Here is a 230,686-nt window from a genome sequence, read left to right as displayed (position 1 = left end):
ATGTTTTAAATCATTCTGAAGCAGCATATTGTTTTGTTTCAGACGAAGAAGTATTTCAAAAAGTTAAAAACATTAAGGCAAATGTACCTTCATTAAAAGAAGTATATTCTTATAATGATATTTCAGGTTGTAAAAATTGGGATGAAGTTCTTGAATTAGGTAAAGACGATAGCAATCAATCAGAAGTAGAGGAAATCATGGCTTCTGTAAAAGAAGATGATCTTGCAACTTTAATATATACTTCAGGAACAACAGGAAGGCCTAAAGGTGTGATGTTAAGTCATAAAAATGTAGTAAGCAATTCGATAAATAGTTCTTCCAGATTCCCTATTGTAGATGGAGAAACAAAAGCCTTAAGTTTTCTTCCCGTATGCCACATTTATGAAAGAATGTTAATGTATTTATATCAATACCGTGGTGTGAGCATATATTTTGCAGAATCTTTAGAAACTATTAGTGATAACCTAAAGGAAATTAGACCCGAGGTTATGACTGCAGTACCAAGGTTACTAGAAAAAGTATATGACAAAATTATTGCCAAAGGAGCTGATCTTACAGGGATTAAAAAGAAATTATTCTTTTGGGCAGTAGATCTGGGATTAAAATACGAACCTTATGGAGCAAATGGCTGGTGGTATGAGAAAAAATTAGGTCTCGCCCGAAAACTTATTTTCAGTAAATGGCAGGAAGCTCTGGGAGGTAATTTAAAATTAATTGCTTCTGGTAGTGCTGCACTACAGCCAAGACTTGCACGAATATTTAATGCGGCAGGGATGGGAGTTATGGAAGGATATGGTCTTACAGAAACGTCTCCTGTAATCTCTGTAAATGAAACAGGAAACAGAGGAATGAAAATAGGCTCTGTAGGAAGAATGATCCCTGAAACTGAAGTGAAAATAGCAGAAGATGGTGAAATTTTGGTAAAAGGTCCTCAAGTAATGTTAGGCTATTATAAAGATGAAGAAAAAACTAAAGAGGTATTAAAAGACGGGTATTTCCATACCGGAGATATTGGTGAAATCGATAATGATGGGTTTTTGCGTATTACCGATCGTAAAAAAGAAATGTTTAAAACTTCTGGTGGTAAATATGTCGCTCCGCAATTAATAGAAAATGCCATGAAACAATCCCGTTTTATTGAGCAAATAATGGTAATCGGAGAAGGAGAAAAAATGCCGGCAGCATTTATACAACCCAATTTCGAGTTTCTAAAAGAATGGGCAGAGCGTAAAGGCATACAAATGGGTGACTCTATGCAAGAAGCTCTTAAAAATCAATCAATTATTGATCGTTACCAGGAAGAAGTCGACGAGCATAATAAAAAGTTCGGAAAATGGGAACGTGTGAAACGATTCGAACTTACATCAGATGAATGGAGTATTGATGCGGGTCACCTCACTCCTACTATGAAATTAAAAAGGAAAATAATAAAAGAAAAATACAAAGATCTTTATTCTAAAATTTATGGCTAATTCAATTAACTGATTGCAACGCAAAATGCATGTAAGCTTTAACTGTTAATCAGTAAACTCCTCATTTTATGGGGAGTTTTTTTATTAATTCAGCAAAAAAGTGTACATTACATCAACTTTTCTCAATTTTTTACTTTATTTATTATGCACGCATAATAAATTTCCTTACCTTTACATTCATAACAATTTTTTTGAATGAGAGAAAAGACAATCGATTATGCACTTAGAGCCACCTGGATGGCGGTTGCTAAGATGTATAATGAAGAAGCCAGCAAAAAAGGAAGTACGATGGCTACTGGATTTGCATTACTAAGCATAGACCCAGAAAGCGGTACACCTTCTACTTCACTAGGTCCCAAAATGGGAATGGAAGCTACAAGTTTATCACGCACTTTGAAAACCATGGAAGAAAAAGGATTGATTTTCAGAAAGAAAAATCCTCAGGATGGACGTGGTGTATTGATCTACCTTACTCCATTTGGCGTAGAAATGAGAAATTTCTCGAAAGAAGTCGTTTTTACTTTTGATACCATGGTAAGAAAACATGTCCCACAAGAAAAGTTAGACATTTTCTTAGAGGTGTTTCAAACCATAAATGATCTGATATCATCTAAAAAAATTTACTCAAAACAAGAATCTGTAAAACCTTAACAACTCGAAGTTAAAAAATGAAAAGAATCATTAAAAAAGTTGCAGTTATCGGCTCAGGAATCATGGGATCCGGTATTGCATGTCATTTCGCTAATATTGGTGTCGAAGTACTATTATTAGATATAGTCCCTCGAGAACTTAACGATAAAGAAAAAGCGAAAGGCCTTACTCTTGAAAACAAAGTGGTCCGTAATCGATTAGTAAATGATTCACTTACCGCTGCTCTTAAATCTAAACCTTCTCCTATATACCATCAAAAATTTGCAAATCGTATCACTACAGGAAACCTGGAAGATGATATCGCAAAAGTTGCAGATGTAGATTGGATTATAGAAGTTGTTGTAGAAAGATTAGATATTAAAAAAATAGTTTTTGAAAATCTTGAAAAACACAGAACACCAGGTACATTAATTACTTCTAATACTTCTGGTATTCCTATTCATTTTATGAATGAAGGAAGAAGTGAAGATTTTCAGAAGCATTTCTGTGGAACACATTTCTTTAACCCTGCCCGTTATCTTAAATTATTCGAAATTATTCCTGGCCCAAATACATCTCAGGAAGTTTTGGATTTCCTTAACGGATATGGAGAACAATATTTAGGAAAAACTTCTGTAATAGCAAAAGACACCCCCGCATTTATTGGTAATAGAATCGGGATCTTTAGTATCATGAGTTTATTCCACATGGTAAAAGAAATGGGATTAACCATAGAAGAAGTAGATAAACTTACTGGTCCTGTAATTGGCCGTCCAAAATCTGCAACTTTTCGTACAGTCGATGTCGTTGGTTTAGATACTTTGGTTCATGTAGCTAATGGTATTGCCGACAATTGTCAGGATGACGAACGTCACGAATTATTTAAACTTCCGGATTTCATCGGTACTATGATGGATAACAAATGGTTGGGAAGTAAAACCGGACAAGGATTCTATAAAAAGAATGTTGGTGCAGATGGAAAAAGAGAAATCCTGTCTTTAGATTTAGAAACTTTAGAATACAGAGCTAAGAAAAGAGCCTCTTTTGCCACTCTTGAAATGACAAAAACTATAGATAAAGTAGTTGATCGTTTTAAAGTATTAGTATCTGGAAAAGATAAAGCAGGAGAATTTTATCGTAAAAATTTATCCGCGTTATTCGCATATGTTTCCAATCGTATTCCTGAAATTACAGACGATTTATATAAAATCGATGATGCAATGAAAGCCGGTTTTGGATGGGAACATGGTCCTTTTCAGATCTGGGATGCTATTGGAGTAGAAAAAGGAATCGAAATGATGCGTGCAGAAGGGTATGAACCTGCTGATTGGATAAATGATATGATCGCCTCAGGAAGTACTTCTTTTTATACTGTAAATAACGGAGCTACATTTTTTTACGATATTCCTAAAAAAGAACAAGTAAAAGTACCAGGACAAGATGCATTTATCATTCTGGATAATATCCGTAAATCTTCAGAAGTATTTAAAAATAGCGGAGTCGTAGTAGAAGATCTTGGTGATGGAATTCTAAATGTAGAGTTCCAGAGTAAGATGAACACCATTGGTGGTGATGTTCTAGCCGGATTAAACAAAGCTATCGATATTGCTGAAAAAGATTTTCAGGGATTGGTTGTTGGTAATCAAGCAGCAAACTTCTCTGTAGGTGCAAATATCGGAATGATATTTATGATGGCTGTTGAGCAAGAATATGACGAGCTTAATATGGCAATTAAATATTTCCAGGATTCTATGATGCGTATGCGTTATTCTGCAATCCCAACAATTGCTGCTCCTCATGGTATGGCACTTGGTGGTGGATGTGAACTTTCTATGCATGCCGATAAAGTAATTGCTGCTGCAGAAACATATATAGGACTTGTAGAATTTGGTGTTGGTGTTATCCCCGGTGGTGGTGGATCCAAAGAAATGGCACTAAGAGCTTCTGATACTTTTAAGAAAAATGATGTAGAACTTAATGTGCTACAAGAACATTTCCTAACTATAGGTATGGCCAAAGTATCAACTTCTGCTTATGAAGCGTATGATACTAATATACTTCAAAAAGGAAAAGATATCGTTGTTGTAAATAAAGATCGCCAAATCGCTACAGCAAAAGCACATGCTAAATTGATGGCAGAACAAGGATACACACAACCACCTCTTCGAAAAGATATTAAGGTACTAGGTAAACAAGCATTAGGTATGTTCTTGGTTGGAACCGACTCTATGGAAGCTAGTAAATATATTTCTGAGCATGATCATAAAATAGCTAATAAGCTAGGATATGTAATGGCTGGTGGAGATTTATCTGAACCAACATTGGTTACAGAACAATACTTATTGGATCTGGAACGTGAAGCTTTCTTGTCACTTTGTACAGAACGTAAAACTCTTGAACGTATCGAGCATATGCTTAAGAAAGGAAAACCTCTAAGAAACTAGAAAAAGAAAATAATGAAAACAGCATATATAGTAAAAGCATATAGAACAGCCGTAGGAAAAGCTCCTCGCGGGGTGTTCAGGTTTAAAAGAACAGATGAATTGGCAGCCGAAACCATAGCACATATGATGAAAGAGCTTCCTAACCTTGACAAAGCACGTATCGACGACGTAATTGTTGGTAATGCCATGCCCGAAGGGTCTCAAGGATTAAATATGGCACGTTTAATCTCATTAATGGGGTTAAATTCTGTTGATGTTCCCGGAGTAACAGTAAATAGATTTTGTTCATCAGGAATAGAAACCATTGGTATTGCAACAGCCAAAATACAATCTGGAATGGCAGATTGTATTATTGCCGGTGGAGCAGAAAGCATGAGTTCAGTTCCCATGACAGGTTATAAAACAGAACTTAATTATGATTTAGCCAAATCAGGGCATGAAGATTATTATTGGGGAATGGGAAATACTGCAGAGGCAGTTGCTCACCAATTCAAAGTATCTCGAGAAGATCAAGATGAATTTGCCTACAACTCTCATGTGAAAGCCTTAAAAGCGCAAGCAGAAAAGCGTTTTCAGGATCAAATTGTTCCTATTAATGTCGAACAAATTTATGTTGATGAAAATGGAAAAAAGGCCACAAAATCATATACTGTATCTAAGGATGAAGGGCCTCGTGCCGGAACCAGTAAAGAAGTACTAGGTAAACTTAGACCGGTATTCGAAGCTGGAGGAAGTGTAACTGCTGGTAATTCTTCGCAAATGAGTGATGGCGCCGCTTTTGTGATGGTAATGAGCGAAGAGATGGTTAAAGAACTAAATCTTGAGCCTATTGCAAGACTTGTTAATTATGCTGCTGCAGGTGTAGAACCAAGAATCATGGGTATTGGCCCAGTAAAAGCTATTCCAAAAGCTTTAAAACAAGCGGGATTAAAACAAGACGATATAGAACTTATAGAACTTAATGAAGCTTTTGCTTCTCAATCTCTTGCAGTAATGAGAGAATTAGGTCTCAATCAGGATATCGTAAATGTTAATGGAGGAGCAATTGCATTAGGACATCCACTAGGATGTACAGGAGCAAAACTTTCGGTTCAATTATTCGACGAAATGCGTAAACGTGATATGAAAGGTAAATACGGAATGGTAACTATGTGTGTAGGTACAGGACAAGGTGCTGCTGGTATTTATGAATTTTTAAACTAAAATTAGAATTGAGATCTAAGTGTTAAAAATTACATTTTAATCAGCCTCAATACTAACGACTAAAACCTTACTAAAAAAATGAGTGATAAAACTATAAATAAAGATATTCTTAGAGGAGGACAATTCCTTGTTAAAGAAACTAAATGTGAAGATGTATTTACTCCAGAAGATTTTTCTGAGGAGCAAAGAATGATGCGTGATAGCGCTAGAGAATTTGTAGATCGTGAGCTATGGGCTCATTGGGAGCGATTCGAAAGTAAAGACTATGCATATACAGAAGAGTGTATGCGTAAAGCTGGTGAACTTGGACTTTTAGGAGTTTCTGTACCAGAAGCATATGATGGTTTAGGAATGGGATTCGTATCTACAATGTTAGTTTGTGATTATATCTCTGGAGCTACTGGATCATTTAGTACTGCTTTTGGAGCTCATACTGGTATTGGCACCATGCCAATCACCTTGTATGGTAATGAAGAGCAAAAGAAAAAATATGTCCCTAAGCTTGCTACTGGTGAGTGGTTTGGAGCATACTGCTTAACAGAACCAGGTGCAGGGTCAGATGCCAATTCTGGTAAAACAAAAGCCGTACTTTCTGAAGATGGAACACATTACTCGATTTCTGGTCAGAAAATGTGGATATCTAATGCCGGTTTCTGTAGTTTATTTATTGTTTTTGCCCGTATTGAAGATGATAAAAATATTACAGGATTTATTGTAGAAAACGATCCATCCAATGGGATTTCTCTAGGTGATGAAGAAAAGAAGTTAGGTATTCATTCATCTTCTACTCGCCAGGTATTCTTTAGCGATACCAAAGTACCGGTAGAAAACATGTTATCAGAAAGAGGTAATGGGTTTAAAATTGCAATGAATGCATTAAATGTAGGGCGTATTAAACTTGCTGCTGCCTGTCTTGATGCACAACGTCGTGTGATTGGTGAAGCTACTAAATATGCTAATGAACGTATCCAGTTCAAAACACCTATTATGAACTTTGGTGCTATTAAAGCTAAAATTGCAGAAATGGCTACCAATACATATGCCGATGAATCTGCTAGTTACAGAGCTGCAAAAAATATCGAAGATAGAATTGCTATCCGTCAAGCGGAAGGGAACACACATCAGGAAGCAGAACTTAAGGGTGTTGAAGAATACGCAATTGAGTGCTCTATTCTTAAAGTTGCCGTTTCTGAGGATGTACAAAGTTGTACAGATGAAGGTGTGCAGATTTTTGGAGGTATGGGATTCTCTGCAGATACACCAATGGAATCTGCATGGAGAGATGCTCGTATTTCTAGAATCTACGAAGGTACCAATGAGATTAATCGAATGCTTGCCGTAGGAATGTTAGTAAAGAAAGCAATGAAAGGTCATGTAGATCTTCTTGGCCCTGCAATGAAAGTTGCAGATGAACTTACAGGTATTCCATCTTTTGATACTCCGGATTATTCAATATTGTTTTCTGAAGAAAAAGAAATCATTGCTAAGCTTAAGAAAGTATTTTTGATGGTTGCAGGAGCTGCAGTGCAAAAATTTGGCCCACAACTTGAGGATCATCAACAATTATTACTAGCTGCTTCAGATATTTTAATTGAAATTTACATGGCAGAATCTGCAATCTTACGTACCGAGAAAAATGCAAAACGTTTTGGTGAAGATGCTCAGGAAACTCAAATAGCAATGTCTCAATTATATTTATACAATGCCGTAGATATTATTATTAGAAAAGGAAAAGAAGGAATAGTTTCTTTTGCAGAAGGAGATGAACAACGAATGATGTTAATGGGACTTAAGCGTTTTACTAAATATGCTAATCAGCCTAATGTAGTTGCTTTAAGAACCAAAATTGCTGATAAAATCGCCAAAGAAAACGGGTATTTTATTGGTTAATCAATAGAATAAAAGAACACAAAACATTGTGATGTGTTTAATTTATCATAAGAAACCGCCTTTTAAATAATTAGAAGGCGGTTTTTATATTTCCAAATTCAACCTTGTTTTCAATTCTAATTTTCCTTTCCCTGTTACCAAAACCTCTCTTGAATCTTTCTTCCTTCGTATCCAATCATTTTGTAACATCATAGTAAGAAAAGAAGCACCAAGTGCACCTGCCAAATGATGTCTACGCTCACTCCAATCCAAACACGGGTGAGCAAAAGATCGTTTCTGCAGCATTATATCATCGATATCAATACCAACATTTTGAAACCAACTCTCTCCTGCAGACGTAACTTTATAAGTTCGTTCTACAATTTCTACCATGCCTTTATCAAGCAAGGCATCTGTGATTTTTACACCAATTTTCCCTGCTAAATGATCATAACAAGTTCTGGCATATGTTATACCATTAAGTTCTGGTTGTTTAATCCTAGTATATTCATCGGTAATGGATACTAATCCTGCCATAGATTCAATAACTTGAGCGACTTCAGAGGTAGCATACCTATAATACCGATGTCTTCCTTGTTTTTCTACCAGTAATATATTAGCCTGAATTAATTTTTTTAAATGATTACTTGCTGATTGCGCAGAAATATTTGCACATATCGACAGCTCAAGAGCTGTATATGCTCTACCATCTAACAAACACCATAGCATTACAGATCGAGATTTATCTCCTAATAAAGAGGCGATCTGAGCAAATTTATTTTCAAACTCTTCCATTAACTATTATCACAATATTATCCGATTTCAATACACAAAACTAATGTAATACCATTTGCGCCATGAATTTACTATAATATAACCGATATGATCATTTTCAATCCCATATTTTAGGTCTTTTTACTTCAAGTGTTCTTAAATAATCGAGCATTTGTCCCATATGTACTGCTTCATGAAACACAATTCTATTTAGATAATCACCAAGTTTTTTGCTCTGTCCTACTTCTGTTCTTTCTATCCTTATGTTTTCAAGATCTGTCTCTGTTAACCCCTCTATCATATCAAGAAAATTCTTTCTATAGCTCATTGCTATCTCAAGTTCAAACTCCAGGTCCACATACTTCATTCCTTGCCATGGTGAATGGTAATCTCCCAGGTTTCCTCTATTGTCAATTATCTTATGAAATAAATGCTCGGTTTCTAATACATGTCTAATCATTTCGATAATTGAGAACGCATTTTTATCTGGTTTCCAATCAAAATATTCTTCTGGTATTCCTTTCCAAAGTTTAATACTTCGTCTCCTTGTCTCTGTACAGTTTAATAAAATAATTTCTATCGAATTCATCATGCATCTTTTTAATATATTCCTCTACTCCAATTCTCTGAAATAACTTTGCCTTTTTCATAATCATCTACAACTAATATTAACTGATTATCATGATCACTATATTGTGTTATTATGTTTATATTATTTTTTTCCATTAAACGGCAAATTTTACCTAACTGTCCGGGTACTTCCTGATTTAATTTTTGAATAAGTACTTTATTGATCGCAAACACTTCAACCCCATAAGATTCTAATGCTTTCTTTCCTTTTTCGGCATCGGCTACCAAAAAATTAGCCATTCCAATATTGTTATGTACAAAAACACCTCCTCCTTCAAGGCTTACTCCTACGTTTCCCAAAATTTCTCCCATTTCTGCTAAAGCTCCTGGTTTATTATCTAATCTAATTGTCAAATTTCTCATACTTGATTTTATATTATTTTAATTTGAATATTTGCTATAATAGAGTTCGCGATAAAGCAATTAGAATGTGCTAGATTATGCATCTGCTCTATATTTTTTATTGAAGGCTGGTTTCCTTTAAAAATTACCTTAGGGCATAATGCAATCGTAGTAATTGCTTTTTTTCCTTTTATTTCGTTTAGTTCCCCTACAGGATGATCCTCATAACTCTCTACAACATATTTTTTCTTTGAAGCGATAGAAAGAAAAAACAACATATGACAACTCGAAACAGATGTCAAAAATGCTTCTTCAGGATCCACCGCAGATGCATCAGACATTGGAGTGGGAACCACCTCTGGAGAAGAAGAAGCCAAAATCTCTGCTCCCCCATCAAAATACCAGGTATGTGCCCTGCTATATTTTCCATCCATAAATGCTTCATGTTGATTTTTCTTCCAAAATACCCTCGCCGAATGTTTCATTTTACCTGTTCCTTTTTGTATTTCACAAAAGTAAAACAGCTTTATTTTTTTTATTTCATTCTAGAATGAAGTATGAAATTCTAACATGTTACTCAAAAGACATGTATATCGTCTGTTTTAAAAGAAAATATTTTCTTATTGTATCTTTAGCAAAGCATACTACTAATATGATTAAAACATGAAAACAACAACACGGATTACAACGATCATCTTTTACATAGTATTAGTTGCTTGTACAGATAATAACAACACTGCAGAAGACCCCATCATTGAAACTGAAAATGAAGGAGTTACAATAACATCAAATTGGTATGATGTAGACTATTTAAAAAATAAAACTTATATCATTAAAGAGCCTAAAAGTTCTCAGGCCAATGTGAGTTATTTATTAATCGGAGACAATAAAGCTATAATGTATGATACTGGTTCTGGTGAAAATGAACCTGAAAATGGATCTAAAATTAAGCATATCACAGATCAGTTAACCAATTTGCCGGTTTCTCTTTTACTCTCTCATTTTCATTTTGACCACAATCAAAATATATCAGAATTTGAAAACATTGTCTTTCCGGATTTGCCATTTTTAAAAGAACGTATCACAGGGGATAATATATTTTCTTTTACTACCGGAGATCTGTTTATAGGAGAACATCCATCTCAAATACAAATAAACGAATGGCTCCCTGTTAATAAAGATATAGACCTAGGTAACAGAATTATACAATTAGTTAATATTCCTGGCCATACTATAGAATCTACAGCAATTATTGACAAGACCAATAAAATTGCCTTTTTAGGAGATTATTTATATAATGGTGCTTTATTTTTATTTAACAACAATGACCTTGGTGTATATAGAGAAAGTATTGATCATCTCATTTCTATTTTAGATTCTGATTACACTCTTTATGGTGCTCATGGTGCTCCTAAAATTACTTTTAACAAACTACAAACTCTTAAGGACTTCTTAATATGTATCGAAAGTAACAATTGTCAATCTTCGGCTACCACTTTATGGGGATATAATGCAATACGTTATAATTATAGTGGGATGGAAATAATTATTTTTCAGTTATAGTAAGCTTTACATAGACAAAAAAATCTATGGTTATTCATACAGGATATTCCAAATTTTTTCTTCCAAAACATTAATAACCAAGAGTTCCTTTTATTATTAGTATCAAAACTCAATTTAATACACTTTTTAATATCATGTGAACATAAAATATCTATTTCCGGTTATCCAGTAATCTACTGTTAGAAATACAATTGATTATTACTTATTTATATGCTACAACTAATTTTTAAATTTTGTTCACTACATTTATCATGATTATGTCACTAAATGTCATTATGAAAAGAATACTTTTATTATTCATTTTATTATTTATACTAAGCTGTAAAAAAAACCTTCCCAACTCGACTAAAGATGAATTGGCAATCGTAGATCAAAAAGATTTACTAAAACAGAAAGTTAAAGTTGATCATCAAATCAGAAAAGTAAAAAAAGCAGTAATTGTTCCTAAGCTAGATGGCAAGATGAATGATCCTATTTGGAAAGAAGCTATTTGGTATGGTTTTGATCAAAGGTGGCTGGGAGCACCTTATACCTTTAATGATTTTTTTGGAAGGTATAAAGTGGTTTGGACCCCAGAAGCTCTATATGTATTAGTCGAAATCAAAGATGATGTTTTATATGATCAAAATAAAGACCCTCTAAGTTTATGGTGGGATGATGACTGTGTGGAGATTTTTATTGATGCGGATAACTCTGGTGGTGATCATCAATATTCTAATAATGCATTCGCATATCATGTAGCATTAGACGGAAATGTTGTTGATCTGGATGAACAAAAAAAACCATTACTATACAATAGTCATGTTAGCTCTAAACGAATTACTAATGGCGATGTATCGGTATGGGAGTTTGAGATCATTGTATATGACAATACTTATACAGAAGGAAAAGTTAATGACCCAATGATTTTAAAAAAGGATCAGAAATTAGGTTTTGCTATTGCTTATAATGATAATGATGGTAGTAAGGAAAGAGAAAATTTTATTGGTTCTGTTTTTATCCCAGGAGAAGAAAAAAATCTGGGGTGGATTAATGCCGATATTTTTGGCACAATCATTTTAGAAGAATAATGTATTGAAATCAAAATTCTACATACTCCCGGTGATTATCATTTCGCAGTTTTTTTGTACTTCGTTATGGTTTGCTGGCAATGCTGTTATTGATGATCTCGCCTCTCAGTTTAATGCTGATTTTAATATTTTAGGCTATCTTTTATCTTTTGTGCAATTTGGGTTTATTGTAGGAACACTAACATTTGCTCTATTAACATTAGCCGATCGGTTTTCTCCATCTCGAATATTTATGATTTGTGCTTTTTTGGGAGGGCTTAGTAATTTGTCATTGCTTATTCCTGATATCACGGTATTTAATTTACTTACGGCAAGATTTGGCACTGGATTTTTCCTTGCTGGTATATATCCTATTGGCATGAAAATAGCCTCTGATTATTATAAAGACGGACTCGGTAAGGCACTTGGGTATCTTGTAGGTGCTTTGGTACTAGGAACAGCTTTTCCTCACCTAATTAATCAGTTTTCCTGGAGTAGCGATTATAAAGCTGTAATTATTAGCACATCTATCTTAGCATTTGTTGGAGGATCAGCAATGTGGTTTTTGGTTCCTGATGGTCCATACAGAAAACTAGTTTCTAAGCTTCAACTTGGGATCGTTACACAACTTTTTAGTATCCCTAGTTTTAGAAAAGCAGCTTTTGGATATTTTGGACATATGTGGGAACTATATGCGTTTTGGGGATTTGTTCCTATTATTCTTAAAACCTATTCTCGCTTACAATCGATACAACTTCAGGTGTCTTTTTGGTCTTTTATCATCATAGGTGTTGGTTTTATTTCCTGCATTCTGGGTGGTTTGATTTCGCTAAAAACCGGAAGTAGAAAAGTAGCATATAATTCACTATTAATTTCTGGAATATTTTGTCTTGCTTCTCCCCTGCTTTTCCTATTACCGCCAGAATTATTTTTAATTGCTTTAAGTATTTGGGGAATGTTGGTAATTTCAGATTCTCCTCAATTTTCTACAATGGTAGCTGCTGCTGTACCCCCAGAACTAAGAGGTACTGCTCTTACAATTATTAATTGTATTGGATTTGCTATTACTATAATTAGTATTCAGTTATTATCTTTTTTAACAGGAAAATTAGATAATACTATGTTATACGTGTTTTTAAGTATAGGGCCTATTTTAGGGATATATACATTAAGGAAATAAGTAATTAAATAGTTTGAAATATCATTTTTGAAAAGAAATATTCTATTAAACAGTCTCTAGAGCTTCTTTAATTCTTGACATAGCCTTTGACATTTGTGCTTCAACAGTTTTTATAGAAATATCAAGTTGTTCTGCCACTTCTTTATATTTAAATCCCTGAATTTTATTTAATATAAATACCTCTTTACATTTTGGAGGAAGTTTTTCAATTTCTGCCTGAACAAGGTGTATTTTTCTTTTGATAAAATCGTTATCTTCTTCTACAAAAACATTAAGAGTATTTTTTTGTATTTGTTCTATATAACTTAACTCTTTTTTATTTTTATTATAGGTATCTATTAATTCATAATAACATGCTTTATATAGGTAACTTTTGATAGAAGTAGTAATATTTAATTTTTTTTTATTCTTCCAAATTTTAAGCATTACGTTCTGAACGATGTCTTCTGCCTGCTGTTTATCCCTCGATAAACTATAGATATAGGCGCATAATTCGTTATAGTACATCTCATATAAATGCCTGTATACAAATTCATTACCTCTCTTAAGTTCCTCTATTTGGGTCTCGTTCTTTATAGCACTCTTTTTTTAACTCATTTTTAAACCCTATCCTAAAACAATTAACAAAAACTTTACATAAATAATAAAAAAAATAGTTTCAGAAGTAAGGGTTTTTTATTTTTTTCAAGTCTTAACTATAAATAAGCCAATAATTCGCATGAAAAAAAACAAAGATTTGGATATAAATCAAATACTAAAATACCTAAATAATGAGATGTCCGAACGAGAACTCACCGAGTTCAAAAAACTATTGAATGATGAAGAAAATTTAAATGAATTTAAAAAATACATTATCACTGATCATTACATCCAATTAGGTAAAAACGATTTTGATAATCAAAAAGCATCATCATTATTCCAAAAACAAATACAAAGTACAAAATCTCGTACTAAAACCCGCAAAAATAGAATCAATAATTATTTAAAATATGCTGCAGTTTTTGTAGGGCTTATAATTAGTGCTACTTTATACTACAACAACACTTTTTTTGGCACCGGTTCTACTTCAAATGAAGTAACATTACAACTAAGCGATGGCAGTCTTGAAACTATACAGGAGAATGAGTTATTTAAAGAAATTAAAAATAACGATGGTACTGTAGTAGGAGTTCAGGAAAAAGGTAAAATAGTATACCAAAACGAAAAAAACAACATTGCTGAGGTAAAACCAAGTATCAACACATTAAAAGTACCTTATGGAAGAAAATTTCAATTAGAACTATCTGATGGTACAATAGTTCATGTTAATGCAGGTTCTACATTAAAATTTCCCGTGCGTTTTATTGCCGGACAAGTTCGTGAAGTAGAATTATCTGGTGAAGCCTATTTTGAAGTTGCCCGAAATGAAGAAGCTCCATTCATTGTATCTACCAATGGTATTAAAACTGAAGTTTTAGGGACAAAGTTTAATGTCTCTTCTTACACTGATGATCCATTTTCTGAGGTTGTTCTGGTAGAAGGTAGTGTAGGTGTATTTAAAAATAAAGACCGATTTAATAAAGATATCGATCAAATACTTAAGCCTAATCAGAAAGCTAGTCTTTTAAAATCAGGTCAGAATTTAAATATTTCTACAGTAAAAACAGAAAATTATACTGCTTGGGTTGATGGAATATTACTGTTTAAAAATGAAAGTTTTGAGAATATCATTAAGAAACTGGAGAGATCTTATGACAAGAAAATAACAATAAATTACCCAAAAATAAAGAAAGAAAAATTCACAGGTCAGTTTGATGTAGAAAATATAGAAGATGTATTAAAAACCTTTAAAAGCAATACCTTCTTTAATTTTACCATCAAAGAAAATGAAATAATTATTAACCCCTAAAACAAAAAAAGTATGTTTCCAAAATGACTAATAAACAAAAAAAATCGAGAAATGCTGCAACATCTCCCGATTTAGAGTAAGCGTAATTTAACAATGGTTCAATCATTAAATCATATTAAAAATATGAAAATAATTAGACAAAACCACACAAATGGTGTGGCAAAATTAATATTTAATTTGAAAATGAGGCTAACAATACTATTAATTATATTGTCTCTATTTAGAATAAACGCAAATACTTATTCTCAAAACACGAAGATTTCACTTGATGTGAAAAACTTTACAATTGAGAGAGTATTTGATTTAATACAACAAAAAACAGAATTTAAAGTGTTTTTTAAGGATGCCGAGGTGAATACCAAAAGAAAGGTATCTTTTAAAGTTTCTAACAAAAGAGTAGAATATATTTTAGATAGAATATTTAAGAACACCAATGTCTCTTATAAAATAGTAGATAAGCAAATTGTATTGGTAAAAAAAGCGGTTAGTTCTAATATTCCAACAATCAAAAAACGACAATCTGCACTGGTAAAACCACAGAAAGGTTTTGAAATCAGCGGACAGGTTGTTGACAAAAATGGCCTTCCCATTCCCGGGTCTACTGTATCTATACAAGGAACTACCCAAGGGGTAGTTACAGACTTTGATGGAAATTTTACAATGCGAGTTTCGGTATCAGACGTAATTAAGATCGAAAACTTAGGTTACGAAACTCAAACTATTACGATCACAGATAAGAATAAAACAAAATTTCAATTTGTATTAAAAGAATCTGTAGAGTCACTAGACGAAGTCATAATAACAGATGGTTATAAAAAAGTAGATCGCCGTCTTTTTGCCGGTGTTGCTACAAAGCTTAATCTGGAAGATATTAAAATTGATGGAGTTTCTGATGCATCAAGACTTCTAGAAGGTAGAGATGCTGGGGTAGTTGTAGATAATGTTTCTGGTTCATTTGGTGCATCACCAAGAATTAGAATTAGAGGTAATACTTCTCTTACAGGTAATAATAACCCAATTTGGGTGGTTGATGGAGTAATTTTAGAAGATAACGTAGAATTAGCTCAACAGGATTTAGCTTCTGGTGATATCAATTCATTAATTGGTTCCTCTATCGCTGGATTAAACCCAGATGATATTAAAAGTTTTTCTATTCTAAAAGATGCGTCTGCAACAGCTTTATATGGTGCACGTGCAAAGAATGGAGTAATTGTAATAACAACCAAAAAAGGTAAAAGAGGAGCTTTAAGAGTAAACTATAGTAACAATTTTTCTTACCGTTTACGACCTCGATATACAAACTTTAATGTATTGAATTCTCAACAAGAATTATCTGTTTATGCAGAATTGGTAGACAAAGGATTAGTTGATTTAACAACTGCTCAGTATGCTGAATCTTATGGAGTTTTAGGACAGTATTTTAACGAAAGAAGAACAAATAACGTAGAAATAGGAGCTAATGGACAATTGGCTGATAGCTATTTTAACCGTTATCAAGTAGCTAATACAGATTGGTTTGAAACCCTTTTTAATGATTTATCATTACAACAAAATCATTCTTTAAGTGTTTCGGGAGGAAGTGATGATGCTATCTACTATTTCTCTTTAAGTTACCTTAATGATCAGGGACAAACAATAGGAGATGAAGCTCAGCGTTATACAGCAAGATTAAACACAAAATTTAACCTTTCCGAAAAATTCTCGATAAACACCTCATTAACAGGAAGTTTTAGAGATCAGATTGCTCCAGGTACAAATGATAGAAGATTAGATCCTTTAACAGGTGATTTTGAACGTGAATTCGAAATTAACCCTTACAGCTATTCTTTAACCAATAGTAGAAGTGTTACACCATACGATGAAAATGGTAATTTAGAATTTTTCAGAAAAAACTATGCACCATTTAATATCATCCATGAATTGAGTAATAACTATATTAACATTGATGTTACTGATATTGCTTTTCAAACAGATCTAAATTATAAATTAGGTAATAATTTAACTGCAAATTCTACATTCAACTATCGTAAAGCAATTACGCAACGAGAACATGTTATTGGTGATAAATCTAACCAGGCTGAAGCTTTTAGAGCAGATGAAGGCGTTTTGGCAAATGTAAATCCTTTCTTATATCAGGATAGAGATAACTTAACCAGACCTCGTTATTCAATATTACCAGAAGGTGGTATTAATATCTTTAATGAAGATGTTTTGGATTATTTATATTGGAGAAATTCTATTTCCTGGAACCCAAGCATTAATGATAATAACCAATTTGCTTTTCTTTTAGGACAAGAAATAAAATCAACAAATAGAACCAGTAGAGAGTTCAATGGTATTGGTATTTCTTATGAGAACGGATATTTAGTCAATACAAACCCCGATGCTATTGATCAATTAATCGATAACGGAGATCAATATTTTGAGATTTCAAATTTTAGAGATCGTTTTACTGGTTTTTTCTTTAATGCAGGGTACACTTTAAAAAACAAGTACACTATTAACGGTACTTTAAGATATGATGGGTCCAACCTACAAGGGTCAAGTCCTAAAGCAAGATATCTTACAAATTATAATATTAGTGGAGCGTGGAACATTGATAGAGAAGATTTCTTTAAAGCTGATTGGGTAAATCTTTTAAAATTAAAAGCTACTTATGGATTGTCTGGAGGAAGAGGTCCTCTTACAAGTGCTACATTGGATCTAAGAGGTCGTGTACCATTACGTCCACAAGATGTAGAAAGTACAATTCAAATCAATTCTTTAGAAAATACTAATTTAACTTTTGAAAAACTTAAAGAATTTAGTGCTGGATTAGAATTCTCTATGTTTAACAACCGAGTTGCAGGTGAACTGGGTTACTATAAACGTAATTCATTTGATCTTATCGGAACCATTAAAACAAGTGGTGTAGGTGGTGAAGCTTTTAAAACAGGTAATTATGCAGATTTAAAAGTTGATGGATATGAATTTGCTTTATCTACTGTTAATGTAAAGACAAGAAATTTTGAATGGTCAACTAATATTAATGTAGGTTACAATACAGAAGAAGTAGAAGAGCTTCAATTTGATCCTAGATTAGTAGATTTAATATCTCCGTCGGGAGCACCATACACTGGTCGTGAAATCTCTGCATTATACTCAGTTCGTTTTGCTGGACTAAATGAATTTGGTATCCCAACGTTCTTTGATGCTGATAATAATAGAGTAACAAATATAGATCTTCAAAGCAGAGATGATATTGAAAAAATATTGAAGTATGAAGGTCCAACTCAACCTAGAGGAGCTGGTGGACTTAGTAACACCTTTACTTATGAAGGCTTTACTTTATCTACTAATATCTCATTCAAATTTGATTACAAAATACGTTTGAATAGTAATTTTGATGCCTCTTATACTGATTTTAATTCACTACCAGGTGAATTGACTAACAGATGGGCACTTCCTGGAGATGAAAATATAACTAACATTCCTGCTATTGTAGAAAATAGAACTTTAATCTCTGAACTTAATGCCTTTGTAAATGCAAATGGTATTGTAGCAGGAGGTGATAACGCTTATGAACTATATAATAATAGTGATTTAAGAGTAGTCGATGGTACATATGCTCGTATGAGATCAATTGCACTAGGATATACTGTACCTTCTGCATACGCAGAAAAGATAGGTTTTACTTCTGCAAGAATTCGTATACAAGGAGAGAATTTATTCTTACTATACTCTGACAAAGCGTTAAATGGTCAGGATCCTGAATTCTTTAATTCTGGAGGAGCTGCATTACCAGTACCAAAAACTGTATCGCTATCACTTAATGTTGGATTCTAAAAAGATTAATTATGAAGAATTATAAATTAACATCATATATACTACTCCTCCTTCTTGTAATGTTAAATTCAAGTTGTGAGAAATATTTGGACGAATCTCCAGATAATAGATTAGAACTAGATACTGTTGAAAAAGCAGCCAAAGTTGTTGCAGATGCTTATACCCAAGCTAGTTATGTATTTACAGATATGTATACAGACTTAGCTGGCCCTGTAGGTAATCTTGATCCTAATGGTATTGCACAAACTGCAGGAGGAAACTCTATTGATTTGCAGGACACGCAAACCTATACTTGGGCTGATGTAACAGCAATATTTCAGGATTCACCAACTTTTTATTGGGATCGTAGTTATGCGGCAATCGCACAAACTAATGAAGTACTAGCTGTAATTGACGGTATGGAAGGTGATCAGAAGCTAAAAAATGCAGTAAAAGGAGAGGCTCTTCTCTCCAGAGCATACCATCACTTTATGCTGGTTAACTTATTTGGTTTACATTACGATGAGAATGCATCTTCTAACTTAGGGGTTCCATATGTACTACAACCAGAAATAGAGTTCTTACCAAGCTACAAACGTAATACGGTCGCAGAAGTTTATAGTCTTGTGGAAAAAGATTTATTAGAGGGCTTAGCTCTTATTAATGATGACTTTTTCATAGGAACCAAAAAGTATCATTTTACTAAAAAAGCTGCTCAAGCCTTTGCTTCAAGATTTTACTTATGGAAAAAAGACTATGCAAATTGTAAAAAATATAGTGATCTGTTTCTAGATGGTTCTCCAGATTTTTTTCTGAAAGATTTTACCACACTAACTAGTGGTGGTTACAATGGAACTGCAGAAAATTATAGTGATCCATCAGACCCTAGTAACGTATTGGTAATATCTCAATTTTCTTTCTATGCAAGAAGAAATACCGGATTTAGATTAAATGCTGGTGATGTTAATAATGTATATCGTAATCTATTCTCTGCTGCTGATAACAGAACTATTATAGGCGGATGGCGTGTAGGAACCGATGCCAGATATCAAGCACGATTAAGAGAATATTTTTTTAGAGAAAACTTATCTTCTAATTCTGGTCAAGCGTATTACATCGCTCAAGTATTTAAAGGCGAAGAAGTATTGCTAAACAGAGCTGAAGCTAATCTTTTTCTTGGAGATCAAGCTGCTGCACTTGCAGATGTTAACGTTCTGGCAAACAAGAGATATAACGGTAATCAATTTAACAACACTACCGATATCATAAATTTTTATAGTCCTATTGATCCGCAAACTAATCAACCAATTTTGCTTAGTGAAAGTGATGCAGTTAAGGAACTAATACTACACGAAAGAAAAAAAGAGTTTTGGGATCATGGTTTAAGATGGTTTGATATTAAGAGACATAATATCTCTATAACCCATATATTACCTGTAAGTGAAGGAGGTCAAACTTTTACGCTAACAGAAAATGATTTGAGAAAAGCCATACAAATTCCTAATGATGCACTTTCATTCGGATTAACTCCTAACCCTAGATAAAATGTTGATTATGAAAACACAAAAAATATTAATAAATAAAATATTGTTTATCATCCTAGGTTTAGTAGTAATATCTGGATGTGATAGAGAAGAAACATTACAACCGCAATCTATTTTTGAACAAAACGAAGTAGAATCAACTAATGAGCTTGATGTTTATTTAAAAAATGAATTTAGAGACCCGTATGGCTGTAATGTTATATACAAATTTGTTGATCGATATATAGATCCTTCTAAATCAGCCGTACCACCTCGTTTAGATGTAGTACAACCTATTGCTGAATTAATCAAGCAAGCCTGGATAGAACCATATAATAAAGCTTCGGATCAAGGAGAAGAGTTTTTAAGAACATATTTCCCTGCAGAAATCGTTTTATTAGGTTCTCCTCTATATAATGGTGACGGTACTATTACTTTGGGAATTGCAGATGCTGGGGTTAGAGTAACTCTAACCCAAGCAAATGATTATGCTCCTGATAATAAAGCCTGGATTGTTCAAACATTCAGAACCTTACATCATGAGTTCGCTCATATTGTAGATCAAAATTTTAATTTTGATGTAGAAGCTTTCTACGATATATCGAATGAAGATTACACAACACCAGGAACGTGGACACAAGAAACTCAAAATAGTGCTATTGCAAGAGGGATGGTTACTCCTTATGCTACTTCTGCCGTTGGAGAAGATTTTGCAGAAACCATATCCTATATCGTTACAACCGATCCAGCTGTATTTCAAGCTACTTACCTTACTGCAGAAGATTGCACAGGTCAAGGTCAGGATTGTATAGATAGAAATGCAGGTAGAGTACGTATTCAACAAAAGTATGATGCTGTTGTAAAGTATATGAAAGAAGATGTTGGAATTGATCTTTTAGTATTAAGAGATGAGTTTTTAAACAGTATTAACTAATCAAATTTAGAACAACATGTTAAAAAATATAAAAATATATGCATTACTTATTATCACTTTAGGTTTTATGGCCTGTAGCAATGATAATGAAGTAGAACCATTGTTTGATCAAGATATTGATACTCGTGTTAATGCACAATTAGAAAGTTATAAGAAAATATTAATAGCACCTGAATTTGGATGGAAAGCAGATTATTTTCCTGGAGAAAGTGAAGCTTTATTTAGAGTTCATTTAAAATTCAATGCTGATAATACAGTTGAAACAACTTCTGATTATAAAAACGGTACGAATGATTTACCATCTACTTATCGTGTAGGAGTGAATCAGTTACCAGAATTGGTATTAGAGAACTATTCGACACTACATAGTTTGTTTGAGACTCAACAATTTGCATTAGGAGCAGAATTCGAATTTATTTTTGAAGAGATTACTAATGAAAAAATAGTACTTAAAAGTAAAACAGATCAGGGAGATAAATCAATTATTACTTTAACACCCGCAACAGCACTAGATAAAGATCAGATCATAGTGCTTCAAGGTTTAGAAGAACGTATAAAAGATGGACATCTTACAACTGATTTCTTTAGAGAATTAACTATTACTAATACTGCTGCACAAGAAGTGTTTTCTTCTAATTTCAGTTTTAATGACAATACAAGAAGAGCAACGTTTAGTGGATCAGACAATAGTAATAATATCCTATCTTTTGATTTACCATTAAAAATTACAGAAACAGGATTTGATTTTATAACTCCTTTTTCTTTTAATGGAACCGATTTTCAATCATTCACATACGAGGTAGCAACTAATACATTTAAATCAACTGTAGGAGATCTTACTGCTGTAATTAGTGCTTCGATTGAACCTGGATATATTAGTGATGATATTTTAAAGATACAGGATGGTACACGTTCAATATTTGGATATCGACCTACTTATGGTGATGCACAATTTATGTCTCAAGAGTTTCTTGATATTTTCACTACTATAAATACTAACCTTGCCCCTAATGGGTTAACGATGAGTATTTACTTTTTTATATTGGATTTCTCGACCCCTACGCCTACAGCAACTATGACATTTAGAGCATCAGATGGAACCACTGACTTTGCCGGGAATTATAATTTCAATGTATCTGTAGTAGATAAAAAAATGTTTTTAACTCTAGTAGGTGCAACAGATGCTAATGGTGGTTTCTTTCAACCTCGTATTCAACCATTATTAGATTACTGGACATCTCCTAGCGGTTTATTATATACCGAAAGAGGAAATTTTAGAACATTTAGCAATGCATTTACTAACCAATCAGGAAGTTTCTTTAGTATAGACAACCCGATTAGTTCTTATGTGATTTGGTTTCAATAATTAGCCCACAAAATTTTAGATTCTCCGTGTATGGAATCTAATCTTATCAACAATATACACAATTGACTATTGTTCCCTCAATAGCCTTTCTAACTCAACTTTCGAAAACCCGGAGCTTTATGCTCTGGGTTTTTTGATTAAACCCATTTCTCTTTTTTTCTAAAAACCAAGGATAGACATCATTTCTACATTAACATTTACTTAAGAATAACGTCAATATTTCAATGTATTTTAGAAAATAAAAACAATGAAGTACATAATTGTTCTTTTAGTAGTACTCACTACAATACCTACCTTCTCACAAACCGATACTGAAGTATATCTTTTTGATATCATCAAAAAAGAAAAAACAATCATACTTAACAATCAAAGAAATATATCTAACAACAAAGGATATGATAACCAACCTTCCATTTTTAATGATACCATGGTTTTGTTTTCTTCTACCCGTAATAAACAAACAGATATAGTCGTATATAATAGTAAAAATGCTAAAATAGATTGGGTTACAGAAACCAAAAACGGAAGTGAATATTCCCCTACCAAAATCCCTAACAAAAATCAAGTTTCTTCTATTCGCCTGGATCAAGATGGAAAACAACTCCTTTATCGTTATGATTACAAAACCGGGGAGTCTAAAGTTTTATTAGAAGGACTTAAAGTTGGATATCATACCTGGTTTAATGAAGACATGCTCGTTTCATCTGTACTTGAAGATAATGCATTGTCATTGGTAGTATCTAATATAAAAAAAGGAACTAATCATACGTTTCAAAAAAAAATAGGAAGATCGTTGCATAAAATACCTAATACAAATCTGATTAGCTATATCAGTAAAGAAAATAAAGATTGGGAAATTAAATCAATTGATCCTATAACAGGAATCACCGAAAAAATCATACATACAGTACCTGGGTCTGAAGATATCTGCTGGCTACCAGATGGTACTATCTTGATGGGGAAAGGAAATACGGTTTTTAAGTTTAATCCAAAAACAGATTCTGGCTGGAACACCTTTTATACTTTTATGGATAAAGAAATCGGTCATATTTCCAGAATAGCAACAAATACTTCAGGAAGCATGCTTGCTGTGGTATCAGATATTTCTCCCGAGCATATTGTTCAAAAACAATTAGACGCCTACAATGCCAAAGATATCGATGCCTTTTTAGCTACATATAATGACAATGTGTTAATTTATGATTATCCAGATACAGTACGTTACAAAGGCAAAGAAACCATGCGTCCTTATTATGATAAAAAATTTAAAACTGAACCCAATTTATTTTGTGAAATCAAACATCGTATTGTACTTGGTAATAAAGTAATTGATGAAGAATATGTTACATATAGTGATCGAATTGTAAAAGTGATCTCTGTATACGAAGTAGAAAATGGAAAGATTGCTAAGGTAACTTTTATCAGACCTCAACCTGACAATGATATTGAAAAGAATTCTGAAAATATCATTAATAAACAACTCAATGCCTATAATGCTAGAGATATCGATGCTTTTGTTGCCACTTATACCAAAGATATAAAAGTGTATAATTTCCCTTACAAATTTTTATACGAAGGTCATGAGAAAATTAAAGAAGGATATACCAATTTCTTTAAAACCACACCTGATCTCAATTGTAAAATAAAAAATAGAATTCTAATGGGTAATGTAGTTATTGATGAAGAGTTTCTAACCATCAATAATCAACATTATAGTGCTGTAGCGATTTATGAGGTAAATAATGAGAAAATAACCAAGGTTGTTTTTATTCAGTGATACATACCATCATCTTATAAATTTGTTAAGAAACAATCATTACTTGACTCTTTTATTTAAATTAGGCGATCAAATTCACACAAATGAAAACATTTTTTACCTCTGCCCTACTTCTATTATCTACCATTTTAATTGCACAAACAGATCAACGTATTTATGATATCATTAATGCAGTCTCTGCAGATAGAATTGAAACCGATGTCAAAAAATTAGCAAACTTCGGAACTCGTAATACATTTAGTGACACTGTTTCTCAGACACGAGGTATTGGAGCAGCCCGAAGGTGGATCAAAACAGAGTTTGAAAAAATCTCTACAGATTGTAAGAACTGTTTAGATGTATTTTATCAAAAAGATTTTGTAACCAAAGATATGGGATCCAGAGTTCCTCATGATGCCTGGGTGGTAAATGTAGTAGCCATACAAAAAGGAACAAAATACCCTAATCGTTATATTATCATGAGCGGTGATATAGATTCTCGAGCTAGTGATACTATGGATTTTACTACCGATGCTCCTGGTGCAAATGATAATGCTAGCGGAATGGCAGGAACCATTGAAGCCGCAAGAGTATTATCAAAACATACTTTTGAGAATAGTATTATTTATGTTGGATTATCTGGAGAAGAACAAGGCCTCTTTGGCGGTGGTGGACTAGCAAAATATGCTAAAGACAAAGGCTGGGATATTATCGGAATCCTTAATAATGATATGATTGGAAACATTAAAGGAGTAGATGGAGTTATCGATAATAGAGCATTTAGAATATTTTCTGAACCTACCAATCTTACTGATAACGAAAAGACTGTAAGGCGTAGACGTTTTTATGGTGGAGAAGTCGACGGGATTTCGCGTCAATTGGCTCGATATGTACATAAAAATGTAAAAACATATATGCCAGAGATGAACCCTATGATGATTTATCGATTAGATCGTTTTGGTCGAGGTGGTCATCACAGACCTTTTAATGATTTAGGCTATGCCGGAATTCGAATTATGGAAGCGCATGAAAACTATACTCAACAACATCAAAATATTCGTGAAGAAAATGGGATCAAATACGGAGATGTTGTAGAACATGTTAATTTTAATTATGCCGCAAAACTTACTGCCGTAAATGCTATAAATCTAGCAAGTATTGCATGGGCTCCTCCTGCCCCATCTGAAGTAAAAATAGGTGGAATTGTAGAGCCCTCAGTAAAATTTAAATGGCAAAAAGCCAATGACCCAAATATTAAAGGTTATAAAATATACTGGCGAGACACCACTTCTCCTACCTGGGATCATAGTCGTTTTGTAGGAAATGTAGACAACTTCATTCTAGATGGCATTGTTATTGACAATTTCTTCTTCGGAATAGCCACTGTTGGAAAAAATGGTCATGAGAGCCCTGTTGTGTTTCCATCAGAAACTTTTAGATAACTTACAGAAAAGAATCTGTCAATAATTTCGAAACTAACACAAAATTGATTACTATATGAATTCTACCAACCTAACAGGTAGATATAAAGTATAACGATCGAGAAATAAACATACCATAGATGAACACATTCTATACAATAGTATTTAGCATTTTAAGTTTTACCTTATTATCTGCACAAGAATCACAATTTACCAGGCAAGATTCATTGCGAGGATCAATAACTCCAGAAAGAGCATGGTGGGATTTAACCTATTACCATCTTGATATTGCTGTAGACCCTGATCAAAAAACTATTTCAGGAAAAAATACAATTCATTACAAAGTATTGAAAGAGCATAACGTAATGCAAATCGACCTGCAACCTCCTTTAAAAATAGAAAAAGTACTTCAGGATAATAAGCAACTAAAAGTAACATCCGAAGGTAATGCTCATTTTATAACACTATCAACAGCACAAAAAGAAAATAGTAAAAATGCAATAGAAGTGTATTATAGTGGTAAACCTCGTGAAGCTGTTCGTGCTCCATGGGATGGTGGTATTTCCTGGAAAAAAGATCAAAATGGAAAGCATTTTGTAGCTTCTTCATGCCAAGGGTTAGGAGCTAGTGTTTGGTGGCCTAATAAAGATCATATGTATGATGAAGTAGATAGTTTACTAATTAGTGTTAATGTACCATCTACTCTTATGAATGTATCTAATGGTCGATTGCGTAAAACAGAAAAACATGACAATGGCACCAAAACATTTCATTGGTTTGTAAGCAACCCAATCAATAATTATGGAGTAAATATCAATATCGGGGATTATGTTCACTTTGGAGAACAATACGATGGTGAGAAAGGAAAACTGGATATGGATTATTATGTATTAAAAGATAATCTGGAAAAAGCGAAAAAACAATTTAAAGACGCCCCTAAGATGATGAAGGCTTTTGAGCATTGGTTTGGTCCTTATCCGTTTTATGAAGATAGTTTTAAACTGGTAGAAGTGCCTTATCTTGGGATGGAACATCAAAGCTCTGTTACCTATGGTAATAAATATTTAAATGGATATCTAGGTAACGATCTTTCCGGATCGGGATGGGGAACAAAATTTGATTTTATTATTATCCATGAGTCTGGTCACGAATGGTTTGCCAATAACATTACATATAAAGATATTGCAGACATGTGGATACATGAAAGTTTTACAGCCTATTCTGAAAACCTATTTGTCGATTATCATTATGGCAAAAAAGCAGCTTCAGAATATGTAATAGGTACCAAAAGAAATATCCAAAACGATAGACCAATTATAGGTCACTATAATGTAAATAAAGAAGGATCTGGTGATATGTATTATAAAGGAGCAAATATGTTACATACACTTCGCCAACTCCTCGAAGATGATGAAAAATGGAGGTCAATACTAAGAGGACTTAACTCAAATTTCTATCATCAAACTGTTACTACCCAACAAATAGAAGACTATATTAGTACAGCTACAAAAATTGATCTTACTCAGTTTTTTGATCAATATCTTAGAGATACAAGAATCCCAACTCTTGAATATTCATTCGAAGAAGGAAAGTTAAAGTATCGTTATAGCAACATTGTAGATAAATTTGATATGCCTGTACGTCTTTTTATAGATGGTACCCCAGAATGGGTACAACCTAATGCCAAGTGGCAGACCAAAGATTTTAAAGGAAATAAACTTACAGTAGATCCTAATTTTTATGTAAATATAAAAGAACTATAGTGTTATAAAATGACATCTTACTTTATTCCATTTACTGCTGCTTTTATATTAGGAGTGTCCAAATCAGGGCTCAAAGGAATGGGAATTGTAGTCGTAACCCTAATGGCACTGGCGCATGGTGCAAAAGCATCTACAGGAATACTATTACCACTTTTAATTTTTGCTGATGTTTTGGCTGTGCTGTATTATAACCGACATGCTCGTTGGAAATATCTCATTCAATTCCTCCCATGGATGATAGGTGGGGTTCTATTAGCCGTTTTTGTCGGAAAAGATCTTCCCGAATATATATTTAAGAAAGGAATGGCCGTGATTATCATTATTAGTGTGGTTATCATGTTTTTTTGGGAACGGTACGATAAAAAAAACATCCCTAATAAGCTTTGGTTTATTAGCACTACCGGGTTTGCTGCTGGTTTCACCACAATGATTGGGAACCTTGCAGGAGCATTTACCAATATTTTTTTCATGGCAACCCGAATACCAAAAAATGAGTTTATCGGTACTGCTGCTTGGTTATTTTTTATAATTAACTTGTTTAAACTTCCATTTCATATTTTTAGCTGGGATACTATAAATATGAAGACATTAATTGTGGATTTATATTTGATTCCGGGAGTTATACTGGGGTTCGTCATTGGACTCAAGGTAGTAAAACGGTTTAAAGATCATCAATACCGAAAATTCATTTTAATTATGACAGCGATTGGAGGATTGGTTATTTTATTTAAGTAATCATAGTGCTATTAAATAATTATAGAGCATGCTTATTTAATGGATTAATAACTCATAGTTAAACTTTTAGTTAATTAATGCGATAAAAAAACAATAATGCTACTAATTTGATACATTTAAATATTAATCAAATTATATATATCATGAAAAAAAAGCAATTAAAAAAACTCAAACTCAACAAAAACACTATTTCTAAGTTTAGTGCTCAAAAAATTAAAGGAGGTACTGGTACAGGAGATTGTGATTCTAGTATTGCTCCAAATTGCAACTTTGCTTGTGCAACAGGAACGTGTGTGTCACATAGAAATGATTGTTAAGTAGATAGGTTATCTAAAAATTATAAAACTGCCAAAGGTTTAAATCTTTGGCAGTTTTTATATAGTATATAATTAAATAATTTCTAGTAATTTCAAATGTATATGAGAGTATAATTCTTTTTGAATACATTAGGCCCAAAAAAGAATCATAAATAATGAAGATTACCTCTTTACCAAAATTACAAACCGAAAGATTACTTCTAAGACAACTAAAAGAAAATGACAATCAGGTAATTCTCTTCTTACGATCTGATGAAGCTGTTAATGCATTTGTGAAAAGGCCAAAAACAAATACAATAGAAGAAGCTAACAATTTTATCGACAAAATCAATAAAGGAATTGATGAGAAAAACTGGTTATTTTGGGGAATTACAATAAAAGAGAATCCAGAACTCATTGGTACTATTTGCTTATGGAATTTCTCTGAAGATAAAAAAACAGCAGAAGTAGGCTATGATTTACATCCAAAGTTTCATAAACAAGGGATTATGAACGAAGCACTGGTAAATATCCTAACGTATGGATTTAAAGTTTTAAACCTAGATACTATAGAAGCTTTTACACATAAAAATAATGAACCTTCAAAAAAATTATTGATTAAAAATAACTTTAATCATATTGAACATAGAAAGGATAGTGATAATCTAGACAATTTTATCTTTTCTATTTCCAGAAATAAATGACCTAAAAATCATCTCTTCAGGAAAGATTGTTTTTATTATCAATCAGAGCCTGTCAATTTCATATCATATTTGGTGATCAAATAATTTTGACAAGCTCTGATTAATAAATTTAGTTAACATCTGTCCTTTAAACAGATAGAGTTATTCTTTATAAAATATTTTAGAGATACTTCCTTCTTCAGATTGAGAATGTAATTTAATAATATAAGCTCCCTTAGATAAATTAGATACATCTATACTGTTCCCGTTTCGATTTTTATATGCACCTACTTTTTTACCATATATATCGAATATCGTTATTATATATTCCTGATCAGAAACAGAGTTACTTATCTGTAATTGATCTTTTGCGGGGCTAGGGAATATTTTTAAACCCTGTAATTCTTTATTATTTTCATTAGGTAACAATGAAAATTTTACTCCATTCTGGCAATACGTTGCATTTTGATATGGTGTAATCGCAACAGTCTTATATACAAGAGCATTGCTATAATATTCACTTATTTTTTTAGCTAACCACTGGTCATCATCTCCATTAGTACCTATAGAACCTATTCCTGTAGTAGATCCTCCACCCCATAGAATAGAGAAAACATTCATATTTGCAAGTCTTTGCAGATTAGACGTTCCCCAATCATAACCATTATCATTAGCCAAATGTCCACCTATAGTATTAGCTTCATAATGTGGAAGTGCTAATGCAATATTTTTCAGCTCAGGGTGAATCTTACTAAGATCTGTCCCTATTCTATTATCTCCAAGAAAATAAGGAGCAGATGCAGAAGAGTGATTAGTAATATCAAAATTGACAATATTTTCATTTGTGGTAGGCATATGCCCTCCAGGGATTTGCCATAACATGATAGGTACATTACCTATTCGTTCTGCAATTTCTTTACAAAAGATCAGGTACATATCCCAGTGTTTAGCTGTCCATGCATAGTTTTGTATCGCAGCTGGTCCAAAACAGTCTCTTTCGTATCGGTCAAAAGCTATAAAATCAGGTTTCCACTCTCCTGTATATAACTCAAGACTATTCATAAAATCGGCTACTTCTATAGCTTCGCTCACAGGGTCATTAAACTCTCCTGCTTTTTCAAAAACCCAACGTGCAGAACCAGCGGCCCATACATTTTGCTGATACCCAAATGGAATTTTACATTCTCCCACATGATGTATTAAAAAATTAACCGACTGCAAATAACCTTTCAGATTATCAGAAAAAGAAGGAAGTCCTGTGATACTTAAATTCTCATCTTCAAAAGCTCTTTTGATATCTTGATTAACCTCGACTCGCATGGTTCTGATATTATGATCATTTCCAAAAACGACATCTTGTTGAATAGCACCTATCAGATCGGGGCTAATTACAAAAGCTCCGGGATTAAGGTGATCAGTATCTTCATAACTTAAAATAACTTTAATTTCCTGAATCAAATTTCTATAATGAAAATATAAATTTTGATTTTCACTCAGATCTTTAATAGCTTCTAGTGATCCACCACCACTAGCATTAGCAGTATAATGCACCATTACAGGAAGTATTTTTCTTCCGCCTTGGCTAGCTTCTAATCTTCGTGCCTGCTCGATAGTGTTTTTTGTAGGAGTCATATCAGGAATCTTACCTCTATCCCCTGCTCCGTCTAATCCAGAATATTTAAAAAGAGCGTTCAAAGGTGAGTTCTTGAAATTATCATCAAAAGAAGCAGCAGCATTCGTTATGGTTCCATGAGATAAATATTTAGGAAAACCTTTGACTGTAAATTCATGAACAGAAGAAGCCGCAAAAGAAACAGCTAGAGTGTTGCTATTTCCTGTCGCTACTATAAGATTAGCAGTGTATTGAGGAGTATAAATAAGGTTATTAGCATTATCGGTATAGGCAGATATTGTAACAGCATAATTCCCTTCGAGAACCTGTGATATGCTATTACTGCCATTAGTAATCTGTGTATTTTTATCTGAACCGTTTATATCATTGTTCTTAAGAGCAATTGGTGTAGAAACTCCACTGGGAAGTCCGGTTACATTAATAGTTACATTTTCTGTACGAATAGTAGATTTAGTATATCCTATAGCAATATTAGTATTTGTTTCAGAAGGTATGAATGATAAAGGCGATGATTCTTCATATGCACTTGTATATTGAGTAGTACCTACGACAAAACTATTTGCCCATATCTGGTATGGCTGGTCAATTCTTAGCGAAGAGATGGCAGATGTTGTAATTGTCTCTGTAGATAGAGTATTAGAACTCGTGTTTTTATAGTTAACAATTACAGCATTAGTATCATTTCCAGTTACTGTGGTCGTCACATCTGTAAATAATGAAGGTGCTCCATTTTCTGTATAAAATCGTACAGAATCTGCGAGATCACTATATGATGATGTTACCGTTCTAAGATCAACTCTAAGTTTAAAACTTTCATTAGGAGATAAAATATGATCAACCCAGGATGCTTCGGGAAGTCCAATATTTAAAGTATTAATAAATCGATCCCCATCTTGCAGATGAGTCATCGTTACGGTTGGATATGAAATACTTCCATTAGGTGTAAAATTAACAAGGCTTGGAGTAGCATCAGATAAAAATTGAAGTTTAGCATTTCTAGCATTAATATCAATGTTTCCTGTATTTTTCACTTCTATATCGAGATAAACATCTCCCCAGGATTGAGGTGAAAAATCCATTTTTAATTGATAAGTTGCTGTGGGATTACTATAATCCCGAATAAAGGTTTGGGAATAGATACAAAAATTAAATAGTAAGCATACGACGAATAAGAGTTTGTGTTTCATTCTTTACGTTTTAAATAAGTTGGGTTAATATATTGAGATTCTCTAAAAGATATAAATAAGAGAAACGTATAAAAAACAAATTAGCTGAATGGCTCTAATTTGTAGATTTTCCGAGTGTTTTTTCAAGTAAGAAGCAAATTATGCACTCAAAAAGAAAATAATTTTTAGTACATTAGATAGTACAAGGTGTGGTTAACAATGCATATAAAATCAAGAAAGATGATCGTTATGATAATAGGTAGTATGGTAGTAATTAGTATCATTACTCTTGTCTTCCTTTTGAGTAAAGTTAAGCCAAGTCCTAATTGTATTCTTTATGAAAACTATATTTTAATAAAAGAATCCCCTTATTCTGATGAGTTGAGTGATTATGAAATTATAAGAGAAGAACAAGGACTTAGGTTTAAAACCAGAAAAGGCTACTCCTTATTTATCATAAAGGTAGGTTCTAAAGAAAATCAGGAAGTAAAATTAATGGGACTTGCCAGTTATGGTGCAAGAAACCATGAATTTAATAAGTACATATGTAATTTGGTGCATCGAATAAATAACAAAAAAAATATCGATTAAGCATACATCTCATATCCATACCTTCTATATATAATTCTCATAATTCACTTCTATAAGCTACTAGATTTTAATAGAATCATCTCTACACTATCAATTCTTACTATTTTATCCCTAAATAAAAGTACACATACGGTATATGTACCTTTCACCCCCTACTATTCTTCATTTCCCAGATGATAGCATATACATTTGTCTTGTGAAAAAATTCATTAATTAAAATTGAAGAACTATATGAAGCTTTTAAAAATCTCGTTATTAACACTTTTCTTGACTGTTAATTTTGCATCCCTGAATGCGCAATCAAAAACAAAATCATACACTCTAAAAAAAGGGCATGTATTTGATATCATATTTCTGAATACCAAACCTGATACTAAACAAAAACTACAGCATTACTTTAAAACTGCATTTCCTGTAGCCGAAAAAATGGGATATCATAGATTACCAGGGATAGCTATAAAAGGAAGTCCAACTCAAGGTAATTATCATCCCGAAAGTATGATCTTAGGATATTGGGATACACTTAATGGAAGAGAAAAATTCTTACACGATATTCAAAAAACAATGCCTGATTTTCATGAAGAAAGAAGAAATATCTGGTCTACTTTTAACCTTACCTATTATGAATTAAAACAAGATCTTTCTTTTAGCATTAACCCAGAAAAATTTTCTATTGTTACCGCATATTGGTATAAAAACAAGTCTTCTTTTCAAAAGTTCAAAAAAGAATGGGTACAAAAAATGAAAAAAGCAGGTGGTCAAATACAAGTGGATTTTGTAGAAGGCGCATCTCCTTTTGGATATAACTATAATCCAGACTATTTCGTTATTACTTCCTGGAAAAACAAAGCTGCTTTTGAACAATTTTATAAAGAAAATCTAAAAATGGATCATAGTTCGGTGAAACATGTGAACCAGTTTCATATTAAGTAACTATTTTAGACCAACAAAAGCAGGTTATTTAATAACCTGCTTAATACACTCTTATGCAAACACTTTTAAATCAACTTGTATATTTTGGTTATTTCCAGAGTCTATTTTTACTCTGTATTTACCTTTTTTCACCAAAAAACAGAAAAAACATTAATGGATATGTTGCTTTTTTAGTACTGGTCCTTATGATTGGTTTATCAGGTCGAGTACTTTATATATCAGATATTTTTGGTAAAAACTTTCGGTTGATTGCATTTTCTGAGTTTGCAACACTCCTATTTGGATCCACTATTTACTTGTTTACCAAATCTTCATTATTAAACAAACGTTTTTCATATCAGGATCTGTTACACTACCTCCCTGGAATTTTCTATATTATTTTTGTAGTTTTTATGTTTATGCTTCCTACAGACGAAGTCATTGGAGCAAGAATTAAAAGTGGAGAATTATTTCGTACCATAACTATTTTTATTGGTATTGGTCTACTATTCAACATTACGTATTGGGTAATGAGTCTTCAGTTATTTCTTTCTTTTAGGAAAGGGTTACGCGATGAATTAAGTTATACTGTAAAGACACAGTTTTTTCTTAATTTCCTTATTGCAATTGGTATTTGCTTACTATGCTGGATTATTGTGTATTTCATTAGTATTTTTGGATTTGAAACCATAGAAAGAACAGCAAGAGAAATAATTTGGCTAAGTATCGCTTTAATCATTCTTTTTATCGCTTATTATGGTATGATTTCTCCTGATCTATTTAAAATTATCCCTGGTGGAGTTCAAAAAAAATATACGCAATCCAAACTATCTAAATCAGATCTAGATCATTTACAAACCAAATTAGATCAGTTAATGGTAGAGAAAAAGCCGTATCTCAATAGAAAATTATTAAAAGCAGAACTTGCTGATATGCTGGGAGTAAGTAGTCCAGAGATAGCTCGGTTATTGAACGAAAATATCGGTATGAATTTCTTTGAATACATTAATTATCATCGGATTAAAGAATTTGTAGAATTAGCAAAAACAGATAAGGCTAAAAACTTCACCTTTTTCGGACTCGCCCAGGAAGCAGGTTTTAATTCTAAAACTACATTTAATAAATCTTTCAAAAAGCTGATGGGAACGTCACCAAAAGAATATTTCACTTCTCAGTAATAAAAAATAACTTTTATTGCTCGTTAACATTTAAGAAAACTTTCAAACTTAATTATTAGATATCTTCTATTTTAGAAACAAAAATAAAAGGTCGTCATCATGAATTATATGTTTAAAATTGTTTTAGTATGTTGTATCAGTTTACTCGCCTACCAAACAAATGCACAATCCAAACAAGATTCTCTGGATATTAAACAAGTAGCTCTTGATTACCTCGAAGCGCAACACAATGTAAACCCTAAGCAATTTGAACGAGCTGCTCATCCTAGAATGGTAAAAAGGACTTTTTGGAAAAATAAAGCTACAAACAAAGAATACCTTCGAGAAACGTTTACTGATTTTATGGTAATTCTCTCAGAGTTTTATAATAGTAACGGAGATAAGTTTCCCGAAAATCCAAAAAAAGAGGTTATTATATTAGATGTTTTTGACAAGACAGCTTCTGTAAAACTTATTGCCGATGAGTGGATTGATTATATGCATATTGTAAAAATAAATGGTACATGGAAAATTGTAAATGTCCTTTGGCAATTTAACGATTCATCCAAACATTAATCCTTCTACTTATAGGAATCTATTCAATAACTATACTTACTGTACGTTATCAACCAACTATTGACTAAGTTCTAACAGGTCTTTTTTATTTCTTTTTATTTTTTTTATCCCACGTGTAACAATTCACAACTTTCTGCATCAAAGGGGAAAATCAAAATAGAAATACAATAAAAATAAAGACATGAAAACATTTAGAATTACCTTATTAGCACTAATTATTATAAACTTAGGATTTAGTCAAACATCAGCTATTAAAACTGAAATAGTTGGACAAGGAAGTCCTGTATTATTTTTACCAGGTTTTACCACTCCCGGATCAATATGGAACGATACCGTTGAACATTTAACTGCAAAAAGTGAAGCTCACCTTATTTCCTACGCTGGTTTTAATGGCAACCCTCCTATTGCAATGCCATGGTATGATACCATTAAAGAAGAACTAATTGTATATATCAAAGATAAAAACCTAACCAATGTAACAATTATAGGGCACAGTATGGGTGGAAATCTAGCTATTGATCTTGCTGCAGCACTACCCGATACAATTACCAGATTAGTTATTGTAGATTCTATTCCTTGTATGAGAGAATTAATGATGCCTGGCGTACCAGAAAGTCAAATACAATACGATAGTCCATATAACAAGCAAATGCTACAAACAGAAGATACCCAGTTTAAGCAAACAGCCACTATGATGGCTCAAAACATGACCAACAATAAAGATAAAGTAGATGTTTTGATCAATTGGATTATGGAGGCTGATCGCGAAACGTATGTATATGGATATACCGATTTATTAAAACTGGATTTAAGGAAAATTCTAGACAAAGTGACTGCAAAAACTTTAATTCTGGGAGCATCATTTCCTTCTGTAGAGGTCGCAAAGTCTAATTATGAAAAACAATATACTACTTTAGCAAACAAATCTATCAAGATGGCTTCAAACAGTAAACACTTTATAATGTTTGATCAACCCGAATGGTTTTATACAACAGTAAACGCTTTCCTGGCAAATGAGTAAAAAGAATCAACAACTTTTTGAGACCGTATATCGGCAGTGTTACCCTATGGTTCAGCAAATGTGCCTCGGTTTTATGAAAGGAGATATAGATATGGCTAATGATCTTTCGCAAGAAGTATTCATTAATATCTGGAATGCTCTCGAAAACTTTAAAGGGCAATCCACTCATAAAACCTGGGTGTATAGAATCACGGTAAATACGTGCCTGCAATACATAAGAAAAGAAAAAAAGAAAAAGAGATTATCCTTTGATAAAATAGAACACGTACTGGTTGATGAGTCACAAAACCAAGATGCAGAACAAGAACAAGGATTGTATATAGCCATAGGCCAATTAGAAGAACTGGATAGGTTAATCATTATGATGGTGTTAGAAGGACAGGACTATGATACTATATCACATGTTTTAGGTATTAAACCCACTAATGTTAGGGTAAAAATTCACAGAATAAAGAAACGACTTAAAAAAATATTAGATCATGAATAATAAATTTGACGAATTGCAACGTAAGTGGCAAAAAGGAAAAAAAGATATCGAGAGCAATTCTGGAATACTAGAAGAGACACTATCTTCTATTACGTCTAAGAATAATTTAAATGTTCGTTTTCACTACGGAAACATCATAATACTATCAATCACATTAATAGGAATATCTGCTTTTTTCTACTACCTCGCTCCAGTAAAAGAAATACTAAGTAGAATTGGAGTAGCATTAATGATAGGAGGATTACTACTAAGAATAATAATCGAATGTATTAGTGTCTTAAAATCAAAAAAGATCGAGGTAATAGATGATGTGCTAAAAACAACCAATGATACAATAGCATTTTATAAGTTCAGAAAACGTATTCATGGACCAGTCACGATAACCATCATAGCATTGTACACTATTGGTTTTTATATGATCACTCCAGAATTTAGCTTATACTTTACCACATGGCAAATGGTAATGATTGACGCTTCCTATGTTATCGGTGCTATTATCTTTATTAAGTTTGTTAGAAATAGTATTCAAAAAGAGATACGAACCCTTTTAGAAATTATCGAGCTAAAAAATAAAATTATTGAAGAAAACGAAGCATAAAAATCTTCTCTTTGCCCATTTAATACTCTTTGAAGAATACTATTTATTAGTATTTTAGCTTAAAATCAGATTATCAAAAATATCATTTTTGTCATACCACCCAAAGTTCATTTATTAGACATTAATGGTCCAGCACATATCTTTTATGAAGCCAAAGAATATGGGGCTGATATCGATCTTCATTTTGTTTCTATAAACAATGAAGAGGAAATAGAGAGCAGTGCTGGGCTGTATTTTGCAAAGCTTTCTAACTTTGATAAATTTGAATTAACAGAGGGTGATTTTATTTTTATCCCGGGGACAGAATTTCAATTACTTTCTGATTCTGAATTTATACAAAAAAGTAAAGCATTTTTTGATTGGTTAAATATTCAATATTCTAACGGAGTCAATATCTGTTCTGTATGTACCGGAAGTTTTTTACTTGCAGAATCAGGATTATTAGATGGGCATAAATGTACAACGCATTGGAAATATTTTAAAGAATTCACTAATAAGTTTCGCAAAGTTGATCTAGTTAACAACAGATTATTTGTTGTAGATAATCGTCTGTACTCTAGTGCAGGAGTCAGTTCTGGTATTGATCTTTCTTTATTTATTCTCGAGCAATTATATGGCCCTAAGTTTGCTACAGATATAGCCAAAGAAGTAGTTATATATTTTCGTCGTAGCGAATCTGATCCTCAACTGAGTGTTTTCTTGCAATATCGAAATCATCTGGACACTCGGATTCATGATGCTCAAGATTATATGACAAAACACCTCCACACTTCATTCACACTAGAAAATATGGCTGAGTATGTACATATGAGTAGTCGTAATCTTACACGGCTCTTTAAAAAAACAACAGGAATTACCATTGGTGCCTATCTCGAAAAACTTAGAATAGATAAAGCCATACATCTTTTGGCCGATGGTAATAAAGTTAGCTATGTTGCCAACCAATGTGGATTAAAAAGCACAAATCAATTAAGAGCCTTACTTAAAAAACATAAAGATGTATTGCCTGTTAACTTCACTTATATATAATATATCTGTCCTAATACTGCGCACACTTGTCCTTTTAAGATTAACAAAAGACATTTAATTTTGAAGAATTAATCATTACTCAAAAACAATGCAAAAGTTATTAGTATTACTATTACTGATCAATATATCGGCTATATCACAACCTTCGGCAACTTCTAATGAAATTTATGTATGTCCTCCTTGTAACAGTAGTTGTGACGATTTAAAATTTGATAAACCTGGAATCTGCCACCATTGTAATATGGAACTTACTACAAAAAAGGAACTTCAAAAACTAGCCAACAAAAAAATGACAATTGCCTTCTATTTACAACCTGGCATAGAAGTATTAGATTTTGCTGGTCCTATGGAAGTATTTGCATATGCAAATTTTGAAGTTTTTACGGTTTCTAAAACCAAAGAACCTATTATCTCCCAGGGAATTCTGAAAATACTCCCGGATTATAGTATAGCTAATAGCCCTAATGCAGATATACTTGCCTTTTTTGGAGGAAACTCTTCCAGTGCTTTTAATGATCCGAAAGTAATTAAATGGATAAAAACACAACAAAACATCGAATACCATTTCTCGGTATGTACAGGAGTATTTGCATTAGCAAAAGCCGGAGTTCTTGATGGTAAATCAGCAACCACTTTTCATAACGCGTTGAATGGATTAGAAACTAATTACCCAAACATAACAGTGATAAAAGACGCCCGATTTGTTGATAATGGGCAAGTAATCACCACAGCCGGTATTTCTGCCGGAATTGATGGTGCCTTACATTTGGTAGCAAAACTTCAAGGGTTCAATGAAGCACGAAAAATAGCATACCATATGGAATATGATAAGTGGATACCAGGAGAAGGGGTAATTTTATCAGAAGATAATCCTTATAAAAATTATAGTGACAGAACAATTCTGGAAGCATACACCGGAACTTATGAATATTTGGATGGAGCTAAAGTAAAATTAAAAATCAACCCAAGAGAAAAAGCCCTTTATGCCATAGTAGATGATAGAAACTACCCGATTTTTCATGTACAAAATAATACTTTTATGAACCTGGCTAATCATAAGATCACATTTATAAAGGATAAAAACAAAAAAGTTACCGGATATACATCTTCACAACATCCAAAAACAATATTTCATAAACTAAGTGATTAATATCTATATAACTGCACAGTTTAAAACCTCCCTTATTTAACTTTTATTTCAATTTATAACTGCAAAACTGTAACAATCTTTAAACAATAGTATCTTTAAAAAGGATGATGCTCTTTAGCCTCATCTTTTTTAAGGAATATAGCTATTTATTCACATTTTAAATCAATCACTATGGGTTTGCGCTTTAATTCTCTTACAGATACCATTCATCATCAATCCAACGAACATCGAAATATTTCAAAAAGAGTAGTGTATATAGCACTACTCTTTTTTGTGTTTTTCAATACTGCATATAGTAATTCGATTGACATAAAAACAAAATCAGAAAATTTAATAGAGATGTCTAATGGTGCTATTGCCTATGCATACCCTGTATCTTCTATAACTATTGATGGGAATCCTCAAGATTGGCCAAAAGACTTTACTCGCTATCCTATCAATAAACTACCATATGGTGGTGGGCCTAAGGACAAAAATGATTTTGATGCTTATTTTCAAGTGGGATATAGCCTCTCTGAAAAAGCTCTTTACATTGTTGTTGTAATAACCGACGACTCTCATATTGTAGATACTACCGATGCATCAGAGTGGAATACACAAGATACCTTTAATTTCTATATCGACGAGCAACACTCTCCCGATGGTTCTGGTGTAGATTTATATCAGTATAGCGAAAATTATAAAGACACCAATAATCAATCTATAAGCTGGGATCCCACAAAGAAAAACACAAATTGGGATGCTATAGAAATTAAATCCAAACGTAATAAAAACACCACTATTTATGAATGTAAAGTAAAACTGAATAGTACCATAACTACAGGTAAATCTATTGGAATCGATCATGTATTTATCGATAAAGATGCTGATGATGATCAAAACTCTAATTCTTTTATTGCCTGGGGAAATAGTGGCGGTAAAAGTAGTGCTCCAGGAAGACTTGGTGATGTGATATTTATGAAAGAAAAAGAAAAAACAGGTGCAATCAGCGGAAAACTAAGTTGGAAAAATAGCGCTATGAAAGGCTATCCAAACCGAATTCGATTTACATCTACTCATAACCCTGCCCTTTGGACACAAACCGTAGTAGATTCAACGGGAAATTACACCTTAGACCTTCCCTCTGGTGAGTATATCATTTCACCAGCATCAGGTTTATTTTATCAAGATGAAAGTCGATTTAGAGACGAAGAGCTTTTTAGAATAAATACAAAAGATGCCAATATCAAGGTCACAGCGGTGGCAAATAAAAACATCACTGCACCAACATTTGAATTATCTACTATTTCTGATCCAGATATAATCCCAAACAAAGGAGTTTTACACGATTTTGAGATCAAAGAAGCTTCTATAGTGGATACGTTTATCAAAACATATCAGGAACATTATCAAATCCCCGGAGTATCCCTTGCATTGATTAAAAATGGTAAAGTCGTCTATCATCAAACTTATGGAGTAAAGAACACACTCACAAAAAAGAAAGTAGATCACAATACCTTATTTGAAGCAGCTTCGATTACCAAACCTGTTTTTGGTTTTGCTGTAATGCGATTGGTAGAACGTGGTATTATTGATCTTGATAAACCATTATATGAATATTTGCCATTTGAAGCCATTGCACATGATGATCGCTATAAACTTATAACTGCCCGACATGTAATGTCTCACAAAACAGGATTTCCAAACTGGGCTTGGATGAACGAAGATGGAAAGATTGACATTAAATTTACACCGGGTACCAAATATCAATATTCTGGCGAAGGTTTTGAATACTTAAAAAGAGTAGTTACCAAAGTAACAGCTAAGGATATCAATACTATACTAAAAGAAGAAGTACTTACACCATTAGATATAGAAAACACCTATTTCTCTAAAAATGAATACCTGGCCAAAGTAGTATCTAATGGTCATTTTGATAATCTGCCATCACAGGCTTCATTACCAGAAAATCCGGGTATGGCCTGGAGTATGCATACAGAGGCTAAAACATTTACCAATTTCTTATTAGGATTACAGAACAAAAAAGGGCTAAAACCAGAAACCTATAAAGAAATGTTCAAAATACAAACCAGAATTCCTAAAGATAAAGAAGATCCTAGCCCAGAAGGATGGGAAAACTATTTTGGATTAAGTATCCATATGCAAAAAACACCATTTGGTCCTAGTTTCGGGCATGGAGGTAATAATGGTGATTTTAGATGCGAAGCGATACTGTATAGTGATCTCAATATGGGATATGTTGTATTTACCAATAGTAATACAGGAGATAGTCTTAATACCGCTTTATTAGAGTTTTTAATTACTGGTAAGCAAAAAAAAGAATAATAGTTGCCTCTCCTATATACTACTAATGTCAAAAAAAACAATCAAGATTGTGAGGTTTTTTTTGAGCTTTCCCCTGTTTATAATCCTTATAATCATACCCTCTTCTCTATTTAGAAATTATAATTACCTTGGTACTTAATTTAACTGTTGTGCTTAATACGCAAAAAATGGAAATAAATAATATAACTAAACCAATTCAAGCATATTCAAACGCTTTAAGAAAAATTTATCCTGATTTAAACTCCGATGAAATACACTTTATAAGCAGTAAAGTTACAGTTACCAAGTTAAAGGCTAAAAAACTATATTTAATAGCTGGAGAAATTCAAGAAAGTTTAGCTTTTGCCTTTAAAGGTTTATTACGAAGTTTCCATATCAATGATAAGGGAGAAGAAATAACAATTGCTTTTATAAAAGAGAATAATTATGCAACAGACTATGGTGCTTTTATCAGTCAAACTCCCTCTAAGTATTACATTCAAACTTTAGAATCGTGTTTATTAGTAAACGTTCCATTTACTTTAATACAAGAATGTTATTCCAAATATAAAAATTTCGAAAAATACGGTAGATTGATTGCTGAAAAACATTTAAATAGAAGACAAAATAGGATTGAAAGTTTTTTATTTGAGAATGCTGAGCAAAGATATATTAACTTTATTTCACAAAATAAAGACATTTTAAATCGTATTTCACTCACACACCTTTCTTCTTTTTTAGGCATTAAGCGACAAACATTAACTCGAATTAGAAAAAGAGTGATTCAATTTAATATTGACACAAATGTGTCATGTAATAAATTCTAAAATAATAGAATTTTGTAAGGTTACCAATAACCTATCAAATGAATTTAAAAAAAACACTTAACATCTTACAAAAGATATCTCCAAGACTAACTGCACAAATAGCATTTAATTTTATTTCAAAACCTAAAAACAGGAAAATAAGAGCATTTGAAAAATCGATATTAGAAATTGCTATCGAGACCATAATTCGATTTAAAAAATTTAATATTAAGACCTATACATGGGGAAACGGAAATAAGAAAGCATTACTCATACATGGATGGGGAGGAAGAGCTTCTAATTTTGGAGCAATCATTCCTGAATTAACAAAAAATGGATACAAAGTTATAAGTTTTGATGGCCCTTGCCATGGAGCCAGTACAAAGAAGAAAACAAGTTTTTTTGAAATGTCTGATTTAGTAAAGTTGTTTTTAGAAAAAGATAAATACGATTTAATAATTACGCATTCAATGGGCTCTGTACTTGCCTTTACAGCTATGAGTTCGTTAAAATATAAAATAAACCAAATGATTATATTAACGACTCCTAGCAGATTTTTAGAATTTATTGGACTTGCTGTTGTTCAATTTGGTTTAACAACTGAGACAACTAAATTATTGATTAATAAAATAAAAAAAACGACAACAAAGTACGATCCAGTAACATTTAAAGTCAGTACTGTTATTAAAGATATAGAAATGAAAGATGTAACGTTCATTCATGATAAGTATGATAAAATAATCCCAGTAGAAAAAACTAAATCAGTAAGTTCATTATTTAAGAACTCTAAATTTATTGAAATAGAAGGGACTGGGCATTTCAAAATGCTTTGGTCTAAAAAAGTAATTAAAATTATTGAACAACAAATTCTAAGTTACAATACACAAAAAATGTAATTAGTTAATGATGTCGACAAAAGTACTAAGCATAACAATGCCAGGGTTAATATGTTTTTAAAAGTAGACTTGAAATCTATTTTTTAACCTATTCATCGCAAAAAACAATACATGAGAAAAATTGGAATATTCGGTTTAGGGGCGATAGGTTCTGTAATTTCACGGATATTAGTAGTACATCCTGAAAACGAAGTATTCTATTATACCAGAACTCCTAAATCTAAAATCAAAATACAATTTCAAGATAAAAAAATAGAAATACCTATTGAGATTGAAAAAGAAAGATCAGAGGAACTTGATTGGTTACTTATATGCTTAAAAGAATATCATTTTGACGCAGCCAATGATAAATTGGAAAAATTAATCGGGGCGAATACTAAAGTAGTTGTTATAAGAAACGGTATAGAATTAAAAGAACCCATTACGCCTTTTACTACAAAGGAAAATATTTTGGAATGTATGATTGATTGCCCTACTCAACCTATTGAAGATAATTATTACTTACAATTTAGAAAACCGATACTTAAAGTCGAACAAAGCGAGTTAGCAACACGATTTATGCAGCTTTTCGCCAAAAACGATGCACAGATAATAGAAGTACTGGATTACAAAACCGAAAATTGGAAAAAACTAATAGAAAGTTCTGCCCTTGGATCGATACTATGCTTAACCGGAAGAACATGTTCTGTTTTTGAAAATTCAGAAGTAATAGATTTGTATAAAGATCTGCTAAGAGAAGGAATTGAAGTAGCAAAATCAGACGGAGTAATAATTGAAAATAGTTTTGAATCTGAAATGATGGAAAAAATAGCTACATACTCAAAAACAAAAGGAAGCTCAATGTTATCTGATCGGTTAACTGGAAATATCATAGAAGTTAACGCAAAAAATGGAGCGATCGAAAAGATAGCAATACAAAATAAAATTGCAACGCCAATTAACGATACTATTTGTAAATTACTCAGGCAAATAAACCAGAATTAATACCTAAAAATAAATGAGTAAAATTGTCATACAAGGAATACAATTTGATAAAAAATCCTCTTTTCAGCAAGGTCCGGAACTAGCTCCTCCATTAATTAGAGAAACATTACACTGCGGTTCGCTTAATCTTTTCACAGAAAACGGAATCACAATCGAGGATTCTCGAATAACCGATAAAGGAGATTTTGATATTTCAGATTATTTTGAGATTGAAACCATAACTTCGAATCATTTAGAAGCTGAAACAAAAGTTTTTACTTTGGGAGGGGATCACTCTATTACATTTCCAATTATTAAGGCTCATCATAAAAAATATCCAAAATTAGACATTTTACATATCGATGCGCATTCTGATTTATATGATAACTTTGAAGGTGACAAATACTCTCACGCCTGTCCTTTTGCAAGAATTATGGAAAACGGATTTGCTGCCAGGTTAGTTCAGGTGGGGATTAGAACACTAAACACGCATCAGGCAGAGCAGGCAGAAAAATTTAATGTCGAAATTCATCAAATGAAGAATCTGGATGTAACCAAAATATCTCAATTTGATAATCCTGTATATATCTCATTGGATATGGATGGTTTTGACCCAGCATATGCACCCGGAGTTTCGCATCATGAACCTGGAGGTCTATCGTCTAGACAAGTAATCGATTTAATCCAAAATATAAAAGGTGAAGTCATTGGGGCAGATATTGTAGAATATAATCCTAATAGGGATTTTCAGAATATGACAGCTTTTTTGGCAGCCAAAATGATGAAAGAAATTTTAGGAAAGATGTTATAATATAAAAGGTATTATTAGCAATGTATAAACCAATTAAAAGTTTTCAAGTACAAAAATAAGCTTACAAACACATCAAAAAACTATTTCACTGAAAACAAGGCACTATAAATTACCTATGATGTCTATCTTTGATTCAAAGATGTTTGTAGTAATCAAGAAGTATATCAATTATTAATGTGAGAGCACATGAAAAAAATAGTTTTAATTCTTTTAGTATCCTTGTCATTATTTTCTTTTTCACAAAACAATCTGGATCAAACTCTGGTAGGTAATCACTATCTATCTGTTCAGTGGATTTCATGGGATTACTTTGGAACTGCCAAAATCGAAAAATCGAAAAAAACCAATACATATACTATCGAAGGCCACCAAAATAGTAAAGAAAATAGTGATTTCTTAAAAATCAAAGGTACCATTACTCCTGCCTCTGCAAAGCATTTGATATTTAACGGAACTATTGAAACCCAGGTAGATTTTATAAACAACGGACAGCCTTGTATAAGAGAAGGAGAATTCAATTTTAAAGTAAAAGGAAATAGAAAATACTGGAGACTCCAGGAGATGAATAATCCTTGTAGTGAAGTTACTGATTATATAGATATTTATTTTATTCAAAAAAAATGATATCCTCCAAAATTTTACTTATCAAAGTAAATATTCAAGACCTATAATTCTAATTTGTATACACTTAATTGTTTTTTTTCTATCTTTGTATATATAGAAATATAGTAACAGTATGTTACACTCTTGTTTTTTAGCTTAAGGAAGAACATCGGAAAGACAAGTGAATTTCTTACGGAAAACCTCCGTATACCTTAATCAACAAAAGTTGGTTTGGTGTACGGAGGTTTTTTTTATTGCATCTGGTATTAATTAACACATTACTATTATGAAAAGAGTTATCATCGCATTTGTAGCAATTATCATTGTTTCTGTTGCTACCTTGTATTTCTTTTCCGAAATTCTATATACCTCTTCTTTTGGGCAAAAAATATTGATGAAAATGGAAGGCGATCAAGTAGCAGAATTCTATTTTAAAGAAAATCAAACTACAAAAGACACACTATACATGAATGGTGTTATTTATTCTAATACACTACATGATATTAAAGAAATTTTGTTCGAAAACCCAAAAGTGACTACATTGGTAATGGAAGAAGTCCCAGGGTCTATAGACGATGAAATAAATCTTCTTGCTTCACGCGAAATTAGGAAACATCATATAAATACTTATATCCCGGAAAACGGAATGGTAGCTTCTGGCGGAACAGATATGTTTTTGGCAGGAGAAAAACGAAATATTCACGCTACAGCTAAGCTTGGAGTGCATTCCTGGTCAGGAGAAGATAGTGTAGCACTGGATTTCCCTAAAGATCATGAAGAGCACAAAAAATACGTAAACTATTATACCGAAATGAATATTCCCACAGAATTTTATTGGTATACATTAGAAGCGGCTTCTGCAGATAGCATTCATTGGATGACAGCAAACGAAATAAAAAAATATGATGTAGTAACTGATTCAGGAATAGAAACATCTGAATTACTTGAGATTCAAAAACAAATAGCTTCAGATGAGTACCTGGGAAGAGGCACAGGAAACAATCAAAAAGCACAAGATTTTATCCGGTCATATTTCAAAAATATTGGTTTAGAAAAATTTGATACCGATTACGATTCTCCCTTTACTTTTAAAGGTAGGAAAACCAAAAAAGAAAGGACAGGGACCAATTTTATAGGTTATATAAAAGGGAAGACACATCCCAAAAAATATATTGTTATTGGTGCGCATTATGATCACCTTGGTATTATAAATGACACTATATACAACGGTGCAGACGATAATGCTTCTGGTACTTCTGCCCTATTAACCTTAGCAAAATATTTCTCTAAAAACCAACCTCAGCATTCTATCCTCTTCGCAGCTTTTGATGCCGAAGAATTAGGTTTATTTGGTTCTAAATATTTTGTAGACAACCCACCGGTTTTGTTATCAGATATCAAACTCAATATTAATATGGATATGATTAGTCGTAACCCAAAAAACGAAATATATGTTGTTGGCACCTATCCCTATCCTCAATTTAAACCCATAATCGAAAGTATTGCAAAAGATAGTCCATTAACCGTTTCTTATGGTCATGATGATCCAGATGATAAAACCAAAGACTATTGGATGTTTTCTTCTGATAATGGTCCTTTTTTCAGGAAAGGAATCCCTAATATCACTTTTAGTGAAGAAGATCACCCAGGGTATCACCAGGCAACCGACGATATCGAAGATACAAATCCGGAATACTATAAAAATGTAGCTAAATTAATCCAGAAATCTATTGAAGCGATAGATCAAAATTTTCCAAATTCAAAACAATGATACATGCTACAGATATAATAGATGCATACAAAATTAGCAAGTCTGATTTGCATAGAACTCCTATGGCGCATTCTCCAGAGTTAAGTAAAATATCCGGGGCGAATGTCTTTCTAAAAATGGAATTTTTGCAATACACGGGGTCGTTTAAAACACGAGGGGTTCTTACTAAAATACACAGTTTAGACAAAAGTGTTTTTGACAGAACTTTTGTAGCAGCATCTACGGGGAATCATGCCGCAGCATTTGGATATGCTTCAGAAAAATTTGGTTTTAAAGGTGTATTATTTCTTCCAAAAAAAACAAGTGACACAAAAATAAAAGCTCTTGAGCAATACTCGATCAGAGTTATTTTTTATGGTGAAAACAGCTTAGAAACAGAAGAAAAAGCAAGAGCATATGCAAAAGAAACGAACGGTGTTCTAATTCATCCCTATAATGATCCCGAAATTATTAAAGGGCAAGGTACTATTGCTATTGAAATAGAAGAACAAGTACCCGAAGTAGATACTATTTTAACTCCTGTTGGCGGTGGTGGATTAGCATCTGGTATAAGCACTTATTTTAGTGCTAATAATAGTGTTTCTGTCATTGGCTGTCAACCCAAAAATGCATCAGAAATGTATTTGTCGATACAACATAATAGTATCGTTTCTCCAAGTACTTTATCAACAATAGCCGATGCATCGGCAGGCGGAATTGAAGATAATGCCATTACCTATGATATTTGTAAAAAACACTTGTCTGGTTTTGAGATCATCGAAGAAGAGGATATAAAAAAAGCTGTGGCTTTTATGATGAAATATCATAAAGTAGAAATCGAACCTACAGCAGCACTACCGATTGCAGCATTATTACAAAGTAAAGCGTATCAAGGCAAAAATGTGGTTCTGGTAGTAACCGGAAAAAAGATAGACAATCAATTATTAACCCAAATAATGGTAAAATATGGCGACTATTATTAATCTGAAAGAGATTAAAGAAAGTATAAAATCATTAGATCTCGTTGAGGCTATGAAAGAAGGTTTTATACACTATAGTAATAAAAAAACGGTAGTTCCGCCTGTAGGTGAGTTACTATTTGAAGATCCTCCTGGGGATGTACATATTAAATATGGATATATAAAGAATGATGATTTTTATGTAATCAAAATTGCCTCTGGTTTTTATAATAATTCAAAATTAGGGATAGCTTCCAGCCAGGGAATGATGCTCATATTTAGTCAAAAAACAGGGCAGCTAGCAGCTATTTTATTAGATGAAGGATATCTTACTGATATTCGTACTGCAGCAGCAGGTGCTCTGGCAGCCTTATATTTTGCTCCAAAAAAAATAAGTGCTATTGGTATTATAGGTACCGGGATCCAGGCTAAACTACAGTTGCAATTCCTGCAGAAAAACAATCCTTGTAAAACCGTATGGATATGGGGAAGAACATCCGAAAAAACAGAGAAGTTTAAAGCAGAAATGAGTACTGATTTTGATATTCATATTGCCAAAACTCCTGCCGAAGTAGCAAAAAACAGCACTTTAATTGTTACTACTACTCCATCTGAAGTCGCACTGCTTGACGCAAAAGATATCTTACCAGGTACCCATATCACAGCAGTAGGCTCTGATACTTCAGATAAACAAGAACTTGGTAGTGAGATACTTCAAAAAGCAGATATCGTTATTGCAGATAGTATTCCGCAAAGTAAAAGTAGAGGCGAAATATATCGGGCTGTTAAAGACGGTTCAATTTCCGAAGAAAAAATCGTAGAACTCGGTAATGCAATTCAGAATCCTGCCTTACAACGTACCAATGATGATCAAATAACAATAGTAGACCTTACTGGAGTTGCAGTACAAGATATAATGATTGCAAAAGCTGTTTATAAAACATACATGAATACCAAAATATAAATAGAATGAATATTCCAATTTTTGAGCTCGAAAGAGTACAATCCTTATTTGAGAACACAGTAGATTATAATCTAACAGAAAGTGGTTTTCATCCCTATACTCTTAATGAACTATTAGAGAAAGACCAGATAGATACACTTACCAATACTGTTTTAGGATATGGACAAACTAATGGTTCTATCCCTTTGCGTAAAAGAATTAGTGCAATGTATAATGGTGCTAATGAGGAAAATGTATTGGTAACCAATGGTTCTTCTGAAGCGAATTTTATTGCTTGTCATACCTTGTTAGAAAAAGGGGATGAAGTGGTTATGATGGTACCCAACTATATGCAGATCTGGGGTATTGCCGAAGAGATGGGATGTATCCCCAAGGCATTTCATTTACGTGAAGAAAACAAATGGAGACCAGATATCGAAGAATTAAAATCTCTGGTCACTTCAAAAACAAAAATGATCGCGCTATGTAATCCTAATAACCCAACAGGATACACACTTTCTTCTGAAGAAATGCAAGAAATTGTAACTATCGCAAAGCGTGTAGATGCCTGGGTATATTGTGACGAAGTATATCGTGGAGCCGAATTAGACGGAGAAATTATCGAAAGCTTTATTGGGATGTATGACAAAGTTATGGTTAACGGTGGACTGTCTAAAGCCTATGCCCTACCCGGATTACGTTTAGGGTGGTTAATAGGCCCCGAAACACTAATTGCAGATACATGGGCATATCATGATTATACTTCTATTACTGCGGGTATAATGAGTCATTATATTGGTGAGATCGCATTAAGGCCCGAAAAACGTAAAGAAATACTAACTCGAAACAGAACCATGCTTAATGAAAACCTAAAAGTGGTAAAGCAATGGCTGGATCAATACGGGGACTTATTTGAATATGTACCCCCAAAGAGTGGTGGAATGTTATTTATAAAATACAATTTAGATATTAATTCTACCGAACTGGCCGAATGGTTACGTACAGAAAAAAGTGTATTTATTTTGGCAGGAGATTGTTATGGGATGGACCATCATTTCAGAATAGGGATTGGAGAACGCAAAGAATATATCCTGGCGGGTTTAGAACGCGTTAAACAAGCTCTTAAAGAACGGTTTAATTTATCATAGCAATCTGCCTGTCATAATTTTTAGTATAATGATTTGACTCTAGTTTTAAATAGTGTTGATTTTTCATGTAATATTCCAACTCCATCCCAGAGGAAAGGGGGCAAAAGCCTTTCCTTTTGGTAGGGGTTTAGGATGGGATGAGAATTGAAAATCATATATAACCCAATTATGAACTAGAGTCAATGATTAGCTTAACAATTTATTCTGGAATACCATCGCTTTCAAGAAAAAAGGTTTCAGTTGCTGTTTTAGTAGTGCAACCTGGTTTAGAGACACTTAGAGTAACAGTGTAACGCCCATAACCTAGTCTAATTCTGCTCCCGGTACCATAAAAGATTCTTTGACTAGGACTAACAGCTTTCCAGCTATATGTATACTTCGGATTGTGTTTTCTAGCCATAACAGTATAGGCATAACTAAGCATATTTACATGTTCATTACCAGGGCATGGAACTGGAGTATCTGGATAAATGAAAGCATCAAAACTACGTGTAGAATAGCGGCCATCACTAGTAAAAAAAGTAAGATAGCCTTTATTTTTATTGATTCTTTTAACTCGTACTTTTCTTTTGTTTTTGGTATTATCAATAATTTTAAAACCTCCAGAGGCAACCCATAGTCCGTCACAAGTTGCTTCAGCAGTCATAATGGTATTTACATAAGGATATTCTTTTTGGTTTCTAACGTCTATCCACACAGGGCCTTCATAGGTTATAATGTTCCAATTATGGCAAGTATTACCTGCTTTTTTAGTAGACTTATCTGTTGTAGAGGCCTCTACAGATACATCTTTTGATTCTCCTTCGATACCATCAAGAGTACCATCATCGGTTTCGCAACTACTAATAAAGATTGCCAAAGTTAAAATAGTGATTACTTTAAAAATTGTTTTTTTCATGATTTGTTGTTTTAAGAATTAAATGTGTGATTGTCAATAATTGAATGTACAATACAGAGCATAGTAAGCCCTAGTCACTATAGCATGTATCTATTTGCTAATCAGTTATTTAATCCAAAAGTAGAAGCCATACACTGTTTACACTACCCTGTTTTCAGTGAAACAGTATTTATTTTATGTAGTTACCAGTTTTTTTGGATCAGTATCAAGTTGTTTTTTCTCTTAAAACCTGAGTTCGACGTAAGTTATAATGTTTAAAAAAGCGTCAATTCGAGTGGTTTTTCAGAATGAAATGGAGGAAAACTGTATCGAGAATAGCTTTTTTGAAGGAAGATCACTATTCTCGATACAATCCTCCAGCCTGTACTGAGTTATATCGAAGTATCGGATCACTCGAATTGACGTAAATTTCTTACATCGAATTCAGGTTTAAAAAGGAGTACTATTATTTATAAATTATGAATATAAATTTTCGATATACTTATATACAGAGCCTGTATTAAGAAGCACTACTGATTCATTATCTTTTATCCAATGGGTTTGCTTTAATTTTTTATATGCTGCCCATACTGCAGAGCCCTCTGGAGAAATAAATAACCCTTCTGTTTTTGCAAATTCCTGCATCCCTTCTTTTATTTCCTGATCAGAAATAGAAATGGCTGTTCCGTTACTTTCATATAATGTTTTCATGATCAATCGATCTCCAAACGGCTTTGGCACTCTTAATCCATTGGCTATCGTTGGAGCGGGATTATCATGCTTTGGCACATGGTCCATTTCATTATGAAAAGAGGTAATAACAGGATTACATCCATCGCCTTGAACAGCTACCATTCGGGTAGGAATATGATCTATCCATTGTAAGGCTTTCATTTCAAGAAAAGCTTTCCATATTCCTATTAATCCAGTGCCGCCTCCTGTAGGATATAGAATTACATCTGGTAGTTCCCACTGTAACTGCTCTGCAATTTCATATCCCATTGTCTTTTTTCCTTCTAGTCTAAACGGTTCTTGCAATGTAGATACATCAAACCAGGATCCATCATTTTTTGATCTCATCATACCGGCAGCATCTGCAATATTTCCTTTTACCTTAGTAACATTAGCTCCCATAATTTCACAATCTAACTGAAACGTTTTTGGAGTTTCTTCTGGCATAAAAATATGAGCTTTAATTCCTGCTTTAGCACAATATGCACTAAGGGCACTTCCTGCATTTCCCGCAGTAGGGATGCACATTGCCTTAATCCCGTGTTCTTTTGCTTTACTGACTGCCATACTAATTCCCCGGGCTTTAAAAGAACCTGTAGGATTGCCAGACTCATCCTTAAGTAATAACTGGGATTGGTTATAGGTTGATTCTAGCTTTGATAAGGTGAGAAGTGGTGTAAACCCTTCTCCCAGGCTCACTTGATTTTCTTCTTTTTCGATTGGTAGTAACTCATGATATCGCCACATTGTTGCCGGCCTGCCTTTTAAATTGTCTTTAGAAAGTGGGCTATCCAAATTATAGTATGCAACCAGAGGCTGATTATCTTTTGGACAATAGCTATGGATTTCGTTCTTATCATAAATTTCTCCGCAGTGATCACATCGAAGATAGGAGTATTCGTTAGTAGACATAATGTATTAATTTTTACTATATAAAAATATACTGCGATCAGGATATCTCAAAAAGGATTAATCTCCAAAAAGTGATATTTTCCATTTTATACATTGAATAACTAAAAAATAGCCATCGAATCAATCGCCGATAATACAAGCCTGTGTTTTATCTTTATGACAGTATTTTTATATAGTAAAATTGAGTATCTAATTTCTTAGCCTGTAAACGGTAAAAGAGATAAGCTTATCGCCAGAAGATTGTTAGACATATGAAAAAACAATGGATACCTGAAACCAAAAGATACTCTTATATATCCATAAATTAATGCGCTCATTAATTGAGGTAAGGTAAGAATCGGAAGCAAAAGAATATTTGTCCAGTTTAACTCATACTTTGTAATGTGTATCCAGGCAAAACACACACAAGAGACATAATATATACTTCTAAAATGTGTTCTCCAGAAGTTAGCCAACTTCTCTTTTAATGATGTACTATTAACTACCAGATACAAGAGTATCCCTAATGCAATTGCGATAACAGCTCGTATCAAAAAACTTTCGTCTACTGCACTTATTTTTGTTTGAAAAACAAGTTTGGTTAATACATAATATGAGAATACACCTGATGACAGTGCAACCTAAATGGGTTTAAATCTTAAGGAAAGTCTAAAAGCAACTTCTTCGATAAGAGGGAGAATTATCCCACCGACGATTAATAATGCTAATGGAGAAAAACGCTCTGACATATTTACCTTTTGTACATTCTCTGGGTCATATACGAGAGCGAAAAACAAAATTACAGGGATTAATAGTATAAATTTTAAAAAGTACAGTCCAATAGTATCATAAATTTTGAGTCTTACAGATTTTTCCAGATTTTTTTCATGTTTAGGCTTTTTTATAAAGTCAATCAATTCTTTGAATAAGGTGAAGTAGTATTTAGGCTTAATCAACGGGTATCTCATATCGTTATCTTTAATCAGAAGACGAGAGATATAGTTATTTGTAACATATATTGAGTACTCCCATTTTAGTTTACCGTAATAAAATGTCCTCTTTTTTATCATTAGGAATATAAAAACCATTACGGTAGTTTAGTACTCATAAAAGATAAATTAATGAAATGTATTGCTATATTCTCTCTATTTCTAGTTCTACTACACCATACCACTTGTTTTTCTCAGGACATTACAATGAATGAGGAAGTCTCAGAAATTATCGCTCCCGGTAAAGATGCTATTGTACAATCTGCTTTACAGCTGGTTGGTAAAGGAGCTAGCACAGAAAATTTTTCCAGAATTAGAGTAACCACCAATGGTAAAGAGGTTTTCGTTTTGTTTAACAATCCAATAAAATATCTCCCTTTAAAAACTGTTTTTTATTTTGGTGCAATGGTACATCTTAAAGAAAAAATAACCTCATATCACTCAATTTCTAATCCTGCAGAGTCTAATAGCAAAAAAGAAATTCCTTTTTATAAACAAACAGAAGACACAGAGAGAAACATTCAATTTGTAATCGAATCGATTAATAAGAGTACTAAAGTTGGTTCGGTTAACGTAGAAAATTTTGAGGATGATATGATCATTCGAGAACATGAGAATTATTACACGATAAGCGTAGTATCAGAATTTCAGGAATCGTGGTATACAATAGAAAAGGTATCGGGTAAAATTTATGATATCGGGCATGCCCATCTCGAACCTTCTCCATTTGAAAATGACAATAAAGACATCTTTATAGAAATACATTAGATGATGATTCATAAAAGAATAAGGTTAGCTTTATGAAACACGATACCTTATTCTTTTGGATATCCTATCAGGCAAATTTTTTCAGATTTCCCTCCTATAACCTCTTTTCTCCAAATATAGGTGTCTTCTTTAATTTCTTGTAAAAGCTCATCGAGATCTTCTAACCGATAAATTCTTCCGCTGGTAATTACCGCATCCCACGCAAAGCATAAAGGAATTATAGGAATTACATAGGTAAAAATAATCTGCTTAATCGTTAAAGGTCGTACCAAAGGAGTGATAAAAAGGCATAAAACAGCACTAAGAGGAATAAAGAGCCACCATAGCAAGAGAGGAAATTTTTTGTTGATTTCCATAATACATATCGGTTGCTTTTTTCTTTGTACGGCTGTCAAAATACTTTTGGCCCGGTCTGGTTTCATATGATGAAAACTACCTACCATTGTAAATATCCCTTGTATCGAATCATCAATATGTGTAGCATCCAGAGGAGTTGTTCTATAACTCATATAATCGCTGCTGCCGTTTATTCGTTTGGCAGCTACTACGTTGGGATACAAGTCTGATAAAACCAATTCAACATCTTTTACATTATACTGATTTCGCAATAGCTGTATCGTATCGAGCATTGGGCCTCCACTACCCGAGCATAAATCAATAATTTTTGTTGTTTTTGTATGCTTAATAAGATCAGCAAGTAGCCTAGCCATATCCTGACTGGTACCAAATTTTTTATGCATTACCATAATTAGCCTGGTCATACAAATTCTAATATCGTTAGGAAACCATGGTAAATCTTCGAATTCGAATAGATGTATTCTTTTCATTTCTTCAAAAGTATTTAGGGAAATAAAACAAACGAAATATCATTCTGATAGTTCCATTTCAAAATCCGAAAACAAAATTATCTATTTAGCGAATACAAACTTTTGATCTAAATCAAATTCTTACTTTGAAGCTCTAATTCTACTCAATGTTTCTTGTGTAATCCCCAAAAAAGAAGCTATATCTCCCAGAGGAACACGGGATTCGATTTTTGGATGTAGATGAATCAGGCTATCATAACGTTGTTGTACCGTTCTAAACTGAAGAGAAGCTATTCGCTCTCTAAGCTGGTAGATTACTTTGGATAGTGTAAGGCGGTACAGGTGTTCAAAATCATGGTGCTTTTTACACAAATCTTCTAAATCATCATGGTTTAATGCTACCAGAACACTGTCTTCTAATACTTCTATGGTATGTGAACTGGTTTGGCCATGCATATGATTGGTAGTCGACGGAATAAAATCATTTTCTAATGCAAACCAATCGGTTATTTTTTTACCATCAGATAAGTAATAGGCTTTGAGTGCGCCCTGTATGATATAATAAAACTTATGTGAGTATGCACCTTCTTTTACCAGTACATCTCTTTTCTTATACTCTACAATTTTTATTTTTTCGGACCAATCGTAAATAGCTTCGGCACTAATTTCACAGTACTCTTCTGTAATTTTTTTAAATATATCCTCTATCATGTTTTATAATAAAATCAATTGTTTGGGTAGAGTTTGTATAGGTAAATATGCAAAAACTTCACTAATAGTTTATGTTCTATGTATAAATTCTCTAAAAAGGCCATCCAACCAACCTCATTAAACTAAACTTTTATCTCCCTCCTGCGGGTTCCCGTAAAAATATCTAAAAAGGGAATAGTAGTTTAGTGCTCAAAAATATACCGTAGGTATATTTTAGTAGCATCCAGAAAAAAAGGGGTTAAAAAAATGGACAAATTAGACCGTAAAATCAGAGAAATCTCTGAACATAAGAATATCCAACAAGAAAAAATAAAACAAGGAATATTAGAACATCTTGAAGTAAAATATAATCTCAAAGATCATCACGAAGAGGACCAACACATCATTAAAGGCATTCAAAAAAAGATTATTAGTGCATTGTTACAAGAACCAGATCAAAAGAAACAATTGAATCAAACTATAAAATACAATGATGTCTTTGATCTCGATAGAATCGAAATGAGCTTATTAAATGATGCCTGGAACGAATTAGAAGCTCGAAATGAAGTATATGCCGAAGCCTATGAGATTGGATTAACCGATAGCGGTATCAGAAAACATAGGCGAGAAATTATAGTATAAAAAAACAAAAGCGTTGATAGATGTGATCTTATAACACAAACAAACGTTTACAAATAATCATAAACAATTACAAACAGGTATATAGTTACTAGAGGTAACTATATACCTTTGTTGTGGTGCATTTAACGAAACCGCGAAACATAAATTTAAAGGGACAAAATGATTTATAAAAAACAAAATATAAAATTGATTTCAACCTTGATATTGATTTTATTTCTTCAACCTGTATTTTCGCAAGAATTAGGTATAGAAATCCTTGAAAAAATATATGACAGAGGAAAGTCATTTACAACACCACTTAAACAAGGACGAATCGAATCTTTAAAGAATGCGAATCCACCCAAAGATACTTGGTTATATTCAAAATTAGAAGAGTACAAAAGCCAATTGGGTTCCGAAAATATTTTATATGGTGAAATACTTATGCCAAGTGTAGATGAAAAATTTTATTCTTACAATCTTTTTGCATATGATATCAAAAAAAAGTTTTATTATTTTGTAGCTATTGTATCATTTGAAATAATCAATGACGATGCGAAAATGAAAACCCAATACTTGTTCACAGAGAATAAGAGTTTGAAAAATTGGTGGAGCAAAACTTTTGGTTTTTATCAAAGCGACCTGATTAAAAATATACCTGAAGAATATCTTTTTAAAACTTGTCCACCACCACCTGATATGGAAGAATGATTATAAAATGCACCACAACAACGCATACAACTCATATCCAGATAGTTGATTAATTAAAAGTTAAGACATATTTGCAAGTCCGCCAAATATAAAATTTGGCATTTATGAGAAAAAAGATAAAAGCAAAATACTTGTATTTGGCTTAGTACCAATTCGAAACGTATTGCTTATCACCTGCCCTACTTGCCATATATCTAATGTTGGTAAACATTTAAGATGAACAGAATAATAATCATATTTTTAGTAATTTTCACAAACTGTTCGGATAAAAAAGAGTTTGAAAAACCTATTCGAATTAGTCCGCCAATAATTGAATTTGATAAAGGACGAATTCCAAAAATCACGCTTAAAGAATACTATTTTCACGGAAAAGATAGTTCTAATCTAAATCTTCAAAAAATAACCGAATTTTACTCTGACAATCAAATAGCATCTGAATCACATTTATTAACTTCTTCAAATACTGAAAAAGGAAGAAAGATTTTTTATGATTACAAAGACTCTTTATTGGTTCAAAAAAGAACTGTAAACGAAAAAAAAGATAGCACAAAAGTTGTCTACTTCTACAACAATGAAAATCAATTAGTCAAACGCAAACATTTTACTTTTAAGAAAAGATTACGTCCTGAAATAATTGAAAAACAAAAAGAAAGTACTGATTTGATAATTAATGAAGGAGATTATGAAAAAAATAGAAGTTGGGATAAAATAAGTGAAATAGACTTTTTGTATGATTCAATTGGCCGAAAAATTCAATATTACGCACCAAATTTATATTGGGACAGTCAAAATAAATATAAATGGATTTACGGCGAAAAAGGGAATATTAAAATTAAACAATCTTGGAATCATAACGAGTTAATTTGGACTGAAAACTATTCTTATGAAAAGAATAACTTCAGTTACACTCGAACTTGGAGCAATGAAGATTACCAAAAGGAGTTGAAATTTTACGTTCACAAAAATAAACTAGGTCAAAAAGTTAAAGAAATTACTATAAAAAATGACTCTATTCAACATAGTGAAAAAACATACGAGTATTATAAAAATGGAATAATAAAAAGGAAAGTCGTTTATGGAGAAAATGACAAAAGATTGATGACATATATTTACGAAAAATAAAAACGATTTACCAACACCGTATAAAATTAATTGTTAGTGCAAGCCTAATTACGAAAGTCCCCGTGGATTTTCTATTCGGTTTGTATTTGCTAAATTAGGTACTTAAACCCGACGGCACGGATTTGTAATCCGTGAAACATAAGGAAATACCAAAACAGCCACTTATAATGTGATTGTTTTTTTGTTAAAGTACATTATAATAATCCAGTTATAGATAAGATTGTTTTAAATTTATTTTAAAGTTTTAATAGCACGGATTGCAAATCCGTGCCATCGGCGTGGGTTGAGAATGAAAAAATAAAAATCAAAGAAATAACTTATATCGGATTTCAAACGAGTTACGAAAAGAGTTACTGAATAAAAAGACTGGACAATAATGCTCATTTCTAGGATATCTATAATTATAAGCCTCATTGGAATTTATATTGCTATTTCCATCCAATATAATTTATTTGACGAATACCAAACCGCAACTGGAAAGACACAAGCATTATATGGAATTAAGCATCTAATGCAACTCGATTATATTTTTATAGGAATAACTTCTTTCATACTATCAGTCATTTCAATTTTTAAAAAAGAGAACTTGAAAACAATAATATTAACCTTAGGTCTATCTATTTCAGCAATATTACTTTTGGTTTTGGAAGTATGGAAATTATTTCTGTAATAAAAACGTTTTACAACATTATATATAAAATCAGAGCAAAGTTTAGTGTTTAATCGAAAGGTTATTTCCTTTTTGCAATGGCGCTAAATTTTTATAAATTGAATAAGAAATAAAAATGCGCAGATAGATCAATTGATTCAGGCTTGTTTGCCTTGCTCCGATTCATATATTTGGCGTTATGCCTTATTAAAATAACTCAACCCTTTATTTAGTTTATTCAAAAATTAGTTAAATAAATTGTATTTTATTTGATATATCAAGTATATTTGTATCAAATATATTTATATCAAGTATTTTTTTATGAAATTTAATACTCCTACTGGAACAATTCTTTATTCCATCGAACAAGCTATTAAAGAATATCGGAAATTATGTCAAAATAATATTGACAAAACTGGATTAGATATTACTGTTGATCAAGCTTTATTACTTATTATAATTAGTGATAATTCGAAATTATCTCAAAAAGATATGGCTGAATTATTATTTAAAGATTATGCCTCTATAACTAGAATGATCGAATTAATGGTAAAAAAAGATTATATAAAAAGAGAGATAAATGAAAAGGATAGAAGACGGTTTAACTTGATTATTTCAAATAAAGGCACAAAATCCCTAAAAGCATTAGAGTCAACTATTCTAGAGAATAGACGCACAGCTTTATATGGTTTATCAAAAAATGAAATAATTCAGATTAATTCAGGGTTACAAAAAATAATTACCAATTGCAAAATCCCAAATCAATAATGATTAAAAAAGTTCTAATTTTAAGTTTAATCTTAATAACGTTATCGTGTAAGTCTATAAAAATCAGTGAAAGTGAAAACAGAACAACCATTGATTATAGTATTAATTTAAACGATAGGTCAAACGATACATTTAAAATAACCATTGATGTTACAAATCTAACAAAAGAAAATGCAATTTTTCAATTTGCTGCTACAGCTCCAGGCACCTACAAAGTGATGGACATTGGTCGCTTTGTTTCAAATTTTAACGCTTTTGATGCTAATAATGGAAGCCTTCCTGTAAAGAAGATTTCTGTAAACCAATATGAATTATCTGCTCCACAAAAGACAGTAAAAATAACATATGAAATTGCAGAAACTTTTGATTCTAAAATAAAGGAAAACACTGTTTATTTAATGTGTGGTACTTCAATAGAGAATGATCACGCACTAATAAATGGACAGGCTGTTTTTGGGTATTTCAAAGGTAAACAGGCTGCTCCATTTCGAGTAAAAATTGAGTATCCAAACCATTGGAAAATAGGAACTGCTTTAAAGAAAGATAACCAAGGTAGATATCTGGCAAAGAACTATGATGAAATTGTAGATTCTCCAATTCTTTTAGGAGAATTAAATGTGGCTTCTTCAAAAGTTGGTAACACAGATATTGATGTGTTTACGTTTTCTCAAAATAAAATTGTTAATTCTAACGAAATACTTTCTTCTATGGAAGAAATACTAGTTGCTGCAGACAAGTTTTTATACGGATTACCGGTAGATAGATATACGTTTTTATTTTTCTTTGATAATAAAGATGCAGGTGCTTGGGAACATTCTTATAGTTCAGGATATGTATTGAGAGAGAACAAATGGTCAGTTATGGAACAGTTTGTTAAAAATACGGCCGCGCACGAGTTCTTTCATATTGTAACTCCATTAAATATTCATAGTGAAATAATAGAACAATTTAATTTTGTCAAACCTGTACCTTCAAAGCACTTGTGGTTATATGAAGCCACTACAGAATGGGCTGCAAATACAATGTTATTTAGGTCTGATCAGATTTCTTTAGAAGAATATTTTGAATTGTTACATAGAAAAGTAGATGCAAGTCAATTTTTTGATAGCAATTATAGTCTTGAAAAATTATCTCTAAATTCTTATTCAAATGAAGGACAGGAACAATATGTCAATATTTACCATCGAGGCGCACTTACTATGGGGTTATTAGATATTAAATTGTTAGAATTATCTAATGGTAAAAAAGGATTGCGTGAACTAGTTAACGATTTAATTCAAAAATATGGACCTTCAAAACCATTTAAAGAAGATACTTTTTATGATGAAATAGTAAGTATGTCAAACCCTGAGATTAAAATTTTCATTGATAACTATATTATAGGTGCAAAACCTTTACCATTAAAAGAAATCTATAAAAAAATTGGAGTAAATTTCATAGAACAAGTTATTGATACAACTAAAAGCCAAACAGGTTTACGATATTATTTAACAGAAAAGGGGTTTATTATTTTAAAATGTTCAGAAGAAGCATCAAAAATAGGCTTTAAAGAAGGAGATATTATAAAAACAGTAAATAACAAAGCATTTGATGAAAATACTATAAGCGATATAAAGAAAATGTGGTCACTTTTAAATCCTAATGATACTTATTCAATATCAATTATAAGAAATGGAAACACGATAAATCTAGATGGTATGATGTTTCCAAAAGTTACTAACTATGTGTTTGAAATAGATTCTAAAGCAACACAAGAGGCAAAAGCACTATTTAAAATTTGGTCAAAATCACTTTAGAAATCTGGAGGCAAAATAACAAGACATAACAAAGTATAAAAATAATAAGGGTTAAGTGCCAAAACTCGACGGCGTGGATTTGTAATCCGTGAAACATAAGGAAATACCAAAACAGCCACTTATAATGTGACTGTTTTTTTTGTTAAAGTACATTATAATAATCCAGTTATAGATAAGATTGTTTTAAATTTATTTTAAAGTATTAATAGCACGGATTACAAATCCGCGCCATCGGCTTACTAGAGGTAACTATATACCATTGTTAGGTGCAAGCTAAAAAATCAAACGTAACAAAAAAATCAAAAAAAAGTGTAATAAAAAACGCTATTGCTAATCTAAAGAGTAAATCATAAAAATATTTACAATGAAAAAATTAGCAATTCTATTAATTTTCTTTTTTCTTCAAACAACTATTTATTCTCAAACTGAAAAATATTCCTTCAATGTTGAAATTAGGGGAAAAGGCAAACCAATAATTTTGATTCCTGGATTAGCATCTTCAGGAAAAGTCTGGAAACAAACTACTGATACACTAAAAAAAAATTACGAGTGTCATATTTTGACTTTAGCAGGATTCGCAGGTCAAAAACCAATTTCCCTCAAAAAAGGATACTATCCAATTATTCAAAAAGAAATCATTTCATATATTAAGAATGAACTAAATGAAAAACCAATATTGATTGGACATAGTTTTAGTGGTTTTTTATCACTTTCAATCGCAAGTTCTCAACCTAATTTATTACAAAAATTAATAATTGTTGATTCATATCCTTTCTTACCATCAGCATATAACCCAAACATTAATGAGACAAACATTTTACCACAAGCTAACCAAATGAAATCAACTATTCTAAAAACTACTAATAGTCTATTTGCAAAACAGCAAAAGGTAAAACTATACTCAATGATAACTGATACTATAAATGTAAAACTGGCAACGAAATGGGCTTTAGAATCAAATAGAGAAACGATTGCTCAAGCAACATTCGAAATGATGACAAAAGATTTAACTCAAACTATTGCAACTATTAAAACAGATGTTTTAGTCCTTGGAAGTTGGTATGGATTGAAAGATTATGGAATTTCTCAAGATATGGTAAAAAACGCTTTTGAAAGTCAGTATTCTAAAGTCAAAAACTGTAAAATAAAAATTGCAGAAAAAGCAAAACATTTTATTATGTGGGATGAACCAAATTGGACATTTGAGCAGATTAATCTATTTATCTCTGGGAATGAATAATAAAGAACAATTTTTTGAACAAACCTATAACGATTTAAAAGACAAAATTTATCGTCTGTGCTTAGGTTTTATGGGAAATAGATCTGATGCAGATGACTTGTTTCAAGAAGTCTTAATTAAGGTTTGGAAGAATTTAGACAATTTTAGAGAAGAAAGTTCTATCAATACTTGGGTATATAGAATTACTACTAATACTGCTTTAATGTCTATTAATAAAATTAACAAATCTAAAAGCAAACGTACTAACCTACTACCTGATAATCTTAAATACGAAATTAGTCAAGTAAACGACTCTTTTCAAGAAGACAAGACTAAAAAATTATACCAAGCTATTTCCTCTTTAAAAGAAATTGACAGAATAATAATTAGTTTACTATTAGATGATAATAGTTATAAAGAGATAGCCAATATAACAGGAATTAATGTTTCTAATGTTGGCGTAAAAATTAACAGAATAAAAAAAATACTATCCAAAAAAATACAATAATTATGGAAGAACAAATTCTAAAATGGAAAGATATGTGGCAAGAACAAAAATCAAATTCGCTCAACGTAAACGAATTAATTGTACGATTAAATCAAATGGAAAGAAATGCGAAGCTTCTGCGCACTTTTCTAATCATTGCGTTAGTGATTATTATTTTGGCTAGTTTAATTTTTATAGCAGAAATTTCAGCAAATAAATTTTACATAATATCATACGTTCTGGCGTTTACTGGTGCATTTATAAAACTAATGTTATTGTATAGAACTAAATATAGTGCTATTACAAATCAATCAGGTTTTAATAATCTATATTTTATTAAAAAACTGAATAAAAAAATAGGTTTCAAAACAAAACACTTATTAATTTATATGTCTATTATGGTAGCTTCACTAAATTTCGCCTTACTAGGTTCATATAAAAAAGGTACTTTTTTCAATTTTGTTATTAATGATGAAAATAGATTGTTTTTTCATCTAGCAACAATAGTACTATTTGCTGTTGCTTATACTTTAAATAAGATGAGAATGGACAAAAATAAAAGGGATACATTAAATTTAATTTCTGATTTAGAAAACGATTTATAAAATGGAAAGAAAGCCAGCACATAACAACGTGTATGATTCATTGCTAGTTCTAGCCTACTTACGAAAATCCTCGCGGATTCTCTATTCCGTTTTCATTTACTAAATTAGATACTTAAACATATACAAGCACGTTGGCAGTAATATTACCTCTTACAGATAAATAAATGACAGAATTTGTCTGTTTATAGAACTTTTCAAGGAAATAGATTACGCTTCTAAAATAATGCTCGTTTTTGAAGCACCATACTCTGCGATTTTTTCAAGAAAGGAAATAAGATGTTTATTGTTTCTAAAATAACCTAAAACGCATAAGCAATCATCACCAGTAATTCTATCACAACTTTGAACTTCTTCCATTGCTTGTATTTGTTTTTGAGCATCATTTGATCCTGTTGATCCTCGATGTATTACTAATGTTATATATGCTTTAGTCTCAATGCCCAATTTTTCATGATTCAATTTTAGAACATAGCCTTCGATTATGCCTTCTTCTTCCATTAGCCTAACACGCTTGCCTATTGCAGGAGCAGACAATCCTACTTCTTTTCCAATATTAGCGAAGCTTTCTCTAGCATTAATTTTTAGTATTTCAAGTATCTTTTTATCTAGTATATCCATTTGTAATCGTAATTTTATCATTGTTTATTCGATAGTATCGAATTCAAAAATACAATTATTAATTCGATTATAAACCAAAAACAAGATAATGCATTCTATATTTGTATCTCACTATTTAAACAGGATAGTTTCCAATATAAATTAATCAAACAGAAAAAGATAAAATATGAGTCCATTTTTAATTGATAGTATTGGATATATAGCTCTAGTTATCAATTTATATTCTATGTCCACCAAAGGCGAATATAAACTACGTTTAATATCACTAATCGCAAATACAGGTTACATTTTATATGGTGCATTAATTAGCGCTACACCAATAATTGTAGGCTGCACAATTGCTGTGTTGCTTCATGGTTATCATATAAGAAGATTACGAATAAATAAGAATAGTAATGATTAAAATAAAAATAGCTACGAAAGCAGATACAGAGGTTTTAGCACTTCTAGGTCGACTAACATGGGTTGAATCTCATGGTCATTATATCGAAGATAAAAGCGATGTATTAAAATATCTTAACGAGAATTTTTCAGTTTTTAAAACGAAACAGAATATAAACAACCCCAAGCAACTTTTCTATATTATTTATGCAGATGATTTACCTGTTGGTTATGCGAAATTAGTAGTAAATGCGTCAAACGAAAATATTACATCACAAAACAGTTGTCAATTAGAACGAATTTTCATCCTAAATGATTTTATACCTTTAAAAATTGGACAACAGCTACTAACTTTTGTTGAAGAGCAAGCCAAAAAATTACAATTAGATACCATGTGGCTCACCGTTTACATAAAAAACAATAGAGCCATTAGATTCTATGAAAGAAATGAATTTAAAAACGTTGGAGAATTAAATTTTATAGTCAATGGAAAAGGCTACGAAAATATAGTTTTCTCAAAAAAAATATAAGTATACAAGACTATTGAAAATCCAGGAATAGAAGAAAAAACTACTACCAACAATCTATAAGAAAACATAAGGGTTTTGGGTTTAATCGAAAGGTCTGTGTTTATTTGCAAAGTCGCCTGCTACCGCTAGTGGTAAGACAGAGTAAGTGACTACTACAGTAAACGAATTCTACAAAAAAACCATCCAGAAACATAACTCGAAGCGTTACCGAGACACTTGCAAGGATCAACAAGGTACTTCTTTGTAGTAAAATCATAGCTCGAAGTACCCTATAAGGTAGTTCGAAGAGGTACCGAAGTGCTTCGAAGCGTTAAAAAGGTAGTTCGAGCTATCTTTTTTTGGATCCCTACCTATCGATGTATCGCAAAAAACCCTTAAAGTATCACTTTTACTCCATAATTTATCCCTTCTAAGGATGAGTTTATGACTTCGAAACGTTAATGTATCAGCTCGATGTATTAAACAATCAGCTCGAATTACCTTTTGATACATTCGATCCCATACTGACATGTGACTACCCCTTAAAGACACCCTTCGAGGCGTTACCGAAGTCCTTCGAAGGCTCCCTTTATGGCATCGAACCCCAAAAAGGATCACTTTTACCCCTCCTGCCAAGCCCTCTAGGCCATATCATATCGGCTCGACCCCTCTCTGTATCCCTTCGAAGGGTGATGATGACCCTTCGAAGCATTAAAATATCAGCTCGAACTACCTTTTGGTGGGTTCGACCCAATATCGATAAGGGGGTACCCCCTTGTTGAGAATAAAAAGTAAAGACATAAAAGATTTACTATTATAGCTACTCATATAAAAGATATATAGTTACCATGGTAACTATATATAATTGCTGTAGCTCATTATGCAAACAGTTCAACATAAAAATTCGACGGTTCGGAATTAAAATGATTCTAAGTTGAAAAAAAGTTAGAATTTGTAACGGTCAAATAAAAAAACAACTAATGAAACCAAAAAACCTTTGCTTACTAGGATTGATTCTTTTCGTTACAAGCTATGTAATGTTTTCTCAAGGCCAGGAATTTGCATATGCTCAAAAACCAATTGACTTTGCTCATTGGTTTAATTTGATAGCAGCGGTATTACTTATTTCATTTAATTATGTGTTCCCAAAAAATAATCTAAATTCTATAGCATCCTTTGTAACAATATTGGGTGTCATTGCCCATATTGGACTTTGCACTATTGACTTAATTATGTGGAGTTTTGGTAGCGATAATGTTAGTAGAGCAGAACTAAGTAATCACTTAAACAATATCCCTTCAATTGTGTATCCTTTTGTAATTGTTGGGCCTTCTATGCTTTTTATTGGTTTATCACTTCACGCTTGGAATTTCATCAGAAAGCATACAATAAGTGCTTTGATGGTAATAATTGGAGCACCTGCAATCGGAATCGCATATTTTATGTTGCATAATGGAATTTTAACTTTAGCTAGTTGCATAATATTTTCATCCGGACTAGCTATACTTCTATACAGAAACGAAATACAAAACATAAAAAATAACGAGCTACGACAAGATATATGAAATCAGAGCAAAGTTTAGTGCTAGACAGAAAGATCATTTCCTTTTTGTTATGGTGCTAAATTTTTATACATTGAATAAGAAATAAAAATGCGCAGATAAATCAATTGGTTCAAGTATACTTGCCTTGATACATTTCATACCCCTCCTCCCGCTAGCGTCTCGCTAGTGGCAAGACAAAAAAGTTAAGGACATAAAAGATTTACTATTTTAGCTACTCATATAAAAGAAATGTAATCCTAATGACAAGAATTGAATTTATAAAATTTCTTGAAGAGTTTAAAACCGATTTTGACAATAATCAATCTGAATGGGAAAATAGTAATCTTTCCGATTTTTTAGAAAGTATGATTTCGTATACAAATGACATTCAGGGCTTTTATGATAATATGGAAATGAATATTGACGCAAACATACCAACCTGGGAAAACTTTATGCATATTTTAAAAGGTGCGTCGGTTTATGAATGATAATTAATGGAAACAAACTTTAAAATTGAAGAAAACTATGCAGTCCGATTAAATGGAATTCATATTGATTTGCATAACAATTTTGAATTTAAAGAAATAGTAGAGTTAGATAACATTGTTCGAATTGAATTTATCAAATCGAATGGGAATTGGATTCATAGAAACGAGTTTAATAAACTCACTTTTATTCATGAAAATGTTAATTTCAAAAATTTAATTGATGGAGATAATTCGAAATTTCCAGAAGACGAAAACACATTAAGCGGAATTACATTCTTTTCTAAATCAATGCGTGAAATAAATGACGGATTTATGGAGCATTCTAAACCAAATGAGAATGACGATATTATTTATCTTTTTGAAAACGGAAAAATGTTTCGACTAAACTGTGAACGGATTAAACTAATTACAGAAAAATAAAAAACCGTAATACAATTTATATAATACATGTGCATCCAAGATGCGAACTCACTATACACAAGGCCGTTAGAGATCATTAAGATAAAGAATTGACAGCTCAAATAAACTGGCAAACGACTAAATAGATGAATGTAAACAAGGAACAAAAAAATATTAAATAGGAGTTTTAGATGATTTACTTTCAACAACAAGCTCATCAAGACCTTAGGGATTATGTAAGGTGCTACTGGAAGCTTGAAAACAAGAATAAAGATTTTCAATATTACACAATATTACCCGATGGCTTTTTCGATTTATTGATTTGCTTTCATAATGACAATCTGGATGGGGTATTTTTGACTGGTTTATGGGATCATAAAACCAATGTAGTTATCTCACCAGAAACTACAATATACGGAGTACAGTTCAGGTTGCTTGCAATCGAAAATATAATTCAAGAAAGTATCACCTTATTACTTAATAATATAAAGGGATTACAAAAATCATATTTGGGACTTGATGGGTTTAACAAAAATATTGACTCTTGTTTCTTCGAATACTTGAACAGATGCTTGTTATCATATATAGAAGAACAAGACCCTATTGATCCTAGAAAATGTATTCTTTTAAAATCGATCAATCAAACAAAAGGAAATAAGACAGTTGAATATTATTCTCAAAAAGCTAATTGGTCAAAAAGACAAATAAACCGATATTTCCAATCTACTTTTGGACTTTCCTTAAAAAGGTATTGTAGTATTCGAAAATGTGCAGCCACATTTAGTCAGATAAGAAAAGGACAGTTATTTCCTGAAGAGGGTTATTTTGATCAACCTCATTTCATAAAAGAAATAAAGAAAATAGCAGGGTTTACGCCAAAAGTATTGCTTAAAAATGAAAACGACCGATTTTTACAATTTTCAATCATAAAAAATAAATAGATTGCGACTTTAAAAATCAAAATTTAATTCTTATGATATTGCAAATTATTAAGTTGAAATCAGATTTACCAGAAGAAGAATTATTAAAAAGAGCAAAAGAAAGAGAATCTAATTTTAAAGCTATCCCTGGACTTCTACAAAAATACTATATAAAAACAAACAAAGAAGGAGAATATGGAGGGGTATATATCTGGGATTCTGTACAATCTCAACAAAGTTACCAAGAATCTGATTTAGCCAAAAGTATACCATCAGCCTACGCTATTAATGAAGCTCCGGATATTGAAATCATGGATATTATTTTTCAATTGAGAAACATGTAGGTGGTCATACCGATCTATTTTACGTGTAGAAGAGTAGAAGCAACTATAAATCGATACTCTTTTTAGGTTTAAAGGTCATAAATCAAACCCAAATTTCAAACTATGACAAAAACAGAAGTAATCGATACCCTAAAGCAAAAACACCAAACACTATATGAATGGCTCAAAAATCATCCAGATCAAAATTGGATAAAAGGTCCTCAAGGTAAGTGGAATACTGGTGAGCACATCGTTCATTTGATTCAAAGTGAAAAAGCCCTAAACAGAGCATTACTACTACCGAAGTTTTACTTAAAATATAAGTTTGGAACTAATAATAGGGACAATCGTACATATCATCAGGTCGTCAAAAAATATCAAGACAAACTAGCTGATAATCCCGGTGTAGTTGCTAATATCTCTAGAGATATGCCAATAATTACTCTCACTAATAAAATTTCTTATATCTCCAAATTGGAAAAGGAAAAAATGAAACTGATTAAGAAGTTTCAAAAATGGCCTGAGTCTGATTTAGATACTTATCTACTTCCCCATCCTCTTATGGGAAGAATGACTATCAGAGAAATAGTAATTTGGACAGCTTATCATACTGAGCATCATTACAAGATTTTGAAATCAAACTATTGAATCTTTAGAGAAGTAAAAAAAGTATTCTGGATAAGGGCTTATAAGGCATTCAAGTAATTTCAAAAATAGTGAATACAAGGAGTATTGTATACTTTGTCATTTACGTTTAGACCTGAATAAAAAACGACCACTAACCATACACAGATCGTCGGCAATAATCTATAATAGGATTTCTATATTCAAGCCCTCAAAAGATAAGAAACAAATAATCTTCTAAGAACGTGGACTCTATCTAATTCATCAAAAAAGATTCATAAGGATTGTGTAACATAAGTAAATTTTTAAACTCTTATATTCAGAATCAATCAATCAATCAATCAATCAATCAATCAATCAATCAATCAAATGAAAAACTTAAGCATTTACTTCATTGCTTTTAGTTCAATTTTATTAATGAATTGTAACTCAAGCTCAAAAAAAGAAACTAATTCAGAACGTATAGAAGTAATAAAGAACTCTTCGATCAATACGATTGCAGACAACCGAATTATAAAGGTTAAATTAGGTATTAATTCCAATCAAATATCTAATGAATGGAGAAATGCATTAGCAAGCAGAAAGAATGCTCCTATACTTGATTCTCTATCAAATGTGATTAAACAAATAACAAAAGAAGAACAAGATTGGATCAACTTAATTGAATCTAAAACCAATAAATGGAACACTTTTAGAGACTCACTAAAAGTACCTTTTCAGAATATCAAAGTTAATGATACCATTTCTATCCTTTTAGGATATCAAGGTGGAGATGATGCTTTTACATATAATAATAAAACTATTTGTCTCGATGTAAATGCATTAAATAGAGCATACGGATCTGCAAAAAAATCAGTTAATGACAATCGAATTGATCGTATATTTGCACACGAATTCACTCATTTGCTTCATAAACAATGGGCAGAGAAAAACAACTTAAAACTCGATACATTTAAAGATCAGATTTTGTGGGAATGCGTGACAGAAGGTTTTGGGATGTATCGTTCGATGTCACCAAAATGGTTTCCTATAGGAGATTCTTTATCCTTGACATCAAAAAACACTTTCAAAAAATTATATCCAATATTTACCGAAAAAATTATAAAAGTATCTACACAATCAAACCTTACACCCGAGGAAGAAAACGATTTGCATGCAAACTTATCGAGAGGTTCTATGAAAAAAAAATGGGGTGCTTTGCCAGTTGCAGTATGGCTCGCGTTAGAAGCTAAAGGGAATGATGAGAATCTTATAAAATGGGTAAACAAAGGACCGGATGCCATAATTCAATTAGCTGAAAAACATTTAACAAACGAAAGTAAGATAGCATTTAATGAATTCTTGAAAAGTAATAAAAGTTCTGAATAAAACTATTGCCAACCCCATCTATAATTAATTGCTTGGATAAGTGTTACATATGAAAGAAGAGCTTGTCTAAAAAGTATATTTTAGAACTAACTGTCACATCGAACGGAGTCGAAATGTATTGATAATCAAAGGTAATTATCTCTCGACTCCGCTCGAAATGAGAGAAGAATTGATTTTTTAGAAAGCATGATGTCGTACACAGAAGATATTCAAGGTTTTTATGATAATATGAAAATGAATATTGACGCAAACATACCAACTTGGGAAAACTTTATGCATATTTTAAAAGGTGCGTCGGTTTATGAATGATAATTCCTAGCCTTCAGTATGACCAATACGAATACTTCTTACTTTCTTTCGTTCTGCATCTCTAAACAATCTTCTTTCCCTTCTCTTTTGCTTTCGTGCTTGTATTTTATCTGGAGAGCCTCGCACAAGATATATCATATAACCAATACTATTTCCTATACCAATTCCTATATAATGCGGGATGGCAAAAAAACCTTCAAATATTCGCCCAAAGGTAGTACCATGTTTTGCAGTGCACGCCCTGCCAATATAAGACATACGCCACCAGTGGCGTGTTGATTTCCCTTCACTCCCATCCTTATACACTTCTGTTGCGGTGATATAAACACATTGCATGTGATGCCAAGGGGTGCATTTATTTACATTTTGAGCGCCTCTCTCGAAAAGTTGTACAGAAAGACTGTCGTTTGTTTTTAGTACAGTATCCTGCGCTCCACTTTGCATGCAAACCAATAGCATAATGACAAACAATACCCTCATAACACTAAGGTACGGAATTCGAATTAAAGATGCTTTCTAGTCCATAATGTAAGCAGGAAACAAGAAGCCTGGAATAGCACTATATATGATATCATAGCAGCTAAGTGATAACTCAATGGTTCTTGTATATTTGCTATAATGTATAGACTTTGAGAAAAAGTTATAGAATCAATACAGAGTTGTCGATAGCTTGGTAACATTTTGCTTTGCTATAACACCAACATATAACCTTTCCATATATTGAAAAATAAATAATTATGCTTAAAAAAGTTGATAAAGTTCTAGCCGCATTAGGAAATATTAAAGCTATGGAACGATTACACGTTGACACGTTCACCGAAAATATGATTAGTGATATTGACGGAGATAAAATAGCTGAATCTAGAGAAGGTCAACTTTATATCACTATTGAAGAATTAAATGGGTATCTCTTTTTAGAAACCGTTATTCTAAGTGGGATCAATATCAAAACTTTTAAAGGAGGAACTCTAACCTTTTTTGGAGTTGAAGAAGATTTTGTACTCAAATCTGACACTAAAGAGATTGAATCTGATTACTCAAATGTATCCAATAGATTTATAACAAAAATAACTTTTGATATAAATCAAAAAGAGATTGAACGAATAGAAAATAGAGATTATAAAGGAGTTAGATTCGATTTTAAGAAAAAATCTTTAACATTAAATATGGTGTAATGTAGTATTTGATAGCATCAAATATGAAATCAAAGTAGTTCAGAACTAAATATTTCTGAGTTGAATGGAAATTGGATGAAGTATAAAATTGAAATGAAAGATAGTAATCTAAAACTATAGGTAATAAACTAAAAATTCTCGTACTCAAATACTACAGTAATGAATAAGGAAGAAATCATAGACATGATCGGTGAAAAGTATTCTCCTTTGACTTCAGAATGTAAATTAGAATTCTCAAATCATTCTAAAATATTGAAATTAAAAAAAGGAGATGCAATAGTAAAAGAAGGGCAATATTCTGATAAGGCCTTCTTTATTGTAAGCGGTTGTGTCAGGGCTTATTATCTAAATGACGGGAAAGATATTACAGATTGGTTTGCTTTTGAAAAAGATTTTATTTGTGCTATCAATAGCTTTTTTCAGAACATTCCAAGCCCACATTATATAGAAGCGTTAGAGGAAACTTTACTATTAGAGGTTTCTAGAGATAACACCTTGAAATTATCTGATAAGTATCATGATTTTGAAAGATTAAGTAAAACAGTTGCGACTAAAACAATGCTAAAACTTCAGGCACGAATTGTAGCTATACAGTTTCAATCTGCCGAACAAAAATACCAAAGTATTTTATCTGCTTATCCAAATATTACCCAAAGGATACCATTAACACATATTGCTTCCTTTCTGGGAATAACTCTTGAAACATTGAGTAGAATACGAAAACTTAATAGTCGAATTTGATATATATCAAATGAAAACTAATAATTTGAATAGACCTTTGTAAAAAATCGAAGGTGAAACAAATTTCTTACATATCTGGTTTGCAATACCCTCTTTTATTACACTCCATTTATACAGCCTTCTTTATAACCTTTTTGGAGTAAAAGAATACAGAGGATTTACTATGAATACAAAATAATGACAAATAATATATCAATAATTGGAGGAGGAATAGGAGGATTAGTAACGGCATTATCCTTTGACAAATTAAATATTCCCTATAAATTATACGAAAGAGCAGCGTATTTAAAAGAAGTGGGAGCTGGAATATGGTTATCACCAAATGCGCTACAAGTATTAGAATGGATTAATCCTGCATTATTAAAAGAAATTCAAGATTCTGGAAATAGTTTTAATCGAATTTTAGTGGCCAATCATAAATTAAAACCAATATCTGATTCTAATCAAGAGTTTGTTCAAAAGACATTTGGATATACCACAATGGCAATTCATAGAGGAAAACTACAGCAAATTTTATACAAATACGTAGCACAAGAAAGTATAGAACTAAATAAAACCTTCAAAGAATATTTCCAAAATAGTGACAAGTCACTAAAAGTCAATTTTACAGATGGGACTTCAATTCAAACAAAATCTATTATTGGTGCAGACGGCATTAATTCTAGTGTAAGAAAACAATTATTTCCAAATAGTAAAATAAGATATTCGGGGCAAACCTGCTGGAGAGGAATCTCAGATTACGACTTAAATAGCGAATTAAAATCAGTTGGTTTTACCTTGTGGGGACAAAAATTTCAATTCGGAATATCTAAAATATCAGATGGAAAAGTATATTGGTTTGCTGTAAAATTGAGTGAACCTAATTTACAGGATGATAAAGAAAATCTAAAGAACGTATTAACTACTATGTTTTCTGGATTCGATCCACTTGTTAATGAAGTGATTGAAAACACACCAATTGACAAAATAATTAGAGGCGACCTTTCAGATTTAGAATTGTTAAAAAAATGGAGCATACAAAACATTTGTCTTATTGGAGATGCAGCACACAGTATGACTCCTGATTTAGGTCAAGGTGGCGCTCAAGCAATCGAAGATGCTTTTTATGTATCTCACTTCATCAAAAAATCTAAAAGTATAGAAACTGCTTACGAGGATTTTTATAACTATAGAAAATCGAAAGTCGAAAAATTAGTTAAACAATCTAGGATTACATCAAAAATTGCAATAACGAATAGATTTATTGAAATCATTAGAAATTTTACTCTAAAATATACCCCAGAAAAGTATATGCAAAAACAGATGGCCGAATTGTATAAACTAGATAAAACGATTATCAACAACATGTATAGTTCATAGTTTGGTTAGCGCCTACTCAGAAAAATTAAAAGACAGAAAGTATGTTAAAGCTTGGAGGGTATTTAAATATAGGAATAGCAATTGCTCACCTAATTGGTATATTTTGGCTCGAAAAGGTTTTTAGAACTTTTGGAATTGAGGGAAAAATGGCAGAATTGTCACTAATTCATTTTTCCATTCCGTATTTAACAACTCTTTTGGTGGCAACGGTATTTTTTATGTTTGGATTATACGGACTTTCGGCTGGTGGTACATTTAAGAAATTACCATTTTTGAAAATTGGAATATTTCTAATCGCAGGAATTTATCTATTGCGAGGGATTACAGAATTGGTGTATTCTGTGTTGAATGGCTTTTTTCCAACTATGGGAATTTTGGCAACACTAATAGGACTTCTATATTTTTTGGGTGGATTGAAAAAATGGAAGATGAAAAAGAAAAACAAACAAATAACAGTTTGAAATAAACTCAGTAACAAATAGTGTATTTGAAATACTAATTATAAAAACAATAAATATGAATAGTATCACTAAAAAAAATCACTAATTCTATTATCAATGGGTTTGTTCCTAATTGCATTCACACAAATATTTTCGCACTATGTAGAATTACCTGATCTAGCCAAAGGCTCATTTACAGGTATTGGAATAGGAATACTACTAATCGCATTAACGCTTGTAAAATTTAAATCTGCACACTCTAATTAAAAGGTTTATCGAGAAAAAGTTTACTACTTTAGTACCCATATAAAAGAAATATAGATACCGTGGTAACCATATAGAATGGTTGGTAGTAATTAAAAAAGATAATAATAAATGATAATAGAACCTAAAACTCGTGGATTTATCTGCATAACATCTCACCCAAAGGGTTGTGAGAAAAGTGTATTAAATCAAATTGACTATATAAAATCAAAAGGAAAAATTGAAAGTCCAAAAAATGTATTAGTAATTGGAGCATCAACAGGATTTGGTTTAGCTTCTAGAATAACGAGTGCTTTTGGTTCTAATTCATCCACCATAGGTGTGTTTTTTGAGAAACCACCTTTAGAAGGAAAAACAGCATCCTCGGGATGGTATAACACTGCTGCTTTTGAAACGGAAGCACATAAAGAGGGCATTTATGCCAAAAGTATAAATGGTGATGCTTTTTCAAATGAAATAAAACAAAAGACCTTAGAATTAATTAAGAAAGATTTAGGGCAAATTGACTTAGTTGTTTATAGTCTTGCCTCTCCTGTAAGAACCCACCCAGTTAGTGGAATTCGACATAAATCAACATTAAAGCCAATAGGAAATGCATACACCAACAAGACTGTAGATTTTCACACAGGAGAAGTAAAAAATATAAGTATCGATGCGTGTACTGAAGAAGATATTAAAAACACTGTTGCCGTAATGGGTGGCGAAGATTGGGAAATGTGGATAGATGAATTGAAAAAAAAGGATCTCCTTTCTTCTAATTTTAAGACTGTCGCCTACTCATACATAGGACCAAAACTTACTGAGGCTGTATACCGAAAAGGAACAATTGGAAAAGCAAAAGACCATTTAGAAAAAACCGCCTTTACAATTACCGATTCACTGAAAGATATTAATGGAAAAGCATACATTTCGGTTAATAAAGCGCTTGTAACTCAATCAAGTTCGGCAATTCCGGTTATTCCGTTATACATCTCTTTATTATACAAAGTAATGAAAGAAAACGGAGTTCAAGAAGGTTGTATCGAACAGATGCATAGGCTATATACCGAAAGATTATTTCTTGATCAAGTACCCACAGATTCAGAAGGAAGAATACGAATTGATGATTGGGAAATGCGTCCCGATATTCAGGAAAAAGTTTCACAATTATGGGAAAAAGCATCTACAGAAACACTTTCATCTATTGGAGATTTGAAAGGTTATAAAACTGAATTTTTTAACCTCTTTGGTTTTAATTACGATGAAGTTGATTACAAGATTGAAACTAACGAAATAGTGAATATTCCAGGATTGCAATAAAAGCTACTACCAACACTATATCAAAATAACAAAAGGTAACTGCCATACTCAAAGTTGGTAAGTAATAACAAAGTATGCAAAACTACAAAGTAAGTGTGTTTTAATCCCATACTATTCTTATACTAACGGTTAGCATATATTACACCAAAACTGCAACATTTTCAAAAAAGAACAATCTTTTAGATCAAAATAAACTAATGAAAAAAACACCATTCCTAATTAATGTATTTCTTTTAATTATAGTATTTGCTTGTAAAGAAAAAACAGCAGTTAGAAATTTAGAGCCCGAAAGCGAGAATAAAAACAAGGTCATTTTTAAAATAGATGAACGAACAGAATTTTTTCGTACGATTTTCAATATCGCAACTCAAGATGTTTTAAGCGAAGATATAAAACCTTGTAATACACAATATCTAAAACGAGTTAACAAGCACTTCCTTCCATATAAAAATCATCCATTAATTAAATGGATTTACGATGATGAAAACATCGGAATTGATTTTTCGACTATAGGTTTAATGTACAAAGGCTTAGAAAAATTTGAATTAGGTATTAATTATGAAAAGGAATTAGAGCACTTGGGGTTAAATAAAAAAACGTTGGATTCTGTAAAACCATTAATGATTGATTTTTATAAAAAATCAGAGTTTAACAAATTTTTCAAAAACAATAAAGAGTACTACAGTCAAACTATTTCGAAAATTGAGAAGCAGGTTTTGGATGAAAAACTCTTCGATAAAATTATGTCCTTTTATCAAGATAACCAGAAAGGATTGGAATTAATTGTGTTCGTAGAATTAACTAATAATGCCAACAATAAAGCAGTTGATTTTTATGATAATTATAACTTAAAAAAAAGAGCGATAATTCTGGCAAATATTTGTGATATGCCCAATGAGACTACTAAAGCAAATGATATTTTAGAATTAAACAATGATATAAGAGGAACATTGTACCATGAAACTTCTCATCTATTTACAACAAAATTATTAGATCAATACATTGGTGATTTAAATCAATACAGAACTATTTGCGAAGATTGTAAACAAATAGAAATTATAGACAAAGTCGACCATATGGTTGTTAGACCTTTGCAAGCTCTTATGATGGAAAGATTTGACAAAAACAATCAGGGAAACGATTTTTTTCTAAATAAATGTACAGATGTAAGAAAGCAAGTGTATCACAGATTGACAGAATATCAACCTGAAGATAAAATACCCTTTGAGAAAACTTATATTGACTGTATAAATTTAATTAAAGCATCAGCATCTAAATAATAACTTATGTTAACAACATAAAAAAATAATTCCCAGAACAAACCGAATAGAAAATCCTCACGGATTTTCTATTCGGTTTGTATTTGCTAAATTAGACACTTAAAACACGTAACTAATCCTATATGACCACGTTACTTTATATTTTGCCAATCAATATAATTTGAACCAGTGTTAGAAAAAGTATTTCAAAAATCTCCACTCAAAAAGAGTTTTATTATTGCCACGCTTATCATTTGGAATATATTGTTCATACCCATAATTCTTGGACTTTTTAAAAATAATATTGATATAGAATTTAGGCCTAATTTTTACCCTCCTCTAATTTTTGCTTTCATAGTATCAACCCTCATTCTCTTGTCAAAAAAGATTCAAAATACAATATTGAAAAAAGGCAAAACCTTTCGTGATATAAAAAAATTTACAATCTTGATTTTTTCAATTTCAACTCTTTTTCTAATTCTACAGATAATTACATAAATAAAAACGTTTGATCAAACTCTCAAAATAAAAGAGTTCCTTCTTCCCTTTACAAAAAACATTAACAAATGTGATAAAAGTCACATTTCTCCCCAAACACTTATCGTAAATTCACGATAAGAAATATGAAAAGAAGTTTAGAACCTATAGGATACAGGAAGGGTGCTAAAAAGCTTTACCAAAATTCACTAAGGTGTTAGGGCTATTCTAAAGCATTTTGAAAATCAACCCTGTTGTTTTACAGGTTTCTTGGTTGATGTTTTTTAATAATCATATCGGTTATTAAGGATAAACAAATATTAATATTATGAGTAAAATAATTAAAATTTTAGGAACAGGGTGTTCAAAATGTCAATCAATGACGGCTGTTGTTAAAGATGTAGTTTCTGAAAACAACATTGATGCAATTATTGAAAAAGTTGAAGATATAATGGAAATTATGAAGTATAACGTAATGACCACACCTGCTTTGGTAATAGATGACGTGATTACAATAAAAGGCAGAGTGCCTTCAAAAGATGAAATACTAGCACTTTTATACTAATTGCAAGACATACAATGAATTATCATATCAAGGCTTCGTCCATTTCAAATCAAGATGCTATTATTCATATAAAGCAATCAAATATAGATTTTGGTACAACTGCAAAGACTGCTGAAACATTACCAAATCCTGCTGAATTATTTTTGAGCTCTTTTGCTTCCTGTATGCTAAAGAATGTTGAACGTTTTTCGGGTATGATGAAATTTACCTATACAAAATCCACTTTAGAAGTTAATGCGATACGTCTTGAAAATCCGCCAAGAATGGATCATATCAATTACATATTAACAATTTATAGCAAGGATAAAAAGCTTAATACAGCATTACTTAAAAAAAATATTGAAAAATTTGGAACTATCTACAATACTATAAAACTGTCTTGTTCTATTACTGGTGCTATTAACATGATTGAAAATGTTTGATTGGGTACAAAATATAGCAGATTGGTTGGTCTATGATATCTTGAATTTAAACAAAGGCCAACATTTAGCAGAAGCCCTAAATTTCTTTATTTATGACACCACCAAAATTTTAATACTTCTTTTTATTGTTATCTTTTTTATGGGAATCGTAAATAGTTACTTTCCTATAGACAAGGTTAAAAATTATCTTTCGAGAAATAAATTTTATGGATTAGAATACCTTATGGCAAGTCTTTTTGGTGTGGTAACACCCTTTTGTTCTTGTTCATCAGTTCCTCTTTTTATTGGTTTTGTAAGAGGCGGCATTCCTTTGGGTGTAACCTTTTCTTTTTTGATTACTTCCCCTTTAGTCAATGAAGTCGCAATAGGACTTTTTGTTGGCTTGTTTGGTTTAAAAACAACAATCATCTATGTAGTTAGTGGTGTGTTATTGGGCACAATATCTGGTATCATACTTCAAAATCTAAAATTGGATTGCTATCTAACACCTTGGGTAAAAGAAGTTTTAAAAAATGCCCAAAGAGAGCAAGATATATTTCAGACAGAAAAACAAACTTTTAAACAACGTTTACCAATTATTTGGGCAGAAGTCGTGAAAATCCTTAAAGGTATCATTCCATATGTATTGATAGGAATCGCTATAGGTGGATTAATGCACGGTTATATTCCAGAAGGGTTTTTTGAGAAATATATGGACAAAGACAATCTTTTTGCTGTTCCTATTGCTACGATTTTGGCTGTGCCCATGTACTCGAATGCATCAGGTATACTTCCTGTAGTTCAAGTATTGGTGGCAAAAGGGATCCCGTTAGGTACTGCAATCGCCTTTATGATGGGTGTAGTAGGTCTTTCTTTACCAGAAGCAATGCTTTTAAAAAAAGTAATGACTTTGAAACTCATTGCCATCTTTTTTGGTGTTGTAATACTTTGTATCATCATTTCAGGGTATTTATTTAACATCCTATTATAAATCAAAAAATATCACAATAAAAAGGGTAAAAGATTTATTATTTTAGCTACTTATATACAAGATATATAGTTACTATGGTAACTATATATAATTGTTGTAAAACATTAAGAAAAAATACTCTATCTTAAGAAAAAGAGAAGTTTTTTGATAAAAAAAACTAAAATAGCTTTATGATGCAATAAAAAAATATTTTTGAAAGACCTCACTACATTTTTGACCTACTCTGGTATTAGCACCATCCTATTTCTAATTCTACTCCTAAGTAAGACTTGGAAAAAACGAAAAGCTAATAAAATTCTAGCTGGTATTCTTTTGGGTTATTTACTCTTGTTTCTTACCTATGCTTCTTCGTATTTGAACTGGGATTTTCTGCCTACTATAGTATCACCACTAGGAATTATTACATCCTTTGTATTAGGACCATTCATTTTCCAGTATATCAAAATTATCTATACCTCTAAGATTCATTTCAAAATTTTTATAAGGAGCCTACTTCCTTTTGGGATTGCTTTTGTTATTTATAGTATTCCTCAATACATCTTGGGCCCCACTTTCGACAACAAAACAACCATCTTTCAAATTGTTTCTCTCTTAATCCCCTTTCTAGGTATATTGCACTTGGCTTACTATCTTTTTCTAAGTTACAAACTATTGAAACGTTTTAGAAAGCTGGTAAAAAACAACTATTCTAATATAAATACATTGGATTTAAAATGGCTCTCTATATGGATTCGAGGCCTTATCCTATTCCTAATTATAGATATGACTAGCGGGCTTTTACTTCTTGCCTACCCTATTTCTGGGCTAGTATATATAAATCTCTTCTATCTAGTATTGCTTATTTGGTATATTGGTTATTATGGGGTGAATCAAGTACAAGTCTTCTTGATTCAAGAAGATCCTATAGCATCTGTTAAAAAGGAAACCTCTCAAGAAAAAATAATCAAACCCATACCTTTTTTCAATTGTGAATCAGCAGAGTTTATAGCACTTAAAACTCAGTTAGAAATAATATTTATAGAACAAGAACTTTTTAAAAAACAAGATCTTTCTTTAAGAGAAACTGCAGCCATCCTAGATATTTCAGATAAGAAATTGTCTCACTTGCTTAACATTTGTTTAGCCTCTAATTTTTACGAATACGTCAACACCTATCGTGTGAACTATTTTAGAAAAAAAATAGAAGAAGGAACTGCTGATAAATTAACCTTACTTGCCGTTGCTTTTGATTCGGGATTCAATTCCAAAGCTACTTTTAATCGTGTTTTCAAACAACAAGTTGGCATAACACCTATAAAATTCAAAAAACAATCTGATAAAGAGTCTCAAAGTTTCCAATGAGTCGATTGAAACATTGTTTATCTGGTTATTTGCCTAGCATTTAATCATATAAATAATATGTCATGAACACAACTAATAGTAAACAAACTCATGTATCAAATCCGATTCATCCAGCTCAGAAGGCAAAAAAGTATATTCTTTTAGTTCTGGGTATTTCTTGGGGATTTGGATTCACGACCATATCACTTTTTGATTTCTCAGACCCAATTGCGAATTCAATTATAATGGTGGTATATTCTTTTATCCCTGCGATCTTAGCTTTCATTCTAAACAAAAAAGAAGGAGGCAATTGGAAAGATTTGAAATTTTTTAAACCTAGCTACAAAAATGCTTTTTGGGCTTTTCTGGTTCCTATTCTCTATTTTGGAATCATTATTAGTACGCAAATACTTTTAGATGTAAGAACAGTCCCAGATTTGTCTAAATTAGGATCTCCACTAATGGGAGCCCTTCTATTGCTATTAGGTTATCCTATCTTAGTACTTCTTATTCTGGGAGAAGAAATTGGCTGGAGAGGATATCTACAAGAAAAAATAATGTATAGTTTTGGAGCTTTTAAAGGAATATTTCTTCTTGGATTGGTTTGGGGTATTTGGCACATGCCTATTGCTCTGCAAGGGTATAATTTTCCTGAACATCCATATATTGAAGCTTTTATCACCTATCCTTTGGTTGGAATAGCACTTTCTTTAATTATTGCCTATCTCGGTTTTAATCGATACTCTATTTTTATAGGCGCATTGTTACACGCTAGTAACAACCACTTTGGTGGTACACTCCTAGCTATTACAAAGGCGAACGATGAGCTTATTCATGCTATGATTTTCAATGTTTTTTATGTAGTAATTATACTAATTTTCGGGTGTTTATGGTGGAAAAAAACGACTTACAACAAGGTATAAAAAACATAGGACGATTTAAGACTTAACTGGAAGTCATGTTTCTTTTACTGAGTCGCCAAATATAAAATTTGAGGGTTATCAGAAAAAAGATAAAAGTAAAATATTTATATTTGACTTAGTGCCAATCCGGAAATGAAGTTAATATCACCTGCCCTACGTTTCTTATACTAAACATTGACGGTAATTTGAAATAAGGACAAACAAGAAATAAATGATAATAAGAAATATAGTAATCATGCTATTTGCATCTGGAATGTTGTTAAGTTGCAATTTGGCTACAAAAGAAACGACTTCCGATGACACCTATTCTGACATGATAATTGTTGGAGCAATGAAAAATGTGATGCGGAAAGGAGAATTGAGTAGCAGTATTGACCTTGACACCATTTCGGATAAAAAAGGACTTTATGGACTTGGACCTGAAAGTTATCTCACAGGTGAACTCCTGATTAATAACGGAAAAAGTTATGTTTCTAAAGTAGCTTCCGATTCTACTATGGTAGTTGAAAAAAGGTTTAATGTTTCAGCACCTTTCTTTGTTTATGCAAATATAAACGAATGGAAAGAAATTGAACTACCTTCAAATATTACGACAACACAAGACCTGGAGAAATTCATTAACGAGAGAACAACTGATAACAAACGACCATTTGCTTTTAAGCTGATTGGAAATGTTTATAAGGCAATCATTCACGTTCAAAATCTGCCAGAAGGTACAAAAGTTTCTTCACCAGATGAAGCTCACCAAGGGCAGACAAATTATGAACTAAAAAACGAAGAGACCGAAATTGTTGGATTTTTCTCGACCAAACATAAGGGCATTTTTACACATCACGATTCATATTTACATATGCACTTAATTACCAAAGATGAGAGTAAAATGGGCCATTTAGACGAATTAGAAATTGAAAATATGAAATTGTATCTGCCAAAAAAATAAAAAACTACAAACTTAGGATGGCAGAATATGATATTAAAAAGGTATTTACGAATGCCATAAAACAAATTAAAGAGTTTTCTAAGAATCATCAGGGAGAACATTTTTATGCTTTTGCTATAGATGCCGGAATGTTATATCTGACTAGTGAAGAAGGCTTTAATAGAATTATTGAAACTCGATCTAAACCAAACATTAGCAACAAGCAAAAAAGACAATGCAAGATTATATTGATTTAGCAGAAAAGAATGGAGTTATACTCTTAAACAATGGAAAATGTCAGTTTTGTGGAGCTAATACAAAAAGAGGAGTTCATGAATGTTTAGAAATTTTTAATCTTGGATTTCAAAATATTGATTTTTCAAACATTGAAAATCATTCCTACAGATTTCTAATTGTTGACGCACACACATTACAACACCCAGAAATTCATGGCAGATGGAATAATCATTTTCATCTTTCGAGGTTGCATTTGGTCTTTAACTACAACGTTAAATGGACTTATGATTTATCACCTAAGTTGAGTGATTATTTGAATACATACAAAGTTCATAAGCAAGATGAATATTTAAATCCTCCAAAAATTCTTGAAAGAGGAAACATAACTATAACCGATATTGTAGAAAATTCGGCCAATGAAACAGAATGCAAAAGCATAATAAAAAATTGGGCCTTGGAGGTTTACAATAGTTGGAATACTCATCATAGCATAGTAGACCATATTGCAAAAGGGTTTTTGAATCAGAAATAATGAAAAGCAATAACTGCTAGTATTGTATAAAACAACAGGATATCCAGTTGTTTACGATGTAAACATTAAGAAAATGAATACTATATCAACTAAATATTTCATTGACAGGAAAGAATGGAGAAAATGGCTAGAAACTAATTTTGAGGCCAAAGATGATATTTGGTTAGAATATCCTCTTAAAAAGACAGGAAAAAAAAGAATCCTATATAATGATGCTGTTGAAGAGGCTCTTTGTTTTGGTTGGATAGATAGTACTGTCAAATCATTAAATGAAGAAATCACTATTCAAAGGTTTAGCAAAAGGAGGAAAAATTCTACGTTTTCTCAACCAAATAAAGAACGTTTGAAATGGCTTTTTGAAAACAACATGATTCATAAGTCAATTAAGAATGATGTCTATAAAATAATTCAACAGGAGTTTATTTTTTCAGAAGATATAATTAAACGAATTCAAGTAGATAAAGAAGTTTGGAGTAATTATCAAAGGTTTTCAGAATCATATAAACGAATTAGAATTGCATACATTGACAGTTCAAGAAAAAGACCAGAGGAATTTGAAAAGCGAATTTCGAACTTTATTAATAAAACAAGAGATAATAAGCTAATAAAAGGGTTTGGCGGAATTAATAAATATTATTAAAATAAAAAAACAATTGCTAACAATATATATACCCAACAGAATCACAAGGCACCTCTTAAAAAGTTAAAAAATTCACTATTTTAGCTACCCATATAAAAGAAATATGAGTATCGCGGCAACTATATACAATTGTTGGCCACAAGTACAAAATAAAATTGAAAGTCAAACAAACATATCTTAAAGGAAAATCCGTATTCATAGTTTCTTTACTTGTAATCGGAACTACAATATTGACAGTATATTTGACGGGTATAAATTACAATCGAAATTTAACTTCTAATCTTTATTTATCATTAGGGATTATTGCTTCTATTCTTTTTTTATTTATGACTTATGGTCTATATAAAGGTATTGGACTAATTGATAACTTCCCTAAGTTTAAGAATTTTAAAAGTGGTGATTATATCGCAGATTCTGGAACAGTTCCTGATTTCGATTTACCTGATATTGATGTTGGAGATGAAATTGGAGGCTTGATTTTATCAATACTCTTGTGGATTGGAATGACTATTTTATTTGTTTTCTTGTTAATCGTTTTAGAAGCTATTTTCTGGTTTTCAATTTTCATAATACTAGTAATGTTATACTGGGTCTTTTTTAGAGCTTTAAAATTCGTTTTTAGCAAATCAATAAATACCAAAGAAAATATTGGAATCTCAGTTGTTTATGCTCTGACTTATACTACTCTATATACTGGATGGATATTTGGAATTGTATACTTAACCCAAATAATAAAATAAAAAGCCAGTCCCTAACCTTATATATAAAACCTGAGTAACCTTGTATTGGATTTAAAGGTTATTTTCTTTTACTATAGCGCAAAATTTTATAAGTTTAATAAGAAATAAAAATAGACTTAGAATGGTCAATTGGTTTAGATATATTACTGTCAATCATATATATATTTAACACTAGGCTTTATTAAGAAAAAAACAAAATGGAACAGTTAATCGATTTAAATACAGAAAACATATCAGCAGAACACATATGCTGTGCAATATCTGATAAGAAATGTTCTGATAGCTATCAAGCGAAAAAAGATTGGTTGACTAAAGAATTCAATAACGGATATGTATTTAGGCGAATTAATGAAAGAGCAAAAGTATTTATAGAATATGGCCCTGCCGAAAATGCATGGATTCCAATTAAAGCACCTAATTACCTGAATATTAATTGTTTTTGGGTATCTGGAAAATACAAGAAGAATGGATATGGAAAAGAGCTTCTAAAAACAGCAATTGAAGATGCTAAGAGTCAAGAAAAAAATGGTTTAGTAACGGTTGTAGGAACTAAGAAGTTTCATTTTATGAGTGATACAAAATGGTTTCTAAAACAAGGATTTGATGAGGTTGAAAGAATTTCAAGTGGATTTAGTCTTTTAGTAAAAAAAATAAATCCAAAAGCAGAATTACCAAAATTTAATGAATCTGTGAAAAGCGGAGAATGTTCTGAAAAAAATGGAATCGTAGTTTATTATTCTAACCGTTGCCCTTTTGCAGAATTTCACGCAAAAAACTCTCTAGTTGAAACTGCTAAAAACAGAAAACTTCCATTAAAAATAATTAAATTAGAAACCATGGAACAGGCTCAATCTGCTCCAAGTCCAGCAACTATTTTTAGTCTTTTTTATAACGGAAAATTTATGACAACAGACATTAGTGTATGTATGGACACGAGGTATGATAAAGTAATGAACAAAATATTAGAGTAAAAAACGAAAGCCTAATAAAGGGTGTAGTTCTTAAGGATTTTGGCGATTACCCTTAAATTTAAAGCTTTAAACCAAATCCGTCAAACCTTTTGATTTATAATTGATTTTATTTTATGGTAAAACTTGAAGAAATAACAACTACTCCAACATTTTCGAATCAATTAGAAAATAAGATATTATACGCTAAGCATCATGATGATATTTCTATATCCTATACATCTACTTATTCGTTAAAGTATGTTATAGAAGGAACTAAACACTATAATTTTAACAATCAAGATATTAAGATTACTAAAAATCAATATCTAATTATAAATAATAATAGTTGTATCACTACCAAAGCAAAAAAAGGAACAAAAGGATTATCTTTTTTCTTATCACCCAAACTAATCGATGAAATATATAAATATCATACTAGTGACACATCACAACTTGAATTTCTTGAAGTAACTCAAAAAAAATCAAGGAATGAGGTGGGGTTTTTACTAGATAAAATCACCCATCTTTATGAGTGTAATCAACACGATTTTAATCGACAAATAGATAATTTATTCATTCGTATCTCTGAAGCAATTGTTCAAGAGCAGACTAATATTGACACTAAGTTTTCGGCATTAAAAATAGTTAAACACAATACAAAAAAAGAACTGTTTAAATTAATTTCGGTGACTAAAGAATATTTAAATGATAATAGTAGTGAAGATATCTCACTTGATATTATTAGTAGAGATATTGGTATCAGTAAATATTATTTACATCGGTTATTTACCGAAATTAACGGAAATACACCACTAGCATATTTAACTTCTATTCGTTTAGTAAAAGCAAAGAACAGATTACGGTATTCTAAAGATTCTGTTTTACAAATTGCCATCGAATGTGGTTTTGATAATACATCTTACTTTTCTAATGTATTTAAGAAACACACAGGTTTCTCTCCTTCACAGTATAGAAAACATTTATAAAATCAGCAAGATTTTATAAACTCATCATACCGCGCATATCTATTTTTGTTCTTATTAAAACAAAAGCTTATGTATGAAAAAATAGCTCATATAACAGATTTACATCTGGATGAAGAATACCCATTAAAAAATGGTGTACTAGCAAGAAAACGATTCGACAATATTATAAAAGATATAGAAGATAAGAAGATCACTCGGGTTGTCTGTACTGGAGATATTGGAGAAAACAAAGGGATCTCATATTTCTTTGAACAACTTAAAACTAAAGCCTTGTCAATTACCCTAGGTAACCATGATATGTTTTCTGAAATTTCGAAACATTATAGTAAAGGTGCAGATTATGATTCAGAAAAATTATACAGCAGCACTATAAAAGAGTATTATAAATTCATATACTTAGATTCTTCAGAAGGAGTAATGGATAAGAAACAACTGCTTTGGCTTCAAAAAGAACTTATTTCAGCTAAACCAATTATCATTTTCGTGCATCATCCCATTATTGGTCTAAACCTGAAAGTTGATGAAATTGGAAAACTAAAAAACCGAGAGGATATAATCCCCCTTTTAGAAGATAGCCTCAATGAGATTACTATTTTTTGTGGCCATTATCATATAGAGAGTACTTTAAATCACAAAAACATTACTCAACATATTACTCCCGCAGTTTCTTATCAAATTGAGAAAAACCTAAATACCATAGAAATAAACACTTCTGTCTTTGGGTACAGAATTATTGAAATAGATCAAAACAATATATTTTCAAAAACTCAGCTATTAAGGGATGCAGACTAAAAAACAATCATTTATCGAAAGTTTAGCGAATGTAACTGTTGGTTTTTTTATCACTATGATTTCATTGCATATCATATTTCCAATATTGGGAATAGAAAACAATTCAGGTAAAAATATAATCCTAACCATTTACTTAACTGTTTTAAGTATTTTAAGGAATTATGTCTTGAGAAGATATTTTAATCGAAAACAAACGCGCAATTAGATCTAACCAATTCTTACATCCTCAAAGCACAGCAGAAACCATAACATATAGATACGCAAAGAAATTATATAGGTTTAAATTATAAATTTATAAATATGTTTTACAAATTCACACTATCAAATTACAAAGCCATATATTTATGGCATTAGAATACCCCAATCGCAATGAAAAAACACATCATTTTTATACTCTTTATTTTAATATCAACATCTATTTTTTCACAAGTACCAAAGAAATCAGAATCTGTAGCCGTAAACGGAAAAAATATATATTACGAAGTTTATGGTAAAGGCAAACCTTTGTTTCTTTTACACGGCTATACCCTTTCTTCAAAATCATGGCTACCCTATGTTAAAGATTTTGAGAAAGAATATGAAGTATACCTAATTGATTTAACCGGGCATGGAAAATCGGATGCTTTTAAAGAAGATTTATCCATAAAATCGGTTGCCGAAGATCTTAATTCCTTAGTGCAGTATTTGAAACTGAGTAAAATTAAGGCAATTGGATTTAGTTTTGGAGGTGATATTCTTTATCAGCTTGCTTTAACAAACCCACCATTAATAGAATCAATGATAACAATCGGAGCAGTAGGAACCTGGACGGTCAATGATTTTCCCGAGTATCAGAAAGCTTTTACATTCGAAAACAGAGCCAATTTCCCATGGTTATTAACCAGTCATGGTACAGATGATAAGATAAAAGCCTTAATGAATCAATTTAAGAACTACACGGTCAAGATAACTAATGAAGAATTACAAACCATAAAACCTGAGGTATTAATTATGATTGGCGATGATGATGAAGGTATGGATTTAGAAGAAGTAGCACGTGTTAAGAAAAACCTACCTAAATCTGATCTTTGGATATTGCCAAACGTCGCACATGGTGCTCATGAAGGTGAGACCAAGGGTGAGTTTATAACAAAATCAAAAATCTTTTTATCCAAAAAGTAAAGCTATTATTTAACTCGAATTATTAATGTTACCAAATTTAGATACTACATAAAACTATGGTTTTTCAACAGATTATCAATAAAATGGTAGTACAGCCTAAACGACTTTTTTTAATCGATGGTTTAGGAGCACTACTTTCTGCTTTTTTATTAGGAGTTGTTTTAGTGAGGCTCGAAAGCATTTTTGGAATCCCTGCAAAAGCACTTTACATCCTTGCATTTTTTCCTTGTATTTTTGCGCTTTATGACTTTTATTGCTATCTAAGAGTTAAGAAAAACCAGAAGTATTTCTTAACTGCTATTGCTTTGATGAATCTTATATATTGCTTTATCTCAATAGGAGTAGCGTTTCAACATCATCAAAAAATAACTGCTTTTGGTTGGACATATATTATATTAGAAATCACTATTATAATTATATTGATACGTATTGAATTAAAAACAGCATCTAAACTAGCTTCCAAGTAGTATTCTCAATTTGATTGTAAGAATCGAAAACTCTTTTAGTATCTATATGTTGATCATACAACAGCTTCTGTTTCTACCTTCTTATTTCGTAATCCCATAATCAATAACCATAGACATAGTGACATCTCTCCCAGATCGGCAGGTGTAGTAATGTTCTGTAATAGTACTGATTGGGTATCCGGGAAAAGGAAATATCTGATCACATCGATCTGATCACCAATACATCCAAGCATCAACAACACTCCAATAATCTTTGGAGCAAGACTCGATTTAAAGATCATATACCCAAGTGGTAACAGATACAATCCATAAAATACCTGTGAAATAACATAACCATTGGTGTGCAGTTTTAGAAAGAATGTAACCAAACCATTTATCTGATCAGTAGTAAATCCAGCCATATAATCAGCTCCACTAGTTAACAACAATGGTGCTATCATTGCAAGCATTGTAACACATAATATCGCAACAGAGATCATAACCGACAACACCATAAGTTTAGATAGGTTTTTATTAACGTGTTTAAACACTCTTTCCAAGACTAATGGGTAGAAGAAAAAAGCAAGGATCATCACCAAATCACTAACAATTCCTAAACGGTATAACCAACCATTATTAGCAATATTAGCTGCAGTTGCAACGGGATCATCGGTCACAAAAATCTTCTGGCGAACAAAAAATTCTGCAAACACGCCAGCTCCAATGATGATAAGAAATACTACTCCTGCAATTCTTCCTATTTTTTGATTTGAATTCATTTTGATTCGTTTTTTGATGTATTAGTGTCGACGATCCATTACAGATTTTGTTACAATAGCATCTCGCAATATACCGTGATATAGCGTTTCGATAGGCTCAGAGCAGACTTATCGAAGTACTTTTTTTTATGCTACACTTCAAAAAAAGTACTTGATATAATGATTACACTTATGACAAATGAGATATAAGTTTAAGATATTTTTATAGTTGTTATACATATCGCTTTGCTATAATCTTTATTATTTTTGATTAGCTATAAGAAACCATACCAACATTAACTACAAAACACAAATGATCATGATCCAAAAAACAATATTAGCCGTTTTAGTAACCCTTTTTAGTTATACTGCATTTGCTACTCCTACCAAAGTCATGGTAAGAGCAAAAGCAAAGGATGCCAAATTTATCGGTAACTCTATCGGAGGTGCTTATATAATTATACGTAATCAGCTTACCGGAGAGGTTCTTTCACAAGGTAAAACCAGTGGTGGTACAGGAAATACAACCCTGATCATGAAAACACCGCGAAAACGAAATGTAAGGATCACAGACGATAAGACCTCTGGATTTCTAGCAGAATTAGATATATCAGAACCTGTTTTTGTAACCATAGAGGTATTTGCTCCTGTAAATAAAAAGCAAGCTACAGTAAACGCATCAACAGCGTTATGGATAATTCCTGGAAAAGATATTTTGGGAGACGGAATTGTAATCGAGATTCCAGGTTTTGTAGTTGACATTTTGACTCCAAGAACACATCAGTTTATCTCATTAAAAGCTCTTGACAAAAAAAGTATTGCCGTGCAATCTAATATTGTAATGATGTGTGGTTGTACTATTAGTGATGGTGGCCTTTGGGATGCCAATCTAATAGAAGTAAAAGGAATCCTAAAAAAAGACGGTGCCAAAATTGATGAAATAAATCTTATGGTCAATTCACCTAACCTGTTTGAAGGTACAATCAATATAGATACTACAGGAAGTTATGAGCTTGTCGTATATGCTTATCACCCGACAACCGGAAATACAGGGGTTGATAAAGTAAACTATATTATAACTCCATAATGTATCCCTAGGCTTTTTAATTTTGAATGTGATACTTTGTGTTCTATATAAATTATTTTGAAACTACTTTAAATCGTAAAACTGTTTTTAACTTTTCGGCAGGTACTTTTCTAAAATCGGATAGGTAAATTTCTCTATGTACTTTAGATGGTCTGTAAAGATTTTCTTTATCGGCAAATTCTTCCATTACCTTAAAACTTTCGGGTTCGTTGTCATAACTTCCCAGATGCATCATTTGAATACACTTACCTTCTGTTATTTTCTCAAATTTTACTTTTTCTAATAACACATGAGGCTTCTTTTTCTTTGTCTGGTCAATCATGTGTTTCGCTAATTCATCATCGATAAAGTCAGGCTGCCTGATCATTAATTTAAAAACCAGGTCATCTTTATTAATAGTACCTTTATATGCTTTCTTTGCTTCTTCAGTAATATCCCAAACACCTTCTAGCGGGTAAACGGTATAATCAAAATATCCTTTGGGTACAGTTCCTTTTTTTAATCCCATTTTTATCCCATATGAAACCGCATACAGTACACCAATATGCTCTGAAAAGAATTCACTATTAGGATTACCCTCTCCTTTGATAGTAAGAAACTTGTATTCGGGAATTTCAATGATTTCGGGTGTGTTTTTGGGTAGATACACTCCTTTTTCTTTTTTTCTCCATTCATGCTTCATAACGTATCCTCTTTTAGTATATCATTTACACTTCGAATTAACCGTAATTGGTAATATCCTAATCTTACAAAACAAAAGTAAAGTGTAATGATGACAACCCTATGTCAACAGTATTTATATACATGATTGTATTTTATGCTTTCTTTTCTATGGCTTTTTCAAGGATTGATTCAATAAACTCCTTTGCCATAGTCTCTTTCAGTTTTGCATATACTTTTTGATCTTGGTTTGCTTTTTTGGCGATTTCGAGTTTAATTTTTTGATACGCTTCTCTTTCGTTTGTATTCTTTATCAAATAATCTCTAAACAGTATATGTCTTTGCAATTCTTTACTATGAAACGGACAAACATAAAGGTGATGTGTGATGAAATCTAATATTTGATGTTTCTTATTCGAATTTTCTCGCTTAAAGGTTTCTCTTTCTTTTATCCCCTGGTCTCCATTGTGATAATACCCCAGTTTTTCTAATCCCTCTTTTATTGTTTCAAAAGCCACGTTTTTACCGTAGACAATATCGATATCAATAATAGGTTTTGCAGCTAAGTCCTTAACTGCTGTACTTCCGACATGTTCGATTGTTATTTCTGTATCCCAAAGCGTCTCTTTTATCACTTCTTTGATACTATTAAAATCTTGTGTCCAACCTGGTTGATAGTTTTGTATCAGCATTTCTTTTTTATTGTTCATAATGCACTGCTAAAATACCAGAACAAAATACTATCGAATTCATAAAAACACCTATTCTTTTTTATTTGAAATAAATAATACTCTAAACGGTTTTTGCTTCAGCCATTTTTTTGCTCCTTTTTTTACATCTTCTCTGGTTAGTTGCAATTGTTTTTCAAGCCTCTTAACATAAAACCCCGGGTCTCCTGTAAACAAAAAGCTTTCTCCTAACAGTTCTGTCCTACTCCATTGAAAACCTAATCGTTGTTGCATTTCTTTTATGTCACTAATTTCACTTTGTTTGACAACTTTTAGTTCTGCTTCTGTAACTCCAGTTTCTATAAATTCGTTTACCATATTCAAAACAAGATTTTCTATTTGTGTGCTATCTTGTACAGAAGTAAAAGTAGTGCGTATTGCGAACTGTCCTGCATACTCATACATATCTGTAGAAACCGAATTTTTTATAAAGGATTCTGGAAAACGACTTTTGTCTTTAAGACGAATATCGAGTATGCTTGCTATAAGTTTTAAAGTACTATCATCTATAGATCCCCATTTGGGTACTGCCCAGGAGAACACCATTGTTTGTACAGTATCTTTGGGGTGAGGAGCTTTCATTGTTATATTTCCTTCTACATGCTTTGTGGGTTTAATAATCTTGTGATCTTTTTCTTTTGACGGAAGGTTCCTGAAATATGCCTCTATTTGTTTTTTAGCTTCTTCAACATCAAAATTACCAACTAGAAAAAGAACTATATTTTCTGCATATACAATTTTGTTATACCGTTCTTTAAACTCTTTTAGTTTAAAGTTCTTATTATTTTCGATTAACCCATATCCACTACTACCGTAAGGATGGTTTTTTCCAAAAGTGCCTTTATAAATCGCCATCCCTCCTGGTGCGCTCCATTGTGGGTTTTTGGCATTTCTATCAATTTCAGACAGTACTCTTTTTCTCTGAAATTCTATTCGATTTTCTGTAATACGATCAGTGCCAGCCATTAATCGTCCGGCGGCCATTTCTAAAGCAAGGTCTACTCCTTTTGGTTTTACTTTTACATAAAATCGGGTATAATCTTTTTTAACCTGTGCATTGCTCCCTGTTCTATAGGTTTTCAATTGAGCACGTTTAAGACTATCCATTATACCAAACGGCATCACATGTTCAAAAAAATGAGCAAAACCATACTGACTAGGTTTATCCATGCTAATTCCCTTACGAAGCCAAAATTCTACAGAAACATCTTCGACAGTAGAATCGGGTTGTAATATAACATCAAGCCCGTTTTTTAAGGTATACTGTTCATAGTTTAATAACAGTGTATCCGTTTGACCATATGAATTTAAGACAATGACAACATGAAAGAGTAATGAACAAAAAAATACTACTTTAGATCGTTTTTTTGACATAATTGAAAGTTTTATATATAGATTAAAAACTTTCAATTATGTTACACCAAGTCAGATAATGGTTTAATACCACTCTCCTACTACTTTCGAAATTTCAGCTTTTGCATTTGAAATAATGGTATCTACTTTTTCTGGGTATTGAGCTACTCCAAAAGCAGAAATTTGCTCAGAAGGAATCCCTATAAATTCAAAATTTCTTTTAATAGTTGGAGAAAAGTATTCATGAGTCGTTTCTTCTGAGTAATCACCCCCAGCCACTGCTAATATTAATGCTTTTTTTCCTTCACAAAGCCCTTTAAAACTACCATCTTCGGTAATTTCAAATGTTTTATCAGTAACTACTACAGTATCTACCCAGGCTTTTACTGTAGCTGGCAAAGAGAAATTATACATAGGAGAAGCCAATACAATATGATCTGCATCTAATACGTGTTGTATTAATTGAAAATGATTAGAAAGTCTTTTCTTTTCTTCGTCGGTGTATTCTGGTTGCCCTCCATATAATATTAAATTTAAATTATCGCCAAGTAATAAATCTGGTGGAGAAGCCACTAAATCTAAAAATGTAATTTCTGTTTTACCATCGGCTAGTTTAATAAATTCATCCACCAATTGCTTTGTATATGATCCCTTTCTTGGTGCGTAGCTTACTACTAATGTTTTTTTCATTGTATGTTTTTTATATCGTGTTTACTTATCAGTCCAAACTGCTAGTTTATTTCCGCTAGGGTCAATAAATTCAAATCGACTTCCCCCAGGAAAGGAAAATACTTCCTTAGATATTTTTCCACCATTTTTTTGTACATTTTCTAAAGCATGTGATAAGTCATCATGATATAAAACGACTAGAGTACCTCCTGTACTAATTTTTCCTACTTTGGCAAATCCTCCATCAATTCCCGCTTGGTGGAAGTCACAATACTGATCTCCATAATCTGTAAAAGTCCAACCAAAAGTGTTGCCGTAGAATTTTTTGACTTCATTTAAATCTAATGCCTGTAATTCTATAAAGTTGATTTTATTATTTTTCATTTCTACTTCTATTTATTTTGAAGTAAAAATAAAGTGAAGGAATGACAACCCTATGTCAGCATACATTCTGATTTGAAAATTTTATTACGTTACTTAAAAATATTTTTTTTAGATCTTAAAAGTCGTTCAGGATAAAAAACAAGTTGTATTAAATTGTATTCTAATTGGTTGAAATTAAATTTTCCTCCTTCTACCTCGAAGGAAGAGAAGGGATACCAACGTAAATTTGTTCTTAAAATTAAAAACTCCTCAGATTTTCCCGGAACGATATCCCATCCGATAGTGATACCGGGTTCAATTTTATTAAATGTTAGTTTTTTGTTTCCTTCATCTGTAATTTCTGAATATTCGATATGATCATAGGCTACATTTAAACCGATAAAGGGGGCAAAACCAGTATAGTCGGTTAAAAATTTGGCTGTTTCTAATGCTACAGAAGTTTTTTTAATAGTTTGCCTGGTTCCATACGCTTGTTGTTCAAATTTTGGATTTCTGAATGATATTGCGGTAAACATATTAGCTGTATTGAATTGATATCCTAAGGCAATATCAAAATAACCGCCAGATGCCTGCTTTTTATTTAGATAAGGATATTCGCTATTGTTGTATTCAGATTCTGCAAGAGAAAAGGAAACAGAGGGTCCGATAGCAGCAAAAAAATCACCAAAACTTGAAGCATTTAAGCCCAGGCTCGAAACTTCTGGATAGTTATTCCATCTTTCATTTATAGTAGGGTCTCCATTATCTTTAGTAAGATCCATAGCATAGAGTAATCCTAGTTGTACACTAAAATTTGGGGTTTTAATTTTCTGGAATTCGGTTTTGGAGATGGGATAATTCCATGTATTATCCGGATAATAATTAACGCCAAGTCTAGCGGTAAAATTTTTATACCCATACAATATTCCAGCATCAGCAGTCCATGTAAAGTTTTTCTCAAGTTTAGGCTGATCTTCATCTGGTTTCACAACCTGTTTAAAATCTAACGCAGACCAACCAATACCAACATAAGGTCTGAGTTTCTTTTCTTGATATGCCCACGGCAAAAATCGGGCACCCGTAACTGTATAATGTGTAAATTCTACATCTGTTTCGTCATTCGATTTAAGACTAAATTGTTTTAAAGGAAAGGATACATAGAGTTCTGCATGCCCCCAGAAATGAAAACCACCCCAATACAAGGTTGTATTTAAAGTTTCTGGATGTTTAAAACTAATAAATTCATTTCCCGAAAGTCGTTTCCCTGTAAATGATGGGAGTAAATTTCCACCCAATTCAAAATAGGTTTTGGCAAAATCTAATCTTTTTTTATCTGTAGCAGGTAGTGCATCTCTTTGCGCCGACACATTAAGTGAATAGGACAGGACGAAAGCCACTAGAAAAATTTGTCTCATGTTTTAGTATTATGTTTATGAAAATAATACCGCAAAAATGGATAACAAACGAGACGGTGGCAATAGGGAATTTGTATTAAAAAGCGAGTTATTCTAAATATCATACAAAAGTATGATACTTGTTTTAGGTATAAAAAATAAGGTTATCTAGCTAGACAGCAACGAAATAAGTTCTATCCTGTTATTTATCTTGCATTTTCTGTAAATATTGGAAACGTGTGTTTTTACAGTAGGAATTGATATAAATAGCTGCTCTGATATTTTTTTATATGTATTTCCCTTAATAAGAAGTAAGGCGATTTCCTTTTCTCTATTAGTCAAGGAATAATTAATCAGGCTTTGTTCTTTTACTGTATTTTTAGGTTTAAAAAGAGATAGTCGCTCTATATCGCTCCATAATTTGCTTCCTGCGAGTACAATAAAAATCAATGGAAGTGTAAACCCAATTTTTGTGTTTATACCATTTAGGTCTACAACATAATTGGTTAGTAAAGAAAGTGGAATCAGAATAAGAACGGCAATAGCAATATATCGCTCCATTTTTTCACGATGTACAATATTTACTTTAGGTTTGGTTATTCTTATCAGAATCATAGACATAACGACAGAAATTCCTAAAAATAGTGCTACTACATACTGTAAAAAATTCAATATTTTAATAAAATGTCCCGAAATAACGAGTATGGTTAACATCCCCGAAAAGGCTATTAGTATTTTTTTGAAAATAGGTTTTATAGTATGACGCCTCTCTTCTAGAATATGCAAAGGGGTAGTAAGTGCGACCAATATCATCGCTAATAAAATAAAAATATTAGTACTGTCTGAATTAAAAGGTTTAAAAAAATAGGTAATCGTTAACGCTACAATTAGTAAAAGCAATGAAATCGTAAAGTATATAGTTTCAAGCGTTTCAATATTTTTTGTATAGCAAATTACTTCCAAAAATAATGCGATGATAATTAGGGAATATGCCAAAATCAACAATATGATTTCTAATACCTCCATTCACTATATATTTTAGACATAGATACTTTTATCATTCAAAAAAGCTAACCTTCTCTGATTACATTCAGATTATTGGTATACAAATCTAACAGATTTTTTGATAGATCGTATATTATTTATTGCTCCCTGGTGAGTGATGTATTAGTATTCTATATAATGGGGTTATGCCTTCCGTTATGATTTAAGATCAATTTCTTTTAGGTTTTCAATCTTGTTTCTCGAAAGAAAATCATCTATGGTTTCAAAATGCTCAATTACTCTTTTGTCTTTAAACTCAAATACTTTTTGCGACAAACCTTGTAAAAAATCACGATCATGAGAAACCAAAATCAAGGTACCATCAAAATTTAGTAAAGCTTCTTTTAGTACATCTTTTGATTTTAAGTCCAAATGATTGGTAGGCTCATCGAGAATTAAAAGATTAACAGGTTCTAAAAGCAATTTAACCATTGCCAGTCGTGTTCGTTCTCCACCTGAAAGGACACTTACTTTTTTATCGATATCATCGCCACCAAACATAAACTGCCCTAAAATATTTTTGATCTGTGTTCGCACCTCTCCTTCTGCTACCTCATCAACTGTCTGAAATACGGTAAGGTTCTGATCCAATAATGCCGCTTGGTTTTGTGCAAAATATCCTACTTTAACATTATGCCCCAGATCACAACTTCCCTCATACTCAATCTCTCCCATAATTGCTTTGATCATCGTAGATTTACCTTCGCCATTACGTCCTACAAATGACACTTTTTCTCCTCTGGAAATCGATAAATTTGCGTTTTCAAACACTACATGCTCATCATAGTTTTTTGATAAATCTTTTGCTATTACGGGATAATCTCCCGATCGAACTGATGCGGGGAATCTGAGTTTTAAAGATGAAGTATCGATCTCATCAATTTCGATAATCTGTAACTTCTCTAACATGCGTTCCCGCGAATTTACCTGATTGGTTTTTGAGTACGTACCTTTAAATCGTTCGATAAATGTTTTGGTATCTGCAATAAATTTTTGTTGCTCCTGGTATGCTTTTATTTGATTCGCCCTTCTTTCTTCTCGTAGTTGCAGGTAATGCGAATAATTTGCCTTATAGTCATAGATTCTTCCCATTGTCACCTCTATAGTTCTATTGGTGATCGTATCGATAAACGTTTTATCATGAGAGATAACGATAACTGCCTTGGCTTTATTGATCAAAAAGTCCTCTAGCCAGATTACAGATTCTATATCTACATGATTGGTTGGCTCATCCAAAAGGATTAGGTCTGGTTTCTGTAATAAGATTTTGGCAAGCTCTATACGCATTCTCCACCCACCGCTAAACTCACTGGTTGGTCGTGTAAAATCTTCTCTCTTAAACCCGAGTCCTTTTAGCGCTTTCTCTACTTCGGCATCATAATTTACCTCTTCTACAGCATAAAACTTCTCTCCCAGATCGGTTACTTTTTCGATAATTGCCATATACTCGCTGGATTCATAGTCAGTACGAGTTTCAAGTTCTTTATTTAATCGATCCATCTCCTCCTGCATTCCCAAAATATCGCCAAAAGCTTTTAATGCTTCTTCAAATACAGTACAGTCATCATCTGTTAATAGATGTTGTGGTAAATATGCAATCACTGCTTCTTTGGGACATCTAACATGCCCTCTGTTTGCTTTCTGTGCCCCAGCAATAATTTTCATCATAGTGGATTTACCTGCACCATTCTTACCCATTAAGGCAATTTTATCATTTTCATTAATAACAAAAGAAACATTACTAAATAATGTTTCGCCACTAAACTCTACAGCAATTCCATCTACAGAAATCATATCTTTCTAATTTAAGAATGCAAAACTAAAAAAAAGCAGGTCATCAAAAAGGAATCTGATTATATTTTGAATATATATTGTATTCCAAAAAATTACTACCTTGAAAACATAATTTTATCAAGGTGTTTTTTTATGTCTGACAAACCCGAATTATACTTTAAAAATGATCAGGAATGGCGTTCCTGGCTTCATGAGAATCACAACCAATCTCAGGGAGTATACCTTATACTTTACAAAGTAGAAAGCAAACAACCTAGTATGCGATGGGAAGAAGCTGTAAAAGTAGCATTATGTTACGGTTGGATAGATTCTACCGTAAAAAGGCTAGATGATCAGCGTCGTAGGCAATATTTCTGCCCTCGTAGGTCCAAAAGTGTTTGGAGTAAAGTCAATAAAACTCATATCACAGATCTTATTAAAAATGATCTTATGCATCATAGTGGTTTGATGAGTATCGAAGTAGCTAAAAAGAATGGCTCATGGATTGCTCTTGATGATGTAGAAAATGGGATCATTCCCAAAGATTTACAGCATGCATTTAATCAAAACCCTCTAGCTTTTGAAAACTACCAAAACTTTGCACAAGGTTACCGTAAGAGCTACCTCTACTGGATTTATCAAGCCAAACGACAGGAAACCCGTGATAAACGTATTGTAGAAATCATTAAATTCTGTGAAGCGAATATCAAGTCCCGGGATAATTGGTGAGAAAATTTTATAAATAGTGTAAAAGCACTTCATTAAATAAAAAGAAAAAAACTATTCATAAGTGATAATTTATTTAACATCAATATATTCCAAAATTAACATCTTTCTCCCTTAACACCACTTTAAGATATTTTGTGTGATAAATCCTTATTTTCGGATCATATAAATCACTCATCATGCACAAGCACATTATTACCACTCTGATTATCGGGGTATTCTTAATCTTCAATACTCAAGCTCAAAAAAACAAGAAAGATAAAAAGGAAGAAGAAAAATGGGATGTTTCTAATCCCAAAGGGGAATTTAATTATAAAGATCATACGTTTACAACGGATCAGGGAACCTGGATGAATCTGGATGTTAGCCCTGATGGCAATACTATTGTTTTTGACCTTTTGGGAGATATCTATAGTATCCCTATTTCTGGCGGAAAAGCAAAAGTATTACGGACAGGAATTCCATTTGAGGTACAGCCTCGTTTTAGTCCCGATGGTAAAAAGATTTCTTTCACTAGCGATGCCGGTGGAGGTGATAATATTTGGGTAATGAATAGTGATGGTAGTCATCCTAAACAAATTACTAAAGAAAAGTTTAGATTATTAAACAATGCTTCCTGGATGCCTGATGGCAATTATCTGGTTGCAAGAAAACACTTTACCTCTCAGCGTTCTCTGGGTGCTGGTGAAATGTGGCAGTATCATATCACAGGAGGCTCTGGGTTACAGTTAACCAAAAGAAAAAATGACCAACAGGATGTTAATGAACCTAATATTTCTCCAGATGGTAAATATATGTACTATGCCGAAGATATGTATCCCGGTGGTTTTTTTCAGTATAATAAAGATCCAAACAAACAGATCTATGCCATTAAAAGATATGAATTCGAAACCGGAAAAACAGTTACTGTTACTGGTGGACCAGGAGGAGCAGCACGACCACAAGTATCCAGAGATGGTAAAAAACTTGCTTTTGTAAAAAGGGTTCGTACCAAAACGGTATTGTATATTCATAATCTGGAAACTGGTGAAGAATGGCCAATCCATGATAAATTAAATAAAGATCAGCAAGAAGCCTGGGCTATTTTCGGGATATATCCCAATTTTAGCTGGATGCCTAATAACAACGAAGTTATATTCTGGGCTGGTGGAAAAATCAATAAAATTAATGTAGAGAATCAACAAGTAACCAATATTCCGTTTACAGTAAATGCTACCATCAAAATTGCAGAAACCTTGCATTTTAATACTCCTGTTTCTCCCGAAAAGTTTACATCCAAAGTAATTCGTAATGTAGTTACTTCTCCAGATGGTAAAACAGTAGTATTTAGTGCTCTTGGACATTTATGGAGTAAAAGTCTACCCAAAGGGAAACCACAACGCCTTACTACTCAATCTGTCGATTTTGAGTTTGAACCTAGTTTCTCTAGAGATGGCCAACATATCGTATATGTCACCTGGAATGATGAAAACCTGGGAGCAATACATAAAATTCCTGCTTCAGGCGGTACTTCTACCAAGCTAACCACAAAAAAAGGAATTTATAGAACTCCGGTATTTAATACTGCAAATAATCTGATTACTTTCAGAAAAGAAGATGGAAACAGTGATCAAGGTCTAAGTTTCACCAAAAATACTGGTATTTATACCATGTCATCTTCTGGTAGCAATGCTAAACTACTAACAGAAGAAGGAGAGTACCCTATATTTTCTAAAGACGGAAAGCGTATCTTTTATCAAACCGGAGGTACATATTTTGGAAATCTGACTAAAGAGTTAAAATCTGTAGACCTTAATGGAAAAGATAAAAAAACACATATAAAATCTAAATATGCCAACCGATTAGTACCTAGTCCCGATAATAAATGGATTGCTTTTACCAATCTGCACAAAGCATTTATTGCTCCGCTGTTACTTAATGGTAAAGAAATAGACTTGGATAACAACTCTAAAGCTGTACCGGTATCTCAGATTTCTAAAGACGCGGGGATCAATCTTCATTGGTCCAGAGATAGTAAAAAAGTAATATGGACTCTTGGGGATGAATACTTCTCTAATGAGGTTAAAGATCGCTTTACATTTTTGCCTAACTCTCCAGAAAAAGTAGGAGAAGTAACGGCAACAGGAATCAAAATTGGTTTAGAAGTAAAAACAGATGTGCCACAAGGTAGAATTGCATTTACCAATGCCAGAATAATTACGATGGAAGGCGATCAGGTTATCGAAGAAGGAACTATCATTATTAAAGATAACCGTATTGAAAAAATTGGAACTACTTCTGAAGTACCTGTACCTGGCGATGCTAAAGTATATGATATAAAAGGTAAGACAATTATGCCTGGTATTGTAGATGCACACGCACATGTGGGAGGATTTAGATACGGTCTAACGACTCAAAAACATTGGCAATTATATGCCAATCTAGCTTTTGGAGTGACCACATCTCACGATCCTTCTGCTAATACTGAATCTATTTTTACCATGTCTGAAATGATTAAAAGTGGTGAGATGGTAGGGCCTCGCCTCTACTCTACGGGAATTATCCTATACGGAGCAGATGGAGACTTTAAAGCAGTAGTCAATAAGCTGGAAGATGCTCGATCTTCTATCAGAAGAACCAAAGCATTTGGTGCTAAATCCGTTAAGAGTTATAATCAACCTCGTAGAGATCAGCGTCAGCAGGTGATACAGGCAGCAAGGGAACTTCAAATCAACGTAGTTCCCGAAGGAGGATCAACTTTTTATCATAATATGAGTATGATCATGGATGGTCATACAGGAGTTGAACATAATATTCCTGTTGCTCCTGTGTATAAAGATGTAAATGAACTTTGGAAAACCAGTAATTCAGGATATACACCTACTCTAATTGTAAATTACGGTGGGATGAATGGAGAATACTATTTCTACCAAAAAGATAAGGTCTGGGAAAATGAAAAATTGCTTAAATATACCCCGAGAGCTATTATCGATGCTCGCGCAAGACATAGAACTATGGTTCCTGATGAAGAATATGAAAATGGACATATTCTGGTTTCAAAAACATGTAAAGCACTAACCGATGCAGGAGTTAAAGTAAACCTGGGAGCGCATGGACAATTACAAGGTCTGGGAGCACATTGGGAGTTATGGTTGCTTCAACAAGGAGGAATGACCAATATGGAAGCACTAAGAGCTGCGACACTAAATGGCGCAGAATATATTGGTGCAGGAAATGATATTGGTTCCTTAAAAGAAGGAAAACTAGCCGATCTTATTGTTCTCGATAAAAATCCTTTAGAAAATATCAGAAACACAGAAACTGTAAAATATACTATGGTAAACGGACGATTATATGATACCGATACCATGAATGAGATTGGTAATACAACCAAAACACGAACTAAATTCTGGTGGGAGAATGCTAATTATAGCCAAGCTTTCCCATGGCATAAAGAAGCACAAAGCTTTATGAAACCAGGATGTGGATGTCATTTAGGACATAATTAGATCTATGGCCCTTGCAAGGACTAAAAAGATCAACAACTAAATTTTAAAACTCATGTGATGAGAACATATCTTTTCATACTACTTACAGCACTGGTAACATCTTGTGCTCAACCCCAAAAACAAGTTAGTAAAACTGCTATCTTGATTACAGATGCTAATATTGTAGATGTAAGTAACGGTACTATTATCGAAAAACAACAGATTGTAATCGATTCTGGAAAAATAAAAAGGCTTACTAATACTATAGAAAACCCAGAAGGATATACTACAAAGATCAATGCAGAAGGAAAATACATCATTCCTGGATTAGCAGAAATGCATGCTCATATACCACAACCTTCGACTTCAAAAGAACGTATCGAGGAGGTTTTGTTTTTATATCTTTCTAATGGGATAACAACAATACGTGGTATGCTTGGTGATCCTTCTCACTTAAAATTAAGACAACGTGCGGAGACAGGTGACATCTTAAGCCCTAGAATTTTTACCTCTAGCCCATCTCTTAATGGAAATTCGGTAAAAACAAAAGAAGAAGTCATTGCCAAAGTAACAGCTTACCAAAAAGAAGGCTATGATTTCTTAAAAATCCATCCCGGTATTACAATAGAAGTATTTGATCAATTGGTAAAAACTGCCAACGAAGTAGGTATTCCTTTTTCTGGGCATGTTCCTGTTGATGTTGGTATACGACATGCTATAGAAAGTAAATACGCCTCTATTGATCACATCGATGGATTTTTAGAAGGACTGGTTCCCGAATCCGAAAACGTAAACCCGGGAGATAACGGTTTCTTTGGGTACAATTTCACTCCGCTGGCAGATAAATCCAAAATCGATGAATTAGTACAACTTGCAAAAGACAATACTATCTGGATCGTTCCTACTCAAAGCTTATTTGAAAGATGGTTTGCTCCTGTAACTGCTGATGAATTATTGAAAGGTCATGAAATGAAATATATGCCCGCTTCTACATTGCAAAACTGGAAACAAAGAAAAAGTCAATATACCGAAGAGAATCCTAGTTTTAATAAAGAACAATGGCAACAATTTAATACTATAAGAAGAACGCTACTTAAAAAACTACATGATAATGGACATCAAATATTATTAGGTTCGGATGCTCCGCAATTATTTAATGTTCCCGGATTCTCAATTCATCACGAAATCGACGGAATGATAGCAGCTGGATTAACACCGTTAGATGTACTGCAATCAGGAACAATGAATCCTGCTCTCTTTTTTGGTAAGGAAAATACATTTGGGCAAATCAAAGAAGGATTGGATGCCGATATTGTTATACTGGATACAAATCCACTAGAAAATAGTAAAGCCTTAAAACAAGTTTCTGGTGTACTGATTAGAGGACAATGGTTGCCCAAAGAAACCATAGATCAAAAATTGCAGGAAATTGCTCAGAATGCTAGTAAAAATTAAAAATACTAATTACGATACCTTAAAAATGAAAAATATATTTTCTTTATTCATTACAATGTTTGTTATTTCGCTTTACGCGGAAGCACAAAACGTTAAAGTTCCTATTGATACTACTATAGTAACAAATCATACAACTACGATAAAAGGAAAGGCTGTTGCATACAAAGCAACAGTGGGATTTCAACCAGTTTGGGATAAAACAGGAGCCCCTATAGCTTCTTTATGTTATACCTATTACAAAAGATCTGATATCAAAAATGATGAAAACCGACCTTTACTCATTTCATTTAATGGTGGTCCCGGATCAGCTTCGGTTTGGATGCATATTGCCTATACGGGTCCCCGTATTCTTAAGATCGATAATGAAGGATTCCCTGTACAACCTTATGGAATCAAAGCCAATCCTAATTCGGTATTGGATGTAGCAGATATTGTTTTTGTAAACCCTGTAAACACCGGGTATTCTAGAATGATCCCAGGAAAAGATGAAAAAATGCCTGATAAAAAGTTATTCTTTGGGGTAAAAGCAGATGTAAAATACTTAGCCGATTGGATCAATACGTTTGTAACCCGAAATAATCGTTGGCGATCTCCAAAATACCTTATCGGAGAAAGCTATGGAACTACACGAGTTTCTGGTCTGGCTCTTGAGTTACAAAATCGCCAGTGGATGTATCTTAACGGAGTGATATTAGTCTCCCCTACCGAAATAGGTTTTAAATTTGATGGCCCTGTAGAAGTAGCAAACCGATTACCCTATTTTGCAGCAGCAGCATGGTATCATAAAATGTTACCTCCAGAGCTTCAGAACAAAGATTTACTCGAAGTACTTCCTGAAGTAGAAAACTATACGATCAATGAACTGCTTCCGGCAATTGTAAAAAGCGGATATCTGGATACTACCAAAAAAGAAGAAGTTATCAATAAGATGGCTTATTACTCTGGACTTTCTAAGAAAACAATACGACAGCATAATCTCGAAGTACCAAAATCATATTTCTGGAAAGATCTTTTACGAGATAAAGAAGGATATACGATTGGCCGATTGGATTCTCGATACAAAGGAATGGATATAAAGGATGCTGGAGATAATCCTGATTATAATAGTGAGCTAACTTCATGGCTTCATTCATTTACACCAGCTATCAACTATTACTATAGCCAGGAACTAAAATTTAAAACCGATTTAAAATACAATATGTTTGGCCCGGTAAGACCTTGGGATAGAACCAAAGGTAATAATACAGGTGAAAACTTAAGAAAAGCCATGGCAATGAACGCCAACTTGCACACTATGATTCAATCGGGTTATTATGATGGTGCTACTACTTATTTTAATGCTAAATATGTAATGTGGCAACTCAACGCGAATGGAAAACTTAAAGATCGTCTAAGTTTTAAAGGATATCGAAGTGGTCATATGATGTACCTTCGTAATGAAGATCTTATTAAGGCCAATGATGATATCAGAACATTTATTACCAAATCATCAGTCAATATAAATAAAGGATCAAAATATTAAATTATGGCTGCTATTATAAAAATCAAACCTTTAGGTTTTCCATGGGAAACCAGCGATCCATTTTTATTCTGTGCTTATCATGAGGATCAATATCCAAAGGGAAACGGAAAATTAGGCCCCGATGCATCACTAGAAGGCCGTAATATCGGTCAGGATTTTACTCTTAAAGATGGGTGGCGAATGTATCATGGAACCAAAATCCCTGGTTTCCCTGCTCATCCTCATCGTGGTTTTGAAACGGTTACAATTGCCCAAAAAGGTTTGGTGGATCATTCTGATTCACTTGGAGCTGCAGGACGTTTTGGTAATGGTGATGTACAATGGATGACCGCTGGTAAAGGCGTACAACATTCTGAAATGTTCCCTTTACTACATACCGAAAAAAAAAATCCGTTTTTGTTATTTCAGATTTGGCTTAACCTTCCGAGAGACAAAAAAATGGTAGAGCCACATTTTAAAATGCTCTGGAGTGAAGAGGTTCCTAAAATAAAGAAACAAGATGAGCATGGGTATGCAACTGAGGTTACTTTAATTGCAGGAAAATTAGATGATATAACAGCTCCCTCTCAGCCCCTGATTCCTGGGCAGCAGATCCAAATAATGAAATCGCTATATGGACTATCAAAATAGATCCTAATGCAACGTTTATCTTCCCTACGGCTTCTAAAGGGATAAACAGATCGTTATATTTCTTTAAGGGAACCGAAGTTACGAGTGAAGGATATACTATTCCTGTACATCATGAAATCATTCTAAATGCAGATCAGGAATTCATCTTAAAAAATGGTAATACAGAAGCCCATGTATTATTATTGCAAGGTAAACCAATGAATGAACCTGTAGTGAAACATGGACCATTTGTTATGAATAGTCAGATAGAAATTAGAGAGGCTATACAAGAGTATCAACAAACAGAATTTGGAGGCTGGCCCTGGGACAGTTATGATCATGTTCATTCTCCTTCTAAAGGTAGGTTTGCTTTATATCCTGATGGTACAGAAATAAAAAAGTAATATATCCGATCTTAATAGTTGAATAAATAATGCTTATCTTTAATTCTAACATGTATTAACAATATCATTATCATCACCTTAGAAGATTTGATTTAAATGCGTAATCGAAAAACGTTTCTTTTACTCCTCCCGTTTTTTCTGTGTTCAATTCTATTTTTTTCTTGCTCAAAAGAAAAAATATTAACGAACGCTGAAGCGGATTGGTTAAAACAAAATGATTCTATTACAATAGCTTTATTTCCGTATTACCCACCATATCAATTCATAAATGACCATACTACTATTGAAGGTATTTTTATTGAATATTTTAACCTGATTGAGGATAAAATAGATCATAAATTTAAAAGAAGGTATTATTCTGATTGGTCCGAACTGGTTAAGGATGCCAAAAGTAAAAAGATTGATATGATTCTGGAAGCTCAACAAACCTGGGATCGTAGTCAATATCTAAACTTTTATACCGAATTCTTTGACACTCCTTTTGTTCTTGTAGCTTCAAAAGATACTCCCGATGGACTTACTTTAAAAGATTTTAGTACCAAAACCATAACTGTTCCCCTTGGGTACTCCTCAGAAGAATACTTAAGAAAAAAACATCCCGAAATTAAACTTAAAACCTACCTCAACGAAAGTATCGCTCTACAAAAGGTGCAGATAGGAGAACACGATGCATATTTTGGTCCAAAAACCGTGGCCAATTTTTTAATAAAATCCAAAAACCTCGACAATCTTAAAATCATAGCCGAAACTAAATATTCTTACATTCCTAGTATTGCTGTTGATAAAGACAATACTGTTTTAAATAAAATCATTCAAAAAACTATTAGCAATATTTCTGATAGCGAAAAACAAAATATTGTAGAAAACTGGCTTTACATTAAAACAATACCATTTTATAAAAATCCCAATTTTTTGATTCCTTTAGTCCTTTTTATATTGTTGGGCCTGCTCATTGTTTTAGGAATCAACTTTTATTTAGGATACATCGTAAAACACAAGACAAAAGCACTAAGAATAGCAAAGGATAATGCCGAAAAGGATAATCAATTAAAAACAGCATTTATCCATAATATATCACATGAAATCCGAACACCAATGAATGGTATCATTGGTTTTTCTAGACTTCTTAAAGAATCGAATACAACAGATAATCAAAAAGCAAAATACACCAAAATTATAGTTAAAAGCAGTAAACAATTAATTGATAGTATGGATAACATACTTGAAATTTCGAAACTACAAACTGGGCAAGTTATTCTTATCCAGGAAGAAACCAATCTTTACGAAGTTTTTGATATTGTTTTTTCGACTTTCGAAATAAAAGCAAAGAAAAAAGGAATCTCACTTATACTTAATAATAATCTGTTAGATGATCAACGCTATGTGCTTATTGATAGATCTAAGCTTATCAAAATTATAAATAGTCTCGTTAAAAATGCGGTAAAATATACCAAAAGAGGAGCTGTACTTATTTCGGTTATGGTACAAACAGATCATTTGATTATTAATGTACGAGACTCGGGAATTGGAATTAACCCCAAGAATCAACAGCTTATATTTAAAAGGTTTTCTCAATCAGAAAATCAAATTTCAAAAAAATATGGAGGATTAGGGCTAGGACTTACCATAGCCAAAGAGTATATAAACTTAATGAAAGGTGAGTTATCTTTTTCCTCTATTCCTGACAAAGGATCTACATTTAGAATCGTATTACCTTATCATCCTATTCTGGTAACCAATCCTCTTAATACGATATCGACTACATTATCTAAAGAAGCAAAAACCAACCAGCATTCTATCCTGATTGCAGAAGATGGTGACGTTAATTTTTTGGTTCTTAAAACAATTTTACTAAAAATAGAAAACTATCACTTTACCATTCACCGTGCTAAAGATGGAAAAGAAGCAGTAACATTTATTAAAGAAAACAATTCTATTAGTCTGGTATTTATGGACATGAAGATGCCCGAAATGGATGGATATGATGCTACAGTACTTATAAAGAAATTACATCCAGAACTACCTGTGATTGCACAAACAGCGTATGCTAACAAAGAAGACATACTAAATGTTTTTGCCGCTGGATGTGATGATTTTATTGCAAAACCAGTTGATCCAGAAATTTTGAAAAAAGTAATTCATAAGTATTTATCCGTATACTCTTTTTAAAATAAATACAATCCTTTGGGATATAAAAATTTATGAATTATGAATTTATATTAATTCACTTTGTTCTATAAATAAGACAGGTGTTTCTTGAAAGTGTTACTATTAAATAGTATCTTTATTAATAAGGAGCAAGAAAAGTAAGGGATAACTAGTAAAAAGCTATGGCAAAAAAATTACTATATATTTTCTGTTCTTTTAGTATATGGATAGGATTTTTTTCTTGTTCAAAATCTACAATTCTAAGTGACAAAGAGAAAGATTGGTTACAAAACAATGATAGTATATCTGTCGGGCTTTTTCCATATTATGCTCCATATCAATTCATTAATGAAAATGAAGAAATAGATGGTATCTTAATTGATTATCTCTCTCTTATCGAAAAGAAAATAGGTCATAAATTTCAACGAAAACTATATACCAATTGGGAACAACTTCTAAATGATGCAAAAAATAACAAAATTGAAATCATTTTAGAAATTCAACAAACTAATAAAAGGGATGCTTATCTTAATTTCTACTCACAACTCTTTGAGTCTAGTCATACTATTGTAACTCAAAAAAACATCGATTACGGAACAGATCTAAAAGACTATAGTGATAAAATAATTACGGTTCCAAAAGATTATGCTATATATGAAATTTTGAAAGAATATGAGAAAGACCTCAACATTTCTACAGAAATAGACGATTTAAGTTGTTTGAAAAAAGTTAGTTCTGGAAAATACCATGCTTATATAGGACCAAAAGCAGTAGCTAATTACCTCATAAAAACAGAAAAACTAGATAATCTCAAAATTGTTTCAGAAACTCAATATACATATTCTCCTAGTCTCGCGGTGCAAAAAAGTAATACTATGCTTAGCGAAATTATTTCTAAGACTACTGGTAATATTACTGATCGCGAAAAGGAAATCATTTTTGATAATTGGTTATATCATACCGTTATTCCTTTTTATAAAAAGGCAAGCTTCTGGATTACTCTTACCGGGATTATTCTGCTGTCGCTAGTTGTCATTCTTCTTCTTAACAGATATCTTAAATACTTAATCAAACAAAAAACAAAAGAATTAAAAATTGCTAAAGAACGGGCTGAAGAGAGTAATAAATTAAAAACTGCATTTATTCACAATATTTCTCATGAAGTACGTACTCCTATGAATGGTATTATTGGCTTTTCTGAATTACTTAATGATCCACAAATCACACCGGATCAACAAAAAGAATATTCAAAAATTATTATAAATAGTAGCAATCAATTAATCAACATTATCGATGATATCATCGAAATCTCAAAATTAGAGACGAATCAGGTCGAAGTTCGTTTTGAAGAAATAAATATTAACGAAACATTAAAAACACTATTTTCCGATTTTCAGAGTAAAGCGATTAGCAAAAATATTGCAATATACCTCAATAATAAATTGACCGATGATCAGGGTATCATACTTATGGATAAGTTAAAAATCCATAAGATTCTACAAAATCTTATTGATAATGCAATCAAATTCACAGCCAAAGGTATGATCGAAATTTCTAGTGAAATTGAAAATAGTTCTCTGGTAATTACGATAATAGATACAGGAATAGGTATCAAACTCGAAGATCAGGAGTTAATATTTAGAAACTTCTCACAGTCTGAGAAAGAAGTTACAAAAAGCTATGATGGCCTTGGGTTGGGCTTATCAATTGCTCAGAAAAATGCCAAATTAATTGGAGGTAATGTTACTTTTGTTTCAATGGTTAATAAAGGTTCTATATTTACATTAACAGTACCATATCATCCTATTGTTAATCCTCTTACACCTGATATTCCCTCGAATAAAGAAAAGGCACCAGACATTCCCATAAAACAGGTTATTTTAATTGTAGAAGACGGTGATGTGAATTTTTTATTCCTTAAAACGATATTACTTAAAATGAAAGGATATAAATTTGTAATTCATCGTGCAGAAAATGGAAAGAAAGCAGTAGAGATTTGCAAAAAAAATGACCATATCGATTTAATTCTCATGGATATAAGAATGCCCGTAATGGATGGTTACACAGCTACAAGAAAGATAAAGAAGATGAGACCCAGGTTACCTATTATAGCACAAACTGCTTACTCTACAGAAGAAGATATCCAAAAAGCATTAGATGCAGGTTGTGATGATTTTGTTTCTAAACCTGTAGATAGAAAAATACTGAAACCTATTATCAATAAATACTTTTCAGTTTTTTCAAAATCAAAATTTACTTAAAACTTAAATGTCAATCAAGAATGAATATTTAGGGTTTTTAAATAGTAAGCCCTTATGGAATGATAAAGCTTTTTTGAACCTATCTCCTTTTGACATCGAAGAGGTACTAGAAAACGATATTTTACCCAATGCAACAGAAATTAATATTCGGGATAACGAAGTATTAGGCAAGCGTATAGAATACTTTTTTGAATATTGTATTACCAATTCTGATCGTTATGAGGTTTTAGCAAAGAATATTCAAGTATATCAAGATAAAATTACAATCGGAGAATTAGATTTTCTAATAAAAGATCATAGAGATAATAAGACGTTACATATTGAAATTGTATACAAATTTTATCTGTATGACTCGTCAATTGAAGGTGAGCTAAAACAATGGATTGGCCCAAACCGTAAAGATACCTTACTTCAAAAAATAGAAAAATTAAAAACAAAACAATTGCCTTTACTCTACAGAGACGAAACTTTGCCTATTCTGGAAGATTTACAAATAGAGCCAAAAAGCATTCATCAACAGGTATGTTATATGGCGAATCTTTTTGTTCCTTTTTCTATGAAAAATGAGCTACTCCCTATTGTAAACAATCAATGTATTGTTGGTTTTTGGCTAAGGTCAGAAGCTTTTACCTTAAAACAATATGGCAGTTATTATTTTAATATTCCGAAGAAAAAAGATTGGGTTACCGATCCAAAACATGGCGACACCTGGTTTTCTTTTAATGATATAAAAGAACAGGTACAGGTATTATTGTCACAAAAAAAATCTCCATTACTTTGGATGAAAAGCAATGAAGATTCTTATGAACGTTTTTTTGTAGTTTGGTGGTAAACTATTGCATTAGAATTCTGTATTTAAATGTTTCTCATTTTTACCTAATTGCCTCAAAAATTTAGATATCGTTTATGACTTTGGTTATTTAAACTCATAATTATTTTATCTATACTATCTATCATTCTAAAACCTCTGTACAAATCCATATATTACTACTATAATCCGCTTATATAACTTCCATAAAGATCGTTAAAACGAAATCCTTCAGATAATCTATATTTACTTAGTTTTTTATATTCTACTAATCCCCACAATAAGAATTCCATCATAAAATAGCTATCTTCTATACTAGTTTCAGATTGATATTCATTAATGAGACTCTTGAGAGGAGTAATAGCATCTAGTTTTTCTTTATACTCTTTGTCTGATATATCATCTAACAATTCGAATCCACTCTCTTCAAAAAACCAATTTATCAGATTCTGATATGGGCATTCATAGCCTTCTTTTTCTAGTTTTTCGATTTTCGGAAAGTATTCAGAAAATAAAGTCTTAATAGCATCAGAAATTAAGGAATGGGCTACAGAGGCAGCTCCCTCCTGCTCTCCTTCATATACCAATTCTACTTTACCCGTAATAGCAGGAATAATACCTATAAAATCACTTAATCGCAATAGTGTTTGATCATCATCAGATCGCAATGCTCGGTATTCTGCCATACTTAACAAATTTTCATAGGCAGTAATACTCATTCTGGCACTAATACCACTTTTATGATCAATGAACTCACTTTCTCTGGCCTGAAAACTAATTTGTTCTAATAAGTCCTTTGCGATATCTGGTACATAAACCAAATCAGCCTGCCTTGAATCTAATTTAGCTTCTTGTTGAGTAATGGTTTTTGCTATTTCTATAGTCTGGGGATAGTGGGTAAGAATCTGTGAACCTATTCTATCTTTTAAAGGAGTTACAATACTTCCGCGATTAGTATAATCCTCTGGATTTGCTGTAAACACAAATTGTATATCTAATGGTAGTCGAAGTTTAAACCCTCTAATCTGGATATCGCCTTCCTGCAAAATATTAAATAATGCCACCTGGATACGAGCCTGTAAATCTGGTAATTCATTAATTACAAAAATACTTCGGTTTGCTCTTGGAATCATCCCAAAATGAATCACACGATCATCTGCGTAACTTAATTTTAGATTAGCAGCTTTAATTGGATCTACATCTCCTATTATATCAGCCACAGTAACATCTGGAGTTGCTAATTTTTCTGCAAAACGTTCTGATCGATGCAACCAACTAATGGGAGTATCATCACCTTTCTCTTCTATTAAATTAGTAGCATATCTCGAAATAGGATGAAACGGATCATCACTAATTTCTGAGCCTTCTACTACAGGAACCCACTCATCCAGAAGATTAATCATTTGTCGTGCTAAACGAGTTTTTGCCTGGCCACGTAATCCTAATAAGTTAATATTATGTCTGGAAAGAATTGCTCTTTCTAATTCGGGAATCACCGTATTTTCATACCCATGAATTCCTGTAAAGGTTTCTTCATTATTACTAATCTTAGTTCTTAGATTATTTCTTAATTCATCTTTTATCGATATACTTTTATATCCAGATTTTTTTAATTGGCCTAATGTCTTTATTTCTAAAATTTTCATCTTTTCTTTTTCGTTCTAACAAGTACTTCTAAATTCAAAACAAATTTATCCTCGTATTCTTTTTTTTCTATTCGTTTCATAGTCTTCAAAAATCATTTCACCTAGTCCATTAAGGCCTGTATAAAATGCTTTCCCTTGATTCGCATGGGTAAACTCTCTTACAAACTGCATTAAGTAAGGATCTTGTGCAATCATGAAAGTAGTTATGGGTATATGCAATTTTCTGGCCTGTTGAGCCATCATATAGCATTTGCTTACAATATACCGGTCTAATCCATTACTATTCTTATAGTATTGCCCATCTGGCATTCTTAAACAACTTGGTTTACCATCGGTAATCATAAAAACCTGCTTATTTGTATTACGTTTTCTTCGTAACATATCCATAGCCAGCTGTAAACCTGCTACGGTATTCGTATGATATGGTCCTACCTGTAAATATGGTAAATCTTTGATCGCGATTGGCCATGCATCATTACCAAAAACTAATATATCCAATGTATCTTTAGGATATTTGGTAATGATAAGTTCTGCAAGTGCCATTGCAACTTTCTTGGCAGGAGTAATACGATCCTCTCCATACAAAATCATACTGTGACTAATATCAATCATCAATACCGTACTCATTTGTGCCTTAAACTGGGTTTCTTCGACTACAAGATCATCTTCTGTTAGATTTAAATCACCAATACCATGATTGATTTGCGCATTTTTAAGGCTTTCTGTTATTGATATTTGTTCTAACGAATCTCCATACTGATAATTACGAAACTCTCCAGAATGTTCATCTCCTTTGCCAATATAATTTGTTCTGTGATTACCTGCTCCACTTCGTTTTAGCTTTCCGAAAATTTGATCCAATGCTCTTTTTCGAATTGCCTGCTCGGTTTTGGCGGTAATAGACATTCCTCCTTTTCCATCTGGTTTTATCTCTTCTCGAATGTACCCTTTCTTCTTTAAATCCTCTACAAAATCATCTAGTGTGTAATTCTCATCGGTAAGTTGATATTCTTTATCTAATTCTTTCATCCAGTCTAAAGCTTCATCAAGATCTCCCGAAGTATGGGTGATAACTTCCTGAAAAATATCAAAAAGCTTATCAAACGGAGATTGTTCTGGTGCCTCAAATATTTTGAATGCAAAGCCTTTCCTAAATACTTTTTTTTCTTTTTTCATTAGATAAAGTTAGTATAATTTATAAAAGATAAGAACTTATTACCTATCGAAGAAATGAGAATTAACATTTGTTTTTGAGAACTTTTATTAGAAAACAACTTATTGCATTGTAACGAAGTACAAACAATTGTTATCTTTGAAAAGAAGGTAGCTGTTTTTTAGTTACATGCTATACCATTAATTTGATCACACAATTATATCATTCTCACTCATGAAAAAATCTATTGTACTCACGTTACTTTTTCTTTTTACAATCTCAATTTCGGCACAGGATGATGCTGAAAAAGTAAAATCTACTGTTTCTAAAAGTGAAATCGAAGGGCATATTTATTTTCTGGCTTCAGATGAACTAAAAGGTAGACAAACCGGAAGTCCCGAAAACAAAATTGCTGCGCAATATCTGGCAAATATGTTACGAGGGTATGGGGTAAAACCAATTCCTGAGACAACTAGTTATTTTCAAAATGTAGAACTGGAGAAAACATCTGGAGCTACAAAGACAGAATTTAAAACAGGAGCTTTAGTGCTTAATAAAATAGCTACAGTAACATCTGGAAATGCCAATTATAAAGGAAAAGCTATTTTCTTAAATCACGGCCTCGAAGAAGATTATAATACTATTGATGTAAAAGGGAAATATGTAATTGTTAGTATAGGAACTAAAGACAATAAAAATATCAGACCTGCCTTTTCTAAATCTAAAGAAAAAAATGAGCTCGCTAAACAAAAAGGTGCTATTGGTATTATAGAGGTTGCTAATTTTGATGACCCTACATGGATGAGATTAGATCATTATCTCAATGGTGAAAAAATGATTGTTGCTGATCAAAATAAAGATTCTGACAGCTTTTCGCATACATGGATAAATGACCAAAATGAAGATATCAGTAAACTCTTTGTAAAGAATAAGGAGATTGATATTGAATTCACTGTTGAAGGAATTAAAAAAAGTGCTGTTGCCTCACAAAACGTAGTTGGTTATGTAGAAGGTACTGATCCCAAACTTAAAAATGAATATATCATTTATTCTGCTCACTACGATCACGTGGGTATTGGTAAGGCTGTTGAAAATGATTCGATTTACAATGGAGCCAGAGATAATGCTGTAGGTACTGTTACTGTACTTTCTGCTGCAGAAAACATTGCAAAATATCCAACCAAAAGATCAGCGCTCTTTATTCTATTTACTGGAGAAGAAAAAGGTCTTTTAGGAAGTAGTTGGTATGTAAATCACCCGGTAATTCCTTTACATCAAATGGTATATTGCTTTAATAGTGATAATGGAGGCTATAATGATACAACACTGGCAACTATTATTGGTTTAAGCAGAACAACCGCACAAAAAGATATTGAAGATGCTGCTACCAAATTTGGACTAAAAGCCATTGATGATCCCGCTCCCGAGCAAGGGTTATTTGACCGATCCGATAATGTAAACTTTGCCGCAAAAGGAATTCCTGCACCTACTTTTAGTATGGGATTCACTGCTTTTGACGAAGAAATCACAAAATATTACCACCAGGTTACCGATAATCCTGACACCTTAGATTATGATTATTTATTGAAGTTTTTTCAGTCTTATGTTTTAGCGTGTAGAAACATAGCTAATAATGCTACAACTCCTTTTTGGGTAGAAGGAGATAAATACTATGAAGCTGGTAAAAAACTATATAAGAAATAAGAATAAAGTAATTACCATATAAAACACTATGGTATATTTAGTTATTTGATAATAAAATGAGGTGAAAACTTAGAATTTTAAGAGAATTTACCATTTTTTTAACATAATAATATCATAAAAAGGAGATTTAAGTGCTAATTTTACAATACCCCCTTTTAAGATAATTGTTAAAGCACTATAACAAATACATATGACAATAAACGTAAACCCAATGTAATTGCATATTATTCAGTGATGTAGTATGTAGTTCACAAAATCGTTAGATTATGAAAAATTACATACCCCTTCTATTCCTGTTTTTCTCATTTTTAATATTTCCTAATAATAGTATTGAAGCGTATTCATACGAAATTACTATTGATCAAAGTCAAACCCCTCGTGATCGTAAACTTTCTACGGAAGAAGTAAAAGAAAGAGGTCTTGATCTTTTGGCGAATCAAATTGTCGAAAATATTGATGAAATTGATTTACGCAAAACAGCAAGATCTGCGATTTTTGAAACATCTTATGGTTTTAGATGGAAAATGGTTAATTTACATACCGGTAAAGTAATCATTGTAAAAGTTGATAAAAACTTTCATCTTATTTCTGCACGAAATAGAGACAAATCAAAGGTTATGATACCTTAACAAAAAACAGATAACAAATAAATATTTTTTCTTTCTACCATTTCTTTTATTGGACACATTGAAACTACTTCAAGTATTACCTAATACTCTTGAAGCAATATTTCTGCGCTTTGGGGTAACTATTTAATTCTTTTATCTATACTTTTATCAATCATTTACTAAACTTATGATTTCTTAATAACGCCATCGTATGAATGTAAGTATTAAAAAAATAGGAGCCATATCCGGCCCTGCAATTTTTTTTCTTGTATTATTTTTTTTTCATCCCGATGGTTTAAGTAAAGAAGCCAATGCTATATTGGCTAGTACATTATGGGTTGCTATATGGTGGATTACAGAAGCTATTCCTATTGCAGCCACTTCGCTATTGCCCATTATTTTATTTCCGTTATCTGGTGGTTTGGATATCAAAACGACAACTGCAGCATTCGGTAATCATAATATTTTCCTATATGCTGGTGGGTTTATATTAGCCATTGGAATTGAAAGATGGAATTTACATAAACGTATCGCGTTAAGCATTATAAATGTTATTGGCACTAATGTTAAAACGATGATTCTTGGTTTCATGATTGCTACGGCATTTTTATCTATGTGGATTTCTAACACCGCAACATCTGTAATGATGTTACCTATTGGTATTGCTATAATCACTCAACTTACCGATAATCCAAATACTATCGAAGATGAAAATAAAATCTTCGGAAAAGCATTAATGCTTGCCATAGCATATAGCGCATCTATAGGAGGTGTTGCCTCACTTATTGGAACTCCTACTAATCTTATTCTAGCAGGAATTGTTAAAGAAATCTATGGTTTCGAAATAACGTTTACTAATTGGATTGTCATAGGTTTGCCCATTTCTGTAGTGATGTTGTTTATCTGTTGGCGTTATTTGGTTCAAATAGCTTTTTCTTTTAAACAAAAAGAATTTCCGGGAGGGAAAAATGAGGTAAAAAGACAATTAAAAGAATTAGGTAAAATATCTTTTGAAGAAAAACTGGTACTTGCAGTATTTATATTCACCGCTTTTGCCTGGATTACAAGGTCCTTTTTATTACAACCTATTTTTTCGGCTATAGATGATACTATAATTGCTATTACTGCAGCATTACTTCTTTTTCTTCTACCCAGTCGGGAAAAAGGAAAACCATTAATGAACTGGACATCTGCGGTAAAATTACCATGGGGTGTACTTTTACTTTTTGGCGGTGGTCTTGCTTTGGCTTCGGGTTTTAAAGAATCGGGATTAGCACTGTGGATAGGTACGCAAATGACATTACTACAAGGAGTTTATTTGATTACTCTTTTAGCCTTTATCGTTACTGCTGTAAATTTCTTAACCGAAATCACATCAAATGTTGCCACTACGTCAATGTTATTGCCTGTTTTAGCGTCATTGGCGCTATCACTTGATGTACATCCTTTTATTCTCATGGTAGGTGCAACAATCGCGGCATCATGTGCATTTATGCTTCCGGTAGCTACTCCGCCTAACGCAGTAGTATTTGGCTCGGGTTATTTAACCATTCCTGATATGATGAAAAAAGGATTTTGGCTAAATATCATATCCATTATCCTAATTATAGTAATCACTTACTATCTGCTCCCCTACTTCTGGGATTTTGATCCTTCATCTTTTCCACAGGAATTTAAAAAAGTATAATTGCAATCTATTTTATAAGCATCTTTTTTATAGTCTCATAATCCTCCATGTATTCCCAGTATATAATTCTATCGTACGCATATTTTATTAAAATAAACTTTTCGCTAATCGATAGAATTCGACTAACCGCTACTATTTTTTTTGAAGCCTCTTCTACTTCTACTTCTTCTGTAACTTCTCGATTTCGAACATCAAAGCCGTGAAGGATTGTATGATTCTTAAGTGTAAGCTCTATAAATTTCATTATAAATATGATTTTTAATCTCTCAAATTTACCTCATTTTACCTTAACACGCCTTTAAGACTTTAGCGTATTCATTTTATTTACTTTAGGCTTTTCAAAGTCAATCTATTAGAGCGTGTTAAAAATACTCTTCCTTATCATCAGTCTTCTTTACAGTATTTCTGGTATTTCGCAAGAAAATATAACACTTACCTATACAGGTAATATGGGTATTCTTATATCTGATGATCAATCTTCTGTACTAATTGATGGTTTGCATACAAAATATGGAGACGATTATCTATTTCCTTCGGGGGAGGTGGTACATAAAATCAATACCAAGTTTAAACCTAATGCAATTTTATTTACCCATTATCATGGGGATCATTTTAGTGCTTCATTATCCCGAGAATATTTAGACTTAAACAAAAAAGCTGTCCTTTTAGGAGCCAATCAAATCACTAAGAATTTCTCTAAGTTTAAAAATCGAGTATTTACAATTGCAACAAAAGACTATACAAAACAAACTATAGATATTGGTAAGGTTAAGATTACTGGAGTTAAAATAAATCATGCTGGCAAGAGGCATGTAGCTGTAGAAAATGTAGGTTACATAATCCATATCAACAACAAGAAGTTTCTTCATGTAGGAGATACCAGCTGGCTCGAAGAAATTGATTTATTTAATGAATTACAACTACGTGATGAAAATATCGACATTGCTATCCTTCCATATTGGATGCTTATGCAGGATGATGCTTTAATATTGATCAAAAAATATATCAACCCGAAAAAGGTAATTGCTACCCATATTTCACCAAAAATAAAAAAGAAAGAACTTTTAGATTTAAAAAACAGATATCCCGAGATACATTTTCTCACAACATTAGAACAACAAATACAACTATAATTAATTCACAGCCAAAAAAATGAAAAAACAAATATTTTTACTTTTACTACTAGGTGTGATTTCTACGTTATCCGCTCAGAAATTCACCATGGATCTTATTAAAGATAATACTCCGCGTAATATAGGTCCTGGAGGAATGAGTGGTCGTGTTACTGCTATAGATGTGGTAACTACTAATCCTGATATTATATATGCGGGTACCGCTTCTGGTGGACTCTGGAAATCTACTTCTGGAGGAATCAAATGGGCTCCCATTTTTAATAAAGAAGCAACTGCTTCTATTGGGGCCGTTGCAATCCAACAATCAAATCCATCAGTAATCTGGGTAGGCACAGGAGAAGGAAATCCTAGAAATAGTCTTAATGGCGGATATGGTATCTATAGATCTCTGGATGGCGGTAAAAACTGGAAACTTATGGGGCTAGAGAAAACCCGTCACATACATAAGGTGATCATAGATCCTACTAATCCAGATATTGTTTATGTTGCAGCAATCGGATCTCCCTGGGGTGAACATCCTGAAAGAGGAGTTTTTAAAACTACCGATGGAGGCGCTACCTGGACCAAAATCCTATTCAATAATAATAAAACCGGAGCTGCAGATCTAGTCATGGATCCTACAAATCCGAACAAATTGATAGTTGCCATGTGGGAACATAAACGTGATCCATGGTTTTTTAATTCGGGAGGAGAAGGTTCTGGTCTTTATATTACTCATGATGGAGGAAAAAATTGGGAAGAACGTACTGATAAAGATGGGCTTCCAAAAGGTAATTTAGGTAGAATAGGATTAGCAATAGCTGCTAATAAGCCTAATATTGTTTATGCATTGGTTGAGGCCAAAAAGAATGCGCTATACAAATCTACAGATGGAGGATTTAAATGGGAAAAAATTAATGATAAAAAAGATATCGGTAATCGCCCTTTTTATTACTCTGATATATTTGTAGACCCGCAAAATGAGAATAGAGTATATTCTGTATTTACCTATGTAAATGTTTCTGAAGATGGTGGTAAAAACTTTACTCAATTAATGCCTGCTTATGGTGTTGATAATGGTGTACACCCAGATCATCATGCATGGTGGATTCATCCTAATGATGGTAGTTATATGATTGATGGTAATGATGGCGGACTAAACATCACGCGAGATGGAGGTAAATCATGGCGTTTTATAGGAAATCTTCCTGTCGCACAATTTTATCATATTAATGTGGATAATGAATTCCCCTATAATGTATATGGAGGTATGCAGGATAATGGTAGCTGGAGAGGCCCTGCTTATGTATGGAAAGCCCAAGGAATCAGAAACTCATACTGGCAGGAAATATCATTTGGTGATGGATTCGATGTTGTACCGGATAAAGATGACTCACGATATGGATGGACCATGAGTCAGCAAGGATATGTAAGCCGATATGATTGGATGACGGGTAACAACTATACTGTACGCCCTACTCACCCGGATCCAAAAGTAAAATTACGTTTTAACTGGAATGCTGCAATCAATATTGATCCATTTGATAATAATACAATCTATTTCGGAAGTCAGTTTGTACACAAGAGTACAGATAAAGGACTTACCTGGAAAGTGATATCTCCTGATCTTTCGACAAACAATCCCGAGAAGTTAAAACAAGCAGAAAGCGGTGGATTAACGATGGACGCTACAGGTGCAGAAAATCATTGTACAGTTTTGGTTGTTGAACCTTCGCCACTAGAGCAAAATATGCTTTGGGCAAGTACCGATGACGGTCGAGTACATATCACTCAAAACGGAGGAACAAATTGGACCGATGTATCTAATAATATAAAAGAATTGCCAAAAGGAAGTTGGATTGTGCAAATCAAAGCCTCAAACAAAAAGAAAGGAGAAGCACTTTTGGTAGCTAATGACTATAGAAGGTTTAACTATACTCCGTATGTATTTAGAACTATGGATTACGGTAAAACATGGAAACGCATTGTTGACGGGGGTGATGTAAAAAGCTATGCCCTTAGTATCGTTGAAGATCCTATAGAAAAAAACCTATTATTTCTAGGTACAGATGATGGGTTATACATCTCTCTTAATGCAGGAAACAGTTGGACAAAATGGACCAAAGGTTTTCCTACGGTATCTGTAAAGGATTTGGTTATACAGCCTAGAGAACATGATCTGGTCATTGGTACTTTTGGTAGAGCTGCCTGGGTATTAGATGATATACGACCATTAAGAGCATTAGCAAAAAACAGTGCCATTTTAAGTCAAAAACTACAGATTTTCGAACCTCCGATAGCATACCAAGCTGCTTACCAACAACCTACTGGTAGTCGTTTTGGAGGAGATGCCCTATATAATGGTGAGAATCGCGACTATGGAGCTCTTATTTCATATTACATTAAAGTAGAAGAAAAGAAAAAAGAAGAACTAAACAAAGAAGAGGATAAAAAAGAAGGTGATGATGAGGCTGATCCTGAGAAAGAAGAAGCCAAGGTGAAATGGGATTCTATTCATCTCAAAATTTATGACGGAGATCGTTTGATTAGAACCTTAAAAGAAAAAACTCCAGATTCTACAGGGTTTCATAAAACAAAATGGTTTATGGATGAAAAAGGAGTAAGTCGACCTTCACGAAAAATCCAAAAGCAAGATAGAGAACCTGGTGGTGTTGGTGTAAAACCAGGGAAATATAAACTGGTATTAGAATATGGAGATCAAAAATCTGAAACTATGATCGAGGTCAAATCTGATCCCAGATTGCAAATATCTCAGAAGAATATCAATGAAATTTATGCAGCTTCAAAAAACATGGAAAAAATGAGGCAATCAGCAGCAGATGCTGTAAAACAATTGGTAGAGAGTAAAGATATAGCTTCAAAATACCAGAAAGAGCTTAACAAATTAGATAAAAAGAAATATAAGGATCAGATTAAATTATCTAAAGACATTTCTAAAAAAATCGATAGTGTAATTGCTATCTATCTTGGTAAGGAAGATAAACGTCAAGGAATCACTCGTAATCCAGAAGTAACTGTGATGCAACGTATGGGTACAGCTGGATGGTATACAGGTAGTCGTCAAAACGGATTAACTTCGACAGAGAATACCTTAATAAAACAAGCTAAAGATGCATTACAAGATGCACTGGTAAAGACTAATGAATTCTTTATAAACGATTGGAAACCTTATCGTGAAGCCATTGAAAAATTAGAAGCCTCTCCTTTTAAGGAAATAAAGAGTTTTAATTTAGAATAATAACAACAAATCAAATACTCATGAAAAAACTACTCACACTTAGTATGGGTTTGCTCCTCTTCTATTCTTGTAAGCAAGAAAAAAAAGAAGAAATAGCTCAGCCTATTAAAATCGACCAGTATTCCATAGAACAATTTATGGATAACGAAAATGCAATTTCAAATGGATTTTCTGCAGATAAGTCCAAGGTGCTTATGACTAGCAACCGTTCAGGGATTTATAATATGTATACTGTTGCTACCGATGGTGGCGAACTTATGCCTGTAACCAAATCTGATAGTGCTTCGGTTTTTGGGATATCTTATTTTCCCGAGGATGATAGAATCTTATTCAGAATGGATGGTAATGGTGATGAAATTCATAAAATCTTTATCAAAGACAGCTCTGGTATCAAACGCCTGACTCCCGAAAAGAATGTAAGAGCCTCATTTAGAGGATGGGCCAAAGATGGTAAAAGTTTCTTTTATGGTACTAACGAACGAGATCCAAAATATATGGATCACTATGAGATGGATATTGCTGATTTTACATCTAAGTTGATTTATCAAAATACCGATGGGATGGATTTTGGCGGAATGTCTGAAGATAGAAAGTATATAGCACTATCTAAGTCTATCAATACTAATGATAATGATCTTTATCTATTGAATACCGAAACCAAAGAAAAAGTTAAGATTAATGATAACTTAAGTGGAAACTCACCAGAGGATTTTTCTCCAGATGGTAAATCATTCTATTATACTACCGATGATAATGCAGAATTTAGTTACCTAATGAAGTATAATCTTGAAGATGGTAGTAAAGAAAAGGTTTTAGAAAAAAACTGGGATATTTCTGGTTTTTATTTTACCCGAAACGGAAAATACCAGGTAATGTTTACCAATGAAGATGCTAAGACGGTTATGGAGGTAAAAGAAGTAGCCACAGGTACTATTGTTGATTTCCCTTCTATTGAAAATCAACAAATTAATAGGGCACGTTTTTCGAGAGATGAATCTATGGCTTTACTTAGCGTTGGAGGGTCAAATACGCCTACCAATTCATACTCTTATGATCTTGCAACCAAAAAATACCATAAGCTAACAGATGTTTTAAATAAAGATATCAATGCAGATCATCTTGTTACTTCAGAAGTAGTTCGTTTTAAATCTTTTGATGGGTTAGATATTCCTGCTATATATTATAAACCCAAACAAGCTACTGTAGATCATAAAGTTCCTGCACTGGTATGGGTTCATGGTGGTCCCGGAGGGCAATCCAGACAAGGGTTTAGTTCTGTAATTCAATACCTGGTAAATCATGGATATGCTGTACTGGCTGTAAACAACAGAGGAAGTAGTGGATATGGAAAAACCTTTTACAAAATGGATGATCAAAATCATGGAGATAAAGATCTAAAGGATTGTGTTGCTGGAAAAGACTGGCTGGCAAAACAAGATATCGTAGACGCTGATAAAATAGGAATCATTGGTGGCTCTTATGGAGGATATATGACTATGGCAGCACTCACCTATACTCCAGAAGAGTTTAAGGTTGGAGTAAATATTTTTGGAGTTACAAACTGGTTAAGAACGCTAAAAAGTATTCCGCCATGGTGGGAGTCTTTTAAAGAAGCGTTGTATACAGAAATGGGAGATCCAAATACTGCTGATTCTGTTCGTTTACAACAAATTTCTCCTCTTTTTCATACCGAAAAAGTCACAAAACCATTGATTGTACTTCAAGGAGCCAAAGATCCCAGAGTTTTAAAAGTAGAATCCGATGAAATTGTAGAAGGAGTTAAGAAAAGTGGTGTTCCTGTAGAATATGTATTATTTGAAGATGAAGGACATGGATTTGTAAAAAAAGAAAATCAAATCGAAGCCTATGGTAGAATTTTGAAATTCTTAGATAAATATTTAAAAAGTGCAGGTACCGAAATGATTAATGACGGTAAAACTGAATCTACTAAGATTGATTCGGAGTCCTAAAAAAAGATTTTAAATTTTCCATAGAAAAATAAAAAAGGCTGCCCATATGGGCAGCCTTTAATTAGGGTCAATTTTTATTATTATTTATAAATTATTTTACAAAAATCTTTTGAGTAAGCGTTCTACTACTAGTAGTAACTTGTACAAAATAGATACCGGTAGATAACTTACTAATATCTACTGTTTTTCTCACTACATTTCCTCCCGGAGGTGTTTTAAGATTTATGACCTCTAATGTTCTTCCGTTCATATCTTTGATACTGATTTGAGAAGAAGAAGATTTCGCATTACTAATTTCTAGGTTTAAAAGATCTTTTGCTGGATTAGGGAATGCCTTAAATTGCAACCCTCCTGCTGGTCCATCTCCTTTGAAAGCAGTACCAAATGCTCCTCCACAGGTGCCTAAATTAGTCCATCCTGTAGCAGTTCTTTCATACAAAGATCCGTTATACGTTACACGGTCACCCACATTATATACAGTACCAGAAGAATATGGTGCTACTCCTGCACATGGATCAGTTGTTGTAGTACATGGTCCTAAATTAGTCCATCCTGTAGCTGTTCTTTCATACAAAGATCCATTATAAGTTACTCTATCTCCTACATTATAAACTGTACCAGAAGACCAAGGTGCTACACCATCACAGTTACCGCCACCACTACTACAATTTCCTGAAGAATTATAGGTCGTTTGACCACAAGCAATAGTAAAGTTATCTACTACATCTCCCGAAGCTTTTTTGGCTTGCCATGCGCTTCCTATAGTAGTATTTGCATTATACGAGCCTCCTGCATTGGCAGATCCCTGTAAAGAATTGTTCTGGAAATACTCTAAAGTACAATCTGTATTATTAGTAAATGTAACAGCTGCTGCATCTCCTGTATTACATCCGCCACCGTCACAAGTCTGTAAACAACTTGATCCAGCGATATAATTACGGATCACATTAGCGGGTTGCGAACCAAATCCTTTGTTGAAATTTACTCCAACACTAGTATTAGGGCAATAGCTCATAATGGTTCCTCCTCCCGAAGGGTTTCCTGGTATCGAGCAACTTCCTTCTGTAAAACCTGCACAACCATCTATTGCGGTATTATTACCATTCCATACACATGCATGTGTATGTCGTGATCCTACATTATGTCCTGTCTCATGAGATATTAAGAATACATCAAAAGAATAGGTAGGTATATTTTGATAGCTACCTTTGATACCAGAAACTGCAGCTTTTCTTGATGAGTTACACAGTGTTCCGATTCCTCCTGCTAGTCCGCCTCCAAAACTATAATTCACCATATGTGCTAAATCTCCATTAATACCGTTTTGATTTTTATAGCTGATATAGCTATCAAGACTATTGTTGGTAAATGGTTGATTAGAAGTCCAAGCTTTGGTACCCGATAATTTAATAGATATCTGATCATTGGCATATAGCGCAGCTACTTGATTAAATACAGCTTCGATATAATTAGAAGCTGCCTGAGCTCCTCCCTTATCATTTACAATATCTGTACATATATCAAAGAATATTTTTACACACTTTGCAGCGGCTTTACTTTGTGGGTTATCAGCCAATTCTTCAATAGTGTATCCTCCTTTTTCTATATCATCTTCTACCTGGCAAGAATAATCATATAAATAACTAATTTCCTTATCCTTATAGAGGATATGACTCTTACTATTATTTACAGGTCCTACTACCATATTACCGTCCTGACCATCGATACTAATAAAACCAGATACTTTATCTTCATAAAAACTAATAGCCACCAGAGAGTTAGTCTGGCCTTTTACTACACCTCTGTAGTGTGCTATGTTATCACGAGAAAGCACCTTACCCGAAGGCATATCTATAGCCGAGAAATCGTCTGTTCTAATGCTCACTTTAACAAGGTCTAGTGACATTGCTGATTTCTGCCCCGGAATACTTAAGTTCATCGTACTCGGGAAATTGCCTTGTAAAGACTTCATTTTACTTTGATCTAAAGAAAGTAACACATAATCCTTAAGTTCTTTCGGAATTTGTAAATTACTTTTTTTAGTAATTGCGGTAAAAAGTTCGGTGTTTTCAAAATTTGAGCCCGAGGACTTTTGCTGGGCTACTAGTTCACTGGGTATTTGTGGTTGAGTTTGCGCAAAGCTCATTACCGTAAAAAAGGCAATGGCGATTGTTAATATACGTTTCATTTTTTTGGTTTTAAGATTTGAATCTTTAATTGATAATGGCTGACCCCGAACCACTATTATAAAAACTCAAAACAGTTTGTGTATCATAAAGTTACAAACTTAACACGTACCCAAAAAGGTTACTAAGCATTATTTGCAAATTGTACTAATTATTATAATTTATACCTTCTTTGTGTATGGTAAACCCTTTGCAAGCATGTTATTTTTTGTGGTGTAGTAATTTATTGACATCATAATACTCCCAATCTGCTCTATCTTTAATAAGATCAACCAGAATATCTTTATGCCCCGCACCATAAATGACCAAAACTCTATCTGTTGGTTCAACAATTCTGTTAAGATTAGTGAAGATCTTTAAATTTCTATAATACCATTTTGAAACCACATCGGTACCTATATAATTGCCCTCCTTACCAAAAGAGACCAGATGCTTCAGATAAAACGTTTGATTGTAATTTTTATCAAATTCATCAGAATTGGCAAACTTTATAATATCTAAAACAGAACCTTCGGATATGGATTTCATATCATTTTGCATACTACTAATCAACTCTTTAAACTCTGCTAATTGTACATCTTGATTATTTTGTTTTGCGTAAGCATAAACAGAGTCTGTATCAAATTCTGTATGTGCATCTATGGGATATAGTTTATCATGCCCCATTTGTTTTGCCAAAGGGTAAGATACCTGAACAGTTTCGCCAGACATCCTCCATTTATCTTCTTCGTTCATTTCTTTTTCTAGCACATCATTTAGATAATTAGTATAATATGTCTGGCTCCACAAGGTGTCACCCAATGTTGCTTCGATAGCAATTTTGGTTGGTTTAAACCTGACCACTAAATCAATGAGTTGTTTTAATTCTGCTTGTCTTTTATTAGAATGTATATTCCCAACATCCATATTTACTTCATCTGCTCCCGGGTTATGTAAATGTATCATACCCAAAATACTAATAACTGGTTTTTGATCCTGAGCTTTACAGGATAAACATATAGTGAATACAGTACTTAAAATTAAAATGAGGTTACGCATAATTGTATTATTTTAAAATTATTGAATAGATGTGTTGTAACCAGAGTTCGACATAATAAAATAACTATTCTCTATAGTCCTGCTCAGCTTGCCAAAGTACAATCTTCCAGCCTGTACTGAGCTATATCGAAGTATCAGATCACTCGAATTGACGTCATTTCCTTACATCGAACTTTGGTTTGTATTAATTTTTATTTGGTGTAACCCTTTTATCCAAGGGTAGGATGAGTTGATAATCATATCCATCAATCAGGCTCTTAATCTTATGATAATCACCATTTACGGGTAAAGCTATTCGTCTTTCCTGGATATCTCTACGTATTGCTTCTAGATCAATGATGGTCCATTGATCCCGTTTTGCAAGGGTCATAAAATCTCGAAGACGTTTATAGTAAGAAGCGTATTTTTCTAAGTAATCTTGTTCTTCTCCTTTTTCGTTACTATAATAACGGTGCCATGTATTTATGATAGTAGCTTTTCTGCCTTGCTCTTTAGCAAGTTGAGTAACTAAATCTCCCAGGTCATAACAACCATTAGTTAAAATTTTTGAGGCATGTAGATTTCCAAATTTTAGAAACACTTTAGGATTTAATTCTGTTTGTAATGCTTCTTTATAATTCGTTAAAAAGTTATTACGCATATAGCTTATTCGATCTGCATGTGAATCTTCTCGCCAACGCGTATAAATATCCCAGCTAATTTCTAAATCTTCAACTATCTTTTTGGTATTTTCGTTTCCACGAAAGTGGCTTAAATACTGCTGTACAACAGGCTCTTTTTGGATTTCGTCAAAAAGCCTAATTTTAGAATCTGGTATATTATCTTTTACATACCAGGAGGCAATTATTTTTGATGCTTGTTCTTTTTCTGATTTGATGGTTTCATAGTCTGGACTATCGGTAACAAAAGTGAGTAGCTCATCCATAAAAAATAATGTAGACGAGTAGTATTCTTGATCAAGTCCCCAGATATTCATATCACGTTCTCGGATAGCCTGAAGGAAATAGGCATCCTCAAGACCATCAAAGAAAGGAATCGGAATCTCATGATCTTCTTCGAGAGCATATTGTGTAGTAAACTGTTTGAGATTCTCTACTGTCGTTGATGGTGGCGTACTAAGTGCTACCAGTTTTTTTGCCGAGTAAGGGCCTACTTCAAAAGCAGTGTGATTAAATCCTGCTTTATGTAACATGGGGATGAGTCTTGTAATCAATTGCGAAGTGGCTTTTGAGCCATGGCGTTCACCAAACATCACAAACTGTGATTTAGAAATAATACGTTCCAGCATTGCACGGCCTTCTCCAACAATAGCCGTATCTGTAATTGTAAAATATCTAGTTTTTGTGGCGATATACGATGCATCTATAATAGGTGCCGGATTCGTTTTCTCAACTTTGACCGCAACACTATCCATGGGTTTCTCTTTACAAGAAAAGAATAGGACTATGATACTAAGTGTGATAAATGATTTCATTATTATTCGATTTTAAAACAAATTAAAACGATACCGGTATAACAAATAGCAGATTTACACCTATCCCGATATTTACCGGACAAAAGGCAGATAAAAGAACTATTTGATATTTGGTTGTACAGTTTACCGAGTTTGTATAAAGAAAAAGAGCATTGTAACCAGAAACGTATAAATTGAATATTCAAAATACTATTTTTGAATTATGATCGTATTCAAATACCGTTGGAGATATCACATACTGCTTGGCATATTAATTATTATAATGGATTTATATGGAGATTATATCTACAAGCAAAAAAGTAGTTGGGCAGAATATTTTGATTACCCTATATACTTGTTTGGAATAACAATGTATATCACTTTCTTTAGTATTTATGTGATTAATTATAAGGTATTATGCCCACTGATGCTTTCGCGAAAGCGTATTATGCAATATATCATTGGTGTAATCATATTGGTGTTTTTATTTGCAGGTATCCGTTATCTTCTTGAAGAAGTACTACTATATTCTATTACTGGGTTGCATAATTATGGAGATAACTTTCGCCATTTTGGGTACTATGTATTTGATAACTCATACTATGCTTCAAAATGCTTGTTGTTTAGTACCGCCATATATCTTTTCTTTCGATTTGTAGATCATAAAGAAGCGATTCATCAATTAAAAATTGAAAATAAAAAAGCAGAGTTAAGCTTGCTTAAATCACAATTAGGACCGCATTTCCTTTTTAATACACTTAACAGTTTTTACTCAGAATTACTTATAGAGAGTCAGCCTAAAATCGCGGCAGACATTCATAGGCTTTCGGATTTGTTACGATTTGTGACTTATGAAACCCAACAGGATAAAATACTACTAAAAAAGGATCTTAAGTTTATTGCCGATTATATTTACTTTTTTCAAAAACGTTATGAGGATAATCTAGCAGTAGACTACCAGGTAAATGGAAGTGTTACAAATCAGGAGGTGCCCGCCATGCTATTGATTCATTTTATAGAAAATGTGTTTAAACATGGGATCGTTAATGACAAATCTGCTAAGGCAAATATTACAATAACCATCCTTCCAAATGCTATTGAAATCAGCACTAAAAACAAAATTTCTACTTCAGAAAAGTATGTAGAGCAAGGAGTAGGATATTCAAGTATCCAAAAAAGGTTAACCGCTCTTTTTAAAAATGATTTCATACTATACCATAAAGAAGAAAAACCTTATTTTGAGGCTTATTTAAAAATACCACTATGAATACATCATCATTACGTTGTCTTATTGTAGATGATGAACCGCCAGCAATACGTTTGTTAGAAAATTATGTAGGAAAAATATCGTTTTTAGAACATATCGCCAGTACTACAAAAGCTCTGGAAGCTCTAAAGTATATCGAAAACGATGCTATTGATTTAGTTTTTTTGGATATTCAGATGCCGGATTTATCCGGTATTCAATTATCAAAAATCATCAAAGATAAAGTACAGATTATTTTTACTACAGCGTATCCACAATTTGCTATAGAAGGATATGATCTAAATGCCGTGGATTATTTATTAAAACCTTTTGAATTCGATCGTTTTTACCAAGCTGTTCTTAAGGTAAAGCAAAAAGAAGAGTTCTCTCCTAATAATGTATCTACAAAAGAATACGTATTTATAAAAACCGATGGTAAAAACAATTATGAAAAAGTATATCTAAATGATATCTTATACATAGAAGGCCTAAAAAATTATGTAGCTATTCATTTATCGAATAATCAAATTATTACATATAGTACCTTAAAACATATAGAAAGCACTCTGCCTTCTACTACCTTTATTAAGGTTCATAAATCATATATTGTTTCAATCAATCACATTATCAAGACAGATTCTTTACATGTTCATATTCACAATAAGACATTACCCATAAGTGATACGTATCGTAAACCTTTTTTTGAAATGATTAGTAAAAGAAAATTATAATCTAATCATTCTTAACCCATAAAATTTATCTTTGTAAATACCGTAGTATAACTCTAAAAAAACAAGGCATACCTATACTATTTAGGGTAAAACAGAGATATCTTTTTTAGAAAGCACACGTAATAAATTAACTATGAAACTATCAAAAAGTGGTAACCCGGCATTATTATTAATAGATATTCAAAAAGGTTTTGAAAACATAGCACATTGGGGTGGAGAACGTAACAATCCTGATGCAGAAACCAATATGGAGAAGCTCCTGGTATTTTGGAGAGCACATCATCTTCCTGTATTTCATATCAAACACTGTTCTACTTCCCCAGCTTCTCCCCTGGCTAAAGGTAATATAGGTAATGAATTTATGGATTTTAATACTCCGCTACCACATGAATCCGTTATCGAAAAAGATGTGAATAGTGCTTTTATAGGGACCAATCTTAAAGAACAATTAGAACAAAAAAACATAGACACTCTGGTTATTATAGGATTAACCACAGATCATTGTGTATCTACTACGACCAGAATGGCTGGTAATTTTGGATTTAAGACCTATTTGATAGAAGATGCTGTTGCCACTTTTAATAAAGTAGGTGCTAATGGTCAAAACTACGATGCGCAATTAATCCATGATACTGCAATAGCAAGTCTAAAAGATGAATTTGCTACAATTTTATCGACACAAAAACTTTTAGATCAAGTATCTCATACTTAGATCAAAATTGTATCTAAACTTGATCTTGAAAATAAGCATGCCACTAGTAATCTGATCAGCAGATACAGAAAAGGTTTAAGCCATAAAAGATTTATTAATTTAGCTACTCTTATAAAGGAAATGTAATTACTATGGTAACTATTTTTAGTTATTACCTGTAATTTAAAAAATCAACTTCGAGAAATAATTGAACTAATGGATGAATCAATTTTGGAACTTCTTAAAAAAGCTGGAGAATTTTCAGAAAAAGAATCTTCACTTCTCAGGCAAGAGCTTCAATATAGGAAACTTGAAAAAGATAGTTTTTTATTAAAAAAAGGCGATACTTGTTCATCAGTTTACTTTGTGATTTCTGGTAGTCTTTATCAATATAATACTGACTCAAACCTCGATAAAAATTTTATTGACCTTTACATTTCTAATGATTGGGTAATAAGCCATAAAAGTTTTACTTCCAGAACACCATCAAAGTATTCGATTCAAGCATTCGAAGACAGTTCTGTCTATGAACTTTCAATAGAATCAATGCACAAATTAATTGGATTATCACAAAGCTTTCTTCAAATGGGTAAAATATTAGAAGAGTCCACATCACGAATCGATTTTTTTGATAACAACAATACGCCTGATGAAAAATATAATCATCTGCTTAAAAGTAAACCTAAGCTTATTCATAAGTTCCCACAAAAAATAATAGCATCTTACTTAAAAATTACACCAGAAACGTTAAGTAGAGTAAGAAAAAGAATTAAGTGATTTATTTCTTGATTTCAATCAAGTGATAATTTTCTTTGAACCTTTGATATTTGTTTTTCATACTAAATATCAATTCAATGAAAAATCATTTTTACAAGAGTACTGGCATCTCACTTATTTCTGGAGCACTACTAATTATTATAACAATGGTGTTACATCCAAGTGGTGGTGGTATTGAGCATATTATTAAAATTTCTAAAACAATTATGATTGCTCATTCATTAGCTATATTTAGTTTACCTATTATTTTATTTGGTTTTTACGGACTTACAATTTGTATTTTAGATAAATGGAGACTTTCTATTCTGGCATTTATCATCATCTCATTTGGACTAATTGCTGCAATGCTTGCAGCTTTATTTAACGGGCTCGTTTTACCCTATTTCCTAAATCAATATTCAAATAGATTAGATGACAATTTGGAAATGTTGAAGCCAATTACCAACTTCAGTTTTTCGATTAATATTCCGCTAGATTACATCTTCATTATCGCTTGCTGTATTGCAATACTTATATATTCCGTTATAGTATTAATTGAAGATAAATTGCCGAAATGGATTGGGTTTTTGGGTGTTTTCATTACACTCTTCGCAATCATTGGAGGATTAACGGGATTTGTATTTACGAGTCTAACAGGCTTTAGAATTTTCACTTTTAGTATTGCTGCTTGGGTTTTATCTAGCGGTCTACATTTAATAAAACACAAACCTAACAAATGAAATTATTAATATTCGGAGCATCAGGTTCTGGGACAACAACTTTGGGAAAAGAGGTTGAAAGAAGGTCAAATTTTAAGCATTTGGATGTTGACGATTATTACTGGAAAAAAACAAAATTACTTTTTCAAGAAAAAATACCCTTAACCGAACGGAATAAAAAACTAAAAGCAGATTTTAACAAATTTGAGAATGTAATCGTAAGTGGCTCAATGGTAAGTTGGGGAAAAGAATGGGAGATAGCATTTGATTTAGCGGTTTTTATCCGATTGGAAAACAAAGAGAGAATGAAGCGACTAAAAAAACGAGAAACCGAACGCTACGGAGACAAGCTTTTAACAGACGAAAAAATTCAGAGAAATTCAAATGCATTCTTAGAATGGGCAAACCAATATGAAAACTCCAGTTTTAACGGAAGAACATTAAAAATTCACAATAATTGGATTAAATTGCTAGACTGTAAAGTTTTGAGAATAAACGGAGAAGTTGAATTGAAGTACAATGTGGAAAAAGTATTAACTGAAATAAAACTACTAGCAACAACGTAGAAAAAGTTAATGACTTGATAACATTTTGCTCTGCTACGACACATATATTAAACATTAGTAATGATTACCAAAAGATGAAAATACCGAAAATAAAAGGAATAATTGACAGACGAATTCTTATCAACTATCAAGTTGACAAAGAAGTTTTGGAAAACTATTTACCAAAACCATTTAAACCTAAGCTAGTTAATGGAAAAGGTATTGCTGGAATATGTTTAATAAGACTAAAAGAAATTAGACCTAAAGGATTACCAAAACAAATCGGAATTTCTTCTGAAAACGGAGCTCACAGAATTGCGGTTGAATGGACAGAAAACGGGGTATTAAAAGAAGGTGTATATATTCCAAGAAGAGATACCTCTTCGAAACTAAACTCTTTGGCAGGAGGAACTATCTTTCCTGGAATTCATCACATTGCAGAATTTACTGTTAGTGAATCCGACGGAAATTATAATGTGGCGTTTATTAGTGATGACAAAACCTCTTTATCAATTGTAGCAGGAGAAACTAACAACTGGAATAAAGAAAGTGTATTTGAAAACCTGAAATGTGTTTCTGATTTTTTCGAGAATGGTTCAATTGGATATTCTCCAGATAAAAATGACTTTGACGGATTAGAACTCAAAGCATATAACTGGGAAGTATCTCTATTAGATGTAAAAGAGGTTCGATCGAGTTTTTTTGAGAATGAAAACATTTTCCCAAAAGGTTCTGTGAAATTTGATAATGCACTTTTGATGAAGGATATTGAACACGAATGGATTGGCTTGAAAAAAATAAAAACCACTAACAAAACATAATCTGCTATATATTAATCCTAAGCCGTAAGTTAAGAAATGAACCAACTATTTAAAAAACCACATCTGATTTTTTTACTTACAATTCCGATAATAATGTTAATTGGATTTTTGAGTAGAGGCGCAGTATTGGATATAAATATTCACGATACTTATTATATAATTGACTATTTTTATTTAGCTACGCTGATTTCTATTCTTTTTGGAATAATAGGACTTGGATATTGGATAATGCAAAAAGTTAATAGAAAACTTTCAAAATGGCTGAATTGGGCTCACATTGTACTCACTTTTGGCGGAGTCATATTAGTGCCTATTTTGAATCAACTTTATCGGAAAGAAATAATAGAATATAAATTCAATAATAATCTCACTTTAGTCATAACAGTAATAATACTTCTCATGATTTTAGGGCAACTCATTTTTCCGATTAATATAATTTATGGACTAATAAAGAATCGTAAAAACCAGTAGCTAACAATAGCTATGATACATTTAAACACACACAACCTTTTCTTAAAAAAGGAATCTATATAAAAAACGAAAATGGGAAAATACTTTTTACTATCAATTTTTGGAGTATTGCTTTTAAGCTGTTCAAATGATGATGATTCCCAGAAGATTGAATTTATCGGAAAAACTTTTGACTATCTTTTTTTTGAAACCGAACAAGAATGTATAGATGCGCAAACTGACCCTAATTTTTTTATAAACTGTCATCAAGAACTAAGTTTTATTGATACTGAAAATGTAGAAATAGTGTTTACCGACATAAAATATTCTTCTAATTATAAAATCGAGAATAATAAAGTAGTGATATACTCATCATCAAACACATTGGGGTTTCAAAATAATATTGTTTTTGAAATCCTAAACAACTCTTCTCTAAAACTCGTAGACAATAATACAATATGGAAACTACGGACAGGAAATTCTATATGGGATTAGAAAAATGTATGCTATCATAGCAGCTGAGTGATATTAGAACCTAGCATTTAACATAGTAATCCTGATAGCGCGGATTTGTAATCCGTGAAACATGCCAAAATATCAAAACAGACCTGATAGCGCGGATTTGTAATCCGTGAAACATGCCAAAATATCAAAACAGTCACTTATATGTGATTGTTTTTTGTTAAAATACATTCATAATAACTAGTTATAGATACGATTGTTTTAAATTTATTTTGAAATTTTAAAAGCACGGATTTAAGGTGCAAATCCACACTATCGGGTAGAAATATTTGTGTGGTGTATACGAAAAATAGTAAAAACACGTACTGAAAAGATATGGAAGTTATTATTACAGTTGTTGGTTTTTTGGGAGCAGGAAAAACCACATTATTAAAACACTTGATGATCGGCTATATTGACAAAGGTTGGAAACCTTTTATTATTCTTAATGATTATGAAAATGCAAATCTTGATGCCCAACAATTTATCGAGCAAATAGAATCTAAACAAGTCAGGGCACTTAGTGGCAGTTGTATTTGTTGTAGTGGCATAAATGAACTTAGAGATTTTGTCAATAGAATTCCTAAGCGAACTAATGGAATAACGCTTATTGAAGCTAACGGTACTTCTGATGCCTGTTCACTCATGAGCTTTCTTGGAGTTGGTCTCAACGACCGGTTTCTACCACCTGTTCAAATATCGGTTGTTGACGTTAAAAATTGGCAAAAAAGAGGAGAACATAATGAACTTGAAGCAAATCAGATTCAGGTATCTTCTTTGATTGTATTAACACATATTGAAAATATACCATTAGACAGGTTAACCTTTGTAGTTAAAGAACTACATAAACTCAACCCATTAGCAGAAATTATAAACATGGATAAAATTGATGTTTCACTTATTCCTAAACTCTCCCCATCTAAAAACAATCCTCAAAAGTTTGAACACCTTAAAACTCATTGGTCTTCCTGCTCTACTGATCTACCAAGTTTACCGAATTCAAATTGCATTTATGATATTTGTAATGCACTTCCAAAAAGTATCCTACGTGTAAAAGGCTGTACTCAAATTGGAAATGAAGAAGAGTATACTTATTTTGAACGAACTCCAAATGGTGAAGTACTTATTAGACCGTTTAATGGAGTACCAATAACAGGATCAAAACTTCTAACTATAGGCCCTGGGAGTGAACCTAAACTACTTGAAAAAGCAATCAAAATGAGCCTATTACAACAGAATAAAAATGAATTTAAACACGCTACAACAAAGTATAAACCCTATTAAAACAGGGTTTATACTTTAAGCCAATAATTATAAACAAAGAAGCTTATATTAAAGATATGTTAAAAATTAAAATAGGAATTATAACAGTTAGCGATAGAGCTAGCGCTGGGGTTTATGAAGATGAGAGTGGAAAAGCAATCATAGATACTCTAAATGAATATTTGAATTCTGAATGGACAGATTTACACGAAATTATTCCAGATGAACAAGATTTGATAGAAAAAACAATCATTGATATGGTTGATAATCAAAATTGCTGTTTAGTAATTACGACAGGAGGTACAGGTCCTTCTAAAAGAGATGTGACACCAGAAGCTACTGAAGCCGTATGTGATCGCATGATGCCTGGGTTTGGAGAGCTTATGAGATCAGAATCATTAAAATATGTACCTACTGCTATCCTCTCAAGACAAACTGCCGGCCTAAGAAAATCAAGTTTAATAGTTAATCTTCCTGGAAAACCAAAATCGATAAGAGAGTGTTTGAGTGCCGTTTTTCCAGCTATTCCATATTGTATAGATTTAATGGATGGACCATTTTTAGAATGTAATGAAGATATTATAAAGCCATTTAGACCAAAGAATAAGATAAAAGCCAACAGCTAACACTATGTAAATGCAATGCCTTTTTAGTGTTTTGAGGAAAGATTATGACAACAGACATAAGTGTGTATGGATAATAAATATGATGAAGTGATTCAAAAGTTGACAAAATAAACTGAAGTTAAACCTAAAAAAAATGTCAAAGTATTTACTTAATTGCTTTTTACTTGTATTGCCCTTATTTATATGGAATATAGCTCTTTATAAATATTTACCCAAAGGCTATACATCTAAAAATATTTGGGATGATATTCCATTTTGGCTAAATATAACTGAAAATATTCTAAGAATAATTGTCTTCCTCCTCCCACTATTAATGATACTTTCTTTTCAAACTAAAACTCAAAAAATAGGGTTAGTAGTTTACTTAGGTGCTCTTCTAATTTATTTTTTATCTTGGATTTTACAGATTTACTTTAGTGATAGTTTATGGAGTAGAAGTTTAATAGGATTTATGGCTCCTGCATATACAACCATCTTTATTTTTATTGGAATTGCAATGATTGGTATACAATCAATTATCCCTATTCCAAGGATAAGTTTGATTTATATTTTAGCATCTATACTTTTTGCTTCAATTCATACGTACCATTCATATTTAGCATACATGAATCTACAACAGCATATTTAGAGATTGATTAAATAAGAAGAAAACCTAACAATGCCCCCCGATGGTGTGGATTTGCACCTTAAATCCTGATAGCTCGGATTTGTAATCCGTGAAATATAAGTAATATCAAAACAGTCACTTATAATGTGACTGTTTTTTTGTTATCGTAAATTATTAATAATTGTTCAGACCCGAAAAATGAAATTTTATTATATCTACAGAATACAAAGCAACAATGCCAGATGTTGGTTATTAGATTATATTTTATCGTATCCCTTCTATTCTTAATTTTCCTTTAGCATTAGGAATAACATCAAATAGAATCTGTTCTACCTCATTGTTGGTTTCAACACCAAGAATTACTTCATTTTCTTTTACCATGATTTGTACGATCTTTCCTCCTTTAAGATCTTCATGTAATTGTTTAAACATTGCTATATGTTTCTCTATAGAAAAAGAATTTTTAAAAGTAGGTGTCATTCTATTTTCTATAAAAGATTTCCAGGCATTTTGGTCATTTTGATTCATTGTCTTCATAAATTCATCTACTAATTGATCTGCCATTTCTCCGATTATTGTTCCCTTTGATTGTTCACTAACAATAGGGTTGAAATCAGGTTTTAAAAGTATCCCTGCTACCTGAGAAGCAATATTTTCGAATTTACGTTGTACTGCATTAGTCATTATAATAATGGTAATATCTTCTTCGAGATAGCGCCACATATCGGCAAAGAAAATCCCATTACCTCCATTATGAGCAATTAATTCTGTATTGCGAGGTGTAGGAAAAATAGCCCATCCATACCCGTAATATGATCCAGCTCCTTCTCCTTCTTCAATATGTTTGTCGTAGTACTTGGATTTTGCTGTAGCATCCAAAATTTTATCTCCTAACAATGCCTGGTGCCATTTATACATATCTTGTGTAGTGGATAGTACTCCCCCATTTCCTTTTAAGTGCCAATACGGCCCATCAACATCCCATTTTTTATCTGTAGGTTTTCCCCAATATTTATTTTTACGATATCCAACTGCTATATCTTTAAATGAAGGCTTTTTATATCCGGTATGGTCCATCCCAGAAGGTTTCCACAAGTGTTTCATTAAATACTCTTCGTAAGATGTTCCCGAAACTTTCTCAATAACAATTCCTAAGAAACTATACCCCACATTAGAGTATATAAACTTGGTTCCTGGCTTAAATAGTAATTTTCTTTTAAAAGCTTCTTCAATAAATTCTTGAGTAGAAATACGTTCATAATCATCTCCTATTCCTGATTGAAATCCAGAAGAATGTGTAAGTAACTGGTGTAATGTGATATCTTTTTTATCAACGGGTATATTAGAGATATATTTAGAGAGTTTGTCTTCTACAGATAACTTTCCCTGCATTTCTAATTTTAAAATAGCAGCACCCGTAAATTGTTTGGTAATCGAACCTATATCGAAAACAGTTTCTGAAGTGCTTTTGATTTTGTTTTCGCGATTAGAATATCCATATCCCTTTTCCAACAGGACTTTTCCCTTTTGGGCTACCAAAACACTTCCAGAAAACCCTGATTTTTCTAGTTCATTTAGATAATCTGATAATTTCTCTTTATTGGTTACGGTGTCACTACTAACTACTTGTGCTACTGTTGGTTCTTGTTTACAAGATAGTAGAAGGCATATTAGTCCTATTATTTTAAATACATGTTTCATCTGTTCTTTTTTAATGGTTTTGAGAAACAATATTAAAATGGTTATCAATAGTTTACAACAAAATGTTACCTAGGTAAAAACTAAGTTACCTACTTCAAAATCCAAGATGTCAAATGTATTCCTACCAAAATCTTTTGGTTTTGTACCAAAAATCAAGAGTACAGCACTTTTACAAAATCGATTCAACAATTATCTATACTTTTGAATTGTGAGCATACCACAAATAACTTTACAACGATGGATCGAGGTCTTCCTGAATATTCTATTCTGGATTGCCGCTGTTGCTATTTTATTATTGACTACCGAGATAGGAATAGTTGAAAATACAGTAGAAGATGTAGATGGTGTCATAGTACAGGAAACCATAGAAATGGGGATTTTTATTCTTCCAAATTTTATAGGAATGATAAGTATTATTCCTTTCTTTTATATCGTCACTTTTTACTTAACTCCAAGATACTATTCGTCTAAAAAGTACCTGGTTTTTTCTGGTTTACTCCTTTTAGGTTTAGCCGATCTTCTGTTAATTGAGTTGGGAGTTGTATATCTTCAGAATACGACGTTTCATACTATGATGATACGATTTTTTATATTTTATAACCTCTTTTTTATTATTGCTGCAGTGGTCTATGGAATGATAAGACATCAACTAAAAATGGAAACACATCAACAAACATTAGAAAAAGAAAAGATAAGCGCCGAATTACAATTGATGCAATCGCAGATCAATCCACACTTTATGTTTAATGCATTAAACAACTTATTAGCGATATCAGAACGTTCAGAAAATGCTGAGACTTCTTCGGGAATCACTAAGTTATCTGATCTACTACGATTCATGATTTATGATACTCAAGCAGAACAAGTATTACTTTCTAAAGAAATTGAATTTATAGAAAACTATATTGCTCTTCAAAAACTAAAATATAGTACCGAAGATCCTTTTGAAATTTCATTTAGTACAGAAACAAATGATGAAGATCCAAAAATTGCGCCTACACTATTAATTCCATTTGTCGAAAATGCTTTTAAACATGGCCTTGATATCCAGTCCGACTCTTTTATTCATATCAAACTTGGGCTTAAAGATAACCTACTATATTTGGAAGTTAAAAACTCAAAACATCACCTTAAAAAGACCGAATTCGAAAAAAAATACTCTGGTATCGGCTTAGAAAATGTAAAAAAACGCCTGCATTTGATCTATCCAAATCAATATAATTTGGATATCAGGGAAGATGAGCATATCTTTTATGTACTATTAAATATTAATCTTACCACATGATCACCGCTGTAATTATAGACGATGAACCTAACGCTATAGAGTTATTGCAGGGCTATATCAAAAAATTATCTTTTGTAGAATGCATTCATAGCTTTAGAAATCCTATTGAAGCATTAGTGTTTTTAAAAGAGTACGATGTAGATTTAATATTTCTGGATATCAACATGCCTCAATTATCGGGGATTTCTTTTATAAAAACACTAGAAAATCCTCCTAAAATTATATTGACAACAGCGTATTCTGAGTATGCCGTAGAAAGTTATGAATATCAGGTTACTGATTATTTATTAAAGCCCATTTCATTTGAACGTTTTCTGAAAGCAGTACTTAAAATTAAAGACACTATTGAAGAACCAAAATTAGAAGAAGTAGCCAATGGTATCATCTATATAAAAAGTGGTCAACAACAATTTAAAACTAAGATCGAGGACATTTTATATCTTCAAAAAGATGGTAATTATATAAGCTATATTACTAAAGATAAAAATATTCTGGCCAGACAATCGATTAAAAATGCCCTGGATGAATTAGGAAATAAGTTTATACAGATTCATAAATCAACTATTATTAATGTAGATCATATTTCGGCTTTTGATTCTCATTCGGTAATAATTAAAGATATAAAATTATCTGTTGGGCAATCCTATAAAGTAGTCTTTCAAAACTATGTGAAATCTACATGAACACAAACTAATCTCTCTATATTTCTTATAGTTTTTAACAATTAAAGAGCTTTGATCAAAGCTACTTATGTTCAAAACGGTAAAAGAGATATACCAAATTCGTTTATTATACAAAATAAGGTAAGGGATAATACTAAATTCTTACTTTTGGAAATAAGAACTATACCTTAAAAACGTGGAAAAAATTATATCTAGTATAAAAAGTATGTATGCTGTAAGCGATGCTTCTATAGCATCTTTAACAAGTAAGATGACAAAACTAGATCTTCCTAAAAAGCATGTACTTATTAAAAGTGGGATGGTTGATAAGAATTATTATTTCATAGAAAAAGGGTTGACTCGTTCTTATTGTATTATTGATGGAGAAGAAGCTACTACCTGGTTTAGTAAAGAAGGAGAATTAGCCTTTTCTATGTTAAGTTGTTATGAAAACAAACCGGGTTTCGAATATGTAGACTTATTAGAAGATTCTGTTATATACGCTATTCCTGTACATGAATTAAATTTATTGTATAAAACCAATATTGAAATTGCAAATTGGTCCAGAATAGCACATCAAAAAGCTTTTCTTGATCTAGAATTACGACATATTGCCCTGGCTACACAATCGGCTAAGGAACGCTACGATACTTTTACTCAAGAGAAATCTGATTTATTTAAACGTGTAAAACTAGGCTATATCGCCTCTTTTTTAGGAGTTACTCAAGTTACTTTAAGTAGATTAAGAGCTAAACAACATTTTTTAACATAGGTAAAAAATATTCTTCTAAAACAAAGCTAATTTTGTACGGTCGTTATTTAATTTAAGAAAACATGCATATGACCGAAAAAGAAAAAATGCTGGCTGGTGAATCCTATGATACGAGAGATCCAGAATTAATCGAAATGTATCATAATGCCAGAAAATTAATGCAGGTATACAATGCTCTGGATTCTACAGATACCCAAGGTAAAAAACAAACACTATCAGATTTATTAGGACATATTGGAGATGGCGCATGGATCGAACCTCCTTTTTTTTGTGATTATGGAGTGCATATTTCTGTTGGAGAAAACACAGTAATAAATACCAATTGCATGTTTATCGATGATAATACAATAACCATTGGAAAAAACGGGCTAATTGCGCCTTTTGTTCAAATATATACGGCAAAACATCCTGTAAAAGCCTCTGATAGAATACAAAACTCTGGCAATGCTCCCTTTACTACATTAACGAGTCCTGTAAAAATTGGAGATAACGTATGGATAGGCGGAAACAGCGTTATATTACCCGGAGTTACTATCGGTAACAATGTTACCATAGGAGCAGGTTCGGTAGTAACTAAAGATATTCCTGATAATACATTAGCTTTTGGAAATCCATGTGCAATCATAAAAACCATATAAAATGAACTTTTTACAATCTATACCAGAATCAATATTTGAAATTATCGGTTTTTCTATTGGTTTTTTTGTTTGCGTTATAACTGCTATTCAAATCATTAAAGAATATAAATCAAAACAATCTAGTAGTCTTTCACCCGGTTATGTTATGGGTTGGCTATTTGTGTATTCATTTTGGGCTATCTATGGCCTTCGATTTGAAGCAGTCGCTTTATGGACTACCAATAGTCTTGCATTATTCTTGCAAATCGGTTTATGTATAATAGTATTCAAAAAGAATAAAAAAATTAAGCATGTCTAAAATTAAAATTGGAATCATAGGGTATGGCAATTGGGTTAAAGACGCTTATATACCAGCTCTTACATATGACGGAAGAGCCGATATTGTTGCCATTTCTGCAAAAAGTGATACTACCATCGCAGCTATCAAATCACAATTTGGAAATACCATTGATGTATATAGTAATTATGAAGACTTATTAAATTCACCCTCGATTGATGCCATAATGATTGCAGTTCCTGATGCTTTACATGGTAAAATTGTAATGGAAGCATTAGATTCTGGTAAGGCTATTTTTTATGAACCTCCTATTGGTCATACCAGAGATTTGATACCAAAAGTACTGAAGAAGTTGATAAATGCTCCACAAATTACACATGCCGATCTAGAATTAGGACTTATTCCTGTTATAGCAGAAGCAGCTAAACTTATAAAAAATAAAGCTATTGGAAAAACACAAACTGTAAGTATTGATTTAAGGTCTAATTGGGGACCTGAACCCGATCAGGATACAACAAACATTAATCGCTTATCACTCTGGTATGTTCATGTTCTTAACATTTTACTAAATGCTACACCAAAACGTGTTCTTATTATGGATGGTCAAGGAACCGATGGAAGACGACAAAGTCGAAGTACTGGTCTTTTTGATTATAACAGTATTTGGGGTGAATTAAAAGTTAATATAGATAGTGTAGATAAACTGGTAATTACGGTAGAGATTATTGGTAGCAAAGGAGATATCCAAATAGATATTTTAACAGGAGAACTGAAATTAAGAACTAAAGAAAAATCTTTAACAGAACATTTCCCTGCATTACAACCTTATGCAGACTGGCCCGGAATGAGAGAATCAATAACTCATTTTTTAAATGCTATAGAAAGTGGAAATCCAAGTTTTGCAAATGCACATCTGGTTGCAGAATTACAAGCTATAGGTATGGCTTCTGAAGAGTCTAAAGATACTGGGAACTGGGCCGTAGTAAAAAGTATGGTATCTGGGTAATATTCATATTTCCATTTTAATCTTCTGAAGTAATTAAAAATTAATTTGTAGTAGCATCGTGTTTCTTAGCACCTTTACCAAGATATTCTGTTGGAGTCATCGAAGTTACTTTTTTAAACGCTCTGTAAAAACTGGTTTTACTACTAAACCCGCACTCTTCTCCAATAGCCTGAACGGATATTTTCTGTAGTGCTCCCGATTGCAGCATTTTTTTAGCCTTCTTAATACGATGATGATTAATAATTTCATAAAAGTTAGAACTCATTTTCTCACTCAATACCTGTGAGATATGGTGAGATGGTACATCAATAGTTTTTGACAGATCTGCAATTTTGAAGTTAGATATTAGATACCAATCTTCATTTTCAAAAAATGTCTGTATTTGTTGTTGTATCTCCAGCGATCGCATTTCAGATAATGGTGATGTTTTATATTTTTTCCCTTCCAACACAGGGAGAATTTGCTTTATATCCACAATCCAATATCCTAGTAATAATATAGTTATTGACATTAATCCAGAAAGAATAATTTCTGCGGTTATTGCTGAAGCTCCTGTAAGTAAAAAACCTGTTTGTAATACGATTTCTGTAAAAGCTAAAATCATTAACAATACACCAAATCGTTTTAATAATATACTATTCTTTTTATCTTTTTTATACATCATTACTAAGGTTGCCAACGCATAGAACAACAACAAAATCAAATGTAAACTTGCTTGTAACCAATCAGAAAAGGCTACTGCACCACCAGGTAAAATATCATAATAGTATTGTATAATTTCTTGCTTTTCTTCAGAACTCCCTAAATATCTGGGAAAAAGAAGTATCAACATCATTAAAAAAGGCAAAAGATGAATACTATCTCTTTTCTTTAATCTAAAAGAAGAATCTCCATAACTCTTCACAAATAAATAAAAACAGGGGCCTACCAAAAATAACAATGGATATCCAATCCCCAACATATGCGGCCATTGCTTGATCAGTTGAGTAGTAAACAATAAATAGGTAAACAAATGTTGTATAAGTCCAAAAAGAGCTATCGCGAGAAAATATCTCGATTGTTTAAGTGAAGTACTTTTCAAAATAACCAAAACAACAAAACTACCAACGACAATTACTCCTCCTAATAGAAAAGTAATTCCAAATGCAAAAGACTCTATACTATTCATATCATAAAAATAGTACTACTTAATTAAATGAAAAACTGAATTAGATAGAATATATAACAAATGAGTTTCAATTAATTAAGTGTTCCCTATTTTCAAGGCTTCCCGTGATTTTCTCAGGTACTTTTATGATGTAGAAACAATAAAACAAATAGTCATGATACGTAAAATTTTAAAAGGAATAGCACTATTTCTAGTACTCGATATTGTCATTATACTTGTATATGGTTTTGTTCAATATCCAAAAGCCAAAGGTGTACAACACTTTACCGCCGAACGAATCATTAATGCTCCCAAAGATCAGGTTTGGGAAGTAATTTCTGATGTAGGCAACTACCACAAAGTAACGGCCCCCAGTATTAATCATGTCGAGATTATTGAAGGAGAAGGTTTAGGTATGAAACGTGTTTGTAGTGCACCAGATGGAAGCAGTTGGGAAGAAACCTGTACATTATGGAATCCTGGTAAAGAGTTTCAGTTTGTTGTAAACACTCAAAAAAAAGACTACCCTTTTCCTTTAAAATCATTATCCGGTTCCTGGAAATTAGAAGCAATAAGCGCTATGCAAACCCGTCTTTTTCTAGATTTCTCTTATGAATTCAAGAGCCCTTTCCTAAGTGGATATTTCTTATCCATGGGAACAGGACAAGCTGAAAAAGACACTGAGTTTTTATTAAATAACTGGCAGAAAATAGCAGAAAAATAAAATCAATATCATGAAAGCATATATCACAATACTTATATTTTTAATATCCTCACAAATTGTATTTTCTCAACAAAAAATCCCAGATTGGTTTGTTAAAAACATGGAGCAATCCATAGGGAGCTGGATTACTGATAATGAAACATATAAAAGTAAAAATGAACCCTTTGATCAGTATGGTATGGATTGGGAATGGGGAATCGGGAAACAAAGTATCACAGGTAAACTCTATGGATTAATAAATGGAAAAAAACAGGGAACCTTTTGGAAATTTCGTCAATATTGGGATTTTTTCAAAAGCCAAGGTATTGTCGCTCAATATGGCAGTGATGGTACGGTTGGAATCGGCCCTATGACTCAAAAAGAAGGAAATCAAACTGAAATGATTCAGGAATTCATAAGCCCCAATGGTAGTAAAAATGTTCACAGGCATCTTTCTAGTTTAAAAGAAGGAGAACTTATCACCACCTCATTCGACATTCAATCCGACAAAACATGGAAAAAAAGAAGGTCGTACATTTGGTATATAACCAAAAATATAAAAAACATGGATCTCGGTATTTTTTCAATTTCATTAGCAGTAAAAGATATTAAAGCTTCTAAAAGCTTTTATGAAAAACTAGGTTTTACAATGATTGATGGTAATTTGGATCAAAAATGGGCTATCCTTAAAAATGGAAATTCAAAAATTGGTTTGTTTCAGGAAATGTTTCCTAGCAATACATTAACTTTTAATTCTGAAAATGCCCGGGGTATTCATAAAAAGATAAAAGGAGAAGGAATTACAGTTACAATGTCGAATGGTATGGATAAGAAAGAAGGACCTGTATCTTTTATGATTACGGATCCTGATGGAAATCCTATTTTAATTGACCAACATTAAAAAGGAAATTTAATACAAGAACCTGTTGATCCCTTAATTCCTTGCAGGTTGAAATTATTAATACTTAAAATGTTATTTTAAAGTAAAAAGTTCGACCTTTAATACAAACTACCATCTATATGAGTCTTTCTAAAGTTACTTTTATCAATGCTGAAGGTCAATCACTATCGGGGCGTTTAGAGCTTCCTGCCGATCAACATCCCCATAATTTTGTATTATTTGCACATTGCTTTACTTGTAATAAGAATCTAGGTGCGGTACGAAATATAAGTAGAGGACTTACTTCTCAAGGATTTGGAGTACTGAGATTTGATTTTACCGGGCTCGGAGAAAGCGAAGGTGATTTTGAAGACACCAACTTTTCTGGTAATGTCGAAGATCTTGTAGCCGCAGCAGACTTTTTGGCAAAAAAGTATAAAGCTCCTACTCTACTTATTGGGCATTCTCTTGGAGGTGCCGCTTCAATATTTGCAGCAGCAAAGATTGACACTATTAAAGCAGTTGCAACGATTGGAGCTCCTTCTAACCCAAAGCACGTTGCACATTTACTAAAAAGCGGTTTAGAAGAAATTCAAATAAACGGAAAAGCTACAATCAACCTAAGTGGGAGGGATTTTACGATAAAAAAACAATTTTTGGATGATTTAGAAACCAAATCACTTCCTGAAGTTGCAAAACATTTGGATAAAGCACTTCTGGTAATGCATTCTCCACAGGATACTACTGTACCTATAAAAAATGCTGAAGAAATTTATCATGCTGCAAAACACCCCAAAAGCTTCGTAACCTTAGATGGAGCAGATCACTTGCTGATGCGGAAAGAAGATTCTATGTATGCCGGAAATGTTATTGCAGGATGGTCCTCTCGATATATTGAAATTCCTGAAGAACCAAGACTTAAAAGCCAACACCATGTAGTTGCCAGTTTAGGAAATGCTGAAGGGTATACAACACAAATGAAAGTTGGAAATCATTATTTGATTGCCGATGAGCCAGAAAGTGTAGGAGGTCATGATTTTGGGCCATCACCCTATGAGTATGTATCAGCCGGATTATCTGCCTGTACAGCTATGACCATAAAAATGTATGTTGCCAGAAAAGGGTGGGATTTACAGCATGTAGAAGTACATACCAGTTATAGTAAATCTCATATGGTAGATTGTGAAAACTGTGAAGATCCAACAGCAAAAATCGATACTTTCGAAAGAGAAATAAAGATCGAAGGAAATCTTGATGAAAAACAAATTACCAGAATCCTACAGATCGCAGATAAATGTCCCGTTCATAAGACCTTGCATAGTGAAACGCAGGTCATTACTACTTTGATTTAAAGATCAATATCACCAAATTTAAATACATCTATAAAACAAAAAAGACCGTTCTTTCGAACGGTCTTTAGTATTACTCTACAAATCAGTTATTCAATAATAAAGCGTTTTATTGTATCTTTTTCTTTCTTTTCAGAATTTTGGATTCTAAGTATATACATACCAGCACCCAAGCGATCAAGATTGATAAAACCATTATTATTAAGCCTTCCTTCTCCAACTACTTGTCCCATAATATTTATAACAGAATACGATGTATTTGATATTTCTTTGCTAGGAACAAACACTCGAAGTAAGTTTCCTTTCTTCAATGGGTTTGGTGCGATTCTAATGGTTGATACATCACCTTCATCTTCATCACCCAGAATAGGTGTCATATTTCCAAATCCTGCTACCATTTCTGCTGCTAATGCTCCACCACAAGATCCTTCATAAATCTTCACATTAGAGAATATTGAGTTATTTCCGCTTCCTGCATCGTTATCATTGATAAATACTAAACGATCCATACTACCTGTATAAAAATCACCTACAGGAATAACATATTTCTTAGTACCACTAGCATAATTATCAAAGTTGGTTACTCCATAATTTTGAGTTCCATGTACTTTAAAATATCGTGTAGAAGTCAGTGTGTTATCATTTTCAAAACCAACTGCATGAATCTCACCTTGAGAAGTACTGCTAAAATCAAATTCTATTACTGTATTAGCTGTAACGGTATAGTTAAGACTAATATATTTCCAGGTATTATTCTGCATAGATAATCCTGCTCCCCCGCTTACGATTGAGAAATTACCTGCATTATCTTGGTTAGAGAACGCATTAATCTGGAAATCATTAAAATTCAACGCATCACACACCGGAGGGTTTGTCGTACCATTTTGAATACTTACTGCATCTATTGCAATATCACTTTGCCAACCGCTAGTACCACTACCTGTAACTACATTAAATCGTAATTGTACACTTGCATTACCTGCATATGCCGATAGATCAACATCTGCTGTATTCCAACTGGTACCCTGAGCACCTGTTTTAGAGAATACGCTTGTCCAGTTTCCTGTATTATTGGTTCTTGCTTCTACTACTAAAGTATTTATTGCACTTCCTACCATATGGTATTGGAATGCAAGTTTAGGAGTAGTTAAACTACTGAAATTTAAACAAGGTGAATTTAGTATAGCTCGTTTGTTAGGGAATCCCGTTCCATTACCAGAAGCTTCTACATAAAGGTAGAAAGTACCATCTGCTGCGCTACTTGGTCCGGTTCCTGTAGATGGAGTGGTTCCAGAATTTCTGGTCCAGTTTAAGTCATCTCCAGATGTTGTTTGTGCCCATTGTCCTAAATTAGTTTCAAAACTTTCTGAAAAAGGAAATGAAGTCACATCACCAGAACAATTACCTGTTCCTGGATCTGTGCCATCACAAGGATTCACAAAAGAAACAGTTTGATCTGTATTACTATTAGAACCACCATTATTATTTTCGTTAGCATCTTTCCCTACTCCACGTGCTGCAAATGCTTTCCAAATCAAGCACTTATATTTTTCGTTATACAAATCTTTGTCTGCCTGAAGAATTCCATCTCTACCCGAAACAAATCCTGGGTTATTAGCTGTATTCTTTAATCCTTCAATAACAAGGGCCATAGCAATATTATTCCCACCTGTTCCATTATAAAAATCCGCATCAAAACCTTCCTGATCTATTAAAGCCCAGGTCATATCCCAAAGAATGGTTGCAAATGCATAACCAACTCCATGTGGTACACGTAGGTTATTTATATCTCCATAATCTGTACTGTTAATAGATGTATCTGTAGAATATCGAGTTGGTCTAATTCCGTTTCCAGAAGTTGGTTGGCCAAGCGCATATGTACCAACACCTCTTCCATCTGTACCTACATCACCTGCTTTCATGGTCAATATTAATCCAAAAAAGTCAGACCAGCCTTCTCCCATTTGTTCAGATCCTCCTAAAACATTAGAAGAAGGTCCTCCTACTAATCGAGTAGAAATACCATGACCATACTCATGAGCTATAATTCCATTATCAAAATCCCCATCTCTCTTAGGGTTCGTTTTATTCCATAAGAACATTTGCATTCTTGGGTTACTTCCATCTGGTGGAGTACCGAAATTTGCATTATTGATACAATTGGTTCTTGGATCATTACAAGTAACACTACCATCTTGTGCATCTGCATTTACAGAATCGCTTCCTGCCCCGCCTTTACCATAGTTGTTTTCCTGAAAATTTCCACTAGCTTCATTAAAGCCATATTGATAGAATACATCATGTATTATATTATTCCAGTAAAATAAATTGGTTATAGCAGCATCTCTATAGTTGCTAGGGTCTTGATTAAGATTTAATGGAAAATTAAAATCAAGACTTGATCCTCCACTAGGAGAAGCACCTGTACCATTATTTCCGTTAATATCATCCTGTGCCCATACATTATTACCTCTTGTAATGGTATGTTCTGCTCCATTACTTCCGTTAGTATCATGCCATCCAAAAGGAGATGCTGTAGTATTTGCTGGATTTGTAACTACAGAACGGCTACCATGTATTGGGCTTTCTACCGGCATTGCAAGTACATTATATGAGTCAGGAGCCAAAGCTGCCGTTGGTGCTTCTGCAACTGTTACTACTGCTTTGGTATCCATAAGTACAGATTCATGATTGTGTGACCCGTGATCAGCACTTTCAAAACTACACTTAACTACCCAGTTATCTTCATATATAATTTCACCTGTCGCAGCATCTACAAAACTATTCCACCAGTTATGTCCGTTTTTCTCATAGAGACTCACATTCCAACTTAGACGTAATTCGTTATTATGCAATTTATAGACTTTTCTAACTTGAATAGGTTCGTTATCCCCTGTAATTCCAGAATCTGTAAATTGTGAAACATCGTTTCCATTAGATTTGCTTACAGTTTTAGATAATCTTTTAGCAGAAGGCAAGTTATGCGCCCTTATAACCGCATTTATTGCCGAAATCTCTGTAGAAGATGCTTTAGTAGAAGTTACTTTTGATTTTACTCCTTTAATAAATTGATCAATTTCATAAGTAACTTTACCATTATTAACCGTTAACTTAAAAGTTCCATCTACAATAGGAATTCCATTATAAAGCTGATTAACATATACATGTGTTAAACCAGGTTTTAATGAAGGAACCTCATCTGTAATTCTCCATTCTGAAAAATCAGTATTTAAAGTTTTTGAAGATTCATTTTTAGCAATATCGCTAAAGTGATTTCGAACTAGCGTGTTCGAGTTCTGTGCAAGAATTGTTTGCCCTATTAAAAATAATAGAATGACAAACGAGTAACCTTTTTTCATAAAAAAAATTTTTGAGTTTGTGTTCTATAAAATTAACAAAAATTAAAGCATTTATATAAACAAATGAGAATGTCTCACGAAACACACGAAATTTAACAAAAATATTGAAATATGTTTAATACAGACACTAATACACTTTTTGTCACAAATAATACTTTGCTCAACTATTATGAATACTGGTTCTATGATTAAAATATTTTTTATCTAAAACTTTACTAAAAAAAAGGGAAGAATAAGAATCCCTTTTTAACATTACGGAAAAAGTGTCGAATTTAGTATTGAATTTTTCTATAACTAACGTTAGTTATCTATACTAAATATCAAATTTGATTAACACTATTAAATAAACATTAAACAAAATATTCTTAAATTGAAGCAAATTTTGTTTTGTATTTTCGGTAAAATCATAGGCTATGAAAAATCAATTTTTTGAAACTTCACTCAATTCTAGTCATAGTATTATTGTGCCAGATAAAATTGCACAATATCTTATAGAAGAAGGGCATAAAAGAGTGATTGTAGAAATTACTTTCAATACAGCATCAGTACGATTTCATGCAGCTTTACAAAAATGGAAAAGCAATTATCATATTACTTTTAATAAACAAAATCAAAAGAAACTAGGTGTTTTCCCTACAGATTTTTTTAAGGTTGCCTTACACGAAGATACTACCAAATACGGAGTAGAGATGCCAGAAGAATTTGATGCTGTTTTACAAAGTGACCTGGAAGCTTTAGATATCTTTGAGTCTTTGACCGATGGAAAAAAAAGAAGTTTAATTTACTATATTCTAAAAATAAAAAATTCTCAATCCCGAATCGATAAAGCTCTAATTATCACTGAAAACCTAAAGCGAGGTGTGCGAGATAATAAAGAACTTCTCAAAAGAATATAATTTACGTATTATATAATGCTTCGGTATTTCCTATCCAAATTCTTTGTCATAAACTAAAACTACATTATATTACGTTTGTAAATGACATACAAACCATAAAACTATGAAAACGTTAAAATTGGTAGTGTTAGCTTTCTTATCTATAGCTGTATTTGGTTGTAAAGGAGAAAAGAAAGAAACTACAGATCAAGAGAACACCAAAGAAAATGTAGATACTACTACAGATCAAGAAGAAGAGGATAATGCAAAGACCTTAGAATTTACTCTAGAACCAAAAAGTGATAGTAAAGTTTCGGGCAAAGTTATTTTTACCGAATCTGAAGGTATGGTAAACATGATAGCAGAATTAACAGGACTAGATGAAGGAGAGCATGCTATTCATATTCACGAAAAAGCAGATTGTTCATCGGCAGATGGTAAATCTACAGGAGGGCATTGGAATCCAACAATGGAATCTCATGGAAAATGGGGTGCCAAAGAAGGATATCACAAGGGAGATATAGGAAACTTTAAAGCTGATGCAAGCGGTAATGGCAATATCACTTTTGCTACTAATGAATGGTGTATTGGTTGTGATGATGATAAAAAGAATATTGTAGGTAAAGCAATTATTGTACATAAAGGTATTGATGATTTTACTTCTCAACCTTCTGGTGCCGCAGGTAGCAGAGTGAGTTGTGGTGGGATTATCCAATAAAATTTATCTTTGAGTCGTCCTAAAATAGGTTGACAGTTTTTTAATAATTTAATTCAAACCATTGAATCTAGCTTCAATGGTTTTTTTGTTGTGTATAAAGTTAGGAGTTTTATAATTAAGACTGAAGTGCGGTCTTTTGTTATTATAGGTGTAAATTGATTCTTTGATGAGTTGCTTTAGTTCTCTACCATTTTCACAAGTATATATTAAAAATTCTCCTTTTAGCGTACCATTAATTCTTTCTGCCAAAGCATTCTGATAACAATCATATCCATCGGTCATTGATGGTATTATATTGTTGAGTTGTAATTCTTTTTGATAAACTATCGAACAATATTGTAATCCTCTATCAGAATGATGGATAAGCTGTTTATTAGTTACTCTATTTTTAGTTGCCATTTTGATTGCCTTTACAACATTTTCTGCACTCATATCATCACTGAGTTGATATCCCATAATCTTTCGGCTATAGGCGTCTGTAACTAGAGATAAATAATGAGTACGTTCTCTGCTTTTGATATAAGTAATATCACTAACAAAAAATTCTTCTGGCCTTGAAGCTTTACTGTCTTTCATCAAATTAGGGTGTTTTCTAAGCCAGTGCTTAGAGTTTGTGGTTTTTGTATAATTTTTCTTTGGTCGTATCAACAGGTGTTCAGATCTTAAGTAATTAAAAAGTGCATCTCTACCCATTTTTATACCTAATTTGGATATCTCTACTTTCAGTAAATAATATAGCTTACGAGTGCCTAATCTTGGCATCTCCATTCTTATAGATCGAACTAATTCTCCTATTTGAACAAGTTCTTCTGCTCTTTTAGCTTTACGTTTTTCTAATTGATAGACAGCTTGTCTTGTGATCCCAAACAATCGACAACAACGCGATAAGCTTAATCGATGGTCTTGTCTGATTCGGTGGATGGTTTGGGAGAAAACTTTTTTCTGATAGAAGTGCCATACTGTTGATCAGAGATATCAATCATAGTGTTAAGAATCTTATTTCTCAACTTCTCATCCGATAATTCTCGCTCTAAACGTTTGATCTTTTGGGCTGGAGTCTCTTTAGATTTTGGCATGTGATAACGAATTGGCTTGCTCCAGTCTAAGGTACCATGTTTTCGTAACCAAACCAAAACAGTACTTCTTCCCTGGATACCATAAGCCTTCTGGGCTTGTTTATAGGTCATCTCGCCTTTTTCTACTTGGGATACCACTCCCAATTTAAAACCTAAATTGTAATCGCGTTGAGTACGCTTCTTGTTAGTGTTTCCTGAATCTTTCATAAATAAGTCAATTTTGTGTCAACTTATTTCAGGACGGGACACTTATATAACAAAAAAGAGGCTATTTTCAGAATAGCCTCTTTTTTGTTATATACCCTACAGGTTTACGTTTTTATCACTCTATTTGATAATCTTTCCATGTATTGGCAAAGCCTTCATCAATGAGCCATACTGCTTCATTTTTATTATCTGGATAAGTCTCATATGAAAAGATATTTTTAGAAACTTTATTACCTAGCCATCCCGAAGTCTCTGATATAGGAAGTAGTTCTCTGGATGTACCATCTACTCTATATGCTAAGGCAGAAGAAAAGAATAATTTTATTAATTCATCTGATTTAGCTAATGGAGTAAAATGATCTGCATTAGGCTCAACAACATAACTCCAAAGTCCATTTTGAGCTCTATTTGTTTCAACTACTTGTTTCATTATAGTTATACCTCTACTTGGTGTATCCATTTCGGCAATCAGCATTAAACCTGGTATATCCTTACTTTCGTTTTTTGTAGATATGGCCCATCCTCTAATATTAGCAAACGCGATTACACGATCAGGCTTAAAAGCTGAAAAAAAATAGCTAAACATTCCTCCTGCCGAATAGCCTTTCAATAAAAAAGGTAATGTTGTTACTTCTGGAATATTATTTTTTTCTGCAATAGCTTCAAGGGCTGTTAGAAGTGCTTGTCCACTACCCTCTTCTGCATTTGCATAGGTATCAAAAGCAGCTATAGAATTTAGTGTTTTTAACCGAACGCCAATAAGGCCAATATTATTATTTCTAGCATACTCTTGCCACGCCTCAGAATCTGCATTACCTAATCCATTACCATTAAAATGGGGCGTTATTACCAAAATTGCTTTTAAACCAGAAACGTCTGTTGGGTCCGGAACCCATAATCTAAATTCTGCAATATCAAAACCACCGGTGCTTTGTTGATTTACATGAAATGTCCAATCATCCAAAAATTTACCTGCAGGAATAGGTACATATGTGGTGAGATCAGTTTCAGATTTATCGCATCCAAAAACAAATACTATTAATATTAATACTGTAATATTTTGTAGACACTTCACACTTATTGTTTTTTCATCAATAAATAATTAAAAGCCGTTTAAACCCATTATTTATTAGAATTAAATAAAAAAGGAAATTACGGATAAAATATATAAAACTAACAAAACTTAATAGATCTTGCTCTTACTGATGTTTATAGAGTAAGAAATTGAGCATAAATCTTCTATTAAGGATATGTAAAGCCTTTATGCAATTAGTATTATTACTTGTTTACTAATATTCTCATTTTTCTACTATCGTTCTAAATGTCAGATTAATTCTTGGAGTGTTTATCATTTTTGTGGGAGGTAAGCGATGCAGCCAATTAGTTTGCGTTGTATCTTTCATTATCAACAAACTACCATTTTCTAAAACCAATGCTCTTTTATCTTTTGTTATTTTATGTTTAAACGCAAATTTTCGTTCTGCTCCAAAACTCAATGATGCGATTGCTCCATTTTTTTTAAGATCTTTTTCTGCATCACTATGCCAAGCCATTCCTTCGCTACCAGTATGGTATAAATTAAGCAAGCAAGAATTAAATGTTTCATCTGTTTTTTGCTCGATAAGTTCTTTTAACTCTAACAGTTCTGGTATCCAGGGTAGTGCAAATTTTGTAGTATTTGAATACGTATATTCAAATGATTTCTCTGCATACCAGGCTACTTTACGTTTGGTTACAATTCGTTTACCAAAAATGATAGCCTCATCATTTTTCCATTCTATATTTTCTAGTAAGCGATTAAAATAATGATTGGCTTGCTGTGATGACATCAATTTACCATAATAATTTACAATACCATCATGGGGTAATATATTTTTCTCATGATCTATGATATGACTAAACAAATCCATTCTTCCATTTTTTATATTCACTTCTCATACAATGTCCGCATGGCCTGTATCCATGATTCTTTGCTTCATTTTCTGACAAGAAAAATACTCGGTTTTCTCGTTTCATTCTCTTTCCCGATCTACATTTCAAAGTTCCATAAATTTTGAGTTTTAGGTTACCTCCAAAGCAAATTTCTTTTTGCCTGATTTTTTTTCTTAAGCCTGTATTTCCTATTTCTTTGTGTAGTATCATTCTAACTAACAGCATCATGAAAAATCACTCCTAAGGTATATCTTTTACCATTATGTAATTCGCTCACTCCATGTTTCATATTTACCCTGTAATATCCTTTTGTTCCCTTTACAGGTCTAAAGTTAGTTGTAAAAATAAGCATATCTCCTTTTTTAGGCTGTAAAACAATAGCTTTAGACTGAGCTCTGGGAGTTTGTTGTGTTATTACAAATTCTCCTCCTGTATAATCATTACCTGATTTGTTTAAAAACAAAACAGTTTGGAAAGGAAAATACACATCTCCATATAAATCTTGATGCAAAGTATTAAATCCCCCTATTCCATATTTTAAAATCAATGGTGTAGGTTTTAGCTGATGATTAGCATGACACAATGTTTGTAACTCCCGAAATGTTTCGGGAAAGACTTTGTCTATTTTCAATACTTTCATCCACAAATTGGCAATTGGAGCAAGCTTTGGATATACACTTTCTCTAATAGCCTGTACAAGTTTTGGTAATGGGTAATCAAAATATTTGTACTCCCCCAAACCAAACCTGTATCGTTCCATCACCACAGTTTTGCGATAACCTGTGGGATTATCATATCTATCTATCATTTCTCTACATTGATTTTCTGAAAGAAATTCTGGGATAATCGTATATCCTTTTTCATTCATCTCCTCTGTTATTACTTGCCAATTTATAGTTTCTACTTTATGCTGTATTGCTTTCACTGGTTTTTATAATGTTTCGGTTCTTATAACTGTTTTTATTTACTCTTTTTTTTGAAACTATAAAATTCTTATAATTATCAGATTCTTAAAACCCATTTCTTGCGTTGTTGTTAATATCTATATAAATGTTTTATAACAACTCTCTATGCCTGAGTTCTGACATCTTTTGATATAACTCATATGCATATTTCATTACTATCATAGTGTATTAAAAATTTCACTTTTTCTAATACATTTTAATAACTTTTCAAAATAGCATTTCACCAAAATAAAATTAACTTTGCAACAAATTATTAATCAATGAATCCTTCGACTTCGGGTTGGATAGAAAAGTTTTTACGAGACCTTGATGGCGATCCCAATTTGCCTCAATGGTCATTTGACGAACTATATCTTGATTTAAGACGAGTAGGTTTTATCTATGGTACTTCTATAGATACCATTATAGTTAATGATTCGGATATTGTTTATTCTGAAGAAGAAAAGACAAAGATCAATTTATTCGCTGCACTAGTGATTACGTACTATGATACAATCGAAAATGCCGATAAAAATGATTGTGTTGATGCACTTGTGCAATTCTATGGTTTTTTAGATACCAAAAAATCTATTTTTTCTTTGGGCAACATATTACCGGGGAATAAAAATGAAAAGCTCGAAAAAATTATACACGCCCGTATACAAACAAATGAATCTCTTTTTAAGAAAAACTTCAGTCATCTACTAACTAATGCATTATTGTTTATTGATGTATTAGCTTTTGAATATTTTCTTATACATGATAAGAACCCTTTTGAGTATGCTGCCAAATTAGAAGAAACCCTAACAAATACTGTTTTTCTTGCTCTTAACTCTAAAAAAGAGCAAGATGAATATGACAAGCTTTTAGTTAAATTATTCTCTTCATCTGTACGATATACTAATATTTCTACAGAAGAAGAAGCTAGTTTTGATTATATAGAATTAGATCCATATACAGACGAAATTGAAAAAAAATATATTCTGGATCTTACCAGTCTGGCTGTTTGGAATGATAAAGAGGTAGATAAAGGAGAACAGAGTTTTATGCTGGCTCTGGGCACAGAACTTGAGCTATCCCATACGGTAATAGCAGAATCAATTGATTTGGTACAATCGTTCATTAATCAACATAAGGAAGATATTTCGTTTTTTAATTATTCGAATCCTGCATTACATTTTTACCAGCAAACCTCTCGAACGGTTAGTGTATTGATATTAAGAAATAAAAAGAGGCTAATTAAAGAAATCTCTGAAAGTAAAGACCTAATGATATTATTAGGACAATCTACAATGCGAGATTTATCTAAGGAAGAAAAACAACAAGTAAAAAAACAATTACTTGATATTTGTAAAACGATACCTTCTTTGGCTATTTTTATTCTTCCGGGTGGAAGTCTACTATTACCTTTACTGGTAAAATTTATTCCTCAGCTATTACCATCAGCATTTAATGAGAATAAATAACTTATATCTCAAGTTGTTTAAGTTCTCCATAATTTCTTTTCAACCTTCGGGTAAAAATTCCATAAATAACTCTGTAGAATAATGCTATTGCTCCTATAAATATTGATGTTACTAACAAAGTAACCACTACAACTAACCATACTGGCAATTGGTTTTTGACAGAATTGTTCTGAAATGTTTCTGTGAATATAAGTGCATAACTCATGGTAGCAACCATTGCTAATGCAAAAAAGCTAATGTTTACCCAGATATATTGTTTTACTGTTCTTCTTGTTTTTATAATATTTTCCATTAACACTTTAGCAGAATCGGTCGCCTTTATTTTCTTATAGTTTATATAAAAACGAGTAATAAAGTATATCAAAATACCGTAAGAAACAATCGAAGCTATCAAAGAGAATGACCCCATATCTACCTTTTCTACTTTCGAATACATTCCATTTAGTCTAAATACGACATCCAAAGAAGCCCATAATAGAAATTCTAAAATACTAATGATAAAAATCCATCTTACAATAGAAGAAGATTTTTTTAGAATCATTTTATATATTTCTTTATATGACAATCTGGGAAGCACATCTTCTTGCTTCTTCCAGTCCTTCTTTAATAGTTCTAATTCATCCATGGGGTTACGGATTTAGTATTTTTTTCAACTTCGTTTTTACTCTATTCATCTTTACTCGGGCATTTACCTCGCTAATACCCATGGTATCAGCTATTTCTCTATATGATTTATCTTCAAGATATAAGAAAACCAAAGCTTTCTCTATATCATTTAATTGTTTTACTGCTGCATACATTAGTTTCAGTTGTTGCTCAACTTCATCATCATATTCTTCAGCTTTTATCTTAAAGTTCATCGTATCAAGATCAGCTGTCTTAATACTTCTTTTGGACCTTCTGTATAATGTAATTGCAGTATTTAATGCAACTCTATACATCCAGGTGCTAAACTTAGCGTCTCCTCTAAACTTAGGATATGCTTTCCAAAGCTGAATCGTTATTTCCTGAAACAAATCATTATGTGAATCAGAATCATTGGTATATATTCTACAGACCTTGTGCACAATATTCTGATTTTGCTCAAGATTGGTTACAAAACTATGTTCTAATTCTTTATTCACTTTGGTCGGTTACTTCTTATATGTAGTCAAGAAAACGTTTATGTTACAAATAAAAATAAAAGTATGATAATTTTAGTCATAAATCCAAGTATTCTGTAGGGTATATAATTTTATCACTTTATCTTTGTAAAACAACATATATCTTATGAATATTCCACATACCAATTTACCCAGATTAGTCATAATTGGCGGGGGGTTTTCCGGGGTTGCATTAGCAAGAAAAATGGTTAAAGAAGATGTGCAACTGGTCTTATTAGACAGACATAATTACCACACTTTCCAACCACTTCTTTATCAAGTATCTACATCTTCATTAGAACCAGACTCTATTGCATATCCACTTCGTAAGATTGTTAAAAGAGGTAAAAATACTTTTTTTAGAATGGCAGAAGTAACGGCCATAGATCCAGATATTCAAAATGTACATACCAATATTGGTAGTATTTCTTATGATTATCTTGTTATTGCTACAGGTGCGCGAACCAATTTTTTTGGAAATACTACTATAGAAAAAAATGCAATGCGAATGAAAAACTTACCGCAAGCATTAAATCTTCGCAGCTTAATGCTTGAAAACCTGGAGCAGGCAGTGATTACCACAGATCCAGAAGAAAGGAAAGAACTTCTACGTTTTGTACTCGCTGGTGCTGGTCCAACAGGAGTTGAACTAGCAGGAGGAATTGCAGAATTAAAATTAAATGTACTTCCCAGAGATTATCCTGATATGAATTTTGAAGATATGGAAATTCATTTGATAGAGGGTGCACCTCGTGTTCTACCTCCTATGAGTGAACACGCATCAGAAAAAGCTACTAAATTCTTAAAAAAACTAGGAGTACATATTCATACCAATACCCAGGTACAACACTATGAAAATAATATTGTAAGTACCAATACTGACCTATCCCTTAGAACCGCAACCTTTATATGGTCTGCTGGTGTAACGGGAGCTCCCGTATCAGGAATACATGCAGATTCCCTGATCCCAAGAGCCAATCGTTATAAAGTAAACGAATTCAATCAGGTCGATGGGTATGAAAATATTTTTGCTATTGGAGATATTTCTGTAATGGAAACTAAAACATATCCCAAAGGGCATCCAATGGTTGCACAACCTGCAATACAGCAAGGAAGTCATCTTGCCAAAAACTTAAAACGCTACCTTAGAGGTAAAGATATGGTCCCTTTTAAATATTTTGACAAAGGATCTATGGCTACTATCGGTCGTAATAAAGCAGTAGTCGATATTGGAGAGTTTAAATTCGGAGGTTTCTTTGCTTGGTTTATATGGATGTTTATTCATTTATGGTTTCTGGTAGGTTTTAGAAATCGATTTGTTACTTTCTTTAACTGGGTATACAATTATATCAATTATGATAAAGCAGCAAGATTGATAGTAAGGCCGTTTAAGAATAAAGAAGATACTATAGAGCGAGTGTAGTGCTATCTTACTCCATACTTCAAAATAGAATGACAATTATATTCTTTACATCTTAATTGTAATACATAAAAGAAAAAAGAACAGTTCTAATACTGCACATCTTAAATATAGGTTGTAATATATTCAAGTAAGCATTTCTGTTCCCTGGGTTTTCCTTCTCATTTACCTGAGGAGATGTCATTCTCGTCATTTTTTTTAGAACAAAACAACATTACAATTAGTCCTTAAAATTCTACAGTTCGGTAAAATTCAATTTCAGTTTTTGTATAGATAGACCATTTTTGACCTCGCAATCAAAAAACTATTATATACATGAAACTAGCACTAACCTTTGCCTTTATCACAATTCTATTATCAACAAACGCCCAAACCGCTATTACAGGAAATGTGACCGATGCATCAGGAATTCCTATTGAAGGAGCAAATGTCTATCTCGACGGAACATATGATGGAGGATCTTCTGATAAAAATGGAGCTTTTTCTTTTTCCACTTCAGAAACAGGGCCTCAAACCTTACTAGTTTCTTTTCTTTCTTTTGAAACATATACAATATTAACAGATGTCTCTGCAATGAACAACTTAAAAATTACACTAAGAGAAGATGTAAATTCTTTAGGTAGTGTAATTCTTAATGCCGGAACATTTTCTGCCGGAGATAACAGCAAGGCCTCTGTACTCTCTCCTTTGGACATTGTTACTACAGCAGGTGCTGCAGGGGATTATATTGGCGCTTTTCAGACTTTACCAGGAACATCTACAGTTGCCGAAGACGGTAGACTTTTTGTACGCGGTGGAGATGCCAATGAAACTAATATCTATATTGATGGCCTGAGAGTTTTTCAGCCCTTTGCCGCAACCACAAATAATATCCCTACTCGTGGGAGGTTTTCGCCTTTTCTTTTTAAAGGCACTAACTTTTCTACCGGAGGCTATTCTGCCGAGTATGGAGATGCTTTATCAAGTGTTTTATTATTAAATACTATCGATGAACCCGATCAGGAAAAAACAGACTTATCTTTTATAAGTGTTGGTCTTGGCGTAGGAAATACACAAAAGTGGAAAAAGAACTCTTTAAGTATTAATGCTTTTTACCTAAACCTAAAGCCATATCAGGAAATCATATCGCAACGGGTAGATTGGAAAAAACCGTACGAATCGTTATCAGGAGAAGCGGTATACCGTCATACATTTGAAAAAGGGCTTTTAAAAGTATACGGAGGTTTAAACTACTCCGAATTTGATCTTGTTCAAGAAGATATCAATACGCCAGAAGGAGTTAATTTTGGGCTTAAAAACAGAAATTTATATCTCAACACTTCGTATAAAGGAAGCTTAGGTAACGATTGGACTATCGCAACTGGTACTAGTTTTGCGAATGATCATAATGACATTAAAATTGTAAATACCAACGTCGATAATAATGAGAACAGTTTTCATTTTAAATTGAAATTAAGAAAGAGATTTAGCAATCGTTTTAAATTAAATTTTGGTGCAGAACAATATGTAGGTACGTTTTCAGAACATGTTTCCGTTCCTAATTCTGATCCTTTTAAAAGTTCATTTGATAATAATAGTACTGCCGCTTTTACTGAAGCTAATGTGTTTTTCAGTAAAAAACTAGCAATGCAAATAGGAGTTCGCGGAGTTCATAATACCTTATTAGATTATACCAAGATCTCACCCAGAGCTTCTTTAGCTTATAAAACATCATCAAAATCTCAGATATCATTAGCATATGGTGATTTTTACCAAGCACCACAACAAGATGTTTTAAAATATAATGAAACTCTGGAACCCGAAAAATCATCGCATTATATTTTTAATTACCTATATCAAAATAATCGAAGAACTTTTAGAGCCGAAGCCTATTACAAATCTTATGAGGAACTCATAAAGTTTGATACAGATCGTCCAGAATTTACCAGTTTGTATACTAATAATGGAAGCGGTTATGCTGCTGGATTAGATATCTTCTGGCGAGATAACAAATCTATCAAGAATCTCGAATATTGGGCCAGTTACTCTTATCTCGATACTAAAAGAGATTACAGAAACTACCCTAATAAAGCGACTCCAAACTTTGCAGCAAAACACAACCTGTCTCTGGTTACTAAATACTGGATCGAAGATTGGAAATCATTAATGAGTGCCACCTATAATTTTGCATCTGGTAGGCCCTATAATAATCCCAATCAATCTGTATTTCAAAATGAAAAGACAAAAACTTATAATTCAATCAACTTTAGTTGGGCGTATCTTATCAGTCAGCAAAAAATCCTATACTTCTCGGTTTCTAATGTATTAGGGTTTGATAATGTTTTTAACTATCAATATGCAAATACACCCAATGTCGATGGTAACTTCTCCAGACGAGCTATAACGCCTAATGCAGATCGCTTTTTTATTGTTGGTTTTTTCTGGACCATAAGTGATAATAAAACCGATAATCAATTAGATAATCTATAAAACTCAGGAAAACTATAATCTATACTATTATGAAAGCTTTAAAATTTACGATCATCCTATTACTTATGTTATTTACAAAAACAAGTATTGCTCAGGAATCAGAATTTTCTCTTACCGTTATGATCACCAATATAGAATCCGACAAGGGTACAATACAGGTAGGATTATACGATAATAAAGGTAATTTCCTGAATAAAACATACCAATCTATCAGTACCAAAGCCAAAACCGGAAGTGTAGAAGTCATTTTCAAAAATGTTCCTAAAGGAGAGTATGCTATTTCATTATATCACGATACGGATAATAACCAGAAATTGAACACTTTTCTTAGCATCCCCACAGAACCATATGGGACCAGTAATAATGCAAAAGGAAAGTTTGGGCCACCAAAATGGGAAGATGCTAAGTTCTCTATTTCTGATAAAGCAATCGTACAATCTATCAAATTATAAGTGTGTTTACATTTCATCCATTAAAAAATACACTTCGGTCATAATTACTTTAAAAAGATCAGTTTCCTAATGATCTTTACACTATAAATTAAAAACTAAACCATTATGAAAACAATAGTTATTATACTTGCTTTTTTTACCATTACTGCAACCAATGCCCAATCGTCATATGAAAAAGGAATGACTAAAGCTTTTGAATTATGGGGAAATAAAAACCCAGATGAGGCTATTAATCTTTTTGAACGTATTGCTAAAGCTGAAAAAGAAAACTGGTTACCGTATTATTATGCTGCCCAAGTTCATATTATTACAACTTTTAGTATAAAAGATGCAGAAGCTATAGAATCCAGATTAAAAAAGGCTCAGGATTACCTTAATGAAGCAAAAACATATGCGAGTGACAATGCCGAAATACTAATTATGGAAGCATTACTTAACACGGCATATGTTGCATATAATCCCTCGGTATACGGGATGACATTGTCTGCCAAAGTTGAACAATTATATCAAAAAGCAAAGGTATTAGAACCTAAAAACCCCAGAGCTACTTTATACCATGCCGAATGGAAAATGGGGGGCGCAAAATTCTTCGGTAAAGACCCAAAAGTCTTTTGTCCTGAGATAGAAAAAGCTATCTTGTATTTTGAAAACGAATCACACGATATTCCATTTTACCCAAAATGGGGTAAAGATCAGGTAAAACGTGTTCAGGAAAACTGTAAAGGATAATTTTTAAAGTTAAAAATTCACCCTTGATCACATTAAAATAAAAAGAGGTATACATGAATGATTTAAAAAGAATAGCCATTATTTCCCTAGTGGTCTCTGTGATAGTCGCATTGGTAACTTTATTAGCAAATGGATTTAATTTTGAACGAATTCTTACTGTAAAATGGTGGACTATTGCCTATATGTATTGTTTTATTTTAACATACCTTAATTCTTTTTATTTTAATGTTTTAAATAATAAATTTGAATGGGAAAACAAGGGATTACAAAGGGTTCTAATTGGAGCCGGAGGTTCTATCATCATAACAATGGTAGGGTATGCAATATGCCAGTTTGTTGTTGCTGTAGTTATACTTAAAACCCAAACAAGCTCAGAATTTATTGTTGATCAGTCTTTTAAAGATTATCTGTTTCCATTATTACTAACAGTTATCATTTCTCTATTCTTTCATACGGTATACTTTTATAAAGCATTACAGGAGACAAAAGTTACCGAGCAAAAGATTATAGCAGGAACTGTTTCTGCAAAGTTTGCAGCATTAAAGAATCAATTAGATCCTCATTTTTTGTTTAACAGCCTTAATGTATTGACCTCTCTAATTGAGGAAAATCCAAAAATGGCACAAAAATTTACAACATCATTATCAAAAGTATATCGATATGTTTTAGAGCAAAAAGATAAAGAATTAGTCACTGTGGATGAAGAATTAAAATTTGCTCGAACGTACATGACCTTAATACAATTACGCTTTGAAGACAGTATTATTTTTGAGATTCCTGAGCAAGCATTAAACCCTGAAGCCAGAGTAGTACCATTATCATTACAAATTTTACTTGAGAATACTGTAAAACACAATATAGTGATGCCAGAGAACCCTCTGCATATTAAAATCTATGAAAAAGATAATTTTTTAATCGTTGAAAATAATCTTCAACCTAAAGAAGTCATAAAACAAAGCAGTGGCGTAGGCTTAGGAAATGTACAACAACGATACGCGCTATTAACGAAAAGAAAATTTTCGGTGTATAAAACGGAAGATGCATTTATTGCAGAGCTTCCAATATTAACAAAACAAATAAAATCAGCAGATATGACAATTTCAGAAAATATAGAACACACAAAAAGCATAAAATATAAAAGAGCAAAAGAACGTGTACAAAAGATCAAAGAATTTTATGGTAATCTGATTTCTTATGTAATCGTTATCCCTTGCCTGGCTGTACTAAATTACAAAACAACAGGATTTGGTATTCCCTGGGTAATATTTCCTATTGTAGGTTGGGGTATCGGACTCATCTTTCATTATTCAGAAGCTTATGGATATCACCCTGTATTAGGAAAGGATTGGGAAGAGAAAAAAATTAGAAAATATATGAACGAATCAAATGACAGCTACCATGAATGATTATAACGAAGAAAAAGCTTATGAAAAAGCAAAGAAAAGACTTGATGAAGAAAAAGGATTCTATTCTCACCTTGTAGTATATATAGTAATCAATATTGCTCTATTCTTTTTCATGTCTAAGTTGATAATATTTGTTGATGCTAATAATGATGATCCAGGGTTTAGAAATTGGAAATTCTGGAATACCATTTTAACTCCTGTAATATGGGGAGTTGTATTGCTAGGCCATGGATTATGGGTATTTAGAGAAAGATTCTTTCTGAAAAAATTCTTTAAAAAATCTATTTTTAGCAAAGATTGGGAAGAACGTAAAATCAAAGAATTTATGGACAAGGATAAGTTTTAATTTCTTTTTAAAGCAGTATCAATAAACTTAAAAACTAATTATCATGAAAGATTTCAATAAAGAAAAAAGATATGAACGAGCAAAAGAACGAGTAGAAGAATTAAAAAAATTCTATAATAATTTATTCTCTTATGTTATTGTTATTGGATTTTTAGCCGGATTAAATTATTATCAAAATGAATGGCATTATGCTTGGTTTTTATGGGCTGCATTCGGTTGGGGAATTGGTTTAGCTTTTCATGCAGTCAAAGCCTATAGAATAAATCCTATGTTTGATAAAGACTGGGAAGAACGTAAGATTAGAGAATATATGGACGAAGAACAAGGCCCGGAACAACAACGTTGGGAATAAAAATGATAAATATTAAGAGTGTGAAATCAGGAGTGATACGCACCAGACATAAATTCTTTACCTCTTTAAAACTTTAAAACTATCTAACTTTAAAAGAATGAACATTATAATTATTGAAGATGAAAAACCTGCTGCCAGACGTCTAAACAGAATGCTTGGTGAACTAAATATAAAAGTACATACCATGTTACATTCTGTGCGAGAATCTATAGAATGGTTTAGTACTAATGAACATCCGGATCTAATCTTTTTGGATATTCAATTAAGTGATGGTTTATCTTTTGAAATATTTGATGCGATCACTATAAAAAGCTCAATTATATTTACCACTGCTTATGATGAATATGCTCTAAAAGCTTTTAAGCTAAATAGTATCGATTATCTTTTAAAACCAATAGACGACGAAGAGTTAGAAGTTGCTGTACAAAAATACAAGGAACAATTACCACAAAAACAACAGCTTCAGGTAGATTTTGAAGATATTAAGAAGCTATTAATAAACCCTATGGATCGCACGTATAAAAAGCGATTCACAACAAAGGTAGGGCAACATCTCAAAATATTTTCGGTAGAAGATATCGAATGTTTTTATTCTGAAAATAAAGGAACATATCTGCATACAACAGATAATAGAAACTATCTGATCGATACAACTCTGGAGTCTCTTGAAGACGAATTAAATCCACAGCAATTTTTTAGGGCAAGCAGAAAGTTCTACATCAACATAAATGCGATACAAGATATCATATCCTATACCAATTCAAGATTACAAATAAAACTCAATCATTTTAACGAACAAGAAATTATTGTGGCAAGAGAGCGTGTAAAGGATTTTAAGATGTGGTTAGAATGATAGAAACCAAGAGAAGTATTCACTTTTCGTCTAAATAATGCCAATCATCAGAAATCTACATATTGATCCATCAATCTGTTCTGGCAAAGGCATCAGTACTATTTCTACTTCATCAGGAGAACATTTTGTTTTTAAATATTTTGTAAAACAAAAGGCAATCTGCTAAATTATTTCTTGGTTAATTAAGGAAACAACCGTAATATATTCTATACCTCTTTTCATTTTTGACCATTATGAGTATGTGATATAAATATTCTGGAAAAATAAAAGTATTACTTACTTTTGATAATACACATTCTATCATAATGACAACCCACTATATACCTTTATTAGGCAAATACCTTATTTTTCCTTTATTTATTCTTGTATTCAACTCCTTTTGTATTTCTGCTCAAGAAAATGATATTCAAGATGCTATAGTATATATTAAACAAGCTGGGTTATTTTACGACAATGAAGATTATGAAAAAAGCATGTCCTATTATGATAAAGCGGAGCAAATAGTTAAAAAAGTGCACCATGACTCTTTATTATCTATTATATATACTAGAAAAGGTCATATACATCTTAGAGATGGAAAAAACAAAGATGCACTTGACGCCTATTCAAAAGCATTAGATATTACAGAACTAACAGGGCACAAAGAAGTTGAAATTAAAGCTAATTCGGGACTCATTGTTATTCTCAAAAGAATGAACAGATTGGACAAAGCTCTAAAAACCGCACGTCATTCACTTAAATTAATCCCAAATACTAATTTTCATAGAAAAGGAGCTCACGCTAGTATTTTGATTCTTACTAGTGAGGTGTATTTAGATAGAGAACAATATGATTCTACATTATACTATATAGAAAAAGGACTAGATATAAGCAAAGAGCTGGGATATAAAGAGGCTATTTTGGATTTATATATAAAAAAAGGAATGGTATATTATTATCAAAAAAAATATGATACATCCTTAGACTTTTTATTTAAAGCAAAAGACATTCTGTCCAATCAAGAAATTAACAACAAAACCTATCCCATAATCAATACTAATTATTTCATTGCAAGTTGTTATTATCAGCAAAAATTTTATGATAAAGCAATTAACGTATTAACGAATAGTATAAACAACTTTGCAGAAAATGATTCCTTAAAACCTCCAGCGATTAGATCTCATTTGTTACTAGCTCATTGTTACAATGAAAAAAAAGAATATGAAAAAGCAAATCTGTGGAGTAACAGATATGTTAAACTAAATGAATCTTATCAAAAAGATAAGGATCAAACAGTGGATATAATTCATGAAAAAGAGACTAATAGACTTCAAAAACAAATAGTAACTCTTAAAACAAAGCAAAACAAAGATCAGCAAGCGAAAAACCTAATATTCTGGGTTCTTTTAATCACATTAATGATGCTTACCTGTATCGTTTTTATGTACATCAAAAAACAACGATCCAATAAAACTTTGTTTAATAAATTAATGGAAGAAATTAACAATTTAGAATCTATTAAACAAACCACGGCTAATAAGAAAGAATCGCCCAAAGAAATTATTATTGACGATCAGAAAATCAACGAAATTATTAAAGGCCTAGAAAAACTAGAAACTCAAGAATACTTTTTAAAGTCTGAATGTAATTTACGATCCATGGCAAAAAAGTTAAAAACCAATGCCACGTATTTATCCAAAACAATAAACATTCACAAAGAAAAAAACTTTACCGATTACATCAATGACCTTAGAATTGAATATGTTCTAAAAAGATTAAAAGATGATAAGAAATTCAGGTCATTTTCTATTCAGTCCATTGCTGCAGAAATTGGATATAAAAGTAGTTACTCGCTGGTGAAACATTTTAAAGCAAAAACAGGCATCAATCCGTCCTATTATATTAAGAGTTTGGATAAGCAATATTTAGACTCAGAAATTAGTATATAATCTATGGCTATTTTAAACAATTTAGCCATAAGTAATTATTATAAGCTCTTAAAATAAAATATATTTCTAACGAAATACATTTTTTTAGATTCTTATATACTTAAGAAAAAGGCTTATAAATAACTAAATCACCTTAAAAATGAAAAAAGACGGAACACGAAAAATCAGTCTCAAAAAGTTAACAATAGCAAGGATTTCTGTAGATTCTATGAGAAAAATAGAAGGCGGAACTAGTGTTTTAACAAGTGAGATTGCAGAAGTAAACGGAGTGGTCATCGATTATTGTTATAACGAAAAATAAATATTATTTTTCAAAATATTTATTACCCTGCCAATGTGCAGGTTTTTTTTATGGCTATTTTGTTTAAAATGGCCATACTTCATTTTTAATACTTCTAATTGCTACATACTTTAGTTTCAGAATCAAAATATCCACAGTGATTAATTTTGATAAAGGGGCAGCCGAAAACCTTATCTATAGAGTAGGTAATTAAAACTTATCATCATGTTTAATAACATTTTAGATTTAAAAGGAGCAACTCAATTAAGTAAAAACGAACAACAAACAATCAAAGCTGGTACATACTATGGAGATCAATGCCTTAGTCTTTGTAGTGGTCATTGTTCTTTTGGGCGTTGTTATGAGCAGTTAGACTAAATAATTTTCCCTAAGGTTAATCCTTAGGGGCTTTTTTGTTCTATTTCTAATTTAAAACATTAAAAATGATTCATAAAATCTTAAGAGTAAACGGAGTTACGGTACTTAAAAAACAACATCAGAAATCGATTCACGGTGGTACTTATGGATGCCAAAATGTAGCAAGAAGATGTATAGAGGATAGCGATTGCTGTTCAGGAAGTTGTGGAGTAGAAAGAGTCATCAACGGAAACGTAGTTACACTTTCTATATGTTCATTTGGCTAAATACCTGATTTCATTTTTTGAACAACTTATAATGACAAAAAAAACAAGAAGTCACCAGGTTAATAGACAGAAAACTGCAACTGTCTTAAAATGTTTGCTGCCATAATAAAAACAAATAATTTCTAACAAAATGAAAAAAATAATGCAATTAAAAGGAGCTCAAGTTTTAAATAAAAAGGAGCAAAAATCTATTAATGGAGGTAACACAGGTATGCGTTGCTATAGTCATGATGATTGTAGTGTTTTAAATTCGATACCTGGCTTTGAGCATGAAGAATTCTTTTGTTTTTGGGGAATGTGCCAAATAGCATAACAGATTTCTTTATACGTATTGAGTTAACTTTAAAAAGTCAAAAGATCGAATGATCTCTTGGCTTTTTTTGAGTGAGGTAACGTAATAAAATGTATTAAAGAGGTTAATACTCCCACTGTCTTTTCTTATTTAACTCCTCCTCGGCTTCTAATTCTTCCTTCGGAATTACTTTAAGAAAAGAAGGATGCTGTTCTATGGCATACTCTAATTTACTAACGATATCATCAATAGAATCATTTTCATAGTCAATATCCAGTGGCTCTTTTACAACCATAGATTGCAATATTCCTCGTTTTTTAATTCGAATACCTTTTTTATCAAAAGATCTTCTAAAACCATCTATTACAATAGGGATTACTATTGGTTTATATTTTCTGATAATATGAGCAGTCCCTTTACGAATAGGCTTAAAAGGTTTTGTGGTTCCCTGCGGAAATGTAATCACCCACCCATCATCTAATGCTCTTGAAATATTAGTAATATCGCTCATTTTCACCTGGCGATTTACATCTTTTCCTTTCTCTCTCCAGGTGCGCTCTACAGTAATAGCTCCTGCATATGCTAGAATTCTTGCTAACAATCCAGCTCTCATCGTCTCTTTTGCAGCAACGTAATATAGATTCATTTTTGGTTGCCACAGATACCCTACATTTTTAATAGAGTCTGTGCGACCACTTAAACTTGCATTAAAGACATGAAACATTGCTACTACATCAGCAAAATAGGTCTGATGATTAGAAACAAATAACACATTATTATCTGGAAGGTTTTTAAAAATTTCACTTCCTTCAATTTGTAATTCATTAAAACCTCTATAACGACTATGCGTTAACCCACCCATAATACGGATAAGCCATTTTTTAAAAAATAATATATGTCCAAATGGATTTCTTTTAAATAATCCCATATGTAGAAAACCGGTTGTATTAGGAATGCCAAATATACAAAATCATAACGCTATTGACGTCTTTAAAAGCATTTTAAGCTCACTTAACATCATTGCAGTTGCTCCCCAGACAACGTAACCGTTTAGTTCAAAGGAAGGTACCTCTATATTCTTTGCATAAGAAGTAGTTAATTTTTTAAAAACTACATTATCTTCATTAAGAAGTTCTGTTAGCGGAACCTCAATAACTTTTGCAACTTCTTCTTTCTGGCGAACAAAATCAGGTCTTCTTTCAGAAAACCCTAAAAACGGATGTACCCAAAAATTAGAAGGAGGTATATATACTTTTGTAAGGGACTTAAGAATAGTAACCATATTGGGCTGTACTCCTACTTCTTCATGAGTTTCACGTAATGCGGTCTCTGTATAGTTTAAATCATGAGTCTCTACTTTTCCTCCTGGCAATGCTATCTGTCCCGAATGAACTCCTTCATATTCGGGTCGTAAAATCAGTACAAGATGAGTTATAGCATCCTTTGGGTAAAAAAGCATCATCACTGCAGCATTTCGAGGGTTCCTCTCTTCAATTTTAAGATGATTTAGTGCTTTCATACGAGCTTCTGGAGCCATAATAAAATGGGAAGATTCTCCCGGTACTGACATTTTTTCTATTTTTGGGATTAAATTCTTAAATGTTTCAAATGTCATTTACCAAATTAATTTTATGCTTTTGCGTATCTATTCTCATATTCTCTAGTTGTGAAGATACACATTCTAAGAAAAATAAACAGGATGTAAAAACAAATACGGACTCAATTTCTGTAAATGATAAAAAGGAAAAAACAAATACTACTGCAACACAGGAAAAAAATAAATCGGATAGCAAAAACAAAGACTTTGAAGAAGAGCCATTTAGACTCACCAATGATAATCTAGAGGAGTTCCTGGCTAATTATGGTAAAGAAAATCCAGAGACATTGGTTAATATCAAAACCATATATGGTGATATCCATATCAAATTAAATAAAAAAACACCTATACATAGAGCAAATTTTATTTATCTGGTAAAACAGAAATATTTTGATGAAACTTTTTTCTATCGAGTAGCCAAAGGTTTTGTAATCCAGGGAGGTAATAGTGATCGTCAACAAATGGCAAACAAACGTCATGAAATTGGAGAGTATACTGTTCCGCAGGAGCCGGTAAAAGGTTTGAGACATACCAGAGGTGCTGTTGCCCTATCCAAACAATGGGTAGATAATCCATCAAATCGTTCAACTCCATTCGAATTCTTTATTGTAATTGCTAAAAACGGAGCTTTTCATCTGGATGGAGAACATACGATTTTCGGAAAAGTTGTAAAAGGAATGGATGTGGCTGATAAAATCTCTAATGTTCCAACAGATGGTAGCGAATGGCCAAAAGAAAATATTTTTATAAAAGCTGAAGTGATTAAGTAAGTAAGTAATACTAGTATAGTATAAAACAAAGAAAAAAGCGGACCTAGGTCCGCTTATAACATTTAACATGGTGCAGCAATAGTTTCACATTGACATGTATTATGTGTTCCCACAGCCCACTTTACGCGTTCTTTATATGGTCCCATAGGGTGTGCTAACCCTCCTTTTACCTGTGCAATGGTCTTCTTGTTTAATTCTAATTTTTTAAAATTCATTTTTTTCATGTTATAAAAGTTTTATGATTTATATCATCATATCAACAAGGAAAAAAATTGTTACCCTAAAAAAGAAACTATTTTTATAAAACTGAAGGGGTAAACGACAAGTAGTTCGTTTTAAGAGTTTTATTTCCTATATCAACTACTTATTAGTTATAGTTTCTGCGTATAATAATTGTAATCGGCTATTACTCGATCTACAAACTGTAATGGTTTTTCTTGTGGAGTAACATCCATTAAAGTGCTTACTTTTTTCGAAAGTTCCAGAATAATATTATGATCTGCATCTCGTCTGGCTTCTGTATAAATAGTTTTTATTTTACGAATCTCTGCATCACTAAAAACAGTAACCTGAGGGTACATAGCTACATAATCTTCTGGGATATCGACTAATATGGTCTGACTAAATTGTACACGTTGCCGCTCACTAATCACAGTAGTACCTGCCGCCATATCTCCGAGGCGTTGTCCCTTTCCATTTAACAAAATAGAAACAACCGCAACACCACCAAATGCCAAAGTAATATCTAATAAGCGAAGTAGCCATCGCACCAGGTAATTCGAAAAAGCTGGTCTTGCACCATCCATACGAGCCACTTTTATTTTCATCGTTGCTTTACCAGGAGTTTTACCATCCCAAAATGTTTCCCATACTATAAAATATAAGAATGGAGGTAAACTTAAAATTAACCAAAAAGCCCACTCGTCTCCATAATCAAGACTTAATGCCCCAATCATGAATATAGCTATGATAAAATAAGCTATGATAATCAAAAGATCAATAAGATACGCTAGAATACGCTCTCCTATCCCAGCAGCATTTTGCTGTATACTAACATTTTGAGCAGTTTCTATTTGAAAATTATCCATTAATTATGTTTCTTTGAGCCTCTTAATCTTCGATACATGCGTGAGGCGGCTTTTGTGAGGCAAAATAAAGATAAATGGTTAAAATTTGAAAGTGTTCTGGTTAATAATACTCAAATAACTCCAGATGAGCTTTCTAATTTATATATAGAGATAACTGATCACCTTAGTTATGCCCAGACATTTTATCCTAATAGCCAAACTCTTAATTACTTAAATGGTTTAGCATCTAGTGCCCATCAAAAAATCTATAAAACAAAAAAAGAGAAAAAAAACCGATTGTATTCTTTTTGGGTTAAAGAATTTCCTTTAGAATTCTATCAATATCAAAAACATTTACTAATCGCATTTCTGATTTCTGTTTTATTTACAGCTATCGGAGCGTACTCTTCTGCGACAGACGGAGCTTTTGTAAGATCAATATTAGGTGATGCATATGTAAATATGACTTTAGAAAATATTGCTAATGAAGATCCCATGGCAGTATATAAACAAATGGGAGAAACCAATATGTTTTTGGGAATTACTTTAAACAATATAAAAGTAGCTCTTAATTGCTTTATTCTAGGAGTACTATTCGGGATAGGAACCATATATATGCTCATGCAAAATTTTATAATGCTAGGTTCTTTTCAGTATTTCTTCTACGAGAAAGGATTACTTTGGGAAAGTGCTCGCACCATATGGATTCATGGTACTATTGAAATCTCTGTGATCATTATTGCAGGATGTGCAGGACTGGTTGTAGGAAATTCTATTTTATTTCCAAAAACATATACTCGACTTACTTCTTTTGTTAGAGGAATTAAAGCAGGGTTAAAAATTGTGATTAGCACGATTCCTTTTTTTATAGTAGCAGGTTTTTTAGAAGGTTTTGTGACCAGACATACAGAAATGCCGGATTGGCTAGCCATTGTAATCATATGTGGATCGCTAGCTCTAATCTTATTTTATTACGTAATTTACCCCAGACAACTTTATAACAGACAAAAAAATGGATAATAATTACATAGAGTTTAAGAAAAAAAGAGAGTTAGGAGATATCCTAACAGATACTTTTGCTTTTATAAGACAAAATGGTAAATCATTGATATCTGTTTTATTAAAAACATCAGGTATAGCTTTCGTATTACTTTTACTTGCTTCTGGGTATTATACTTATTCTTCTGCTAATCTTTTTGATCCGGTGAGTATCGGAAGAGGTGAGATGTTTAATTCGGGGATGATTATTATTGCTCTTTTTGCAATGTTGGCAACGTTATTAGTATTTTATGCGCTTCTTTTCGGAACCGTTTTACATTATATTAAAAACTATATAGATAACAAAGGTAGTGTTAACCAGGAAGCTGTTGTACAGGGAGTAAAAAAAGATTTCGGAAATATTATCGGATTAGGAATACTTTCGGGATTGATTACTTTTTTTGGCTTCATGCTTTGTGCAATTCCTGGTATCTATTTATACGTCCCTATGAGTTTGGTTTTTTCAATTCTGGTATTTCGTAACACCAGCATTTCTGATGCTATAAATGATAGTTTCTTACTTGTGAAAAATGAATGGTGGATTACCTTTGCTACACTTTTTGTTATCGCAATAATTATAGGGATTATAAGTATGGTATTTTCTATTCCGGCAGTAGTCTATACATTTACAAAAACGTTTACTGCAGCTTCAGAAGGATCTTTGGCCGATCCATCTACTATGGTTGATTGGGTTTTTATAGTTTTAAATACGCTATCATCGGCAGTTCAATACATATTATATATTATTACCGCAATTTCTACTGCATTTATATATTATAATTTGAATGAAAGAAAACACGCTACAGGCGCTTTAGAACAAATTGACTCTTTAGGTAAATCAGAATAAATTGAAAATTCTTTACTACGTCTTATTTTTTGTACCACTCTTCTTATCAGCAAGGGTTCAGGATAGTACTGCTATATCTGCCCCCCGGGAGTTAGTTTATGATCTCGATTCTCAGCAAAAAGCACCTCAGTTTGATGATCAAAAAATAGAAGAATTTAGAGCCCAAGACGATTTTGATTATACCGAATATCAGGAACCTGATAACTGGTGGGCACAATTTAAAAATTGGGTAACCCAACTCTGGCATCAATTTATCTCTTGGATATTCGGTACAGAAGAAGTAACCGGATTCTGGGCTGTAGTTTTTAGGTTATTACCCTATCTCTTAGTTATAGGTGTATTATTTCTATTAGGTTGGTTATTTATGAGGGTAAATCCTGCAGATATGCTTCTTGAAAAGCAACTTGCTCCACAGGTAGAGCTTACAGAAGACGAAGATATTATTCAAAATCAGGATATCCAACAGCTCATTAATCAGGCCTTAGAGCATAAAAATTATAGATTAGCAATTCGGTATTATTACTTGTTTGTATTAAAAAAATTATCTGATGTAGAACTCATTCAATGGGAAGCTCAAAAAACAAATACCGATTATATAAAAGAATTAACAGATGATTCGGTACAACATCAATTTAAATCCATCACCAAGTTATATGATTTTATCTGGTACGGAAGCTTTGAGGTTAATGAAAAGTTATACCTGAAAGCTGAAAAAGAGTTTACTTCTATAACCCATCTTATCCAACGTTAATGTGATGACTAAAAGTTCTAAAATATTAATCATCATTATTATAGGAGCCATTGGTTTACTCACCTACATAGAAGCTAGTGAGCCCGAACCTGTAAACTGGTATCCGAGTTATGCCAAAACAGATAAAATTCCCTTGGGTTCTTTCGTATCCTACAATTTAATAAAAGAGTCTTTTGATACTCAAGGGTTACAGGATATAAACCAACCGCCTTATGAATTTCTCAAGGATAATGATAGTGTATCAGGAACATATTTTTTTATTAATGGATCAATAAGTTTTGATAAAAATGAGCTACATACAATATTAAAATGGGTCGAAAGAGGGAATACTTTATTTGTTTCCGCAAAAACTATAGAAAATCGATTATTAGACACTCTTAATATTGAGACAGATAATCTTATATCTATTGACAAAATATCTACCAAACCACTTGTTGAGTTGGTTAATAAAGAACTTAAAGCACAGTCTCCTTTTTTATATAATCAAGATATTTATAATCCATATTTTAGTGAATTAGATACTATAAATGCTACTATTTTAGGAGTTTCACAATTATATAACGATACATTAAAAATCAAAGATCCAAAAGTAAACTATATACAACAATCTTTTGGTAATGGAAAAATCCTATTACACACCTTTCCCGAAGCTTTTGGAAATTATTTTATGCTAAAAGACACGAATTATCAATATACTCAAAACCTTTTGGCATATATAAATCCCAATCAAAAAATACTATGGGATAATTATTATAAATCGGGAAAGACATTTTATACCTCTCCCCTTTTCTTACTTTTAAATAATCGCTATCTCAAATGGGCGTACTACTTTGTTCTTATTGGAGTAGTGCTTTTTGTAATTTTTGAAGGAAAACGAAAACAACGTAGTATTCCGATTATAGAGCCTTTAAAAAATCAGACTTTATCTTTTACAAAGACCATTAGCGGAATGTATTTTGAAAAAGGAAAACATAAAGAAATAGCAACTAAGCAAAACCTGTTATTTTTGGATTATGTTCGTAACGTGCTTAGAATTCCTACAAATGAACTAAATGAAAAAACAATAGTCGATATTGCAGCCAGAAGCAATAATAGTATAGAGGATACCAAAATAATATTTAAATATTTTGATGAACTCAATAAAAAAGTAAAAGTTGAAAAAGAAGATTTATTAAAACTTTATCAATTAATCAACATATTCAAAACTCGATCTTAAAAACGATATATCATTTAAACGAAGTATAAATGGAAAACGAAGAAATTAAAAACAATATAAATCCAGAGCAATCCTCCGAAACAGAATCTCAAGAGGAAAATCTGAGTTTTCAGAACAGGATTGATCTTAGTGAATTACAACAATCTGTAGAAAAACTAAAGGCAGAATTGGCAAAAGTAATCGTGGGACAGCAGGATTTTATCGAGCTATTAATTGTTTCCTTGTTATCTAACGGTCATGTTTTAATCGAAGGAGTACCTGGGATCGCAAAAACGGTAACTGCCAAATTATTTGCAAAAACGTTAAAGACTGATTTTAACCGAATCCAATTTACTCCTGATCTTATGCCTAGTGATGTATTAGGGACTTCTGTACTTAATATGAAAACCAGTGATTTTGAATTTAAAAAAGGTCCTATTTTTTCTAATATGGTTCTCATCGATGAGATTAACCGTGCTCCAGCCAAAACTCAAGCAGCCCTGTTTGAAGTGATGGAAGAAAAGCAAGTAACTATAGATGGCATTCGATATCCTATGGATCCTCCTTTTATGGTATTGGCAACTCAAAATCCTGTAGAACAAGAAGGGACTTATGCTTTACCAGAAGCACAACTGGATCGGTTTTTATTTAAAATCAAGGTAGATTACCCTACTTTTGAAGACGAGGTAAATATCCTAAAGACCCATCATGTTAGAAAAACAGCAAAGCCTTTAGAAATGGTTGATCCTGTAATTACTCCAAAACAATTACTAGAATTTAAAGCAAAAACACAAGATGTAATCATTGAAGAGAAAATTCTGGGATATATTGCAGAGATTGTAACCAAAACCAGAACACATCCTCACTTATATTTAGGAGGTTCTCCGCGTGCATCAATTGCTGTTATGAATGCTTCAAAAGCTTTTGCTGCAATTAACGGGAGAGATTTTGTAACACCAGAGGATATAAAAAAATCGCTTTTCCCTGTATTACGCCATCGTTTAATCTTATCACCAGAACGTGAAATGGAAGGAATGACAACAGAAAATGTTATTGAAATGATATTGCAATCTGTAGAAATACCCCGCTAGTTTTGATCCAATTTTTAAAATCACTATATCTAAGTTCCAGAGTATTTTATATACTCACTCTAATATCAGTATTGTTTTTATTATCATACTGGTTTACTCCAATCTACCCTATTGTCTGGTTATTGGTATGGGGATTAATGATTGTTTTTCTGTTTGATATTGTGGCTTTATATAATACTCAAAATGGAGTTCATGCCAATAGAATTTTACCAGATAAATTTTCGAATAGTGATTTTAATGCGGTTCCGGTAAGAATAAGAAGTAATTACAAGTTCACTACTAATGTAGAGATTATTGATGAGATCCCAGTGCAATTTCAAAAACGTGATTTTCTCAAAAAAGGAAGTATTTCTCCTAAGTCTATTTTAGATTTTGAATACTCATTACGCCCTGTAAAACGAGGAGAGTATGTCTTTGGAAACTTATATGTGTACGCCATGACCAGGATAGGCCTTGCAAAACGTCGTTATAGTTTTGATAAAGCTGCAATGGTAAAAGTATATCCTTCTTTTATCCAAATGAAAAAGTATGATTTTTTGGCTATTGATAATAAGTTAACTCAAATAGGACTTAAAAAAATACGACGTATAGGGCATACTATGGAGTTTGAGCAAATCAAAGAATATGTTACCGGTGATGATGTTCGCACCATTAACTGGAAAGCTTCTGCAAAACATGGCAATTTGATGATCAATCAATTTCAGGATGAAAAATCTCAACCTATATATTCTATAATCGATGCGAGTCGTGTTATGAAAATGCCTTTTAAAGGATTGAGTCTTCTGGATTATGCTGTTAACAGTACGCTGGCTTTTTCTAATATTGCCTTAAAAAAACATGATAAAATAGGGATGTTATCTTTTTCTAATACAGTAAATGATTTTTTGCCGTCTAGCGGAAAGAAAACATATATTAACAATATTTCTGAAACACTTTATAATGTCAAAACCCAGTTTCTTGATTCTGATTATGGGTTGTTATATACTCATGTTAAACGACAAATAAACCATAGAAGTTTACTCTTGTTATATACTAATTTTGAACACATATCATCTTTAAAAAGACAACTTCCATATTTACAGGCATTAGCAAAAAAACATTTGCTGGTAGTCATCTTCTTTCAGAATACAGAACTTGATCATCTTATCCAACAAAATGCAGAGGACTTACAAACCATTTATGATCAAACTATTGCACAACAATTTGCTTATGATAAAAAAGTAATGGTAAAAGAGTTACAAAAACATGGAATACAAACTGTCTTAACTACTCCAGAAAACCTTACTGTTAATACTATTAATAAATATCTGGAGATCAAAGCGCGAGGGCTTTTGTGAGTAAAACTTGTTTACAACTCTTGTTTCCATAAAATCACTATTTTTTATTTTTAAACGAATTCGTATTACTAAGTACTATACATTCTTTGTTACAATCTTGGGAAAAAACTATATTTACCGTGTAAACAACACTATTTCACTTATTAAATCATACATAATAAAAATGATGATTTTTTGTTTTAGAGATTAAGAAGAAGATACATTTTGATCAAAAAATTAAGTGAATTAAATAGTATGACTTCAAAAATTTAAAAGAAACTATTAGAATTAACTCATCTAAAAAACACAAACATGACAATTAAAAAATCAATGATTATAGCTGTATTAGCTTTAGGGGTTTTGGGAGCTTGCACAGAGAAAAAAGAAAAAAAAGAAGAAAACTCGGATCCTGCTAAAGTAGAAGCTACTCAAGAATCAACACCAGAAGTTAAGGTTGATGAAGCTGAGAAAGCAAGATTAGATAGTATCCAACAAGTAAAAGAACACGGACACGCACATTAATCTATATTGCAAAAATGTTAAAAAATACCAAAACATTCTTTATATTTCTAATCCTTGTACTGGTTTCAATAACCGTAAACGCGGCACATGGTGTCGATGATGAGACGCAGTCTTTCTTATTAGGAAATAAAGGAATTGCTTTTGGTCCGTTTCTATACATCGGCGCAAAACATATGATAACAGGATATGACCACTTACTTTTTCTGGTAGGGGTCATTTTCTTTTTATACAGAACAAAAGAAATAGTATTATATGTAAGTTTTTTTACAATCGGTCATAGTTTTACCTTATTACTTGGTGTAATGGCAGATATTAATGTAAACGCATTTTTAATAGACGCCATTATCGCATTATCGATTGTGTATAAAGGATTTGATAACCTAGGAGGATTTAAGCAATTTTTTAAGAAACAACCTAATACCAAAATAGCAGTATTAATTTTTGGATTGTTTCATGGTTTTGGATTAGCGACCAAATTACAAGAATTTAATTTTGATAAAGAAGGGCTTTTTGTAAATCTAATCGGTTTTAATATAGGCGTAGAAATAGGTCAGTTTTTAGCCTTAGGACTAGTTCTTATACTTTTAGGAGTTTGGAGAAGGTATAACAGTTACGTTAAATTCTCTAACCTTACCAATATAATTCTTATGGCTGCAGGCTTTTTGTTATTTGGATTTCAAATGACAGGATATTTCATGACATAGCTCTAAATTATGACAACAAGTAATACCCACGTAATGAATAAAAAACAACTTATAAAATCGATTTTTATAGCCTTATTTATTGGTTTTGTAGTGCTTATAACTGCAGTTTTACCTGCAGAATACAATATAGACCCACTAGGCACAGGAAAGCTTTTTGGTTTTAGTAGATTGTATGTAGATGATACTCAAGAAATAAAACCAATCGATACACAACCAGTTTCTCAATTAAATTTCAAGAAACTGAAATTAGAAAAATTAGGTTCTCCGGCAAGTGTACCTAAACCCATAGAAGCAAACAGTCCACCACCATCAGAACAATTTACAGAGCAAAATAATACTATTAATGTTACTGTCCCTGCAGGAAAAGGTATAGAATATAAGTTTAAAGCATTAAAATATGGAAGTATAAAGTATGAGTGGAGTACTGCTAATGATGCCATTGTTTATATTGATTTTCATGGAGAAGTTCTACAAGAAAACCCTCCCGAAAATGTATTTTACGAGAGTTATACTTTGGCATATTCTAACAATATGGCAGGAACATTTACGGCTCCTTTTGAAGGTAAACATGGTTGGTATTTTAGAAATAACAACAAAGAAGATATTGTCGTAACGATAAGACTAAAAGGACAATACAAACTATTTGATAAGTAAAAGAACCTATTCGAAAATTTCAAATTTCAGATTATCATCTTCAGGCCAAATGGTATATAATTTCTGATTTCCTATCCTAAAATTATTTCAAAAATACATTTCATCCTACAAAAATGACAACTGGGAAGTTTCTTATTGTCCTCAAATAAAGATTTATAGACTTTTGCCTCATCAAAAAACTTATAACTATAAAACTTTATCTTATGAAAACTCTAGCTTTATTAGCCGCACTTTTAGTTTCTAACTTTCTTCTTCAAGCTCAAGATAATACAGAAGGAGTAACTATCACTGTAACCGTTCCTAATATAACAAGTTCTGAAGGAGAAGTGCTTTTTGGGCTTTATGATGAAAATACTTTTATGAAAGCTGCTCCAATCAAAGCTGAAAAAAGTACAATTGTAGATGGTATAGCAAAAATTACTTTTTCTAATGTTCCAGAAGGAGTATTTGCTATTTCTTGTTTTCATGACATAAATGGAAATAATCGAATGGATTTTGAACCTAGCGGAATGCCAAAAGAAGATTATGGTACGTCTAACAATAATATGAGTTATGGCCCACCACTATGGAATGATGCTAAATTCGAGGTAAATTCAGAAAACCTGGAACTAGAAATTAGAATGTAATTATAACTCTATATTCATCAATCAATCAAAACCTGAACAAGTACATCTAAAAGGGAATTGCACTTCATCCATGCAGTTCCTTTTTTTGTTTTAAACATAATAGATAAAATAAATTTTTAATAATTATTTAATAAATAATATCAATAGCTTTTATATTTTTGTTCCCCAAAACGCAAACCATGACCATAACACAATTAAGATATGTTTTAGCAGTAGCCGAACACAAAAATTTTACGAAGGCTGCAGAAAAAACTTTTGTGACTCAACCTACGCTAAGTATGCAAATTCAAAAGCTTGAAGAAGAGTTGGATATCCTCATCTTTGATCGTAGTAAAAAACCTATAGAGCTCACAGAAGTTGGTAACAAACTTGTTCAACAGGCAAAAAATATTGTAAATGAAAGTGAACGAATTCAAGATATTGTAGATCAACAAAAAGGTTTTATTGGTGGTGAATTTAAATTAGGTGTAATTCCTACGATAATGCCTACTCTTTTACCTATGTTTTTAAACAATTTTATAAAAAAATATCCAAAGGTAAAATTAAAAATAGAGGAGTTAAACACAGAAGCTATAATTGAACGTCTTCTCGATGGTCATCTGGATGCTGCTATTGCAGCAACTCCTTTAGAAAACGAAAACATAAAAGAGCGTGTTCTATACTATGAACCATTTGTAGGTTATATCCCTTCTACTCATAGATTAAATCAGAAGAAAAAAATTGATATTGCTGATCTTGATATTGATGATATGCTTCTTCTGGAGGATGGTCATTGTTTTAGAGATGGGATTATTAATCTGTGTAAGACCAAGAAAAGTTATGAGGAGGATCATTTTCAGTTAGAAAGTGGAAGTTTTGAGACACTTGTAAAGCTGGCAAATGAAGGCTTGGGAATGACACTTCTACCCTATTTACATACTTTAGATATAAAGAATGATGAAAAAAGTAATCTTCACTACTTTAATGAGCCTTCTCCTGCGAGAGAAGTGAGCTTAATTTTTAATAAAAGTGAACTAAAAATGCAAATTATTGATGCTTTGCATTCTACTATTGCTGGAGTTGTAAAAGGAGCTATTACTTTTCAAAATGTAAAAATCATTAGCCCTATGGCAAAAATAAAAAGCGACTAGAAAGTCGCTTTTTTTTTATGATTTTAAATAGATTAAACAAGATTGTAATTCTGGTTGTTTCATCGTTAATGATTGAATCCAGATTTTTAATTCTTCAATCTCGTGAGGAAGTAGTCTGTTTAGTGCTTTTAAAACTTCCTTAGTAAAAAGATTAACATCAAAACTTACTTTTTTAAGCACAGTTTTTGTGTAATCAAACATTGCTCTAGCCATAAATTAATAGGGGTTTAAAAAATGTTAGGTTTAAAACAAGTAATTGTAGGAATAATCTTATAGTTTTTAAAGTTGTTCTAGCTAATATATGTAAATAAAACCAAAAAAATAGTCTTTTAGCGCTTATTTAACACTGTTAAAAATTGTTATCGCCATCCAAAATATCTCCCAAACCACCTAGAATACTACCTTCACCTTTGCTTTTCCCTCCTCCTCTGGGGGCCAATGCCAATACTCTATTTGCAAGTCTGCTAAACGGCAAAGATTGTATATACACAACTCCTGGACCTGTTAATGTTGCAAAAAACAATCCTTCTCCTCCAAAAATTGTATTCTTAATCCCTCCTACAAATTCTATATCATATTGTATTCCCTTAGAAAATCCAATAATACAACCTGTATCTACTTTTAGTTTTTCGCCAGACTGTAGTTCTTTTCTAGATGTAGTCCCACCTGCATGAACAAAGGACATACCATCACCCTCTAATTTTTGCATAATAAACCCTTCACCACCAAATAGTCCTCTTCCTAATTTTCTAGAAAATTCTATTCCGATAGAAACTCCTTTGGCCGCGCATAAAAATGCATCTTTTTGACAAATAAATTTTCCTCCATAATTAGTTAAATCTATAGGAATAATCTTTCCTGGATATGGAGATGCAAAACTTACTTTCTTTTTCCCTCCTACCTGATTATAAAAAGCCGTCATAAATAAGCTTTCTCCAGTTAACAATCGTTTACCAGCTCCAAATATTTTACCCAGAACTCCAGTATCTTTAGCAGAACCATCACCAAAAATCGTATCCATCTTTATTCCATCTTCCATCATCATAAAACTTCCTGCTTCTGCAATCACCCCCTCTTGTGGATCTAGTTCTATCTCTACGTATTGCATTTCTTCACCAATAATTTCGTAGTCGATTTCGTGTGCTGTCATATTTTTTAATGTTTATAGTGTTTTGATTAATGAATAGTTTCTTTATAAGTAAACGAATTTCATAAAGTGTTACAGTCTACTCATTTTTTCCCTACACTATTTTACTTTTCATTCTTCACTTTAACTGTCCATTCAAAATTAAACGTAGAAACTTCAATCCCATCTTGATTGGTTCCTATTGATTTCATCCATACTGTTTGTCCTTCACCGGTTTCAATAGTTTTTCTAATGGCATCTGCTACCAAATCTCCTTCGGTACACACAAAAGTAATTCTACCAACAGCCTTTTTGGTATATGTTGCATTATTGCTTGCCACCAGCATCGAGATCTTTTTTCCACTGTCTCTTATATATCCTGTTACCAAGGCCCCGGTAGTTAATTCTGCCGCCATTCCCTGCACTGCCCAAAACATAGATTTAAAAGGATTTTGGTTTATCCATCGATGTTTTACACTAACGGTACAGCTTGTTCTATCTATATTTTTAACCCTTACACCACATAGCCAGGCAGAGGGTAACTTAAATAGTAAGAAGGCATTAAGTTTTCTAGGAGTAATATCCATGAGTTTTATTTTTAGTTCTCACAATATAGGCAAAAGAAATAGTCAAGAAAAGGGGTATAAATCTTAAATTTATGTTAAAATATGGTACTATGTTTTGCATAATACCTTTTTTTAACCATATATTTGCATAAGAAACTATTATATACTTTTACAATGTCAATCAAAAATCACAAAAATATCGCAACGTTTATGCATCTGGGAGTATTTTCTAAATACTTTATTCCTTTTGGAAATTACATAGTTCCAATATTATTATGGTCTACCAATAAGGATAAATCAGATTTTATAGATGATCATGGTAAGGAAGCAATCAATTTTCAATTAAGTATTCTATTATATACTGTAATACTAGGAATATTTTCTTTTCCATTTTTCATTTTTCATGTCTTTGGAGATGCTACAATTACAGATTTGTTTCATTTTAATGATATATCAATCAATTTTTCTGATGCAGGAGGATTTAGAACTCTTATAGGAGCTTCCTTTATTGGAATTATAGCATTAATCGGATTTTTTCTGGAAATCATTTTTGTCATCACTGCCGCTTTAAAAGCGAATAAAGGCGAAAGTTACAGATATCCATTATCTATACGGTTTATAAAATAATATAATGAAGCAAACAATTAACATAAAATATATTTTAATAACCGCTCTTGCTGTTCTGTTGTCCTTCTTTTTTCATGAATTGGCACATTTACTTACAGGAAAGTTATTAGGATATCCAATGAAGATGACACTTAATTCGGCTTTCTTGGTAAATGGAGAATATGAATCTGCATGGCATGATCATTTTATAAGTGCCGCAGGACCAATTTTCACTATACTAACAGCATTTGTGTTTTTTTATGTGATCAGAAAAACAAAAAACACATACTGGTATCCATTCTTGTTTTTTGCTTTTGCATTTAGATTAATGGCTATGATTGTATCTATCTTTAATCCTAATGATGAAGCCAGAATAAGCCAATGGCTTGGACTTGGACAATGGATACTACCGTTAATTGTATGTTTTACTTTATTTTTTCTTGTCATAAAAACGTCAAAAGAACAAGGATATAGTTTAAAATTTAACCTAATCAATTATCTTTTAACCTCTGTTTTAATTGCCGGTGTAGTACTTTCTGATCAATATTTTTTAAAATAATCATCAATCATCAAACACCAACATCAATCAAAAAATGAACAGTTTAACTTTTAAAAATTAGTTTTATGAAGATCGAAAACACAAAAGCGCAAATGCGCAAAGGTGTTCTGGAATATTGCATACTTTCTATCCTTAAGGACGATGATGCCTATGTAGCTGAAATTTTAGAAACCCTTAAAGACGCAAAGATGCTTGTGGTAGAAGGCACGATATATCCCTTATTAACTAGACTCAAAAATGCTGGATTGCTGAGTTATCGCTGGGAAGAATCTACATCAGGGCCACCACGAAAATATTACGGACTCACAGAAACAGGAAAATTGTTTCTTAATGAATTAAATACCACTTGGGACGAATTACGGAATGCTGTAAATCTGGTAACCAAACAAAAAAAGAAGTAAAATGAATAAGACAGTTAATATAAATTTAGCAGGCATATTTTTTCATATAGACGAAAACGCTTATCTAAAACTGCAACGCTATCTCAGTGCTATAAAACGCTCATTTACCGATTCACAAGGGAGAGATGAGATTATATCTGATATAGAGGCCAGAATAGCAGAATTGTTCAGTGAAAAAATAAAGGATGAACGACAGGTTATCGGAAACAAAGAAGTAGAAGAAGTAATTGCCGTAATGGGGCAACCAGAAGATTATAGATTAGATGAAGAAATCTTCGAGGATGAACCAAATACAACATATCAAAAAACGAAAGCATCAAGACAGTTATTTAGAGATACTACAAGTTCTTATGTTGGAGGAGTAAGCTCTGGTTTAAGTCACTATCTGGGGATTGAACCAATTTGGATTAGATTAGCCTGGTTATTGTTTACTATTTTTTCTAGTGGTGCATTTATTCTAATCTATATCGCATTTTGGATTTTTGTACCAGAAGCAAAAACAACAGCTGATTTTTTGGCTATGAAAGGTGAAGCTGTTAATATCAGTAACATCGAAAAGAAAATTAAAGAAGGATTTGATGGTGTAGCAGATACGGTAAAAAATGTAGATTATCAAAAATATAGTAGCAAGGTAAAAAGCAGTTCTACTACTTTTTTTGAAGCTTTAGGTGATGTATTACTATTCTTTTTAAAGATTTTTGTGAAATTTATCGGTGTGATTCTTATTATAGTAGCCGGTGTTACTCTTATTAGTTTATTTGTTGGTCTGTTTACAATAGGAACATTTGGATTTATGGATGTTCCCTGGGTCGAATATATTGAAGTAGGTAGTCACCCCGAAGTTCCATTATGGTTAATATCATTAGTAACATTTTTTGCTGTAGGAATACCATTTTTCTTTTTATTTATTCTTGGGTTAAAAATTCTGATAAAAAACCTAAAATCAATCGGAACACCAGCCAAATTAGGCTTACTAGCCATATGGATATTTTCTCTTATCGGGTTAGGAATTCTTGGAGTTAGACAAGCTACACTCGAAGCTTATGACGCAGATGTGATCATGGAGCAAAAAGTACTTCCTATTACAAGTAACGATACGTTAACCATAAAAATGGAAGGGAATAATAGGTATGTCAAACATTTATACCATAGAAATGATTATAAAATCAAAAGAGATGACCAAGGTAATCGAGTAATCGTTATCCGAGATATAGAAATATACTTAAAAGCTTCAAAAAGAGATTCGACAGTACGACTTACTATAGAAAAAAATGCAGAAGGAAGATCGTATGAAGAAGCTTCAAAAAGAGCCGAAGAACTCAAATATGGATATGAAGTTAATGGTAATACCCTCTTATTAGATGGATACGCAATTACTGACTATGCAAGCAAATATAGAGATCAGGAAATAAAAGTAATCTTAACATTACCAGAAGGAATTACAGTATTTGCTAATGATAATACATCAGAATTTAATAACTCATGGAAATACGATGATTATATTTCTATTGATGGTAAAGAAGGAGAATACATCAAATTAGTCGACGGGAAATTCGAATGTAAAGAATGTCCAGAAGATAAGAACGATTGGGAATATAACGAATGGGATGAAGATGATGATAGCGTAAACATAAATATAAACTCTGAAGACAAAGACTTTAAACTAAAAATAGGAGAAGACGGAGTAGAATTAAATAATGAACCCGTAAAAGTAAAAATAGACGAGAACGGAATCGAAATAAAAACCGAAAACTAAATCAATCTGCTTCTGGCAGACTAATCAAAAAACGAACAGTTAAATATATCAAAACAAACAATTATGACTACACTAGCCAAAATTATTATCACCTTTTGCTTATCAGCTTTATGTTGCTCCTGTAATGTTGTCTTTAATGGGGTTAAAGGTCAAGGAGAAGTAATTAGAAAAGAAAGAACCATAAGTCAAGACTTTAACGCTATAAAAGCAAGTAGAGGCTTAGATGTTATCCTGGTAAACAATTCTGATCAAAAAGTAATTGTAGAAGCCAATAAAAACTTACACGATCATATCGAAGTATATGTAGAAGGTAGTACACTATATGTTACTTCTGATGAAAACATATACTATGCAGATGAAAAAAATGTATTTGTATCTTATGACAAAATCAATAAAGTTCATGTTAATAGCGGTGCCAGCATCTCTTCAGATGAAGCTGTAGTTCAAAAAGATCTTGATCTTAGCGCAACTAGTGGTGCAGATATTAAATTAAGAGTAAAGGCAGAAACTATAACAACTTCTGTTACCAGTGGAGCCATGATGAACTTAACCGGAAAAGTAAACAATCATAAAGCAAATGCTACCAGTGGTGCAGATATCCGCGCAGAAGATTTGTTAAGCTTAGTATCCGAAGCAAGAGCAACAAGTGGTGCTTCTATTAAAATCCATGCAAAGGACGAGTTTACAGGAAAAGCAACAAGTGGTGCAGATGTTGTGTACTACGGAAAACCAGAAAAAGTATCTGAAACAGATAACTCTGGTGGAGATGTTAGAGGTCATTAAGATCTAACAACCCAATTAATTTAATCAACCAAAACTAAGCTGTCTGAGAAAGCAACACTAACCAACCAATGCTTTTCAGGCAGTTTTTTTATAGAATCCCTGTTTCTCTTAAATCTAGTTATACCAGTTATACTTTGAATTTACCGTAAAAGAAAATCAGCTATTTTTTGTTTATGTAAAGAAGAAAAATTCAGCATAGCCATAGCTACGGTTAATTTTTATTTTGAAGCATAGGCGAAAAAGAGAATTTTATTGCGGTAAATTCAAAGTATAACTGGTATTAGAAAACAACTCTTCCCTCCTATAGCATATAAAAGTACAAGAAAGTGTCCTGATTTTTTGATTTTCAAAAAATCAGGACACTTCATAATGTGACAGTATTAAGTTTGCTTCCAATATTAACAAACTTAAAAAAAACAAAATGAAGTATTTAAATGTCACAAAATTCGTGCTTATTGCATGTTTTACACTTGTTATTATCTCCTGTCAAGAAGAAGATCAGGATATCCAAGAAGATATTATAACAAATGACATCTCAGAAGTCGAAGAAATTGATTTGGCAACCTTCAATTTCTCTAACGGAATTAGTTTGACCATGAGCAAAGGGTATGAAGAATCAGAACTCTATGTATCTACTCTGGAATCTGGTCCTAATGACACCAAGATGTTTATTAATTTTAAAAATAACTCTATACTCAAAGTATACTTATCTCTTACTCCCAAAGGTACTCCTGTCCCTAAAGCACTAATAGATTTTGCTAATGCTGATGAAAAAGCAAAACTATCAAGCGATAGACCAGTAGTAGAAAAATTAGATCACTCGGTTTTTTCTATTACAAAATTCCCTACAAAGTTAATGACTACAAATCCTAATTTAGAGACCAAAGCCTTCTGTCATAATTTTCCAGGTGCAGAACAATGTTATAATAGTCAAAAGACCAGTAGACGTTATCAATCCTCTGCTACATGGAAATATATACAAATGTATACATCGGTTTTTCATAATAGTAATGGGGCTGTAACCGCCCACCTTACCTGGGGTAAAAATAAGCATAAACACAAAGAACATACTATACAACCGGGATGGTGGGCAGTAAAAGGAGCATCAAGTACCTTTGGAAAAAGAAGAGGTTCATATCGCGCCGCTCCTTTTGGAGAACATTGGAAAGGGTATACAGATGTTCATAATTAATCATTTTTTGGTAAAAAAATTAGATATTTTAAAAGGTTGCTTATATGGCGACCTTTTTTATTAATAACAAAATATCTCATGTTCATATAATAGATACTACATTATTTTTAATCTGAAATAATATAAACCACTTCTCTATTTATATTTGTAACAAGTTTTATACAAAACTATACTTAAAGGCAAAAAAAACTGTTTATTAGTATATAAATTTCGCACAAATATGAGAGCACTATTGTTAGTATTGGCACTTCTGGTATTGGGAAACACCTATGGGCAAAAGGAAAAAATTAAAGGCAACAAAATTGTTAGCACAGAACAACTAGACGTTGAAGACTTCCATACCATAGAAATTTATGAAGGTTTCGAAGTTACATTAGACGAGGGTAGTGATAACCAGGTAAAGATCGAAGCAGATAGTAATCTACAAGAGGTTATACAGGTAGAAGTTGTAGATAGTGTTTTAACAATCAAGTCGGATCGGGATATGCGACGTGCAAAAGCATTAAATCTTGATATCTCTTATGCTTCAGAATTAAAGAAAATTATACTATATGACAAGGTAAATATTAAATCATTGTCTCCTATAAACACTACTAAACTAATTGTAAATACAAATGATAATGCCGAAGTATTTCTTACCGCTGATGCCAATCAAGTAGATTGCATAACCAATGGAAAATCGATAGTAGAGCTACATGTTACAGCTCAGGAAGTTACTTATCAAATAAATGAAAATTCAGAAGTAAAAGGAATTGTTACGACTGATAGCCTTAAAGTAGATTTATACCAAAAAGGATATGCTAAACTTGAAGGGGAAGCAAAATCAATGCTGGTTAGAGCAGATAATGATACTGATTTTTATGGCGAAAAATTAAGTGTTGCCAAAACTACACTAATTGCAGAAGGTGCCAGTGATTGTTATATTTTAACTAATGAAGAAATTAGTATTGAAGCTAAGGATAAAACTGAAATCTACCTCCTTGGTGAGCCTAAGGTTATAATGAAAACATTCGCTAATGAAGCTATTTTGTATAAAAAAAATATAGACTACGCTCCTAGTAGGTTTAAGATAAATTAAAAAAAACATCTCGCTAAGCGAGATGTTTTTTTAATGCTATATTTTTTTCGGCTTAAGCAGAAACTTCGTCACTTGTTTCTACTGTTGCCAGATATCGTTCTGCATCCAGAGCTGCCATACATCCGGTTCCTGCGGCAGTAACAGCTTGTCTGTACTCTTTATCCTGAACATCTCCTGAAGCAAATACTCCTGGGATATTTGTCTTAGTAGACTTACCTTCGGTAATCAAATATCCTGTATCATCCATATCTAATTGTCCTTTAAAGATATCTGTATTCGGTTTATGGCCAATAGCTATAAACAAACCGGTTATCTCAATTTCTTCTTTATCATTTGTCTGATTATTTACCATTCGTAATCCTTCTACTACCTGATCTCCTAATACCTCATCAACTTCGGTATTATACATTACCTTAATATTTGGTGTATTGTTCACTCGATGTTGCATTGCTTTAGAAGCTCTCATGTGATCTTTACGAACCAGCATCGTTACATTAGAACATATATTAGATAAATAAGTAGCTTCTTCTGCAGCGGTATCCCCTGCTCCTACAATCGCTACATCTTGCCCTTTGTAAAAGAATCCATCACAAACTGCGCAGGCAGAAACTCCACCACCACGTAATTTTTGTTCACTAGGTAGTCCCAGGTATTTTGCAGTAGCTCCTGTAGAAATAATAACTGTTTCTGCTTCAATCTGCGTTGAGTTATCTACTGTTACTTTATGGATTCCTCCTTCTGTAGTATTAAAATCAACAGCAGTTACCATCCCGATACGTACCTCTGTACCAAAACGCTCTGCTTGTTGTTGTAATTGTACCATCATCGTAGGACCATCTATTCCTTCTGGGTATCCGGGGAAATTATCCACTTCTGTAGTAGTAGTTAATTGACCACCTGGTTCCATACCAGTATACATAATAGGTTTAAGATCTGCTCTTGCCGCATATATTGCCGCAGTATATCCTGCAGGACCTGAACCTATAATAAGACACTTTATTCTTTCTATTGTATCAGACATATTCTCTTCGTTTTATATGTTGTAAAAGTAGCAATTTGATCATAAACCTTACAGTAAAGTTATTAAGAATTGTTATATCCATATAGACATCTTATATCTATACACTATATATTGAATTTACTACAGCTTTTAATTATAATACCATTCATACTTTGAATTTACCGCAATAAAATTCTTTTTCCTGCCTATACTTCAAAGCACAACTGGTATAACTATTACTTTTACAATATCATATCAACATAAAAAGCATCAATATTTTCATTATAAATAACAAAGAGGCAGACTTAATAATCGTCTGCCTCTGGTTATCCATTTCAATCACTTTATAGGAAAATTTTATCTCTAATAAGTAAATTCAAATCAGGGTAGGATTATCAATTATAAAAACCATTACGGTTATCTTTAATTTACATTTACAGTTGTACCACAGCTTTGGTTTGCTCCAACAATTAAGGTTCCATTACTTGCAGACGAGTTTCCACTAAAACTATAATATTGGTTTTTCTTACAATTAAAAGTACCTCTTCCATTTGCCGAAACTCGTGATCCATTGCTAGAGCCTTCTGCATAAATATAAATGTCCTTTCCTGTATTATTGCTAATAGTCACTTCGCTTTCGAGATTGCTTTGTCTTGCAGATGCATTTCTTTCTTTAATACGCTTATACTCTGCAGAATTATACCAGTCATCTCTTTGCTTATTAATAGCTCCTATTATAAATTCTCTAATCTGGTCTATATTTTCTATAAGTGCTGCGTTTTTAGGATTCTTTATCCATTGCGCATATACTTCTTGTTGTTTATTGTATGCATTGTCTAAATATTCCTGAAGCATCTTATGCGGCTGCATTGCCTTCATTTTTTTAGGAGATTTCATTACTTCCTTCATCTTTTTTAAACCTCCCATTTTTTTAGCTTGAAACTCCAAAACAGCTTCAAGTTTGTAATTATCTTTATCCACCCAGTCTTCAATCATAAAGATTTTTCCATCAATAAAAACTATTCGATTTCCATCAGACAGTCTATTAATCCTGGGAGAATATCCTATCTCTTTTTGCATTGCCGGGCTTCCTTCATAAACTTTTTGAACATAGGTTATCGGGAATGCTTCATTATCTGGTAAAAACATGGTTTCTTTATGATCATCGGGACGATCAGGATCACCTCCATGAATCATATATACTTCTTTATGAACGCCAGGTTGAACTGTATACTCTTTAAAATTGGTGATTTTATATAGTAATACATCCAAACCTCCTTCATAGTCACCACTACTACTTTGCTGTGTTAAATATGCTGTATAATTTCCTAGCTGTATAGATTCTAGTTCTTGGGTTTGATGTTTTATTTCTCCCTGTGCTTTTAGGCTATGGCTAAAAAACAGTATGCATAATCCCAAGAGTGTTATTTTTTTCATTTTAGTTTTCTTTAAATAGTTAGTGTGTAAAAATGGTATGGTTACATAATAACACCATCCCAAGCTCTAAGATTTGAGATGGTGTTTGATTATTTTTTTTAAGGGGTATTAGAAATAACAATTTTACGAATACGACTACTTCCATTATCGGTTACATAAAAAATTCCTGAACCTGCAGAAGCGATACCATAAGCTGAATTAAATGTGGCAACTGTCCCATCACCATCTGTAGAACCTGTAGATCCATTACCTGCAATAGTAGTTACTACTTTAGCAGGAGTAATTTTACGAACTCTACGATTACCAAAATCTGTCACATACAAATTATCATTGGCATCTACGGTGATATCTCTAGGGTAGCTAAATCTTGCAGAAGTACCTGTATTATCAAGAAAACCTGCGGTACCATTCCCTACAATAGTAGCTACTACTCCTGCTGGAGTAATTTTACGAACACGATGATTAGAGTTATCACATACGTATATATCTCCGTTACTGTTTACTGTTAATCCAGATGGGTGATTAAACCTTGCATTAAGTCCTGTACCATCTGCAAAACCTGGAGACCCTCCTGCAAGGTTTGTTACTACTCCCGTTGGAGTAACTTTACGAATACGATGATTCCCATAGTCTGAAACATAGACATTTCCTGAAGCGTCAACTGCTACCCCTCTAGGGCCATTAAATCTTGCTGCTGTACCTGTACCATTTGCAGAACCGGATATCCCAGAACCTGCAAGCGTGGTTACTACTCCTGCCGGAGTAATTTTGCGAATACGATTATTATTAGAATCTGCGACATAAAGGTTATCATTTGCATCTATAGCAATATCATATGGAAAATTAAATTTTGCTGCAGCACCTGTACCATCGGCATATCCAAAAGTACTCCCTGCAAAGGTAGTAACGACTCCTGCGGGAGTAATTTTACGAATACGTTGATTAGATACATCTGCGACAAAGAGATTACCATGGCTATCTATTGCACACCCCGAAGGAAGAGCAAATCTTGCCGCGGTACCTGTAGCATCTACATACCCAGAAAAGCTCCCTGCAAAAGTACTCACTGTTACGGTACTTGTTTCTACGACATCCGTAACATTAATAGTAATCTGTGCAGATGCGGTAAGTGTTCCATCACTTGCTGTAATGGTTACAACATGGCTAGTTGTAGTTTCAAAATCTAACGACTCTCCCTGGGATAGTTTTATCTTATCATCTTCAATAATAAATGCCGTTGTAGGGTTATCTGGATTAGTAAGTGTATAAGTCAAATTATCGCCATCTGGATCAGTTGCTACAATAGTACCTATTACATCTGTTGCATTTATATTTTCTGCCACACTAAATGTTTGATCTGCAATAACAGGGGGCATATTTTCATCTACATCGATAACCGTAATTGTTATTTTTGCAGCTGCTTTGGCTTTACCATCGGTTACTTCTACAGTGATTTCATGTGTAGTTTTGGTTTCAAAATCTAATGTTTTTCCTGTTACCAAACTTAATGCTCCTGCTTTAGTGATTTCAAATAGATCATCACTGTTTGCTGTAATGCTATAACTTAGCTCCTCTTTATCTTCATCAGTAGCTTCTACAGTACCTAATACATCTGTATCTGTTACCGACTCTGAGGCATTAAAAGATTGTGACTTGATCTCCGGAACATTATTAACTGGTGTAATAGCAGGGTCATCATCTTTACTACAGGATAGTAGTAATATTGCTGTACTTAGCAACAGTAGTTTTAGTGTTTTCATAATATCATCTTATTTATGTTAAATAGAGTTTGCTGTAAAACTTTTACAGTAAACTCTATTTGTGTTATTATTTATTGAACAAATATTTTTCGGATATAATCATTTTGATAATCGGTGACATAAATAGTTCCCGAACCATCTATACACAGATTTACTGGCTCATCAAATTGAGCAACATTAGCATTACCATTGGAAAAACCTATAGTACCAGAACCCGCATAGGTAGACACGACTCCTGCAGGAGTAATTTTGCGAATACGATGATTATCTTTATCGGCTACATATATATTACCGTTTGTATCTCGAGTAACTCCATACGGAGAACTAAATTGAGCCACAGTACCAACACCATCTGCATATCCCTGAGTAGATCCTGCAAGAGTAAGTACAGATCCGGTATCGGTAATCTGGCGAATCACATGATTAGAAGCATCTGCTATATATAGGTTTGTGGATAAACCTATTACCACATCTATAGGCTCATTAAACTGAGCTGTTGTTGCGTTTCCATTAACCAAACCACCGATACCAGTACCTGCATACGTAGATACTACTCCTGCAGGAGAAATATAACGGATACTATGATTACCTGTATCTGCAACATATAGATCTCCATTTGCACGTACATCGATCCCATAAGGTGAATCAAACTGAGCCACGGTACCTGTACCATTTACAAAACCGCTAATACCCGATCCTGCAATAGTAGATACTACTCCGGCAGGAGTAATTTTTCTAATTCGATGATTATCGGTATCTGCTACATAAAGATTTCCTGAAGCATCTATGGCCAAACCATTAGGGTTATCAAACTGAGCGGTTATACCGCTACCATCTGCAAACCCGGCAACTCCTGATCCTGCAATAGTCGTAGTTCCTCCCGAAGAAAGATATTTAAGAATACGGTGTTTTCTAGTGTCTGCTACATATATATTTCCCGAAGCATCTACCACTATTCCTGTTTGTAACTTATTAAGAGCTAAAATGCTCCCTACATTTACATCAGAAACATTGGTCACGTTTATGGTTACTGTAACGGGGGTCGCGCTTAATGTTCCGTCACTTACATGAGCTTGGAATGAGTAACTTGTCCTAGTTTCAAAATCTAAACTTCTTCCAGATTTTAGGCTTATTTCACCAGAATTTACATCAATTTCAAATTTATCACTATTCACAGTGTTGGAAATCCTGTAATTAACAGCATCACCATCTTCGTCTGTCGCACTCAAAGTACCTATAATAACGGTTTCTGCTATGTCTTCGGCAACAGTAAATGTAGTAGAGTTATTCCCAAAAACAGGGGCTTCATTTACATCAGTAACCGTAATAGTAACCTGTGCAGATGTTGTAAATGTACCATCGTTTACTGTAATCGTTACCGTATGACTTGTAAGAACTTCATAATCCAAAAACCCTGATTTTAGTTTGATTTCATTACCTGTTATCTCAAACTCGGCTAAAGCACCGGCAAGATTCGTAATTGTATAGGTAAGATCATCATTATTTGGATCGGTAGCAACTACAGCTCCCAATACAATACTTGATGGTGGATTTTCTGCTACACTAAAAGCCTGATCTGCAATAACAGGTGGCATGTTTTCATCTACATCGATAACTGTAATCGTTATTTTTGCAGCTGCTTTAGCTTTACCATCGGTTACTTCTACCGTAATTTCATGAGTTGTTTTGGTTTCAAAATCCAATGTTTTTCCTGCTACCAGGCTTAGTGCTCCTGCTTTAGTAATTTCAAATAAATCGTCACTATTTGCTGTAATACTATAGCTTAATTCATCTTTGTCTGCATCCGTAGCTTTTACCATACCAAATACATCTGTATCTGCTGCAGATTCTGATACATTAAAGGATTGCGCTTTAATTTCTGGTGCTGTATTGGCTGGCGGAGTTACTATCGTTGTTGCCTCATCATCTTTGCTACAGGATAGTAGTAATATTACTGTACACAGCAGCAGTAGTTTTATTGTTTTCATAATGTATCTTTAATTATTTGAAAAAGGTTCTATTTTACGAACACTGTGATTTGATTCATCTGTTACATAAAAAACTCCGGATGCATTTACTGTAATCCCTGCGGGTTGTCTGAATCGCGCTGTTGCTCCGGTACCATTTACAAAACCGAAATCATTTGAACCAGCAAGAATACTTACAACACCAGTAGATGTAATCTTACGGATACAGTTATTACTTCTATCGGTTACATATAGATTTCCTGAATTATCAATAGTTATACCTTCTGGAGTATTAAATCTCGCTTGCGTACCTGTACCGTCTGCAAAACCCTGATTAGTTCCTGCAAACGTAGTAACTACACCTGCTGGAGTGATTTTACGAATACGGTGATTGAAACCATCTGTTACATATACGTTATCATCATTATCTACTGCAACATCATGTGGAGCTTTAAACATAGCTGTAGTACCTGTACCATCTGCAAAGCCGCTAGAGCTTCCTGCAAGGGTAGTCACTACACCAGCGGGAGTAATTTTACGAATACGATTATTTCCATAGTCTGCCACATAAATATTGCCATTACTATCTACATCTAGTCCATAAGGCTCATTAAATTGTGCGGCTGTACCCGTACCATCAGCAGAACCTACAACACCAGAACCTGCGAGTGTAGTCACCACACCTGCTGGAGTGATTTTACGAATGCGATGATTTATATAATCTCCTACATATATATTATCATTTGCATCTATAGCAATACCATATGGAGCATGAAACTTTGCAGCAGTACCCGTACCATCTGCGTATCCAAAAGTACTTCCTGCAAAAGTGCTCACTACCCCTGCCGGAGTAATTTTGCGAATAACATTATTGTTTCGGTCTGCTACATAGATATTACCATTACTATCAACATCTACCCCTATTGGAGTCGAAAACTGTGCTGATGTACCTGTACCGTTTGTAAAACCATGAGTTCCGTTACCTGCTAGAGTACGAACTCTAAGTGCTTCATCTCCCGATTCTAAAACATCGGTTATATTTATATATATTCTAGCAGAACTTTCTCCTCCATTTCCATCAGAAACTGTTATCGTAATTGAATAGTTAGTCCTTGATTCATAATCCAAAACCTTATTAGGAGCAAGACTTAGTATCCCATCTCCTGCAACATCAAATAGGTTATCATCATTATCTTTAATGCTATAGGTTAAGGTATCTCCTTCTGGATCTGTTGCTGTTACGACATCAATAACAGAATTTGTAACATCTTCGGCTACTGTAAATGTTTGATCATCAATTACTGGTGATTGATTTTCGTTTACATCTGTCACGGTAATTGTTATTTTTGCAGATGCTTTAGCTTTACCATCAGTTACTTCTACAGTGATTTCATAAGAAGTTTTGGTTTCAAAATCCAATGTTTTTCCTGCTACCAAACTTAGTGCTCCTGCTTTTGTGATCTCGAATAGGTTATCACTGTTTGCGGTAATACTATAGCTTAATGCATCTTTGTCTGTATCGGTTGCTTTTACGGTACCAAATACATCTGTATCTGTCGCTGATTCTGATACGGTAAAGGATTGCGCCTTGATCTCTGGCGCTTTATTAACTGGTGGTGTAGCATCATCATCTTTACTACAAGATAGTGCTAGTATTACTATACCTAGCAAAAGTAATTTAATTGTTTTCATAGTACAGTTTCTCATTATTATGGGTTACTTTTTTTGATTTTTGTTTTCGATGTATACTTGAGAGTGTTAGAAAAGGAAGGGATTCCTTCTAATAGTTTTTTAAGAATGTTTTGTTTCCAAATAGTTACCAATTACTAAAACAGTGACATAGCTATGTTTTGGTTTAGAAAAGCGCAATACATTCTGAAATAAATATTCAAATCGGAGTAGTTGTTTTACCATATTTTATTTTTTTGAATTACTAATCATGGGCAAGAATACAGACAACCAGGCAGAAGCAAACAAATGAGTTTGTGAAACGCTATTTGAGTTTGTGAATGGAAAAGTTTGCTATAAAAAAGAAGGTATGCTACTGATAATATGAAGTATACCATTATATAAATGAAGTGGTAATTTATATTTTGAAAGCTATAAAAAATGAAGTCGTTTAAACTTTTTTAGGATAAAATAGTATACCAGGGGTACTTATCAAGTACCCTCCCCCACTTAGATAAGTGGGGTTTAGCCTATTTTGTATAGTATAATACCATTTAGTTCTTATCCTAATAATGCATGTACATGCCTCCAAGTTGATTTTAATTTTCTGTAATCAGTTTTTCAATTATTAAATTAAAATTATTTTGGTTGAGCCCTATTAATTCGTTTGTTTTCTTTAAAAAGTTTTCTAATTTATTTTGTCTTCCTGCCTTGATTAATTTTAAAACTCCTTCGATACCTTGTTCCTTCTGCACTAAGTTAACTATCAAACCCGAAATGGTAGAACGAACTGAGACTTCGGGTGCTATATGATCAAATATTTTTACATTTTCGCTAAACAGTTCAAAAAGATTTGTATTCGTATTTTTTGACAGATACTCTTTTAATTCATCTACAAGTCTATTATGAGTAATCATTTCCCCATTTTTATCTGTATAATAGGCATTGCCCCAGCTATATGCCACTCCTTCTTCTGTAATCCAATTTCGGTTTTTTCGTTCATTTATTTTTCCCGAATAGTAATGTAACATATCATGTGAGAAATCTTCGTTATTCATTACAGAGAATATAGTTTTGTCGACAACACCATAACCATCTCGATATTTACCTTTTTCTTTAACCGAATATACTATCCCTCGTAGATTCAAAATTTCTTGAAAATTATCACACATATAAAAGTCAATCTTTTCAGGTGTTAAACCTAAATTATTAGCAATTTGAGTATTCTTCTTATCAAATAACTGAGCTCTTTCTTTATTTATCTTACCTCTATAATGATATGTGATATTTCCAATTTCTTCTGTATGCCAATATTTTGTTTGATACTCTAATGGGATTGAAAATGTGATTTTTTTATTCCTTTCTGTTGCAACCAGGTTTACAACATAAACAATTGTTGGCAAGGAACTGTCCTTTTGCAAAGTATAACTAATAGATAATACATATTCATGATTCGAAATTGGATACATATTAATCAATTGTTTGTCCTTAACTTTAGGAGTAAGCGTATCCTTTTTTAATTCATAATTCATCAATTTATGAAGTGTCACCATTGTTAACCTCCTCTTTTTAGTTGTAAGAAAATCAGGATTTATGTTCCCTTGCCCGATTTCTGAAAAAAGCGACTCTAAAGTATTGCTAATCTTCTCTTTTGTTATAGCATCAATTGGATATTTTGCAAACTCAGGTTTCACAATAGTTTCTTGAGAAATTACAGTAGAAAAAGTAAAAATTAGACTGACAATTATATATCTTTTAATCATTTTATTTTTTTATTACAGTATAGCCCCATATATCACCAATTAATATTCTTTTTGATATGGCATTCTGATCTCTACTCTGGTACCTATCGCCAATTGATCATTATATAAATCAAATATCTGATATCCTATATCTGTACCATATTGGTCTTTTAGGATTTCTAATCGCTGTTGTATAGCGTTTAGAGCAAAAGATTCATGGTGGTTGCCTTGCCGCTCCTGGATTTTCTTTGCTTCTTTTCTACCAATACCATTATCAATGATAGTACATAACAAGTGATCTGTAAATGTGAAATCTATAGTGAGTTGTTTTTTACCCGATTTATGTAATAAACCATGTAGTAATGCATTTTCTATAAAGGGTTGTACAATGAGTGAGAGTACAGATAAACCCTCTGTATTCATATTTTGTATAGTGTATGTAAAATCATCTTCAAACCTTAATTTCTCTAATTGAAGATATACGTCTAAGAACTCTAGTTCTTTTTCTATCGCTATAAAATTTTTACTAGAATAGTTTAAGGTATTCCTAACCAATTGTGCAAACAAAACGATATAATCATAAGAAGAATCTGTATTTTGCTGAAGGATTAAATCCTGAATCGAATTGAGGGAATTAAATATAAAATGAGGGTTCATTTGAGATTTTAAAGCCTTTAACTCACTTTCTTTATATTGTTTTTCTATCTCTAGTCGTTTTTGGCTTTCTTGAAATTCTAGCGTAATCAATTCCATTTTTTTTCTGACTCGTAATCTCCCAATTAAAAACACTGCACTCATTAATATTAAAACTGCAATAATAATGGCTCCAATAAAGTAATTTTTATTTTGTTTTGATGTAGCTTCGGCAAGTTTGGTTTTGGCTTCTGCAGCATCTTTTTGAGCTGCTATTTTATCTGTTTCGTAAGCTATTTTTAATTTTTCGGTAAGTGCTTTACGCTCATTCGAATCTATAGAATCTTTTAACTTCTTGTATGCTGCATTAAATTCTGTAGCCTTATCTTGATCTTGTAATATGCTATAGGCTATAAATAAATTTTGAAGGATTTGCTTTTTAAAATGCAAATTTGCTCCAGAATTTTCATAATTATGTAGTGCTTTTAAATAGATAGGAATCGATTCTTCGTGTTTTCCCTGAAAAGATTTTATTTGTGCGATCTGCATATAAGCACTACCAATACGTACTGTCTGTTTTGTTGTTATATAATATGCTAATGGCTCATTAATAAACTTTAATGCTTTCTCATATCTTTTTTGTATTTTATATAAGTTGCTTAAAGACATTTTCATTACCATTTCTCCGGGTTTAAACCCTATCTTACTACACATTTCGATGCCTTTGGTATAATACTGTTCGGTTAGCTTTAATTTTCTAAGTTTTAAATAGATATTCCCAATATCAAAATATGTTCTGGCTCTTGCAGGAGATGGAGGATCTTTCTCGGTTAATGTTAAATTTTCTAAAGCCAGTTCTACACTTTTTTTATCATCTCCAGAATTAGCGTATACAATTTGCAAACCGCTATTAGCTATTAGTTTTTGCTGTTTCGTACCAAAAGTATCTGCATCTTTTTTAGCAATAATAGCTTGTTTCATCGCATCGTTCCATACTCCCTTAGCTCTATAATATCGAGCCATTTCATTTTGTATACTTACTCTATGATATTTACTATCTATAGTTTTAGATATTGTAAGAGCTTCTTGAAGATATGGTAGTACTTTCTCCATATCTCTATCTATATAATAATAGGCTATTTTGATCAAAGAATTGACCCTTACAGTGTCTTGTTTAACATTATCATTTAGAATAGTAATGAGGCTATCGATCGATTTTTCCTGAGAAAAAACATTGAACGAAATTAGGATCGCGAGAAGGAAGCTATTTTTTTTGAACATCTTGAATTAATAATCACCGGCAAGAATACAGATGCTCCTATAGAAGAGTACAAATGAGTTTGTGAAACTCAATTTGGGTTTGTGAACAGGGTTTAATATTCCTTTTTATAAGGCATCCTGATTTCTACTTTAGTACCTGTAGCTAGCTCATTATCATATAAATCTTGTACATGGTATCCTACCCCTGTATCATATTGCTCTTTTAAGATTTCTAATCGTTGTTGTATGGCTTCCAGAGCAAAAGATTCATGACGACCTCCTTGTCGCTTCTGAATTTTCTTTGCTTCTTTTCTTCCGATACCATTATCGGTTATAATACATAAAAGATGGTCTGTAAATGTAAAATCTATGGTAAGTTGTTTTTTACCTGCTTTATGTAGTAAGCCATGGATCAGGGCATTTTCTATAAAAGGTTGTACAATTAGCGAAGGAACCGATAAACCTTCTGTATTAGTATGTTGAATAGTATATGCAAAATCATCTTCGAACCTTAATTTCTCTAATTGAAGGTATACTTCTAAAAATTCTAGTTCTTTATCAATAGCAATAAAGTCTTTATTAGAGTAGTTTAAGGTATTTCTAACCAGTTGTGAGAACAATACCACATAATCGTATGATGAATCGGTATTTTGTTGCAGGATTAAGTCCTGAATAGAATTAAGTGAATTAAATATGAAATGAGGATTCATTTGAGATTTTAAAGACTTCAATTGTAACAAGGCTAACTCACTTTTTTTAGATTCCTCAAGTTTTCGATATGCTTGAGCCAATTTCTCCTCATTACGAACATTAAGTTTTTTAAAGTAATTTACTATTGCGTAAATACAATAAAATAAAATTATGACCACTACACCATTCATTCTGTTCGGGTGATCTTTGGGGTATATATCAAGATAATAGTAAGGAATAAAAAAGCAAACTATACTTACCAATGTAAATATAATCGGTAAGGTTTTTTTTTGATAAATCGATAAACAAATACCTGGAATCAGAAGAAAATAATATTCTGTATAAATCCCAGGGTTAACCATTACCGCAGATAAATTTATAAAAATGAACAAGTAAAAAACCCACAACATTTTTGCAAATCCAAAAAAGCTTTTCTTATTACATACCAATACAGAAATTAAATAAAACTGGGATATATAGCTTATGATATGCGCACTTAGAGGTTTTTGAATAAAAATTAAATCTCCTATATAAAAAAGTATACTGGTATGTAAAGAAATAAGAATATAGATATTTACAAGTCTTGTATGTTTATTTTGTATCGCACTAAATTCATAGTGGGTACCAATAGCTATTATTTTTTTGTACAAGGCTGTTATTCTTTTTATCATCCTTTATCCCTTTATAAAATCAAATATCCCTACTGATCAGTATTTTTTCTGAAAAGGCATTCTGATTTCAACTTTTGTACCTGTAGCATGCCCATTATCATATAAATCAAATACCTGGTAACCTACCGCTGTACCATATTGCTCTTTTATGATTTCTAGTCGTTGTTGTATAGCCTCTAAGGCAAAAGATTCATGATGGCCTCCTTGTCGCTCCTGGATTTTTTTTGATTCTTTTCTACCGATACCATTATCGATTATAGTACATAAAAGATGGTCTGTAAATGTAAAATCTATAGTGAGTTGTTTTTTACCTGTTTTGTGCAGTAACCCATGTATCAGGGCATTTTCTATAAAGGGTTGTACTATTAATGAAGGAACCAATAAACCTTCTGTATTCGTATGCTCTATACTAAATGTAAAATCATCTTCGAATCTTAATTTCTCTAATTGAAGATATACTTCTAAAAATTCTAATTCTTTATCAATAGCAATAAAGTCTTTATTAGAGTAGTTTAATGTATTTCTAACCAATTGAGCAAATAAAACAATATAATCATAAGAGGCATCTGTGTTTTGCTGAAGGATTAAATCCTGAATAGAATTAAGAGAATTAAATATAAAATGAGGGTTCATTTGAGATTTTAAAGACTTAAGCTGTAAAAATGCCAGTTCATTCTTTTTACTAACTTCTAATTCTGAATATGCTTTTTCTAACAGTAGCTTTTGAGTTTCTATAATGCTATTCTGTTTTTGTAGTTCTTCATTATTCTCTTTTAAAGCCAGTTCGTTCTTTATGTTTAGATTCCTAAAGAGATTCACAATAAAGAATACTCCTATAAACATAAATACAACATTGGTGTATCCAAAGTATTCTTCAGGGTAAATAGGATATAAATAATTGGGTAGATAAAATAAAATAATAGAAAGTACAAGAGAGATATAATGAAGATACTTTTTATCAAAAAACAATAATGAAAACAAAGGAATAACCATATACTGGTACTCTGCATAAAACCCTCTAAATGTAAAGTTTGCATGCAAGAAAAGAATTAGCATCACTACGGATATAAATGCTAATCTGGACATAAAAAGATGTTCTAATTTTTGCAGGTACAGTATTCCACAAAATATAACAATTTCTGCAATCAAAATCATCATCCTGGATGTTGTTAATTGTTGTATTGCAAAATCTAAACCCAGAAAAAACAATGCAGCAAACAAAGAGATCAAAGAGCATAAATTAAGAACCTTAGAGCGTTTTACCTCCAGACTGGTACTTTTTTCTGTAACCCCAAGATTAACTAATTGCAGTAGTATGTTCATAGTACGAATCTATCGTATTGTATTCTCAAAAGCGCTAAAACGAGTTCTTGAAATTTTAGCGGTTATATTTTGTGCCAATGTTATCGTTAAGCTGGATTTATTAATGACTTCAATATACTTTAAATTTATCATCCAGGTCCTGTGAGAGCGAAAAAAAGAAGTGTCCTCGGGAATTAGGTTTTCAAAGTATTTTAGATTTTTACTTGTGGTTACCGGTTTATTTTCTGTCGTATAAATTTTGCTATACGATCCGTCTGCTTCTATTGCTATTATCGTATTAATAGCTATAATCCGCCTATTGCCTAATTCGGGAAGTATGATCTGTTTAAACTCTTTTTCTTTTATTGTGTTTAGTAAAACCTGATAGTCTTGTATTTTTTTTTGTTTTTCTATTTTGCTTTGCAATTTTTCTACGGCTGCTATTAACCGCCTTCTATCTATAGGTTTTACCAGGTAATCTATAGCCGATAATTCAAAAGCTTTTATAGCATACTCATCAAAAGCAGTTACAAAAATGATATCAAAATTCATTTCTTCAAAGAAATTTGCGATCTCATATCCTGCATAATTTGGCATCTGAACATCTAAAAAAACGACATCGGGTTGTAATTCTTTAATCTCTTCCACAGCATCTTCAAGACAGGAACATTGCGCAAGAACATCTATATTTAAATCACAACGTTTTATCAAATTTGATAAAACGTTTCTAGCTCTTTGCTCATCATCTACCAGTATTGCTTTAATTGCATTCATGTAACAAAAATAGGTAGTTTAGAATTAGTAATCATAAAGCAGTTTGTGAATCGTAATTTGAGTTTATGAGTCTTATCTGGTTTCAGTTAACATAGGTACATTCTAAAACGTTTTGCCCTGGAACAATCCCTTCTGTAAATACTTTTTGATAACCACCGCCATTGTATTGTTGAGCAAATGTTGCGTAATGAAAACTGCATGTACCGTCCTTACGTTTCATAACAATAACACCAGAAATTCGCCTGCCAAGCTGTACACCGGTTAGCGTATTTCTGTAAATACTCCAGTCGCTACCAGCAAAGTATGCTTTGGAAATAGTTTCTTCCCAACCATATTGATTTGCCCAAGATTTTGCTGCTAGTGTCGCTTGTTTTTCTAATTCTGAGTTACTAAACCCTTTTGCAGGTAAACGTCTGTTTTTTATGGCTTCTGCTTCTTTTGTTGCATATGCCTTTTCTGTGTGTTCCTTTGCCTTTAACGACCAATCTGCCAATTTTGCATCTATTTTATCCTGAGTTTCTTTACTAACCAGTAAATTTCTTATTGCTTTTTGATCTTTATGGAAATAGTTAAAGGTTTCGTACGGACCCCATACTGATTTTCCTAAATCATTTCCCGAACTGTATTTTGCCCATATAACCGAAAGCGGACTTTCTACAAGCATATACTCTCTCCTATTACCTCCAACGTCATAAATATCGACTTCTAAAATCTTGCTCAACTCTGCCATAAAACTATAACGCTCACCATGGCCATTAGGAAAATTAAGACGTATCTCTTTTCCTTTTGTAATGTCTATAGTAACAGAATTAAATGACTCTCCATTGTGTAGTTTTTTTGCTGCTGGATAATAAAGGTTACTTTCACTATCAACAGCTTGTGCACCAACTCCTCCTGTCATAATCTGTTTTGAAAAGTTTATCGCCCAATCTTCTACTTTCTTTTTAGTCATACCAGCAACCTTAGCTTTATCTGCACTAAAAAAATTAACATATAAAAAAGTCTCCCAAATACCTTCTCCTATAGCCACTGCTGGTGATTTAGGAGCTACAGACACATAACTATTTTCATCATAAGGTATCACATAGATGCCCGAGGTGCCATAAATAGATTTCCCCGATGCTTTACTAGCTTCTGGATTATAAGTGTAAACAGCCGGCATACATTGTTTACAAGAAGCCATTGCCAATAATTTTACACCATTATTTTCGCCAATTTGTAAAATCTGTTGCTTTTTTCCGTCTCGTGAGGGTTCTAATAAATGAACCATTTGATCTTGCGCAAAGAGCTGATTAAAAAAAGAAAGGTTTAGTACTAAAACTAGTATTTGTAAGTAGTTTTTCATTTTCATAATACGCGGTTTAAATAGGCTATAAAGTATGTTATTCTTTTATGATTTTTTTTCTTAATGTTTTGCTTTTTGTATCTATTACAAGCCAATATACTCCTCTATTCACCTCAGAAATATCTAATTCAGGAGTGTTTTGTTTCTGTAAAACTTGCTCCCCAACAAACGTATACAAAGTGAGTTTCTTTACTATTTCTTTAGATCGAATATTAACAAAGTTATTTGCTGGATTTGGATATACGATGATATCATTACTTACTTTTTTACCTGATTCGGGTACCTCATCAGAAAGAGGCCCTAAATCTATCAATCCTCCTGTACTACCTTGGACGCATATGTCGCTATAACCAGCCGTTGCATCTTTTCTCCAATGCCCATTAGTAGTAGGCGTAAACCCCGAGTCTATATTAATGCAAGTTAACTTAGGGTTATTATCTGTAAATAAAGTAAAATTAGGATGGTGATTATTTCCATTTGCCACATCTAATGTTTTGAGATTTGGATTATCATAACAATATACCGATTGCAAAGATGAATATGCACTTACATCTAAATCGACTAACTCATTATCTGAACAGGTAAGTACAATTAGATTAGGATTGTTACCTAAATTTACTTTATTAATTTTATTTCCGTCTACTTGTACAGTTATTAATTTTGTGTTATTACTTAGATCTAGCTTTATTAACAAACCACTTGCAACAACAAGTTGTCTTATGTTTATAAAAAATTCTATTCCTGTTAAATCATGTATGAATGGAGTCTGCCCAACGGATAGAAGGCCACTATAATTTTGTGCTTCTGAAACATCTATTTCTCCGTCATTATTCAAATCAATTGAAGGAGAATGATGTATCAAATCATTTTTAAAGTTAGGGTCAGGAAAATTGATACTCTGACTGTAACTGTTTACTGCTATAAAAAATAGACCTAGAGCAAGTAATTTTTCTTTCATTTTTACTGTGTTTTAAGTTTTGTTTAATAAAAATAATAGTTAACACTTCATACCAATAAAACGATTTGTGAAGAGTAATTTGAGTTTGTGAAGAGTTTAGATAATTACTTGCTTTTCAAGCAACATAAAATTTTAATGTTTTAAAATCAGACAAGATATATTACATTTAACCACAAAATAAACGAGATGACAATTTTTAATATCTTAGATATTTTAGGAACCATTGCATTCGTAATATCAGGTTCATTAAGCGCAATGAATCGAAAATTAGATCTCTTTGGTATTTTTATCATTGCATTTGTCACGTCTATTGGCGGGGGTACTATTCGAGATATTCTTATAGGTAATACTCCAGTTTCCTGGATGCAAAATACGACCACCATGTATTTGATAGGTGGAGTTACTGTATTTTCTATCATTTTTAGAAACAAACTCGATTATCTTAAAGGGTCAATTTTTTTATTTGATACCATTGGTTTGGGAGTTTTTACTATCGTAGGAGTCGAAACAGGGATTAATGCAGGATTAGAACCTATTGTTTCTATTGCTCTTGGAGCTACAACGGGTTGTTTTGGAGGAGTAATTCGTGATATTTTATGCAATGAAATTCCTGTACTCTTCAGAAAAGAAATATATGCCACAGCTTCTATCGCAGGTGGGATATGCTTTATGGTTTTATATTCATTTGATTTGGATCAGAATATCACATATATCTCTACTGCCTTGCTAATCATTTTAATTCGATTACTAGTAGTAAAATATAAAATATCATTACCATTATTCACTACAGCAAACAAAGATCTTACTAATTGATTTTTCTAGATAATTAGTATCTTATTAAGCATAATTTTATTATTTTTCACTTAGAATGAAATTTGAACCTAAGTCAGATACTTATAAGAAAAAAGTTAAAGAAAGCTTTGAACGTCAACAGTTCATGAAGCTAATCAATGCGCAATTGATAGACGTTCAACCAGGGTATTGCGAGATCCATGTACCTTATCATTCGAGTTTAACACAGCAACATGGTTTTTTTCATGCTGGTATAATTAGTACAATTGCTGATAATGCAGCTGGATATGCTGGATTTTCATTAATGGAAGAAAACTCCTCTGTTTTAACCGTAGAGTTTAAGATCAATTTAATGGCACCCGGAGATGGAGAATTGTTAATAGGAAAATCAAGTGTCTTAAAAAATGGAAGAACATTAACTATTTGTAAATCTGAAGTATTTATCATTAAAAACGGAAATGAAAAGCTATGTGCTGCTGCACAACTAACATTAATTGAACTCAAAGACAGTAGTGATCAGAAAAGTAGTAGTACTAACAAGAAATAGATTAAATTATTATACACCTTTTTTTTAATCCAAAAATGACAGAAGAACAACTTAAAAACATAGCTCTACAACTACGAAAACCCGAAGGAGATTGGGGAATAGAAATGGGAGAAAAAATGAATGTAGGTAATAAATTTATCAACCTTCACACTATTGATGCATTGACCCCAAAAGCAAACGATGTTATATTAGAAATCGGTATGGGAAATGGTTTTTTTGTAAAAGATATTTTTAAACTAGAAAATACAATTCAATATAAAGGTTGCGATTATTCTAAAGAAATGGTGAGCAAGGCAACTGCATTGAATGAAAAACTAATACAAGAGGGAAAGGTTGATTTTTTCATAGCCAATGCTGACAAAATCCCTTGTGAAGATGCAGAGTTTAACACAATTTTCACCATTAACACTATTTATTTCTGGGAGGATCCTAAACGTGTTTTGGATGAGATTAGAAGGGTTTTAAAGCCTAAAGGAAAACTAATCATTTCTTTAAGACCAAAATCAAGTATGGCAGCATATCCCTTTGTAAAATATGGGTTTGATATGTTTAACAAATCAGAAGTTATCCAATTATTACACAATAATAACTTCATGGTTACAGAACATATTCAAAAAGAAGAACCAGGGCAAGAAATTGATGGAAAAACAATGAAAGTGGAAACCTTGATTGTTTGTGCTCAAAAAAACTAATAAATAGTATAGTGAGTATTATTCAGTCCATAGAACTATTTACCGCTATAAATATAGGAATAGTAGGGTTATCTAATTATAGAAGGTACATTTTTAATGAAATACATAAATTATCGTAAAGATTTAGAATTATCCATAAACCAATTACTTAAGTCTATGATTTTATCTGATAACTCAAAACCAAATTTCGTAAGAGAATATTCTACTTTGGGAGGGATTTCTGGATAAACCTTGCGTTCTACAATATCATATCCTTCTAATTTCTTCAGGGTAACGGCTAACATTCTTGAGGAAATTCCATCTATATTTTTTTTTAATTCATTAAACCTAAGAACTTCATAATACCCCAAATTAAAAACACATAACAAGCTCCACTTATCTAAAGTAGTTGCTAACAGGTTTTTTGTCGGGCAAAACCCTTCTTTTAAATATGGAGCAGTAGAAACAAAATATTTTTCAATTTTTTTCTTCAATCTAACCTGTTGTTTATCAGTATTAGTTATCATAATGTTACTTAATTACTAATTTGTAAGTTATTGTTTATCAATATATTTTGAATTATTTTTGGTTACTTAAAGTAACTCAATATGTAAATATATGAAAAATTTAAATATAGATTTTAAATGGATTGGTGCTTCAACATGGATATTAAAAGTTGGAGATCTTAAAATTGCTTGCGATCCTATTCTTTGTGACATAAATACTATAATTGATCTGAAATTTTTTAAAGCTAAAAGGCGAACAAAGCCTCAATTCGTAAATTCGGATTTTGAGAATATCGATATTTGGTTATTAACTCATAATCACTCAGATCATATTGATGAGCTTGGAATGTCAAAAATATCATCGAGCTCAAAAGTATATTCGCATAAAAACATAAAACCATGGTTTGCTAATAGATCTTTAGAAAATGTTTCGTTCATGGATTGGGCGGATAAAATACATACAAATAGTAAAGGTTATGAGATAGAAATTGAAGCAATAACTTGTGTTCATGGTTCTAACTATATATCAGCTATATTATGTGGAGGAGTTAACGGTTATTGGATAAAAATCAGGAAAGATGGTCAATCTCTAGAGATTTATGTAACAGGAGATACTATCAATCATTCTAAAATGAAAAAACACATTAAAGGACGTAAAGCAGATATTTTGATCCCCAATATGGGAGGAGGTGGTTTAGACAAATTTGGTGGCCCTTTTTCATATACAGCCGATCTTTTAAAAGACACCGTAACAATCACCAGACCATCCGTTATCTTACCTGTACATCATACATCATTCTCATTATTTAAGGAACCAATTGAAGAACTATATAAATGGAATGATGATAGAATCATAGAATTTGGTGAAGGGCAAACTATAAATCTTCAAGAGTATCTATTCAAAAACAATACAGGTTTTACTTCCAAAATATAAGATAGTATTACTTTTATAAAAGGATAATTATATGAGCCAGAGTGTTCTGTATATACACATACTATGAATTTTAGAAAAGCAACCCAACAAGATGTTCCTTTAATCGTACAAATGATTGCTAATGACGAACTAGGAAAAACCAGGGAAAACTATCAAATTCCTCTCCCAAAAGAATATTTTGAAGCCTTTACAGCTATTAATGCTGATCCAAACCAGGAATTGATTGTAGTAGAGAATAATGATTTTGAAATTATTGGCACCTTACAATTATCTTTCATACAATATTTAACGTATCAAGGAGGAATACGAGCACAAATTGAGGCTGTGAGAATTAGAGAGGATCAAAGAGGTAAAGGAATTGGGCAAAAAATGTTTGAATGGGCCATAGAACGGGCAAAACAAAAAAAAGCACATGTACTACAACTTACTACAGATAAAAAGCGCCCCGAGTCCATACGATTTTATGAGAAACTAGGGTTTATAGCTTCTCATGAAGGTATGAAACTTCATTTTTGAGATTGAGTCTTTTAATTTATAAAAAAGGTTGCTTTTTCAAGCAACCTTTTTATCAATAACACTACCTATTAATAACTCCTTATTAATATTTAAAAACCCTTAATGTTTCTGTTTTTGTATCTGTCATTATTTTCACAAAATAGCTCCCAGACATTTTAATCTGCTGCCCTAAAATTATTTGCCCGGGATTTTTTCCATATTTTTTATGGATCAACAATTTTCCTTGTATGTCATAAACTTTTACCACCAAGTCCCTTTTATCCAATGTTGATGTATTGATCACAAAGTTCTCGGTAAATGGATTAGGAAAAATAGTAATGGTATCACCTAAGCTATTATCATCACGATTTTTTAAGTTCATTACTTTTGTAATAATGGTCTGATTTGGATTTGTATTATATGCATAATCCAAAATAGTATAGGATAGACCATTATTGGCTACTGATATATGGAACCAACCATAATGTGTATTATTACTAATTTTAAAAGTAAATCCTACAAAGCCTGATTTTCCCTTCCAATCGGTATAATCTGAAGAACTTATAATATAGCTATTAGATTCTGCTCTAAAATTACTAGCACTATCAATTCCTATCCCCTCTCCTATCAATGTCACATTTTTACTAGTGTCTACACAAACAAGATCTTTATCATAAGTAACCAATCTCACAGAATTGCTAGTATACCAGGCACCATAATCTTTATTATCTCCCGTTTCTATTCTAAAGAACTCCCAGGTATTTGACGAGGTTACTGTTATATCATTTATATCAACATAGACCACTCCGCTATTCGTGTTACAAGGAGTACATGAACCACCACAATCTACTCCGGTTTCATTTCCATTCTGGATACCATCATTACAAGTAGGTGTTGAACCTGTTCCTATAGAAATAGTATAATCTTCTACTTCTCCATAATCAAAAGAACCACATGGTGATGGGATTGTATTGTATCTCATTGATACTCTCATTCTGGTATTTCCATTTTTTGCACCATCAGGAATTGTGAAGTTTCCATTTACAGAAGTGTCTTTTGATGCCGCTTTGCTCAACACTTGTTCATTAGGGTCTTCAAAATCTCCATCCTGATTATAATCAATCCATACGCTATAGGCTTCTGTATAACTAGTACCTGTCCAAGTCGGAGTTATAGTAATCGTATGTGCAATTCCTTTAGACAAAGCTGTAGATACAGAAGTAAAGTCATTATACCCTCCACTTCCTGCTGCAGATGTATTATCAATTGTTCCTAATTGAACTCTGCTAATATATTCATCAGATACACTATTTCCATTTGCAGCACAGTATGTCAACGTAGCACAAGGAGTACATGAACCACCACAATCCACTCCAGTTTCATCTCCATTTTGGATACCATCACTACAGGTTGGTGTAACCTGACAAGGAGTACATGAGCCACCACAATCTACTCCAGTCTCGTCTCCATTTTGGATACCATCATTACAAGTGGGTGTTGTACTATTACCTACATAAACAGTATAATCCTCTACTTCACCTAAATATGTATCATTTCCGCAAGGGTTTATTTTATCTTTAGATCCATATCCCATTCTTACTCTCATTCGTAATGGAGTTCCTGTTAAGGCCGAAGAAGGCACTGTTACTGTACCATTATAGGGCCCAGGACCGTAAAGAGAAAATACTTCCTCGTCTGTATCTATAAAATCTCCGTCCTGATTCCAATCGATCCAGGCTCCAATTGCATTATATGACCAGTTCTCATTTATAGTCTTTATAGTCAATGCAATTTGTTCCCCTTTTTGGACAACTGTAGATAAATTGGTATGATCCGAATAGGGATTATGAGCAGTACTATTATTGATATCCCCAAAAATCACCTGAGTAATATGTAACTTACTATCTTCATTAGATGCGTCACAAAAAGTAATTGGTGCTTTTTCTATATTTAGCGTTACCGATTTAGAATCTGTTGCGCCATCATTATCATATGCTGTGATCGTTAATTCATGTTGTCCTGGAGGCAGAAAATTTAATTTATTGATATGTGTCCATTGATAAGGCGCTACATAATCTGTAGAAATTAATTCTCCATCTACTTTTAATTCTGCTTTTTCGACTTTTTCATCATCTTTTATAACAGTTTCTACAGCTATATTTTCTTTTTGAACAAAATTCTGTCCGTTAGAAGGTTTCAGTACTGTTATTGTAGGAGGAGTATTAACAGGAGCTGGATCATTTGTTACTATAATTGAATAATCTTCAATTTCTCCAATACTGTTTTGCGCTCCACAAGGAGTAATATTATCTTCTGCTCCATAGCTCAATCGTACTCTCATTCGGGTTGTACCCAATTTTGCGCCAGACGGGGGAGTAATTTGTTGATTATATGGTCCCGCGCCATATTTATGAAAGACTTCTTCTCCAGAATCTACAAAATCTCCGTCTTGGTTCCAATCAATCCACACTCCTAATGCATTATAACTCCAACCCTCATTTTGTACTGTAATATCCAATGGAGTACTTTGGTTGGTTCGTATTATTGCTGCCAACGAGGTATAATCCACATAGGATGTTGTATATCCAGAAGTATTCTCAAAATCACCTAATTGAATTTTTGTGATATGAACATCATCTCCTCCTTCTTTATTGGTGGCACTACAATATGTATTTGTACCAGAAGGATATACTTTAATATAATTCTGAATCGTCTTTGTATCACTGCTTCCTGCAGTTCCTTTTGCCGTTAATGTAACATTATATTCTCCCGGGGAGTTATACGTTATCTGTGGTGTTTGTTTATTAGTCGCACTAGAAGGAGCTCCAGAAGGAAAAGACCAGTCAAGACCTGTAATATACCCCGTAGATTCGTTTACAAAATCTATTTTTCCTCCCGCAATAGTAGTCATATTTGTAGCCGAAAACTCTGCTACCGGGCTATCACTAATATCTGCATCTTTAAGTGGCCCTGTAATTATAAAATCGGCAGAACGACTACCTGATGAATTTAAATTTTTAAAATACCCTACAGTATATTTAAAGTTATTTACGAGTTCATTTTCTCTAAGCTTCAATATGACATTGTCTAGCTGTTTAGCAATATCTTTAGGAGCTGCTCCTGATCCAGAACCTGTTACCTTACCTTCTATTTTAAAACGGCGATAGGATTTTTCGGCATCTATCGCAACCGAAATATTACTGGTATTGGGTAGGTTTCCTATTTCATTTTGAAGTGCAGAAGGGCTTCCGATACTAATTTGGTTATCATCAGACCAACTTGTTGTAGGCTGCCATCCAATTACTTGTTCGTTTTTTACGTTAAGTAAAAAATTATTATATGAAGTTTCCCCATTATTTCTAAGCTCACTTACAAAATTATCAAATCCGGTAATGTCGTTATTTCTGGTATAATCAAAAAAACGTTTCAAATAGTCAAAATTGTTAAGATACCAATTATACCAGGCTGCGTTTCCGTAAGTATAATGGTAAAAATTTCCACTCGTATAACTTGAGTTAAAAACGGTATTAAGCGTAGGCCAACCCGATCCTTTATTGATAATAGCTCTGGTATTTTGCGCTAACATTTGTACTCCATTAGTATCTGTAGATCCAGCAAAAAAATCAGCCATACCTTCTTCATACCAAACTAATCTACTATTGTTATATATATCTGATGATCCCCAATTACCAGGCACCAAATATCTTCCTTGTAAATAATGGCAATATTCATGTCTAAATAATGATTCCAGAGATAAGGAGCTTTCTACTCCAACAGTTCGGTCCCAGGTATAAAAAGTCGCAATCCCTTCGAGATACATCCCTCCATTATCAGTACGAATACCAAATAGCAATGGTGCGTAATCGTCATATTGTTGTTTAGAACCAAAAACAATCATATTAATGGTAGAGTTAGTATCTCCTGCAACCGGCTCATCTGTTTGCAATAATCTAAAAAACTGACTTTGTACTTGTTTTGCAGCATGATACAGGTTTTGTATTTTTTCATCGCTAAGAGGGGTACGAATGATCATTTTGTCATCATCATACGATACTGTCTTTGGAAACAAGTACTCTTCTACCTCTTGTCGTATAGACAATGGATGTTGGCAAAGGTTATACGCACTACAATCTCCATATTGATTTAGAGCCATTTTCGCTTTTGCCCAATTAGGGGATAGTTTCGGAAAATAATTTGTTATAGCTGCCAGGTGTCCTTGTATATCACCAATAAGTTTATCAGATGCAGCTAATATGGCCAATGCACCCGTTGCATTTTGCCACAAATATTGAAAATCCCCTCCTTTATTAATCAATGCACTATTCACTGCTGCTTTTGCTAACAAATCAATAGATTGTTTGTCACTAACCAGTCCGTTTACAAAATCATCAGTTACTGTATTATAAAAAGCATTATAAACTGCATTCATCCCTTTAGTATACGCTTTTTCTATATCTGGATCTGTAATAGATTTCCAGGTTTCGTTAACTGCAAAATCTCGTATCACTCTTTCAAAAAGATTGATAGAAGCTGGTTTATGACGTGATTTTAAATCTCCTGCCACTATAAGTATTTCCTGTAATACATCCATAGCATATACATTATGCTTAAGAAGTGACGAGTTACCTCCCAAACCAGAGATAGCTTCATGTATCGCACTATAAGTATCTGGTGTTAAATCAATTGACGATTGATTAAAATCCAGATAAATAGCGATGTGCAGATAAATTGTTAATCCATACATTCCTGTACTATTGGTTCCATTATATGAGGATGCAAGACCTCTTACTTCATTAGCTACAGCTTTTACTTTGGTATTAGAAAAAATACTGGTTGAATAAGAACTATAGTTAAATAAATCCCTATAACAATCATAATCCCCTGTCTGCCTCATAGCACTTATCAATGCAGAAGTAGATAAACTACCCCACTGCGCATTGGTACTATATTGACATGCAGCCTTTTTAGCTATTCCAAAAGAATGATCTTTGCTTCTGGCACTAGGAATAGTTCCATCATTTTGATGAGAAGCCCTTGAACAATGATCTGATGAATGATTTGATGATGATATTGGTATGGGGTTCTGATTTTGAGCAAATGATAATTGAATTATCATTATTAGGCCAAAAAAAAGCCATATTGTTTTTTTCTCATATAGAGAATACTGTGAAGATTTCATAAGATTTGTGTAAATAAAATATCCCTCGATCTATTATAGGTCTATCGATCAGGATAAATAAGTTAAGTTTTAAATAAATAAGTATATTTCGAAATAGTAAAGGATACCCTTTATACTCGAAAATAGATGATAAGCCCTTTATGATGTTGTCTATAAATACTACAACGCCATAAATCAATAGTCTTTTAACGTCTATATAAACGAACATGTTATTTATCGTTTACTAGATGTTTCTTTGTTTCTTAATTGTATGTAAAAATCAAAGTGTGTGTCTTTAAAAAATAAACCACACCCAAGCAATTATGCTGGGCCAGTATCTTCATAGACACCTTGAAGTGCAGAAATAATTTCGTTCTTAAGTTCAGAAAAAACCGAACGTAGTTGATTGTTTTTCATTGTTTTATAGTTTGTGTTTCTTAGTTGGTATAAAATTAATTGATTTAAAAAATGAATATTAATAGTATATTATCCAAAACTGATTCAATGTTAACTTTAATTTGATCGTACATCTTTTTTAATGGTATAAATAGTATTTCATAAACCAAATAAGCTTATAATCAGGAGAAATACGATCAACGAAAAATGTCTCTCTCAAAAGTTCAAAACAGCTTCTAAACAATAATAAAATGTTGTTAAAGTGGCTCATACAGATGTTTTACTATTCCTATAAAACTTTAAAAATCAAATAATAAGCTTTTTAGCAACAGCTTATTTGTTTTTTTAGAATAAAAGAACAATCCAAATTTGTATTTTTGCACGAAATTTATGCATACTGATGAGAATTTTATTCTCCATACTATTATTTGCTTCTTTTGCCATACGCCCTGCTATGGAAATCAGTACTGTACTCTACTACCAACTTAATATTGATACTATTGTAGAAAAATATTGTGTAAATAAAGAACGCCCTCGTCTTAATTGTAATGGTAAGTGTTATTTAATGAGCCAAATGAAGGCTAAGACACAACCATCGAAAGAAAATTCTGATACAACCATCATTACAGAAGCTTTTATTCCTCTATTTTTTCAGGAAAACACAATACAAATAAAAAACACAAATCCTTTTGTTTCAGAACATACTCAAAATTGGAAATTAAAAAATTGCTATTTAAAAACTATTTCTAAAGATATTGATCACCCTCCTGAGTACCTCTTTTCTTAATTACATAACATATTTTGAATTTAATTTTTGAATAGATCATCGGTTCTTATTCAAAAATTACTATTACAAAAAATTCAACATTTTTTAATATCAAAAAGATGATATCTCCTGGTATCGACGCTTAGATTTTTAGTTGAATATACTCATAATAGGATTCAAAAATCATCAGCCCAAATACTTGGGCAAAGAAAAAATCAAACTCTTTGTCAAGTCTTGTATGAAAAGGTTTTTGAGTTCAAATTATTTGTTTTCGACTTACCGCACTTTAAATTATAGTGTTCTAAGTGATCCCACATAATAGGAAGAAATCATCATTGCAACTCATTATATACAATGAAAAACATATTAGTTTATGCTGTTACTCTATGTTTAGGAGTATACGGTTATACACAACAATCATATAAAGGAAAAATAGTAGACAGTGCCAATCATCCATTATCGGGAGCAACTATTATCGAATCTAATAGTACCACTAATGGAGTAATGAGTGACTCGGAAGGGGTTTTTAAAATCACACTAGAAAATTCTACAGAAGTCACTATCAGTTTTCTGGGATATATCTCCAAAAAAGTAAGTTTAACAGATGCTTTTAATACCATTAAATTAACAGAAGATAATGTAGCTTTAGAAGAAGTTTTGGTTACCTCTGCCAGTAGAGAAGTTCAAAAACGTTCTGAGGTACCTGGATCTATTGCTTCAATACATACACAAGCTATTGCAGAAACCAAAGCTTTTGGTATTGATCAATTGGTAAATCAGGTGCCAGGAGTATTCATGTCTACTTCCAGATCAGCAAGTAATGAACAACATTTTATGGCTGTTCGTACTCCTATTTCTACAAAAGCGTTATTCTTATACCTCGAAGATGGTATTCAAATTCGACCTACATCGGTATTTAATCACAATGCTTTATTAGAGATGAACAACACCTCTTTTGGTCGTGTTGAAGTATTAAAAGGTCCGGCTTCTAGTATTTATGGTAGCGAAGCAATCGGAGGTAGTTTTAATTTTATTACCAAAAACCCAACAGAAAAACTTGGCGGTAGTGTTGGGTTTCAAATCAATGACTTAGGACTAACTCGATATGAATTCGAAATTTCTGATCAAACCAGTGAAAAATTCGGTTTTTATCTGGGAAGTCATCATGTACAGCGTGAAGATGGTCCCATAGAACATAGTGATTATGAAAAGTTAGCTGTTACTTTTAAAACAGTGTATGATATTACCGAAACCGCAAGATGGACAACTGTTTTCGATCTTATAGATTATCGATCCGACATGTCGGGTTCTCTTAGTGAATCCAACTACAATGAAGGAAATTATGAAAGTGATCAAACCTTTACCGAAAGAGAAGCAATTACATTTAGAGCCAGGACTACTCTGGACAAATTTTGGAGCAATACTAATAAGACTTCATTCAATTTTATTGTTAGAAACAATCGAATGGATCAAATTCCTTCTTACAGAATACGGCAATTTAGAAATCAAGGGCAATTAACAGGATTAGGATCGGGAGAAGTAAACTCTAACCAGTTTAAAAGTTTTGTAGGATTGATTCAACATAAATTAGATTTCAACTTTGCTAATTCTTCTTTAATTATTGGTACTACAGCAGATTATTCCCCACAAGATTATGTAGCAGAGACCATACAAGTTGTTGTTGATCCCGAAACGGGAAGAAATCTGGAATACGCTGTTAATTCCAGAGATTTTATCCTTAATTATAAAGCTAATATATTTAATTATGCGGGCTTTTTCCAATATGAGATATCGCCTATCGATGCCTTAAAAATCACTGCGGCATTACGCTATGATGGTTTTGAATATGATTATGACAATCAAGTTGAAACTACAGGCGTAAATGACGCTGTCGATAATTTTAATAATCTAACTCCTAAGTTAGGTCTCAATTATAATTTTAATACAAAAACCGGAATGTATGCAAACTATTCGCAAGGGTTTGCACCACCACAGGTTTCTACATTGTATCGCAACCGAAATGAACTACTAGGTATAAAACCAAGTCGTTATCATAATTACGAAGTTGGAGGTTATTTTACTATTCCTTCAAAATTAAAATTAGATGCTGCTATTTATCTTCTCGAAGGGCAAAACACCTTAATTACCTTACGAGATACAGATGATAACTTTTTTAGCACCAACGCTGGTAAAACAAGATCATATGGTATCGAATATGGTATAACCTGGATCCCTATAGCAGGGTTATCGGTAACTCATAATGGTAGTTACGCCCAGCATCGCTATGTAGAGTTTTTTGATAGAGGAATTGACTATTCTGATACCGACAGAGAAACAGCTCCTAATCTATTGGGAACTTCTTTAATTACATATCGTAAGAAGTATGAAAACAGTTTTGGATTTAGCTTAACGGCAGAACACGAATTGGTAGGTAAATACAATACCAGTTTCGAAGATCAGATAGATAATGAAAATGGAACTTTTGATACTGCAACCTATGACGGACACTCTGTTTTTAATCTTAGAGCTACCATTCAATATAAAGATTTTGAAGTATGGGGTCATGCGCTTAACATTTTTGATGAGTTGTATGCAGCGAGAGCTTCATTTAATAGATTTAGAGGAGAAAATAGTTTCACAATTGGTAATCCAAGAGCTTTCCATCTTGGAGTGAAGTATAACTTCTAATAACCAGCCCTCACAGGTTTTAAAACCTGTGAGGGCCAATTTCAACTAAGAAATGAAAAAAAATAAAAAATTAAATCAATGGCTTTGGAAATGGCATTTTATTGCTGGATTAATATCGCTTCCGTTTATAATTGTACTTTCTATAACCGGCGGGATATATTTATTCAAAGCAGATTACGAGGCCTCGAAGCAAAAGCAGATTAAAGAGGTTATTGTACAAGGAGCTCCTATTTCTCTTCAGGAACAATGGGGAATCGCAAACAAAAATGCTATTAAAAAACCCAATACAATGGTTTTAACTTCTACTACCAATCAGGCAACCGAATTTATATCAGGGCGTTTTGGTGGAAAAAGTAGTGTATACGTAAATCCATATTCAGGTGATATTTCCGGAGAAATTATTACTCGGGATACAAATATGTTTAAAATTAGAAAACTACACGGCGAATTACTAATGGGTACATTTGGCACCAAAATCGTTGAGCTTATCGCTAGTTGGATGGTAGTTCTCATACTTACCGGGTTATACGTTTGGTGGCCCGAACGTGGCCGGAAAATAAAAGGTGTTTTTATACCCAGAACAAACCAGGGAAAGAGAATATTCTTTAGAGATGTGCATTCTATTACCGGGATTTGGATTTCTGGATTATTACTTCTCATTTTAGCCGGTGGTTTTCCCTGGACAGATGTGGTTGGCAAAAATTTTAAAGACCTTCAAAGAATAACCAATACAGGCTACCCAACTACATGGAAAGGACATCAATTGCAATCAAAAGACAAAGGAGATGCGTTAACATTAGATCAAATGGTAGCCAAAGCAGAAGCACTTCACCTTCCGGGAACAGTACTAGTTCACTTTCCAAAAGGACCAAAAAGTATTTTTAGCGTATCTAATTTAAACCCATCAAACCTAGATACTCAAAAAAAGATTCACTTTGATCAATATTCTGGTAGGCAAATATTATCTAATAATTGGAACGATGTAGGGGTCTTAATGCGTGGTCGAATGTGGGTCATGGCATTTCATCAAGGAGAGTTTGGAGCCTGGAGTTGGTGGTTGATGTTACTAACTGCAATAGCATTAACTATAATGAGCATCTCTGCTTTGGTTTCTTATATAATGCGAAAACGTAAAGGGGATTGGGGAGTTCCAAAAGTGCCTGTGACTTTCAAAATCGGATATGGAGTCATCGCACTAATAGGAATCTTAGCTATCGTATTTCCGCTATTCGGAATAAGTCTTCTTTTGATCATTGGTACAGAATATCTAACAAAAAAAATCAAGAAATCTTAATCTAATGTATATGTTAACTTTTATTCTAATCACAGCAATTTCATTTTGCCTACTTTGTATCATTATACAAATGCATAAAATGAATAAAATCGGACAACAATACAAAGCGGCTAAACTTCATAAGAAAAAGGAAAAACAATATCTTTGAAACGTTTAGACTAGCAACAAAACAAAAACTTAAAAAATTACAATTATGAAATTATCATTTTTATACGCAACTTCATTACTATTATTAGTATTTACATCCTGTAATCAACTTTCTAAAGAAGAACAAGAATTTGATGTTCTCATGCAAAAAGTAATTGATGTGCATGATGAAGTTATGCCAAAAATGGGCGAAATGAGTAGCCTTATAAAAGATCTAGAAACTAAAATTGATACCACTGCTCAAGGGAAATCATATGCAAAAGCACAACAAGAAGTAAAAGATGCCTATGATTTTATGATGACCTGGATGAGTGATTTTAGTGATAAATTTCCTCATGAAGAAGAAGGTAGCAAAACAGATCCTGAAAAGGTATCTTCGCAAATAAAATTGCTTAAGGAAGAAGAAATTAAAGTGAATTCATTAAAGGATCAAATCAATTCTAGTATTAAAAATGCAAAGCAACTATTAGAAAAGTCATAACGACCAGTTGCCATGTTATTTATAAAAATGTTTTACTTTAGCAATTGCAACAAATCATATTAAAGATCGATGAAAAAAATTATTTTATTTGTTTGTGTATTGTCTATTTCGACTTTGTCTATTCATGCACAGAAAAAAAAGGACCTTCTTGAAGAAATAAATAAGCTAAGAAAGGAATTAAAAACTACCGAAGCTGAGTTAAATGATTCTCGTAAAAAAGAAAAAGCAACATTAACTCAGGTTGAAACAATGGAGATACAAGTAAAAGATCTAAAAGAGACCAATGCTTCTCTTTTGACCAACATGAGTAGTTTTACCCAATTATCTAATCAGAAAGCTAAGAACTTAGAAACTTCTCTTGAAAGTCTTCAGGAAAAAGATAAACAGATTAAGACGATAAACGATGCTATTGGTAAAACCGATTCTACCAAATTGGCAACGTTAACAGTTTTAAAAAATGCTCTTGGTAGTGATGCTAATATTGCCGTACAAAATGGAGCTGTGTTAATTACTTTGGCCAATACATTGCTGTTTGGTGAAGATGATAATAATTGTGTTATTGAAGATAAAGCAAAAGGTGTCTTGGAAAAGATAGCAAATGCTTTAAATGCGAAACCTGATTTAAAAATCATTGTCGAGGGAAATAGCAATGCAATTAATTTTAAAGATAAAAGTATTAGCGATAATTGGGATCTTAGTACCAAGCAAGCTGCATCGGTAGTAAGAACTCTACAAAATGATTTTAAAGTGGATCCAAAAAGAATGGATGTTCTGGGAAAAAGCGAATATGGTTCGCAAAGTATAGAAACTGCTACCAGAATTATAATTGATCCAAAATTTGATGAGTTCTATGGACTTGTTAAAGAAAACATGAAAAACGGATCCAAAAAGTAAAAATATTTCTATTTTTTATAAAAGAAACCCGGTCCATTCGATCGGGTTTTTTAGTAAAATAAACTACAAACAAAATATAAGGTTTCAAACTGCTTTATAGTACTTTACCTCTATCACAATATCTTCGGAAAAGTGAATTTATTTTGAAAAAAGAAAGTAAATCATTATATTTACGTAACTGATTACGTAATTAATTATGCAAATGAATTTTTTTGACAATATTGGTATAATAGCAATTGGCACCAGGCTTAGAATGTTAAGCGAAAAGATGACAGAAGATGCTACGAAAATTTATGAAATGTATGATGTGGATTTAAAGCCAAAATGGTTTCCTGTGTTTTATGTTTTGTCTCAGAATAGCGAGAAATCTATTACTGCAATAGCCAATGAAATTGGTCACTCTCACCCCTCTGTAAGCAAAATTGTTCGGGAGATGGTTAAAGAACAAATTTTATGCGAAAAGAAAGATAAAAATGACAGGAGAAAAAATAATATCGAACTGGCTCCCAAAGGCCGGCAGATAGCAAATCATATTAAAGATCAATATACCGATGTACAAAAAGCTGTAGAGGTTACCTTAAATCAAAGCAGGCATAATATGTGGCATGCTATTGAAGAATTTGAATTTCTTTTGGATCAAAAATCAATGTTTCATCGTGTAAAAGAAGAAAAGAAACTTAGAGAAATAAAGAAAGTTGAAATTGTTCCTTATGAGGACAAATATAGAATTCCATTCAAAAACCTCAATGAAGAATGGATCACTACTTTTTTTAAGATGGAAGAAACGGATCGTAAATCTCTGGATCAACCAAAAGAATACATTTTGGATAAAGGAGGTGAGATATTAGTTGCATTATACGAGAAAGAACCTGTTGGTGTATGTGCCTTAATAAAAATGGAAGATCCCCATTACGATTTTGAACTTGCTAAAATGGCTGTTTCTCCACAGGCAAAAGGTAAAGGTATAGGTTGGTTATTAGGGAAAGCTATAATCAAAAAAGCGCAATCATTAAATGCTCAAAAAATATATTTAGAAAGTAATACCGTATTAAAACCTGCCATTAACCTGTATCATAAACTGGGATTTAACAAAGTGGTAGGGCATTCAACTCCATATGAGCGATGTAATATCCAAATGGAATTGATATTAGACTAAAATATGGCTATAATCTCGGCGTTGGCAGGAGTTGAATCTAAAATCCTTTCATAATGGATTTGTTTACTTGTTTTACCTCAGCTCCTCCACGCCGAATCATAGCCTGATATTTCTTTAGAATATTCAATTCAGATTTTAAAAATAATAATTTGAATCCGTATTCCCATTCAGAAATTAAAGATTTGAATACACCGAATATATCATATAGGTAAGAAAAACAATAATTACAGAACCATTATTCTACAAATAGAAGTGTCAATTTCTTTGGAAAACCAATACATTTCAAAAATGTTTATAGAAATAAAACCAGCTATCTTATCACATATAATTTATTTAAAACCAATATTTTAACACCATCACAAAAGTTAATCCAGTTCTTTTTTTCTCATCATTTTTTTGTAACTTAATAAGATACTGATTTAAAACCTCTCAATCATGAAAACCTTAGTACTGATTCTATTAGGGGTGTGCTTTTTTTCTGCCGTTACACATCAGAATAAAGCTACCGTTACTGAGCCTTATAACCTTGAAGGTGTTTGGGAACTTAAACATCAATTTCTTTATGAAGACAATCAAATAAGCGATACTATCTTAAATCAAAATGGATATCGCCAGGTAAAGATGTACAGCAAAGAAAAAGTGATGTGGACCCGGTTTGATCCAAAAGACAAAAACGAATGGTTTGGCTATGGTACCTATACAATTAAGGATGGTATCCTTGAAGAACGCTTAGAATATGCTTCAGGACCAATGATGAAAATCGTAGACACTATTCAAGTTTTTAGATTTGAACTAATGATGGATTCTAACTCTTATCAACAAATTAATATCGATAAAAATGGGCAATATACACTTGCCGAAAACTATAGAAGAATTGAGTAAATCCTTTTCAAAAAAATTAAATCAAAAATAATGGAGTCCAGATATCTGGACTCCATTTTAAGTAGTACACTTAGAAAATTAAAATAAATTACTCTCTAATTATTTTACCTGTTGTTTTGTTTTTGGAAACTGAAATCGTATAAAAATACATTCCCGATTCTAGTTCACCTATATCAAAACTCTTCACACTTTCTCCTTTTTGAAGCCTGTCATTTTGAAAATTGTAAACTTCAACTCCATTAGTATTAAATATCTGGAATCTGAAATAATCAGAACCTGATTTAGAAATAGAACCATCTAAGGCAACATTAATTATATTTCCAGAAA

The 230,686-nt window shown here is 32.5% G+C and carries 224 protein-coding genes and 1 pseudogene (2 of these 225 only partly in view); 164 read left to right on the top strand and 61 right to left on the bottom strand.

What is annotated here, in order from left to right:
• From AAFU52_RS17630 to AAFU52_RS17610, 5 genes are all read left to right on the top strand, one after another.
• A protein-coding gene (locus tag AAFU52_RS17630; RefSeq protein WP_024771026.1) for an AMP-dependent synthetase/ligase crosses the window boundary here: on the top strand, positions 1-1,472 show its 3' portion. It extends 301 nt beyond the left edge of the window; only the last 1,472 of its 1,773 coding nucleotides appear in the window; its start codon lies off the left edge, out of view; the stop codon is at positions 1,470-1,472.
• 195 nt (positions 1,473-1,667) lie between these two features.
• Positions 1,668-2,123 (top strand): MarR family winged helix-turn-helix transcriptional regulator, encoded by a 456-nt coding sequence (locus tag AAFU52_RS17625; RefSeq protein ID WP_024771025.1) that lies wholly within the window; start codon positions 1,668-1,670, stop codon positions 2,121-2,123.
• A 17-nt stretch (positions 2,124-2,140) separates the two neighbouring features.
• Entirely contained in the window at positions 2,141-4,546 is a 2,406-nt protein-coding gene (locus tag AAFU52_RS17620) for a 3-hydroxyacyl-CoA dehydrogenase/enoyl-CoA hydratase family protein (protein ID WP_024771024.1), read from the top strand.
• A 12-nt stretch (positions 4,547-4,558) separates the two neighbouring features.
• A complete protein-coding gene (locus tag AAFU52_RS17615) occupies positions 4,559-5,749 on the top strand; it encodes an acetyl-CoA C-acyltransferase (protein WP_024771023.1) in 1,191 nt (396 codons plus the stop codon).
• Positions 5,750-5,827: 78 nt separating this feature from the next.
• Complete coding sequence (locus AAFU52_RS17610; RefSeq protein WP_024771022.1) at positions 5,828-7,639, top strand: acyl-CoA dehydrogenase family protein; 1,812 nt, start codon at positions 5,828-5,830, stop codon at positions 7,637-7,639.
• A gap of 84 nt (positions 7,640-7,723) precedes the next feature.
• Here the strand turns inward: AAFU52_RS17610 and AAFU52_RS17605 are convergent, their stop codons facing one another.
• The 4 genes from AAFU52_RS17605 to AAFU52_RS17590 form a co-directional block, all read right to left on the bottom strand.
• The gene (locus AAFU52_RS17605) at positions 7,724-8,413 is read right to left on the bottom strand and encodes an ArsR/SmtB family transcription factor (RefSeq protein WP_024771021.1); all 690 of its coding nucleotides are present in this window, start codon (positions 8,411-8,413) and stop codon (positions 7,724-7,726) included.
• 97 nt (positions 8,414-8,510) lie between these two features.
• Positions 8,511-8,981 (bottom strand): DinB family protein, encoded by a 471-nt coding sequence (locus AAFU52_RS17600; RefSeq protein ID WP_024771020.1) that lies wholly within the window; start codon positions 8,979-8,981, stop codon positions 8,511-8,513.
• 11 nt (positions 8,982-8,992) lie between these two features.
• Positions 8,993-9,385, bottom strand: coding sequence for a hypothetical protein (locus tag AAFU52_RS17595; protein ID WP_024771019.1), 393 nt, complete (start codon positions 9,383-9,385; stop codon positions 8,993-8,995).
• A gap of 8 nt (positions 9,386-9,393) precedes the next feature.
• Positions 9,394-9,849, bottom strand: coding sequence for an OsmC family protein (locus AAFU52_RS17590; RefSeq protein ID WP_438422878.1), 456 nt, complete (start codon positions 9,847-9,849; stop codon positions 9,394-9,396).
• 178 nt (positions 9,850-10,027) lie between these two features.
• On the opposite strand from AAFU52_RS17590, the gene AAFU52_RS17585 reads away from it, so the two are divergent.
• The 3 genes from AAFU52_RS17585 to AAFU52_RS17575 all read left to right on the top strand — a co-directional run bounded on the left by AAFU52_RS17585 (position 10,028) and on the right by AAFU52_RS17575 (position 13,156).
• Positions 10,028-10,927: an MBL fold metallo-hydrolase gene (locus AAFU52_RS17585; protein ID WP_438422877.1), complete on the top strand. Its 900-nt coding sequence runs from the start codon at positions 10,028-10,030 to the stop codon at positions 10,925-10,927.
• 275 nt (positions 10,928-11,202) lie between these two features.
• Positions 11,203-11,997 carry a sugar-binding protein gene (locus AAFU52_RS17580; RefSeq protein ID WP_024771016.1) on the top strand — a complete coding sequence of 265 codons (795 nt, stop codon included), beginning with the start codon at positions 11,203-11,205 and terminating at the stop codon, positions 11,995-11,997.
• A 4-nt stretch (positions 11,998-12,001) separates the two neighbouring features.
• Positions 12,002-13,156 (top strand): MFS transporter, encoded by a 1,155-nt coding sequence (locus AAFU52_RS17575; RefSeq protein WP_035092238.1) that lies wholly within the window; start codon positions 12,002-12,004, stop codon positions 13,154-13,156.
• A 45-nt stretch (positions 13,157-13,201) separates the two neighbouring features.
• On the opposite strand, the gene AAFU52_RS17570 is transcribed toward AAFU52_RS17575, so the two are convergent.
• The gene (locus AAFU52_RS17570; RefSeq protein ID WP_262482441.1) at positions 13,202-13,714 is read right to left on the bottom strand and encodes an RNA polymerase sigma factor; all 513 of its coding nucleotides are present in this window, start codon (positions 13,712-13,714) and stop codon (positions 13,202-13,204) included.
• A gap of 160 nt (positions 13,715-13,874) precedes the next feature.
• Here AAFU52_RS17570 and AAFU52_RS17565 point away from each other — a divergent pair, with 160 nt between their 5' ends.
• From AAFU52_RS17565 to AAFU52_RS17515, 11 genes are all read left to right on the top strand, one after another.
• On the top strand, positions 13,875-15,044 hold the full coding sequence (locus AAFU52_RS17565) for a FecR family protein (protein ID WP_438422875.1): 1,170 nt from the start codon (positions 13,875-13,877) through the stop codon (positions 15,042-15,044).
• 123 nt (positions 15,045-15,167) lie between these two features.
• Positions 15,168-18,869: a SusC/RagA family TonB-linked outer membrane protein gene (locus AAFU52_RS17560; protein WP_438422873.1), complete on the top strand. Its 3,702-nt coding sequence runs from the start codon at positions 15,168-15,170 to the stop codon at positions 18,867-18,869.
• An 11-nt stretch (positions 18,870-18,880) separates the two neighbouring features.
• On the top strand, positions 18,881-20,392 hold the full coding sequence (locus tag AAFU52_RS17555) for a RagB/SusD family nutrient uptake outer membrane protein (RefSeq protein ID WP_438422872.1): 1,512 nt from the start codon (positions 18,881-18,883) through the stop codon (positions 20,390-20,392).
• A gap of 10 nt (positions 20,393-20,402) precedes the next feature.
• On the top strand, positions 20,403-21,305 hold the full coding sequence (locus tag AAFU52_RS17550; protein ID WP_438422871.1) for a substrate import-associated zinc metallohydrolase lipoprotein: 903 nt from the start codon (positions 20,403-20,405) through the stop codon (positions 21,303-21,305).
• 16 nt (positions 21,306-21,321) lie between these two features.
• A complete protein-coding gene (locus AAFU52_RS17545) occupies positions 21,322-22,671 on the top strand; it encodes a DUF4302 domain-containing protein (RefSeq protein WP_438422869.1) in 1,350 nt (449 codons plus the stop codon).
• Between the two features lie 247 nt (positions 22,672-22,918).
• Positions 22,919-24,448: a nuclear transport factor 2 family protein gene (locus tag AAFU52_RS17540; protein WP_438422868.1), complete on the top strand. Its 1,530-nt coding sequence runs from the start codon at positions 22,919-22,921 to the stop codon at positions 24,446-24,448.
• 83 nt (positions 24,449-24,531) lie between these two features.
• Positions 24,532-25,869: a M28 family peptidase gene (locus AAFU52_RS17535; protein WP_438422867.1), complete on the top strand. Its 1,338-nt coding sequence runs from the start codon at positions 24,532-24,534 to the stop codon at positions 25,867-25,869.
• Between the two features lie 119 nt (positions 25,870-25,988).
• Positions 25,989-27,611, top strand: a complete 1,623-nt coding sequence (locus AAFU52_RS17530; RefSeq protein ID WP_438422866.1) for a M1 family metallopeptidase — start codon at positions 25,989-25,991, stop codon at positions 27,609-27,611.
• 9 nt (positions 27,612-27,620) lie between these two features.
• Positions 27,621-28,346 carry a sulfite exporter TauE/SafE family protein gene (locus AAFU52_RS17525; RefSeq protein WP_438422865.1) on the top strand — a complete coding sequence of 242 codons (726 nt, stop codon included), beginning with the start codon at positions 27,621-27,623 and terminating at the stop codon, positions 28,344-28,346.
• A 143-nt stretch (positions 28,347-28,489) separates the two neighbouring features.
• Positions 28,490-28,663: a hypothetical protein gene (locus AAFU52_RS17520; RefSeq protein WP_161635297.1), complete on the top strand. Its 174-nt coding sequence runs from the start codon at positions 28,490-28,492 to the stop codon at positions 28,661-28,663.
• 155 nt (positions 28,664-28,818) lie between these two features.
• Positions 28,819-29,346 (top strand): GNAT family N-acetyltransferase, encoded by a 528-nt coding sequence (locus AAFU52_RS17515; protein ID WP_438422864.1) that lies wholly within the window; start codon positions 28,819-28,821, stop codon positions 29,344-29,346.
• A 141-nt stretch (positions 29,347-29,487) separates the two neighbouring features.
• On the opposite strand, the gene AAFU52_RS17510 is transcribed toward AAFU52_RS17515, so the two are convergent.
• A complete protein-coding gene (locus tag AAFU52_RS17510) occupies positions 29,488-32,145 on the bottom strand; it encodes a T9SS type A sorting domain-containing protein (protein ID WP_438422863.1) in 2,658 nt (885 codons plus the stop codon).
• Positions 32,146-32,364: 219 nt separating this feature from the next.
• On the opposite strand from AAFU52_RS17510, the gene AAFU52_RS17505 reads away from it, so the two are divergent.
• From AAFU52_RS17505 to AAFU52_RS17410, 20 genes and pseudogenes are all read left to right on the top strand, one after another.
• The gene (locus AAFU52_RS17505; protein ID WP_438422862.1) at positions 32,365-32,715 is read left to right on the top strand and encodes a hypothetical protein; all 351 of its coding nucleotides are present in this window, start codon (positions 32,365-32,367) and stop codon (positions 32,713-32,715) included.
• A 231-nt stretch (positions 32,716-32,946) separates the two neighbouring features.
• Positions 32,947-33,648 carry a hypothetical protein gene (locus AAFU52_RS17500; RefSeq protein ID WP_438422861.1) on the top strand — a complete coding sequence of 234 codons (702 nt, stop codon included), beginning with the start codon at positions 32,947-32,949 and terminating at the stop codon, positions 33,646-33,648.
• 53 nt (positions 33,649-33,701) lie between these two features.
• A complete protein-coding gene (locus tag AAFU52_RS17495) occupies positions 33,702-34,805 on the top strand; it encodes a helix-turn-helix domain-containing protein (RefSeq protein ID WP_438422860.1) in 1,104 nt (367 codons plus the stop codon).
• Positions 34,806-34,904: 99 nt separating this feature from the next.
• Positions 34,905-35,360: a nuclear transport factor 2 family protein gene (locus tag AAFU52_RS17490; protein ID WP_438422859.1), complete on the top strand. Its 456-nt coding sequence runs from the start codon at positions 34,905-34,907 to the stop codon at positions 35,358-35,360.
• 181 nt (positions 35,361-35,541) lie between these two features.
• On the top strand, positions 35,542-36,381 hold the full coding sequence (locus tag AAFU52_RS17485; protein ID WP_438422858.1) for an alpha/beta fold hydrolase: 840 nt from the start codon (positions 35,542-35,544) through the stop codon (positions 36,379-36,381).
• On the top strand, positions 36,374-36,868 hold the full coding sequence (locus AAFU52_RS17480; RefSeq protein WP_438422856.1) for an RNA polymerase sigma factor: 495 nt from the start codon (positions 36,374-36,376) through the stop codon (positions 36,866-36,868). Before AAFU52_RS17485 ends, AAFU52_RS17480 begins: the two co-directional genes overlap by 8 nt.
• Entirely contained in the window at positions 36,861-37,466 is a 606-nt protein-coding gene (locus AAFU52_RS17475; RefSeq protein ID WP_438422855.1) for a hypothetical protein, read from the top strand. Before AAFU52_RS17480 ends, AAFU52_RS17475 begins: the two co-directional genes overlap by 8 nt.
• A gap of 69 nt (positions 37,467-37,535) precedes the next feature.
• Positions 37,536-38,015, top strand: a pseudogene (locus tag AAFU52_RS17470) (DJ-1/PfpI family protein); the annotation flags it as partial.
• Positions 38,016-38,165: 150 nt separating this feature from the next.
• A complete protein-coding gene (locus tag AAFU52_RS17465; protein WP_438422854.1) occupies positions 38,166-38,495 on the top strand; it encodes a helix-turn-helix domain-containing protein in 330 nt (109 codons plus the stop codon).
• A gap of 88 nt (positions 38,496-38,583) precedes the next feature.
• Positions 38,584-39,645, top strand: a complete 1,062-nt coding sequence (locus AAFU52_RS17460) for a DJ-1/PfpI family protein (RefSeq protein ID WP_438422853.1) — start codon at positions 38,584-38,586, stop codon at positions 39,643-39,645.
• A gap of 171 nt (positions 39,646-39,816) precedes the next feature.
• Positions 39,817-41,970 carry a serine hydrolase gene (locus tag AAFU52_RS17455; protein ID WP_438422852.1) on the top strand — a complete coding sequence of 718 codons (2,154 nt, stop codon included), beginning with the start codon at positions 39,817-39,819 and terminating at the stop codon, positions 41,968-41,970.
• A 167-nt stretch (positions 41,971-42,137) separates the two neighbouring features.
• Positions 42,138-42,776 (top strand): Crp/Fnr family transcriptional regulator, encoded by a 639-nt coding sequence (locus AAFU52_RS17450; RefSeq protein WP_024770993.1) that lies wholly within the window; start codon positions 42,138-42,140, stop codon positions 42,774-42,776.
• A gap of 38 nt (positions 42,777-42,814) precedes the next feature.
• The gene (locus tag AAFU52_RS17445) at positions 42,815-43,651 is read left to right on the top strand and encodes an alpha/beta fold hydrolase (RefSeq protein ID WP_024770992.1); all 837 of its coding nucleotides are present in this window, start codon (positions 42,815-42,817) and stop codon (positions 43,649-43,651) included.
• 111 nt (positions 43,652-43,762) lie between these two features.
• On the top strand, positions 43,763-44,635 hold the full coding sequence (locus AAFU52_RS17440; protein ID WP_024770991.1) for a ketopantoate reductase family protein: 873 nt from the start codon (positions 43,763-43,765) through the stop codon (positions 44,633-44,635).
• Positions 44,636-44,648: 13 nt separating this feature from the next.
• On the top strand, positions 44,649-45,425 hold the full coding sequence (gene speB, locus AAFU52_RS17435) for an agmatinase (protein WP_438422850.1): 777 nt from the start codon (positions 44,649-44,651) through the stop codon (positions 45,423-45,425).
• 186 nt (positions 45,426-45,611) lie between these two features.
• The gene (locus tag AAFU52_RS17430; protein WP_024770989.1) at positions 45,612-46,049 is read left to right on the top strand and encodes a hypothetical protein; all 438 of its coding nucleotides are present in this window, start codon (positions 45,612-45,614) and stop codon (positions 46,047-46,049) included.
• Positions 46,050-46,314: 265 nt separating this feature from the next.
• A complete protein-coding gene (locus AAFU52_RS17425) occupies positions 46,315-47,799 on the top strand; it encodes a M28 family peptidase (RefSeq protein ID WP_438422849.1) in 1,485 nt (494 codons plus the stop codon).
• A complete protein-coding gene (locus AAFU52_RS17420; RefSeq protein ID WP_438422848.1) occupies positions 47,796-48,761 on the top strand; it encodes a threonine ammonia-lyase in 966 nt (321 codons plus the stop codon). Before AAFU52_RS17425 ends, AAFU52_RS17420 begins: the two co-directional genes overlap by 4 nt.
• Positions 48,745-49,701 (top strand): hypothetical protein, encoded by a 957-nt coding sequence (locus AAFU52_RS17415; RefSeq protein WP_438422846.1) that lies wholly within the window; start codon positions 48,745-48,747, stop codon positions 49,699-49,701. The genes AAFU52_RS17420 and AAFU52_RS17415 overlap by 17 nt, the downstream gene beginning before the upstream one ends.
• A gap of 5 nt (positions 49,702-49,706) precedes the next feature.
• The gene (locus AAFU52_RS17410; RefSeq protein WP_024770984.1) at positions 49,707-50,828 is read left to right on the top strand and encodes an aminotransferase class I/II-fold pyridoxal phosphate-dependent enzyme; all 1,122 of its coding nucleotides are present in this window, start codon (positions 49,707-49,709) and stop codon (positions 50,826-50,828) included.
• Between the two features lie 199 nt (positions 50,829-51,027).
• Here AAFU52_RS17410 and AAFU52_RS17405 read toward each other — a convergent pair whose 3' ends face one another.
• The 4 genes from AAFU52_RS17405 to AAFU52_RS17390 all read right to left on the bottom strand — a co-directional run bounded on the left by AAFU52_RS17405 (position 51,028) and on the right by AAFU52_RS17390 (position 54,416).
• On the bottom strand, positions 51,028-51,726 hold the full coding sequence (locus AAFU52_RS17405) for a hypothetical protein (RefSeq protein WP_024770983.1): 699 nt from the start codon (positions 51,724-51,726) through the stop codon (positions 51,028-51,030).
• Between the two features lie 456 nt (positions 51,727-52,182).
• The gene (locus AAFU52_RS17400) at positions 52,183-53,349 is read right to left on the bottom strand and encodes a threonine synthase (RefSeq protein ID WP_438422845.1); all 1,167 of its coding nucleotides are present in this window, start codon (positions 53,347-53,349) and stop codon (positions 52,183-52,185) included.
• Between the two features lie 197 nt (positions 53,350-53,546).
• Positions 53,547-53,882 carry a hypothetical protein gene (locus AAFU52_RS17395; protein WP_438422844.1) on the bottom strand — a complete coding sequence of 112 codons (336 nt, stop codon included), beginning with the start codon at positions 53,880-53,882 and terminating at the stop codon, positions 53,547-53,549.
• A gap of 87 nt (positions 53,883-53,969) precedes the next feature.
• Entirely contained in the window at positions 53,970-54,416 is a 447-nt protein-coding gene (locus AAFU52_RS17390; protein ID WP_438422843.1) for a hypothetical protein, read from the bottom strand.
• 33 nt (positions 54,417-54,449) lie between these two features.
• Between AAFU52_RS17390 and AAFU52_RS17385 the strand changes: the two genes are divergently transcribed.
• Positions 54,450-55,085, top strand: coding sequence for a hypothetical protein (locus tag AAFU52_RS17385; RefSeq protein ID WP_438422842.1), 636 nt, complete (start codon positions 54,450-54,452; stop codon positions 55,083-55,085).
• 47 nt (positions 55,086-55,132) lie between these two features.
• Here the strand turns inward: AAFU52_RS17385 and AAFU52_RS17380 are convergent, their stop codons facing one another.
• Both AAFU52_RS17380 and AAFU52_RS17375 read right to left on the bottom strand, forming a co-directional pair.
• A complete protein-coding gene (locus AAFU52_RS17380; protein ID WP_438422841.1) occupies positions 55,133-55,912 on the bottom strand; it encodes a hypothetical protein in 780 nt (259 codons plus the stop codon).
• Positions 55,913-56,032: 120 nt separating this feature from the next.
• On the bottom strand, positions 56,033-56,602 hold the full coding sequence (locus tag AAFU52_RS17375) for a Crp/Fnr family transcriptional regulator (protein ID WP_438422840.1): 570 nt from the start codon (positions 56,600-56,602) through the stop codon (positions 56,033-56,035).
• A gap of 246 nt (positions 56,603-56,848) precedes the next feature.
• Between AAFU52_RS17375 and AAFU52_RS17370 the strand changes: the two genes are divergently transcribed.
• The 8 genes from AAFU52_RS17370 (at position 56,849) to AAFU52_RS17335 (ending at position 64,559) form a co-directional block, all read left to right on the top strand.
• Complete coding sequence (locus tag AAFU52_RS17370) at positions 56,849-57,223, top strand: hypothetical protein (protein WP_438422839.1); 375 nt, start codon at positions 56,849-56,851, stop codon at positions 57,221-57,223.
• A gap of 159 nt (positions 57,224-57,382) precedes the next feature.
• Positions 57,383-57,913, top strand: coding sequence for a hypothetical protein (locus AAFU52_RS17365; RefSeq protein ID WP_438422838.1), 531 nt, complete (start codon positions 57,383-57,385; stop codon positions 57,911-57,913).
• Between the two features lie 216 nt (positions 57,914-58,129).
• On the top strand, positions 58,130-59,035 hold the full coding sequence (locus tag AAFU52_RS17360; RefSeq protein WP_438422837.1) for a hypothetical protein: 906 nt from the start codon (positions 58,130-58,132) through the stop codon (positions 59,033-59,035).
• A 970-nt stretch (positions 59,036-60,005) separates the two neighbouring features.
• The gene (locus AAFU52_RS17355; protein WP_024770974.1) at positions 60,006-60,452 is read left to right on the top strand and encodes a MarR family winged helix-turn-helix transcriptional regulator; all 447 of its coding nucleotides are present in this window, start codon (positions 60,006-60,008) and stop codon (positions 60,450-60,452) included.
• On the top strand, positions 60,452-62,248 hold the full coding sequence (locus AAFU52_RS17350) for a M61 family metallopeptidase (protein WP_438422836.1): 1,797 nt from the start codon (positions 60,452-60,454) through the stop codon (positions 62,246-62,248). The genes AAFU52_RS17355 and AAFU52_RS17350 overlap by 1 nt, the downstream gene beginning before the upstream one ends.
• A 364-nt stretch (positions 62,249-62,612) precedes the next feature.
• Positions 62,613-63,488, top strand: coding sequence for an alpha/beta fold hydrolase (locus tag AAFU52_RS17345; RefSeq protein ID WP_438422835.1), 876 nt, complete (start codon positions 62,613-62,615; stop codon positions 63,486-63,488).
• Positions 63,481-63,975, top strand: a complete 495-nt coding sequence (locus AAFU52_RS17340) for an RNA polymerase sigma factor (RefSeq protein ID WP_438422833.1) — start codon at positions 63,481-63,483, stop codon at positions 63,973-63,975. The genes AAFU52_RS17345 and AAFU52_RS17340 overlap by 8 nt, the downstream gene beginning before the upstream one ends.
• 2 nt (positions 63,976-63,977) lie before the next feature.
• Entirely contained in the window at positions 63,978-64,559 is a 582-nt protein-coding gene (locus tag AAFU52_RS17335) for a hypothetical protein (RefSeq protein WP_438422831.1), read from the top strand.
• Positions 64,560-64,766: 207 nt separating this feature from the next.
• Here AAFU52_RS17335 and AAFU52_RS17330 read toward each other — a convergent pair whose 3' ends face one another.
• On the bottom strand, positions 64,767-65,177 hold the full coding sequence (locus AAFU52_RS17330; RefSeq protein WP_438422829.1) for an Lrp/AsnC family transcriptional regulator: 411 nt from the start codon (positions 65,175-65,177) through the stop codon (positions 64,767-64,769).
• Between the two features lie 166 nt (positions 65,178-65,343).
• Here AAFU52_RS17330 and AAFU52_RS17325 point away from each other — a divergent pair, with 166 nt between their 5' ends.
• The 10 genes from AAFU52_RS17325 (at position 65,344) to AAFU52_RS17280 (ending at position 72,042) form a co-directional block, all read left to right on the top strand.
• Positions 65,344-65,580, top strand: coding sequence for a hypothetical protein (locus tag AAFU52_RS17325; RefSeq protein ID WP_024770970.1), 237 nt, complete (start codon positions 65,344-65,346; stop codon positions 65,578-65,580).
• Positions 65,573-66,088, top strand: a complete 516-nt coding sequence (locus tag AAFU52_RS17320; RefSeq protein ID WP_024770969.1) for a GNAT family N-acetyltransferase — start codon at positions 65,573-65,575, stop codon at positions 66,086-66,088. Before AAFU52_RS17325 ends, AAFU52_RS17320 begins: the two co-directional genes overlap by 8 nt.
• A gap of 959 nt (positions 66,089-67,047) precedes the next feature.
• Positions 67,048-67,632 (top strand): hypothetical protein, encoded by a 585-nt coding sequence (locus tag AAFU52_RS17315; RefSeq protein WP_024770967.1) that lies wholly within the window; start codon positions 67,048-67,050, stop codon positions 67,630-67,632.
• A gap of 239 nt (positions 67,633-67,871) precedes the next feature.
• Positions 67,872-68,099 carry a DUF7660 family protein gene (locus AAFU52_RS17310; protein ID WP_024770966.1) on the top strand — a complete coding sequence of 76 codons (228 nt, stop codon included), beginning with the start codon at positions 67,872-67,874 and terminating at the stop codon, positions 68,097-68,099.
• A gap of 6 nt (positions 68,100-68,105) precedes the next feature.
• Positions 68,106-68,519, top strand: a complete 414-nt coding sequence (locus tag AAFU52_RS17305; RefSeq protein WP_438422827.1) for a hypothetical protein — start codon at positions 68,106-68,108, stop codon at positions 68,517-68,519.
• Between the two features lie 170 nt (positions 68,520-68,689).
• Positions 68,690-69,439 (top strand): helix-turn-helix domain-containing protein, encoded by a 750-nt coding sequence (locus AAFU52_RS17300; RefSeq protein WP_024770964.1) that lies wholly within the window; start codon positions 68,690-68,692, stop codon positions 69,437-69,439.
• A gap of 32 nt (positions 69,440-69,471) precedes the next feature.
• Positions 69,472-69,762 (top strand): YdhR family protein, encoded by a 291-nt coding sequence (locus AAFU52_RS17295; RefSeq protein WP_024770963.1) that lies wholly within the window; start codon positions 69,472-69,474, stop codon positions 69,760-69,762.
• Positions 69,763-69,864: 102 nt separating this feature from the next.
• Positions 69,865-70,389 (top strand): DinB family protein, encoded by a 525-nt coding sequence (locus tag AAFU52_RS17290; protein ID WP_024770962.1) that lies wholly within the window; start codon positions 69,865-69,867, stop codon positions 70,387-70,389.
• A 345-nt stretch (positions 70,390-70,734) separates the two neighbouring features.
• Positions 70,735-71,733, top strand: coding sequence for a hypothetical protein (locus tag AAFU52_RS17285; RefSeq protein ID WP_152538576.1), 999 nt, complete (start codon positions 70,735-70,737; stop codon positions 71,731-71,733).
• 168 nt (positions 71,734-71,901) lie between these two features.
• On the top strand, positions 71,902-72,042 hold the full coding sequence (locus AAFU52_RS17280; RefSeq protein WP_438426647.1) for a DUF7660 family protein: 141 nt from the start codon (positions 71,902-71,904) through the stop codon (positions 72,040-72,042).
• 6 nt (positions 72,043-72,048) lie between these two features.
• Here the strand turns inward: AAFU52_RS17280 and AAFU52_RS17275 are convergent, their stop codons facing one another.
• A complete protein-coding gene (locus AAFU52_RS17275) occupies positions 72,049-72,522 on the bottom strand; it encodes a hypothetical protein (protein ID WP_152538575.1) in 474 nt (157 codons plus the stop codon).
• 257 nt (positions 72,523-72,779) lie between these two features.
• On the opposite strand from AAFU52_RS17275, the gene AAFU52_RS17270 reads away from it, so the two are divergent.
• The 22 genes from AAFU52_RS17270 (at position 72,780) to AAFU52_RS17165 (ending at position 90,680) form a co-directional block, all read left to right on the top strand.
• The gene (locus AAFU52_RS17270) at positions 72,780-73,217 is read left to right on the top strand and encodes a hypothetical protein (protein ID WP_438422826.1); all 438 of its coding nucleotides are present in this window, start codon (positions 72,780-72,782) and stop codon (positions 73,215-73,217) included.
• Positions 73,218-73,376: 159 nt separating this feature from the next.
• Positions 73,377-73,958, top strand: a complete 582-nt coding sequence (locus tag AAFU52_RS17265; RefSeq protein WP_024770958.1) for a Crp/Fnr family transcriptional regulator — start codon at positions 73,377-73,379, stop codon at positions 73,956-73,958.
• Positions 73,959-74,135: 177 nt separating this feature from the next.
• Complete coding sequence (locus AAFU52_RS17260) at positions 74,136-75,317, top strand: FAD-dependent monooxygenase (RefSeq protein ID WP_438422825.1); 1,182 nt, start codon at positions 74,136-74,138, stop codon at positions 75,315-75,317.
• A 41-nt stretch (positions 75,318-75,358) separates the two neighbouring features.
• On the top strand, positions 75,359-75,778 hold the full coding sequence (locus AAFU52_RS17255) for a hypothetical protein (RefSeq protein WP_438422824.1): 420 nt from the start codon (positions 75,359-75,361) through the stop codon (positions 75,776-75,778).
• 354 nt (positions 75,779-76,132) lie between these two features.
• Positions 76,133-77,320, top strand: coding sequence for an enoyl-ACP reductase FabV (fabV, locus tag AAFU52_RS17250; RefSeq protein ID WP_438422823.1), 1,188 nt, complete (start codon positions 76,133-76,135; stop codon positions 77,318-77,320).
• Between the two features lie 197 nt (positions 77,321-77,517).
• Positions 77,518-78,600, top strand: coding sequence for a DUF4932 domain-containing protein (locus AAFU52_RS17245; RefSeq protein ID WP_438422822.1), 1,083 nt, complete (start codon positions 77,518-77,520; stop codon positions 78,598-78,600).
• A 784-nt stretch (positions 78,601-79,384) separates the two neighbouring features.
• Positions 79,385-79,621, top strand: coding sequence for a thioredoxin family protein (locus AAFU52_RS17240; RefSeq protein ID WP_035092192.1), 237 nt, complete (start codon positions 79,385-79,387; stop codon positions 79,619-79,621).
• A 14-nt stretch (positions 79,622-79,635) separates the two neighbouring features.
• Positions 79,636-80,043 carry an OsmC family protein gene (locus AAFU52_RS17235; RefSeq protein WP_438422821.1) on the top strand — a complete coding sequence of 136 codons (408 nt, stop codon included), beginning with the start codon at positions 79,636-79,638 and terminating at the stop codon, positions 80,041-80,043.
• Positions 80,036-81,013: a permease gene (locus AAFU52_RS17230; RefSeq protein WP_438422820.1), complete on the top strand. Its 978-nt coding sequence runs from the start codon at positions 80,036-80,038 to the stop codon at positions 81,011-81,013. Before AAFU52_RS17235 ends, AAFU52_RS17230 begins: the two co-directional genes overlap by 8 nt.
• 192 nt (positions 81,014-81,205) lie before the next feature.
• Entirely contained in the window at positions 81,206-82,354 is a 1,149-nt protein-coding gene (locus AAFU52_RS17225) for a helix-turn-helix domain-containing protein (protein ID WP_438422819.1), read from the top strand.
• A gap of 62 nt (positions 82,355-82,416) precedes the next feature.
• Positions 82,417-83,256 carry a CPBP family intramembrane glutamic endopeptidase gene (locus AAFU52_RS17220; RefSeq protein ID WP_024770947.1) on the top strand — a complete coding sequence of 280 codons (840 nt, stop codon included), beginning with the start codon at positions 82,417-82,419 and terminating at the stop codon, positions 83,254-83,256.
• A gap of 211 nt (positions 83,257-83,467) precedes the next feature.
• A complete protein-coding gene (locus tag AAFU52_RS17215; RefSeq protein WP_438422817.1) occupies positions 83,468-84,196 on the top strand; it encodes an acetolactate decarboxylase in 729 nt (242 codons plus the stop codon).
• A 17-nt stretch (positions 84,197-84,213) separates the two neighbouring features.
• Positions 84,214-84,432 carry a hypothetical protein gene (locus tag AAFU52_RS17210; RefSeq protein ID WP_438422815.1) on the top strand — a complete coding sequence of 73 codons (219 nt, stop codon included), beginning with the start codon at positions 84,214-84,216 and terminating at the stop codon, positions 84,430-84,432.
• Positions 84,411-84,944: a DUF5946 family protein gene (locus tag AAFU52_RS17205; RefSeq protein WP_438422814.1), complete on the top strand. Its 534-nt coding sequence runs from the start codon at positions 84,411-84,413 to the stop codon at positions 84,942-84,944. The genes AAFU52_RS17210 and AAFU52_RS17205 overlap by 22 nt, the downstream gene beginning before the upstream one ends.
• A 73-nt stretch (positions 84,945-85,017) precedes the next feature.
• The gene (locus tag AAFU52_RS17200) at positions 85,018-85,584 is read left to right on the top strand and encodes a YdeI/OmpD-associated family protein (RefSeq protein ID WP_438422813.1); all 567 of its coding nucleotides are present in this window, start codon (positions 85,018-85,020) and stop codon (positions 85,582-85,584) included.
• 155 nt (positions 85,585-85,739) lie between these two features.
• Positions 85,740-86,324 carry a hypothetical protein gene (locus AAFU52_RS17195; protein ID WP_438422812.1) on the top strand — a complete coding sequence of 195 codons (585 nt, stop codon included), beginning with the start codon at positions 85,740-85,742 and terminating at the stop codon, positions 86,322-86,324.
• A gap of 197 nt (positions 86,325-86,521) precedes the next feature.
• Positions 86,522-87,295, top strand: a complete 774-nt coding sequence (locus AAFU52_RS17190; RefSeq protein ID WP_438422811.1) for a GNAT family N-acetyltransferase — start codon at positions 86,522-86,524, stop codon at positions 87,293-87,295.
• A 113-nt stretch (positions 87,296-87,408) separates the two neighbouring features.
• On the top strand, positions 87,409-88,260 hold the full coding sequence (locus tag AAFU52_RS17185; protein ID WP_438422810.1) for a helix-turn-helix transcriptional regulator: 852 nt from the start codon (positions 87,409-87,411) through the stop codon (positions 88,258-88,260).
• Positions 88,261-88,329: 69 nt separating this feature from the next.
• Positions 88,330-89,052: a metallophosphoesterase family protein gene (locus tag AAFU52_RS17180; protein WP_438422809.1), complete on the top strand. Its 723-nt coding sequence runs from the start codon at positions 88,330-88,332 to the stop codon at positions 89,050-89,052.
• Positions 89,042-89,257, top strand: a complete 216-nt coding sequence (locus tag AAFU52_RS17175; protein ID WP_035092188.1) for a DUF7220 family protein — start codon at positions 89,042-89,044, stop codon at positions 89,255-89,257. Before AAFU52_RS17180 ends, AAFU52_RS17175 begins: the two co-directional genes overlap by 11 nt.
• Before the next feature lie 164 nt (positions 89,258-89,421).
• Positions 89,422-90,213, top strand: a complete 792-nt coding sequence (locus tag AAFU52_RS17170; RefSeq protein WP_438422808.1) for an alpha/beta fold hydrolase — start codon at positions 89,422-89,424, stop codon at positions 90,211-90,213.
• Between the two features lie 56 nt (positions 90,214-90,269).
• Positions 90,270-90,680, top strand: a complete 411-nt coding sequence (locus tag AAFU52_RS17165; protein ID WP_024770939.1) for a hypothetical protein — start codon at positions 90,270-90,272, stop codon at positions 90,678-90,680.
• A 53-nt stretch (positions 90,681-90,733) separates the two neighbouring features.
• Here AAFU52_RS17165 and AAFU52_RS17160 read toward each other — a convergent pair whose 3' ends face one another.
• Positions 90,734-91,438, bottom strand: coding sequence for a DUF4386 domain-containing protein (locus tag AAFU52_RS17160; RefSeq protein WP_438422807.1), 705 nt, complete (start codon positions 91,436-91,438; stop codon positions 90,734-90,736).
• Positions 91,439-91,736: 298 nt separating this feature from the next.
• Here AAFU52_RS17160 and AAFU52_RS17155 point away from each other — a divergent pair, with 298 nt between their 5' ends.
• Positions 91,737-92,504, top strand: coding sequence for a hypothetical protein (locus AAFU52_RS17155; RefSeq protein WP_438422806.1), 768 nt, complete (start codon positions 91,737-91,739; stop codon positions 92,502-92,504).
• A 52-nt stretch (positions 92,505-92,556) separates the two neighbouring features.
• Here AAFU52_RS17155 and AAFU52_RS17150 read toward each other — a convergent pair whose 3' ends face one another.
• The 8 genes from AAFU52_RS17150 to AAFU52_RS17115 all read right to left on the bottom strand — a co-directional run bounded on the left by AAFU52_RS17150 (position 92,557) and on the right by AAFU52_RS17115 (position 100,509).
• Complete coding sequence (locus AAFU52_RS17150; protein WP_438422805.1) at positions 92,557-93,186, bottom strand: GyrI-like domain-containing protein; 630 nt, start codon at positions 93,184-93,186, stop codon at positions 92,557-92,559.
• Between the two features lie 133 nt (positions 93,187-93,319).
• Positions 93,320-93,874, bottom strand: a complete 555-nt coding sequence (locus AAFU52_RS17145; protein WP_438422803.1) for a GrpB family protein — start codon at positions 93,872-93,874, stop codon at positions 93,320-93,322.
• A 51-nt stretch (positions 93,875-93,925) separates the two neighbouring features.
• Positions 93,926-95,266 carry a M16 family metallopeptidase gene (locus tag AAFU52_RS17140; protein ID WP_438422801.1) on the bottom strand — a complete coding sequence of 447 codons (1,341 nt, stop codon included), beginning with the start codon at positions 95,264-95,266 and terminating at the stop codon, positions 93,926-93,928.
• Positions 95,267-95,329: 63 nt separating this feature from the next.
• Complete coding sequence (locus AAFU52_RS17135) at positions 95,330-95,935, bottom strand: FMN-dependent NADH-azoreductase (protein WP_438422800.1); 606 nt, start codon at positions 95,933-95,935, stop codon at positions 95,330-95,332.
• Positions 95,936-95,956: 21 nt separating this feature from the next.
• Positions 95,957-96,298 (bottom strand): VOC family protein, encoded by a 342-nt coding sequence (locus tag AAFU52_RS17130; RefSeq protein ID WP_438422799.1) that lies wholly within the window; start codon positions 96,296-96,298, stop codon positions 95,957-95,959.
• 89 nt (positions 96,299-96,387) lie between these two features.
• Positions 96,388-97,692 carry a hypothetical protein gene (locus AAFU52_RS17125; RefSeq protein WP_438422798.1) on the bottom strand — a complete coding sequence of 435 codons (1,305 nt, stop codon included), beginning with the start codon at positions 97,690-97,692 and terminating at the stop codon, positions 96,388-96,390.
• A gap of 147 nt (positions 97,693-97,839) precedes the next feature.
• On the bottom strand, positions 97,840-98,697 hold the full coding sequence (locus tag AAFU52_RS17120; protein WP_438422797.1) for a response regulator transcription factor: 858 nt from the start codon (positions 98,695-98,697) through the stop codon (positions 97,840-97,842).
• A 174-nt stretch (positions 98,698-98,871) separates the two neighbouring features.
• Positions 98,872-100,509 carry an ABC-F family ATP-binding cassette domain-containing protein gene (locus AAFU52_RS17115; RefSeq protein ID WP_438422795.1) on the bottom strand — a complete coding sequence of 546 codons (1,638 nt, stop codon included), beginning with the start codon at positions 100,507-100,509 and terminating at the stop codon, positions 98,872-98,874.
• Positions 100,510-100,641: 132 nt separating this feature from the next.
• Here AAFU52_RS17115 and AAFU52_RS17110 point away from each other — a divergent pair, with 132 nt between their 5' ends.
• The 9 genes from AAFU52_RS17110 to AAFU52_RS17070 all read left to right on the top strand — a co-directional run bounded on the left by AAFU52_RS17110 (position 100,642) and on the right by AAFU52_RS17070 (position 113,912).
• Positions 100,642-101,217, top strand: coding sequence for a YdeI/OmpD-associated family protein (locus tag AAFU52_RS17110; RefSeq protein ID WP_024770928.1), 576 nt, complete (start codon positions 100,642-100,644; stop codon positions 101,215-101,217).
• Between the two features lie 176 nt (positions 101,218-101,393).
• The gene (locus AAFU52_RS17105) at positions 101,394-104,702 is read left to right on the top strand and encodes an amidohydrolase family protein (RefSeq protein WP_438422794.1); all 3,309 of its coding nucleotides are present in this window, start codon (positions 101,394-101,396) and stop codon (positions 104,700-104,702) included.
• A gap of 57 nt (positions 104,703-104,759) precedes the next feature.
• Positions 104,760-106,136 (top strand): amidohydrolase family protein, encoded by a 1,377-nt coding sequence (locus tag AAFU52_RS17100; RefSeq protein ID WP_438422792.1) that lies wholly within the window; start codon positions 104,760-104,762, stop codon positions 106,134-106,136.
• Between the two features lie 25 nt (positions 106,137-106,161).
• Positions 106,162-107,658: a S10 family peptidase gene (locus tag AAFU52_RS17095; protein ID WP_438422791.1), complete on the top strand. Its 1,497-nt coding sequence runs from the start codon at positions 106,162-106,164 to the stop codon at positions 107,656-107,658.
• A 3-nt stretch (positions 107,659-107,661) separates the two neighbouring features.
• On the top strand, positions 107,662-108,288 hold the full coding sequence (locus tag AAFU52_RS17090) for a pirin family protein (protein ID WP_438422790.1): 627 nt from the start codon (positions 107,662-107,664) through the stop codon (positions 108,286-108,288).
• Positions 108,264-108,671: a pirin-like C-terminal cupin domain-containing protein gene (locus AAFU52_RS17085; protein ID WP_438426646.1), complete on the top strand. Its 408-nt coding sequence runs from the start codon at positions 108,264-108,266 to the stop codon at positions 108,669-108,671. The genes AAFU52_RS17090 and AAFU52_RS17085 overlap by 25 nt, the downstream gene beginning before the upstream one ends.
• Positions 108,672-108,767: 96 nt before the next feature.
• Positions 108,768-110,840 (top strand): ATP-binding protein, encoded by a 2,073-nt coding sequence (locus AAFU52_RS17080; RefSeq protein ID WP_438422789.1) that lies wholly within the window; start codon positions 108,768-108,770, stop codon positions 110,838-110,840.
• Positions 110,841-111,001: 161 nt separating this feature from the next.
• The gene (locus AAFU52_RS17075; RefSeq protein WP_438422788.1) at positions 111,002-113,080 is read left to right on the top strand and encodes a response regulator; all 2,079 of its coding nucleotides are present in this window, start codon (positions 111,002-111,004) and stop codon (positions 113,078-113,080) included.
• Between the two features lie 7 nt (positions 113,081-113,087).
• Positions 113,088-113,912: a DUF1853 family protein gene (locus tag AAFU52_RS17070; RefSeq protein WP_438422787.1), complete on the top strand. Its 825-nt coding sequence runs from the start codon at positions 113,088-113,090 to the stop codon at positions 113,910-113,912.
• 158 nt (positions 113,913-114,070) lie between these two features.
• On the opposite strand, the gene AAFU52_RS17065 is transcribed toward AAFU52_RS17070, so the two are convergent.
• Positions 114,071-115,534, bottom strand: a complete 1,464-nt coding sequence (locus AAFU52_RS17065; RefSeq protein WP_438422786.1) for a magnesium chelatase — start codon at positions 115,532-115,534, stop codon at positions 114,071-114,073.
• A 45-nt stretch (positions 115,535-115,579) separates the two neighbouring features.
• Positions 115,580-116,710 (bottom strand): vWA domain-containing protein, encoded by a 1,131-nt coding sequence (locus tag AAFU52_RS17060; protein ID WP_024770917.1) that lies wholly within the window; start codon positions 116,708-116,710, stop codon positions 115,580-115,582.
• A 211-nt stretch (positions 116,711-116,921) separates the two neighbouring features.
• Here AAFU52_RS17060 and AAFU52_RS17055 point away from each other — a divergent pair, with 211 nt between their 5' ends.
• From AAFU52_RS17055 to AAFU52_RS17045, 3 genes are all read left to right on the top strand, one after another.
• Positions 116,922-118,391 (top strand): M28 family peptidase, encoded by a 1,470-nt coding sequence (locus tag AAFU52_RS17055; protein WP_438422785.1) that lies wholly within the window; start codon positions 116,922-116,924, stop codon positions 118,389-118,391.
• A gap of 266 nt (positions 118,392-118,657) precedes the next feature.
• Positions 118,658-119,020 carry a hypothetical protein gene (locus AAFU52_RS17050; RefSeq protein WP_024770915.1) on the top strand — a complete coding sequence of 121 codons (363 nt, stop codon included), beginning with the start codon at positions 118,658-118,660 and terminating at the stop codon, positions 119,018-119,020.
• A 190-nt stretch (positions 119,021-119,210) separates the two neighbouring features.
• Positions 119,211-120,686 carry an SLC13 family permease gene (locus AAFU52_RS17045; protein ID WP_438422784.1) on the top strand — a complete coding sequence of 492 codons (1,476 nt, stop codon included), beginning with the start codon at positions 119,211-119,213 and terminating at the stop codon, positions 120,684-120,686.
• A 7-nt stretch (positions 120,687-120,693) separates the two neighbouring features.
• On the opposite strand, the gene AAFU52_RS17040 is transcribed toward AAFU52_RS17045, so the two are convergent.
• The gene (locus AAFU52_RS17040; protein WP_024770913.1) at positions 120,694-120,930 is read right to left on the bottom strand and encodes a hypothetical protein; all 237 of its coding nucleotides are present in this window, start codon (positions 120,928-120,930) and stop codon (positions 120,694-120,696) included.
• A 115-nt stretch (positions 120,931-121,045) separates the two neighbouring features.
• Between AAFU52_RS17040 and AAFU52_RS17035 the strand changes: the two genes are divergently transcribed.
• From AAFU52_RS17035 to AAFU52_RS17025, 3 genes are read left to right on the top strand one after another with little or no spacing between them, the layout of a single operon-like run.
• Positions 121,046-121,819: an MBL fold metallo-hydrolase gene (locus tag AAFU52_RS17035; protein ID WP_438422783.1), complete on the top strand. Its 774-nt coding sequence runs from the start codon at positions 121,046-121,048 to the stop codon at positions 121,817-121,819.
• Between the two features lie 19 nt (positions 121,820-121,838).
• Entirely contained in the window at positions 121,839-125,057 is a 3,219-nt protein-coding gene (locus AAFU52_RS17030) for a WD40/YVTN/BNR-like repeat-containing protein (protein WP_438422782.1), read from the top strand.
• Positions 125,058-125,077: 20 nt separating this feature from the next.
• Positions 125,078-127,027, top strand: a complete 1,950-nt coding sequence (locus tag AAFU52_RS17025; RefSeq protein WP_438422780.1) for an alpha/beta fold hydrolase — start codon at positions 125,078-125,080, stop codon at positions 127,025-127,027.
• 91 nt (positions 127,028-127,118) lie between these two features.
• Here the strand turns inward: AAFU52_RS17025 and AAFU52_RS17020 are convergent, their stop codons facing one another.
• From AAFU52_RS17020 to AAFU52_RS17010, 3 genes are all read right to left on the bottom strand, one after another.
• On the bottom strand, positions 127,119-129,215 hold the full coding sequence (locus AAFU52_RS17020; protein WP_438422779.1) for a carbohydrate-binding protein: 2,097 nt from the start codon (positions 129,213-129,215) through the stop codon (positions 127,119-127,121).
• A 199-nt stretch (positions 129,216-129,414) separates the two neighbouring features.
• Positions 129,415-130,251, bottom strand: coding sequence for a DUF5694 domain-containing protein (locus AAFU52_RS17015; protein ID WP_438422777.1), 837 nt, complete (start codon positions 130,249-130,251; stop codon positions 129,415-129,417).
• A gap of 184 nt (positions 130,252-130,435) precedes the next feature.
• Positions 130,436-131,725, bottom strand: coding sequence for a hypothetical protein (locus AAFU52_RS17010; protein ID WP_438422776.1), 1,290 nt, complete (start codon positions 131,723-131,725; stop codon positions 130,436-130,438).
• 262 nt (positions 131,726-131,987) lie between these two features.
• Between AAFU52_RS17010 and AAFU52_RS17005 the strand changes: the two genes are divergently transcribed.
• The 12 genes from AAFU52_RS17005 to AAFU52_RS16950 all read left to right on the top strand — a co-directional run bounded on the left by AAFU52_RS17005 (position 131,988) and on the right by AAFU52_RS16950 (position 140,681).
• On the top strand, positions 131,988-132,971 hold the full coding sequence (locus AAFU52_RS17005) for a sensor histidine kinase (RefSeq protein WP_438422775.1): 984 nt from the start codon (positions 131,988-131,990) through the stop codon (positions 132,969-132,971).
• Complete coding sequence (locus AAFU52_RS17000; protein ID WP_438422774.1) at positions 132,968-133,681, top strand: LytR/AlgR family response regulator transcription factor; 714 nt, start codon at positions 132,968-132,970, stop codon at positions 133,679-133,681. The genes AAFU52_RS17005 and AAFU52_RS17000 overlap by 4 nt, the downstream gene beginning before the upstream one ends.
• A 133-nt stretch (positions 133,682-133,814) precedes the next feature.
• Complete coding sequence (locus AAFU52_RS16995) at positions 133,815-134,393, top strand: cysteine hydrolase family protein (protein ID WP_438422773.1); 579 nt, start codon at positions 133,815-133,817, stop codon at positions 134,391-134,393.
• Between the two features lie 195 nt (positions 134,394-134,588).
• Positions 134,589-135,149, top strand: a complete 561-nt coding sequence (locus tag AAFU52_RS16990; RefSeq protein WP_024770903.1) for a Crp/Fnr family transcriptional regulator — start codon at positions 134,589-134,591, stop codon at positions 135,147-135,149.
• Between the two features lie 77 nt (positions 135,150-135,226).
• The gene (locus AAFU52_RS16985; protein WP_438422772.1) at positions 135,227-135,868 is read left to right on the top strand and encodes a hypothetical protein; all 642 of its coding nucleotides are present in this window, start codon (positions 135,227-135,229) and stop codon (positions 135,866-135,868) included.
• On the top strand, positions 135,865-136,413 hold the full coding sequence (locus tag AAFU52_RS16980; protein WP_024770901.1) for an AAA family ATPase: 549 nt from the start codon (positions 135,865-135,867) through the stop codon (positions 136,411-136,413). Before AAFU52_RS16985 ends, AAFU52_RS16980 begins: the two co-directional genes overlap by 4 nt.
• Before the next feature lie 74 nt (positions 136,414-136,487).
• Positions 136,488-137,213, top strand: coding sequence for a DUF2071 domain-containing protein (locus AAFU52_RS16975; RefSeq protein ID WP_024770900.1), 726 nt, complete (start codon positions 136,488-136,490; stop codon positions 137,211-137,213).
• Between the two features lie 36 nt (positions 137,214-137,249).
• The gene (locus tag AAFU52_RS16970; RefSeq protein WP_024770899.1) at positions 137,250-137,684 is read left to right on the top strand and encodes a cbb3-type cytochrome c oxidase subunit I; all 435 of its coding nucleotides are present in this window, start codon (positions 137,250-137,252) and stop codon (positions 137,682-137,684) included.
• A 72-nt stretch (positions 137,685-137,756) separates the two neighbouring features.
• Complete coding sequence (locus AAFU52_RS16965; protein WP_024770898.1) at positions 137,757-138,158, top strand: hypothetical protein; 402 nt, start codon at positions 137,757-137,759, stop codon at positions 138,156-138,158.
• Between the two features lie 342 nt (positions 138,159-138,500).
• On the top strand, positions 138,501-139,448 hold the full coding sequence (locus AAFU52_RS16960) for a GTP-binding protein (RefSeq protein ID WP_438422770.1): 948 nt from the start codon (positions 138,501-138,503) through the stop codon (positions 139,446-139,448).
• A gap of 56 nt (positions 139,449-139,504) precedes the next feature.
• Entirely contained in the window at positions 139,505-140,053 is a 549-nt protein-coding gene (gene mog / locus AAFU52_RS16955; RefSeq protein ID WP_438422769.1) for a molybdopterin adenylyltransferase, read from the top strand.
• Between the two features lie 133 nt (positions 140,054-140,186).
• Positions 140,187-140,681 carry a hypothetical protein gene (locus tag AAFU52_RS16950; RefSeq protein WP_024770896.1) on the top strand — a complete coding sequence of 165 codons (495 nt, stop codon included), beginning with the start codon at positions 140,187-140,189 and terminating at the stop codon, positions 140,679-140,681.
• A 243-nt stretch (positions 140,682-140,924) separates the two neighbouring features.
• Here the strand turns inward: AAFU52_RS16950 and AAFU52_RS16945 are convergent, their stop codons facing one another.
• Positions 140,925-142,361: a serine hydrolase domain-containing protein gene (locus tag AAFU52_RS16945; RefSeq protein WP_438422768.1), complete on the bottom strand. Its 1,437-nt coding sequence runs from the start codon at positions 142,359-142,361 to the stop codon at positions 140,925-140,927.
• A 208-nt stretch (positions 142,362-142,569) separates the two neighbouring features.
• Here AAFU52_RS16945 and AAFU52_RS16940 point away from each other — a divergent pair, with 208 nt between their 5' ends.
• The 6 genes from AAFU52_RS16940 (at position 142,570) to AAFU52_RS16915 (ending at position 147,001) form a co-directional block, all read left to right on the top strand.
• Complete coding sequence (locus tag AAFU52_RS16940; protein WP_438422767.1) at positions 142,570-143,646, top strand: sensor histidine kinase; 1,077 nt, start codon at positions 142,570-142,572, stop codon at positions 143,644-143,646.
• Positions 143,643-144,329, top strand: coding sequence for a LytR/AlgR family response regulator transcription factor (locus AAFU52_RS16935; RefSeq protein WP_438422766.1), 687 nt, complete (start codon positions 143,643-143,645; stop codon positions 144,327-144,329). Before AAFU52_RS16940 ends, AAFU52_RS16935 begins: the two co-directional genes overlap by 4 nt.
• Before the next feature lie 175 nt (positions 144,330-144,504).
• A complete protein-coding gene (locus tag AAFU52_RS16930) occupies positions 144,505-145,080 on the top strand; it encodes a Crp/Fnr family transcriptional regulator (protein WP_438422765.1) in 576 nt (191 codons plus the stop codon).
• A 68-nt stretch (positions 145,081-145,148) separates the two neighbouring features.
• Positions 145,149-145,718 carry a sugar O-acetyltransferase gene (locus AAFU52_RS16925; protein WP_438422764.1) on the top strand — a complete coding sequence of 190 codons (570 nt, stop codon included), beginning with the start codon at positions 145,149-145,151 and terminating at the stop codon, positions 145,716-145,718.
• Between the two features lies 1 nt (position 145,719).
• Entirely contained in the window at positions 145,720-146,016 is a 297-nt protein-coding gene (locus AAFU52_RS16920; protein WP_024770225.1) for a SemiSWEET family transporter, read from the top strand.
• Positions 146,009-147,001 (top strand): Gfo/Idh/MocA family protein, encoded by a 993-nt coding sequence (locus AAFU52_RS16915; protein WP_438422762.1) that lies wholly within the window; start codon positions 146,009-146,011, stop codon positions 146,999-147,001. The genes AAFU52_RS16920 and AAFU52_RS16915 overlap by 8 nt, the downstream gene beginning before the upstream one ends.
• Before the next feature lie 40 nt (positions 147,002-147,041).
• On the opposite strand, the gene AAFU52_RS16910 is transcribed toward AAFU52_RS16915, so the two are convergent.
• Positions 147,042-148,169, bottom strand: coding sequence for a helix-turn-helix domain-containing protein (locus AAFU52_RS16910; RefSeq protein WP_438422761.1), 1,128 nt, complete (start codon positions 148,167-148,169; stop codon positions 147,042-147,044).
• A gap of 154 nt (positions 148,170-148,323) precedes the next feature.
• On the opposite strand from AAFU52_RS16910, the gene AAFU52_RS16905 reads away from it, so the two are divergent.
• The 3 genes from AAFU52_RS16905 to AAFU52_RS16895 all read left to right on the top strand — a co-directional run bounded on the left by AAFU52_RS16905 (position 148,324) and on the right by AAFU52_RS16895 (position 151,083).
• Positions 148,324-148,872 carry a type II toxin-antitoxin system RatA family toxin gene (locus tag AAFU52_RS16905; RefSeq protein ID WP_438422760.1) on the top strand — a complete coding sequence of 183 codons (549 nt, stop codon included), beginning with the start codon at positions 148,324-148,326 and terminating at the stop codon, positions 148,870-148,872.
• Between the two features lie 10 nt (positions 148,873-148,882).
• The gene (locus AAFU52_RS16900; protein WP_438422759.1) at positions 148,883-149,752 is read left to right on the top strand and encodes a VOC family protein; all 870 of its coding nucleotides are present in this window, start codon (positions 148,883-148,885) and stop codon (positions 149,750-149,752) included.
• A 119-nt stretch (positions 149,753-149,871) separates the two neighbouring features.
• A complete protein-coding gene (locus tag AAFU52_RS16895; protein WP_024770230.1) occupies positions 149,872-151,083 on the top strand; it encodes a bifunctional alpha/beta hydrolase/OsmC family protein in 1,212 nt (403 codons plus the stop codon).
• A gap of 86 nt (positions 151,084-151,169) precedes the next feature.
• On the opposite strand, the gene AAFU52_RS16890 is transcribed toward AAFU52_RS16895, so the two are convergent.
• Positions 151,170-154,439 carry a M36 family metallopeptidase gene (locus AAFU52_RS16890; RefSeq protein WP_438422758.1) on the bottom strand — a complete coding sequence of 1,090 codons (3,270 nt, stop codon included), beginning with the start codon at positions 154,437-154,439 and terminating at the stop codon, positions 151,170-151,172.
• Between the two features lie 413 nt (positions 154,440-154,852).
• Here AAFU52_RS16890 and AAFU52_RS16885 point away from each other — a divergent pair, with 413 nt between their 5' ends.
• Both AAFU52_RS16885 and AAFU52_RS16880 read left to right on the top strand, forming a co-directional pair.
• On the top strand, positions 154,853-155,335 hold the full coding sequence (locus tag AAFU52_RS16885; RefSeq protein WP_438422757.1) for a YdeI/OmpD-associated family protein: 483 nt from the start codon (positions 154,853-154,855) through the stop codon (positions 155,333-155,335).
• A 103-nt stretch (positions 155,336-155,438) separates the two neighbouring features.
• Complete coding sequence (locus AAFU52_RS16880; protein ID WP_024770233.1) at positions 155,439-156,032, top strand: superoxide dismutase family protein; 594 nt, start codon at positions 155,439-155,441, stop codon at positions 156,030-156,032.
• Between the two features lie 48 nt (positions 156,033-156,080).
• Here the strand turns inward: AAFU52_RS16880 and AAFU52_RS16875 are convergent.
• The 5 genes from AAFU52_RS16875 to AAFU52_RS16855 all read right to left on the bottom strand — a co-directional run bounded on the left by AAFU52_RS16875 (position 156,081) and on the right by AAFU52_RS16855 (position 160,172).
• A protein-coding gene (locus tag AAFU52_RS16875; RefSeq protein WP_438422755.1) for an IS3 family transposase occupies positions 156,081-157,315 on the bottom strand; the annotation gives its coding sequence in 2 pieces (ribosomal slippage) (positions 156,081-156,979 and positions 156,979-157,315; 1,236 coding nt in all).
• Between the two features lie 115 nt (positions 157,316-157,430).
• Positions 157,431-158,390: a hypothetical protein gene (locus tag AAFU52_RS16870; RefSeq protein ID WP_438422754.1), complete on the bottom strand. Its 960-nt coding sequence runs from the start codon at positions 158,388-158,390 to the stop codon at positions 157,431-157,433.
• A 223-nt stretch (positions 158,391-158,613) separates the two neighbouring features.
• Positions 158,614-159,225 carry an alpha-ketoglutarate-dependent dioxygenase AlkB family protein gene (locus AAFU52_RS16865; protein ID WP_024770235.1) on the bottom strand — a complete coding sequence of 204 codons (612 nt, stop codon included), beginning with the start codon at positions 159,223-159,225 and terminating at the stop codon, positions 158,614-158,616.
• Positions 159,212-159,457 (bottom strand): Ada metal-binding domain-containing protein, encoded by a 246-nt coding sequence (locus AAFU52_RS16860; RefSeq protein WP_024770236.1) that lies wholly within the window; start codon positions 159,455-159,457, stop codon positions 159,212-159,214. The genes AAFU52_RS16865 and AAFU52_RS16860 overlap by 14 nt, the downstream gene beginning before the upstream one ends.
• Position 159,458: 1 nt before the next feature.
• Positions 159,459-160,172: a 2OG-Fe(II) oxygenase gene (locus AAFU52_RS16855; RefSeq protein WP_438422752.1), complete on the bottom strand. Its 714-nt coding sequence runs from the start codon at positions 160,170-160,172 to the stop codon at positions 159,459-159,461.
• A gap of 300 nt (positions 160,173-160,472) precedes the next feature.
• On the opposite strand from AAFU52_RS16855, the gene AAFU52_RS16850 reads away from it, so the two are divergent.
• Entirely contained in the window at positions 160,473-161,657 is a 1,185-nt protein-coding gene (locus tag AAFU52_RS16850) for an LETM1-related biofilm-associated protein (RefSeq protein ID WP_438422751.1), read from the top strand.
• Position 161,658: 1 nt separating this feature from the next.
• On the opposite strand, the gene AAFU52_RS16845 is transcribed toward AAFU52_RS16850, so the two are convergent.
• A complete protein-coding gene (locus tag AAFU52_RS16845) occupies positions 161,659-162,282 on the bottom strand; it encodes a hypothetical protein (RefSeq protein ID WP_024770239.1) in 624 nt (207 codons plus the stop codon).
• A 4-nt stretch (positions 162,283-162,286) separates the two neighbouring features.
• On the bottom strand, positions 162,287-162,781 hold the full coding sequence (locus AAFU52_RS16840; protein ID WP_438422750.1) for an RNA polymerase sigma factor: 495 nt from the start codon (positions 162,779-162,781) through the stop codon (positions 162,287-162,289).
• 145 nt (positions 162,782-162,926) lie between these two features.
• Between AAFU52_RS16840 and AAFU52_RS16835 the strand changes: the two genes are divergently transcribed.
• The 13 genes from AAFU52_RS16835 to AAFU52_RS16775 all read left to right on the top strand — a co-directional run bounded on the left by AAFU52_RS16835 (position 162,927) and on the right by AAFU52_RS16775 (position 173,991).
• Complete coding sequence (locus AAFU52_RS16835; protein ID WP_438422748.1) at positions 162,927-164,222, top strand: NAD(P)/FAD-dependent oxidoreductase; 1,296 nt, start codon at positions 162,927-162,929, stop codon at positions 164,220-164,222.
• 312 nt (positions 164,223-164,534) lie between these two features.
• Positions 164,535-166,688 carry a TonB-dependent receptor gene (locus AAFU52_RS16830; RefSeq protein WP_438422746.1) on the top strand — a complete coding sequence of 718 codons (2,154 nt, stop codon included), beginning with the start codon at positions 164,535-164,537 and terminating at the stop codon, positions 166,686-166,688.
• A gap of 29 nt (positions 166,689-166,717) precedes the next feature.
• A complete protein-coding gene (locus AAFU52_RS16825) occupies positions 166,718-167,140 on the top strand; it encodes a DUF2141 domain-containing protein (protein WP_438422745.1) in 423 nt (140 codons plus the stop codon).
• A gap of 105 nt (positions 167,141-167,245) precedes the next feature.
• Positions 167,246-167,869, top strand: a complete 624-nt coding sequence (locus tag AAFU52_RS16820) for a hypothetical protein (protein WP_024770244.1) — start codon at positions 167,246-167,248, stop codon at positions 167,867-167,869.
• Between the two features lie 53 nt (positions 167,870-167,922).
• Positions 167,923-169,275, top strand: coding sequence for a 2TM domain-containing protein (locus tag AAFU52_RS16815; protein ID WP_438422744.1), 1,353 nt, complete (start codon positions 167,923-167,925; stop codon positions 169,273-169,275).
• Positions 169,268-169,621 carry a 2TM domain-containing protein gene (locus AAFU52_RS16810; RefSeq protein WP_024770246.1) on the top strand — a complete coding sequence of 118 codons (354 nt, stop codon included), beginning with the start codon at positions 169,268-169,270 and terminating at the stop codon, positions 169,619-169,621. Before AAFU52_RS16815 ends, AAFU52_RS16810 begins: the two co-directional genes overlap by 8 nt.
• Positions 169,622-169,664: 43 nt before the next feature.
• Positions 169,665-169,973, top strand: coding sequence for a 2TM domain-containing protein (locus tag AAFU52_RS16805; protein ID WP_024770247.1), 309 nt, complete (start codon positions 169,665-169,667; stop codon positions 169,971-169,973).
• Between the two features lie 97 nt (positions 169,974-170,070).
• A complete protein-coding gene (locus AAFU52_RS16800; protein WP_438422741.1) occupies positions 170,071-170,826 on the top strand; it encodes a LytR/AlgR family response regulator transcription factor in 756 nt (251 codons plus the stop codon).
• A 305-nt stretch (positions 170,827-171,131) separates the two neighbouring features.
• Complete coding sequence (locus tag AAFU52_RS16795; protein WP_438422740.1) at positions 171,132-172,754, top strand: helix-turn-helix domain-containing protein; 1,623 nt, start codon at positions 171,132-171,134, stop codon at positions 172,752-172,754.
• 139 nt (positions 172,755-172,893) lie between these two features.
• Positions 172,894-173,055, top strand: coding sequence for a class I lanthipeptide (locus AAFU52_RS16790; protein ID WP_438422738.1), 162 nt, complete (start codon positions 172,894-172,896; stop codon positions 173,053-173,055).
• Positions 173,056-173,259: 204 nt separating this feature from the next.
• Complete coding sequence (locus AAFU52_RS16785) at positions 173,260-173,412, top strand: hypothetical protein (protein WP_438422737.1); 153 nt, start codon at positions 173,260-173,262, stop codon at positions 173,410-173,412.
• A 65-nt stretch (positions 173,413-173,477) separates the two neighbouring features.
• Positions 173,478-173,678: a hypothetical protein gene (locus AAFU52_RS16780; protein WP_438422736.1), complete on the top strand. Its 201-nt coding sequence runs from the start codon at positions 173,478-173,480 to the stop codon at positions 173,676-173,678.
• Between the two features lie 130 nt (positions 173,679-173,808).
• Positions 173,809-173,991 (top strand): hypothetical protein, encoded by a 183-nt coding sequence (locus tag AAFU52_RS16775; protein WP_106793316.1) that lies wholly within the window; start codon positions 173,809-173,811, stop codon positions 173,989-173,991.
• A 103-nt stretch (positions 173,992-174,094) separates the two neighbouring features.
• Here AAFU52_RS16775 and AAFU52_RS16770 read toward each other — a convergent pair whose 3' ends face one another.
• Both AAFU52_RS16770 and AAFU52_RS16765 read right to left on the bottom strand, forming a co-directional pair.
• Positions 174,095-174,898 (bottom strand): lysophospholipid acyltransferase family protein, encoded by an 804-nt coding sequence (locus AAFU52_RS16770; RefSeq protein ID WP_024770250.1) that lies wholly within the window; start codon positions 174,896-174,898, stop codon positions 174,095-174,097.
• Positions 174,899-174,940: 42 nt separating this feature from the next.
• Positions 174,941-175,540, bottom strand: coding sequence for an NUDIX hydrolase (locus AAFU52_RS16765; protein ID WP_438422734.1), 600 nt, complete (start codon positions 175,538-175,540; stop codon positions 174,941-174,943).
• Between the two features lie 38 nt (positions 175,541-175,578).
• Between AAFU52_RS16765 and AAFU52_RS16760 the strand changes: the two genes are divergently transcribed.
• Positions 175,579-176,337, top strand: coding sequence for a peptidylprolyl isomerase (locus tag AAFU52_RS16760; protein WP_438422733.1), 759 nt, complete (start codon positions 175,579-175,581; stop codon positions 176,335-176,337).
• Between the two features lie 62 nt (positions 176,338-176,399).
• On the opposite strand, the gene AAFU52_RS16755 is transcribed toward AAFU52_RS16760, so the two are convergent.
• Both AAFU52_RS16755 and AAFU52_RS16750 read right to left on the bottom strand, forming a co-directional pair.
• The gene (locus AAFU52_RS16755; RefSeq protein ID WP_158237238.1) at positions 176,400-176,561 is read right to left on the bottom strand and encodes a hypothetical protein; all 162 of its coding nucleotides are present in this window, start codon (positions 176,559-176,561) and stop codon (positions 176,400-176,402) included.
• 147 nt (positions 176,562-176,708) lie between these two features.
• Positions 176,709-177,425 carry an RDD family protein gene (locus tag AAFU52_RS16750; RefSeq protein ID WP_438422731.1) on the bottom strand — a complete coding sequence of 239 codons (717 nt, stop codon included), beginning with the start codon at positions 177,423-177,425 and terminating at the stop codon, positions 176,709-176,711.
• A 36-nt stretch (positions 177,426-177,461) separates the two neighbouring features.
• Here AAFU52_RS16750 and AAFU52_RS16745 point away from each other — a divergent pair, with 36 nt between their 5' ends.
• The 11 genes from AAFU52_RS16745 to AAFU52_RS16695 all read left to right on the top strand — a co-directional run bounded on the left by AAFU52_RS16745 (position 177,462) and on the right by AAFU52_RS16695 (position 187,278).
• Positions 177,462-178,424, top strand: a complete 963-nt coding sequence (locus AAFU52_RS16745) for a stage II sporulation protein M (protein ID WP_438422730.1) — start codon at positions 177,462-177,464, stop codon at positions 178,422-178,424.
• Complete coding sequence (locus AAFU52_RS16740) at positions 178,417-179,289, top strand: hypothetical protein (protein ID WP_438422729.1); 873 nt, start codon at positions 178,417-178,419, stop codon at positions 179,287-179,289. Before AAFU52_RS16745 ends, AAFU52_RS16740 begins: the two co-directional genes overlap by 8 nt.
• 1 nt (position 179,290) lies before the next feature.
• On the top strand, positions 179,291-180,040 hold the full coding sequence (locus AAFU52_RS16735) for a DUF4129 domain-containing protein (protein WP_438422727.1): 750 nt from the start codon (positions 179,291-179,293) through the stop codon (positions 180,038-180,040).
• A 4-nt stretch (positions 180,041-180,044) separates the two neighbouring features.
• A complete protein-coding gene (locus AAFU52_RS16730; RefSeq protein ID WP_024770261.1) occupies positions 180,045-181,256 on the top strand; it encodes a DUF4350 domain-containing protein in 1,212 nt (403 codons plus the stop codon).
• Positions 181,257-181,285: 29 nt separating this feature from the next.
• Entirely contained in the window at positions 181,286-182,326 is a 1,041-nt protein-coding gene (locus tag AAFU52_RS16725) for an AAA family ATPase (RefSeq protein ID WP_438422726.1), read from the top strand.
• A gap of 5 nt (positions 182,327-182,331) precedes the next feature.
• The gene (locus tag AAFU52_RS16720) at positions 182,332-183,663 is read left to right on the top strand and encodes a DUF58 domain-containing protein (protein ID WP_438426645.1); all 1,332 of its coding nucleotides are present in this window, start codon (positions 182,332-182,334) and stop codon (positions 183,661-183,663) included.
• 291 nt (positions 183,664-183,954) lie between these two features.
• Entirely contained in the window at positions 183,955-184,164 is a 210-nt protein-coding gene (locus AAFU52_RS16715) for a hypothetical protein (RefSeq protein ID WP_438422725.1), read from the top strand.
• A gap of 14 nt (positions 184,165-184,178) precedes the next feature.
• The gene (locus tag AAFU52_RS16710; RefSeq protein ID WP_438422724.1) at positions 184,179-184,868 is read left to right on the top strand and encodes a HupE/UreJ family protein; all 690 of its coding nucleotides are present in this window, start codon (positions 184,179-184,181) and stop codon (positions 184,866-184,868) included.
• 9 nt (positions 184,869-184,877) lie between these two features.
• Entirely contained in the window at positions 184,878-185,522 is a 645-nt protein-coding gene (locus tag AAFU52_RS16705; RefSeq protein WP_438422723.1) for a hypothetical protein, read from the top strand.
• Between the two features lie 203 nt (positions 185,523-185,725).
• Entirely contained in the window at positions 185,726-186,148 is a 423-nt protein-coding gene (locus AAFU52_RS16700; RefSeq protein ID WP_438422721.1) for a DUF2141 domain-containing protein, read from the top strand.
• 179 nt (positions 186,149-186,327) lie between these two features.
• A complete protein-coding gene (locus AAFU52_RS16695; protein ID WP_438422720.1) occupies positions 186,328-187,278 on the top strand; it encodes a LysR family transcriptional regulator in 951 nt (316 codons plus the stop codon).
• A gap of 15 nt (positions 187,279-187,293) precedes the next feature.
• Here AAFU52_RS16695 and AAFU52_RS16690 read toward each other — a convergent pair whose 3' ends face one another.
• From AAFU52_RS16690 to AAFU52_RS16680, 3 genes are all read right to left on the bottom strand, one after another.
• Positions 187,294-187,491, bottom strand: a complete 198-nt coding sequence (locus AAFU52_RS16690; protein ID WP_024770269.1) for a hypothetical protein — start codon at positions 187,489-187,491, stop codon at positions 187,294-187,296.
• Positions 187,492-187,627: 136 nt separating this feature from the next.
• Positions 187,628-188,428: a TIGR00266 family protein gene (locus tag AAFU52_RS16685; protein ID WP_024770270.1), complete on the bottom strand. Its 801-nt coding sequence runs from the start codon at positions 188,426-188,428 to the stop codon at positions 187,628-187,630.
• Positions 188,429-188,529: 101 nt separating this feature from the next.
• Entirely contained in the window at positions 188,530-188,991 is a 462-nt protein-coding gene (locus AAFU52_RS16680; protein ID WP_024770271.1) for a DUF4442 domain-containing protein, read from the bottom strand.
• A gap of 153 nt (positions 188,992-189,144) precedes the next feature.
• Between AAFU52_RS16680 and AAFU52_RS16675 the strand changes: the two genes are divergently transcribed.
• The 7 genes from AAFU52_RS16675 (at position 189,145) to AAFU52_RS16645 (ending at position 195,345) form a co-directional block, all read left to right on the top strand.
• Complete coding sequence (locus AAFU52_RS16675; protein ID WP_024770272.1) at positions 189,145-189,597, top strand: DUF4870 domain-containing protein; 453 nt, start codon at positions 189,145-189,147, stop codon at positions 189,595-189,597.
• Positions 189,598-189,601: 4 nt separating this feature from the next.
• Positions 189,602-190,135, top strand: coding sequence for a hypothetical protein (locus tag AAFU52_RS16670; protein ID WP_106794143.1), 534 nt, complete (start codon positions 189,602-189,604; stop codon positions 190,133-190,135).
• Positions 190,136-190,200: 65 nt separating this feature from the next.
• Complete coding sequence (locus AAFU52_RS16665) at positions 190,201-190,536, top strand: PadR family transcriptional regulator (protein WP_024770274.1); 336 nt, start codon at positions 190,201-190,203, stop codon at positions 190,534-190,536.
• Position 190,537: 1 nt separating this feature from the next.
• The gene (locus AAFU52_RS16660) at positions 190,538-192,292 is read left to right on the top strand and encodes a PspC domain-containing protein (RefSeq protein WP_024770275.1); all 1,755 of its coding nucleotides are present in this window, start codon (positions 190,538-190,540) and stop codon (positions 192,290-192,292) included.
• Positions 192,293-192,355: 63 nt separating this feature from the next.
• Positions 192,356-193,075 carry a head GIN domain-containing protein gene (locus tag AAFU52_RS16655; RefSeq protein ID WP_024770276.1) on the top strand — a complete coding sequence of 240 codons (720 nt, stop codon included), beginning with the start codon at positions 192,356-192,358 and terminating at the stop codon, positions 193,073-193,075.
• Positions 193,076-193,496: 421 nt separating this feature from the next.
• Entirely contained in the window at positions 193,497-194,267 is a 771-nt protein-coding gene (locus AAFU52_RS16650; RefSeq protein ID WP_438422719.1) for a hypothetical protein, read from the top strand.
• 220 nt (positions 194,268-194,487) lie between these two features.
• Positions 194,488-195,345: a GIN domain-containing protein gene (locus AAFU52_RS16645; protein WP_438422718.1), complete on the top strand. Its 858-nt coding sequence runs from the start codon at positions 194,488-194,490 to the stop codon at positions 195,343-195,345.
• A 52-nt stretch (positions 195,346-195,397) separates the two neighbouring features.
• Here the strand turns inward: AAFU52_RS16645 and trxB are convergent, their stop codons facing one another.
• From trxB to AAFU52_RS16585, 12 genes are all read right to left on the bottom strand, one after another.
• A complete protein-coding gene (trxB, locus tag AAFU52_RS16640; protein ID WP_438422717.1) occupies positions 195,398-196,366 on the bottom strand; it encodes a thioredoxin-disulfide reductase in 969 nt (322 codons plus the stop codon).
• 402 nt (positions 196,367-196,768) lie between these two features.
• Positions 196,769-197,782, bottom strand: a complete 1,014-nt coding sequence (locus AAFU52_RS16635; RefSeq protein WP_438422716.1) for a hypothetical protein — start codon at positions 197,780-197,782, stop codon at positions 196,769-196,771.
• Between the two features lie 98 nt (positions 197,783-197,880).
• Positions 197,881-199,542, bottom strand: coding sequence for a cadherin domain-containing protein (locus AAFU52_RS16630; RefSeq protein ID WP_438422715.1), 1,662 nt, complete (start codon positions 199,540-199,542; stop codon positions 197,881-197,883).
• A gap of 71 nt (positions 199,543-199,613) precedes the next feature.
• Positions 199,614-201,530 carry a cadherin domain-containing protein gene (locus tag AAFU52_RS16625; protein ID WP_438422714.1) on the bottom strand — a complete coding sequence of 639 codons (1,917 nt, stop codon included), beginning with the start codon at positions 201,528-201,530 and terminating at the stop codon, positions 199,614-199,616.
• A gap of 9 nt (positions 201,531-201,539) precedes the next feature.
• Positions 201,540-203,201 (bottom strand): cadherin domain-containing protein, encoded by a 1,662-nt coding sequence (locus AAFU52_RS16620; RefSeq protein WP_438422712.1) that lies wholly within the window; start codon positions 203,199-203,201, stop codon positions 201,540-201,542.
• 575 nt (positions 203,202-203,776) lie between these two features.
• Entirely contained in the window at positions 203,777-204,940 is a 1,164-nt protein-coding gene (locus tag AAFU52_RS16615) for a hypothetical protein (RefSeq protein WP_438422711.1), read from the bottom strand.
• 39 nt (positions 204,941-204,979) lie between these two features.
• Positions 204,980-206,665 (bottom strand): tetratricopeptide repeat-containing sensor histidine kinase, encoded by a 1,686-nt coding sequence (locus AAFU52_RS16610; RefSeq protein ID WP_438422710.1) that lies wholly within the window; start codon positions 206,663-206,665, stop codon positions 204,980-204,982.
• 260 nt (positions 206,666-206,925) lie between these two features.
• Entirely contained in the window at positions 206,926-208,173 is a 1,248-nt protein-coding gene (locus tag AAFU52_RS16605) for a sensor histidine kinase (protein WP_438422709.1), read from the bottom strand.
• 36 nt (positions 208,174-208,209) lie between these two features.
• Positions 208,210-209,496 (bottom strand): sensor histidine kinase, encoded by a 1,287-nt coding sequence (locus tag AAFU52_RS16600; RefSeq protein WP_438422708.1) that lies wholly within the window; start codon positions 209,494-209,496, stop codon positions 208,210-208,212.
• A gap of 9 nt (positions 209,497-209,505) precedes the next feature.
• A complete protein-coding gene (locus tag AAFU52_RS16595) occupies positions 209,506-210,249 on the bottom strand; it encodes a LytR/AlgR family response regulator transcription factor (protein WP_438422706.1) in 744 nt (247 codons plus the stop codon).
• Positions 210,250-210,331: 82 nt separating this feature from the next.
• On the bottom strand, positions 210,332-211,600 hold the full coding sequence (locus AAFU52_RS16590; RefSeq protein WP_438422705.1) for a hypothetical protein: 1,269 nt from the start codon (positions 211,598-211,600) through the stop codon (positions 210,332-210,334).
• Between the two features lie 31 nt (positions 211,601-211,631).
• A complete protein-coding gene (locus AAFU52_RS16585) occupies positions 211,632-212,552 on the bottom strand; it encodes a T9SS type A sorting domain-containing protein (RefSeq protein WP_438422704.1) in 921 nt (306 codons plus the stop codon).
• A gap of 186 nt (positions 212,553-212,738) precedes the next feature.
• On the opposite strand from AAFU52_RS16585, the gene AAFU52_RS16580 reads away from it, so the two are divergent.
• The 3 genes from AAFU52_RS16580 to AAFU52_RS16570 are packed head-to-tail and all read left to right on the top strand — an operon-like array spanning position 212,739 to position 214,583.
• On the top strand, positions 212,739-213,365 hold the full coding sequence (locus AAFU52_RS16580) for a trimeric intracellular cation channel family protein (protein WP_438422703.1): 627 nt from the start codon (positions 212,739-212,741) through the stop codon (positions 213,363-213,365).
• 55 nt (positions 213,366-213,420) lie between these two features.
• Positions 213,421-213,891, top strand: a complete 471-nt coding sequence (locus AAFU52_RS16575) for a PaaI family thioesterase (protein ID WP_438422702.1) — start codon at positions 213,421-213,423, stop codon at positions 213,889-213,891.
• A gap of 35 nt (positions 213,892-213,926) precedes the next feature.
• Positions 213,927-214,583 (top strand): class I SAM-dependent methyltransferase, encoded by a 657-nt coding sequence (locus AAFU52_RS16570; RefSeq protein WP_438422700.1) that lies wholly within the window; start codon positions 213,927-213,929, stop codon positions 214,581-214,583.
• Between the two features lie 110 nt (positions 214,584-214,693).
• Here the strand turns inward: AAFU52_RS16570 and AAFU52_RS16565 are convergent, their stop codons facing one another.
• Positions 214,694-215,089, bottom strand: coding sequence for a winged helix-turn-helix transcriptional regulator (locus tag AAFU52_RS16565; RefSeq protein WP_082994864.1), 396 nt, complete (start codon positions 215,087-215,089; stop codon positions 214,694-214,696).
• Between the two features lie 91 nt (positions 215,090-215,180).
• On the opposite strand from AAFU52_RS16565, the gene AAFU52_RS16560 reads away from it, so the two are divergent.
• Positions 215,181-216,002 (top strand): MBL fold metallo-hydrolase, encoded by an 822-nt coding sequence (locus tag AAFU52_RS16560; protein ID WP_438422696.1) that lies wholly within the window; start codon positions 215,181-215,183, stop codon positions 216,000-216,002.
• A 63-nt stretch (positions 216,003-216,065) separates the two neighbouring features.
• Positions 216,066-216,518: a GNAT family N-acetyltransferase gene (locus AAFU52_RS16555; protein WP_438422695.1), complete on the top strand. Its 453-nt coding sequence runs from the start codon at positions 216,066-216,068 to the stop codon at positions 216,516-216,518.
• Between the two features lie 82 nt (positions 216,519-216,600).
• Here the strand turns inward: AAFU52_RS16555 and AAFU52_RS16550 are convergent, their stop codons facing one another.
• Positions 216,601-221,676, bottom strand: a complete 5,076-nt coding sequence (locus AAFU52_RS16550; RefSeq protein ID WP_438422694.1) for a GEVED domain-containing protein — start codon at positions 221,674-221,676, stop codon at positions 216,601-216,603.
• Positions 221,677-222,451: 775 nt separating this feature from the next.
• On the opposite strand from AAFU52_RS16550, the gene AAFU52_RS16545 reads away from it, so the two are divergent.
• From AAFU52_RS16545 to AAFU52_RS16515, 7 genes are all read left to right on the top strand, one after another.
• Complete coding sequence (locus tag AAFU52_RS16545) at positions 222,452-222,838, top strand: hypothetical protein (RefSeq protein ID WP_438422693.1); 387 nt, start codon at positions 222,452-222,454, stop codon at positions 222,836-222,838.
• 333 nt (positions 222,839-223,171) lie between these two features.
• Positions 223,172-225,505, top strand: coding sequence for a TonB-dependent receptor (locus tag AAFU52_RS16540; RefSeq protein ID WP_438422691.1), 2,334 nt, complete (start codon positions 223,172-223,174; stop codon positions 225,503-225,505).
• 52 nt (positions 225,506-225,557) lie between these two features.
• Positions 225,558-226,799, top strand: a complete 1,242-nt coding sequence (locus AAFU52_RS16535; protein ID WP_438422689.1) for a PepSY-associated TM helix domain-containing protein — start codon at positions 225,558-225,560, stop codon at positions 226,797-226,799.
• A 193-nt stretch (positions 226,800-226,992) separates the two neighbouring features.
• Positions 226,993-227,427, top strand: coding sequence for a hypothetical protein (locus AAFU52_RS16530; RefSeq protein WP_035091618.1), 435 nt, complete (start codon positions 226,993-226,995; stop codon positions 227,425-227,427).
• Positions 227,428-227,496: 69 nt separating this feature from the next.
• Positions 227,497-228,321 (top strand): OmpA family protein, encoded by an 825-nt coding sequence (locus AAFU52_RS16525; RefSeq protein ID WP_438422687.1) that lies wholly within the window; start codon positions 227,497-227,499, stop codon positions 228,319-228,321.
• Between the two features lie 202 nt (positions 228,322-228,523).
• Positions 228,524-229,477, top strand: coding sequence for a bifunctional helix-turn-helix transcriptional regulator/GNAT family N-acetyltransferase (locus AAFU52_RS16520; protein ID WP_438422686.1), 954 nt, complete (start codon positions 228,524-228,526; stop codon positions 229,475-229,477).
• A 435-nt stretch (positions 229,478-229,912) separates the two neighbouring features.
• A complete protein-coding gene (locus AAFU52_RS16515) occupies positions 229,913-230,359 on the top strand; it encodes a hypothetical protein (RefSeq protein WP_438422685.1) in 447 nt (148 codons plus the stop codon).
• Positions 230,360-230,447: 88 nt separating this feature from the next.
• Here AAFU52_RS16515 and AAFU52_RS16510 read toward each other — a convergent pair whose 3' ends face one another.
• Positions 230,448-230,686, bottom strand: the 3' end of a protein-coding gene (locus AAFU52_RS16510) for an Ig-like domain-containing protein (RefSeq protein ID WP_438422684.1). It continues 3,259 nt past the right edge of the window; the window shows 239 of its 3,498 coding nt (coding positions 3,260-3,498); the start codon falls outside the window, past its right edge; its stop codon occupies positions 230,448-230,450.

The sequence above is a fragment of the Aquimarina macrocephali genome (assembly GCF_051627225.1).
In the GTDB taxonomy this organism is placed as follows: Bacteria; Bacteroidota; Bacteroidia; order Flavobacteriales; family Flavobacteriaceae; genus Aquimarina; species Aquimarina macrocephali.
This window is presented reverse-complemented; position numbering and strand designations above follow the sequence as displayed.

Bases quoted from the DNA above. Each gene is read 5' to 3' on its own strand.
- AAFU52_RS17625 (WP_024771025.1), top strand. From the start codon at position 1,668: ATGAGAGAAAAGACAATCGATTATGCACTTAGAGCCACCTGGATGGCG.
- AAFU52_RS17620 (WP_024771024.1), top strand. From the start codon at position 2,141: ATGAAAAGAATCATTAAAAAAGTTGCAGTTATCGGCTCAGGAATCATG.
- AAFU52_RS17615 (WP_024771023.1), top strand. From the start codon at position 4,559: ATGAAAACAGCATATATAGTAAAAGCATATAGAACAGCCGTAGGAAAA.
- AAFU52_RS17610 (WP_024771022.1), top strand. From the start codon at position 5,828: ATGAGTGATAAAACTATAAATAAAGATATTCTTAGAGGAGGACAATTC.
- AAFU52_RS17605 (WP_024771021.1), bottom strand. From the start codon at position 8,413: ATGGAAGAGTTTGAAAATAAATTTGCTCAGATCGCCTCTTTATTAGGA.
- AAFU52_RS17600 (WP_024771020.1), bottom strand. From the start codon at position 8,981: ATGAATTCGATAGAAATTATTTTATTAAACTGTACAGAGACAAGGAGA.
- AAFU52_RS17595 (WP_024771019.1), bottom strand. From the start codon at position 9,385: ATGAGAAATTTGACAATTAGATTAGATAATAAACCAGGAGCTTTAGCA.
- AAFU52_RS17590 (WP_438422878.1), bottom strand. From the start codon at position 9,849: ATGAAACATTCGGCGAGGGTATTTTGGAAGAAAAATCAACATGAAGCA.
- AAFU52_RS17585 (WP_438422877.1), top strand. From the start codon at position 10,028: ATGAAAACAACAACACGGATTACAACGATCATCTTTTACATAGTATTA.
- AAFU52_RS17580 (WP_024771016.1), top strand. From the start codon at position 11,203: ATGAAAAGAATACTTTTATTATTCATTTTATTATTTATACTAAGCTGT.
- AAFU52_RS17565 (WP_438422875.1), top strand. From the start codon at position 13,875: ATGAAAAAAAACAAAGATTTGGATATAAATCAAATACTAAAATACCTA.
- AAFU52_RS17560 (WP_438422873.1), top strand. From the start codon at position 15,168: ATGAAAATAATTAGACAAAACCACACAAATGGTGTGGCAAAATTAATA.
- AAFU52_RS17555 (WP_438422872.1), top strand. From the start codon at position 18,881: ATGAAGAATTATAAATTAACATCATATATACTACTCCTCCTTCTTGTA.
- AAFU52_RS17550 (WP_438422871.1), top strand. From the start codon at position 20,403: ATGAAAACACAAAAAATATTAATAAATAAAATATTGTTTATCATCCTA.
- AAFU52_RS17545 (WP_438422869.1), top strand. From the start codon at position 21,322: ATGTTAAAAAATATAAAAATATATGCATTACTTATTATCACTTTAGGT.
- AAFU52_RS17540 (WP_438422868.1), top strand. From the start codon at position 22,919: ATGAAGTACATAATTGTTCTTTTAGTAGTACTCACTACAATACCTACC.
- AAFU52_RS17535 (WP_438422867.1), top strand. From the start codon at position 24,532: ATGAAAACATTTTTTACCTCTGCCCTACTTCTATTATCTACCATTTTA.
- AAFU52_RS17530 (WP_438422866.1), top strand. From the start codon at position 25,989: ATGAACACATTCTATACAATAGTATTTAGCATTTTAAGTTTTACCTTA.
- AAFU52_RS17525 (WP_438422865.1), top strand. From the start codon at position 27,621: ATGACATCTTACTTTATTCCATTTACTGCTGCTTTTATATTAGGAGTG.
- AAFU52_RS17520 (WP_161635297.1), top strand. From the start codon at position 28,490: ATGAAAAAAAAGCAATTAAAAAAACTCAAACTCAACAAAAACACTATT.
- AAFU52_RS17515 (WP_438422864.1), top strand. From the start codon at position 28,819: ATGAAGATTACCTCTTTACCAAAATTACAAACCGAAAGATTACTTCTA.
- AAFU52_RS17510 (WP_438422863.1), bottom strand. From the start codon at position 32,145: ATGAAACACAAACTCTTATTCGTCGTATGCTTACTATTTAATTTTTGT.
- AAFU52_RS17505 (WP_438422862.1), top strand. From the start codon at position 32,365: ATGATCGTTATGATAATAGGTAGTATGGTAGTAATTAGTATCATTACT.
- AAFU52_RS17500 (WP_438422861.1), top strand. From the start codon at position 32,947: ATGAAGCTTTTAAAAATCTCGTTATTAACACTTTTCTTGACTGTTAAT.
- AAFU52_RS17495 (WP_438422860.1), top strand. From the start codon at position 33,702: ATGCAAACACTTTTAAATCAACTTGTATATTTTGGTTATTTCCAGAGT.
- AAFU52_RS17490 (WP_438422859.1), top strand. From the start codon at position 34,905: ATGAATTATATGTTTAAAATTGTTTTAGTATGTTGTATCAGTTTACTC.
- AAFU52_RS17485 (WP_438422858.1), top strand. From the start codon at position 35,542: ATGAAAACATTTAGAATTACCTTATTAGCACTAATTATTATAAACTTA.
- AAFU52_RS17480 (WP_438422856.1), top strand. From the start codon at position 36,374: ATGAGTAAAAAGAATCAACAACTTTTTGAGACCGTATATCGGCAGTGT.
- AAFU52_RS17475 (WP_438422855.1), top strand. From the start codon at position 36,861: ATGAATAATAAATTTGACGAATTGCAACGTAAGTGGCAAAAAGGAAAA.
- AAFU52_RS17460 (WP_438422853.1), top strand. From the start codon at position 38,584: ATGCAAAAGTTATTAGTATTACTATTACTGATCAATATATCGGCTATA.
- AAFU52_RS17455 (WP_438422852.1), top strand. From the start codon at position 39,817: ATGGGTTTGCGCTTTAATTCTCTTACAGATACCATTCATCATCAATCC.
- AAFU52_RS17450 (WP_024770993.1), top strand. From the start codon at position 42,138: ATGGAAATAAATAATATAACTAAACCAATTCAAGCATATTCAAACGCT.
- AAFU52_RS17445 (WP_024770992.1), top strand. From the start codon at position 42,815: ATGAATTTAAAAAAAACACTTAACATCTTACAAAAGATATCTCCAAGA.
- AAFU52_RS17440 (WP_024770991.1), top strand. From the start codon at position 43,763: ATGAGAAAAATTGGAATATTCGGTTTAGGGGCGATAGGTTCTGTAATT.
- speB (WP_438422850.1), top strand. From the start codon at position 44,649: ATGAGTAAAATTGTCATACAAGGAATACAATTTGATAAAAAATCCTCT.
- AAFU52_RS17430 (WP_024770989.1), top strand. From the start codon at position 45,612: ATGAAAAAAATAGTTTTAATTCTTTTAGTATCCTTGTCATTATTTTCT.
- AAFU52_RS17425 (WP_438422849.1), top strand. From the start codon at position 46,315: ATGAAAAGAGTTATCATCGCATTTGTAGCAATTATCATTGTTTCTGTT.
- AAFU52_RS17420 (WP_438422848.1), top strand. From the start codon at position 47,796: ATGATACATGCTACAGATATAATAGATGCATACAAAATTAGCAAGTCT.
- AAFU52_RS17415 (WP_438422846.1), top strand. From the start codon at position 48,745: ATGGCGACTATTATTAATCTGAAAGAGATTAAAGAAAGTATAAAATCA.
- AAFU52_RS17410 (WP_024770984.1), top strand. From the start codon at position 49,707: ATGAATATTCCAATTTTTGAGCTCGAAAGAGTACAATCCTTATTTGAG.
- AAFU52_RS17405 (WP_024770983.1), bottom strand. From the start codon at position 51,726: ATGAAAAAAACAATTTTTAAAGTAATCACTATTTTAACTTTGGCAATC.
- AAFU52_RS17400 (WP_438422845.1), bottom strand. From the start codon at position 53,349: ATGTCTACTAACGAATACTCCTATCTTCGATGTGATCACTGCGGAGAA.
- AAFU52_RS17390 (WP_438422843.1), bottom strand. From the start codon at position 54,416: ATGGTTTTTATATTCCTAATGATAAAAAAGAGGACATTTTATTACGGT.
- AAFU52_RS17385 (WP_438422842.1), top strand. From the start codon at position 54,450: ATGAAATGTATTGCTATATTCTCTCTATTTCTAGTTCTACTACACCAT.
- AAFU52_RS17380 (WP_438422841.1), bottom strand. From the start codon at position 55,912: ATGAAAAGAATACATCTATTCGAATTCGAAGATTTACCATGGTTTCCT.
- AAFU52_RS17375 (WP_438422840.1), bottom strand. From the start codon at position 56,602: ATGATAGAGGATATATTTAAAAAAATTACAGAAGAGTACTGTGAAATT.
- AAFU52_RS17370 (WP_438422839.1), top strand. From the start codon at position 56,849: ATGGACAAATTAGACCGTAAAATCAGAGAAATCTCTGAACATAAGAAT.
- AAFU52_RS17365 (WP_438422838.1), top strand. From the start codon at position 57,383: ATGATTTATAAAAAACAAAATATAAAATTGATTTCAACCTTGATATTG.
- AAFU52_RS17360 (WP_438422837.1), top strand. From the start codon at position 58,130: ATGAACAGAATAATAATCATATTTTTAGTAATTTTCACAAACTGTTCG.
- AAFU52_RS17355 (WP_024770974.1), top strand. From the start codon at position 60,006: ATGAAATTTAATACTCCTACTGGAACAATTCTTTATTCCATCGAACAA.
- AAFU52_RS17350 (WP_438422836.1), top strand. From the start codon at position 60,452: ATGATTAAAAAAGTTCTAATTTTAAGTTTAATCTTAATAACGTTATCG.
- AAFU52_RS17345 (WP_438422835.1), top strand. From the start codon at position 62,613: ATGAAAAAATTAGCAATTCTATTAATTTTCTTTTTTCTTCAAACAACT.
- AAFU52_RS17340 (WP_438422833.1), top strand. From the start codon at position 63,481: ATGAATAATAAAGAACAATTTTTTGAACAAACCTATAACGATTTAAAA.
- AAFU52_RS17335 (WP_438422831.1), top strand. From the start codon at position 63,978: ATGGAAGAACAAATTCTAAAATGGAAAGATATGTGGCAAGAACAAAAA.
- AAFU52_RS17330 (WP_438422829.1), bottom strand. From the start codon at position 65,177: ATGGATATACTAGATAAAAAGATACTTGAAATACTAAAAATTAATGCT.
- AAFU52_RS17325 (WP_024770970.1), top strand. From the start codon at position 65,344: ATGAGTCCATTTTTAATTGATAGTATTGGATATATAGCTCTAGTTATC.
- AAFU52_RS17320 (WP_024770969.1), top strand. From the start codon at position 65,573: ATGATTAAAATAAAAATAGCTACGAAAGCAGATACAGAGGTTTTAGCA.
- AAFU52_RS17315 (WP_024770967.1), top strand. From the start codon at position 67,048: ATGAAACCAAAAAACCTTTGCTTACTAGGATTGATTCTTTTCGTTACA.
- AAFU52_RS17310 (WP_024770966.1), top strand. From the start codon at position 67,872: ATGACAAGAATTGAATTTATAAAATTTCTTGAAGAGTTTAAAACCGAT.
- AAFU52_RS17305 (WP_438422827.1), top strand. From the start codon at position 68,106: ATGGAAACAAACTTTAAAATTGAAGAAAACTATGCAGTCCGATTAAAT.
- AAFU52_RS17300 (WP_024770964.1), top strand. From the start codon at position 68,690: ATGATTTACTTTCAACAACAAGCTCATCAAGACCTTAGGGATTATGTA.
- AAFU52_RS17295 (WP_024770963.1), top strand. From the start codon at position 69,472: ATGATATTGCAAATTATTAAGTTGAAATCAGATTTACCAGAAGAAGAA.
- AAFU52_RS17290 (WP_024770962.1), top strand. From the start codon at position 69,865: ATGACAAAAACAGAAGTAATCGATACCCTAAAGCAAAAACACCAAACA.
- AAFU52_RS17285 (WP_152538576.1), top strand. From the start codon at position 70,735: ATGAAAAACTTAAGCATTTACTTCATTGCTTTTAGTTCAATTTTATTA.
- AAFU52_RS17275 (WP_152538575.1), bottom strand. From the start codon at position 72,522: ATGAGGGTATTGTTTGTCATTATGCTATTGGTTTGCATGCAAAGTGGA.
- AAFU52_RS17270 (WP_438422826.1), top strand. From the start codon at position 72,780: ATGCTTAAAAAAGTTGATAAAGTTCTAGCCGCATTAGGAAATATTAAA.
- AAFU52_RS17265 (WP_024770958.1), top strand. From the start codon at position 73,377: ATGAATAAGGAAGAAATCATAGACATGATCGGTGAAAAGTATTCTCCT.
- AAFU52_RS17260 (WP_438422825.1), top strand. From the start codon at position 74,136: ATGACAAATAATATATCAATAATTGGAGGAGGAATAGGAGGATTAGTA.
- AAFU52_RS17255 (WP_438422824.1), top strand. From the start codon at position 75,359: ATGTTAAAGCTTGGAGGGTATTTAAATATAGGAATAGCAATTGCTCAC.
- fabV (WP_438422823.1), top strand. From the start codon at position 76,133: ATGATAATAGAACCTAAAACTCGTGGATTTATCTGCATAACATCTCAC.
- AAFU52_RS17245 (WP_438422822.1), top strand. From the start codon at position 77,518: ATGAAAAAAACACCATTCCTAATTAATGTATTTCTTTTAATTATAGTA.
- AAFU52_RS17240 (WP_035092192.1), top strand. From the start codon at position 79,385: ATGAGTAAAATAATTAAAATTTTAGGAACAGGGTGTTCAAAATGTCAA.
- AAFU52_RS17235 (WP_438422821.1), top strand. From the start codon at position 79,636: ATGAATTATCATATCAAGGCTTCGTCCATTTCAAATCAAGATGCTATT.
- AAFU52_RS17230 (WP_438422820.1), top strand. From the start codon at position 80,036: ATGTTTGATTGGGTACAAAATATAGCAGATTGGTTGGTCTATGATATC.
- AAFU52_RS17220 (WP_024770947.1), top strand. From the start codon at position 82,417: ATGAACACAACTAATAGTAAACAAACTCATGTATCAAATCCGATTCAT.
- AAFU52_RS17215 (WP_438422817.1), top strand. From the start codon at position 83,468: ATGATAATAAGAAATATAGTAATCATGCTATTTGCATCTGGAATGTTG.
- AAFU52_RS17210 (WP_438422815.1), top strand. From the start codon at position 84,214: ATGGCAGAATATGATATTAAAAAGGTATTTACGAATGCCATAAAACAA.
- AAFU52_RS17205 (WP_438422814.1), top strand. From the start codon at position 84,411: ATGCAAGATTATATTGATTTAGCAGAAAAGAATGGAGTTATACTCTTA.
- AAFU52_RS17200 (WP_438422813.1), top strand. From the start codon at position 85,018: ATGAATACTATATCAACTAAATATTTCATTGACAGGAAAGAATGGAGA.
- AAFU52_RS17190 (WP_438422811.1), top strand. From the start codon at position 86,522: ATGGAACAGTTAATCGATTTAAATACAGAAAACATATCAGCAGAACAC.
- AAFU52_RS17185 (WP_438422810.1), top strand. From the start codon at position 87,409: ATGGTAAAACTTGAAGAAATAACAACTACTCCAACATTTTCGAATCAA.
- AAFU52_RS17180 (WP_438422809.1), top strand. From the start codon at position 88,330: ATGTATGAAAAAATAGCTCATATAACAGATTTACATCTGGATGAAGAA.
- AAFU52_RS17175 (WP_035092188.1), top strand. From the start codon at position 89,042: ATGCAGACTAAAAAACAATCATTTATCGAAAGTTTAGCGAATGTAACT.
- AAFU52_RS17170 (WP_438422808.1), top strand. From the start codon at position 89,422: ATGAAAAAACACATCATTTTTATACTCTTTATTTTAATATCAACATCT.
- AAFU52_RS17165 (WP_024770939.1), top strand. From the start codon at position 90,270: ATGGTTTTTCAACAGATTATCAATAAAATGGTAGTACAGCCTAAACGA.
- AAFU52_RS17160 (WP_438422807.1), bottom strand. From the start codon at position 91,438: ATGAATTCAAATCAAAAAATAGGAAGAATTGCAGGAGTAGTATTTCTT.
- AAFU52_RS17155 (WP_438422806.1), top strand. From the start codon at position 91,737: ATGATCCAAAAAACAATATTAGCCGTTTTAGTAACCCTTTTTAGTTAT.
- AAFU52_RS17150 (WP_438422805.1), bottom strand. From the start codon at position 93,186: ATGAAGCATGAATGGAGAAAAAAAGAAAAAGGAGTGTATCTACCCAAA.
- AAFU52_RS17145 (WP_438422803.1), bottom strand. From the start codon at position 93,874: ATGAACAATAAAAAAGAAATGCTGATACAAAACTATCAACCAGGTTGG.
- AAFU52_RS17140 (WP_438422801.1), bottom strand. From the start codon at position 95,266: ATGTCAAAAAAACGATCTAAAGTAGTATTTTTTTGTTCATTACTCTTT.
- AAFU52_RS17135 (WP_438422800.1), bottom strand. From the start codon at position 95,935: ATGAAAAAAACATTAGTAGTAAGCTACGCACCAAGAAAGGGATCATAT.
- AAFU52_RS17130 (WP_438422799.1), bottom strand. From the start codon at position 96,298: ATGAAAAATAATAAAATCAACTTTATAGAATTACAGGCATTAGATTTA.
- AAFU52_RS17125 (WP_438422798.1), bottom strand. From the start codon at position 97,692: ATGAGACAAATTTTTCTAGTGGCTTTCGTCCTGTCCTATTCACTTAAT.
- AAFU52_RS17120 (WP_438422797.1), bottom strand. From the start codon at position 98,697: ATGGAGGTATTAGAAATCATATTGTTGATTTTGGCATATTCCCTAATT.
- AAFU52_RS17115 (WP_438422795.1), bottom strand. From the start codon at position 100,509: ATGATTTCTGTAGATGGAATTGCTGTAGAGTTTAGTGGCGAAACATTA.
- AAFU52_RS17110 (WP_024770928.1), top strand. From the start codon at position 100,642: ATGTCTGACAAACCCGAATTATACTTTAAAAATGATCAGGAATGGCGT.
- AAFU52_RS17105 (WP_438422794.1), top strand. From the start codon at position 101,394: ATGCACAAGCACATTATTACCACTCTGATTATCGGGGTATTCTTAATC.
- AAFU52_RS17100 (WP_438422792.1), top strand. From the start codon at position 104,760: ATGAGAACATATCTTTTCATACTACTTACAGCACTGGTAACATCTTGT.
- AAFU52_RS17095 (WP_438422791.1), top strand. From the start codon at position 106,162: ATGAAAAATATATTTTCTTTATTCATTACAATGTTTGTTATTTCGCTT.
- AAFU52_RS17090 (WP_438422790.1), top strand. From the start codon at position 107,662: ATGGCTGCTATTATAAAAATCAAACCTTTAGGTTTTCCATGGGAAACC.
- AAFU52_RS17080 (WP_438422789.1), top strand. From the start codon at position 108,768: ATGCGTAATCGAAAAACGTTTCTTTTACTCCTCCCGTTTTTTCTGTGT.
- AAFU52_RS17075 (WP_438422788.1), top strand. From the start codon at position 111,002: ATGGCAAAAAAATTACTATATATTTTCTGTTCTTTTAGTATATGGATA.
- AAFU52_RS17070 (WP_438422787.1), top strand. From the start codon at position 113,088: ATGTCAATCAAGAATGAATATTTAGGGTTTTTAAATAGTAAGCCCTTA.
- AAFU52_RS17065 (WP_438422786.1), bottom strand. From the start codon at position 115,534: ATGAAAATTTTAGAAATAAAGACATTAGGCCAATTAAAAAAATCTGGA.
- AAFU52_RS17060 (WP_024770917.1), bottom strand. From the start codon at position 116,710: ATGAAAAAAGAAAAAAAAGTATTTAGGAAAGGCTTTGCATTCAAAATA.
- AAFU52_RS17055 (WP_438422785.1), top strand. From the start codon at position 116,922: ATGAAAAAATCTATTGTACTCACGTTACTTTTTCTTTTTACAATCTCA.
- AAFU52_RS17050 (WP_024770915.1), top strand. From the start codon at position 118,658: ATGAAAAATTACATACCCCTTCTATTCCTGTTTTTCTCATTTTTAATA.
- AAFU52_RS17045 (WP_438422784.1), top strand. From the start codon at position 119,211: ATGAATGTAAGTATTAAAAAAATAGGAGCCATATCCGGCCCTGCAATT.
- AAFU52_RS17040 (WP_024770913.1), bottom strand. From the start codon at position 120,930: ATGAAATTTATAGAGCTTACACTTAAGAATCATACAATCCTTCACGGC.
- AAFU52_RS17030 (WP_438422782.1), top strand. From the start codon at position 121,839: ATGAAAAAACAAATATTTTTACTTTTACTACTAGGTGTGATTTCTACG.
- AAFU52_RS17025 (WP_438422780.1), top strand. From the start codon at position 125,078: ATGAAAAAACTACTCACACTTAGTATGGGTTTGCTCCTCTTCTATTCT.
- AAFU52_RS17020 (WP_438422779.1), bottom strand. From the start codon at position 129,215: ATGAAACGTATATTAACAATCGCCATTGCCTTTTTTACGGTAATGAGC.
- AAFU52_RS17015 (WP_438422777.1), bottom strand. From the start codon at position 130,251: ATGCGTAACCTCATTTTAATTTTAAGTACTGTATTCACTATATGTTTA.
- AAFU52_RS17010 (WP_438422776.1), bottom strand. From the start codon at position 131,725: ATGAAATCATTTATCACACTTAGTATCATAGTCCTATTCTTTTCTTGT.
- AAFU52_RS17005 (WP_438422775.1), top strand. From the start codon at position 131,988: ATGGATTTATATGGAGATTATATCTACAAGCAAAAAAGTAGTTGGGCA.
- AAFU52_RS17000 (WP_438422774.1), top strand. From the start codon at position 132,968: ATGAATACATCATCATTACGTTGTCTTATTGTAGATGATGAACCGCCA.
- AAFU52_RS16995 (WP_438422773.1), top strand. From the start codon at position 133,815: ATGAAACTATCAAAAAGTGGTAACCCGGCATTATTATTAATAGATATT.
- AAFU52_RS16990 (WP_024770903.1), top strand. From the start codon at position 134,589: ATGGATGAATCAATTTTGGAACTTCTTAAAAAAGCTGGAGAATTTTCA.
- AAFU52_RS16985 (WP_438422772.1), top strand. From the start codon at position 135,227: ATGAAAAATCATTTTTACAAGAGTACTGGCATCTCACTTATTTCTGGA.
- AAFU52_RS16980 (WP_024770901.1), top strand. From the start codon at position 135,865: ATGAAATTATTAATATTCGGAGCATCAGGTTCTGGGACAACAACTTTG.
- AAFU52_RS16975 (WP_024770900.1), top strand. From the start codon at position 136,488: ATGAAAATACCGAAAATAAAAGGAATAATTGACAGACGAATTCTTATC.
- AAFU52_RS16970 (WP_024770899.1), top strand. From the start codon at position 137,250: ATGAACCAACTATTTAAAAAACCACATCTGATTTTTTTACTTACAATT.
- AAFU52_RS16965 (WP_024770898.1), top strand. From the start codon at position 137,757: ATGGGAAAATACTTTTTACTATCAATTTTTGGAGTATTGCTTTTAAGC.
- AAFU52_RS16960 (WP_438422770.1), top strand. From the start codon at position 138,501: ATGGAAGTTATTATTACAGTTGTTGGTTTTTTGGGAGCAGGAAAAACC.
- mog (WP_438422769.1), top strand. From the start codon at position 139,505: ATGTTAAAAATTAAAATAGGAATTATAACAGTTAGCGATAGAGCTAGC.
- AAFU52_RS16950 (WP_024770896.1), top strand. From the start codon at position 140,187: ATGTCAAAGTATTTACTTAATTGCTTTTTACTTGTATTGCCCTTATTT.
- AAFU52_RS16945 (WP_438422768.1), bottom strand. From the start codon at position 142,361: ATGAAACATGTATTTAAAATAATAGGACTAATATGCCTTCTACTATCT.
- AAFU52_RS16935 (WP_438422766.1), top strand. From the start codon at position 143,643: ATGATCACCGCTGTAATTATAGACGATGAACCTAACGCTATAGAGTTA.
- AAFU52_RS16925 (WP_438422764.1), top strand. From the start codon at position 145,149: ATGACCGAAAAAGAAAAAATGCTGGCTGGTGAATCCTATGATACGAGA.
- AAFU52_RS16920 (WP_024770225.1), top strand. From the start codon at position 145,720: ATGAACTTTTTACAATCTATACCAGAATCAATATTTGAAATTATCGGT.
- AAFU52_RS16915 (WP_438422762.1), top strand. From the start codon at position 146,009: ATGTCTAAAATTAAAATTGGAATCATAGGGTATGGCAATTGGGTTAAA.
- AAFU52_RS16910 (WP_438422761.1), bottom strand. From the start codon at position 148,169: ATGAATAGTATAGAGTCTTTTGCATTTGGAATTACTTTTCTATTAGGA.
- AAFU52_RS16905 (WP_438422760.1), top strand. From the start codon at position 148,324: ATGATACGTAAAATTTTAAAAGGAATAGCACTATTTCTAGTACTCGAT.
- AAFU52_RS16900 (WP_438422759.1), top strand. From the start codon at position 148,883: ATGAAAGCATATATCACAATACTTATATTTTTAATATCCTCACAAATT.
- AAFU52_RS16895 (WP_024770230.1), top strand. From the start codon at position 149,872: ATGAGTCTTTCTAAAGTTACTTTTATCAATGCTGAAGGTCAATCACTA.
- AAFU52_RS16890 (WP_438422758.1), bottom strand. From the start codon at position 154,439: ATGAAAAAAGGTTACTCGTTTGTCATTCTATTATTTTTAATAGGGCAA.
- AAFU52_RS16885 (WP_438422757.1), top strand. From the start codon at position 154,853: ATGAAAAATCAATTTTTTGAAACTTCACTCAATTCTAGTCATAGTATT.
- AAFU52_RS16880 (WP_024770233.1), top strand. From the start codon at position 155,439: ATGAAAACGTTAAAATTGGTAGTGTTAGCTTTCTTATCTATAGCTGTA.
- AAFU52_RS16865 (WP_024770235.1), bottom strand. From the start codon at position 159,225: ATGGATTTGTTTAGTCATATCATAGATCATGAGAAAAATATATTACCC.
- AAFU52_RS16860 (WP_024770236.1), bottom strand. From the start codon at position 159,457: ATGATACTACACAAAGAAATAGGAAATACAGGCTTAAGAAAAAAAATC.
- AAFU52_RS16850 (WP_438422751.1), top strand. From the start codon at position 160,473: ATGAATCCTTCGACTTCGGGTTGGATAGAAAAGTTTTTACGAGACCTT.
- AAFU52_RS16845 (WP_024770239.1), bottom strand. From the start codon at position 162,282: ATGGATGAATTAGAACTATTAAAGAAGGACTGGAAGAAGCAAGAAGAT.
- AAFU52_RS16835 (WP_438422748.1), top strand. From the start codon at position 162,927: ATGAATATTCCACATACCAATTTACCCAGATTAGTCATAATTGGCGGG.
- AAFU52_RS16830 (WP_438422746.1), top strand. From the start codon at position 164,535: ATGAAACTAGCACTAACCTTTGCCTTTATCACAATTCTATTATCAACA.
- AAFU52_RS16825 (WP_438422745.1), top strand. From the start codon at position 166,718: ATGAAAGCTTTAAAATTTACGATCATCCTATTACTTATGTTATTTACA.
- AAFU52_RS16820 (WP_024770244.1), top strand. From the start codon at position 167,246: ATGAAAACAATAGTTATTATACTTGCTTTTTTTACCATTACTGCAACC.
- AAFU52_RS16815 (WP_438422744.1), top strand. From the start codon at position 167,923: ATGAATGATTTAAAAAGAATAGCCATTATTTCCCTAGTGGTCTCTGTG.
- AAFU52_RS16810 (WP_024770246.1), top strand. From the start codon at position 169,268: ATGAATGATTATAACGAAGAAAAAGCTTATGAAAAAGCAAAGAAAAGA.
- AAFU52_RS16805 (WP_024770247.1), top strand. From the start codon at position 169,665: ATGAAAGATTTCAATAAAGAAAAAAGATATGAACGAGCAAAAGAACGA.
- AAFU52_RS16800 (WP_438422741.1), top strand. From the start codon at position 170,071: ATGAACATTATAATTATTGAAGATGAAAAACCTGCTGCCAGACGTCTA.
- AAFU52_RS16795 (WP_438422740.1), top strand. From the start codon at position 171,132: ATGACAACCCACTATATACCTTTATTAGGCAAATACCTTATTTTTCCT.
- AAFU52_RS16790 (WP_438422738.1), top strand. From the start codon at position 172,894: ATGAAAAAAGACGGAACACGAAAAATCAGTCTCAAAAAGTTAACAATA.
- AAFU52_RS16785 (WP_438422737.1), top strand. From the start codon at position 173,260: ATGTTTAATAACATTTTAGATTTAAAAGGAGCAACTCAATTAAGTAAA.
- AAFU52_RS16780 (WP_438422736.1), top strand. From the start codon at position 173,478: ATGATTCATAAAATCTTAAGAGTAAACGGAGTTACGGTACTTAAAAAA.
- AAFU52_RS16775 (WP_106793316.1), top strand. From the start codon at position 173,809: ATGAAAAAAATAATGCAATTAAAAGGAGCTCAAGTTTTAAATAAAAAG.
- AAFU52_RS16770 (WP_024770250.1), bottom strand. From the start codon at position 174,898: ATGGGATTATTTAAAAGAAATCCATTTGGACATATATTATTTTTTAAA.
- AAFU52_RS16765 (WP_438422734.1), bottom strand. From the start codon at position 175,540: ATGTCAGTACCGGGAGAATCTTCCCATTTTATTATGGCTCCAGAAGCT.
- AAFU52_RS16760 (WP_438422733.1), top strand. From the start codon at position 175,579: ATGTCATTTACCAAATTAATTTTATGCTTTTGCGTATCTATTCTCATA.
- AAFU52_RS16755 (WP_158237238.1), bottom strand. From the start codon at position 176,561: ATGAAAAAAATGAATTTTAAAAAATTAGAATTAAACAAGAAGACCATT.
- AAFU52_RS16750 (WP_438422731.1), bottom strand. From the start codon at position 177,425: ATGGATAATTTTCAAATAGAAACTGCTCAAAATGTTAGTATACAGCAA.
- AAFU52_RS16745 (WP_438422730.1), top strand. From the start codon at position 177,462: ATGCGTGAGGCGGCTTTTGTGAGGCAAAATAAAGATAAATGGTTAAAA.
- AAFU52_RS16740 (WP_438422729.1), top strand. From the start codon at position 178,417: ATGGATAATAATTACATAGAGTTTAAGAAAAAAAGAGAGTTAGGAGAT.
- AAFU52_RS16730 (WP_024770261.1), top strand. From the start codon at position 180,045: ATGACTAAAAGTTCTAAAATATTAATCATCATTATTATAGGAGCCATT.
- AAFU52_RS16725 (WP_438422726.1), top strand. From the start codon at position 181,286: ATGGAAAACGAAGAAATTAAAAACAATATAAATCCAGAGCAATCCTCC.
- AAFU52_RS16715 (WP_438422725.1), top strand. From the start codon at position 183,955: ATGACAATTAAAAAATCAATGATTATAGCTGTATTAGCTTTAGGGGTT.
- AAFU52_RS16710 (WP_438422724.1), top strand. From the start codon at position 184,179: ATGTTAAAAAATACCAAAACATTCTTTATATTTCTAATCCTTGTACTG.
- AAFU52_RS16705 (WP_438422723.1), top strand. From the start codon at position 184,878: ATGACAACAAGTAATACCCACGTAATGAATAAAAAACAACTTATAAAA.
- AAFU52_RS16700 (WP_438422721.1), top strand. From the start codon at position 185,726: ATGAAAACTCTAGCTTTATTAGCCGCACTTTTAGTTTCTAACTTTCTT.
- AAFU52_RS16695 (WP_438422720.1), top strand. From the start codon at position 186,328: ATGACCATAACACAATTAAGATATGTTTTAGCAGTAGCCGAACACAAA.
- AAFU52_RS16690 (WP_024770269.1), bottom strand. From the start codon at position 187,491: ATGGCTAGAGCAATGTTTGATTACACAAAAACTGTGCTTAAAAAAGTA.
- AAFU52_RS16685 (WP_024770270.1), bottom strand. From the start codon at position 188,428: ATGACAGCACACGAAATCGACTACGAAATTATTGGTGAAGAAATGCAA.
- AAFU52_RS16680 (WP_024770271.1), bottom strand. From the start codon at position 188,991: ATGGATATTACTCCTAGAAAACTTAATGCCTTCTTACTATTTAAGTTA.
- AAFU52_RS16675 (WP_024770272.1), top strand. From the start codon at position 189,145: ATGTCAATCAAAAATCACAAAAATATCGCAACGTTTATGCATCTGGGA.
- AAFU52_RS16670 (WP_106794143.1), top strand. From the start codon at position 189,602: ATGAAGCAAACAATTAACATAAAATATATTTTAATAACCGCTCTTGCT.
- AAFU52_RS16665 (WP_024770274.1), top strand. From the start codon at position 190,201: ATGAAGATCGAAAACACAAAAGCGCAAATGCGCAAAGGTGTTCTGGAA.
- AAFU52_RS16660 (WP_024770275.1), top strand. From the start codon at position 190,538: ATGAATAAGACAGTTAATATAAATTTAGCAGGCATATTTTTTCATATA.
- AAFU52_RS16655 (WP_024770276.1), top strand. From the start codon at position 192,356: ATGACTACACTAGCCAAAATTATTATCACCTTTTGCTTATCAGCTTTA.
- AAFU52_RS16650 (WP_438422719.1), top strand. From the start codon at position 193,497: ATGAAGTATTTAAATGTCACAAAATTCGTGCTTATTGCATGTTTTACA.
- AAFU52_RS16645 (WP_438422718.1), top strand. From the start codon at position 194,488: ATGAGAGCACTATTGTTAGTATTGGCACTTCTGGTATTGGGAAACACC.
- trxB (WP_438422717.1), bottom strand. From the start codon at position 196,366: ATGTCTGATACAATAGAAAGAATAAAGTGTCTTATTATAGGTTCAGGT.
- AAFU52_RS16635 (WP_438422716.1), bottom strand. From the start codon at position 197,782: ATGAAAAAAATAACACTCTTGGGATTATGCATACTGTTTTTTAGCCAT.
- AAFU52_RS16630 (WP_438422715.1), bottom strand. From the start codon at position 199,542: ATGAAAACACTAAAACTACTGTTGCTAAGTACAGCAATATTACTACTA.
- AAFU52_RS16625 (WP_438422714.1), bottom strand. From the start codon at position 201,530: ATGAAAACAATAAAACTACTGCTGCTGTGTACAGTAATATTACTACTA.
- AAFU52_RS16620 (WP_438422712.1), bottom strand. From the start codon at position 203,201: ATGAAAACAATTAAATTACTTTTGCTAGGTATAGTAATACTAGCACTA.
- AAFU52_RS16615 (WP_438422711.1), bottom strand. From the start codon at position 204,940: ATGATTAAAAGATATATAATTGTCAGTCTAATTTTTACTTTTTCTACT.
- AAFU52_RS16610 (WP_438422710.1), bottom strand. From the start codon at position 206,665: ATGGAGAAAGTACTACCATATCTTCAAGAAGCTCTTACAATATCTAAA.
- AAFU52_RS16605 (WP_438422709.1), bottom strand. From the start codon at position 208,173: ATGATAAAAAGAATAACAGCCTTGTACAAAAAAATAATAGCTATTGGT.
- AAFU52_RS16600 (WP_438422708.1), bottom strand. From the start codon at position 209,496: ATGAACATACTACTGCAATTAGTTAATCTTGGGGTTACAGAAAAAAGT.
- AAFU52_RS16595 (WP_438422706.1), bottom strand. From the start codon at position 210,249: ATGAATGCAATTAAAGCAATACTGGTAGATGATGAGCAAAGAGCTAGA.
- AAFU52_RS16590 (WP_438422705.1), bottom strand. From the start codon at position 211,600: ATGAAAATGAAAAACTACTTACAAATACTAGTTTTAGTACTAAACCTT.
- AAFU52_RS16585 (WP_438422704.1), bottom strand. From the start codon at position 212,552: ATGAAAGAAAAATTACTTGCTCTAGGTCTATTTTTTATAGCAGTAAAC.
- AAFU52_RS16580 (WP_438422703.1), top strand. From the start codon at position 212,739: ATGACAATTTTTAATATCTTAGATATTTTAGGAACCATTGCATTCGTA.
- AAFU52_RS16575 (WP_438422702.1), top strand. From the start codon at position 213,421: ATGAAATTTGAACCTAAGTCAGATACTTATAAGAAAAAAGTTAAAGAA.
- AAFU52_RS16570 (WP_438422700.1), top strand. From the start codon at position 213,927: ATGACAGAAGAACAACTTAAAAACATAGCTCTACAACTACGAAAACCC.
- AAFU52_RS16565 (WP_082994864.1), bottom strand. From the start codon at position 215,089: ATGATAACTAATACTGATAAACAACAGGTTAGATTGAAGAAAAAAATT.
- AAFU52_RS16560 (WP_438422696.1), top strand. From the start codon at position 215,181: ATGAAAAATTTAAATATAGATTTTAAATGGATTGGTGCTTCAACATGG.
- AAFU52_RS16555 (WP_438422695.1), top strand. From the start codon at position 216,066: ATGAATTTTAGAAAAGCAACCCAACAAGATGTTCCTTTAATCGTACAA.
- AAFU52_RS16550 (WP_438422694.1), bottom strand. From the start codon at position 221,676: ATGAAATCTTCACAGTATTCTCTATATGAGAAAAAAACAATATGGCTT.
- AAFU52_RS16545 (WP_438422693.1), top strand. From the start codon at position 222,452: ATGAGAATTTTATTCTCCATACTATTATTTGCTTCTTTTGCCATACGC.
- AAFU52_RS16540 (WP_438422691.1), top strand. From the start codon at position 223,172: ATGAAAAACATATTAGTTTATGCTGTTACTCTATGTTTAGGAGTATAC.
- AAFU52_RS16535 (WP_438422689.1), top strand. From the start codon at position 225,558: ATGAAAAAAAATAAAAAATTAAATCAATGGCTTTGGAAATGGCATTTT.
- AAFU52_RS16530 (WP_035091618.1), top strand. From the start codon at position 226,993: ATGAAATTATCATTTTTATACGCAACTTCATTACTATTATTAGTATTT.
- AAFU52_RS16525 (WP_438422687.1), top strand. From the start codon at position 227,497: ATGAAAAAAATTATTTTATTTGTTTGTGTATTGTCTATTTCGACTTTG.
- AAFU52_RS16520 (WP_438422686.1), top strand. From the start codon at position 228,524: ATGAATTTTTTTGACAATATTGGTATAATAGCAATTGGCACCAGGCTT.
- AAFU52_RS16515 (WP_438422685.1), top strand. From the start codon at position 229,913: ATGAAAACCTTAGTACTGATTCTATTAGGGGTGTGCTTTTTTTCTGCC.